This window comes from Bradyrhizobium sp. G127, assembly GCF_021502575.1.
Lineage (GTDB): Bacteria > Pseudomonadota > Alphaproteobacteria > Rhizobiales > Xanthobacteraceae > Afipia.
Window position 1 is genome coordinate 1,875,126 of record NZ_JAKFGN010000001.1, and the last position, 229,528, is coordinate 2,104,653.

Below are 229,528 nucleotides of genomic sequence, written 5' to 3' on the forward strand. Positions count from 1 at the left end.
GAATGTCGGGCGAACTGATCTTCACGACGACTGTCTTGCCTGCTGCCAGGATAGGTGTCGCAGCGCGCGCCGCCTGATCCGGATCGCGCGCCAGCACGGCGGAGGCAATCGGGATCGCATAGGCCGCGAACAGTTCGTTGATCTCCATCGGATTGAGCCAGCCGCGTTTTTCGTCCAGCGCGTTCTGGATGATCGCGCGCCCGGCAGCAACGTCGGGGGCGAAGTCTTCCGGAAGGCTGGGTGGCGTCTGCATCGCTACGTCGAGACCTTCGCGATAGCGAACGATGTGCATGAAGCCGCGCACGGCGTCCGCCTCGCTTGAGAAATGCGGAATGCCTGCTTCGCCGAAGACGGCAGCGGCAGGTCCATTGTCGCCGACCCATGTGGTGAATACGGGTTTGCGCGAATAGGTCTCCGCGCGATGCTTCTTGACTGCGGCGACGACGGACTGCGCGCTTTCGACAGAGGAGGCCAGCGTGTTGGGTGAGTTCATGATGAGGACGGCGTTGTTGGCGGTGTCGCCCAGTACCCGCTCGCAAGCCTGCGCGTAGCGGTCGCCATCTGCGTCGCCGAGAATATCAACCGGATTTGCGCCCGACCATCGCTCCGGCAAAACCTTGTCGAGGCTTTTCTTGACGTCTTCCGAAATCCCGGCGAGTTCACCGCCGAGGTCGATCAGCCGATCCACCGCGAGCACGCCGAGACCTCCGCCATTGGAAACGATCGCAAGCCGATGACCATGGGACGATTGCAGATGTCCGAGTGTTTCGGCTGCGGAAAATAGTTCATCTAGATCGAGCACGCGCAGCAAGCCGGCCCGCCGGAAGGCCGCATCGTAGACGGCATCCGAGCCGGCCAGCGCGCCCGTATGGGTCGCCGCCGCGCGCGCGCCCTGGGTGTGACGTCCCGACTTGATGACGACCACGGGCTTGACGCGGGCCGCGGCGCGCGCCGCCGACATGAACTTCCGAACGTCGCTGATCGACTCGATGTAGAGCAGGATGGCGCGTGTATCAGTATCGAGCGCGAAATAGTCGAGCAGGTCGCCGAAATCGACGTCGAGGTTTTCGCCCGTCGAGACGATGGCGGAGAATCCCACGTTCCGATTCGCAGCCCATTCGACGAGGGCGGTGGAGATTGCGCCGGATTGCGAGATCAGCGCGAGATCACCTGTCTGCGGGAGGCGCGACGCGAAGCTAGCGTTCAACTTGATGCGCGGAATGAGAACGCCGAGCGCCGGACCGATCAACCGCAAGCCGGTCTTTCGCGCGGTCTGCGCAATCGCCTCCGTATAGGATCCCGTGCCGAGGCCGAGACCGGCAGAGAGCACCATCGCGGCCGGATAGCCGCGTGCGCCTGCATTTTTCACAATGCCCTGGATGAGCGGTGGCGGCGTCGAGATGATCGTGAGATCCGGCGTCTGCGGAATATCCTTGATGTCGCGGAGCGTCTTGATGCCCTCGATCTCGGAATGCTTCGGGTTGATGACATAAATCGGGCCGCTGAAGCCGCCCGCGAGCAGGTTGCGCAGCGTCGCGCCGCCGACCGATGCGTGTTTCGGGCTTCCGCCGATCAGTGCGATCGAGCGCGGCGCAAAGAGGTGGTCGAGACGGTAAGTGCTCATGAAGGATCAACGGTTCCGGGCATCGTCGGTCGCAGGCTATCGCAAGTGGGGAGTAAATGTGCCCGTCATGGGGCCAGCTCTCGGGCATGAGGTCGCATGCCACGAATCCGGCCGCCACCATGTTCCGGATGATGGTGCAGAGCAATAAAATTCACCAACATGTCCTGAAGCGATGCTTTTCATCCAAAGCAGATTGGCACGAGACCCAACATGCTTCTAGACTGGTCATCGTTGCTTCTGTGGAAGGCAGCCGGACTATGCGTGAAATGTATGTTTTTCGTTCTGGCAGGTCGCGATGACAGTTAACGAGAGCTACCTTGCCGAAAAAGGCCGCCTGCGTCCGCCGCATCTCGGATTGTTTCTTGCCGAGGGCCGGGGGCTGCTTGAACTGAATGCAACTCTGCTGCTTTCGCCCGCGCTTTTGACGGCTCCACGCGGCGACGGTCATCCTGTTCTGGTATTGCCCGGCCTCCTGGCGAGCGACGTCTCCACCCTCATTCTGCGGCGCTATCTCGATTTGCTTGGATTCTCGACCCATCCGTGGGGGTTCGGCCGTAACGTCGGTGGCGTTTACAGCATGCGCGAAAAGCTGGGCAAGCTGCTTGAAAGCGTTCACGCCGCCACCGGCCGCAAGGTCAGTCTGGTCGGCTGGAGTCTTGGCGGTGTCTATGCCCGGGATCTCGCTCTGCGTATGCCCGACAAGGTTCGCTATGTGGTGACGCTGGGCTCGCCGTTTGCCGGCGACGTCACGGCGACAAACGCCAGACGCGTTTACGAGATGGTGTCGGGTGAAACCATCCAGGACGCCGATCTGAAAGACATTCAGGCGCTGGCCGGCGATTTGCCGGTGCCGACATCCTCACTCTATACGCGCACCGATGGCGTCGTGAACTGGCGGACATGTCTCGTCAACGAATCCGACAGTGCGGAAAATATCGAGATCACGCTCGCCAGTCACATCGGGATCGGGGTGAATCCCGCTGCGTTGTGGGCTGTCGCCGATCGTCTCGCTCAGCCGGAAAGCCAGTTTCATCCGTTCGATCGTTCCGGGCCGTTCGCCCTGGCCTATGCCCGTCCGGAGAAAGTTCGCGCCTAACAACACTGCTGCCGAATGAGAAGCGCCAAAAGGCGATAGCGGCAATCAGATCACGAAGCTGGAATGCGGACAGGATAGTCCCGGGCGTCGTGATCTCGCTGAAACGGGAGGGCTACATGAGTCACGCCAAAAAGCTGTCCTCGATGGACGCGTCGTTTCTCTATCTCGAAACTCCCGAGATGCCGATGCATGTCGGGAGCATGGCGATCTTCAAGCTGAAGGATGGCTATCAGGGGAACTTCTTCGAAGACTTCAAGAAGATGATAGCCGACCGGATTCATGTCGCGCCGATCCTGAAAGCGCGGCTGGAAAAGGCGCCTCTCGACATCGACAATCCGAGCTGGGTCGAAGACGACCAGTTCGATATCAATCGCCACATTTTCCGCGCCAGTCTTCCGGCACCGGCCGACCGCAAGATTTTGGAGCAGACCGTCGGCTGGATGCACGCCAAGCTGTTGAACCGTGCGCGTCCGTTGTGGGAATTCTATGTTTTCGAAGGCATGAAAGATAACGAGGTCGGGCTGTACTCGAAGATGCACCATGCCTGCATCGACGGCGGCGCGGGTGCGGCGCTGACAAACATGATCTACGACATTACGCCGGTGCCGCGCGAATTTCCAAAAGTCGCCGCGGTCAATAAACCTGCAAATGAACCGCGCGACATCGCAACCAACATTCTGGATTCCTATTCACAGCTCTGGCGTCAGCCGCTTGATGCGACCAAGGCCAAGAGCTTCGATCTGCCGCGGAGTGGCAAGAGCGACATCGGCTCGATTCTGTTCGACAATGCAATGTATCAGCTCGAGTCTGGGATGCGAATGCTGGGCAATGTGCCGGATACGGTGAAGAGCGTTCGTGACATGGTCGCCAAAGTATCCGACCCGAAGGCGCGCGAGAGCCTCGCAAATATGGTGTCGCCGTCGACGATACTCAACAAGTCGATCTCTTCGGAACGCAGTTTCGCAGGTGTGTCGGTATCGCTGCCTGAAGCCAAAGCGCTTGCCAAACAGGCTGGCGGCAAGCTCAATGACGTAGTGATGGCATTGTCCAGCGGCGTACTCCGCCGCTATCTACTGGAGCAGGGCGGTTTGCCGAGCCGCTCACTGACGGCGGCCGTGCCGATTTCACTGCGGGAGGAAGGCAACACCGACGCCAACAACCAGGTGTTCGGCATGATCTGTTCGCTGGCGACCAATGTCGAAGACCCCAAGGAGCGTCTTGAAGCGATCATTGCGCAATCGGCCAAATCCAAGGAAATGTCGCATCCGCTGCGTGCGTTGATGCCGTCGATTTCGAACATCTCGATGCTGGGTGCGCCCTTGATGATTCAGGTTCTGGCTCTGCTGTACAGCCGCTCGAATCTCTCAGATGTGCTGCCGCCGTCTGCCAACGTCACGATCTCGAATGTCCCCGGGCCGCGGCAGACACTTTATGCGGTGGGCGCGGAATTGCTGCATATCTTCCCGGTCTCGATTTCGACTCACGGCCTTGCGCTCAACATCACGGTGCAGAGCTATCGCGATCAGCTTGATTTTGGCTTCATTGCGGGGGCCAATATCATTCCGCATGTGGAGAATCTGGCCGACATGCTGCCGAAGGAGTTCGAAATTCTGGCCGCGGCCTATGCATCGCCCAAAAACCGTGCAAGCGCTGCAAGCTGACGCATGATGCCTGCGATGATCGACATGCCGCCGCTTCAGTATGCCAATGTGAATGGCATACGCATGGGCTTCTATGAAGCCGGTCCCAAGTCTGACAAACCGCCGCTGGTGCTGTGTCACGGGTGGCCGGAGATCGCTTTTTCCTGGCGCCACCAGATCAAGACCCTGAGCGAGGCGGGTATCCGGGTGATTGCGCCGGATCAGCGCGGCTACGGGGCGACGGATCGCCCCGAGCCGGTGGAAGCCTATGATATCGAGAACCTGACCGCTGATCTGATTGGACTTCTCGATTATCTCAACATCGACAAGGCGATCTTCGTCGGCCACGACTGGGGCGGGTTCATCGTCTGGCAAATGCCGCTGCGCTATCCATCGCGTGTCGCCGGCGTCATCGGCGTTAATACGCCGCACACGCCACGCACCGCCACCGATCCGATTGCGTTGCTGCGCCAGCGCTACGGCGATCACCTCTATATTGTGCAATTTCAGCACCCCGCGCGGGAGCCGGACAAGATTTTTGCCGACAATGTCGAAAAGACGTTCGATTTCTTCATGCGCAAGCCGATGCCGCAGAAGAAGTTATCGACAGCGGACGTCGGTGCCGGGCCGCCCGCGGCGGGTCTCGGCGCCTCGTCAAAGCTGAACATGGCGTTTCCGCAGATGGTCGCCGGCTACGATGCCAAGCTCGATCCGCGCGAGAAGATATTGTCGCCGGAAGAGATGAAGGTCTTCGTCGATACGTTCCGGATATCGGGTTTTACCGGCGGCATCAATTGGTACCGCAACATGACCCGCAACTGGGAACGCTCGGCACATATCGATCACACCGTGCGCGTGCCATCGCTGATGATCATGGCCGAGAACGATGCGGTGCTTCCGCCGTCGGCCTGCGACGGGATGGAGAATATCGTTCCGGACCTTGAAAAATACATGGTCAGGGACAGCGGCCACTGGACCCAGCAGGAGCAGCCTGACGAGGTCAGCGCGAGGATTCTGGATTGGCGCAGGCGGCGGTTCGGCTGATCGGGTTGCCGCACATCCTCGCTCCGGAAGTCTTTGCAAAACATCCACGAGAACAGTAGCTTGGAGTCAAAGCTCCGGCACAGAACCGGACATCAACGATCACGTGGGGGAGAACCTGAGCGATGGCGTCCCAGAACAAATTGAATCCGATTCCGCACCCGCCGAAGAAGCCGGTGGTCGGCAATATGCTGTCGCTGGATTCCACCGCGCCGGTGCAGGATCTGGTGCGGAAAATGAAGGAGCTCGGGCCGATCTTCTGGCTCGACATGATGGGTCAGCCGCTGGTGATCGTCGGCGGATACGATCTCGTCAACGAATTAAGCGACGAAAAGCGTTTCGACAAGGCGGTGCGCGGCGCGCTGCGCCGGGTGCGCGCGATCGGCGGCGATGGCCTGTTCACCGCCGACACCAAGGAGCCGAACTGGAGCAAGGCCCACAACATCCTGCTGTCGCCATTCGGCGGCCGGGCGATGCAGTCCTATCACCCGATGATGGTCGATATTGCCGAGCAGTTGGTCAAGAAATGGGAACGGCTGAATGCCGACGACGAGATCGATGTCGTCCACGACATGACGGCGCTGACGCTGGATACCATCGGCCTGTGCGGCTTCGACTATCGATTCAATTCGTTTTATCGCGAGGACTATCATCCGTTTGTGGGAGCGCTGGTGCGCTCGCTCGAAACCATCATGATGACGCGAGGACTTCCGCTCGAAGGCCTGTTCATGCGCGCGCGGCGCACCGACCTCGCGGCCGACGTCACATTCATGAACAAGATGGTGGACGAGATCGTTGCCGAACGGCGTAAGAATGCGGAGGCTGCCGCAAACGCAAAGGACATGCTCAACGCCATGATGACCGGCGTCGACAAGGTCACCGGCGAGCAGCTCGACGACGTCAACATCCGTTACCAGATCAACACGTTCCTGATTGCGGGCCACGAGACCACCAGCGGTCTGCTGTCCTGCGCGCTCTACGCCATGCTCAAACATCCGGAAGTGCTGAAGAAGGCATATGAAGAAGTCGATCGCGTTCTCGGTGCGGATGTCGATGCGAAGCCAACCTTCCAGCAGGTCACGCAGCTTCACTACATTTCGCAAATCCTGAAAGAATCGCTTCGGATGTGGCCGCCTGCGCCGGCCTATGGCGTTTCGCCGCTGAAGGACGAGACCATCGGCGGAAAGTACAAGCTCAGAAAGGGCACCTTCGTCACCGTGCTGGTGATGGCGCTGCATCGCGATCCAAAGGTGTGGGGACCAAATCCGGATGTCTTTAATCCGGAGAATTTCAGCCGCGAAGCTGAGTCGAAGCGTCCCGCCAATGCCTGGAAGCCGTTCGGTAACGGCCAGCGCGCCTGCATCGGCCGCGGCTTCGCCATGCATGAGGCCGCATTGGCGCTCGGCATGATCCTGCAGCGCTTCAAGCTGATTGATCACACGCGCTACCAGATGCATTTGAAGGAAACGCTGACGATCAAGCCGGATGGCTTCAAGATCAAGGTGCGGGCGCGTTCCGATCAGGATCGCACCATCGTCGCGAACCGGCCCGGCACGGCAGTAGCGGAGGGTGCGGGGTCGACGGCGCCCGCGCGGGTTCGCCCCGGCCACAACACGCCACTGCTCATTCTCTACGGCTCTAACCTCGGTACGGCCGAGGATCTGGCGCATCGCGTGGCGGATCTCGCGGAGGTCAACGGCTTCGCGACCAAGCTTGCGCCGCTCGATGATTACGTCGGCAATCTGAAGGATCAGGGCGGCGTCATCATTTTCTGCGCATCGTACAACGGCGCGCCGCCCGACAACGCCACGCAATTCGTCCAGTGGCTGAACAGCGACCTGCCGAAGGATGCTTTCGATGGCGTGCGCTACGCTGTGTTCGGCTGCGGCAACAGCGACTGGCTGGCGACGTATCAGTCGATTCCGCGCCTGATCGACGAACGGCTTGCGATGCATGGAGGCAAGGCAGCTGTTGCACGCGGAGAGGGCGATGCCCGCGACGACCTCGAAGGACAGTTCGAGAAATGGTTCGCATCGTTGCGCGCCATTGCTGTCCAGGAGTTTGGCGTCGATACCGGTTTCAGCCGCCACGCCAATGACGAGCCGCTCTACAAGGTCGAGCCGGTTGCGCCCAGCGTGGTCAACACGGTGGCTGCGTCCGGCGGCGCGGTGCTGGTCAAGGTTCTGGTCAACGAGGAATTGCAGAAGAGGTCGGGTGCCAATCCGTCGGCGCGCTCGACCCGGCATATCGAAGTCGAATTGCCCGAGAATGTCACCTACCGCGTCGGCGATCATCTCAGCGTCGTTCCGCGCAACGATCCGGCTCTGGTGGATGCGGTCGCGCGCCGGTTCGGGTTTCTTCCGGCGGATCAGGTGCGACTACAGGTGGCTGCTGGCCGCCGCGCGCAGTTGCCTGTCGATAACGCGGTATCCGTCGGCCGATTGCTGACCGAGTTCGTTGAATTACAGCAGGTCGCAACCCGCAAGCAAATCCAGATCATGTCGGAGCACACCCGCTGCCCGATGACAAAGCCGAAGCTCGAAGCTCTGATCGGCGATGATCCGGCTTCAACAGAACTCTATCGTTCGGAAATCCTGGCCAAGCGGAAGTCGGTCTACAATCTGCTGGAGGAGCATCCGGCGTGCGAGTTGCCGTTCCATACCTATCTGGAAATGCTCTCGCTGCTGTCGCCGCGTTACTATTCAATTTCCTCGTCCCCCGCTGTCCTCGGCGCTTCGAAATGCAGCGTGACCGTGGGCGTGGTCGATGCTCCGTCGATCTCCGGGCGCGGCATTTACAAGGGGGTCTGTTCGAATTATCTCGCCAGCCGCCGCGCGGGCGATGTGGTCTATGCGACGGTGCGCGAAACCAAGGCGGGCTTTCGCCTGCCGGAGAATCCCGCGACGCCGATCGTCATGGTCGGCCCCGGCACGGGTCTGGCGCCGTTCCGCGGTTTCCTTCAGGAGCGCGCGGCGATGAAAGCCAATGGGCAATCGCTCGGTGCGTCGATGCTGTTCTTCGGCTGCCGGCATCCCGAGCAGGATTTTCTGTATGCCGACGAACTCAAGGGATTCTCGGAGCAGGGTATCACGGAGCTGCACGTTGCGTTCTCGCGGACGGATACGCCGAAGAGCTATGTGCAGGATTTGATCGCGGCGCAGAAAGACAAGGTCTGGAAACTGATCGAAGCCGGCGCGATCATTTTTGTCTGCGGTGACGGCAGCAAGATGGAGCCGGACGTCAAGCGCGTGCTGACGAACATTTATCGCGAGCGAACTGGTGCTGATGAGACATCCGCGCTCGGCTGGATCGATACTATGGGAACACAGAACCGCTACGTGCTGGATGTGTGGGCGGGGAACTGAGTTTCCTCAGCGCTTTGTTTCCCCAAGGGCATGGTCTGCAATCGCGCCGATGATCGTCGGCCACATCGGAATGGGCAGCGCGTGGCCCATGCCCTCGATCAGCAGCAGCTTTGCCCCGGGGATCGAGGCGGCGGTATCCTTGCCGGCTTCCACCCGCACCAGCGGATCGATGGTGCCGTGAATGACCAGCGTCGGTGCTTTGACCGATTGCAGCCGTTCCTTGCGGCTGCCTGAAGCGAGGATGGCGCGCAACTGTCGTCCTACGCCTGCTGGATTGAGGCCGCGTGCATAGGTGCGCTCGGCGCGCTCGAGGTCCTTTGCCTCGTCGAGCGGGAAACTCGCGCCTCGCAGCACTTTCCAGGTGGCGGGGAAGCGCGCCATATATTCTTCCTTCGTCTTGGGCGGTGGCGCGAGCAGGATCGCCATCGCCTCCCGCGTGGGATTCGGCAGCTTGGGATTGCCTGTCGTCGCCATGATCGACGTCAGCGAGAGCACCCGTTCGGAATGCAGCATCGCCAGTTCCTGCGCGATCGCGCCTCCCATCGATGCGCCGACGATATGCGCAGCCTTGATGCCCAGCGTATCAAGCAGCCCGACAACGTCGTTAGCCATGTCCCACAATTTGTACGGCGCGTCTGGCGCGATCTTGAATATGCGGAGTTTCAGAAGTTCCAGCGGACGCAGCGGCTTGCCGCCGGACATCTTGGACGAATGGCCGATGTCGCGATTGTCGAAGCGGATGACACGGAAGCCGCGTGCCGCGAGGTCGCGGCAGAACTCATCGTCCCAATGGATCATCTGGGCGCCGAGACCCATGATGAGGACCAGCGGTTCCGCATCGGGTGCGCCGAAGATTTCGTAGCAAAGCTCGATTCCGTTGGCTTTTGCCATTTGCGGCGGCTGGTGTGCGGGTGCGTTCACGTCGGCGTTCCTCGAAATGAATAAAGTCCAGGTTCTATCGCATGATTTTACGCGCGACAGAAGGTAGAGGGCTGTGTCGTGGCTGATTTTACACGACGGTTTGGTTGACCCCAGTCTCGCAACGGTATGGAATGGCGGGAAAAGACGAGGCTCGAAGAAGCCTCGCTCACGCTTCGGGAGGGGCGCCAATGTCTGACAAAGCCAATGACCCGGTGCAGGTCTGGCACACCATGCTTGCGGAGATGGAGAAGGGTTTCAACGCCATGGCCACGCAGGTCATGGGGACGGAGCAATTCAGCCGCGTGACCCATCAGCTCACCGGTGCCTCTGTCGGCGCGCAGAAAACCATCGGCGATCTGATGGAGCGATATCTCGTCAGCATGAATCTGCCAAGCCGCGCGCAGATGGTGGACATGGGCGAGCGTCTGAACGCGATCGAAGGACAATTGAACGAAATCAAGGCGCTTCTCAATCGCGTTCATGGCGATGCCGCGAGGGATAGCGGGCTGTCCGCGCCGAAGCCCCCGCGGACCAAGCAGCCGCCGGCCGCCACCGGAGGTGGAGGTACGCCATGAACGCGCCGACCAGCGCCGGCGTGCTGACTGATGTTGCGCAGGTTGGAGAGCGCATCCAGTCCGAAGTGCAGCGCGCCATCCAGCGCAGCATCAAGGGCGTGGAGTATTTCGCGTCGTCAGGCCCCGCGCTTGGATCGACGGCGAAGGATATCATTCACTCCAAAGGCACGATGAATCTCTATCACTACCGGCCGCTGGCGGATGAGATCTATCGCATCCCCATTCTGATTGTGATGGCCACTACAAACCGCGGCTATATTCTCGACATGGTGCCGGGCCAGAGCTTCATCGAGTTTCTGCTCAGGAAGGGGTTCGACGTCTACATGCTCGACTGGACCGCGCCGCGGCCGGAAGAAAAGTCGCTGCGCATGGAAGACTATGTACTTGGATTCATTCCCGACTGTATCCGGCGGGTGCAGGAAGATTCCGGCGAAACCGACGTCAATGTGATCGGCTATTGTTTCGGCGGTGTGTTGTCGCTGCTCTACGCATCGATCCATCACAGCGGTCCGGTCAAGAATCTGGTTTGCTTCACAACCCCGATCGATTTTCGCGAAATGAAGCTGTTTCAGAATTTTTCCGATCGGCGTTATTTCGATGTTGACCGGTTGGTGGACAGCGTCGGTAACGTGCCGCCCGAGATGATCCTGTCCTCATTCGAGATGTTGCGGCCGGCATCCCGCGCTGTCGGACAAATCCAGCTGTGGGAAAACATCTGGAACGATGAGTATGTGAAATCCTTCCGGATGTTCGACCGTTGGGCGCAGGACACATTGCCGCTGGCCGGCGAATATTTCCGGACCATCACCAAGGATTTGATGTGGGACAACAAGCTTTACAACGGTAACATGAGCGTCGGCGGGCATCCTGTGGATCTTTCGAAGATCACGATCCCGCTGCTGCATGCGGTTGCGGAGCATGACCACATCGTTCCGTATGAGGCTGCAAAGCATCTCATTGCCAAGATAGGTTCGGCCGACAAGACCGAGGTGATCCTTAAGGGCGGTCATGTCAGCCTTGTCGCGGGCGCCAACGCTATCAAGCGTCTGTGGCCCAAACTCGATTCCTGGTTAAGTGAGCGATCGACATGAACACAACCGACATCCGCACCTATCCCCGCCGCGCCGCCACCGAAGGCGGAGAGATCGAATTCCGTCACATGATGGCGGCCGACGAAGCGGCCGTGCTCGCGTTTGCACAGAAACTACCGGTCCACGACCTGCTTTTCATTCCGCGCAACATCAGCGAGCCGAAGGTACTCTCGGCCTGGATCAAGGAGATCGAGCGCGGCGGCATGACCAGTCTGCTGGCGTGGAAAGGCAGTACGGTCGTCGGCTGCGGCACCATCGTCCGCGATCTGCTGTCGTGGTCGCCTCATGTCGGTGAAATCCGCATGGTGGTGTCGAAGGACGTCCGTGGACTCGGCGTTGGCCGCGCGCTGTCGCAGGAAACCTTCGCCCTGGCGCTAGGGGCGGGCCTTGAAAAGATCGTAGTCCAGATGACGGTCGATCAGACCGGAGCCATAGCCCTGTTCGAGAGCCTCGGCTTCAGGGCCGAGGCCCTGCTGCACGATCAGGTGAGGGACGTGGCCGGGAAGACCCACGACATTGTCGTCCTCGGGCACAACGTATCCAAGGTCCGGGCTCAGCTCGAGGCCTATGGCGTTCCCGATGCCGTCAGCTAAGCATTTGAAATAACCGCAAGTTATATAATATTGGTGCATTGCAACATTTATGTTGCAATGCAATGTTGATCATGGCATAAGACTTTTGCCCCGGGCCATACGGACGGGGTGAGCCATTTGCTCAAACCCTGAGGATGGAGACGACCATGACCAATTCTTTCAATACCGAATCCGTGCTGAACACCGTGAAGACCGCGTTCGCGCCGGTCACCGACGCGCTGAAGAACTTCCCCAATGTTGAAGTTCCTGAAGCTGCCCGCGAGTTCGTGAAGAAGGCCGCTGTCACCGCGAAAGACCGCGCAGCCGAGATCCATACCGGTTCGGAGAAGGTGACCTCGGTCATCGAAAACGCCGTCGCCGGCTCGGTCAGCGAGACCGCGAAAATCAGCCGCAATATCCAGCAGGCCGTTTACGACGACGCGCAGGCGCTGTTCTCGGGCATCGACAAGCTCGCTTCGGCGAAGTCGCTGAGCGAAGCCGTCACAATCCAGGGCGATCTGCTCCGCGCGCAAGGCGAAGTCGTTGCCGCCCGCGCCAAGGCGACCACCGAATATCTCGGCAAGCTGTTCGCCAACGGTGCGAAGACCGCGCAGGATAACCTCTCCAAGGTTGTGTCCTACGCCAAGTCGGCCTGATCGGTCCGCGCTAAATCCTTACACTTCCGACGACCGAAGGCCCGCCTCGCGCGGGCCTTTGTTTGCCGCGAACCTGCTCCTTTGACTGGAGAAGGTCCGCAATGCAATGTCGGTTGAATGGGATCGGACATGGCTGACACCGAAAAATTCGTGCTGATTGCGGATGCGGGCGACATCGCGCGCGCCGCTGAACTGCGCCGGATCAAGGCGCTGGCGACGCTCGTGCTCGGCGCCTGCGTCGGCGTGCTCATCGTCGCGAAGATGATGGAGCGCATGCATCCGGCTTTCGGATTCGTCGCAGCCTTCGCGGAAGCAGCCACCATCGGCGGACTGGCGGACTGGTACGCGGTGGTCGCGCTGTTCCGGCGGCCGCTGGGTCTGCCGATCCCGCACACCGCCATCATTCAGCAGAACCAGCACCGGATCGCCGACAAGCTTGGCGAGTTCATAGAAGTCCATTTTTTAAGCCCTTTGCCGGTGGATGCGAAATTACGCGAAGTGGATTTCGCACGCTTCATTTCCGATTGGCTGACCGACGCCAAGAAGAGTGCGGATCTCGCGCGCTTCGTGCTGCGCCTGCTGCCGGAAGCGCTCAATGCGGCCGAGACGTCCGGCCTGAAGTCATACGTCACGCGCCGCATCGTCACGCAATTGCAAGGCGTCGATCTTGCGCCGCTGGCGGCGGGAACGCTGCGCGGTTTCATCGCCGAAGGCCGCCACAAGGGCATGCTCGACGATCTGCTTCAGTCATTGCATGAGACCCTCAACAAGCCGGAGACGCTGGCGCTGCTGCGCGAGAAAATCCGCGACGAATTGCCGACGCTGCTGAAACTTTATCGCGCCGACAAGTTCCTCCTGAACAAGATCGCAGCCTCCGCGACATCGTTCTTCGAGGAAGTGCGCGCTGATCCGGACCATCCATTCCGTGGCGAGGTCGATCGCATCCTGCTGACGCTGCCGGACAAGCTGGCGAATGACAAGGCCTATGCCGACCGTCTCGATGGACTGAAGCGCGATCTGCTGGCGCGTCCCGAGCTTGCCACCCTTGCGAATGACATCTGGGCCAACGTCAAGACATTCATCGACCGGAATGCGAATGGCGAGAGTCAGGTGCTGCAACATCATCTCACCAATGTGTTCGTCGAAGCGGGCACGCAGCTTGCCGCCGATTCCGAGATGCGCGCGGAAATCAACAAGGGCATCGTCGTCGTGTTGCGCAGCTTCATCGCTGATCAGAAGAGCGGCGTGTCGCGATTCATTTCCGATCAGGTCAAATCGTGGAACATGAATCAGCTCATCAATCTCATCGAGATCAACATCGGCAAGGACCTGCAATACATCCGCTTCAATGGTGCGCTGATCGGAGGACTGGCCGGACTGGCGCTTCACAGCGCCGAAATGCTCGTCAAGGCCCTTTGAAAACGCTGGATAATCTGGATGGCAGCATGGCGGCCAAATGGTGACGAAGCGGAGCCCAAATGGCAAAAATGCGAATCCGTGTCTAGAATGAACAATTGACGACATGGTGCGTTGCAAGATCATCCCCGTGTGACGAATTGCCTTCCTGTGCGCCGGGTGAACGACCCACCGGCGCAAATCATGTGAAAAGGAATTTCGAATGTCCGCGACTGCCCAGACGCTGCGCCCACCGTCCAGATTGCTGATGCTGATGGAGGCGCGCGCCATCAACGAATTCGGCGCCTTCCTCGGCGCGCTTCCGTTGCTCAGTCTCGCACCGCGCGGTGACGGTCATCCGGTGCTGGTGCTGCCGGGACTCATCACCAGCGATACGGCGACGCGTCCGTTGCGGTCGTTCCTCAAAAGCCGCGGCTATGCCGTGAGCGGCTGGGGGCAGGGCCGGAATTACGGATTGCGTCCAGGCGTGCAGGACGGATTGATCGATCGCCTTGTGGAGATGCACGAGACCCACGGCCGCAAGGTCAGCCTCGTTGGGTGGAGTCTCGGCGGACTCTACGCGCGTCAGCTTGCGAAGATGATGCCGGAGCGCGTGCGCTCGGTGATCACACTGGGCAGCCCGTTCGCCGGAAGTCCGAAGGCGACCAATGCATGGCGCACCTATGAAGCCGTCAGCGGCCAATCCGCGGAAGATCACAATCCGCAGTTCGGCGGCGCGATGTCGGAAACGCCGCCGGTGCCGACCACGGCGATCTTCAGCCGCACCGACGGCATCTGCGCGTGGCAGAGCTGCGTCGAAAAGCCCGGCACGCATGCGGAGAACATCGAGGTACAGGGCGCAAGCCATTGCGGCATGGGCCATCATCCGGCGATCGTCTACGCCGTCGCCGAACGGCTCGCGCAGGCGGAAGGCGAATGGAAGCCGTTCGACCGCAACGGCTGGCGCGCCTTCGTCTATCCAGATCCGGCGCGATAAAAGCAGTGCGCACTTGCCTGAAGTGTTGCGTGATCTCCCAACCAAAATGAGTTGTCATTGCCGGACCTGACCCGGCAATCTATCGCTTCAAAAGATTTTTCTGGATGGATGGCCGGGTCAAGCCCGGCGATGACGATTCAGGGTGTGACGGGCTATCTCGTCTCGGGGATCATTCCGCGAAACCTTCAAGTCGTCTTCTGCGCCTTCAACTCATCTTCTGCAATCGCTGAAGTCTCGGCGCGTTCGGCACCATGCGGGCGGGTGATGCCTTCGGTGCGTGGGTCACAAGCCTTTCGACCTCGATGCGCCGCTGCTGCTCGACAAACTTGATCGCGAAGCCATCCGCGAAAATGCGCGCCACCCGCCCGACGCAGGCGCCCACGGACAGAGGCGTGCCCAATTCGGGCTCGACCGTGCTGGAGACGGCGACGCCCGAGACCGAGATGTCGATGATGAAGCAGGGATAGGTGCTGCCGTCGGCGAACAGCAGCGTCGAGTGCGGGACTTCCGGAATGAATCGCGCGTGATCCCTGCGATCCTGAATCGACGGATCGTTTTCCCTCTGCTCCAGCCATGTCAGCTTCTGCGAGAGCACTTTACGCGTTTGGGCCGTTGTATCCAGCTCCATCAGAAAGCCGCCGGGCGAGATGTCGGAGACATGGCAGTCGAACTTGCCGAAGTCGCTGAAGAACGACGTGAACTGGTCGCCGATGCGTCCCGGCACCGGCGCATCGACCAGCACGCGGAACGGCGAGACCCGGCGCGTGCGGCAGGCGAAGGCGCGCGGCTGTCCTGCCGCGTCATACCAGTTCGGCAGCGTATAGCTGCCGGACACGGAGATCTTGACCGCGCGTTGCTTCAAGAACTTTTCGATGTTCATCGGACGGATGCCATGATGACGTGGAGAGTCCCGGATTGCGGAAACACCCCGTTAATACTGGCGAAGGGTTCTTGATGGAACCGCCGGGTTCCACACATCGCGCGCGGGGTTAACGCCGGTTTACGGAATTCCGCGCAAGTGTATGACGCACGAGCGATCACCGGCCGCGTTGCCTAAACGGAATGCTGTTGATCGCAATTTTTGCAGGTCGAGATGGCGCGTCCCAGCCAGTAGCAGTGGCCGCCGGAACGGCGATCCGGTTTACCCGTTCTTCCCGCGCAGTTTGCCAACCACACCGGTGGGGAAGAAATACACACTGGCGATGAACAGCAGACCGAGCCACAGCAGCCAGCGGTCCGGATGCAGCAGATTCGGCAGCAGCGGAATGCCGGCGCTCGCGGTGGCCGTGGATGCCGCGCCCATCAGCGCCTGCAGATAGTTTTCCGCGAGGATGAACATCGTCGCGCCGATCACCGCGCCGTACATCGTGCCCATGCCGCCGATCACCACCATCAGGAGAATATCGACCATGATGGTGAAGGAGAGCGACGTTTCCGGACCTGCGTAGCGCAGCCACAGCGAATTCAGCATGCCGGCGGCGGCGGCGACCAGCGCCGCCAGCACGTTGGCCCACGTGAGGTGAAACACGGTGCGATAGCCGAGCGCCTCGGCGCGGAAGCGGTTTTCGCGCACCGCCTGCAGCACGCGGCCGAACGGCGAGTTCACGATGCGCAGCAGGGTCAGGATCATCGCCGCCGAGGCGAAGAACACGATGTAATAGGTCAGGGTGCGGCCGTTGAGCTCGAAGCCGAACACGTCCTTCGAGATCAGCACCGTGCCGGGGCGCAGCAGTTCGGGCAGGCGGAAGCTGCGGCCGTCGTCGCCGCCGGTGAGCCATGACAGTTGCGACGCGAGCACGAGGAAAGCGGACGCCACGGCCAGCGTGATCATCGCGAAGAATATCGCCTGCACGCGCAGCGAGAACAATCCGATGCACAGCGCGAGCAGCGCGGCCAGCGGCAGGCCGATCACGATGCCGGTGGCGACGGCGGCCCATGTCGGGCCCATGCTGTAGAGCGCAATGGCGATGGCGTAAGAGCCGATGCCGTAGAACATGGTGTGCGCGAACGAGACGGTGCCGCTGTAGCCGAGCAGCAGGTCGTAGGACGCAACCAGTGCCGCGAAGATGCAGATCTTGGTGGCGACGTTCATCGCCTTCGCGCCGGGAAACAGGAACGGCGCCAGCACCAGCAGCGTCACGATGACGACAAGCAGGAGGGCGAGGACGCGGCTGCGCGGCGGATCGCCGGAAAGGATCATCATCTGTTCGTCACCGGATAAAGCCCGCGCGGCCGCCACATCAGGATCGCGACCATCAGCAGAATGTTGGACACCAGCGCCAGCTTCGGCACCAGGAAGCCGCCGTAGTTGGCGATCATGGCGACGAGGATCGCGCCGATGAAGCAGCCGCCGATCGAGCCGAGGCCGCCGATGATGATGACGATGAACACCAGCACCATCAGGTCGCCGCCCATCGAGGCGTGAACTTCCTCGCGATACAATCCCCACATGATGCCGCCGAGGCCCGCGAGCGCGGACCCCGCCATGAACACGCCGAGGAACAGCCGCTTGATCTTGTAGCCGAGCGCCTCGACCATCTCGCGGTTCTCGACACCGGCGCGGATCAGGAGGCCAATTTTCGTGCGGTTCAGCACTAGCAGCACGAGGCCGAACACGACAAGGCCGACGATCATCGCCAGCACGCGGTATTTGGCGATCGCGATGTCGCCGAGGATGAAGGAGCCGCGCAGCGAGCCGGGCAGTGGCAGCGGAATGCGCGCCGGTCCCCACAGCGCATAGAGCAACTGCTCGGCGACGATCAGGCCGCCCATGGTGATCAGGATCTGCTTGAGATGGTTGCCGTAGACGGGGAGGATCAGCACACGCTCGAACACCAGGCCAAGCGCGCCGGACACCGCCATCGACAACAGCGCGGCAGGCGCAAGTGCTGCGAGATTGAGCCACAGCGAGTCCGCCTGCACGTATCCGGCCATCGGCGCTAGAACGAGCGTTGCCACATAGGCGCCGACCGCGATGAATGCGCCGTGGCCGAAGTTCAGCACGTCCATCAGCCCGAACACCAGCGTTAGGCCCGACGCCATGATGAAGATCATCATGCCCATGGCGAGGCTCGCCACCGTCAGCGTCACCCATGTGGACGGCGAGCCGATCAGCGGAATCATCACCAGCGCCAGCACGACCGGCAACAGCATCGGGATGACGTCGCGCTTTGTCTGCGGCAACGGTTCGGAGGCAGCGAGATCGGTCATTGATGCGCCTCCAGGCTGAGTCCGAGCAGTTTTTCCTGCAAGGCTGTGTTCCCGGCAAGTTCGGCCATCGCGCCGCGATGCACGATGCGGCCGTTGTCCATCACCAGCACGCCGTCGCCGATTTCCTGCGCGACGCGGAAGTTCTGTTCGACAAGCAGGATGGTCGCGCCGCGCTTCTTCACCTCGGCGAGACATTCGATCAGGCCGACCACGATGGCGGGCGCGAGGCCCTTGGTCGGCTCGTCGATCAGCAATAGCTTGCGGGGCTCGACGATGGCGCGGGCGATGGACAGCATTTGTTTTTGCCCGCCGGACAGCGATCCGGCGCGCGAGAGCCAGAAGCGCTTCAGCGCCGGGAAGAATCCGAAGATCCATTGCAGCCGCGCGTCGTCCATCTCGCCTTCGCGCGCGGCGAGGATCAGGTTTTCCTTCACCGTGAGATCGGAGAACACCGACATGGATTCCGGCACGTAGCCGACGCCCATGCTGGCGATGTCGGGCGTCAGTTTCTTCTCGGTGCGCTGACCTGCCAGCGTGATGGTGCCGGAGGAGGGTGGCGACAGGCCCATGATGGTGCGCAGCGTGGTGGTCTTGCCCGCGCCGTTGCGGCCGAGCAGCATGGTGATCTGGCCTTCGGGCACGGCGAAGTCGACGCCGTGCAGGATGTGATACTGCGCGATGTGGGTGTGCACGCCGCTGAGGGTCAGCATGTCGGTCATGCGGCGATCCCCGGCTCTGAGATGTTGTCGCTTCGCAACAAGCCCGATTTACTCCCTCCCCCCTTGCGGGGGAGGGTTGGGGAGGGGGGTGTGCAACGAGAGAGATGTTTTCGTTGTACCCCCCTCTCTGTCTCTCCCCCGCAAGGGGGGAGAGAACAATAGTGTTGAGAGACCGTACAAGTGGCGAGGAAATCGCGCGGCATGTGCTGCAAGTATATCGTCATCATCATGCCGCGGTCTTTCCGGGCGCGATGCCGAGATAGGCTTCCTGCACGATCGGTGAGGCGATCACCTCGGCGGGTTTGCCGTCGGCCACAAGCTGGCCGTTGTGCAGCACGATGATGCGGTCGGCGAGCGAGCGCACCACGTCCATCTTGTGCTCGACCAGAAGAATGATCTTGCTCGCGTCCTGCTTCAGCCGGGCGATCAGGTCGAGCACTACCGGCACTTCATCGACGCTCATGCCCGCGGTCGGCTCATCGAACATGAAGACCTTCGGTTCCAGCGCCATCATCAATGCGACTTCGAGCTTGCGCTGGTCGCCGTGCGAGAGTGCTGCGGCGGCCACCGCGCGGCGGTTGCCGAGGGCGATGGAATCGAGAATGGCGTCGGCGCGTTCGATCAGGTCGCGGCGCTTCATCCACGGCCGGAACATGTCGTAGTGCACGCCGCTCGCCGCCTGCACCGCGAGGCGGACGTTTTCCTCGACAGAGAGATTGGGAAACAGGTTGGTCAACTGGAACGCGCGGCCGAGGCCCTTGCGCGTGCGTAAGGGCGCGGTGAGGCCGGTGATGTCGTCACCATCGAGCAGCACGGTGCCCGCGGTCGGGCGCAACTGGCCGGAGATCAGGTTGAAGTACGTGGTCTTGCCGGCGCCGTTCGGCCCGACGATGGCGGTCAGTTCGCCGGGACGGAATGTGCAACTCACCTTGTTGACGGCGACGTGGCCGCCGAAACGGATGGTCAGGTCGCGGGTCTCGAGGGTGAGGGGCATGGCGATTTCATTGCCGGCGGGTTGGTAAGTGAGTGAAGAGCGACTTTCGGCGGGACGACGCTGAGATTGTGCAGGCCGTGTCCCGGACGCGATGCAGCGTTCTTCACGATGCATCGCAGAGCCGGGACCGCAAAAGTACGAAACCGTAACGGTCCCGGATCTGCGAAGCGGCATGACGGATGCCGCATCGCGTCCGGGACACATTATCACTTAGAACGGAGGCTACCGCTTGTTCTTGATCGGGATGGTCATGTCCTCGATCTTCAACTCGCGCACCAGTTCGTTGTCGGCCCAGGCGAGGTTCGGATCGACCTTGACCTTGAAGTGATACATGCTTTGCAGCGCCTGATGGTCCTCCTTGCGGAACATCATCTTGCCCTTCGGCGTGTCGAACTCCATGCCTTCCATCGCCGCGATCAGCTTCTCGGTGTCGGTGGACTTCGCCTTCTGCACGGCGGTGACCGCCGCCATGGCCGCCGCGAAACCGCCCGCGGTGAAGAAGTCCGGTGGCGCGTTGAAGCGCTTCTGGTGCTCGGCGACGAACCACTCGTTGATCGGGTTTTTCGGGATCGCGTAATAGTAATAGGTCGCGCCTTCGAGACCGGGCAGCCGCTTGTAGGCGGCAAGCGCGGGCAGGATGTTGCCGCCGCTCGACAGTTCGATGTTGTAGCGCTTCGGGTCCATGTCCTGGATCTTGGTCAGCGGATCGCCGCCGCCGGCCCAGATCACCCAGATGAACTTGCGGCCCGGCTTGTCCTTCAGCGCATCGAACAGGCGCTGCGCGGCAGCCGTAAAGTCGGTGGTCGCGGGCGGCACATATTCTTCGGCGGCGAGCGTCGCGCCGGTCTTTGCCAGCGCGTCCTTGAAGGCGGAGACGCCGTCGCGGCCGAAGGCGTTGTCCTGTCCCAGCGTTGCGATGGTGACGCCCGGCTTGCCGATGGCGACCGCGTTGGAAATCGCGTCCTGCGACGAGTTGCGGCCGGTGCGGAAGATGTAGCGATTCCACTTTTCGCCGGTGATGGCGTCGGCGACCGCCGGCTCGACGATCAGCACCTTCTTGTTTTCTTCCGCGATCGGCAGCATGGCGAGCGCCGCGCCCGAGGCGGTGGTGCCGATGGCGAGATCGACCTTGTCGTCCTGATAGGCTTCGGCCAGTGCCGCTTTCGCCAGGTCCGGCTTGCCCTGATCGTCCTTGGTGATGAGAACGATCTTGCGGCCGTCGACCGTCATGGTGTTCTTGGTGGCGTATTCGAGACCCATGCGCAGGCCGGTTTCGGTCTGCTTGGCATAGGCTTCGAGCGGGCCGGTCTTGCCGTGGATCAGGGCGATCTTCAGGTCGTCTGCTGATGCCGGCATTGCCAGCAGCGCGGCGGCTGCGGCTGTGAAAAGTGCAAGTTTACGCATTTTTGTCCTCCCTTTAGTTCTCGCGGACCATACATAGCCGCGCCGGAATTACCAATTTTTTCGCACAAAATGGGTTAGATTGCTTCGCTTCGCTCGCAATGACCAGTCGGACTTTTATTACCCGCGTCGTCCCGGCGAAGGCCGGGACCCATCACCCCTGGATACTCTTGTGACGATGTACTGCTGGCGTATCGCATCAATTGCGACGACAGGGAGTCTGGGTCCCGGCCTTCGCCGGGACGACCTAAATATCGATGTTACGCCGGGAGACTATGTACAGGCGATGACAGAGCGCACGCGACGGTGGTTGTTCGTCAATAATGCGGCGGGGGCGGCTCAGACGCCGGGCCGGCGCCGGATTTCATCTCGGCGTCATCCAGCCGCTCGCGCAGGGTCACGACCTCCCGGCCGAGTGCATCGATCTTGCGCCATTGCTCGGTGATGGTCTTGTTCAGGGTCTCGATGGTCTCGTCCTGATAGGCGATGCGGATTTCCAGCGCCTCGATCCGGGATGCGAGCGAGGGGGATGGCTGGTCAGTCATTGACGTCCTCGGTTTGGGCGGCGTCGGCCTGCTCGCTGATGTCGATCTCGGTGGCGTCGGTGTGATCGGTGACCGGACGTTGCACAAGACCATGGCCGAGCGCGATGCGCTGGTCGAACACGAAACATTCGCCGCGCCACAGGCTTTGCGCCTCCGGAATCTCTTCGAGATATTTCAGGATGCCGCCCTTGAGGTGATAGACCTCCTCGAACCCCTGCGACAGCAGATAGGAACTGGCCTTCTCGCAGCGGATGCCGCCGGTGCAGAACATCGCGACTTTCCTGTGCCTGGCCGGGTCCAGTGTGCGCGCGGCGAAGTCGGGGAATTCTCCGAACCGCGTGATCTTCGGGTCCACCGCGCCCTCGAACGTGCCCATCTCGACCTCAAAGCCGTTGCGGGTGTCGATCAGCAGCACGTCGTCCTGCGCGATCAGCGCATTCCAGTTGGCGGCATCGACATAAATACCGACCTTGGCGTTGGGATCGACCTCCGGATCGCCGAGCCGCACGATCTCCTTTTTCAGCCGCACCTTCATCCGGTTGAACGGCATGTCGTTGGCGGTGGAGAATTTCAGCTCCAGCTTGTCGAGGCGGCTGTCGAACAGCGCACCATGCTGCAACTGGTTCATCAGGGCATCGATGGCGACATCGCGTCCGGCCACGGTTCCGTTGATGCCTTCGGCGGCAAGCAGGATGATACCCTTGATGTCCAGCGCCACGCACATATTGCGCAGCGGCTCCCTCAGGGCTTCGAAATCCGGGAGCGGGACGAACTGATAGAAAGCGGCGACCTTGTACGACATGGCGGGGGTTATATCAGGACGGAGCGGTGCGCAGAAACCGCTAATCCGGAGGGATCTGACCCACCGTGAGGCCGCTCCCGGACCGTGAGTTTTCCGCGGAATTCCCGTTATGTCTGCCGCATTTTGCGGCATCCCGTGGTGTTCGGGACAAGGCGGACCATATGGATGCGGGGCTGCCGGTGTGGGTCCCGGCGCGCCTGATCCCCGCCTTATTTTGGCAGGTACACCTCGCTATCCAAGGAAATCTGCTAGATAAATCCGAGCCTATCGAGAGAATCGGACCCGCCTTTGTCTCACGGAATTTCAAACGATCCGGCCCCCGACGCCGCGGCCAAAAAATCCTTCAGCATCGCATTCGGGCTTGAGCGGATCGGGCTGATCGCGCTGCGCGCGCCGAAGGTCGCAGCGGTGGTGCTGCTGGCGCTGGTCGTGGTCGCGGTGTTCGGCCTCCAGCGCATCAAGATCGACGATTCGCTGAGCCAATTGTTCCGGTCCGATACCCCGGAATACAAGCAATACGAAGAAGTCACCAAGCGCTTCCCGTCCAGCGAATACGACGTGCTGGTGGTGGTGGAGGGCAAGTCGCTGCTGGAGCGCTCCTCGCTCGAGAAACTGCGCGATCTCGTCACCGACCTGCAACTGGTGGACGGCACCCGCGGCATCATCTCGCTGTTCTCCGCGCGCCAGCCGCCCGAGGGCGGACGGCTGCCGGCGGCGCTGTTTCCCGAAACGCTCCCCGAGGGCGCGGAGTACGACGCCTTTATCAAGCGTGTAAGAGACAACGAGGTCATCAAGGGCAAGCTGCTGTCGGAAGACGGCACGCTGGCGCTGATCGTGCTGGCGCTGGATCCCGCCATCGTCGGCAACAAGGGCCTCAACGCCACCATCGGCGAGGTCCGCAAGATCATGAACGAGGATCTTGAGGGCACCAATCTCAGCAGCCAGTTGTCCGGCGTGCCGGTGATGCAGCTCGAAATCCGCAACGCGGTGGAGCGCGACGGCCTGACCTACAACATCGCGGGCATTCTCGCCGGCTGCATCATCGCCATCATCTTCTTCCGGCGCATCTCCTTTATGATCGTCGCAGCGTTTCCGCCGCTGCTGGCGATCCTGCTGTCGATCGGCACGCTGGGCTGGCTCGGCTTCAGCCTCAACATGTTCCTGAACGTGATGACGCCGCTGATCATGGTCATCAGTTTCGCGGACTCCATGCAGCTCACCTTTGCTGCGCGAGACCGGCTGATCGCGGGCGAGGACAAGTACACCGCCTTCCGCAACGCTGTGCTGGTGGTGGGACCGGCCTGCGTGCTGACCCACGGCACCGCGGCGCTGTCGTTCCTCGCCCTGCAGTTTTCCGATTCCGACCTGATCCGCACCTTCGGTGAAGCCGGCCTGATGGCGACCATCATCGCACTGATCGCGGTGCTGTCGCTGGTTCCGGTGTTCGGCGTGCTGCTGGTGCGCAAGGAAAACCTGCTGGTCGCCAAGGTAAAGGGCGCCGACCGCGGCGTCGAGGCGCTGCGCGCGTTCTGCGCGTGGATCGCGGTGCGGATGGTCGGCCGTCCCGGGCTGTTCAGCCTGATCGCGCTGGTCGTGGTGCTCGGGCTCGGCATCATCTACGCGAGCCTCGAACCGCGCTATCGTCTCGCCGATCAGGTGCCGGACAAGCAGCAGGCGGTGGAGGCGTCGAGCCGTCTCGATGCCAAGCTGACCGGCGCCAATCCGATCGACGTGCTGATCGAATTGCCCAAGGGCAAGTCGCTGTACGACCCCGAAACGCTGGACACCATCGCCGCCGTCCACACTATTATCGAGAAGCAGGCGGGCGTCGGCAACGTCTGGTCGATCGAGACGCTGCGGCGCTGGCTGGCCGAGAAGGCGGGCCGCTCCGACGTCGCAATTCTCAAGGAGTATGTCGATCTCTTGCCGAAGTATCTGTCGCGGCGCTTCATCTCGGAGAATGAAGACGCGGTGGTGGTGTCGGGCCGCGTGCCCGATCTGGATTCAAGCCAGATCCTGCCGACGGTCGAAAAGCTGGATGCCGCGATGGGTACCGTGCGCAGCGCGCATCCCGGTTATCTGATCGCCGTGACCGGCCTGTCCGCCATTGCCGCGCGCAACAGCGCCAGCATGATCGGCAAGCTCAACCACGGCCTCACCATCGAATTTCTGCTGGTGGCGGCGTTCATTGGCCTCGCGTTCCGCTCGGTGGTGGTGATGTTCGCCAGCATCCTGCCCGGCATCTTCCCGGTGGTGCTGTCGGGCACCGTGCTGTGGTTTCTCGGGGAGGGGCTGCAATTCGCCAGCGTGGTCGCGCTCACCGTGTCGTTCGGTCTGGGACTGAGCGCGACGATTCACTTCCTCAACCGGCTGCGGCTGGAGGAGAAGCCCGGCGTGGACGAGGCGCAGGCTGTGGAGCGAGCGACCGTGCTGGTCGGACCGGCGCTGATCCTGACCACCGTGGTCCTGGCCTGCGGCCTCGTGGTGACGGTGTTCTCGGACCTGCCGTCGCTGCGCCTGTTCGGATGGCTCAGCGCGTTCTCGATGATCGCGGCGCTGATCGCGGACCTCTTCATTCTGCGCCCGACGGCGATGTGGCTCATCAGCACGTCCCACAAGATCAAGGCGGCGTGGGCAAAGCCGAAGCCCGCGGAATAATCGGGCCTCGTGATTGCGAGGAGCACTTGCAAAACGGCCCGCCGATGACGCATCGGCGGGCCGTTTTATTGGCCGGAGCGGAAAGGTGTGGGGCTAGTTGCCCTTCGCGAGGCTGATGGTCACGCCGCGAATTTCACCCTTGGAACTGATGTTGACCGATTGCCGGCTGCCGCGCGCCGACATGACGAAGGTCGCTGCATAGCCGTTGGCGGTCACCAGAGCGTTGACCTGTCCGCCGGAAATGCTGCCCTCGATGCTGCCGTTGACGTTGCGGCTGACTTCGCTCCAGGAGCCGGTCAGATTATTCCCCTTGGCGGCGACGTTGCTGGTCAGTTCGAACTTGTAGCTGTCGCTCGCGCAGCGAAGAACCTGATTTAGGGTGCTGCCGTCGCTGTTCACGGAATAGGTTCCGCGGCAGCGGATGCGCTCGGTGCCGCTTTCGGCGATGGTGATGGAGCCGCTGCCCGACCAGTTGCCTGCAAAATCGGCAAACGGCCCGGATCCGCCGTGGGCGAGGGCGGGTGTCAGCAAAACGGCTGCGGCGGCAGCGAGATTGCGGAAATTCTTCAAGCGAAAAGTCGCGGGGAAAGACATCTGTAAACACCATCCGTTGCGGTCGATATGTATTCGTCGCTCATACCACGCTTTGGTTCACCGGAAAATGTAGCGCAGCGCACCAAAATGGGAAAATTCCCCGATTGGGCTTCGTGTCAGCCCGGTGACAGCGCTGCAATCCGCCAATACCGGTATTTTTCGCGCTGTCCCGCGTTGCAATGCAATGATCGGATGTTTGGGACGAATTTCTCCAGACCGGTAGACAATTCGGATTTTCACACATCTAATCCCCTCCAAGGCCGGCGAAAAAAGCACGGCCATTTGGGAGGACGACATGAAGCTAACCAGACGCGATTTTTCCGTCGGCGTTGCCGCGACCCTCGCTGCCCCCGCCTTCGTCAGAAACGCCGGAGCGCAGGGCGCAACCATCAAGATCGGTCAGGTGCTCCCGGTCACCGGTTCGGCGGCGGAGCAGGGCAAGTTCGCTCTCAACGGCGCGAAGCTGGCGCTCGAAGCCGTCAACAAGGCGGGCGGCGTGCTCGGCAAGCAGCTTGAACTCGTGACTGAAGACGACCAGACCACCAACCCCGGCGTGGTGCTCGCGTTCTCCAAACTCGCCGCGCAGTCCGACATCGTCGCCTTCCTCGGCTCGATCCGCTCGACGCAGGTTCACGCCATGGCGCCCGACGTGCTCAAGCTCGGCAAGCCGATGGCGATCGGCGGCACCGATCCCAACCTGACCCACATGGGCAACAAGTGGCTGTTCCGCTTCCGCCCCAATGACAGCTATTCCGGCAGCGTGATCGCCGATTACGGCACCAACACCCTCGGCAAGAAGAAGTGGGCGGTGCTGCATTCCACCGACGCCTTCGGCACGGCGGGCGGCAAGGCGCTGACGGAGGGCCTTTCGAAGCTCGGCATCACGCCGGTGATCGATCAGGGCTATGCCAACCAGAGCCAGGACTTCACCCCGGTGGTGCTGGCGATCAAGCAGTCCGGCGCGGACGTGCTGGGCTCGTACTTCACCTTCGAGAACGATCTCGGCATCTTCGCGCGGCAGTTGCGCCAGCTCGGCGTCAACATTCCGTGGGTGGGCTCGCCCTCGATCGTCGGCGTGTCGTCGACCCGGCTCGCCGGCGCGTCGCTCTACGGCACCTACGGCGTCGCCGACTACGCCGAAGATTCCAGCCCCACCGCCAAGGCGTATGGCAAGGCCTATCGCGATGCCTACAAGCTCGCGCCGGACAACCAGAGCGCGTGGACCTACGACGCCGTCACCGTGTTGGCGAAGGCGATGAACACGGCGAAGTCCACCGATCCGGAGAAGGTTCGCACCGCGATCCTGGCGATCAAGGGTTTCGAAGGCGCGGAAGGCCAGTACAACTTCGACGCCAATGGCGACGGCCTTCACGGCTACAACATCGTGAAGAACGACAAGGGCAATATCGTCTTCGAGAAGCATATCGAAGCGAAGACCTGATCGCGGCGGCGGCTTTCGCGGGCATGCGAAGCCGCGTTCGCAGGCGAAGCGAAGCAATCCGGCAACAACAGCAATAATTCCCGGATTGCTTCGTGACCTGCGCCGCGTGACATGCCGTCCGCGTTTGCGGCGTATTCCATTCTCGCACCGAGTGTTTCATGGACCAGATTCTTCAGTTGCTCTTCACGGGCATCGGCATCGGCTCGGTTTACGCGCTGGTGGCGCTGGGCTTCGTGCTGATCTTCCGCGCCACCAACGTCGTGAACTTCGCGCAGGGCGAGTTCTCGATGGTGGCGGCCTTCCTGATGGTGGTGTTCGCGGTCGATCTGCAATGGCCGTACTGGCTCTCCTTCATTATTTCGCTGGCGGGCATGGCGCTGTTCGGGGTGATCTTCAATCTCGGCGTCTACTATCCGCTGCGTCACCGCACCTTCCTGCCGGTCATCATCGCGACCATCGGCGCGTCGATCTTCCTGGCCAATTCGGTGCTGGCGATCTACGGCCCCGCGCCGCAGGTGCTGGAAGGCTGGTTCGAGACGCCCGGCATTCAGCTCGGGCCGGTCTATCTCGACAGCCAGTATCTGCTGATCATCGCCGTCACCATCGTGCTGGTGGTGCTCAACTACTGGTTCTTCGAGCACACGATGCTCGGCAAGAAGCTGCAGGCGACGTCGCAGGACAAGGAGATGGCGTCGCTGCTCGGCATTTCGGTGTCCAGCATGATCATGATTACGTTCATCTACTCCGCGGTGCTCGGCGGTCTGGCAGGCATCCTCGTCGCGCCGATTCTCTTCGTGTCGATCCAGATGGGCGCGACCATCGCGCTGAAGGCCTTCGCCGCCACCATCATCGGCGGTTTCGGTGACGTAACCGGCGCGATCATCGGCGGCATCGCGCTCGGCATCATCGAAACGTTCGGCGCGGCCTATGTCTCGGTGCCGTACAAGGATGCGTTCGCGTTCCTCGTGCTGATCGCGTTTCTGGTCTTCCGTCCGCAGGGCATCTTCGGCGAACGCGTGGCGGAAAAAGCATGACCGCGAAAACAGAGAACATGACGGCTTCGACCACCGTGCGTTCGACGCCGGCGGTGTTGCGGCATCTGCCGTATTTTGTTGGCGCGGCGGTCGCCGTGTTCGCCGCCGCAACCATGACCTTCGACGGCTACGTTCTCAATATCCTGATGCAGGCGACCACATTCGCCATCGCCGTGTTCGGGCTCACCGTCGTGCTCGGCCTGTGCGGGCAGATCAATCTGGCGCAGGCGGCGTTCTTCGGTCTTGGCGCCTATGTCGTCGGTCTCGGCACCGCCGACTACCAGGTCAATTTCTGGATCTGTCTCATCGGCGGATCGCTGCTGGCGCTGGCGGCAGGCGCTGTGCTCGGCATGACGACGCTGAAGCTTGGCGGGCATTACCTCGCCATGGTGACGATTTCGTTCCAGCAGATTGTCACGCTGGTGATGATCAACGCGATCTGGCTGACGCGCGGTCCGGACGGGATATCCCGGATCGGCCGCCCGGCGCTGTTGCAGTCGCAGCAAGCGTTTCTGGCCTTCTGCGTCGCGGCGCTGGCGGTGATCGGCTATCTGGTCTGGCATCTGCCGGACACCCGGATCGGCCGCGCGATGCGCGCGGTGCGCGACAACGAGCTGGCCGCGGGCGTGGCGGGCATCGACATTTTCCGCACCAAGGTCGCGGCATTCGCGCTGTCCGCGCTGCTCGGCGGCATCGGCGGCGGACTGTACGCCGGCGGCTTCTCCTATGTCAGCCCGGACCAGTTCTCCTTCGCCGAGTCGATCGTGTTCCTGACCATGGCGTTGCTCGGTGGCGTCGGCTCGCCGATCGGCGCGGTGATCGGCACGGGGTTGCTGATCCTGATTCCGGAATGGCTGCGCTTCCTGAAGAACATTCCGGGGCTCTATCTCGCGATCTACGGCCTGTTCGTGATCCTGATCGTGCGCTTCATGCCGGACGGCATCTGGGGCTTCATTCAGGAAATCATCACCCGATGGCGGGCGAGGACGCCGCCGCATGTGGCGAGCCCGGCGTTGCAACTGAGCCCTGCGAAGACCGGCGGCGACATCGTGCTCGAAGTCACCGGCCTGTCGAAACACTTCGGCGGTCTCAAGGCCGTCGACAACGTGGACATTTCAGTGCGCCGTGGCGGCGTGCATGCGCTGATCGGGCCGAACGGCTCGGGCAAGACCACCACGCTCAATATGCTGTCCGGTCTCTACAAGGTGACGTCGGGTAGGATCGTGCTCGACGGCACCGACGTCACCGACATGCCGGCGCATCAGCGCACGGCGGCGGGGCTCGGCCGCACGTTTCAGAACATCCGGCTGTTCCGCTCCATGACGGCGCTCGAAAACGTCGTGATCGGCGCGGAGCGGCCGGGCAATACGCTGATCGGCGACGGCGGTGCGGATGCGCTGACGCAGCGCGCGCTCTCCGCGCTGACCTTCGTCGGTCTCGGTCCGCGCGCCAATGAGCTGGTGTCGAGCTTCTCCTACGGCCATCAGCGCCTGATCGAGATCGCCCGCGCGCTCGCCGGCAATCCGGTTCTGCTGCTGCTGGATGAACCGGCGGCGGGCCTGAACTCCTCCGAGAAGGTCGAGCTGCACGACCTGCTCAAGCGGATCGCGGCGCAGGGGCTGACCATTCTCATCATCGATCATGACATGACGCTGGTGCGCGAGGCCGCGCAGCACATCACCGTGCTGAATTTTGGCAAGCGCATCGCCGACGGTGAATCGCTGGCGGTGCTGCAGCATCCCGACGTCATTTCCGCCTATCTCGGAACGGAGTGACCATGGCGCTGCTCGAAATCAACGACCTGATGGTGCTCTACGGCGAGATCGAAGCGCTGCGCGGCGTGTCGCTGAAGGTGGATGAGGGACAGGTGGTGACGCTGCTCGGCTCCAACGGCGCGGGCAAGTCCACCACGCTGCGCGCCATCTCCGGTCTGGCGAAGCCCGCGGCGGGGGAAATCCTGTTCGAGGGCAAATCCATCGTCGGCCTCGGGCCGGAGGCCATCGTGCGCCTCGGCATTTCCCATGTGCCGGAGGGGCGGCGGGTGTTTCCCGGCCTCACGGTGAAAGAGAACATCATGCTCGGCGCCTCGAACCGCCGGGTCGCCAAGGCGCAGCTGTCGCGCGAGGCGGATGCGATGTTCGATTTGTTTCCGGATATCCGTCAGTTTGCCGACAAGCTCGGCTGGACGCTGTCGGGCGGGCAGTTGCAGATGGTCGCGGTGGCGCGCGGGCTGATGGCGAAGCCGCGCCTTCTGCTGCTCGACGAGCCGTCGCTCGGCCTCGCGCCGGTGATCGTGCAGGCGGTGTTCCGGATCATCGCGGAAATCCGCCGCGACACGACGGTTTTACTTGTGGAGCAGAACGCCCGCATGGGACTGTCCGTCGCCGATTACGGCTATGTGCTGGAAACCGGGCGTCTCGCGCTCGGCGGCAAACCCGACGAACTGTGGGGCAACGAAGCAATCAGAGCCGCGTATCTAGGCGGCCATACCAAGGCAACCGTTTAACTCATGACGACAATCAATCACAAGAAACTCATCGGCTTCGTCGCCGACATCTTTTTGCGCGCAGGCTCTTCGAAGGCCGAGGCCGAGCGCATCGCCACCTATCTCACGACGGCGAACCTCACCGGCCATGACAGCCACGGCGTCATCCGCGTCCCGCAATATGTGAAGTGGGCGAAGGAAGGCGTCATCGTTCCTGACCAGACCATCACGATGGTGGTCGATACGCCGTCGATCGCGGTGATCGACGGCGGCTTCGGCTACGGCCAGACCGTGACGCCGCAGGCGGTCCGGGTCGGTATCGACAAGTGCAAGGCCAACGGTCTTGCGGCGATGACGCTGAAGAATTCCGGCCATCTTGGCCGCGTCGGCGACTGGGCGGAAATGGCTGCGGCGGAAGGGCTGGTCTCGATCTTTTTCGTCAATGCCGCGGGCTCGGTGCTGGTCGCGCCTTACGGCGGCGTCGCGCGAAAGCTTTCGACGGCACCTTATTGCGTCGGCATTCCGCGTCCGGGGCAGGGGCCGGTGGTGCTGGATTTCGCGACCTCCATCGTCGCGGAAGGCAAGGTGATGGTGGCGAGCCGCGGCGGCAAGAAATTGCCGAAGGGCGCGCTGGTCAATGAAGACGGTTCGCTGAGCGAGGACCCGCATGTGCTTTACGGTCCCTATGAAGCCGACGGTCCGCGCATTCACGCGCAGGGCAAGGGCGCGATCCGTGCATTCGGCGAGCATAAAGGCTCGGGCCTGGCGCTGATGTGCGAACTGCTCGGGGGCGCGCTGACCGGCAACGGCGCGACCAAGACCGACCGGCGCTTCTCCAACGGCATGCTGGCGATCTTCATCGATCCGAAGGTTGTAGACCCGGCGCATTTCTTCGACGGCGAGGTCGCGCGTTACATCGCCTATTTCAAGGACAGCAAGCTGGCGCAGGGTCACGACGCGGTGCTGATTCCGGGCGAGCCGGAAGCCGCGACTCGCGCCGATCGCACCACGAACGGCGTGCCACTGACGGACGAGACATGGAATTCCATTGCGGCGACCGCGCGGTCTGTCGGGATCGATGAGGCGGCGGTGAAGGCTGCGGAGGGGTAGATCACGCGTCGCGTTGCACGCGCAAAAAAACAAGAAGTGTCATACGCGGGCTTGACCCGCGTATCCATCACTTCAAGAGATGGATTGCCGGGTCAGGCCCGGCAATGACACTTAGGCAATGCACGGGACTACGGCGAGAAACGAGAGAACACGGAAAGAAAAACAATGGCAAATAAAGTCAAAGAGATTTGGGCGGCGGGCAAGGTCGTGGTCAACGGCTGGCTGGCGATCCCGTCGGGCTTCTCCGCCGAGGTGATGGCGCAATGCGGCTTCGACAGCGTCACCGTCGATATGCAGCACGGCGTGCAGGACTATCAGTCGATGATCCAGTGCTTCCAGGCGATGCAGGCGCATCCGGTGACGCCGATGGTGCGCGTGCCGTGGAACGAGCCCGGCATCATCGGGAAGGTGCTGGACGGCGGCGCTTACGGCGTGATCTGCCCGATGATCAACACCAAGGAAGAGGCCGAGCGCTTCGTTGCCGCCGCAAAATATCCGCCGCGCGGCACCCGCAGCAACGGCCCGATCCGCGCCATGATGTACGGTTCGGCCGGAACCTATCAGCAGACCGCGAACGACGAGACACTCTGCATTCCGATGATCGAGACCAAGACCGCGGTCGAGAATCTGGAGTCGATTTTGGACGTGAAGGGCATTGCCGGCGTTTACATCGGCCCGTCCGATTTGGGTTTCTCCTACGGCCTGCACCCGACCCTCGACCGCACCGAGCCCGAGATGCTGGCGATCTACGAAAAGGTCGTGAAGGCGTGCGAGAAGCGCGGCATCTTCCCGGGCATCCATTGCAGCGGACACGCTGGTGCGACGCTTGCGATCCAGCGCGGCTTCAAGCTGGTGACGATCATGAACGACAGCGGACTTCTGGCGATGTCCGCCAAGAGCCACATTGCCGAGACGCGCAAGGGGTCCGGCGGCAAGGCGTAGCGTTTCAACCTCTCCCCGCAAGCGGGGAGAGGTGAAAAAGAAGACGCCAAAGCCAGCAAGGAATACAGCCATGGCCCCGACACCTGTGATCCGCCTGCATCCCGACGACGGCGTGGTGATCGCGCGCGCGGCGCTGCTGCCCGGCGCGGAGGTTGCGCCCGGGATCGCGGCAAGCGAGCGGATTCCGGCGGGCCACAAGGTTGCGGTGAAGCCTATCGCCGTTGGCGAGCCGGTGATGCGCTACGGCCAGATCATCGGTTTCGCGACGCAATCGATCGCGCCGGGGCAGCATGTCCATGTGCAGAACATCGGCATGGGCGAGTTCTCCAAGGACTATGCCTATGGTGTCGACGTCAAGCCGACGCCGAACTTCGATTGGCCCGCAACCTTTCAGGGCATCCGCCGTCCCGACGGCCGCGTGGCCACGCGCAACTATATCGGTATTCTTACCAGCGTAAATTGCAGCGCCCATGTCGCAGGGCTCGTCGCCGACGTGTTCAAGAAAAATCCGTTCACCGGCCACGATCCGCTGGCGGCGTTTCCGAATGTGGACGGCGTGGTGGCGCTGACCCACAAGACCGGCTGCGGCATGACCCAGCTTGAGCCTTTGACTGTCTTGCGGCGAACGCTCGGCGGCTACGCGCGCCACGTAAACTTCTCGCACGTCATCATCCTCGGTCTTGGCTGCGAGATGAACCAGATCGGCGGCTTCCTCGAAGAGCAGCGGCTGGCTGGCCGCCTGCGCGCGCTGGACATTCAGGACGTCGGCGGCTCACGCAAAACCGTCGAGAAGGCGGTGGCCTTCGTCCGCGAAGTGCTGGCCGAGTCCAACGCCATCACGCGCGAGCCTTGCTCCGCAAGCGAGTTGATGGTCGCGCTCCAGTGCGGCGGTTCGGATGGCTATTCCGGCGTGTCGGCCAATCCGGCGCTGGGTGCAGCGAGCGATATCCTGGTGCGGCATGGTGGCTCGGTGATCCTGTCGGAAACGCCGGAGACCTATGGCGCCGAACATCTCTTGACGCGCCGCGCGGTCAGTCCCGAGGTCGGCGAGAAGCTCGTCGCGCTGATGCGCTGGTGGGAGGATTACACCGAGCGCAACGGCGCGGAGATGGATTCCAATCCCAGCCCCGGCAACAAGGCCGGCGGCCTCACCACCATTTTGGAAAAGTCGCTCGGCGCGATGGCCAAGGCAGGCAGCACCAATCTGGTCGACGTGGTGGGCTATGCCGAGCCGGTGATGAAAAAGGGCTTCACCTTCATGGATACGCCGGGCTTCGATCCGGTGGCCGCGACAGGTCAGGTGGCGGGCGGTGCCAACATGGTCGCTTTCACCACGGGACGCGGCAGCGTGTTCGGCTGCAAGCCGTCGCCCTCGATCAAGCTCGCCACCAACACGCCGATGTATCGGCGCATGGAAGACGACATGGACGTTAACTGCGGCACCATCCTCGACGGCGAGGAAACCGTGCAGCAATGCGGCCAGCGCATCTTCGACCTGATGCTGCGGGTGGCCTCCGGCGAACAGACCAAGAGCGAGGCGTTCGATTTCGGTGCTGCGGAGTTCGCGCCGTGGGTGCTTGGCGCGACGATGTAGGGCGGCTTTGCCACGCCCCTGAAATGCTTCTAATGTGCCGCCGCAAATCACTGCGACGGAAAGACAAATGACCAAAGGTCTCAAGAAGGGGCTGACCAGCTACGGCGATCCGGGATTTTCGCTGTTCCTGCGCAAGGCCTTCATCAAGGCGATGGGCTATTCCGACGACGCGCTGGAGCGCCCGATCGTCGGCATCACCAACACCTACAGCGACTACAATCCTTGCCACGGCAACGTCCCGCAGCTGATCGAGGCGGTGAAGCGCGGCGTGATGCTGGCGGGCGCGATGCCGATGGTGTTTCCGACCATCTCCATCGCCGAGAGCTTCTCGTTTCCGACCTCGATGTACCTGCGCAACCTGATGGCGATGGACACCGAGGAGATGATCCGCGCCCAGCCGATGGATGCCATCGTCGTGATCGGCGGCTGCGACAAGACGCTGCCTGCGCAGATCATGGCCGCCGTCAGCGCGGACCTGCCGACCGTGGTCATTCCGGTGGGGCCGATGGTGGTCGGCCATCACAAGGGCGAGGTGTTGGGCGCCTGCACCGATTGCCGCCGGATGTGGGGAAAGTTTCGCGCGGGCGAAATCGACGAGGTGGAGATCGAGGCGGTGAACGGGCGCCTCGCGCCATCGGTGGGGACGTGCATGGTGATGGGCACCGCCAGCACCATGGCCTGCATCACCGAAGCACTGGGATTGTCGCTGCCGATGAGCGCGACGATTCCCGCGCCGCATTCCGAGCGTGTGCGTTCCGCCGAACTGAGCGGCCGGCGCGCGGCGGAAATGGCCGTGAGCGGCGGGCCGCGTCCGAGTGAACTGCTGACGCCGGCTGCGTTCAGAAACGCGCAGGTGGTGTTGCAGGCCATCGGCGGCTCGACCAACGGGCTGATCCATCTCACCGCGATTGCCAACCGCACCGAACATCGCATCGATCTGGCGGCATTCGACCAGTTGGGCCGCGACGTGCCGGTGCTGATCGATCTCAAGCCATCCGGCTCACATTATATGGAGCACTTCCATCATGCTGGCGGCGTGCCGAAGCTGATGAAGCAGCTCGGCGACCTGATCGATCTCGATGCGAAGACCATCGCTGGCGGCACGCTGCGCGATGTTGTTGCCAATGCCGAAGAAGTGCCGGGGCAGGACGCGATCCGTTCGCGCGACAATCCGATCACGCCCGAAGGCGCGATGGCGGTGCTTCACGGCAATCTCGCGCCGCGCGGCGCGATCATCAAGCATTCGGCGGCATCGCCCAAGCTGTTGCAGCATACCGGCCGCGCGGTGGTGTTCGAGTCGGTGGAGGACATGACGCTGCGCGTGGATGATCCAAACCTGGACGTCACGGCGGACGACGTACTGGTGCTGCGCAACGCCGGGCCGAAGGGCGCACCGGGCATGCCGGAGGCGGGCTATCTGCCGATCCCGCAGAAGATTCTGCGCACCGGCGTCAAGGACATGGTGCGGATTTCCGACGCGCGCATGAGCGGAACGGCGTTCGGCACCATCGTGCTGCACATCACGCCGGAATCCGCCGTCGGCGGGCCGCTGGCGCTGGTGCAGACCGGCGACATGATCCGGCTCGATGTCGCCAAGCGGCGGATCGATCTGCTGGTCGATGAGGTGGAATTGACTGTACGCCAGCTTGCATTGGGCAAACCTGCAAGGCCGGTATGGGCTAAGCGGGGGTATGCACACCTGTTTTATGAGACTATCACGCAGGCGGATGAGGGCTGCGATTTCGATTTCATGCGGCGCGAAGGCCCGTCCGGCGGCTGATCCGGCAGTTCAGGTCAGCGCATCCCTTGGAATTGGATAATGAGGGTTTCGATGACGACAGTTGCGTTGACCGCCGAGCAACACGCCGATCGCCGCCGCCGCATCTGGGCCATCGTCGGCAGTTCGTCCGGCAATCTGGTCGAATGGTACGATTTCTACGCCTACGCCTTCACGGCGCTGTATTTCGCCAAGGCGTTCTTCCCCGAGGGCAACCAGACCACGCAACTGCTGCAGACAGCCGCGGTGTTCGCCATCGGCTTTCTGATGCGGCCGATCGGCGGTTATATTTTCGGTTCCGTCGCGGACAAATACGGCCGCAAGACCTCGATGGTCACGTCCATCCTGATGATGTGCGGCGGATCGCTGGCCATCGGCCTGCTGCCGACCCATGACAGCATCGGGATCGCGGCGCCGATCCTGCTGCTGATCGCACGCATGATTCAGGGGCTTTCGGTCGGCGGCGAATACGGCACCACCGCCACCTATATGAGCGAAGTGGCGCTGCCGGGCCAGCGCGGTTTCTTTGCGTCATTCCAGTATGTGACGCTGATCGGCGGGCAGTTGCTGGCGTCGCTGGTCGTGCTGGTCATCCAACTGATGCTGACCGACGCGGAGCTCCGCGCCTGGGGCTGGCGCATTCCGTTCTTCATCGGCGCGCTGTGCGCCATCGTCGCCCTTTATCTACGCCTGGCCCTGCACGAGACGTCGACGGAAAAAAGCCGGTCCCACGAAGGCGCGGGATCGCTGCGCACGATCTTCACCCATCATCTAAAGCCATTCCTGCTCGTGCTGGGCTACACCGCCGGCGGATCGCTGATTTTCTACACGTTCACCACCTACATGCAGAAATATCTGGTGAACACGGCGCAGATGGACCATCGCACCGTGAATGTCGTCATGAGCGCGGTGCTGTTCACCTACATGATCATGCAGCCGCCATTCGGCGCGCTGTCCGACCGGATCGGACGCCGCACCCAGATGCGGCTGTTCGGCCTGCTGGCGACGCTCTGTGTCGTGCCGCTGATGTATGCCATCGGCGGCGTGACCAATCCCTATATGGCCTATGTCCTGATCGTGCTCGCGCTGGCGATTGTCTCGCTCTACACCTCGATCAGCGGCGTCGTGAAGGCGGAGATGTTTCCGCCGGAGGTGAGGGCGCTCAGCGTCGGCTTTGCCTATGCCATCGCGAACGCGCTGTTCGGCGGTTCGGCGGAGTACGTCGCGCTGTGGTTCAAGGACCAGGGCACGGAGCCGAGCTTCTACTGGTACGTCACCGTGCTGTGCGCGATTGCATTCGTGGCAGCCATCGTGATGCCGGACCCCAAGGTCAAGGGCTACCTGCACGGGCACGAGTCGGACCCGGATTAGCGGGAAGGACGGGAAGCAGGGCGCTATCTCTCTCCAAGGTCGTCCCGGCGCAGGCCGGGACCCATACTCCCTGAATTATCGATGGCCGACGTGTCGGAGCGGTCGTCTCGCCATAGCCATTTGATCGGTGGTTATGGATCCCGGCCTGCGCCGGGACGACATCGTGGTTGGGCGCAGCGTGATTCGGACTGCCTGCTCATCAGATCAATACGTCGCCCGGCCACCCGAGATGTCGAACACCGCCCCGGTGGTGTAGAGGCATTCCTCCGACGCCATCCAGGTCACGAGGGACGCGAGTTCCTCCACCTTGAGGAAGCGCCCGCGCGGAATCTTCGACAGCATGAAGTCGATATGCTGCTGCGTCATCTGGTCGAAGATCGCGGTTTTGGCGGCGGCGGGCGTCACGGCATTGACTGCGATGTCGGTGTTCGCCAGTTCCTTGCCAAGCGATTTGGTCAGCGCGATCACGCCGGCCTTCGAGGCCGAGTAGTGCGAAGCGTTCGGGTTGCCTTCCTTGCCCGCGATGGAGGCGATGTTCACGATCCGCCCGTAGTTCTGTTTCACCATCACCGGCACGACGGCGTGGCAGCAGATGAACGGGCCGTCGAGGTTGATCTTCATCACCTGACGCCATTCGTCATAGGACAGATCCACGACCGGCTTGTTGACGCCGGCGATGCCTGCGTTGTTGACGAGAATATCGATGCGGCCGAACGCCTTCAGCGTCGCGTCGCGTGCCGCATCCACCGCGGCAGGATCGGTGACGTCGACTTCGAGCACGGTCACCGCCGCGCCGATTTCCTTTGCAGTCTTTTCCGCCAGCGTCTGGTCGAAATCCCAGATCGCCACTTTGGCGCCAGAGGCCACGAAACGCTCGGTGATGGCGCGGCCGAAGCCCTGCGCGCCGCCGGTGACGACGGCGAACCGTCCACTGAGGTCGATCTTGTTCAAGGTTGAACTCCCTGGTTTCGCGTTGGTGTGTCGCGGACGCGGAGCAGCGCCTCTTGGGCTGCTCCGCAGAGCTGGGACCGTCGCAGAAGCTGCGTTTCGTGACGGCCCCGGATCAGCGTCGCAATACTGCGTATTGCGCCGCGTCCGGGGCAAGGGTGGTGCGAAAAACTCTTACAACGTCCAGCCGCCGTCGATGATGTGGTCGACGCCGGTGGTGAAGGCGCTTTCGTCGCTGGCGAGATACAGCGCGAGCAGGGCGATTTCCTCCGCGGTGCCGAGCCGTCCCATCGGCTGGCGGCTGACGAACATCTCGCGTCCGCCGCTGCCCAGCGCTGCCGCGCGGCCCAGCATCGACGGTGTCTCGATGGTGCCGGGACAGATCGAATTGCAGCGAATGCCCCTGGTGATGAAATCGACCGCGACCGAACGCGACAGCGCCGCGACGGCGGCTTTGGTCGCGCTGTAGACGTAGCGGTTGGGGGCGGCCTTGAACACGCCGGCGGCGGAAGCGATGTTGACGATCGAGCCGCCGCCGCCTTCCAGCATCAGGGGCAGGAAGGCGCGGATCGTGCGGTGCATCGACTTGACGTTGAGGTCGAACGAGAAATCCCAGTCGGTATCGGCGCAGTCCAGCACGGTGCCGTTGTGGACGAAGCCAGCGGCGTTGAGCAGTACATCGACCTTGCCGACCTTTTTCGCCATTGCGTGGACCGCCGACGTGTCGCGCACATCGAGCTTGTGGGTTTCGGCGACGCCTTCCAGTTTCAGCGCGGCAAGGCCGGACTCGTCGATATCGGTCGCGATCACGGTCGCGCCTTCGCGGGTGAAGGCGAGGGCGCAGGCGCGGCCGATGCCAGCCGCACCGGCGGTCACGAATGCGCGCTTGCCTTTCAGTCGGTCGGACATGTCTTGCCTCGTGTGTCAGATGCCGTTATTGCGAGGAGCGTAGCGACGAAGCAATCCAGCTTTCCCTTTTTGTTTTATGGATTGCTTCGCTGCGCTCGCAATGACGCTGTTGGCTTTAGTGGTTGTCCCGGGCGACGCCGACGGTGCCCGCGATGTTGTGGTAGCGGGTGGCGAGTTCGAGGCAGGCGCCGGTGGACTGCTGGCCCACGGTGTTGCGGTAAAGCTCCTGCCATGGCGTCTGGTTTTTCGGGTAGGGGAAGCCGCCGTTCGCCATCAGGTCGGCGTGGCGCTGCTTCACCTCGGCGTCGGGGATCAGGATGTTGGCTTCACCCTTGTTGAGGTCGATGCGGACCCGGTCGCCGGTCCTGAGGATCGCAAGCCCGCCATTGGCGGCGGCTTCCGGCGATGCGTTGAGGATCGACGGCGAACCGGAGGTGCCGGACTGGCGGCCGTCGCCGATGCAGGGCAGCGAGGTGATGCCTTTCTTGATCAGCGCCGCAGGCGGCTGCATGTTCACGACCTCCGCGCCGCCGGGATAGCCGATCGGCCCGGTGCCGCGCACGAACAGCATGCAGTTCTCGTCGATGTTCAGCGACGGATCGTCGATGCGGTGGTGGTAGTCCTCCGGTCCCTCGAACACGATGGCGCGGCCCTCGAATGCTTCCGGGTCTTTCGGGTTGGAGAGGTAGCGATCGCGGAATTCCTTGGAGATCACGCTGGTCTTCATGATCGCCGAGTCGAACAGGTTGCCGCGCAGCACGATAAAGCCCGCGTCTTTCACCAGCGGCTTGTCGTAGGTGCGGATCACGTCGCTGTCGGGCACGGCGGCGTTCTTGCAGTTCTCGCCCATGGTCTTGCCGTTGACGGTCAGCGCGTCCTCGTGGATGCGCTTGTGCTTCATCAGTTCGCGCACCACGGCCGGCACGCCGCCGGAGCGGTGAAACTCCTCGCCAAGGTAGTAACCCGCCGGCTGCATGTTCACGAGCAGCGGCACGTCATGGCCGATTGTTTGCCAGTCCTCGATGGAGAGTTCCACGCCGATGTGGCGGGCGAGGGCGTTGATGTGGATCGGCGCGTTGGTCGAGCCGCCGATCGCCGAATTGACCACGATGCAGTTCTCGAACGCCTTGCGGGTGAGGAAGTCGGACGGCTTGAGGTCTTCCCACACCATCTCGACGGCGCGCTTGCCGGTCTCATAGGCAATCTGGCCGCGCTCACGGTAGGGGGCCGGTATTGCAGCGCAACCCGGAAGCGAGAAGCCGAGCGCTTCCGCCAGCGAGTTCATGGTGGAGGCGGTGCCCATGGTGTTGCAGTGCCCGACCGAGGGCGCGGAGGACGATACGATTTCCATAAACTCTTCGTAATCGATCTTGCCCGCGGCCATTTCCTCGCGTGATTTCCACACCACGGTGCCGGAACCGGAACGCTCGCCGTTGTGCCAGCCGTTCAACATCGGCCCGCCCGACAACACGATCGCGGGAATGTTGACGGTAGCGGCGGCCATCATGCAGGCGGGGGTGGTCTTGTCGCAGCCGGTGGTCAGAACCACGCCGTCGAGCGGATAGCCAAACAGGATTTCGACCAGGCCGAGATAGGCGAGGTTGCGGTCGAGCGCCGCGGTCGGCCGTTTGCCGGTTTCCTGAATGGGGTGGGTTGGAAATTCCATCGCAATGCCGCCGGCTTCGCGGATGCCTTCGCGGACGCGGTGCGCAAGCTCGATATGGTGGCGGTTGCAGGGCGACAGGTCGTTACCGGTTTGTGCAATGCCGATGATCGGTTTTCCCGATTGCAGCTCCTTCCGGGTCAGCCCATAATTCAGGTAGCGCTCGAGATAGAGCGCGGTCATGCCCGGATTGTCGGGATTGTCGAACCAGAGCTGGGACCGGAGTTTGCGCGTCTCGCCAGTTTTCTTCGTGACGTTATCGTTATCGTTTTTCACAAGATTTCTCCCGCACTGCACACACGTGCATTCGCGTTTCGATGGTTGCATGTTGACGGTACATCTGCAACGTTCTACGTCAAACATCCGATGTTTGGAAAGAGGCTGCAAATTTCCTCATAGACGTCAGTCTAATGGCGCAAACGGTCCACTTGCAGAGAGAATGTCTTTCGAACAGACGCGGGAATAACGAACATAAAGCGAAACAAAAAGACCGAGCAGCGACGGCCTTTGCCGAACAATGCCGATCTATCTGGAGGAGAAGATATGGCGTCCGTGCATATTCACGATGTGCGCAAATCGTTCGGCGGATTTGAAGTTCTTCATGGCGTGACCGTTCCGATCGAGGACGGACAGTTCGTTGTGCTGGTCGGACCAAGCGGCTGCGGCAAGTCGACCCTGCTGCGCATGCTCGCGGGCCTGGAAAGGATCACGTCGGGCACGATCTCGATCGGCGACCGCGTCGTGAACGACGTGCAGCCGAAGGAACGAGACATCGCCATGGTGTTCCAGAACTACGCGCTCTATCCGCACATGACGGTGGCCAAGAACATGGGCTTCTCGCTCAAGCTGCGCGACGCGCCGCAGGCCGAGATCGACAAGCTCGTGCATCGCGCCGCCGACATTCTCGCCCTGACGCCGCTGCTCGACCGTTACCCGCGGCAACTGTCCGGCGGCCAGCGTCAGCGCGTCGCCATGGGCCGCGCCATCGTGCGTGATCCGCAGGTCTTCCTGTTCGACGAACCGCTGTCGAACCTCGACGCCAAGCTGCGCGTCGCCATGCGCACCGAGATCAAGGAGCTGCATCAGCGGCTCAAGACCACCACGGTCTACGTCACCCACGACCAGATCGAGGCCATGACCATGGCCGACAAGATCGTCGTCATGCACGACGGTATCGTCGAGCAGATGGGATCGCCGCTCGAACTCTACGATCATCCGGACAACAAGTTCGTGGCGGGCTTCATCGGCTCGCCGGCGATGAACTTCCTTGAAGGCAAGCTGGTCGGCAGCAACACCCCTCATGTCGAGACCGCGAACGGCGCGAAGCTGCCGTTGATTGCGTCGCGCACCGGGCTCGACGGCAAGCCGGTGATCTACGGCATCCGTCCCGAGCATCTCGAATTTGCCGACGACGGCATCGAGGCCGATGTCATCGTGGTCGAACCGACCGGATCGGAAACCCAGATCGTCGCGCGGATCGGCCAGCAGGATCTGATCGCGGTGATCCGCGATCGCCGTCCGGTGAAGCCCGGCGACAAGGTCAGGCTGCGGCCCAATCCGGCCGCAGCCCATGTGTTCGACAAGGAAACCGAAAAGCGTCTCATCAACTAAGGCGTGATCTTGAAACCGGTTTCCGGACCGGATCACGCCCGGCAGACTTTGAATTACCAATCACAGCAAATGACCGGTTGAAATCAACAGAGCCGGCAAAACAGGGAGAGTCAGATTATGAGTGATTTCACACCGAATCGGCGCGCGCTTCTGAAGGGCGGCGCTTCCGTGCTCGCGGGCGCCGCGACGCTGACGGTCGATCAGCTGACAGGATTCGCCACCGCCTGGGCGCAGACCACGCAGTGGAAACCCGAAGCCGGCGCCAAGATCAATCTCTTACGCTGGAAGCGCTTTGTCGAAGCCGAAGACAAGGCTTTCATGGATATCATCGCGGCCTTCACCAAGGCCACCGGCGTCGAAGTCAACGTCTCCAACGAATCCTACGACGACATTCAGCCCAAGGCCTCTGTTGCGGCCAACACCGGGCAGGGCCTCGACATGGTGTGGGGCCTCTACTCGCTGCCGCATCTCTTGCCGACCAAGTGCGTCGACGTCACGGATGTTGCAGACTATCTCGGCAAGAAGTACGGCGGCTGGGCGGACTCCGCCAACGCCTACGGCAAGAGCAAGGACGGCAAGTGGATCGGCATTCCTGTCGCGGCGACCGGCGCGCTGATGAACTATCGCATCAGCTCGTGCGAAAAGGCCGGCTTCAAGGAATTTCCGAAGGACACCGCGGGCTTCCTCGAACTCTGCAAGGCTCTCAACAAGAACGGCACCCCGGCCGGCATGGCGCTCGGTCACGCCTCGGGCGACGCCAACACCTGGCTGCACTGGGCGCTGTGGACCCACGGCGGCTATCTCGTCGACAAGAACGACAAGGTCATCATTAATTCGCCCGAAACCCTGAAGGCGCTGGAATACGTCAAGGCGCTCTATGGCGAGTTCATTCCCGGCACCGCATCCTGGAACGACTCGTCGAACAACAAGGCCTTCGTGTCCGGCCAGCTTCATGTCACCTGTAACGGCATCTCGGTCTACGTCACCGCCAAACGCGAGAACAAGGCCGTCGCCGACGACATGAACCACGCCTACATGCCGATCGGCCCGGCCGGAAAACCGACCGAACTGCATCTGCCGTTCACCATGCTGACCTTCAACTTCACGAAGTATCCGCAGGCGTGCAAGGCGCTGACCGCGTTCATGATGGAAGCCGATCAGTACAATCCGTGGCTGACGTCGGCGTCGGGCTATCTGTCGTCGTTCCTCAATGGCTACGACAACAATCCGGTCTGGACGTCCGATCCGAAGAACACGGTGTATCGCGACGTTGCCAAGCGCACGCTGACCCCCGGTGGCCTCGGCACGCTCGGCGAGAACGCGGCGGCGGCGATCGCGGACTTCATCGTGGTCGACATGTTCGCGAACTACTGCACCGGCCGCGAAGATGCGAAGGGCTCGATCGCCTTCGCCGAGCGTCAGGCCAAGCGTCTCTACCGCTAACAGGTAACGTTGCCGGCGCGGAACTGTTTCCGCGCCGGCGCTTCCATCGTCCTGATCACAACTTGCACGTATTCTGGCCGCAAAACGGCTCTCTCCTTTGCGGAATACGTGCCGAAGGTTCGGTCTCATGAGCACGATACCGGCGTCGATGTCCAAGCCGCGTTACGTCAGCACCTTGTCGTTCTGGCAGCGGCTGGCTGCGAACCGCAACTGGATTGCACTGTGGTTCATGCTGCCGGCGGCGGCATTCCTGATCCTGTTCCTGGCCTATCCGCTCGGTCTCGGCGTCTGGATGAGCTTCACCGACGTCCGCATCGGACGGCCCGGCGTTTTCATCGGGCTCGAGAATTACGAATGGCTGATGGAAGACGGCGTGTTCTGGCTGTCGGTCTTTAACACGCTGCTCTATACGACCATCGCCAGCGTCATCAAATTCGGGCTCGGGCTTTATCTCGCGCTGCTGCTCAACCGCAACATGCCGTTCAAGGCGATGATCCGCGCCGCGGTGCTGATCCCGTTCATCGTGCCGACGGTTCTCTCGGCGATTGCATTCTGGTGGATCTACGATTCCCAGTTCTCGATCATTTCGTGGTCGCTGATCAAGCTTGGCATCATCCAGCAGAATATCAATTTCCTCGGCGATTCCTCCTGGGCGCGGGCCAGCGTCATTATCGCCAACATCTGGCGCGGCGTGCCGTTCGTCGCCATCACGCTGCTGGCGGGCTTGCAGACCGTCTCGCCGTCGCTCTATGAGGCCGCGACGCTTGACGGCGCCAGCAACTGGCAGCGTTTCCGCTTCATCACCTATCCGCTTCTGACGCCGATCATCGCCGTGGTGATGACCTTCTCGGTGCTGTTCACGTTCACGGACTTCCAGCTGATCTGGGCGCTGACCCGCGGCGGCCCGGTGAATGCGACGCATCTGATGGCGACGCTGAGCTATCAGCGCGGAATCCTGAGCGGCAGGCTCGGGGAGGGCGCGGCGGTCGCGACCGCGATGATTCCGTTCCTGCTCGCCGCGATCACGATCTCCTGGTTCGGCATGCAGCGCCGCAAGTGGCAGCAGGGGTCGGACAATGACTGATCGAGCCGTGACGTTGCAGAGTTATTCCTGCGCGAACGGGGCAGGCCCCGCGCGCGCGCCACAAGTGGCAGTAAGGATCCGACAATGACTGACCATGCAGCACATCCGCCTGCGACTGTCGCGGCCAGCGATAACAGCGAGGGCATGAGCTATCTGGAGACCTTGCCCAGCAAGATCATCACGCTCTACATCCCGCTCTTCATCATGGTCGTGATCCTGCTGTTCCCGTTCTACTGGATGGCGTTGACGTCGATCAAACCCGACGAGCAGTTGATCGACATGGAGACCTACAACCCGTTCTGGGTTGTGAAGCCGACGCTCAAGCACATCCAGAAGCTGCTGTTCGAAACCCAGTATCCGCGCTGGCTGTGGAACACGATGTATGTGGCGGCGGCGGCGACGTTCCTGTCGATCGTTGCCAGCGTTCTGGCGGCCTATGCCATTGTCCGCCTGCGCTTCAAGGGCGCGGAAGCGGTCAGCGCGCTGATCTTCCTGGCCTACCTGGTGCCGCCGTCGATCCTGTTCATTCCGCTGGCCTCGGTGATCCATTCCTACGGCCTGTTCGACTCGCCGCTGTCGCTGATCCTGGTCTATCCGACGCTGCTGATCCCGTTCTCCACCTGGCTTTTGATGGGATATTTCAAGACCATTCCGTATGAACTGGAAGAATGCGCGCTGATCGACGGCGCCAGCCGCTGGCAGATCTTGACCAAGATCGTGCTGCCGCTGGCGGTGCCGGGGCTGATCTCGGCCTTCATCTTCTCCTTCACGCTGTGCTGGAACGAATTTATCTACGCGCTGACCTTCCTGTCCTCGACGCAGAACAAGACCGTGCCGGTGGCGATCGTCAACGAATTCGTCGACGGCGACATCTACAAATGGGGATCGCTGATGGCGGGTGCGCTGGTCGGCTCGCTGCCGCTGGTCATCCTCTATGCGTTCTTTGTCGAGCATTACGTCTCGGCCATGACCGGGGCGGTGAAGGAATAGCGCGAGTAAACCGCAGTATGCGTCATTGCGAGCGAAGCGAAGCAATCCAGAACAGGAACAAGGATGGATTGGCTTCGTCGCTTCGCTCCTGCAAAATGACGGTATCGATCTGAAGAGGAGCTTTCTTTGCATATTCTGGTTCTCGGTGCGGCCGGCATGGTCGGACGCAAACTTGTGGAGCGGCTCACGCGCGACGGCAGGCTCGGCAAAGCGGACATCACGGGCCTGACATTGCAGGACGTCGTCGCGCCGACCAGACCGGCAACGTCGATCCCGACCGAAGTGGTGACCTGCGATGTCGCCGATCAGGCCGCGGTGACAAAGCTCGTCGCGGGCAAGCCCGACGTGATCTTCCATCTCGCGGCCATCGTGTCGGGCGAGGCGGAAGCCGATTTCGACAAGGGCTATCGTATCAATCTCGACGGCACCCGCTACCTGATCGACGCTGTCCGCGCCATCGGCGGCAATTACAAGCCGCGCATCGTGTTCACCTCGTCGATCGCGGTGTTCGGCGCGCCATTCCCGGACAAGATCGGCGACGAATTCCTGTCCGCGCCGCTGACCAGCTACGGCACGCAGAAGGCGATCGGCGAACTGCTGATTTCCGATTACACCCGCAAGGGCCTGTTCGACGGCGTCAGCATCCGCTTGCCGACCATCTGCGTGCGGCCCGGTACGCCGAACAAGGCCGCGTCGGGATTCTTCTCCAACATCATCCGCGAGCCGCTGGCCGGCAAGGAAGCTGTGCTGCCGGTCTCCGAGGACGTGCGGCACTGGCACGCGTCGCCGCGGTCGGCGGTGGGCTTCCTGCTGCATGCCGGCACGATGGACACCAGCACCATCGGGCCGCGCCGCGCGCTCAGCATGCCCGGTCTTTCGGCTACCGTGGGCGAGCAGATCGCAGCGCTTGGCCGGGTCGCGGGCAAGAGCGTCACGGATCGCATCAAGCGGGTGCCGGACCCCACCATCATGGGTATCGTCGCCGGCTGGCCGCGCGATTTCGTCACCGACCGCGCGCTGAAGCTCGGCTTCGCCACGGCGGAGAAAACCTTCGATGACATCATCCGCATTCACATCGAGGATGAACTCGGCGGAAAGTTCGCAACCTGACAACCCCGGTGCCTGCGATGACGACAATCGCCTGTATCGGCGAGTGCATGATCGAACTCTCGCAGGGCACCGGCAGCCAGCTCATACGCAGCTATGGCGGCGACACGCTGAACACCGCGATCTATCTCGCGCGCCTCGGCGTGAGCGTGGACTATATCACCGCGCTGGGCGACGATCCGTTCAGCGAGGAGATGATCGATAGCTGGAAAGGCGAAGGCGTCGGCACCGCGCAGGTTATTCGGGTCAAGGGCAAGCTGCCGGGCCTTTATGCGATCCGGACCAATGAGGCGGGCGAGCGCTCGTTCTACTACTGGCGCGACAATGCTGCGGCGCGGATGTTGCTCGATCTGCCGGAGACCGGCGATCTTCTCGCGGCGCTGTCGGACTACGACATGGTCTATCTCTCGGGAATTACGCTTTCGCTATACAGCGCCGACGGCCGCCAGCGCCTGCTCGATGTGCTGCAAGGCGTGCGCAAGGGCAAGACCCGCGTGGCATTCGACACCAATTTCCGCCCGCAGGGCTGGCCGGAGGTGGATGCCGCGCGCCAGGTCTATCGCGAGATGTTCGACATCGCCGACATCGTGCTGGCCTCGACGGACGATCTCACCCCGCTGTTCGGTGCGCGGATGCAGGGCGAACTGATCGGCCGGATTGCGGCGCGCGAGGTGGTCCTGAAACTTGCCACCCCGGCCTGCGTTATCAGGCATGACGGCATCGACTATACCGTAGCAGCGGAGCCGGTCGGCAAGGTGGTGGATACCACGGCGGCGGGCGACAGTTTTTCGGCGGCCTATATCGCGGCGAGGCTGCGTGGCGCGCCACCGCTGGAAGCGGCGCGGGCGGGGCATCGTTTGGCTGGCGCGGTGATCGGCCATCGCGGCGCAATCATTCCGCGCGATGCGATGCCGGCCGGCGGGTTGATGCCTGCCGCTGTAATGGAGTGACGGCGATGAGCGGCACATCGGCCTCGGCAAAGCAGGCGGCGCTGGAACAGATTCTGGTTCCGGCGCGGATCGTGCCGGTGCTGACCATCGACCGCGCCGAGGATGGCGTGCCGCTTGCGCGCGCGCTGGTCGCGGGCGGCGTGAAGGTGCTCGAAGTGACGTTCCGCACCGAAGCCGCCAGCGCCGCGGCGAAAGCCATCATCGCCGAAGTACCGGACGCCATCGTCGGCATGGGCACCGTGCTCAATGGCGATGACCTGCGCCGGGCACGCGATCTCGGCGCGCGGTTTGCCGTGAGCCCCGGTGCCACGTTCGAACTGCTGGACGCCGCATCGGCCAGTGATCTGCCGCTGCTGCCCGGCATAGCAACTTCATCCGAAATCATGCAGGCGCAGGCGAGGGGTTTCAATCTGCTGAAGTTTTTCCCGGCGGAACAGGCGGGCGGCATTTCCATGCTGCGCGCGTTGTCGGGACCGTTTCCCGCCACGCGGTTTTGTCCGACCGGCGGGATCAATGCGGACAACGTTGCGACATGGCTTGCAGAGCCGAATGTGGTTTGTGCCGGCGGCTCGTGGCTGTGTCCGGCCTCGGACATCAAGGCCGCGAACTGGGAGGTCATCACCGGCCGCTGCATCGATGCGATGAAAAGGCTGCGGCGGAGGTAGCGAGTCTTCACCTCCGTTTACGCGGAAGGGAGTCACGTCATCCTGAGGTGCGAGCTCTTGCGAGCCTCGAAGGATGACTATCCGTAATATCGCCGTCGCCCTTCGAGGCCTCCGCTTCGCTTCGGCACCTCAGGGTGACGGCGAAAATAGAATCCGGTGAACGGGTTACGATTCGGATCGCCGACCGGAACCGAATCTCAGCATCATGTTCTGCGTGAAGATAAGAAGCTGCGTCTAACGGCTCGTCGCAATTCTCAAAATTCTGCCGCTGCATTACATTAAATTGACAACAAGGAAGCAGTTATTCGTCATTGCGAGGAGCACTTGCGACGAAGCAATCCATGTCTTTCTTGCGGCTGTGGATTGCTTCGCTTCGCTCGCAATGACGAACGGAGGGGCAGACCCTCAAAACCCCATCGCCGCGCCGTCGCTGCGCGGGTCGGTGGCGCCCTCGAACATGCCGTCAGGGTGCCGCACCACCGCGCCCGCATGACCCATTGTGGACGTGAAGGCTGGCAGGATCTCGATGTCGTGGCCGGCGTCGCGCATCGCCTGCACCACCGCCGGATCGAAACGGTCTTCCAGTTTCAGCGTCACCGTGGCGTCGCCCCAGGTCTTGCCGAGCAGCCAGCGCGGCGCGGTGATCGCGGCCTGCAGGCCCTGGCTGAACATCGCGTAGCGCGAGAACACCGCGGACTGGCTCTGCGGCTGGCCTTCGCCGCCCATATTGCCATAGACCATGCGGCGGCCGTCGCTGAACAGCGCCATTGCCGGGTTGAGGGTGTGGAACGGCTTGCGGCCGGGGCGCAGCGCGCGCGGCCCGTCGCCATCGAGCAGGAAGCTCGAACCGCGATTCTGCCAGACGATGCCGGAGTTCGGCAGCACGCAGCCGGAGCCGAATTCGAAGTAGATGCTCTGGATGAAGGAGACGGCGATACCGTCCTTGTCGATCGCCCCTAACCAGACGGTGTCGCCGGGATTGACCGGCACCGGCCACGGCAGGGCGCGCTTGCGGCTGATGTTGGCGGCGAGCCCATCGAGCGTCTTGGACGCCAGATGGTGCTCCGGCTTCTCGGTCATGTAGGCCGGATCGCCGACAATGCGGTCGCGCACCAGAAACGCCTGCTTGGTCGCTTCGACAATTCCGTGAAGGTATTCGAAGGTTTCGGCCTCCTTGATGCCGAGGCGCTCGAAGATTGCCAGGATCATCAGCGAGGCGAGGCCCTGCGTCGGCGGCGGGAAATTATAGAGCGTAGCATTCTTGATCGCGACCGACAGCGCCTCGCGGCGTTGCGCTTTGTGCGCGGCCAAATCTTGCAGCGTCACCGGCGAGCCGCAGCGCGCCAGATCCGCCGCGATCTCTTTTGCAAGCGAACCTGTGTAGAAATCCATCGGGCCGGTTTCGCCGAGCCGCTTGAGCGTCGCGCCCAGCGCCGGCAGTTTCATCAACTGGCCTTCCTTCGGCAGCTTGCCGTCGAGCAGGAATGTCTCGACGAAGCCCGGCGAGTCTTTCAGTTCGGCCAGTTTGGTTTCCGTCAGCTCCTGCTGCGTGGCGGTGACGGCGAAGCCGTTCTCGGCCGACCACACCGCGTCCTCCACCAGCCGCGACAGCGGCAGCTTGCCGCCCGTCTCGGTGTTGATCGCGAGCACTTCGGCCCAGCCGGACAGCGTGCCCGCCACGGTGTTGGCGGCGAGAGGACCGCGCGATGGAATCGCGGACAGGCCCTTGTTCTTGTAAAACTCCACCGACGCGGCACTGGCCGCCGCGCCGCAACCGTCCACCGCGACCGGTGGCTTGCCGTCCTTCGAGATCAGCCAGAAGCCGTCGCCGCCGAGGGAATTCATGTGCGGATAGACCACGGGCAGGCTCGCCGCCATCGCCAGTGTCGCCTCGATGGCGTTGCCGCCTTCGCGCAGCACGCGCAGTCCCGCCTCGGAGGCGAGATGATGGGGCGATGTGACCATGCCGCGGCGGGAGCGGGGCGTATTCAGCATTGCAGGAATTCCGGAAGTTCGATGTGTTGGAGATTGTGACTGGGCAGAGTTCGGTACTTTAGCGGCTACGCATGGGGTCGTCATCACCGGGCTTGTCCCGGTGATCCACGTCTTTCGTTGATGAGAGAAAACAAGACGTGGATGGCCGGGACAAGCCCGGCCATGACACTTCTTTCCTTGGTGCGATCAGTGAGTCCAACGCAGCGATCTACACCTTCACCATCCGCTTGCCGCGGTTCTCGCCGGCGAGCAGTCCGATCAGCGCCTGCGGCGTGTTCTCAAGGCCGTTGATGATGTCTTCCTGCACCTTGATCTTGCCGGCCTTCACCCACGCCTGCAGATCGGCCATCGCCGCGTCGCGCTGGTCGTTGAAATCGGTGAAGATGAAGCCCTGAACGGTCAGGCGCTTCACCACGATCAGGCCGGGGACGCCGCGCGGGCCGTGGGCGGGCGGGGCGCCGTCATAGGCGGAGACGGCTCCGCAGCAGGAGATGCGGCCGTGCTGGTTCATCAGCGGCAGGCAGGCCTCGAAAATGTCGCCGCCGACATTGTCGAAATAGACGTCGATGCCGGTCGGCGCGGCGGCTTTCAGTGCCTTGAATACCGGCTCGGACTTGTAGTCCACCGCGGCGTCGAAGCCGAGTTCGGACACCAGCCAGTCGCACTTCGCCTTGCCGCCGGCGATGCCGACCACGCGGCAGCCCTTGATCTTGGCGATCTGGCCGACGAACGAGCCGACCGAGCCGGCCGCGGCCGAGACCACCACGGTTTCGCCGGCCTTCGGCTTGCCGACATTGAGCAGGCCGAAATAGGCGGTGAGGCCGGCCACGCCGTACACGCTCAGCAGATGCGTGATGGGATCGATGCGCGGCACCTTCACGAGGGTCTTGGCGCGCACCGCTGCATAATCCTGCCAGCCGGTATCGCCGAACACGAGATCGCCCACGGTGAAGCCCGGCGCGTTGGACTTGATGACTTCGGCAACTGCGCCGCCGGCCATTACGGTGTTGGCCTCGACCGCCGCGCGATAGGTCGCGCCCTGCATCCACGCGCGGTTGGCGGCATCGAGCGAGATATAAAGCACCCGCACCAGCACCTCGCCGTCCTTCGGCTCCGGCGTGGGCGCTTCCGCCATCTTGAAGTTCTGCGGCGCGAGCTTGCCGGTCGGCTTTTCGACCAGCAGGATCTGGCGGTTGGCGGCTTGGGTCATGGTCTTCCTCCGGGGCGTTTGTTGTTGCGCGGCAAGATAGCAGCGTTGTCGGGGATTGGAACCGGAGGGCAGAACTCCCGGGGCCTGCCTCTGGGCACTGGTGTGGAACCGGGCGCCTCGATCGACGTTGTTTCAGCAGCTGGTCCGCGGTTTGCTTGTCCGGAAAGGCTGCGTGGGGTCGAACGGCCTCGCTGGAAGTGCCCTATTGTTACCGAAATTATGGCCCGTCCTAAGCGCAACTGCATAGTTCGAGAGCAGGGGGCCTGATGAGAGACGTGGTAAGTCCTTCCATTCGTCGCATCCTGTGCGTTTTTCCTCGTTATTCCCCTTCATTTGGCACTTTTGAATACGCCTACCCCCTGACCGACGGCGTCCAGGCCTTCATGCCGCCGCAGGGCTTGTTGCTGATTGCGGCATCCTTACCCAAGGGCTGGAAGGTCCGCTTCATCGACGAAAATATCCGGACCGCGACGGACGAGGATTTCATCTGGGCGGACGCGGTGTTCGTCAGCGGCATGCATATCCAGCGCCCGCAGATCAACGACATCTGCCGCCGCGCGCATGTGCATGATCTGGCCGTGGCGCTGGGCGGACCTTCCGTCAGCGCCTGTCCCGACAATTATCCGGACTTCGACTACCTGCACGTCGGCGAGCTCGGCGACGCGACCGAAGATCTGTTCCGGCGCCTGACGCGGGATACATCACGGCCGCACAAGCAGGTCGTACTCACGACGAAGGAGCGCCGCGAGATGTCGGACTTTCCGATCCCGGCGTATGAGCTGATTCCGCTCGAGCGTTATTTTCTGGGCAGCATCCAGTTTTCCAGCGGCTGTCCCTATCAGTGCGAGTTCTGCGACATCCCGGGACTCTACGGGCGCAATCCCCGCCTGAAGACGCCCGAGCAGGTCACCGCCGAACTGGACAAGCTACTGGAATGCGGTCTCACCGGATCGGTGTATTTCGTCGATGACAATTTCATCGGCAACCGCAAGGCGGCGCTGGACCTGCTGCCGCATCTGGTCGAATGGCAGAAGCGCAATGGTTTCGCGCTTCAGTTCGCCTGCGAGGCGACGCTGAACATCGCCAAGCGTCCCGAAATCCTGTCGCTGATGCGCGATGCTTACTTTGCCACCGTGTTCTGCGGCATCGAAACGCCGGATCCCGCGGCGCTGAAGGCGATGTCGAAGCAGCACAACATGGTAGTGCCGATACTGGAGGGCGTGCAGACGCTGAACAGCTACGGCATGGAAGTGGTGTCCGGCATCATCCTCGGTCTCGATACCGACTCCGTCGACGCAGGCGAAGGCATTCTGGAGTTCGTCGACCAGTCACAAATTCCGCTGCTGACCATCAACCTGCTGCAGGCGCTGCCGAAGACGCCGCTGTGGGATCGCCTCAAGCGCGAAGGGCGGCTCATCGAGGACAGCGACCGCGATTCAAACGTCGATTTTTTTCTTCCCTACGATCACGTGGTCTCGACATGGCGGGAGTGCATGGGCCGCGCCTACACGCCGGAAAAGCTGTTCGCGCGCTTCGCGCACCAGGTGATCCACACTTATCCCAACAGAATTAAGCTGCCCAACAGCAAGCAGCGCCTGTCCTTCCGCAACATCAAGCGTGGGATGACCATGCTGGCCAACATCATCTGGCAGGTGGGCATCAGGAGTGACTATCGGCGCGAGTTCTGGACGTTCTCACTGCCGCTGCTCCGTATTGGCGACATCGAACGCGTCATCACTGTTGGTCTGGTCGCGCACCATCTGATATTGTTCGCGCGGGACGCATCGGGCGGGCAGCAGAATGCATCATATTACTCGACGAAATTGCGGGACATGCCTGTCGCCGCGGAATGATGCGGCGGGGCGATGACCGTGCCGGTCGCGCCGCCGTCTGAGCGATCATGAAACCATCGCTGGCTTATGACGTCGTCGTCCTCGGCGGGGGCGCGGCCGGGCTGATGTGCGCAAGCATCGCGGGCGGACGCGGACGCTCCGTGGCGGTAATCGAACAGGCGAAGCGGCCAGCCGAGAAGATTCGAATCTCCGGCGGCGGACGCTGCAATTTCACCAACCTGCACACCACGCCAGCGAATTTCCTGTCGCACAATCCGCATTTCTGCAAATCCGCGCTCAGCGGCTACACCCAGCACGATTTCCTCGCGCTGGTCGAAAAACACCGCATCGCCTGGCACGAGAAGACCCGCGGGCAACTGTTCTGCGACGACTCCTCGCAGCAGATCATCGACATGCTGCTCGACGAATGCGCCGCTGTGGGTGTGACGCTGCATCCCGGCACGAAGATTTCGTCTGTCGCGAAGGGTGAGGGTGGCTTCGTTGTCGTCACGGATCGCGGCGAGATTCGCGCACCATCGCTGGTGGTCGCCACCGGCGGGCCTTCGATCCCGAAAATGGGATCGAGCGGTTTCGGCTACAAAATCGCCGAGCAGTTCGGCCTCAAGATTATCCCGCCGCGCGCAGCGCTGGTGCCGCTGACTTTCGACGAGGTGCTGCTGGCGCGGTCGCGCGATCTTGCGGGCGTCAGCGTGGACGCGGTGGTGAGTTGCAATGGCACACAGTTCGACGAGGCGATGCTGTTCACCCATCGCGGGTTGAGCGGTCCGGCGATTTTGCAGATTTCGTCCTACTGGCGCGAGGGCGACGACATTCAGATCGATATGGCACCGGGCACCGATGTGTTCGCCGCGCTGAAGGAGATGCGCCGCGACCATCCCCGGCAGGAACTGGCGACGAGCCTTGCGCGGCTATTGCCGGGGCGGCTCGCGCAGATGATCGCCGAGCCGGGCGGCGGCGCTTCAAGGATGGCTGACTTGTCAGACAAGCAATTGCAGGCGGTCGCAACGCTGGTGAACGCATGGCGCGTGACGCCGCGCGGCACCGAGGGCTACCGGACCGCGGAAGTGACGCTTGGCGGGGTGGATACCGCGGAACTGTCGTCGAAGACCTTCGAAGCGAGGTCCGTGCCCGGTCTGTTTTTCGTTGGCGAGGTGATCGACGTCACCGGGCATCTTGGAGGGTTTAATTTCCAGTGGGCCTGGTCGTCGGGTTATGCCGCAGGCCAAAACGCCTGACGCCCAGCCGGAACCGGTGCGGAACGGGAATGGCTGACCGGCTGCAAACGCAGCGATAAAACGCTGAAATCATGAAGTTATTTCCCATCAATGGAGGATTGTGCTAGGGGGTTCCGACCTGCTAATCGACAAGGATGCGGCCTGTCACCGCCGCTCCAACTTGCCCGTGAGCCTGACGTGTCCGCTCAATTGCCATTGATTATCGCCGCCATCGCCCTTGCGATCTGGATCTATCTGATCGCGGCGCGGGGTGAATTCTGGCGGACCCCGAAGTTCGATGATCTTGCGCCCGCGCCGGGCTTCATGAAGTGGCCGTCTATCGCCGTGGTGGTGCCTGCACGCGATGAGGCAGCCGGCGTCGGCCGCTGCGTGGCGTCCGTCCTGACCCAACCCTATCCCGGCGAATTGTCGATGGTTCTGGTGGACGACCAGAGCCAGGATGGAACCGCTCAGCTTGCCGCCGAAGCCGCTGCCGCGATCGGCGCCTCGGATCGCCTTACGGTACTGTCCGGCCGCCCCCTGCCGTCCGGCTGGACTGGAAAACTCTGGGCGGTGAAGCAGGGGCTGACGCTGGTCGAGGGCCGTTCCGCGCAGCCCGATTATGTTCTGCTGACCGATGCTGACATCGTCTATTCCGGCGACGTGCTGATGCGCCTTGTCGCCCGCGCGCAGAACGAGCGGCTCGCAATGACGTCGGTGATGGCGAAGCTGCGCTGCGAGAGTTTTGCGGAAAAATACCTCATCCCGGCCTTCATCTTCTTTTTCGAGATGCTTTATCCATTCTCCTGGGTGCGCAATCCGGCGCATGCCACCGGCGCGGCCGCGGGCGGCTGCATCCTGGCGCGATGGGATGCGCTGAAGAATGCGGGCGGTATCGACGCCATCCGCGGATCGCTGATCGACGATTGCGCGCTCGGCGCGCGCCTGAAAACGCAGGGGCCGGTGTGGCTCGGGGTCTCGCACGATGTCATCAGCGTGCGCGCGTCGGAAACCGTCAGCGATGTCGGGCAGATGATCTCGCGATCGGCCTATGCCCAGTTGCGCTATTCCCCCGCAGTGCTGATCGGAACGATCGTCGGCATGATGATCGTCTATCTCGCGCCGGTGGCGATTACGCTGTTTGGCCACGGCCTTGCAGCGGTATTTGCGGCCACAGCGTGGCTTTTGATGGCGCTCGCGTTCCTGCCGACGCTGCGATACTATGGGCAGCCGGCCTTCTGGGGGCCGGCGCTTCCCGCAATCGCATTGGCTTATATGGTGTTCACGGTGAATTCCGCGCTTCAGCATTTTCAGGGACGTGGCGGAATGTGGAAAGGCCGCGCCCAGGCGCAGGTGTCGAACCCGCAATGACAACTTCAGGCGAATTGCGCTCCGGCAAAAGCCACAAGGACGAGAATTTCCCGGTCGCGTCGTGGATCATTCATCCGCGCCACCGCGCGCTGATCCTCGCGTTCTACAATTTCGTGCGCACCGGCGACGACATCGCTGACCACGCGACGCTGCCGCCGCAGGAAAAACTCGACAGGCTCGATCTGCTCGAGGCCGAGCTTTTGGGCAAGGGCGACAGCCAGCCGGAAGCGGTGACGCTGCGCGCGGCGCTGGCCGAACGCGGTATGTCGCCGAAGCATGCGCAGGATCTGCTCAACGCGTTTCGTCTCGATGTCACCAAGCTGCGCTACGAGAACTGGGACGACGTCATTCACTACTGCTCGCTCTCGGCGATGCCGGTCGGGCGCTTCATGCTCGATGTTCACGGCGAGGACCGCTCGACCTGGGCGGCGTCCGACGCGATCTGCGCCGCCTTGCAGATCAACAATCATTTGCAGGATTGCGGCAAGGACTACCGCGATCTCAACCGCGTCTACATTCCGCGCGATGCGCTGGCCGCCGCGGGCGCGACAGTGGAAATGCTCGGCGAGGCGCGTTCAACCCCGGCGCTGCTGAAATGCCTTCAGGGTCTGGCGCGACGCACCGAGACATTGCTGCACGAGGGCCGCTCGCTGCCGGGCGAGATCAGGGATACGCGGTTCGCCCTTGAGGTCTGCGTGATCGACGCGTTCGCGGACAGGATCGTCAATCTGTTGAAGGTGCGCGATCCGCTCAGCGACAACGTGCATCTGTCGAAGGGGCAGATGGCCGGCGTCGCACTCTCCGCCATGGCGGGCGGGTTGTTCCGGCGCATGACGGGGCAGGCGCCGCGGCCCGCCAGCACGGGGCGCGTGATCTGACATGACCTCGACGAGCACCACAGCGCAGCCCGCCGCCGCGCCGGAAGCGAATGCACAGGGCGTGGCCTCGGGCAGTTCGTTCTACGCCGCAATGCGCATCCTGCCGCGCGAGCAGCGCGACGCCATGTTCCAGATCTACAGCTTCTGCCGTCAGGTGGACGACATCGCCGACTCCGACGGGCCGCGTCCCGAACGTCTTGCGGCGCTCGATCAGTGGCGGCGCGACATCAACGCGCTCTATGCCGGCAATCCGCCTGCGCGCGTCAAGGATTACGCGCCGTCGGTGAAGCAGTTCGGCCTGCGCCGTGAGGATTTCATCGCCATCATCGACGGCATGGAAATGGACGTGCCGGCCGACATCCGGGCACCGGACGCCAAGACGCTCGATCTCTATTGCGACCGGGTCGCCAGCGCCGTGGGCCGGTTGTCGGTGCGGGTGTTCGGTCTTGGCGAAGAGGACGGCATCCTGCTGGCGCACCATCTCGGCCGCGCGTTGCAGCTCACCAACATCCTGCGAGACATCGACGAGGATGCCGGCATCGGGCGGTTGTATCTGCCGCGCGAGAATCTCAACGCCGCAGGCATCATGTCGAACGATCCGCTGACCGTGGCGTCCGATCCGCGATTGCCGCGCGCCTGCGAGGACATTCTGAAACAGGCGCGCAGTCATTTCGCCAAGTCGAACGACATCATGGCGCGCAATCCGCGGCGTGTCGTGCGCGCACCGAAAATCATGTCGGAATACTATCACGCGATCCTGGAAAAGCTGGTGGAGCGCGGTTTTGCGCTGCCGCGCAAGCCGGTCAAGCTCAGCAAGGCCGCCAAGATTTTCATTCTCATTCGGTACGCATTCATCTGATGGCAAAAAAAGCTCACATCATCGGCGCCGGTGTTTCCGGCCTGTCCGCAGGCGTCCGGCTCGCCAATGAAGGATTCGAAGTCCACGTCCATGAGGCGACGCTGCAGGCCGGTGGCCGCTGCCGGTCCTACTATGACGGCGCGACGGATATGGTCATCGATAACGGCAACCATCTGCTGCTGTCGGGCAATCTGCACGCGCGGTCCTATGCGCTGTCGATCGGCAGCGAGGCGGGACTTGTCGGGCCGGAACGCGCGCAGTTCAATTTTATGGATCTGAAAACCGGCAAGCGCTGGATGCTCGATCTCGGCAACAGCCGTTTGCCGACGTGGCTGCTGTCGAAGGACAAGCGCGTGCCGGACACCGGCGTCGGCGACTATCTCGCGCTCGCGCCCCTGAGCTGGGCGGGGACCGATGCACTGGTCGGCAACACCATCAAGTGCGAAGGCGTCTTGTATGATCGGCTGGTGCAGCCGCTGCTGCTGGCCGCGCTCAACGTCGATCCGCCCGACGGCTCCGCAGGACTTGCGGGCGCGATCGTGCGTGAGACACTGCTCGCCGGCGGCAAGTCTTGCCGTCCGCTGATCGCGCGCGAGGGACTGAGCACGGTGCTGGTCGATCCGGCGCTCAAGCTGATCCGCGGGAAGGGCGGCACCGTCAATCTCGGCCATGAACTGCGTCAGGTATTGATGGCGGGCGAGTCGATCTCGGCGCTCGAATTCGGCGAGGACACGATTGCCGTTGCGCCGACCGATGTCGTCGTGCTGGCGGTTCCGCCGCGCTCGGCATCTTCCATTCTCCCCGGATTGAAAACGCCGACCAAGTTCCGCGCCATCGTCAACGCGCATTTCCGCTACGATCCGCCGGACAGCATGCCGCCGATGATCGGCGTGATCGGCGGGCTGGTCGAATGGCTGTTCGCGTTCCATCAGCGGTTGTCTGTGACCATCAGCGATGCCGACCGGCTGGTGAACGCCCCGCGCGAGGAACTTGCCCGCGACATCTGGCGTGACATCTGCAAGGCTGCGAACCTCGGCAGCGAGGTGGCGGAAGGCCCGCTGCCGCCGTGGCAGATTGTGCGCGAGCGCCGCGCCACATTCGAGGCCACGCCGGAACAGAATGCGCTGCGGCCGGGGCCTGTCACCGAGTGGAAAAACCTGTTCCTGGCCGGTGACTGGACCGATACGGGACTGCCCGCCACCATCGAAGGCTCGATCCGCTCCGGCGACCGCGCCGCCGATCTGGCGCTGAGACTGTAGCGAAACGGATAGATTTTAAACGTCATGACTCTCGACGACCTCAAGACCGAAGCCCCGCCGTCAGCGGCCGCTGTCGATGCCAGCATCGCGGCGGCGAGCAAGGCCGTGCTGGATCACCGCAAGCCGGACGGCCATTGGGTGTTCGAGCTTGAGGCCGACGCCACGATTCCGGCCGAGTACGTGTTGCTGCGGCACTATCTGGCCGAGCCGATCGATAGTGTGATCGAAGCCAAGATCGGCAACTATTTGCGCCGCATCCAGAACGAGAACGGCGGCTGGTCGCTGTTCTACGGCCACGAGTTCGACATGAGCGCCAGCGTGAAGGCCTACTTCGCGCTCAAGATGATCGGCGATTCCGTCGATGCGCCGCATATGGTGCGTGCGCGCCAGATCATTCGCGCGCGCGGCGGCGCGATTAACAGCAACGTGTTCACCCGAATTATGCTCGCGTTGTTCGGCGTGGTGACGTGGCGCGCAGCGCCCATGATGCCGGTTGAGATCATGCTGCTGCCGCGTTGGTTTCCGATCCATCTGACCAAGATCTCCTATTGGGCGCGGACGGTGATCGTGCCGCTGCTGGTGCTGATGAACAAGAAGCCGCGCGCGCGCAATCCGCTCGGCGTCGGCATCGACGAGCTGTTTCTGCAAGATCCAAAGTCGATTGGCATGACGGCGAAGGCGCCGCACCAGAGCCAGCTCTGGTTCACGGGATTCAGCATCCTCGATGCCGTACTGCGCGTCGTCGATCCGTTCTTCCCGAAGAAAAGCCGCCAGCGCGCCATCGACAAGGCGGTGACCTTCGTCACCGAACGCCTTAACGGCGTCGACGGTCTCGGCGCGATCTTCCCGGCGATGGCCAATACCGTGATGATGTTCGATCTGCTCGGCTATCCGAAGGATCATCCGCACTACGTGCTGGCGCGGCAGTCGGTGGAGAACCTGCTCGTCATCAAGGACGACGAGGCCTACTGCCAGCCCTGCGTGTCGCCGATCTGGGACACCGCGCTGACCGCGCATGCGATGATCGAAGTGGGTGGCGAAAAGGAAGTCGCCTCCGCCAAGGCAGCGCTGGACTGGCTGAAGCCGAAGCAGGTGCTCGACGTCGAGGGCGACTGGATCGAGAAGCGGCCCGGCGTGCGGCCGGGCGGCTGGGCGTTCCAGTATAACAACGCACATTATCCCGATCTGGACGATACTGCCGTCGTGGTTATGGCGATGGACCGCGCGCGGGGCACGCTCAACGCCGGCGAAAAGTACGATGAGGCGATTGCGCGCGGCCGCGAGTGGATCAACGGTCTGCAAAGCAAGGATGGCGGCTGGGCGGCGTTCGATGCCGACAACCTCGAATACTATCTCAACAACATTCCGTTCTCCGATCACGGCGCGTTGCTCGATCCGCCGACCGAGGACGTTACGGCCCGCTGCGTCTCGATGCTGGCGCAACTCGGCGAAACCGTCGAGACCAGCCCGGCGCTGGCGCGGGGCGTCGAGTACCTGCGCCGGACGCAGTTGCTGGATGGCTCATGGTTCGGGCGCTGGGGCATCAATTACATCTATGGGACCTGGTCCGTCCTGTGCGCGCTGAATGCCGCCGGTGTCGCTCACGACGACCCGGTGATTCGCAAAGCCGCGGACTGGCTGATCGCCATCCAGAACAGCGACGGCGGCTGGGGCGAGGACGGCAACAGCTACCGGCTGGACTACAAGGGCTACGAGAAGGCCGACTCCACGGCCTCACAGACCGCCTGGGCGACCATCGCCTTGATGGCAGCCGGGAAGGTGGATCACCCCGCGACTCAGCGCGGTATCGCCTATTTGATTCAATTCCAGACCAAGGACGGCGTTTGGAACGAGCCGAACTACACCGGCGGCGGGTTCCCGCGTGTGTTCTATTTGCGATACCACGGATATTCCAAGTTCTTTCCGTTGTGGGCGCTGGCGCGGTACCGAAATTTGCGCAATACTAACAGCCGCTTCGTGGGGATCGGAATGTGACTAAAGCTGCGGGCGGGGACGCCGCACACAGACATATAGCGACTGACCGGGATGAACTGCCGGTTCTGATCGTGACCGGCTTGAAACAGGAAGCCCGCATCGCTGCGGGTCCCGGTCTCACCGTCATTTGCAGCTCCAGCAATCCGGTTCAGTTGCGCGAGATGATGGTCTCGTTCGACCCGGCGAGCATTCGCGGCATCGTCTCGTTCGGCGTGGCCGGCGGACTTAATCCGGTGCTGCGCTCCGGCGACATCGTGATTGCCTCTGAAATCGTCGCCGCCAGACAGCGCTGGTCCACCGTCGCATCGTTGACGGAGAATCTCGTGGCGCTGCCGGCCAAGCGCAAGCGCCAGATCGTTTCCGGCGTGCTCGTGGGCGTGGAAGAAGTCGTGACCGGACAGGTCGGCAAGGCCGCGCTGCGCGCCACCACCGGCGCGGATGCGGTCGATATGGAAAGCCATATCGCGGCCCGTTATGCCGAGCACTACGGCCTGCCGTTCGCGGCGGTGCGCGTCATCAGCGACCCGGCGCATCGCGCGCTGCCGGAATTGACGATGAACGCCATCAAGCCGAACGGCAATGTCGATATGTGGAAGGTGATGCGCGGCATCGCGCGCAATCCGAAGACGATCCCGCACCTGATTTCCACAGGACGCGACTTCAGCCGCGCGCTGCGCTCGCTGAAAGGTTGCCGGCACGCGCTGGGCTGATTTCGCCCCGCTATTCGCGCCCACAAGCGTCCGTCATTCAATCAAGACAAAAGGCGCGAGCAATGCTCGCGCCTTTTCAATGATTGCAGTCCGAGATCAGGCTGCGGTCGATGCGTTGCTTGAAGGGGTCGCCGTCTGAGCCGCGACGAGCTTTGCGGCCTTGGTCTCCGCCGCCTTAGCTTCGTCGGCGCGAATTTCAGAAAGACGCTTCTGCACTTCCGACGAGAACACGTACTGCGCCGGGCGCTGCTTCGACATGTCGATTTCCGGCGCCATCGGGCCTTCGGTCTTGATGCCGAACAGCGACACCTTCAGTGCCTTGAACGGATTGGACACGGCGGCGTTGGCGGCAGTCGGCTCATAGCCGCAATGCGCCATGCAGTCGGCGCACTTCTCGTACTTGCCGGTGCCGTAGGTGTCCCAGTCGGTGGTTTCCATCAATTCCTTGAAGGTCTTGGTGTAGCCTTCACCGAGCAGGTAGCAGGGCTTCTGCCAGCCGAAGATATTGCGCGCAGGCATGCCCCAAGGTTCGCACTCGAAGGTCTGGTTTCCGGCGAGGAAGTCGAGGAACAGGCCGGAGTGCATGAAATTCCACTTCTTGCCCTTGCCGTAGGCGAAGACCTTTCGGAACAGCTCCTTGGTCTTGCGGCGGTTCAGGAAGTGCTCCTGGTCCGGCGCGCGCTCATAGGCATACCCCGGCGACATCGAGACGCCGACGCCGAGTTCGGTGGTGAAGTCGAGGAATTTTGCGATTTCTTCCGCGGGATGACCGTCGAAAATCGTCGCGTTGACGTTGACGGTGAAGCCGCGCGCCTTGGCTGCCTTGATCGCGGAGACGGCGCGGTCGAACACGCCCTTCTGCGACACGGCCTTGTCGTGATGGTCCTTCAGGCCGTCCAGATGGACCGAGAAGAACAGGTAAGGCGAGGGCTCGAATAGGTCGAGCTTCTTTTCCAGCAGCAGCGCGTTGGTGCAGAGCGAGACGAACTTCTTGCGCTCCACGAGGCCGCGCACGATCTCGCCGATCTCCTTGTGGATCAGCGGTTCACCGCCGGGAATCGCCACCATCGGCGCGCCGCATTCTTCCGCGGCGTCCCAGCATTCCTGAGCCGTCATGCGGCGGTTCAGGATCGCGTCCGGATAGTCGATCTTGCCGCACCCGGCACAGGCGAGGTTGCAGCGGAACAGCGGTTCCAGCATCAGCACCAGCGGATAGCGTTTTCGCCCGAGAAGCTTCTGCTTCATCAGGTAGGAGCCGATCTTGATCTCTTTGAAAAATGGAATGGCCATGAACAGCTATCTTTCTTGCATCACGGGAGAGAGGCGCGGGGGCTGGCGTTGGGCTAGCTCCGCGGGCAGCCTGAATTCGATGTTTTCCTCGCGGCCCGGCAGCACGGACACCGTCACCGGTCCGATTCTCCGCAGGGCGTCAATCACGTCGTCGACCAGAACCTCAGGCGCGGACGCGCCTGCGGTGATGCCGACGGTTTGAGCGTCCTTCAGCCAGTCAGGATTGAGCTGGCTGCCGTCGGCGATGAGGTAGCTCGGGACGCCGACTTCGGTGCCGATTTCCCGCAGGCGATTGGAATTGGAGCTGTTGGTCGCCCCGACCACCAGGATCACGTCGACCAGCTTGGAGAGATCGCGCACCGAAGACTGGCGGTTTTGTGTCGCGTAGCAGATGTCGCGGGTATCCGGGCCCTCGAGGTCGGTGAAGCGATCCTCGAGCGCTGCGATGATGTCGCGGGTGTCGTCCACGCTCAGCGTGGTCTGGGTAATGTAGGCGATCGGCTCGTCGCTTGGCAGATCAAGGCCCGCCACGTCCTCGACACTCTGGACAAGGATCACGGGGCCGGGAACCTGACCCATGGTGCCCACCACTTCCGGGTGGCCTTCGTGGCCGATCAGCACCAGCTTGCGCCCCTTGGAGACGTAACGCTTGCCTTGGTTATGAACCTTGGTCACGAGCGGGCAGGTCGCGTTGAGAACGGGCAGGCCGCGCTGGGCGGCCTCTTCCTCGACGCTCTTGGCGACGCCGTGAGCGCTGAACACGGTGATGGCATTTGCCGGCACTTCGTGCAGATCTTCCACGAACACGGCGCCCTTCGCCTTGAGGCTTTCGACGACGTACTTGTTATGCACGATCTCGTGGCGGACATAGACCGGCGGGCCATACTTCTCAAGCGCACGCTCGACGATCTCGATCGCACGCACCACGCCGGCGCAGAACCCGCGCGGCTGGGCCAGCAGGATCTTCATCGGAGGCTTGCTGGGCACTGGATTAAGCAAGCTGCACCGCGCTGATATCGGCTTCGCGGCCCAGCGCTTCGAACACGCGCGTCACGATCCCCTTGGCGTCCAGACCGGCCTTCGCATACATCGCGGCCGGGCTGTCCTGATCGATGAATGTATCGGGCAGAACCATCGATCGAACCTTCAGTCCCTTATCCAGCGCGCCACTCTCGGAAAGAGTATGCAAGACTTGCGCCCCGAAGCCGCCGATCGAACCTTCCTCGATTGTGATCAGCACATCGTGTTCGCGCGCCAGACGCAGGACCATGTCGGTATCGATCGGCTTGGCGAAGCGTGCATCAGCCACCGTGGTGGTCAAGCCGTGGGATTTTAGAATATCTGCGGCCTTGAGGCATTCCTGGAGCCGTGTTCCGAGCGAGAGCAGGGCCACCGAGGACCCTTCGCGCACGATGCGGCCTTTGCCGATTTCGAGCGGAACGCCAACGGACGGAAGTTCGACGCCGACACCGTCGCCACGCGGGAAGCGGACGGCCGACGGCCGGTCGTTGATGGCGGCGGCGGTGGCGACCATGTGGACCAGTTCTGCCTCGTCGGCGGCGGCCATGATCACGAAGCCGGGCAGGCAGCCGAGATAGGCGATGTCGAACGACCCGGCATGGGTCGGGCCGTCGGCGCCCACCAGACCGGCACGGTCGATGATGAAGCGGACCGGCAGGCCCTGAATGGCGACGTCGTGCACCACCTGGTCGTAGGCGCGTTGCAGGAAGGTGGAATAGATCGCGACAAACGGCTTCATACCTTCGGACGCGAGGCCGGCGGCGAACGTCACGCCGTGCTGTTCAGCGATGCCGACGTCGAAAGTGCGCTCCGGGAAAGCCTTGCCGAAAATATCGACGCCGGTGCCCGACGGCATGGCGGCCGTGATGGCGACGATCTTGTCGTCCTTCTCCGCTTCCTTGACGAGGCTGTTGCCGAACACCTTGGTATAGGCGGGGGCATTGGCCTGCGCCTTGGCCTGCTTGCCGGTGGCGACGTCGAACTTGACCACGCCGTGATATTTGTCGGAAGCGGCCTCGGCGGGGGTGTAGCCCTTGCCCTTTTCGGTGACGACGTGGATCAGGGTCGGGCCGACCTTGGAATCGCGAACGTTCTTGAGCACCGGCAGGAGATGGTCGAGGTTGTGACCATCGATCGGGCCGACATAGAAGAATCCGAGTTCCTCGAACATTGTGCCGCCGGACAACATGCCGCGGGCGTATTCCTCGGCGCGCTGCGCGCCCTTTTCGATAAATTTCGGGAGACGCTTGGCAACCTGCTTGCCGATCTCGCGCAGCGAACGGTAGGTGTTGCTGGAGGTCAGGCGCGACAGGTAGGCGGACATCGCACCGACCGGCGGAGCGATCGACATCTCGTTGTCGTTGAGAATCACGATCAGACGCGAATCCATCGCACCTGCATTGTTCATGGCCTCATAGGCCATGCCGGCAGACATCGCGCCGTCTCCGATCACGGCGATGATGTTGCGGTCTTCGCCGGCGAGATCGCGGGCCACGGCCATGCCGAGGCCTGCCGAAATGGAGGTCGACGAGTGCGCTGCGCCGAAGCAGTCGTATTCGCTTTCCGCGCGCTTGGTGAAGCCGGACAGGCCGCCGCCCTGGCGCAGGGTCCGGATCCGGTCGCGGCGTTCGGTGAGAATCTTGTGGGGATAGGCCTGATGGCCGACGTCCCAGATGACGCGGTCGGAGGGCGTATTAAAAACATGATGTATTGCCACGGTCAGTTCCACGACACCAAGACCGGAGCCCAGATGGCCGCCAGTAACCGCAACCGCGTTGATCGTCTCAGCGCGAACCTCTGCCGCAACCTGGGGCAGATCGCTTTCCTTGAGCTTGCGAAGGTCAGCGGGCGACTTGATTGCGTCGAGCAATGGGGTCGATGAGGTCATACCAAGGCTTCCAATACGAAAGTGGAACAAGACAGGAACATTTTGCAGTGTAGCATTATTGCAGCTATTCAGCAGTAGTTCTGAGGAACTGCTGGTTAAATGCCACTATTGTGTGACTTAAGGGCATCGTTTGAGGCATCAGTAAGTTAACGACCTGCCTCCCCGGCGGTTGCCTGTACCTCAACCCGGCCGTCAGAAATAGAAAGAAAACCTGTGCTGACAAGGACTATTGTATCGCTTGTTCGTTTTTGCACGCGCCACGCATGGCTGGTGCTCTTGGTTGGCTTGGCTCTGGCAGCATGGGCAGCCCACTATTCCTATCGGAACTTTGCCATTAATACCGATGTCGCGAAGCTGATTTCTCCCGATCTGGACTGGCGAAAGCGCGAAATTGACTTCGAAAAGGCCTTTCCTGGCAAAAATGACACCATTTTGGCCGTCGTAGAGGCCCCGACCCCGGAACTCGCCCGGCAGGCTGGCGCGGCCCTCCAGAAGAAGTTGCTGCCACAGACCGATAGGTTCATTTCAATCAGGCAGCCGGGTGGCGGAGCGTTTTTCGACAGTAACGGTCTTTTGTTCTTGCCGACCGCGGAAGTGGCCAAGCAAACCAGCCAGCTCGCCTCGGCCGCCCCGATTTTCAATATCCTGATCGACGATCCGAGCCTCCGTGGCCTGACCGGCGTCCTGGAATTCGGTCTGGCCGGTTCCCAGCGCGGGCAGTATTCGCGCGATTCGATGGCCCGGCCGCTGAATCAGGTGGCCGAGACCGTCGAGAAGGTTCTGGCGAAGCAGCCTGCGCCGTTTTCATGGAAGGAACTGGCGGACAGCCAGCCGCTGACGGCCTCGGACAAGCGCGAACTGTTCCTGATCCGGCCGGTTCTCGACTTCAAGGCGCTGGAGCCGGGCGGGGCCGCGACCGACGCGATCCGCAAGGCGGCGATCGACCTCAATCTCGCCGGGGAATATGGCGCCCGCGTCCGTCTGACCGGACCGGTGCCGATCGCGAACGAGGAATTTGCCACCGTTCAGGAAGGGGCGCTTCTCACCCATACCGGCACGGTGCTGATCGTGCTCTTTATCCTGTGGTGCGCGCTGAAATCGCCAAAGATCATCACGGCGGTTTTCATTACGCTCATCATCGGCCTTGCCGTGACCACGGCCGTGGGCCTGATCATGGTGGGCGCCTTCAATCTCATTTCGATTGCGTTCTTCGTGCTGTTCGTCGGCCTCGGCGTCGATTTCGGTATTCAGTACAGTGTGCGCTATCGCGCCGACCGTCACGAGGGCCACGGTCTCGACCTCGCGCTCGAGAAGGCGGGCGAATATTCCGCGATTCCTCTCACGCTCGCCGCGGTCGCGACGGCGGCAGGCTTTCTGTCGTTCCTCCCGACCGACTACAAGGGCGTATCCGAGCTTGGAAAAATTGCCGGCGCGGGCATGATCATCGCGTTCATCGCAGCGATCACGGTGCTGCCGGCACTGCTCAAGATTTTGAACCCCTCGGGCGAGGCGGAGCCGCTGGGCTTCGCCTTCCTGGCACCGGTCGATGAATTCCTTGAACGCCATCGCATCGGTGTTGTGGCCTGGACTCTCGGCGTGGCCGTCCTTGGACTGCCGTTGCTCTATTTCCTGCACTTCGACTTCAATCCGATCAACCTTCGAAGTCCGAAGGTTGAATCGATTGCGACTTATCTCGATCTGCGCCGCGATCCCAACACCGGCACCAATGCGATCGAGGTCCTTGCGCCCTCCGCTGCGGCCGCAAAGGAGATTCAGGCGCGGCTTGCGAAACTTCCCGAAGTCTCGCGGGTGGTGTCCCTCGACACCTTTATTCCCGACGATCAGCCCGCCAAGCTGGCGATCATCCGCAAGGCTGCCGCACAGCTCAACCCGATCCTGAACGAAACGCAGCGTGGCACCGCGCCTTCGGACGAGGAAAACGTCGCTGCGCTGAAGGGATCGGCTGACAGCCTGCGCAAGACCGCGGGCGACGACAAGGGGCCGGGCGCGACCGCCGCACGCCGTCTTGCGGACGCCTTGGCGAAACTCGCACAGGGCGACAAGGCCACTCGCGACAAGGCCGAGGCGACTTTTATCTCGCCATTGAACGTGGCGCTTGATCAGGTCCGCGCTCTGTTCAAGGCGCAGCCGGTGACTGTGAAAACCCTGCCGGCCGACATTGTGAGCGATTGGACGACGGCGGACGGGCGGACGCGTGTCGAAGCGCTGCCGAAGGGCGATCCCAACGACAACGATACGCTGCGCACTTTCGCCGGTGCCGTTCTGAAAGCCCAGCCGGATGCCATTGGTGGTCCGATCTCCATTTTGAAGTCGGGAGACACCATCGTGCTGGCCTTCATTCAGGCCGGCGGCTGGGCGCTGCTGTCAATCGCGATCCTGCTGTGGATCGTGTTGCGGCGGATCGGCGATGTGTTGCTGACACTGGTGCCGCTGATTCTGGCGGGCGTGGTGACGCTGGAGATTTGCGTCCTGATCGGCATGCCGATGAATTTCGCCAATATCATCGCGCTTCCGGTCCTGCTCGGGATCGGCGTGGCCTTCAAGATCTATTACGTGACCGCCTGGCGCGCCGGGCAAACCAACCTGCTGCAATCGAGCCTGACGCGCGCGATCTTCTTCAGCGCGATGACCACCGCGACGGCGTTCGGCAGCCTGTGGCTGTCGAGTCATCCCGGCACGTCGAGCATGGGCAAGCTGCTTGCGCTTTCGCTGGTCACCACTCTTGCCGCGGCGGTGCTGTTTCAGCCCGCGCTCATGGGCAAGCCCCGCGAGAAGACCGAGAAATAAACTTCGGCGGATTTTATTTGGGGGCCGATACAATCTCGGGGAGGAGACAGGCTTCCGGTGTGGCGGGATCGGTCGATCCCGCCTTCGCCATGGCGTTCTTCGGAGCAGCCGTCTTGGGTGCGCCGATCGGGGCGGGGAACGGCGCAGCTGTTGTGGCCTTGGGAGCGGCTGGGGCGGTGGTGGCCCCAGTCTTGGCCCCGCCGGGGGGCGCGGCCGGACTTTCAGCAACGCGGGACCATGTCTGGCCGCCGCACAGGATCATGGCGACACAGCCTTCGACGCGCAGGGCGTTGGCCGATTTGAGCTGAATCGTGGAGTCGTAGGTTTTGCCGCTGGTGGCGTCATAAACCTGACCCTCCCATTTATCCTTCTCGTCCGTGACCTTCTTCATATTGAGAAGCACGGGCATGCCCAGCGTCGGCCGCGTCCGCTTGGCCTTGTCGGGATTATTCTTGTCGACGCCGCCGGGAATCGATTCGGAGGCGACGACGCCCCAAAGTCGCGAATTGCAGTCGATGATTCTGATCGTCGCCTTGCCGTCTTCGTCCCGCCATTCGCCCAGTGGTTCGGCGGCTTGGGCGATGCCGGTGGCGGCGAGAAAGAACATTCCACTAAAGGCTAGTTTCCGCATGAATCCTCGCGTGCATTGCAACCAACTTAAACCACAAGATTCGTCTATTGTTCTACATACTGACAAAACGACGCAGACATTATTTTCAGTTGACTAGATGCCCGACAAACGAAGTATGTATGACATGATGCAGCCAAATCTAGACATTTCAGAGATGTTCGCGGACCGCCAGTTCCAGCGCAATGCTCTGCATACGCGATATCTCAACGAGCAACTCGTCCGGGTGCTCAAGACCATTGGCTATGATGTCGGCTTTCAGCGCGGGCAGGGGCAGTACCTCTTCGACCGTGATGGCGACCGTTACTTGGATTTGTTGAGCGGTTTCGGCGTTTTCGCGCTTGGCCGCAATCACCCCACCGTCAAGGACGCACTCAAGAGCGTTCTGGACAGCGATCTTCCTAATCTTGTTCAACTCGATCTGTCGACGCTGGCTGGGATTCTGGCCGAGCGCCTGATCGCGCATGTTCCATATTTGGACAAGGTGTTTTTTGCGAATTCAGGGACGGAATGTGTCGAAGCTGCGATCAAGTTCGCGCGCGGCGCGACCGGCCGCACCGGCATCGTCTACTGCGATCACGCCTATCATGGCCTGTCCTACGGTTCGCTGTCGCTGACCGGCGACAAGAACTTCCGCGACGGGTTCGGCCCGCTGCTGCCGGATTGCACGTCCATTCCATTCAACGACCTTGCCGCGCTGGAGAAGGCGCTGGTGTCGCGCCAGGTCGCGGCCTTCATCGTCGAGCCCATCCAGGGCAAGGGCGTCAACCTGCCGGACGACGGTTTCCTCGCTGGTGCGGCCGCGCTGTGCAAGCGCTATGGAACGCTGTTCGTCGCCGACGAGATCCAGACGGGAATGGGCCGCACGGGACGGTTCCTTGCGGTCGAGCACTGGAACGTCGAGCCTGACATGGTGCTGTTGTCGAAGTCGCTCTCCGGCGGCCACGTGCCGGTCGGCGCGGTGCTGTTGCGCAAGGCGATCTTTGACAAGATCTTCGATCGCATGGACCGTGCCGTCGTGCATGGGTCGACCTTCGCCAAGAACGATCTTGCGATGGCGGCTGGCATTGCGACGCTCGACGTGTTGAAAACCGAGAAGCTGATCGAGAACGCCGCGGCGCGGGGCGCTCAGATTCTTGCCACGCTGTCGGCGATGGTTCCGCGCTACGAACTGCTGAAGAACGTTCGCGGCAAGGGCCTGATGATTGGCGTCGAGTTCGGTCCGCCGAAGTCGCTGGCGCTCAAGGCGTCATGGAGTGTGCTGGAAGCCGCGAGCAAGGGCCTGTTCTGTCAGTTGATCACTATTCCGCTGTTCAAGGATCACAAGATCCTCAGTCAGGTGTCGGGCCACGCCAGCCATACCATCAAGCTGCTGCCGTCGCTGACGATCACGGAAGAGGACTGCAACTGGATCACCAGCGCGTTCGACACGGTGATCGAGAGCAGTCATCGCGTGCCCGGTGCGATCTGGTCGCTGGGCAAGACGCTGGTCGATAACGCGGCAAGAAAATCCGCCTGACCTGCTCCGGCACTCCCCAAACAACTCACTTGAGAGCACGTCACCTTCAGAATCGGAAAGAACAGCGCTGCGGATCGCGGCGCTGTCCTCGTTCGGATCGTTGTGATCGGTCTGGTAACGAAGGCAGGGATGCCGCCGGTCCGCGCTCCGGACTTATTGTCCGTGGCTGACGAGAACGGCATCGCACTTCTTGCTGATCTTCGGACGGTTGGCCTTCAGGCAGCCCAGCACCGTGAGATCACCATCGTTCATCACCGCCCGGCAATGACGCGACACGTCGGGAGCGCAGGCTTTCTGTTCTTCCGCGGTTCCGCCGCGCTGGGGAGCGGGCGTCTGCGCGAATGCGACCGAGGTAGCCGAGACAAGCAAGGTGGTAACAAGAAGTGTTCTGAACATTGTTATCCCTTATGGAGGCATGTGTTCGATTGACCGGTATATAGGTCGAACACATCAGAACGCCAGAAACAAGTCTGCCGCCCGGCGACACGTATCGCATATTTCGACAGGTGTGGCGTTGGCGCACAGTGTCATTCGCGAGGGCTTATTGTCGCGAGTGCTACCGCCTGCAAACTCTCGCCACAATTCGATTCGCTTTTCGTTCAGAATTGAAGTTGGTCTAGCGACTCGCTAGTTCCCTTGAGGCCAGCGGGTTTCGCTGCATCAAGGCAACCGCGACGATCAGGGTGGGAACCAGGATTACGAGTGCGATCGCGATGATCTGCCACTCCGAGACCGGCATGATGCCACCACCCGGCGTTGCGAGAACGAATCCTCCGATGACCAGCAACACGCGGAGTGGCCACTCCAGTGCTCCGGTACGCCGCAAATCTCCGACAAAGGCCTGATAGCCCTGAATGCCGCCGCAGATGAACAACGTACCCGCTGCCGCAAGCGCGGTAAGCCCCGCTGCTGCAAGATAAGGCGCGTCACCCTGCAACACGAGCGCGGGGTTGAGCACGAAGAAGAACGGAATGAAGTAGATGATGCTGCCGACCCACATCGATTCCCAGCCCGTCTTCATCGCCGGCGAACCTGCGATGCCGGCGGCGGCGAATGAAGCGATTGCGACCGGCGGGGTGATCGACGACAGCATGCCCCAATAGAAGATGAACATGTGGACGGCCATCTTGTTCAGGCCGACCTTTTCAAGTGCGGGCGCCACCAGAATGGCGAGGAAGATGTAGCATGCGGTCGTCGTCAGGCCGAGGCCGAGGACCAGGCTTGTGAATGCGCACATCGCGAGCAGGAGGAATGCGTTGTCGCCGGCGATCGTCAGCAGATCGTTGGCGAGGCTGGAGACCACGCCGGTCATCGAGAACGCGCCGATCAGCAGGCCGCATCCGGCGAGAATGCCGACCAGTTCGACGAAGGTGCGGCCGTTGACTTCCAGGAACTTGCCGATGGTTGCGAGCGACCACTTCGTGTCTTTCGCGAACAGCTGGTTCAGCACCAGCAGCAGGGCGGTTGCATAGAACGGCGCGTGGCTTTCGCGCTTGAAATGCAGCAGCATCACGATCAGCAGCGCGATGACGAAGATGTAGTACCAGCCTTCCTTGATTGTATCCCACACTTTCGGAAGTTCGGAGCGGGGAATGCCGGCAAGGCCGTGGCGCGCGGCGTAGGAGTCGACCTGCATGAACAAGCCGAGGTAATACAGGGCGGCCGGAATGATCGCTGCGACGGCGACGTCGGCATAGCTGACGTTCAGGAATTGCGCGATCACGAACGCGGTCGCGCCCATGACCGGCGGCGCCAGCACCGCGCCGGTGGACGCGCAGGCCTCGATAGCTGCGGCGTATGAAGCGCGGAAGCCGCTCTTCTTCATGACCGGGATGGTCATGGTACCGGCAGTGAGCACGTTGGAGATGATTGAACCGGACATCATGCCGAGCAGTCCGCTCGCGAAGATGCAGACCTTGGCGGCGCCGCCGCGGAACGTACCGCACAGCGCGAATGCGATGTTGATGAAGAATTTTCCGGCGCCGGTCATCATCAGCGCGGTCCCGAACACCAGGAAGCCGATCACCGTGTCGGCGAAGGCCTGAATCGGAATCCCGAGCAGGCTTTCACCGGACAGCACATGATAGGCGGTCGCCTGTTCGAGGGTGGACTGGGTGCCTCTGAACGGTCCGAGCCAGCTCGATTCCGCGAACAGCGGATAGACTGTAAAGGGCAGGACGCACAGCAGCAGACTCCAGCCGCCGGTGCGTCGCAGTGCTTCCATCAGCACTGCCCACATCACAAGGCCGCCGGCGATCACAGGCATCGGCGCCCCGGCGAATTCCCAGCCGAGCGCGGCCGCCTGCCGGATGTTCATCATCAGCCAGATCGCGGCCACGAAGGTCGCGATGAACAGAACAACATCGTACCAGGGAATGCGATCGAGCGGCGCGGTCTCGGATCCCGGAAAAATCAGGAACGTGAATGGCAGCATCAGCGCGATCAGCAGATAGAAATATTCGGTGTTGAGCTGGGTGTAGTCGACGAAGAAGCGGAGTGCGAACTGCTGATTGATGCAGAGCAGAATAGTCGCGGCCGTCGCGGCGATCAGCGCCCAGCGCCAGCCGCCGCGCAGGGCGCGTACCCGCGTAACCTCAGCTTCCTGCAGGCCGCCAGTACCGGCATGCGGATCGTCGAACACGACCCTGTTTTCTGCGTCAGCGATGGTGGCGGCCGTGACCGGCGCAGCCGCCCCGTTGGTGTTGTCGGACGAAGATGACATTGATGCTTCCAGGCTGGATATGTACGACGTCCGTGTTGCAGAAATCGGCGCTGCTAGTCTTCGAAGCCGTTCGGCAGGTTCGCCTTTGCCAATGCCGCCTTGCGTGCAGCCATCCAGCCGGCGAGGAATTTGTCCGGCTCCGGCGCCGCGCTGGAATTATTGTACGCCTTCCATGCGTCCGCCAGCACGCCCTGACGCTTGATCAGGTCGTTATTGTACTTCTCATCGGCATCGGTCCACTGGCCCGCTTCCTTCAACGCCTTTACGGCGCCGGGATGATAGGGAATGACCCACTGCTTGGTTTGCTTTTTGACATCGAGACCCGACGACCCCGGCGCAGCGTCCTTGTAGGCGTCGTAACCGGTGATCATTGCTTTGGTCAGCGCGTAGACCTGGTCGGCGGCTTGCGTGCCGTAAGTCGTCGCGATCGGGTAGGGGTAGGTTGCGAGCTTCAGCGGTTTGGAAGCATCGATGGCTGCGCCGCAGGTAGTGTTATGCGGGTTGAAGAATGCGCCGACTTTCTTGACACGCTCCCATGCTGCCTTGTCGTCCGCTGGAAGCTCCGGCCAGACGATACCGCGCGGCGAGCTTTCCAGTTCCTTGGCCGGGCCCGTCACGGTCGAACCGAAAGCGCCGTCAGCGTCGTTGTTGATGACGCCTTTCCACATCGCGCCATAGCTCGCGAACTCGACGATCTTCACATCGCTCTTCGTCAGTCCCGCATAGGCGATGATCGCGAGCGCGTTCTGGTTCAGCGCCGGCGAGCCGACCACGAAGCCGAGCCGCTTGCCGCGGAAGTCCTTCCACTCCTTGACGCCCGAGTCTTTCGCGACGCCGACCGACAGTCCGTTGCAGTCGACCGTGGAGAGGGTCATCTGGATCGCCTGCGGGCCCCATTCCTTGACGCCGAATTCGAATACGCCTTCCTGCGCGAAATAGCTGCCAGTGCCCATCCACGCCAGCACCGCGCGACCTGTGCGCAGCGGTGCGAGGCGCGCCACGTCATTGCCGGCCGGAAGCACGCGCACGTCGGAGCCGTATTTGTCTTTCATCATCTTGCCGACGCCGACGGCGATGTTGAAGCCGGAAGTGCCGGTGTCGTAGGCGGTGAACGCCATCGAGGTCGGCAACTTCACGTCCTGCGCCTGCGCGGGGGCGATCGCCGCAGCACCGGCCAGAAACATGGTCGCAAGCGTCGTGATAGAGCGCGTCATGAAAAATATCCTCCAAAGGTGTTGGTTCTTCCGCTGTGCGGAACGAGATTTTGATTTTGCCGGATCATGTCATCGTGCGGGAACCAGTGCAACGCCTGCAAGCCGCCAATGACGGTTTGGACAGTTTGTCGCGGAAATCCTGCGCGTCACATGACTCATGTTTGAAGAATCGCGATCGTCTGCCCTTCCGCCACGATGTCATCCACGCTGACGAGAATCGACGTGATCTTTCCTGCGGCAGGTGCCGGGACGGGAATTTCCATTTTCATGGCTTCCACCAGCACGACGTCATCGCCGTTGTTAATGCTTGCGTCGGCGCTGGTTGCGATCGCGCAAACGCGTCCTGCAACTTCGGTTGTGATTTTTATTTCGGCCACGGAATTCTCCCCCAGCCGCTTTATGCATGACACGCAAGTCCAGCACATGCGGCTTCTTTATTGTGAGGAAGGATTGCCCGATGTAGCGTGATCCGCAAGGGGAAACTTTGCGCTGATCTGTAAAATCAAACATCTGTTTGCAGCGCCCGATGCGGGGAGTGACGATGACCTGGAAGCCTGAACTCGACGAACTCGCGCGGCGTGAGGCGTTTGCGCAGGAAATGGGCGGCGCCGACAAGGTCAAGCGGCAGCATGACCAGGGCCGGCTGACCGTCCGCGAGCGAATCGACAGGCTGCTCGATCGGAAAACCTTCCACGAGATCGGTGCAGTTTCGGGTATTGGCGAATACGGCGAAAATGGCGAGTTGCTTTCGGTCACGCCTGCAAACTGCGTGTTCGGCCGGGGCAAGGTGGAGAATCGGCCGGTGGTCGTCGTCGGCGACGACTTCACGGTGCGCGGCGGCTCGGCGGATGCGTCGATCTGGGCGAAGCCGATGATGGCCGAGCAGATGGCGCATGATTTCCGCCTGCCGATCATTCGGGTGATCGAAGGCTCCGGCGGCGGCGGTTCGGTGAAGACAATCGAGACCAAGGGCGCGGCGAATCTGCCCGGCGGCATCGGCGGCACCGAGTGGTACTGGTACACGACGGCGAACATGGCGCGCGTGCCCGTGGTCGGCCTCGGCCTCGGATCCGTCGCGGGACTTGGCGCGGCGCGGCTTGCCGCCAGTCATTACTCCGTCATGACGAAGTCGTCGGCGATGTTCGTCGCAGGCCCGCCGGTGGTGGCGCGCCTCGGGCAATCGCTCGAAAAGCAGGAGCTTGGCGGCTGGCAGATTCAGACCAAGGCCGGCGGCGTCGATCATGCCGTCGAAACCGAGGAGGAAGCCTTCGCATGCGCGCGCCGGTTTCTGTCCTATCTGCCGCCATCGGTGTTCGAACTGCCACCGACGGTTGCGAGCAACGACGATCCCGAGCGCGCCGACGAGGCGCTGCTCAATGCTGTGCCGCGCAGCCGTAAGCAGGTCTACAAGATGCGCCCGATCATCGAATCGGTGGTAGATCGCGGCTCCTTCTTCGAAATGGGCCAGAACTTCGGCCGGTCGATCATCACCGGGCTTGCGCGCCTGCAGGGCCGCGCCGTCCTCGTGCTGGCGAGCGATCCGTTTATCTACGGTGGATCGTGGACCGCCGATACGTGTCAGAAGGTGGTGCGCGCCGTCGATCTCGCCGAGACGTTCCATCTGCCGGTGGTCTATTTGATGGATTGTCCCGGTTTCGCGATCGGACTCGATGCGGAGAAAACGGCGACGATCCGGCATGGCGTGCGCGCGATGGCGGCGGTTAACCAGAGCACCGTGCCGTGGTGTACCATCATCGTGCGCAATTCGTTCGGCGTTGCCGGCGTGGTGCATCAGCCCGCGGGACGATTCTCGCTGCGCTATGCGTGGCCGTCGGCGTACTGGGGATCGCTGCCGCTGGAGGGCGGCATCGAGGCAGCGTACCGCGCCGATCTGGCCGAGGCCGAAGATCCCAAGGCCAAGCTGCAGGAGATCGAGGACCGACTGAACAAGCTGCGCTCGCCGTTCCGTTCGGCGGAAAAATTCTGGGTCGAGGAAATCATCGATCCGCGCAAGACCCGGTCGCTGCTCTGCGAGTTCGCGCGGCTCGCCGAGCCGCTACGCTCGCCGGGCGTGGCGCATCTGGCGATCAGACCGTGACTATTTCGCGTCGGCGATAATCATCGCCGATCCTTTTTCCGCGATCATTGCGGTCGGCGTGTTGGTGTTGCCGGATGTGATCGTCGGCATCACCGACGCATCGACCACGCGCAGCCCTTTGAGGCCATAAAGGCGCAGGCGTTCATCGACCACGGCGAGGGGATCGCTCGCGCCTCCCATCTTCGCAGTGCCGACCGGATGGAAGATTGTGGTGCCGATGTCGCCGGCGGCCTTCGCCAGCGATGCGTCGTCGTCGCCGACCGACGGACCGGGGAGATATTCCTGCGGATGATAGTTGCTCAGCGCGTGCTGTTTCATCAGCTTGCGCGTGACGCGGATGGCGTCGGCAGCGACCTGCCGGTCTTCGGGCGTGGACAGATAATCCGGCGCAATCGCGGGCGCCTGATCCGGTGCATCGGATTTGATCCGGATGGTGCCGCGCGAGGTCGGGCGCAGGTTGCAGGCGGCGATGGTGATGGCCGGAAAGCGATGCAGCGGCTCGCCGAATTTGTCCAGCGACAGCGGCTGGACGTGAAACTGGATATTGGCGCGATCCTGCCGGGCGTCTGAGCGAGTAAAGATGCCGAGCTGCGACGGCGCCATGGTCAGCGGGCCGCGCCGCCGCAGCAGATAGTCGACGCCCATCCAGCCGCGCCGGAACAGGTTGTAGTAAGTCTCGTTCAGTGTGCGGACGCCTTCAACTTTATAGATCGCGCGCTGCTGGAGATGATCCTGCAAATTGCGGCCGACTCCCTGGCGGTCGAGCACTGTCTCGATGCCGAGGGGCGATAGCCATTCGCGTGGGCCGATACCGGAGCGATGCAGCACCTGCGTCGAGCCAATCGAGCCGGAGCAGAGAATCACTTCGCCGCGCGCACGCGCTTCAATGGTCTCGCCGCCTTGTGAGAAGCGCACGCCGGCGGCGCGGCCGTTCTCGACGATCACCTTGTCCACCAGCACGTCGGTCTCCAGCCGCAGATTGGGCCGCGACAGCGCGGGCTTGAGAAAGCCGCGCGCCGAGGACCATCGCCGCCCGCGTTTCTGGTTGACGTGGAAATAGCCGATGCCTTCGTTGTCGCCGGTGTTGAAATCGGGTGTCCTGCGGATTCCCATTTCCTGCGCGGCCTCGGCCACCGCATCCAGCACCTTCCACGACAGCCGCGGCGCCTCGATGCGCCAGCCGCCACCAGTACCGTGATGCTCGCTTTCGCCGAGGAAGTGATCTTCGAGTTTCCTGAACGCGGGTAGCACGTCATCCCAGCCCCAGCCGGTCAGTCCCAACTGCCGCCAGTGGTCGTAGTCGGCCGCCTGGCCGCGCATCGAGATCATGGCGTTGATCGCGGACGAGCCGCCGATCACTTTGCCGCGCGGATAGGCCAGCGCGCGGCCGTTGAGGCCCGCTTCCGGCTCGGTCTTGAACATCCAGTCCGAGCGCGGATTGCCGATGGCGAACAGATAGCCGACCGGGATGTGAAACCAGATCCAGTTGTCCTTGCCGCCAGCCTCGAGGATTAGCACACGCTTGCCTGGATCGGCGGAGAGACGGTTGGCGACGATGCACCCGGCGGTGCCGGCTCCGACGACGATGTAGTCGAAATCTCCCTCAAGGCGCTTCGGCATTTCGATCCCGTGTTTCTTTGTTAGGCGATTGCTCCGCTTTATGACCCCGGCCGGGGGCGGCTGTACAGTCCGATCCTGTGCAACCGGCATTTGCGCGGATATTGGGTCTGGCGCTGCGCCATGCTAGCTTCGCGCGGTCATATATTTCCGCGAGGTTTTGCCGTGCCGATCATCAACCGCGTCGCCGATCTGCAACCCGAGATTATGGGCTGGCGCCGCGACCTGCATGCCAATCCCGAACTGATGTACGATGTGCATCGCACCGCGGCTTTCGTCGCCGACCATCTGCGGGCATTCGGTTGTGATGAAGTCGCCACCGGCCTCGGGCGCACCGGCGTTGTCGGCGTCATCAAAGGCCGCAAGCGCGGCAACGGCGGCGATCTCAAGGCGATCGGCCTGCGCGCCGACATGGACGCGCTGCCGATTGAGGAAGAGACCGGCTTGGCCTATCGCTCCACAGTGCCGGGCAAGATGCACGCCTGCGGCCATGACGGCCACACCGCGATGCTGCTGGGCGCGGCGCGCTATCTCGCCGAGACCCGGAATTTCGCCGGCGACGCCGTGGTGATCTTTCAGCCGGCGGAAGAGGGCGGCGCGGGCGCGGCGGCGATGATCAAGGACGGCCTGATGGACCGTTTCAGGATCGATCAGGTCTACGGCATGCACAATTCGCCGGGCATGCCGATCGGCACCTTCGCGACGCGCGTGGGGCCGACGATGGCGGCAACCGATCACATCAATATTCATATCGAAGGCATGGGAGGCCACGCCGCCCGGCCGCACAAGAGCATCGACTCGGTGCTTGCAGGCGCGCAGCTCATTACGGCCTTACAGTCGATTGTGTCGCGCAGCGTCGATCCGCTGGATGCCGCGGTGATTTCGATCTGCGAGTTCCATGCCGGCAACGCCCGCAACGTCATTCCACAGACAGCGGAGCTTTTCGGTACGGCACGGACCCTGACGCCGGAAGTGCGCGATCTGATCGAGCAGCGGGTGCAGGAGGTGGTGAACGGTGTTGCACAATTGTCTGGTGCGAAGATCACCCTCGACTACGAGCGCAGCTATCCGGTGCTGGTCAACCACGCCGCCGAAACCGGCATCGCAGCCCGGATCGCCGCCGACATCGCGGGAGAGGGCAACGTCAGTTCCGAGATCCCGCCTGTGATGGGCGCGGAAGATTTCGCCTATATGTTGGAAGCGCGGCCAGGGGCCTTCATCTTCATCGGCAACGGCGACAGCGCCGGGCTGCACCACCCCGCCTACAATTTTAACGACGACGCCATCGTCTACGGCTCGTCCTACTGGATCAAGCTGGTGGAGACCCAGCTCGCGGGCTGACGCCGATAAATCATTCGATCCGGAACTACGGTCATCACATCGCGTTGAGAGGCGGGAACGTTCCCGTCAACATCGTGGAGTGGGACATGGCAGCGAAGAAATCAGTGAAGAAGTCGGCCAGGAAATCAGCGAAGAAATCGGCACCCAGGCGAATGGCGGCCAAGCGGGCTGCGCCGAATGACAAGGATCTCAACGATCTGTTTCATGACACGCTCAAGGACATCTACTTCGCCGAGAAGCAGATTTTGAAGGCGTTGCCGAAAATGGCAAAGGCCGCCCAGTCGCCGGACCTGATCGCCGCGTTCGAAAAGCACCATGGCGAAACCGAAGGTCAGGTGGACCGGCTGGAGCAGGTGTTCCAGCTGATCGACAAGCCCGCGAAGGCGAAGACCTGTGACGCGATCATGGGTATTCTGGACGAAGGCAAGGAGATTATGGATGAGTACAAGGGCACCGAGGCCCTCGACGCCGGGCTTCTTGCCGCGGCGCAGGCCGTCGAGCATTACGAAATCTCCCGCTACGGAACCTTGAAGGCATGGGCCAGCAAGCTCGGCATGACAGAGGCGGTGCGGCTGCTCGATGAAACGCTGCAGCAGGAGTACAACACCGATGAGGCCCTGACGACGCTGGCTCTCGGCGAGGTGAATTCGGAGGCGATGGCGGCATGATTTCTCCCTTACTCTGCGCTTGCAGGGAGAGGGGAAAACCGGACACATCAACCGTCATTACGAGAGCACTTGCGACGAAGCAATCCAGTTCTTTTAATTCAAAGACTGGATTGCTTCGCCTCGCTCGCAATGACGACGGAAGTTAGTCACGCGGCCTTTTGCTTGTGCAGGAACGCCGCGGCGATCTTCAAATCTTTCACGAAGTTGGCATATTCGCGCGCTTTGGCGTCTTCATCCGGCAGACGAAGCAGGTAGGACGGATGTACCGTCACCAGCGCTTTCGTTTTGTTCCCGGCCTCATCAAGATCAATCAGATGGCCGCGGTTCTTGCCGATCGGGGTGATCTTGCCGAATACGCTTTGCGCCGCCGTCGCGCCCATCACGACGACCAGTGCGGGTTTGACGGTGGCAAGCTCGCGCTCATACCACGGACGGCACGCCCTGATCTCCGGCGTGTTCGGCTTCTGGTGCAGGCGGATTTTGCCGCGCGGCACGAATTTGAAATGCTTCACCGCGTTGGTGACGTACACCTTGTCGCGGTCGATGCCGGCTTCCTCCAGCGCGCGGTTGAGCACCTGACCGGCTGGGCCGACGAACGGTTTGCCGGCGAGGTCTTCCTTGTCGCCGGGCTGCTCGCCCACCAGCATGATCGGCGCATGGCTCGGGCCTTCGCCGAACACCGTCTGGGTCGCGTCCTTCCACAGATGGCAGGCGCGGCAACCGGCGGCCTCGGCGCGCAATTCGGCGAGGCTGCTGGAGAATAAAGGAGCGGCATAGGCCATGACTTGTCTCCTTGGTCTCGGCATCAATAACCGACGGTGAGGGATGTTCCCGCACCTCCTTGTTTTGGCTGGGGAAAAGGCGGCCATAAAAGGCCGGTTGACTCTCCACCGCACCTTAGCTTTATATTAGAACATATCATGAACAAATAAGTGCGTCACCCGTTTCAAGTGGGGTGGCGAACCGGAATGTCAGGAGCGGTGCATGTTGAGCGCGCGCATAAGCATGCTTGCGTCCCTGCGGGGGACCATCGGCCGCCTCGAAGGCGGGGCGGATGGGCTTGCGCGCGTGGCGCTGGGCCATGCGGATGCGGACGCGACGTTGCAGGGCGGGCTGGTGCGCGGCGCGCTGCATGAAGTGTTCACCGAAGGCGGCCGCCACGCGGCTGCGGCCACGGGTTTCATCGCCGGCCTTGCGCATCGTCTGGTCGGGCGGCGGCCTTTGGTGTGGGTGCGGCAGGATTTTGGGGAAATTGAATCCGGCGCGTTGTCGATGGAGGGCCTCAATGAACTGGGCCTTGATCCGCGCCTCGTGGTGACGGTGCGCGCGCCGGACGCCGAGACCGCGCTCCGCGCCGCCGCCGATGCGCTGGCCTGCGATGCCCTCGGGGCGGTGGTGCTGGATGTGTGGGGCGAGGTGCGTGCGCTGGATCTGGTCGCGAGCCGCAGGCTGACACTCGCCGCGCGCGCTTCCAGCGTCGCGTGTCTGGTGCTGCGGACGGCGGCGATGCCGTCCGCCAGCACCGCGGAGACGCGGTGGGTGGTACGCGCCGCACCTTCATCGCCAACCATCGAGACATGGGGCGCACCGATGCTGGACGCACAGCTTGTTCGCAACCGTCACGGCCAGACCGGACGATGGATCATGGAGTGGAAATGTGATGATGGCCTCTTCCGTGAAGGCACCTTCCATAAGAACCCGGCGTATCCTCAGCCTGTGGCTGCCGCGCCTGCCGACCGACCGCTTGAAACGCCGGTTTTCGGGCCACGACGGCGCGCCGGATGACACGCGTCCATGCGTCGTTGTCGGCAAGCTGAACAACGCGCTGCAGATCACCGCGCTGAACGATGTGGCGGCGAAAAACGGCCTTGAGGCTGGACTGCCGCTGGCCAATGCGCGCGCGGTCTGTCCCGACGTGCAGGTGTTCGACGCCGACGAGGCGGCGGACGCCAAACTGCTTGCCGACATCGCCGACTGGTGCGACCGCTTCACGCCGCTGGTGGCGCTCGACCCGCCGCATGGCCTGCTGCTCGACATCAGCGGCTGCGCGCATCTGTTCGGTGGCGAAGCTGCGATGTTGCGCATGGTCTGCGCGGCGCTTCACCGGCAAGGCTTTATCGTCAACGCGGCGATCGCCAGTACACCGGCCTGCGCGCGCACTATGACGCGGGCCGTGCAAAGCTGCATCGTGCCGGACGGAGGAGAGGAACGCGCCGTCGGTTCATTGCCGGTGTTCGCGCTCGGTGCGGATGACGCGATCACGCGGGGCCTGCGCCGCGCGGGACTCAAGACCATCGGCGATGTCGCTTCGCGCGCGCCGCATGAAATCACCGCGCGGTTCGGTGCTGCGTTCACCGGCCTGTTGCAGCAGGCATTGGGGCAGGCCGACGCGCCGATAAGCCCGCGGAAGCCGTTGCCGGATTTCATGGTGGAGAAGCGTTTCGCCGAGCCGGTGGCGACCGATACTGTGATCGCGTCAATTCTGTCTGGCCTCGCGCGGATGCTGGTCACGGCGATGGAGAAACAGGGCAAGGGCGCGCGGCGGCTGGAAGCGAGTTTCTTTCGTACCGACGGCGCGGTGCGCACGATCATGGTGGATGCCGGGCAGCCCGTTACCAAAACCAATGTAATCGACCGGCTGTTCCGCGAACGGCTCGATGCGCTGGCCGATCCGCTCGATCCGGGCTTCGGCTTCGATCTCATCCGCCTGTCCGCCAGCCGCGTCGAAATCGTGGTGCAGGAGCAGCGCGATTTCGACACCCGCTCGCAGGACAATGACGATGTCGCCGCGCTGGTCGACCGTCTCGCCGCGCGTCTCGGCAGCCGGCGCGTCGTGGTGCATCTGCCGCAGGACACGCACATTCCGGAACGCGCCGAGATCGCCGCACCGGCGCAGCAATATCTTGCCTCCGCATCCGTTGCAGAATGGCCCGAACGCGCCGAAGGCGAGCCGCCGTTGCGACCGCTGCGGATGTTCGAGCGGCCGGAAGTGATTGATGTGCCGTTCGCGGCGGTGCCCGACGGACCACCACGCCGGTTCACATGGCGGCGCGCAACCCATGCAGTGGTGCGGGTGGAGGGCCCCGAGCGCATCGCGATGGAATGGTGGAAGCGCGAGGAGGCGGCCCTGACGCGCGATTATTTTCGCGTCGAGGATGCGGAGGGATTGCGCTTCTGGATCTATCGCGACGGTCTCTATGGCAGCGAACTCATCGACGAAAAAGGCAAGCCCATTGAACCAAAATGGTTCGTCCATGGGTTGTTCGGATGAAAGCCACCGACTATGCGGAAATCGGCATCACCACGAACTTCTCGTTCCTGCGCGGCGGATCTCAGCCGCAGGACTATGTTCATGAAGCAAGTCGGCTGCGAATTCCGGTCATCGGCATTGCCGACCGCAACACGCTGGCCGGGGTCGTGCGCGCCTACAGCGAACTTCAGAATCCCAAGGTCACACACAAGCCAAAACTGTTGATCGGGTCGCGTCTCGTCTTTATCGACGGCACGCCGGACATTCTGGTCTATCCGCGCGACCGCGCCGCCTATGGCCGCCTTTGCCAGTTGCTGACGTGCGGCAAGCTCAAGGCGGAGAAGGGCGAGTGCCATCTCACGCTCGATGACCTGCTGGATTTCGCCGAAGGTCAGTTGCTGGTTCTGACGCTGCCGCATCGTTTCGAGTCGCCGGCAATTCTGAAAATTCTCGACCGGCTGAAGCGCAGCCGCGCAGATGGAGTCTGGCTGGCGGCGAGCCTTCTGTATCGCGGTGATGACATGCGGCGTTTGTCCCGGTTGTATCGTATCGCCTCGACGGCCCGCGTGCCGCTGCTGGCGACCAACGAGGTGCTGTATCATCATCCCGTGCGCCGGCCTTTGCAGGATGTACTGACCTGCATTCTGGAAAAGACCACGATCCACGCCGCTGGCAGGAAACTTCAGGCCAATGCCGAGCGGCACATGAAGCCGGGTTATGAAATGGCGCGGCTGTTTCGCGATCTGCCGGAAGCGATTGCGGAGACGATGCGCTTCGCCGACCGCATTACGTTCACGCTCGATGAACTGAAGTATCAATATCCCGATGAGCCGGTGCCGCCGGGCAAGACAGCACAGCAGCATCTTGAGAATTTGACGTGGAAAGGCGTTGACGAAAAATTTCCGAGCGGGATCGACGACAGGCTGCGTGCGACCATCGACAAGGAACTGCGGCTGATCGAGAAACTCAAATACGCTCACTATTTCCTCACCGTCCACGACATCGTCCATTATGCCCGCGATCAAAAGATTCTATGTCAGGGGCGTGGCTCTGCGGCGAACTCCGCCGTGTGTTATGTGCTCGGCATCACCTCCGTGAATCCAGCCGAGACGGACGTGTTGTTCGAGCGCTTCATTTCCGAAGAGCGGCTGGAGCCCCCCGACATCGATGTCGATTTCGAGCATTCGCGCCGCGAAGAGGTGATGCAATATGTCTATCGCCGCTACGGCCGTCACCGCGCGGCGATTGTGGCCACCGTCATTCATTATCGGCCGCGCAGCGCCATCCGCGATGTTGGCAAGGCGTTGGGCCTGACGGAGGACGTCACTGCGGCACTTGCCGATACGGTGTGGGGAAGCTGGGGCGACACCGTCAGCGACATGCAGATCAAACAGGCGGGGTTCGATCCGCAGAACGGGATGATCCGCCGCGCCGTCGAACTCGCCACCGATCTGATCGAATTTCCGCGCCACCTGTCGCAGCATGTCGGCGGTTATGTGCTGACCCAGGACAGTCTCGACACCTATGTGCCCATCGGCAATGCCGCGATGGACGATCGCACCTTCATTGAGTGGGACAAGGACGACATCGACGCGCTGCGCATGATGAAGGTCGATGTGCTGGCGCTCGGCATGCTGACCTGCATCCGCAAGTGTTTCGATCTGATCGATGCGCATAAAGGCGAGCGGTACGAACTCGCCGACATCAAGGCGGAGAATGACGACAGCGGTCCAGTCTTCGACATGCTGTGCCGGGGCGAATCCCTCGGCGTGTTCCAGGTCGAGAGCCGGGCGCAGATGAATATGCTGCCGCGCCTCAAGCCGCGCACCTTCTACGATCTCGTCATCGAGGTCGCCATCGTGCGGCCCGGGCCGATCCAGGGCAACATGGTGCATCCGTATCTCAAGCGCAGGAAAATGAAGCCGGAGGAGATCGATTATCCCTATCCGAAAGGCGGCGATCCGGACGAACTTCGCAACGTGCTGCACAAGACACTCGGCGTGCCGCTGTTCCAGGAGCAGGCCATGCGCATCGCGATGGTCGCGGCGGAATTCACATCTGAGGAAGCCAACGGTCTGCGCCGCGCGATGGCGACATTCCGCAATGTCGGCACGATGCCGAAATTTGAAGAACGCATGGTTGGCCGCATGAAGGCGCGCGGTTACGATCCGGCCTTCGCGCAAAGCTGCTTCGACCAGATCAAGGGCTTTGGCAGCTACGGTTTCCCTGAGAGTCATGCCGCTGCCTTTGCGCAGCTTGTCTATGTGTCGTCATGGCTGAAGCACTATCATCCCGACGTATTCTGCTGCGGTCTGCTAAACTCACAGCCGATGGGTTTCTATGCGCCGGCGCAAATCGTCGGCGATGCGCGCAAGAACAAGGTCGAGGTGCGCGAGATCGATGTGTCGCGCAGCTTTGGGCAGAATACGTTGGAAGAGCGGAGCGGCAAGCATCTCGCTATGCGGCTCGGCTTCCGGCAGATCGACGGCTTCGAGGTCTACGATCCGGACGAGGAGAAGCTGGATAAGGTCAAATCCGCGGCGGCGAAGAGCAGGGCTAAACCCCCCGAGGATTACTGGGACCAGCGCATCGTCGCCGCGCGGGCGCGAAAGCCATTCACGTCACTGGAAGATTTTGCCCGCGCGACAGGATTGCCGAAGCGCGCGCTGATCCTGCTGGCCGATGCCGATGCGTTCCGCTCGCTTGGGCTCGACCGCCGTGAAGCGTTATGGACGGTGCGTCGCCTGCCGGATGATGTTTCGCTGCCGCTGTTCGAGAGCACGGCCGCGCGTGAGCAGCCGGACGAAGCCGCGCAGCCGCTGCCTGTCATGCCGCTGCCGGAACAGGTGGTGGCCGATTATCAGACCATCCGTCTTTCGCTGAAGGGACATCCGATGGAATTTTTGCGCTCGATGTTCACGCGTGAGGGCGTGATCCCGTGCGAGGCGGTTGCCGATGCCAATGACAGGCAGCGCGTGCGTTGCGCGGGTGTGGTGCTGGTGCGGCAGCGGCCGGGCAGTTCCAAGGGCGTGGTGTTCATGACGCTGGAGGACGAGACCGGCATTGCCAATATTGTGGTGTGGCCGAAGGTGATGGAAAAATTCCGCAAGGAAGTAATGGGCGCGCGGCTGATCGAGGTGCAGGGAACGATCCAGAGCAGTCCGGACAAGGTGGTGCATCTGGTGGCCGAGCGACTGTTCGATCGCTCGCACGATCTGATGAACCTCGCCAATGACGCACTGAGCGGCAAGCCTGTCGTGCCCGACGGCGCCAATGTGATCGAGCCGCTGGAGGAGGAGTTGCCTGTCCGTGACGGCGCTCCGCCGCACAAGATGCGCCATCCGCGCAATGTCCGGATCCTGCCCCGCTCGCGGGATTTTCACTAGCAGTTCTCCGTCATCCTGAGGTGCGAGCCCTCTTCGGCTTTTGGCCGGTTGAATGACGATGGCTTGGCGGCTGATCTCAGGCGGACAAGATTTTGCCTTAATCGCGCAAAGCGACCCCGATTTTGGTGCACTGCAATCGATACGTCACACGCCTGTAATATCGATGACGTCTCCCTTTTGGGAGCGTCCGGCCGTGCCGCTCGGTTCCATGAACCGGTGTGGCCAGCACGCGCTTCACGTTAACTGAAAATAATGTCCATTCCGGCTGTTTTCGATTGTCCTTGGCAGGAAAGAGGAACTATTAGCTGACAGACTGCGGCCATCTGACGCAGAAATCGCCGGTTATTGCATGACTGAAAAGACAACGAGATTGAACGCGCTGATCGCCCGGGTGCAGGCCATTCCCCGGCAGCGGCTGGCTGTCGGCGCCGGCCTCGTCGTGCTTGCTGGCGCGGCTGTCTTCGGTCTCACCCGCGCGGCGCCCGCGCCGAAGGATCACTCCGATATTTCCAGCCAGTCGCGGAAGGGGCTGCTGCGCTACACGCCGACGCCGGCGGAATGGGCCAGCCTGACTGTGCAGCCAGTGGTGGAACATGCATTCCGCGCCGAGCATGTCACCGAAGGCAAGATCGCGGTCGATGAGGATCGCGCGACGCCGGTGTTCTCGCCCTACGCCGGTCGCGTCACCAAGCTTTTGGCGCGGCCCGGCGATCGTGTCATGCAAGGCCAGTCGCTGTTCGTGATCGAAGCCCCGGACAACGTGCAGGCGCAGAACGATTTCATCACCGCCGTGACCGGCTACAACAAGGCCAAGTCGCAGCTTGAACTGGCGCAGATCCAGGACAAGCGCGCCCACGATCTCTATGACGGCAAGGCGGTGCCGCTGAAGGACTATCAGCAGTCGCAGGCTGCTTTGATCTCCGCGCAGAACGACATGCGCTCGAGCGAGACGGCCTTGCAGGCTGCGCGCAACCGCCTGCGCATTCTCGGCCTCAGCGACGCTGCCATCACGACGTTTCAGGACAAGGGCCGGATCGATCCCGAGACCACGATTGCCGCGCCGATCGCGGGCACCGTGGTGCAGCGGAAGGTCGGACCGGGACAATATGTGAATGCCGGAGCGAGCGATCCGGTGTTCGTGATCGGCGACCTCTCGACCGTCTGGCTCACCGCCTTCGTGCGCGAGACCGAAGCGCCGGACATCGAAGTCGGGCAGGAGATCGCGTTCAGCGTGCTGGCGTTCCCCGGGCGCACGATGACCGCGCGCATTAATTATGTTTCGGCGGCCATCGACCCGGCGTCGCGCCGGCTGATGGTGCGCGCCACCATCGACAATCCGGGTGGCGCGCTGAAGCCGGAGATGTTCGCCAACGTCACGATCTATTCCGCAGGCGATCGCTCCGGGGTCGGCGTGCCGAAGCAGGCGCTGATCTATGAAGGCGATCAGGTCCGGGTCTGGGTCGTGCGCGACGACAAGTCCATTGAGCTGCGCCAGATCAAGGTTGGCCTGGCCAACGGCGACCTCGTCGAGGTGAAGGGCAATCTTTCCCCAGGTGAGCAGATCGTCACCCGGGGCAGTCTGTTCATCGACCGCGCGGCGTCTGGAAGCTAGTGCGCGCTGTGCCTTTCCCGAGATTTAGCTCTTTCTGAAAGACCCGGTCTCGATGGATCGTCTCGTCGCTCTCGCCGTCAATCGCCGCGTCCTCATGGTGGCGCTGTTCGCCATCACCCTTATCGGCGGCGCCTTCGCATTCCAGCAACTCAACATCGAAGCCTATCCCGATCCGACGCCGCCGATGGTCGACATCGTGACGCAAAGTCCCGGTCTATCGGCCGAGGAGATCGAGCGCTACATCACCATTCCGATCGAGACACAGGTCGCGGGTCTGAAGAACCTCAACACCATCCGCACCATCTCGCTCTACGGTCTCTCCGACGTCAAACTTCAGTTTTCGTTCGATTACACATACGAGCAGGCCTTGCAGCAGGTGCTCAACCGCCTCTCGCAGCTGAGTCCGCTGCCGGGGAATGTGCAGCCGCAGATTTCGCCGCTCAGTCCCATCGGTGAAATCTTCCGCTATCGGCTGGTCGGGCCGCCGAACTACAGCGTGCTCGATCTGAAGACTTTGCAGGACTGGGTGCTGCAACGCCGCTTCCGCGCCGTGCCCGGCGTGATCGACGTGACTGGATGGGGCGGCAAGACCAAGACCTACGAGCTTCAGGTCGATTTCAACAAGCTGATCGCCTATGGCCTCACCCTGCCGCAACTGTTGCAGGCGGTCGGCAACGCCAACATCAACGTTGGCGGCAACACGGTGAATATCGGCGCGCAGTCGGCTGTTGTGCGCGGCGTCGGATTGATCCGCTCGATCGACGATCTTGCCACCACGATGATCTCGCAAAGCGGTGGCAATCCGGTTCTTGTGCGCGATGTTGCCAATGTCACCGTGGGCGAGAAACCGCGCCTCGGCATCGCTGGCATGAACATGGACGATGACATCGTTCAAGGCATCGTGCTGATGCGGCGCGGCGAGCAGAGTTCGCCCACGATCGCGCGGGTCGAGCAACTCGTGCAGTCGATCAACAAATCGAGCATCCTGCCGCCCGGTGTGCGGATCGAGCGAATCTACGATCGCAAGGACCTGATCGATACAACCACGCACACAGTACTGCATAACATGGTGGTCGGCATTCTGCTGATCGTGCTGTTGCAGTGGCTGTTCCTTGGCGACCTGCGCAGTGCCGTCATTGTCGGCGCCACCATTCCGTTCGCATTGTTCTTTGCCGTCATTATTCTAGTGCTGCGCGGCGAATCCGCCAACCTGCTGTCGGTCGGCGCCATCGATTTCGGCCTGATTGTCGACGGCACGGTCATCATGGTGGAAGCGATCTTCCGGCGGTTGTCGCAAACCACCGAATTGTCACCGTCCGAGCAGAGTGCGATTTCGCCCGAAACGTTGATGGGCATGAAGACCCACGCCATTCTCAGCGCCGCAGCCGACGTGTCGCGCTCGATCTTCTTTGCCGCTGCGATCATCATCGCCGCGTTCCTGCCGCTGTTCACGCTGAGCGGCGTCGAAGGCCATATCTTCGGACCGATGGCGAAGACCTATGCCTACGCGCTTGCGGGCGGGCTGCTGGCGACCTTCACGGTCACGCCCGCGCTGAGCGCGATCATCCTTCCAGTGCATATGCAGGAGACCGAGACCCGGATCATGCGATGGCTGCATGCGGCTTACATGCCGCTGCTGCGATGGGCCGTCGGCAACCGGCGGATCGTGATGGCCTCAGCCGGTGGACTTCTCGTCCTGACCTTCGTGGCAGTACGCCTGCTCGGGCTCGAATTCCTGCCGAAGCTGGAGGAGGGCAACCTGTGGATTCGCGCCACGCTGCCGCCGACGATCTCGCTCGAAGAGGGCAATTCCTACGTCAACGAGATGCGCAAGGTGATCCGTGCCAGGCCGGAAGTGGAGTCGGTGGTGTCGCAGCACGGCCGCCCGGACGACGGCACCGATGCGGCGGGGCTGTTCAATGCGGAATTCTTCGCGCCATTGAAGCCGGTAAGCGAATGGCCCGGCTCGCGCGACAAGGATGAAGTGACAAGCGAACTGCTGGCGCAGTTGCAAAAGAGATTTCCCGGCGTCGAGTTCAATTTCTCGCAGTATTTGCAGGACAATGTTGCCGAAGCCGTCTCCGGCGTGAAGGGCGAGAATTCGATCAAGCTGTACGGCAATGATCTGGTCGAACTGACTAACACTGCCAACAAGATCAAGTCGGTGCTGTCGACGGTCAAGGGTGTCACGGACCTGTCGGTGTTCACCTCGCTTGGCCAGCCGACGATCCAGATCGATATCGACCGCGCGCGGGCGGCACGCTACGGCCTTGCCCCGGGTGATATCAACGCGACCATCCGCGTCGCCATCGGCGGCGACAGCGCGGGCGATCTTTACGAACCCGGCAGCGACCGGCATTTCCCGATCATCGTTCGCCTTGCGCCAGAATATCGCAAGAGCGCCGAGGCTATTCACAATCTGCGGGTCGGCGCGCAGGGACCGAACAGCACTACCCAGATCCCTTTGAGCGAAGTGGCGTCCATCAAGCTTGTGTCCGGCGCGGCCTATATCTACCGAGAGCAGCAGGAGCGCTATCTGCCGATCAAGTTCTCAGTGCGCGAGCGCGACCTCGGCGGAGCGATCAAAGAAGCGCAGGACAAGGTGGCGGAGCAGGTGCAGCTTCCGCCCGGTTCGCATATGGAATGGGTCGGCGAATTCGGCAACCTTCAGGATGCAATTCGTCGGCTGTCCATCGTGGTGCCGATCAGCCTCGCACTGATCGGGGTGCTGCTGTGGTTCAATTTCGGCTCGATGGTGGACACGCTGCTGGCGATGAGCGTGATCCCGATGGCAGTGCTTGGCGGCGTGCTCGGACTTCTGCTCAGCGGCATCCCGTTCAGCGTCTCGGCGGCGATTGGCTTCATCGCGCTGTTCGGCATCGCTGTGATGGACGGCATCATTATCCTGTCGCAGTACAATCAATTGATTGATGAAGGCTACGACCGCATCAGGGCGGTGATCCGGACGGGCGAATTGCAGTTGCGTCCGGTTCTGATGACCTGCGTTGTCGCAGGCATCGGGTTGCTGCCGGCAGCGATGTCGTCGGGCATCGGATCGCAGGTACAGAAGCCGCTGGCGGTGGTGGTGGTGACCGGCATGATGCTCGCGCCGCTCGTGATTCTTGTCACGCTGCCGGTGCTGATCTCGATCTTCTCGCGCCGGGTCGCCGCGAGTTAGCGTCCCGTTGGCGTGCGCACGCCATGCCAGGCGTCGCGCACCTGATGATAGTGAACCTCGGGCAGGTAATCGGGCGTGTTGAGTCCAAGCGTCTTGACGTCGAGGCGGCCGATGGCGCTGAGCAGCGTATAGGACGCGATCACGCGGTCGCGCTGAGCCAGGATCTGCCGTGACCGCGCGGCTGTGAGATCCTGTTGTGAATTGAGAACGTCGATGGTGGTGCGCTGGCCGGCCTGCGCCTCGCGCCGCACGCCCTGCAACGCGATGTCGGCGGATTTCACTTCGGCCTGCGCGGCTGCGAGCGCGACCTTGGTGCCCTCGCTACTGATCCATGCGCTGATTGCTGCGGTCCGCGCCTGATTCCGGACCTGTTCCAGCACGAGGCGGCTTTGCACGGCGGTTTCCTTGGCCTGCCGTGTTTGCGATGCGGCCGTGCCGCCATCATAGATCGGCAAAGTGAGCGCGCCAACCACGGACGCCTGGTCAGCGCGCTTGGTGCCGAGGTTGGGATCGCTGTCGGCGCTGCGGTTGACGTTGCCCTGCACGTTGAGCTGCGGCATCAGGCTGCTTTCCGCGACGCTGATGCTGGTTGTGGCGACATCGGCATCGTAGGTCGCGGCGATGACTGCGGGATTTTCGCGGATCGAAGCATCGATGGCTTCCTGACGGCTGCGCGGCACGAAGCGGTCGACGGTCTGCGCGGCGGCAAGGTTGCCGGGCGCTTCGCCGATCACCTGCGCATAGATCGCGCGGCTGGTTTCGAGTGCGACTTCGGCGGCGTTGAGGTCGGCAAGGCCGCGGCTCAGCCGCGCATCGGCCTGCGCGGTGTCGGTCGGCGTCACGTCGCCGGCGTCGAGGCGCTTTTTTGTGATACCCAGCGTCTCGCGCAGGAAGGCGACGTTGCCGCGCTGGGTTTCCACCAACGCCTGATTGGCGATCACGTTCATGTAGGCGGTCACAGCATCGAGCAGCACGCCCTGACCGGTATTGCGCAGCGCTTCGCGGCCTGACAGCACCTGAAACTCGGCAACGCGCACGCTGCTGGAGGTCTTGAAGCCGTTGAACAGATTTTGCGTGACGGTGACGCCAATGGTCCACGGCTTCAGGGTGGCCGTCTGAATGGTATTGTCGAGAAGCAGATTGCGAACCGGTTGCAGTCCGGCGCTGAGACTTGCGACGATCTGCGGGCGATAGCCGGCCAGCGCCTGCGGCACGTTCTCGTCGGTGGCGCGCTGTTGGGCGCGCGAGGCGTTAAGCTGCGGGTTGGATTGATAGGCGCGGACGAGGGCTTCGTTCAGCGTTTCCGCGTGAGCCGGAAAGGCGAACAGCGCAGCACCGATAGCTGCGCTCGATACACCAAGGCGCCAGCCAATGCCGCCAAACTCTGAAGCACGCCGAACCATCGTTTCCCGTAACAATCCAGATCACAGTCGCGGTGGGGATTGTATCAATCCGGAACCAGCACGCTTCATTCGTACACTGTTTAGAGGGGGATGTTGGCGCGGGCAAACCTTACACCACAGAAAATCGGCAACTGTGACAATGTGCACCGCTTTGTTGTCGGCTGGGGCCGTATTTGCTTGACCGTTCAACACCTTCTGGTGAAATTATGGGCGAGCGGACCCAATCGGAAGCACGCCATCGCGCCTTCCTTGCGCCCCTCCAGTCCGGTGGTCAGCAGACATTCGATGCCAAGACTCTTTTCCGATCCAGAGGCAATCGCGGACGACATTATCCGCGAGGTCGGAACGAGGCTGGTGGTCGGTCTGCCGCTGGGGCTGGGCAAGGCCAACCACATCATCAATGCCCTGTTTCGGCGTGCGCTCAACGATCGCTCGATCCAACTGACGATTTTCACGGCTCTCACGCTGGAAAAGCCGACGCCATCGGTCGACCTCGAGCGGCGCTTTATCGGGCCGGTGATCGAGCGGCTGTTCGGCGGCTATCCGGACCTTGAATACGCCAGGGCGGTGCACGGCAAGACGCTGCCGCCGAACATCGAGGTCATCGAATTCTTCTTCCTCGCCGGCAAATGGCTCGGCAACGCCTATGCGCAGCAGCACTATATTGCGGCGAACTACACTCATGCGTCGTCGTATCTCTTGACGCGTGGTGTCAACGTCATCGCGCAGCTTGTGGCGAAACGCGTGGTTGATGGCCAGACGCGTTACAGCCTGAGCAGCAACACCGATACTACACTCGATCTGATGCGCGCCCGCGATGAAGGCCGCATCGCGTTCAAGATGGTGGCGCAGGTCAATTCGGAACTGCCGTTCATGCCGGGGCAGGGCGATCTCGCTGCCGGCGAATTCCACGCGGTGCTCGACAGTCCGGAGACGGATTTTCCGTTGTTCGCGCCGCCGTCCGAGCCGATCTCGGATACCAAGTACGCCATCGGGCTGCATTCCGCGGGCCTTGTGCGCGATGGCGGCGCGCTGCAAATCGGTATCGGGCAGGTCGGCGATGCGCTGGCGCAAAGCCTGATTCTTCGCCATCGCGACGGGGCGGCCTATCGCGAAATCATGTCACGGCTGGCGCGGGGGCAGGCCCCGCGTGAAACGGGGCCGTTCACGACCGGACTCTATGGCGTCAGCGAAATGTTCTTCGAGGCATTTCTCGCCCTGATCGAGGCCGGTGTCGTGAAGCGAGAGGTCGACGGTGCTTTTTTGCATGCGGCGTTTTTTCTCGGGCCAAAATCGTTCTACCGCGCGCTACGCGAGATGAGGCAAGAGCAAATCGGCCGCATCCAGATGATGCCAGTATCCTTCACCAACCAGCTTTATGGCGAGGAGGACGCCAAACGGCGCGCGCGCGTGGATGCGCGGTTCGTCAACAATGCGATGATGGCAACGCTGATGGGCGCGGTTATCTCCGATGGTCTCGATAACGGGCAGGTCATCAGCGGCGTCGGCGGTCAGTATAATTTCGTCGCGCAAGCTTTTGCGCTGGAAGGCGCGCGCTCGATCCTGACGCTTGAGTCCACGCGCGGCGCAGGCCGAAAGGCCATCTCCAACATCCGCTGGTCCTACGGTCACACCACAATCCCGCGTCATCTGCGCGATGTCATTGTGACCGAATACGGTGTGGCCGATCTGCGTGGGCAATCCGATGCGGATGTGATCGGATCGATGCTGTCGGTGGCGGATTCGCGTTTTCAAAGCGAACTGATGCGACAGGCCAAGGATGCGCGCAAGCTGCCGAAGGGCTATGAGATTCCCGCCGCCCATCGCGAGAATTTTCCGGATCGCGTTAGGGTCGCGCTGAAGCCGTCACGCGACGCGGGGCTATTGTCGGCGTTTCCGTTCGGTAGCGATTTTACCGAGATAGAGCAGCGGCTGATTCCAGCCCTGCAGATTCTCAAGGAGGCATCCGCCAGCCCGGTCGATCTGCTCAAGCTGGCATGGGACGGACTGCGCGCCGACCCGCCGGATGCGGGCATAGTGGCGTGCCTCGCGCGCATGCAGTTCGACCGGCCGGCATCGTTTGCCGACCGGTTTTACCGGTTACTGGTCAGCGCCGCGCTGGTGCGCAGCGCAAAGACCTAGCGGTGCTTGAAGTTCGGCTTCCGCTTCTCAATGAACGCGGCCATGCCTTCGGAGCGATCTTCCAGCGCAAAGGTCGCGTGGAACAGATCGCCTTCGACGTTCATGCCTTCGGCGAGAGTCGTTTCCAGCGCGCGGTTGACGGCGCTCTTCGCCATCGCGGCGGCGGGCTGTGACATCGATGCGATCTTGTCGGCGATGGCCATCACTTCTTCCATCAGCTTGTCGGCTGGAAATATCCGGCTCACCAGTCCGGAGCGTTCGGCTTCCGCCGCGTCCATCATGCGGCCGGTCAGGCACAGGTCCATCGCCTTGGACTTGCCGACCGCGCGCGTCAGCCGCTGCGTGCCGCCAAGGCCTGGAATGGTGCCGAGAGTGATTTCAGGCTGGCCGAATTTGGCGGTATCGGATGCGATGATGAAGTCGCACATCATGGCAAGTTCGCAGCCGCCGCCGAGCGCGTAGCCGCTGACCGCGGCAATGGTTGGCTTCTTGCAGGTCGCGACGCGATCGCCCCCGATGTCCATGAAATCCTGGCTGAACATGTCGATGAACTGCTTGGGCTGCATTTCCTTGATGTCGGCGCCGGCAGCGAAGGCCTTCTCGTTGCCGGTGATGACGATGCAGCCGATGGCTTCGTCGTCCTCAAGATCGTCGATAGCTGCCGCAATCTCGCTGAACACATCAAAGGAGAGGGCGTTGAGAATCTTGGGCCGGTTGATCCGCACGATGCCGACCGCGCCTTTGGTCTCCACGATGATGTGTTCGAATGCCGTCATGTTTCGCCCCTGAATGAGAATTACGGAAGCGCGCCTGATGGCCACGCCGTTGGCCGCAATCTGCCTTCCGGGGCGTCGCACCGCAAGGCCGGTCAGGTCAAGGCAGATCAGCCCATGCCCAATAAAATGCCGGGCCGCACGACTGCGGACCGGCATTTGCAGTGGATGCAAGGGGCGTTTGCGTCAGGCGATCAGCAGCCGCGCGGCCGATGCCAGCGTCAGCAGACTGCCGAAGGCGATGAAGATCTTGCCGATCAGCGATGTCTTGCTCCAGGGGTCGCTATCGTCGGTCTTGAAGGCTGGCTTTTCTCCCGACGATACAGCCCGGATGATCTTGCCGTTAGGAGCAGGCGGCGGTGCCGCTGCAACCGGGGCCGCCGGTGCTGCATCCTGCGCAACAACTGCGTTGTCCATGGGCGCGTTGGCATCGCCCGGCTGCTCCTCCGCGGCCGCAACCAGGACACCATTCACGAAGGATACGTTGGTGCTGTCGAGTGCGGCGATATTGCGCGCCTCGTCGTTGGCCAACCCCTCCGCATGGGCGTTCGCCACTTCAGGTGGCAACTCGGGTTTGGAGGATTTCTCGGACCTGGAAGAGCGGATGGTGACGTCTTTCGTGGCAGACTTCTCTGCAACGGATTTGGACGATACTTTCGATGCGGACTTTTTCAGGTGCCGGGCCTGAGCGGTCCGGGATTTCCTGGAGCTTGCGGCATGCTTCTGCTTCTTGAATTTCGACAGGACCATGGGCCGGTCGGCGGCCGCTACGGTTGTATTCGCCGCCTTCTTTGTGGTCGATTTGGCAGCCGACATCGCCGGCTCAGCCGAAAGGCCCATCCATATTCCGGCGGCAGCGATCAATGCTGCCAAGCCTGCTTTCCTTGCCCGCATGGCATTTCCCCTTTGCCAAAGCCTCCAGCAAGGGCAACAGACCGGTGCGAAATGGCCACAGGACGGCGGAAAAAGGGAATCTTGCGTATAGTTGCCGCAATAAAGCCCGACCCGGAGAGGTCTGCCGGGCCTCGGCCCCGTCGTTCACGATTGCGTGATTGCAATTTTCGCCTGTAACACTTTAGGAACAAGAGCGAATTGCCTTGATAGGAGCGCGTGTGCGCGGACGTGAAGACGAATGGACCGACCTGATGAAGGCGGCCAATGCGGGGGACAACGCCGCCTATCATCGTCTCCTCAAGGCCGTGACTCCGGTCCTGAGGGCGGCGGCGCGGCGCGGTCTGGCGCGGGCCGGTCAGCCCGTTGATCAATCCGAGGACATCGTGCAGGACATTTTATTCGCGGTGCATCTGAAGCGGCATACCTGGGACGCGAACGCCCCGTTCGCGCCGTGGCTGTTCGCGATTGCCCGCAACAAGCTGATCGACGCCCTGCGCCGTCGTGGCCGCCGGGTTTTCGTCAACATCGACGATTTCGCGGAGACGCTGCCGGGGGAGCCGGCCGAAGAGAGCCTGCCGGCGAGCGAGGTGGCTGCTCACCTGAACACTTTGCCCCAGCGGCAGCGTGACGTGCTGCAATCGATTGCCGTCGACAGCGCGTCCATCAAGGAGACGGCGGCAAAACTTTCAATGACCGAAGGCGCGGTGCGGGTGGCGCTGCATCGCGGATTGAGCGGCCTTGCCGGCCGACTGCGGGAAGAATGACCATGGACACCGACGATCTCATTCGCACCCTCGCGGCCGACAACGACACCCACGAAAGCCCCGTGGGCAACGTGCTGCTGGTGGCACTTCTCCTCGCGATTCCGGTATCGGCCGCGATCTTCCTTTCGCAACTCGGCATGCGGAAGGACGTCATGACCGCGATGGGGAATCCGCTCTTCGATCTGAAATTCGCGGTGACCATTGCCCTTGCCGGAGCAGCAATCGCCATCAGCCTGCATCTGTCGCGGCCGGAAGCCACGCTCGGGCGCTGGGCCTGGCTGCTGGCAATTCCGGTCGGGCTGCTCGGAATCGGAATGATGGGCGAGATGATGATGCCGAACCGCGCACCGATGCCGGTGAGGCTGATCGGCACCAATTCACGGCTATGTCTGGTCGCGATCCCGCTGCTGTCGTTGCCGCTGCTGGCGGCGGCGCTGCTGGCGTTGCGCCGGGGAGCGCCGTCACACCCCGCTGTCACCGGCGCGTTCGCTGGCCTGCTGTCCGCGGGATTGGGCGCGACGCTCTATGCCTCGCACTGCACGGACGATTCGCCGCTGTTCGTGGCGACCTGGTACACTATTGCGGCTGTACTCGTCGCCGCGGTCGGAGCAATGGCGGGATCGCGCGTCCTGAAATTCTAGGCCGGCAACAGCGTTAAGCCGCAGGCTCCGTCTGCGCCGAGTCCTGGCGCATCCGGTAAAAGCGTAGCACCTGCTGGGCGGTCGATGGACGCAGCATATCGTAGCTGGACCGATACTCTTCGAGGTCTTCCATGCTGTCTGCGGCTTCGCCTCGCATCCCAAGGATCAGTTTGAGCGTCGGCCATGACAGCCCGCTCACCTTGGCCAGAATCAGCAATCCTTCGGATCGCGATTCAATCATCATGTTTTCAACAGTCGCCACCGAAATACCCGCGCATGTCGCGAGCGCGGCGGTGGTTTCCTCGAATTTTCCATTCGCGGCGAACGACGCGATCTGCTCTTCGTCAAGACGCCCATCGTCAAAGAGCAATTTGACGAGGCGCTGCGCTTTGGCTGCCTCTTCACTGATCGCCCCTGTGCCATGGCCGACATCGAAAGCCGCTTCCCTGACGGCCGCGGAGATGTCGTCCGCCTCGCGTGGGTTGGCGGCCTGGAGGCGCGCGCGTACCGAGTCGGATGCCCGGGCGATTAGCTTGAGATAGTGCGGCCTTGGAATACCGCGCCGCGTGCCAAGGCATGTCGCCAGATTGTCATTGCCTTCGGCGCGAGTGACCAACTGGCTGAATCCGCTGTCGGAAAATTTAGCTCCCGGATTGTTGACCGTGCTTTCCACCACTTCGATGTTGCCGCGTTCGACCAGCACGTCGGTCACGGCATCGCTCAAAACCTTTCGTTTCGAAATCGCAAGCAAGTGGCCCTGGCTCTTGCTGCGCGCATTTTCGATCAGCATGGCGTCGTTCAGCCGTTCCGATTGCGATAGCACCGGCGCGGCGACTTCGATCGCGTCATCGAATGCCAGCGTATAGATCAGACGCGGCGGCGCCTTCGGCGACGGCGCGATGCGGTTCGACAGTAGCGTTTTGGCGGAGACCTCGATCTCCTGAATCAGGCAGTGAAACACATCGTCGAAAACGTCGATCTGCTCGTCGGAATAATCCACCGCGCCATGCAGAAAGAGATCCGTGACCCTGCGCAGCGTTTCTACGCGGCGCGCAAGGGTGCCGTGCGCGAGGGTATTCTGTAGTTCGTCGAGCAGATTTGGCTGACGCACTGCTGATTTCGAGGTCATGACTTTCTGTCCCGGACGCCGTAGCAAGAAAATGCCAGCCAGATTCTTGGCTGGCGAAAGCGAAACTATGTGGAGACCACCTGATTGCGTCCCAGATCCTTGGCTTGATAGAGAAGCCGGTCGGCGCGGGCGAGAATGCTGTCCGCGGTATCGTCCGGGCGCAATGTCGCAAGACCCGCCGACATCGTCACGGCCATGTTCTGCGAAATTGCTGTCCAGTCGAGAGATGCGACGATCTTGCGTAGCCGGTCGACGATGCGCAGCGCGGCGCTGTCGGAGGTTTCGGGCAGAATGAGCAGGAATTCTTCCCCGCCATAGCGGCCGAATTTGTCGATGCTGCGAATGTTGGCGAACACTGTGATCGCAAAGGCCCGCAACGCTTCGTCGCCGACGGGATGGCCGAACTGATCGTTGATCCGTTTGAACCAGTCGAGATCGATCAATGCAATCGCGCAGGGTATGTTGCTGTGCCGGGCGCGATTAATCTCCTCGTCGAGACTGTGCATGATGCTGCGGCGATTGAGCGAGCCGGTGAGTTCGTCGAGTTCTGCGAGCTCTTCGATCCGCTTGTAGGCTTCCTTGAGCTCAAGTCCCCGCCTGTAGAGAGACTCATGCAATGAACTGCTGAACAGTCCGACGATCATGCCGCGGCCGAGTACCAGAATGAAAACAAGCATGGTCGCGAGCCGCTCCAGCGAGGTTTCGTGCGGCATCGCGATGGGTTTGTCGGTGAGCAAAAACAGGATCGTCAGTCCGACGGCGGCCGTCGTCCATCCGATGATCGTCTGTCGGGGTGTGGAACGCAGCGCCGCGAATGTAAAGACGAGGAAGATCGAGCAAAGGAACAGGAAGCCGACTTCCGGGGCGAGATAGATGAACACCAGCATGATGGCCAGGCTAATACTGCTCTGCTGGGTGACGAAGTAATGATCCCTGAAGCGGTCGGTCACGCTGGTTTCGGACAGCGCGATGAACAGGGCGACGGACAGCAGCCCGCAGGCTCCGTAAGCTCCGGCGATGGTGTAGGTGGTGGTGCCGGCATAGGCATAGATCAGCAGGATCGCAGCATCGATCACATAGCTGAGCCCGATCATGTCGAGCATTTGTCGCCGCTGCCTGGTCCGGCGTGCGATGGTTTCCGGCGACGGCTGCTTGTCGGCGGCCCTTGTCTGGCCGAGGATACCGAGAAGGGAGCCGGGGGCTGATGAAGCTATGCCGCGCATGAAATCGCCGTTGAGAAAATGAATACGGGACTGTAGGGAACAAAGCCTTTAGGTTTGGTATCAATGGAGAGCGTCCCACGCCGCAAGGTGAGGGTGTTTTTCCTGAAATTTCTTCATGCCAGGTGGGTCTTGGGGAATAAAGCCGTCAAGGTATCTTTATACCTCTTTCTACCTTAGAAGCTGACGACTTGCCCTTGTTCATGATTCAGGGGCATTTTGCGCTTTGCCCATTCAGGCATTCCTGAAAATTGCGAAGATTTTCACGGATTTGATCGAACCCCCTCCCAGTCGCCTGCGACCAACCTTGCGAGACGGCCATTGAGTGCAACTCACGCGACCTCGGACGAAGTTCTGATCGGTCGCATCGCCCAAGGTGACCGGCTCGCCATGCAGGTGCTTTACGGAAGGCACCATGTACGGGTGTTTCGCTTCTCGCTGCGGCTCGTGAAGAACGAGTCCATCGCGGAGGACCTCATCAGCGAGGTTTTCCTCGATGTTTGGCGTCAGGCCGGCAAGTTCGAAGGCCGGTCCGCCGTCTCGACGTGGCTTCTGGCGATTACCCGGTTCAAGGCCCTGTCTGCTCTGCGCAAGCGAAAGGACGCGGAACTGGACGATGAAACCGCTGCCGCGATCGAGGATACCTCCGACAATCCAGAGGTCGCAGTTGCGAAGAAGGACACGAGTAACGCGTTGCGGAATTGCCTGACCGCACTTTCGCCAGAACATCGGGAGATTGTCGATCTCGTCTACTACCACGAGAAATCCGTGGAGGAAGTGGCCGAAATCGTCGGCATCCCGGAGAACACGGTGAAGACGCGCCTGTTTTATGCGCGAAAGAAACTGGCCGAGTTGCTCAAGGCAGCCGGCGTAGAGCGAGGCTGGCCATGACTTCTGCGAGCAAGCAAACCGACCGCAAGCCAACCGAGCTTGAGGCCCTGCTGCCGTTCCATGCCGCGGGCACGCTGAATCTGCGCGACGCACGCCGCGTCGACGAGGCGCTTGCGAGCGATCCCGAACTTGCGCGGCAATACGCGGCCATCCAGGACGAATATGCCGAGACGATTTTGCTGAACGAAAGCCTCGGTGCGCCATCGTCACGGGCGATGCAGAAGCTGTTCGCAGCTATCGATGCCGAACCCAAGCGCAAGGCCTCGTTCAATCCGCTGATGAAAGTCGCCGGATTTCTCTCGAGTCTCTCGCCACGTACGCTGGCCTATGCGGGCGTCGCCGGGGCAGTGTTGGTTCTGCTGCAGGCGGGTGTCATTGGAACGGTGCTGGTCAAGGACCGCGCGGGCGGTACATTCCAGACTGCCGCGTTCCCGGCCCAGTCGACGGCGGGCACTTTCGCCTTGCTGCGTTTTTCGCCGGACGCGAAGGCCGACGACATCACGCAGTTGCTCGACACCTATAAGGCGACTGTCGTGTCCGGGCCGAAGGCCGGCATGTTCCGCGTCAAGCTCGGAGACAAGGCTCTCTCGAAGCAGGATGCGGCTCAGCTGCTGACGCGGCTTCAGGCCGAAAAGATTGTCAGCATGGTCGTGGCGGCCGACTAACGCCGGACAGGATCGCGAGGACGCATGATGATCGAGAGCGGGACAAGCAGGCTCAGGTTCATCCGAAAGGCAAGCGTCGTCCGCTCCATGCAATCGGTCGCCGTGGTCGCGGTGATCCTCAATCTCGCGATTCCCCAAGCGTTCGCGCAAGGCTACGGCAACTTCAGTATGCGCGGTAGCCCGAGCATCAATGTGGGTCCGCGCATCAATGTGAACCCGACCATCCGTTATTCGCCGAACATCCGATACGACGGCTACGACAATCCCGATCCGGGCCCGCGTCCCCGCGTTATCCGTGAACTGGATCAGGGCGGCGACAATCCGGGGCCACGCCGGGCCCGCAAGACGACTCCAGCCACGGCCGACCGAACCTATGTCGCGAAGGAAGTGCTCATCGAGGTCGATGGCAACCCCACCGACGCGCAGGCCGATGAACTCGCGCGGCGTCATCGCCTGACACGCGTCCAGTCGCAGAATTTCCCGCTGACCAACAGCACGTTCTTCCGCTGGCGCATTTCCGACGGGCGCTCGGTCGATGCCGTCGTCCGCGAACTGGTCGCCGGCGGAAACGTCAAGGCCGCACAGCGCAACAACATCTTCCGGCTGCAACAAAGCGCCGCTGCGAAGTCCGAAGGCGATCCTGCGCAATATGCGCTCGCGAAAATGCGTCTGCCGGAGGCGCACCAGCTTTCGGTCGGCGCGGACGTGACTGTCGCCGTGATCGATTCCGGGGTCGACGTTACGCATCCCGAGTTGGCGGGCGTGATCTCCGGTACATTCGATGCCCTGAACAACAATGAAGGGCCGCACCCGCATGGCACCAGCATTGCCGGTGTCATCGCTGCTCATGCGCGTCTAATGGGAACAGCGCCGTCGTCGCGGCTGCTGGCGATCCGGGCGTTCGGCGCTCAAAAGAGCGGGGCGGAGAGTACGTCCTTCATCATTCTCAAGAGCCTTGATTATGCACTCGCCAAGAATGCGCAGATCATCAACATGAGCTTCGCGGGGCCGCACGATCCGGCCATGGAGCGCGGCCTTGCCGCCGCCACGGCCAAGGGTATCGTTCTGATTGCCGCCGCCGGCAATGCCGGGGCGAAGTCGCCGCCACTTTATCCCGCGGCCGACCGCAACGTGATCGCGGTGTCGGCGACGGATCAGTCCGACAAGCTGTTCGCGCAATCCAACCGCGGCAGCTATGTCGCGATCGCTGCGCCGGGCGTCGATATCCTGTCGCCTGCGCCCGATGGCAAATATCAGATGTCGTCCGGCACCTCGTTGTCCGCGGCTTTTGTCAGCGGCGTGGCGGCGCTGATGATTGCCCGCAACCCCGACATCTCCGCGGCGGATGTTCGCAGCACATTGCTGTCCACCGCGCGCGATCTCGGACCGAAGGGCCGCGACGACCAGTTCGGGGCCGGGCAGGCGGATGCGCTCAGCGCGGTGTCGGCGATTGCGGCTGCTCCCATGGCCGCAGCATCGGATGGCAGCGCCCGGCGCTGATTGTTCTCCGAATTCCTGAACCTGGCGCGCTTGTCTCCCGACCAATTCCAGCGGGCGACGGCATCCTCGTTGCCCGCAACCGGAAGGCGCGGGCGCCATCCACCCTCGCGTCTTCATGGTTCGGCCCGTCCGGCGTCCCCCGGGCGGGCCATCGTATTGCGGTCCGGCTGGTATCGAAGCGGCAGGAACTGCTGGTACATTCGATCCGCGTCGCCGACAGGGGCCGATTGCCTGAACTCTTCGATATGCTGGCGCGACCAATCCTCGGCGATCTTTCGCCAGGACGGATATTTGAGGGGACGAATCCATGAGCGGGTTTCCGGGATCTGGTGCGCGCGCGCTCGGCATCATGCTTGCCGCAGGTCTTGCCTTGGGCATGACCGCGCCTTCGATGGCGCAGGACACCAAAGCCTCCGCGGTCACGCCGGCGGAAATGGTCGCCGCGCCCGCCGACCCGGTGGCCAAGGCTGCGTTCGATGTCCTTGAGAAGCACTGCGCGCGTTGCCATCAGGTCGGAAAGCTGGTCGATCGCGAGCGGCCCGCCAAGAACTTCGGCAATATCCTCAAGCTGGACGAAATGGCCGCCAATCCGCATTACGTGCTTCCGGGCAATCCGCTCGGCTCGAAGTTGTTCCGGCAGATCGTCGACAAGGAAATGCCCTACGATATTTACTACGAGGGCGCGTCGCACGCGCCGCCATCGGAAGCCGACCTCAGGGCTCTTGAAAACTGGGTAACGGCGCTCGGCGCAAAATCCGTCGCAAGCTGCGAGACGCATAAGTTCATCACGCCGGAGGACATGGTGTCCTTCATGGTGTCGGACCTCGACAAGCAACGCCTGCAGCGTCGCGCCACGACGCGCTACCTGACGCTGACGCACCTCGCCAACGTCTGCACCGATCCGGCGGCGATGAAAGTCTATCGGCAGGCTGCTGTTAAGTTCCTCAACTCCCTCAGCCGTTCCTCCGATGTGGTCAAGCTGGAGACCATCGATCCAAAAGCGAGCATTTTGCGCTTCAATCTGCTCGATCTCGGCTGGAAGCCGGCCGACTGGGACAACGTGATCGCGGTCTATCCCTATAACGCCGTGCCCGACAACGAATTGAGCCGCGCGCTGGCCTCCGGCACCGCCTCGCCGATCTCTTATGTCCGCGCCGACTGGTTCGCGTTCACGGCGTCGCAGCCGCCGCTCTACGATGTTCTGCTGCAATTGCCGAATACCTTTCAGCAACTGGCGCAGGAGCAGGGCATCGATGTCGAGGGCAATATCCGCACCTTCGTCGCGCAGCGCGCCGCGTTTCAGCGCTCCGGCGTCAGCCAGAATAATCGTCTGATCGAGCGGCACCCGTCGCGTAGCGGCTATTTCTGGACGTCATATGATTTCGCCGGCAATCGTGGCCATCAGAGCCTGTTCGATTTTCCGCTCGGCCCTAGAGGTCCCAATGCCTTTCATCACGACGGCGGCGAGACCATCTTCAGCCTGCCCAATGGATTCCAGGCCTACTACCTGAACACGGCGAAGGGCGACCGGCTCGACAAGGGACCGACCGCAATCGTGCGTGATCCGTCGCGCAAGGACTTCGCGGTGACCAACGGCATCTCCTGCATGGGCTGTCACGATCAGGGTATGCGCAAGGCCAAGGACGATGTTCGCGGTCTGGTGCTGAAGGGCCGGACCTTCCCGAAGGACGTGCGCGACGCAGTGGAAGGACTGTATCCGCCGCATGAGAAGATGGATGCGCTGATCGAGGACGATACGAAGCGGTTCGCGGATGCGATGAAGCGCGCGGGTCTTGATCCGGCCTTGAAACTGAACGGCATCGAAATGATCAACGCGCTCGCCAAGCGTTACGAGGACGATCTCGACCTGACGCTGGCCGCGTCCGAACTCGGCCTTAAGAAGGACGAGTTCAACACGGGCTCTGGCGATGTCGATTCTACGTACCGTCCGCTGGTGCGGCGTCTGGCGCAGGGCGCCGTGCCGCGCGATCAGTTCGAAGTATCTTTCCGCGGGATGGCTCCCGACCTGACCGATCTCCGGATCGTGGAAGTCAGAAATCCTCGTCCGAACCGGCAGCCGCCGACAAGGCCGGCCCGTATTCCCGACGATCTGTCTCTGACGTCCGACAAAGATAGCTACAGTCTTGGTGATATGCCCGTGTTCACCATCGTGGCGCCGCGTGACTGCTTCCTGACTCTGACTGACATCGATGAGCGGGGCGAGGGCACCGTACTGTTTCCAAACCGCTTCCAGCAGAACAACCTGATGCGGGCGGGCGTACCGATCCGCTTTCCGGAGGCGGGGGCACCGTTCCAGTTCCGAATGAAGGACAAGGGGATCGAGACGGTGACGGCCGTCTGTGCGGCGCAGGCCGGTGGCGGCGACCGCATCGAGCACGATTTCGGGAGGAACCAGTTCACGCCGGTGCCGAATTATACCACGACGCTGGCGCGCTCGATTGCGGTGGAAGCCGTCAGGCCCGGAACGCCGTCGGTGTCCGGGACGACCAATACCGGCGCGGCGGCGGTCTCCGGCCGCGAGCCTCCGGCGGCAGGGTCGCGTGGGTCGTTCCGCGCCGCGATCAGACTTCAGGTACGGTGATTTAGAACGGTTCGAGACCGCGCGGTCACGAAAGTTGCATGTATCTATGGCAGGGATTGAATTATCTGTTTTACTTGTTGCTGGCCTGAACGAGTCGTTTTGTTGCGTGATGTTTGTCTGGACGCGTTTTTTTATCCTCTGGATTTCAGATGGCCAATTCTGGCGATGCCGAACGAGGGCGGAATGTCGTGACGCGCTGGCGCATGCTGGCGGAGCGGCGGCTCAATCATCTGGTCGAGCTTTATGAGACAGGCCGCTGGAAGGTTTATTACAAGGAGCCCGAGTTTCTGAAGATCATTCAGGAAGCCCGTCTCGCGCTGAAGGCTTGGGAACAGCTGGCGCCTCCAGATTCCGTTCAGGACAAGCCGGTGGAGGTAGCGATCGCGCAGGCCGCGAATGCTGCCATTCCGGCGTCGCCGTTCGCCGATCTGTCTTCAGCGCACGGCGTTCAAGCCAAGGACGATCTGCGCGAAGCGTGATGTCCCCTCGGCGCCAAGGTCGCCTGTCACCACCTTGGCATGGTCCAGTCCGACGATTGCAGCGCGCCCCGACCCCGAAATCAGGTTGTTGCTGACCAACGCAGTTCCGGCGCCGGAGAAGACAGACACACCGATGCCGACGAAGGCATTGCGCACCACGTTGCCGGTGATGGTCACGTCGCGGAGATATTTGCCCCAGCCTGCCATGATGCCGAACGAGGGCGCGTTCTCCACGATATTGCCGGTCACGGCGGCATCCGCCTCTACCACGATGCCGATGCCGGCGTCATCGTCGGGCGCGGTGCCGATCGGCCGTTTCGGCAGCATGTTGCGGATGATGTTGCCGTGGACGGTGACAATGCGTCCGCCTTCATTGAAATTCGCGACCGAGACGCCTACCGCGCAGAGGTCGACGGTGTTGTTGGCGATCACTGCGCCTTCGAACGAGAATTCCGAGTAGAGCGCGACCTCGCGCACATCGCTGACGCTGTTGCCGGTAATGTGAATGTTCGAAGCGGAGTTGCCGCGTACGGCGGAGTAGTCGCAATTGCGGATGCGGTTGCCGCTGACGATGACATTGCCGGCCCGAAACGCATTGATGGCGTTGCCATGCTGGCCGGAGCCGCCAGAACCGGCCTTGATGTCCTCGATGCGATTGTTGACTACGATCGAGCCATCGTCACCCAACACATTGCGCAGGATTTCGATGCCGTTATCGGAGGCGTCCTGAATCGTGTTCTGTGCGACCAGCAGGCCCAGCGCATCGAACGAGGTAAAGGCGGTCTTCGCGGTCCTGCGGATGGTGTTGCCGCTGACTTCGCCGGCAATGTTCTCGAACCAGATGCCATTGCCGCCACTGCCGACAATGTCGCAGTCCTGCACGCGGACATCGAGGCCGTTCAGGAGGTGCAAGAGCCCGCGCCGGTTGGCGAGCTTGATGCCGTCGCCGTCGAGAGTGAGATTGCTGAGGGAAATTCCGCTGCCCCCTTCGCTGCCCAGGAGGGAGGAGCCGCCGGAAAATTTGAGAACCGTCGCGCCGCGCACGCCGACAAGCTGGGCACCTCCGGATAGTTTTAGCGGCCCGGTGCGATACGTACCCGGCGGCAATGCCAGCGGCATCTGCGCGCTGGCTGTGGCATCGATGGCGCGCTGGAGCGCTCGGGTCTGGTCATCAGGGCTGTTCGGCCGGACGCCATACTGTGTGGCGTCGCGCCCAAGCGTGGACATCAATGGCGCTGCCTGTGCGCGTTCCGGCGTGGCCGTCAGCGCCCCCGCTGCTGCACCGGCGGCGGTGGCATTGATGAGGCTGCGGCGGCTGATGTCCATGACTTGGCTCGATCTGTCTGACGGCGTTTCCGGCTGGAAACGCCGATCCAAGACCTAATGCAGGAATGCAGCGAACGCGTGCGCGGGCACGTATGTTTGCGTGCGATTGTCGATGGTAGGGTTAATGGAATGAAGCCGCGCGGTGCTCAGACGGGAGCATTATGCGGCGTGAACAGCCGGCCCTTTTCCACGACCAGCACGACGGCAAGCGCCAGCACCGCGCTTAGCAGGGCGCCGGTGGCCAGCGGCACCAGCGTGCCGTCAAAATACTGGCCGATGGCGGAGCCGACCGCGATTCCGATCAGTGTCGTGATCGATCCGAACAGCGACGAGGCGGTGCCCGCGATATGTCCCTGCGGCTCCATCGCCAGCGCGGAAAAATTGGAGAACATCAGCCCAAAAGTGAACAGGCTGGCGGTGGCCAGGACCATGAGCAGGGCGAGGGGAAGCCATCCCGCCAGCGCCGCGGTCAGCATAAGCACGGCGACGGCCAGTTGGCCTATGAGCGCTGTGTGCGAGATCACGCGCATGCCGTAGCGGCCGACGATGCGCGAGTTCAGGAAACCGGCGACGGCGATCCCGATGGCGATGGTGGCAAACGCCAGCGGAAAGTAATGGCCGAGCCCATAGATGCCGGTGAAGATCTGCTGCGATGACAGGACATAGCCGAACAGGATTCCCTGCACGCTGCCGGCGGCGAGCGCATAGCCGAAGGTCTGCCGGTTGGTCAGCGCCTGCCGGAAATTGCGCGTGACCTCACCGACGGCGAGAGACTTGCGCTCGCTGAGCGGCAACGTTTCCGGCAGGCGGAGAACGATCCAGCCCAGCGTCAGCAGGCCGAACACCAGAAGTACGATGAAGATTCCGTGCCACTCCCCGAGCAGCATGATGGCCTGTCCGATCGACGGAGCGATCACCGGTACCGAAATGAAGATCATCATTGCGAGCGACACCACGCTGGCCATACGGCGGCCGCTGTAGCAATCGCGGACGATGGACGTGGCGATCACACGCGACGCCGCCGTGCCCAGCCCTTGCATGGCGCGGGCGAGGAGCAGCGTTTCGAAGGTGGGCGCGATGATCGCCAGAAGGCTGGCGATACCGTAGACGATCAGCCCGCCGAGCAGGATCGGCCGCCGTCCGAAACGGTCGGACAGCGGACCCATGACGAACTGTCCGGCACCGAAGCCGGTCAGGAAGACCGAGAGGACGGCCTGCACGCGATTGGCATCACCGATGTGGAACGCCGCCGCGACATTGGGCAACGCGGGCAGCATCAGGTCCATGGCCAGCGGATTGAGCGCCATGATGGCGGCCACCAAGGCGACGAACTCGCGGAAGCCCATCGGGCGATGGGTCGAGGAAACCCAGGCGTTGGCGCTGGTATCGGTCATGAAGGCGGCGGCTCACGGGAGAGGAGCCGCAGGTTTAGGCTTTGATACTGCGGTGCACAACTTGCCTTTGGGGTATGGCTGCCAGACGGAATTGGCGAACGTATCAGGCGATCAGGCGACCGGTCTTGTCGATCGCGGGCGCGTTAGAGATGCCATTTCCATGAGGATCGCTTCACCGGCATCCACCAGTTGTTCGAATGTCACCCTGTTCGGCGCGTGCCTGTGTGCAGTATCGCGCGGCACGAGCGGGACATGGATGAAGGCGGCAAGACGAGGGCCGCCGTCAGCGCGTTGCGCCTCGATGGCTCGCCAGCTCAGATAATTGCAAAGGTAATAGCCCGCGCTCAGCGAGGCGCGGGCGTCCACGCCGGTGGCCTGCGCGGCGCAGAGCAGCTTGAGCGTGTGCGTCCCGAAACGCCGCGTTGAATCCGCGCCATCCACGATGGTCCGGCTGCGGACCTCGGCGTGCTCGGCATCCGGCCAGATTTGCGTGACGGTATTGCGAGCGCGCGTCTCGATGCGGACGAACGGCGTGCGCGAGGCAAGCCCGAACATCAGCAGCGCGTCGGGGCGATGGGAGGCGATCAGCGCCGGCAGTTCGCGATCGACCGCACTGTAGGTCACCGGGAAAACGTGCCCGATCCGCTCCACATCAGCGAGTGCCGGGCGGCGCAGGCGTAGCAAACGCGCGACCAGCTTTTCCGTCGGGTTGTATGGCGCGCCGGGAAACGGCCGGAAACCTGTAATCAGGATGCGCAGCCGCTCGCTCATCACGTCTCCAGCAACGCTGCAACCGAATCCGCCGCTACGGCAGGCGTCATGCGGCCATTGGCGACGGCAGCCTCAAGCTGTTTCACCTTGGTGCGGATCGCGGGATCGGAGCGCAGCCGTGCTTTCAGCCGATCTTCCAGCATGGTCCACATCCATTTGACCTGCTGGTCGCGGCGGCGCGCGTCGAACTCACTGGATGCTTTCATTGCCGTGCGATGCGCAAGGATTTTCTCCCACACTGCATCGATGCCTGCGCCGGTCAGCGCCGAATAGGTCACCACCGGCGGAAACCAATGCTCCGATCGTGGCGAGAGGATGTGCAGCGCGGCGGTGTATTCGCCAGCGGCGGCCTTGGCGCGCTTGAGATTATCGCCATCGGCCTTGTTCACCGCGATCATGTCGGCAAGTTCGACAAGGCCCTTCTTGATGCCCTGCAATTCGTCGCCTGCGCCCGGCAGCATCAGTGCCAGAAAGAAATCGGTCATGTCGCAGACGGCGGTTTCGGATTGGCCGATGCCGACGGTTTCCACCAGCACCACGTCGAAGCCTGCGGCCTCACACAGCAGCATCGCCTCGCGGGTCTTCGCCGCGACGCCGCCAAGCGTGCCCGAGGATGGCGAGGGGCGGATGAAAGCATTGTCCTCGGCGGAGAGCCTCGCCATGCGCGTCTTGTCGCCCAAAATCGAACCGCCGGTGCGCGCCGACGACGGATCGACCGCCAGCACCGCAACCTTGTGCCCCTTGCCGATCAGCGCCATGCCGAGCGCGTCGATGGTGGTGGATTTGCCGACACCCGGCGAGCCGGTGATGCCGACACGCACTGCGTTACCCGTGAGCGGCAGCAGTTCTTGAACGAGGTCGCGCGCCTGCGCCTGATGGTCGGCGCGGCGGCTTTCGATCAGGGTGATGGCACGGGCAAGCGCCGCGCGGTCGCCTGCACGAACGTTATTGGCAAGGCTCGCGGGCGTCACGGCGTTTTTCATTTTTCGGATTTTTCTTTTTGTGCGGGCCGCTCGCCGCCGAAAATCGCCAGACCTTCGGGCGAGAGGAAGGACTTGAAGGCCGTCCACGGAACGAACGCGTCGTAGGAGCCTTCGGCGTAAGCGCCGACGGCGTAGGGGCCATACTGGAATTCGAGGCCGGAGCTTTTTCCGGCCTCGGTTGACGGCGCGAGTAGGACGGGGCCGATCTTCAGTAGCTTGGGTTCGATGTAACCCTGCCACGTCAGGTCTTCCGGAAAATAGGTGCCGCGCGCTTTCTTCTCTTCAACGAGCGACGCGATCACGGCTTTCAGAATTTCTTTCAGGGCAGGGCCGTTGTCTTTCAGTTCGGTGAAGAACGGGCGGATGCTGATCGGCTTGCCGGTTTTGTAGTCCCAGAGAAACGTCTCAAAACCGTGGTTCGGATGTGCACCGCCTGTGAAGCTGTATTCGCGGCGCAGGACGCTGACATAGCGGTTAGCGACGGTAGACTGGAGCGTGTAGTCGCGCTCGAGTTCCCACGTCCGCCCATTGCTGAAGAATTCCGGCGACTCCTTGAACTGCTTGTTGGCTTCCGCAAGGTTGCCGTTCGCCCATTTCCTGCCATCCGCAAGCAGATAGGCTGCGAGCTTTGCATTGGTCTTGATCGCCGTATCCAGCGTAATGCTGATCTTTGCGGCTTTGGACTTCAGGGAGATATCAGGCTTCTTCTCGGCTGCCGCACCCGCCGCGGCCGCTCCGAAAAAGAGACAAAGGGCAAATGCTGCGTACCTGACGAAGCCGGCGGGCCACGTGCCTTTCACGAACGACTCCATCTGCGAGGACGATGAGAGCGAAACGGCTATTCCGCCGCCGCGCTGGAATGCCCCAGCCGCACGTTGAGCTTGCGGATCAGTTCTTCGGCGGCATCCGCGATCACCGTACCCGGCGGGAAGATAGCTTCCGCGCCGGCCTTGTAGAGCGCGTCGTAATCCTGCGGCGGGATGACGCCGCCGATAATAATCATGATGTCCTCGCGGCCGCGCCTCTTGAGCGCTTCCTTCAGTTCCGGAACGGCTGTGAGATGCGCAGCGGCGAGTGATGACAGGCCAAGCATGTGGACGTCGTTCTCCACCGCCTGCCGTGCGGCCTCGTCGGCGGTTGCGAACAGCGGTCCGATATCGACGTCGAAGCCCACATCCGCGAAAGCCGAGGCGATCACCTTCTGGCCGCGGTCGTGGCCATCCTGTCCGATCTTCGCGACCAGAATGCGCGGGCGGCGGCCCTCGGCGTCCTCGAATTCGTTGATGAGCGATTGCAGCTTCTCGACCCGATCGGACATGGTGGCGGCCTCGCGCTTATAGACGCCGGTGATAGATTTGATTTCGGCGCGGTGGCGGCCGAACACTTTCTCCAGCGCGTCGGAAATTTCACCGACAGTGGCTTTCGCCCGCGCCGCGTCGATGGCGAGTGCGAGCAGGTTGCCGTTGCCGTCGTTCGCGCTGCGGGTCAGCGCCGCAAGCGCCGCGTCGACATCCGCCTGCTTGCGCTCGGAGCGCAGCCGCGACAGCTTGTCGATCTGCAGACGGCGTACTGTGGAGTTTTCCACCTTGAGCACGTCGATCGCGGCTTCATTGTCCGGCTTGTATTTATTGACGCCGACCACGGTCTGGCGGCCGGCATCGATGCGCGCCTGCGTCTTGGCGGAAGCTTCCTCGATCCGCAGCTTCGGCACACCGGCCTCGATGGCCTTGGCCATGCCGCCGAGTTCTTCCACTTCCTGAATATGCGCCCACGCCTTGGCGGCGAGATCGTGCGTCAGCCGTTCGACATAGAATGAGCCGCCCCACGGATCCACGATGCGCGTGGTGCCACTTTCCTGTTGCAGGAACAGTTGCGTGTTGCGGGCAATGCGAGCGGAGAAGTCGGTCGGCAGCGCCAGCGCCTCGTCGAGTGCGTTGGTGTGCAGCGACTGGGTGTGGCCCTGGGTCGCCGCCATCGCTTCGATATTGGTGCGGACCACGTTGTTGAATACGTCCTGCGCGGTCAGCGACCAGCCGGAGGTCTGCGAATGGGTACGCAGCGACAACGAGCGCACATCCTTCGGGTTGAATTCCTTCATCAGCTTGGCCCAGAGCAGCCGCGCTGCGCGCATCTTGGCCACTTCCATGAAGAAGTTCATGCCAATCGCCCAGAAGAATGACAGCCGCGGCGCGAATTTGTCGATGTCGAGGCCTGCCGCCATGCCGGCGCGGACATATTCGACGCCGTCGGCCAGCGTATAGGCGAGTTCAAGATCCTGCGTCGCGCCGGCTTCCTGCATGTGGTAGCCGGAAATCGAGATCGAGTTGAACTTCGGCATCTTCTGCGAGGTGAATGCGAAGATGTCCGAGATAATCCGCATCGATGGCAACGGCGGATAGATGTAGGTGTTGCGCACCATGAACTCTTTCAGAATGTCGTTCTGAATGGTTCCCGAGAGTTTCTCCGGCGGCACGCCCTGTTCCTCGGCGGCGACGACGAACAGCGCGAGGATCGGCAGCACCGCGCCGTTCATGGTCATCGACACGCTCATCTGGTCGAGCGGAATGCCGGCGAACAGCGTGCGCATGTCGTAGATGGAGTCGATGGCGACGCCCGCCATGCCGACGTCGCCCGAGACGCGCGGATGATCGGAGTCATAACCGCGGTGGGTGGCGAGATCGAAGGCGACCGAAAGGCCCTTCTGTCCGGCGGCGAGGTTGCGGCGATAGAAGGCGTTGGAGTCTTCCGCAGTCGAGAAGCCGGCATACTGGCGCACGGTCCACGGCTGATTGACATACATGGTCGGGTAGGGGCCGCGCAGATAGGGCGCGATGCCGGGCCATGTGTCGAGGAAATCGATGCCCTTGAGATCGGCCTCGGAGTATCCGGGCTTCACGAGAATGCCTTCGGGCGTGAGCCAAGGCTGCGCGTTGCTCTCCCCGCCAGAGATAGCGGCAGGTTCAAACGCGATGTCAGTGAAGTTAGGGATACGGCTCATTATGCTGTCTCGGGTTTGCGCGCGGTCGACGCGCTTTACGTATTATGATCCGGATGCTGATAGCTGACAATGGCGGCAGCTTCGGCAGAACCCGATGATTCTGCGGTGGTTTTGCCGGGAAGGTTGTGCAGATGGATGATCCAGGCGAGCTTTGATTCAATCCCGGTTTGGTAGGTTGGGACCACGCGATCGGGCCGGTCGAAGGCGCCGGTCAGCAGTTCGATTACCGAGCCGTTCAGCTTGCGATAGCTAAGCGGTGTTCCACAGGCGGCGCAGAAGTCGCGCTCCGCGATGGACGAGGACCGGAAAGTTGCGGGCGTGCCGCGTGTCCAGGCGAAGTCGCCCTGCGGTATTTCCACGAGCGCCGCGAATGGCCCCGCCACAGCTTTCTGGCACATCCGGCAATGGCAGACGCTGATACGCCCCGGCTTGGTGTAGGACGTAAAACGGACTGCGCCGCATTGGCAGCCGCCGGTCAAAACAGGCTCTCTATCTTTCATGGCGCTTACCTCATGAATTGATAGGCTGCTTTCAGTGTCGAGAGTGCATCCCCGCCGGCAAAGACGAAGTCGCCAACGCCGGCGGCGCGCAGGGCGGCTTCCAGTTCTCCGGGCCGGCCCGCCAGATAGATATGTTTTGCGCCGGCGGCGTGAAGAGCCTCGGCGGCGGCGACGGCATGGGTCGCATAGACCTTGTCGGACGAGCACAGGCACACGAGCGCTGTGCCGGACGTCTTGAATGCTGCGGCCAGCGCCGCCGGATCGGAAAAGCCGGCGGTGTCGAGAGCCTCGATGCCGCCAGTCTCGAAGAAGCTCTTGGCAAAGGTCGCGCGGGCGGTGAAGTCCGCTGCCGTGCCGAGACTGGCGAGAAACACTTTCGGACGCGATCCGCTGCTCTTCAGGATTTCATCCGATATGTCGCGCAGTGCTTCGAACGGGGCGGCCAGACGAATGGGTGCAAGCGGGTCAAATGTGACCGCCGGTGCATCTGCGGGGGGCAACACCACGGGCCTCGCATCCAGCACGGCCGGAATCTTCTCGTGAAGATTTGGGAATTCGCTGGCTCCGGTCAGCACGTCCTTGCGTCTGGCAATGTTGACGTCGCGGGCCGCGCGCACGGTCGCGACTTTCGTCTGGATGATATTCTTCTCAAGCGCAGCGAACGCGCCGCCGGCTTTTTCGATCTCCTGAAACTGCGTCCATGCCGCTTCGCAAAGCTGCTTCGTCAGCATTTCGATGCCGCCCGAACCGGCAGCGGGGTCCGCGACTTTGTCGAGATTGGATTCTTCCAGCAGCACGAGCTGCGTGTTGCGTGCGACGCGCCGCGCGAAGGTGTCCGGCAATCCGAGCGCCAGCGTGTGCGGCAGAACCGTGATGCTGTTGGCGCCGCCGAGGCCCGCGGAGAATGCCGCGATGGTCGCCCGCAGCATGTTCACGTCCGCGTCGCGCTGGGTCAGCATCCGCCACGCGGTGTCTGCTGCCACGAACAGCGGCTGCGGTGTCAGTCCGCAACTTTGTTCGACCCGCGCCCACAGCAGCCGCAGCGCGCGGAATTTCGCCATTGTCAGGAACTGGTCGGCATCCGCGCTCATTCGCGCGTAGATCATCCGCCGCGCGTCCTCCAGCGTGATGCCGGCTGCTTCCAGTGCGCGCAGATAGGCGACACCGGATGCGAGCACGAAGGCAAGCTCCTGTGCTTCCGAGCCACCGGCGTCGTGGATCGCGCGGCCGTCGGCCGCCGCAAACGGGCCGCGGAAACCGAGTTTCGAAAGTCTGACGATCTTGTCGCCGAAGACCTTCGCGGTGGATTCCCAGCTGCCCGGGCTGCCGCCACGGACGGCGTTGCCGCCGATGGGATCGAGACCGAAGCGGATATTGACGGCGGCGGGCTTGATCTTTCGCGCGACAAGAAGGTCCGCAAAGTGCTGGCCCATGTCGCGGGATTGCAGCCCGATTTCCAGCTCAACGGCGATGCCGGCATCGAGGTAGATGCCGTCAAGCGCGCGGGTCAGCGCCTCCCTGGTCGGAGGCAGGCCGTAACCGCGCGCGCCATTAGCTCCGGCGAAAATGAGCGTCAGGCCAGTGGCGCCGTTCTCAAGGTCGTGCAGCGCCTGCGCATTGGCGGCTGCCGCGTCGGGATGATCAACCCGCTGCATGATCTGCCACGGACTGCCTGCGGCGCGGGCGGGAATGGCCGTTGCATGGCGCGCGCGCTCGTAGATCGGCTCGATGCGCAAGCCGTCATAGGTCTTGCCCACGAGTTTCTCGAACGGCGCGCCTTTCAGAACGCTGTCGGCCAGCTTGCGCCAGTCGTCGCGGGTGGCCGGAGGAAATTCGGCGGCAAGCCGCAGATCATCAGTTTCGTTGGACATTCAGACAGTTAGCTCCCGGAACGGCTGTTTGGCGAGCGGAAAATGCCACGCGGCGGCGGACAAGCCAAATGGTTGTTTGGGTGTTTATTGCAAATCCGGCAGGCGTTCGATGCCGTCGGCTGATAGCTTTGCAAGGGCCTGGCGCGGGGTCTGTCCCGCGATGGGCCGGTCCGGCGCGATCTCCGCCAGCGGCACGAGCACAAAGGCGCGTTCGAACAGACGGGGATGCGGCAGCGTCAGTTCCGGCTTGTCGAGGCGGACGTTATCATAGGCGATGATGTCGAGATCCAGAGTGCGCGGTCCCCAGCGCCGCTCATTGGCCCGGTCGCGGCCGAATTTTTTCTCGATCTTGTGCAGGGTGAACAGCAGGGCGTGCGGATCGAGGCCGGTCTCGATCTCGATGCAGGCGTTGACGAACGGCTCCTGCTGTTCGTCGCCCCAGGGCGGTGTCATGTAGTCGGATGAACGCGCGACCAGCGCCGCCTGCGTCATGCCACAGATATTGGCGATCGCCTTGACGAAGGTGGCCCGGACGTCGCCGACATTGCCGCCGAGAGCGATCAGGACGTCCGCCATAAACTCAGGACCGCGTGCGGGTGATGATGACGCCGACATCGTCGAAGATCGCGGCGATTGGCGCGTGCGGCTTGTGAACCGTCACCTTGACGGCTCGGACGCGGATAAAGGCCGCAAGCACGGCCTCTGCGACGGCGCCTGCCGCGCGCTCCAGCAGATAGTAGTTGTGTCCTTTGAAGGCCGCGCTCGCGGTCGCGACCACATCGGAATAGGACACAGTATCGGCGAGCTTGTCGGTGCGGGAGGAGTCCGCGAGGTCGATGGACAGTTCAAGGTCGATTACGAAGCGCTGGCCGACTTCGGCCTCATGATCCATGACGCCATGCCGGGCGTGGATCAGAAGTCCCTTGATGAAGATGGTGTCGCTCATCGCTTGCCCTCGATCGCCGCTGCCACCCGCAGGGCCTGAACCGTTTCCGCCACGTCGTGCGCGCGAATGATTTTTGCGCCGCGCTGCGCAGCCAGCAGATGCGCAGCGATGGAGCCTCCGAGCCGCTGATGCGGTTCGGAGGGCGTCACCGCCGCGATGAACCGCTTGCGCGAGGCTCCCACCAGGAGCGGCAGGCCAAACCGGCTGAGTTCGCCGAGCCGCGCCATCGCCGTCATGCTTTGCTCGGGCGTCTTGCCGAACCCGATGCCTGGATCGAGCACTATATGTTCAGATGGAATGCCCGCCCTTGCAGCAATATCGAGCGAGCGTGCGAAAAACGCGACGATGTCTTGTATAATGTCGATGGCAGGATCGACGCTGTCGCGGTTGTGCATCACGATGACGGGCGCGCCATGCTCCGCGATCACGCGCGCCATGTCGGGATCGCGTTGCAGTCCCCACACGTCGTTGGCGATGGAGGCTCCCTTGCCGAGCGCCCATGCTGCGACCGATGCCTTCATGGTGTCGATCGAGACCGGGGTGCCCAGCGCGACGACGTCTGGCAGGATGGTTTCAAGCCGTTGCAATTCCTGTTCGGCGGAGACCGGTTGCGAGCCGTAGGGGCGGGTGGATTCCGCGCCGATGTCGAGGATGTCTGCGCCGCCCGCAATCATACGCCGCGCCTGCGCGAGCGCATGGTCCGGCGCAATGAATTTTCCGCCATCGGAGAACGAGTCCGGCGTGATGTTGAGGACGCCCATGACCGCTGGAAAGGGGGCGGCGAGCAGCGTTCGTAGCACCGGATGATGCTGCGCGGCAGCCGTATTCGGAGATATGGACGGGGCGGCCATCATGGCGTGGCTTTGCGCGGTCCCCGCAGGCCTGTCAAGCAAATGCAGGACGGGATGTGCCCAAGGTGCCTCGGGCGGCCTATGCAACCGGGGTTGTGGGCGGTTTCAGTAGGAAATCTTGAGCGGCAGCTTGCGGGCGCGCTGGATCAATTCGGCAACCGACTTGTCCGACGGTAGGACCCGGACCAGCTTGCGCTTGTCGTTCGCTTCCTTCATGGCCCGCGCCAGCCGCTCCGGATTACGCAACGCGAATTCGCGGACGGTCACGACGCCCGCCGCCCGCAGCAGTTCGGCCTTGGCTTTGCCCATGCCCTTGATGCGCATGCAGTCGGCGATGTTGGCCCATGCCAGCAGGTCCTGTTCGCTGAGCCCGGTCTTGGCCGCAAGCGCCTTTCGGGCCTTCACGGTGCTGGCGTTGTCGAGCAGGCCCGCCGTGGTGCGGATGCCCTCGGCCTTGAGTTTGGCCTGGGCATGCGGACCAAGTCCGTCAATATGCGAGATCGGGTACGATGAAATGGAACTGGACATGAGACACAAGTCAAAAATGAATTTTACGCGAATTGCGAGAGGCCTGGCGTTTCGGCAATAATCGCGTTCATGCCTTCGGCACCGATTTTGTCGCGGCCGAACCGGAAAAGTTCACGACCGGCAGATTTGATGTCGCCCATGCCGAGGCCGAAGCCCATCAACTTGGCGCCAAGGGCCATCACGCCGCCGCCGAACATGCTGGCAAGCCCGCCACCTGAACCGGCCGCAGCGATTGCCGTTTCCGCGCCGGGAATCTTGTCGATCAGGGCCTTCACGTGATCAGCCGGACCTTCCTTGCGCAAGAATCCAAGGATGGCACCGACAGTTTTTTCAGCCACAGCTTTATCGAGGCCGGCGTTTGCCGCCAGCCGATCAATCAGCTCGTCCATAGAATGCCCCGTACTTCCGGTTGCGCGCCGGATCCGTTGTTATGAATTTTATCTTGAGCGGGTGCGCCGCGAATTACAAGCGAAGGCGGCCTTTCGATGCCGGATTCGCATGCAATCGATTGCAGAGTGTTGCAAGGATGCAAGAGCAGCGGACGATTTTACACTTATTGGCAGCGTCGAAGGCGGAACCGGCTTCGCGCGATCTCGCGTTGCGTCGTGAATTTGATTTTGTTTCACGCGATCATCCAGCTTGATGCCGGTCCCCATCATCAAGCTGGCAGCATGCGCAAGATAAAAATCGACAGCGTGCGGCAAGAATTCCCTCATCCGCTACTCTCGAACACAATATATATGGTTTCATGGGAATGCGTCGCGGCGGCAGTCGCGCGGGTCACCTCGGCGGGTTGACCGCCGGGATTCAGCCTGCAAGATCACGTGTGATGCGTCGCGTTCAGTCCGCGAAAGGCGAGAGATGGCGAAGAAGACGACCAAGACCGTTGCCGACAAGGCCGTATCCAGTGCGAAAGCGGCAGCGCCGGCCGGCGCCGGAAGCGCTGCATCCGCCGATACCGACAAGACCATCTTCATCGGAAAGGGCGATCAGCCGGCATTCTTGACGCTCGGTCTTGCGAACCGCCACGGCCTTGTCACCGGCGCGACCGGCACCGGCAAGACGGTCTCGCTTCAGGTCATGGCCGAAGGTTTTGCCCGCGCCGGGGTCTCGGTGTTCGCCGCGGACATCAAGGGCGATCTCTCGGGTATCTCGGAGATCGGCGAGCCCAAGGATTTCATTCTCGCCCGCGCCAAAGGGATGGGGCTGGACTTCAAGCCCGATCAGTTCTCGACGGTGTTTTGGGATGTGTTCGGCGAGCAGGGCCATCCGGTGCGCGCCACGGTGACCGAAATGGGTCCGCTGTTGCTGTCCCGTATGCTCGATCTCAACGATGTGCAGGAGGGCGTGCTCAACGTCGCGTTCAAGGTCGCCGATGAAGGCGGTCTTCCGTTGGTCGACTTCAAGGATCTGCGCGCCATTCTGGACGCCATATCCCCGGCCGACGCAAAGAAGAATGGCGATGACACGAGCCAGGCCATGCTGGACCTCAAGCAGGCGGCTCAGAAGTTCGGCAACGTCACGAAGCAGACCGTCGGAACCATTCAGCGCCAGCTTCTGGTGCTGGAGAACCAGGGCGGCGAACAGTTTTTCGGCGAACCGGCGCTTCAGTTGAAGGATTTCATGCGAACGGATTCGTCCGGACGGGGCATGATCAACATTCTCGTCGCCGACAAGCTGATGCAAAGCCCACGGCTCTATTCGACCTTTCTCCTCTGGATGTTGTCCGAACTGTTCGAGGAGTTGCCGGAAATCGGCGATCCGCCGCAGCCGAAACTGGTGTTCTTTTTCGACGAGGCGCATCTGCTCTTCACCGATGCGCCCAAGGCGCTGCTCGACAAGATCGAACAGGTCGTGCGGCTGATTCGCTCGAAGGGCGTCGGCGTCTATTTCGTCACGCAAAATCCGATCGATGTGCCCGACAGGGTTCTCGCGCAGCTCGGCAACCGCGTTCAGCACGCCTTGCGCGCCTTTACGCCACGCGATCAGAAGGCGGTGCAGGCCGCGGCGCAGACGTTCCGGCCCAATCCGGCGCTTGATACAGCTCAGGTTATTACTGAACTGGGCAAGGGCGAGGCGCTGGTTTCGTTCCTCGAAGGCAACGGCACGCCAGCCATGGTGGAGCGGGTGATGATCCGGCCGCCGACGGCGCGGATTGGGCCTATCACGCCGGACGAGCGCAAGGCCATCATCGCGGCAAGTCCCGTGAAGGGCAAATACGACACCACCGTCGATTCCGATTCCGCTTATGAGATGCTGCAGAAGCGGATGTCGGAAACAGCCGCGCCGGCGGAAGGCGAATCCGGCGGCGGTGTGCTGGGCCAGATCGGCACCATCGTCGGCACCATCTTCGGCACCAATACGCCGCGCGGCAAACTCTCCACCGGACAGGTGATCGCGCGCAACGTCACGCGCTCGGTGACCAACAAAGTCGCGGGCGATGTCGTCGCCGGGATCGGAAAGTCACTCGGCGGATCGATCGGAGGGTCAATCGGCCGCTCGATCGTACGGGGTGCACTCGGCGGGCTGTTGCGGCGTTAGTCATTGCGCGGGCAGTCATCGCACTGCTCGCGGCCCTGCATCGCCCGGATTTGAGGAACAATACCATGTCAGCCACGCCACAACTCTCCGCCGTTCTCGATCATATCGACAAGGACTTCGACAAGAGCCTCGAGCGGCTGTTCACGCTGCTCCGGATCAAGTCGATTTCGGCCGACCCGGCATTCAATGACGATTGCAAGAAGGCCGCGGATCATCTCGCCGCTGACATCGCGTCCATCGGTTTTGCCACCGAGGTGCGGCCGACCGCGGGGCATCCTGCCATCGTCGGCAAGAGCAACGGCACCGGTCCGGGCAAGGGCGCGCATGTGCTGTTCTACGGCCACTACGATGTGCAGCCGGTCGATCCGCTTGATTTGTGGAAGCGGCCGCCGTTTGAACCGGTCGTTACCGATCATGCCGACGGCCGCAAGATCATCGTTGCGCGCGGGGCCGAGGACGACAAGGGCCAGCTGATGACCTTCGTCGAGGCCTGCCGCGCCTGGAAGAGCGTTACGGGATCGCTGCCGCTCGACGTGACCATTCTGATCGAGGGCGAGGAGGAAATCGGTTCGAAGAATTTTGGTCCTTTCCTCGACACCCACAAGAAGGACCTGGCCGCCGACTTCGTGCTGGTCTGCGATACCGGCATGTGGGACCAGAACACGCCTGCGATCACCACGTCGCTGCGCGGTCTCGTCTACGACGAGGTGAAGATCCACGCCGCCAACCGCGACCTGCATTCCGGCATCTTCGGCGGCGGCGCGCAGAATCCGATCCGCGTGCTGACGCGCATTCTCGGCGGCCTGTTCGACGACAACGGCCACATCACGATCCCCGGTTTCTACGACGGGGTGAAGGATCTGCCGCCGGATATTCTGGCGCAGTGGAAGAACCTCAATCTCTCGCCGGAGACGTTTCTCAAGCCGATCGGGCTGTCGGTGCCTGCCGGCGAGAAGGACCGCCTGCTGATCGAGCAGGTGTCGTCGCGTCCGACCTGCGACATCAACGGCATCTTCGGCGGCTACACCGGCGAAGGCTCCAAGACCGTGATCCCGGCGCACGCCTCGGCCAAGGTCTCGTTCCGTCTGGTGGAAGGGCAGGACCCGGAACGAATCCGAAAAGCCTTCCGCGATTTCGTCACCGCGCGCCTGCCTGCGGACTGCACCGCCGAGTTCACCGATCACGCCGGCGCACCGGCGATTGCGCTCGACTGGGGCATGAAGCCGCTCGCCGCCGCGAAGCGCGCGCTGACCGATGAATGGGGCAAGGAGGCGCTGCTGATCGGATCGGGCGCGTCGATTCCGATTGTCGCGGATTTCAAGAAGACGCTGGGGCTGGATACGGTGCTGATCGGCTTTGGTCTGGAGGACGACAACATCCATTCGCCGAACGAGAAGTACGACCTCAAGAGCTTCCACAAGGGCATCCGCTCGTGGGCGCGCATTCTCGCCGCGTTTGCGGATACCCGCTGACCCATTGCACGTTGTCAAACAGCCACGCGTGATCGTTCTCGCGCATCGCGCGAGGTGAGCTTTTTGTTTGGCCCCTCACATATGCGCGCGAGGCCTGCCTCGTTCGCGCCCCTTAAAAAGGGAGGGGCATGGAGCGCCGCGAGGCGCACCTTGTCTTCGTTTCGCTTCCGGCATCCGCTTGCGAGGCAGATGGTGGTCCGAAAGCGCATCGCCTCACGGCGCTCCATTGCGGCGATTTCGGGCGTGAGGACCGCACTTCCGGGTCAGGACGGGCGCGGCGCGCCTTGATCCGGCGGGATTTCTCCGCCTTCATCCTGTCCTCGTCCAGCCGCTGACGGCAGAGCCACGTAGTTGGCCCGGACGGTGACCCCAGCCTCCCGGGCATGTGTGTGCGAGACACACGCGCAGGCGCCGCATCCTGCTCCGCTTAACGAACGCCCTCGAGAAGCGCCCCTCACGAACAGGACGCTTCGAACTTAAGAGAGGTTTGAAGCGCGGGAATTCGTATCCCCATCACAAAATGTTTCGGTGCTCGCTCGATATTATTGCCGTCATTCCGGGGCGCGAGCGCAGCGAGCGAGCCCGGAATCCACTGCTGCTGACAAAGCCATAAACAAAGGAAAAATGGATTCCGGGCCTGCGCGTGCAGAACGCGCATCCCGGAATGACAGGTTCAAGCATCCGGGGCAGAGGTTTGCGGCGTTTGTCCGGATTGCGCCGACTTCATCCGGACGATGTGTGCCACCAAACGCAAAAACGCCGCCCGGAATTGGACGGCGTTTTTTATTCCATGTCAGTGTAGAGGCTGACGGATCAATTTCTATAGCTCGGATCAATCCTGTCAAGCTTGCGCAGCAGCGGCGGCCAGACCAGCGTTGTCGAGCGCCGTTCGGCGCGTTCCGGATTGCCGACGAGCTGCTCGTTCTTCTCGATCACCAGCTTGTCGACCGGATAGGCGGTCGGTCCCAGCATGCGGGTGCGGACCTGCATCGTACAGGCGCGCTCGAGGTGAAACATCCGCTCGAAGGCGGAGGCCACGGAGCGGCCCACGGTGAGCGTACCGTGGTTGCGCAGCAGGAGGTGGTTCTTGGTGCCGAGGTCCTTCTGGATGCGCGGGCGTTCGTCATGATCCAGCGCGATGCCTTCATAGTCGTGATAGGCGAGGTCGCCGGTAACAAGCTGCGCGGTTTGATTCAGCGGCAACAGGCCTTCCATGCAGCTTGCGACGGCGGTGCCATCGGGGGTGTGCAGATGCAATACGCAGCCGGCGTCCTCGCGGACTTCGTGGATGGCGGAGTGAATGGTGAAGCCCGCCGGGTTGATGCTGTATTCGCTCTCGGTGAGTTGGTTGCCCTGAAGGTCGACCTTCACCAGACTCGATGCGGTGATTTCATCGAACATCAGTCCGTAGGGATTGATCAGGAAGTGATGCTCGCCGCCAGGTACGCGTGCGGAGATGTGGGTGTCCACGAGGTCGTCCCAACCGTAGTGCGCGATAAGACGGTAGCAGGCCGCGAGATTGACGCGCTGCTCCCACTCTCCGGGGACCATGGTGGATTGAACTTCCTTGAGGCGTGCTTCGGCTGGCGACATGGCGATTGCTCCCGCGATTTATTGATCTTGCGCGCAGGAAGCCTAGCCTTGCGGTATGGCCATCGCAACATGCGGCGTTCGCAGAGGCGCCATGCCACGCAATATCAAGGCTGAGAGGATCAGGGCGCCGGAATGGCGAGCAGGCTCGCGATGCTCTTGCCGCGGATGTCGTAGACCCGCGCGAACACCACGTCATCGCGCTTGATTTCGACAACCACCGGCGCGTTCAGGCCCTTGCAGTAGAATTCACCCAGCGTCATGGCGAAGTCCGCAGCATGACTGTCCCATCCGATGGTGAAATCGGGGCCTAAAGCCACCTGGGCCGGCCGCTGCGGTCCGCAGACGGCAACGCGCCACTTCCGGTTTCTCGGGGCGGGCTCCTGCCGTTCTTCCAGTTCCTGCCGCAGTCCTTCGGAGGCCTGCTTGAGCGCCAATCCCCAGTAGTCGAGCATGTAGCGGTCGTCGGCGCCGCGAACGGTTCCCGCGATGTGGTTGAAATGCGTGTACTGGTAGGGATGCAGCCGGATCATTTCATTGAGCGGCAGCATCAGGCCGAACAGGAACAGCGCCGCGAACACAGCCTGCGCGGCGCGGCTGTGCTGTTTCAGCCAGCCCGCGATTGCAGCGAAGGCGACTCCCGCGAGGATGGCCATCGGCGGCACGACGAAGATGAAATGGCGAATGCCGTTATACAGCGCAGGGCGTTTCACCATGGCGATTACGAGCGGCAGGGTCGCTGCGAGCGTCAGCATCAGCATGATGCTCTTGCGCCGGTTATCGACGTTCGCGCGCAGCAGCGCCACGAACGAGCCTGCGATGCCGGCGGCGAGCAGTGCGAGCATCACTTCGGGAAGCTGCAACGCGAACAGCGTGGGCAGATAGGACCACGGCATGTCCGGCACCGAGACGATTGCGCCGTCGAACAATTCCTTCCAGGGCTTCTCGAAGAAGTGCGAGAAGTAGGTCAGGGCGCGAAACGGATTGGCCACGTCGATGATCGACCACGGCCAGATCAGACCCATCACCAGATAGCCGAGCAGCACGCCGGGCAGCAGCACATAGACGACATGGCCGAGCCGATGCGCGGCTTCGCGCAGACCGTGGGTACGAATCTCGGAAATCCAGATCGGCATAAATCCGATCACGGCGTAGACTACTGCCAGTCCGCCCAGAATGCGGGAGCCGATGGACAGGCCGGCGCCGAGCCCGATGATCAGGATCGTGTGCGGCGTAGGCGAGGGATATTCCTGCGCCAGCCGCACCAGTCCGAGCATCAGGATCACCATTGCGACGGCAAAGGGTGCATCCTTCGGATTCATGAACATGTGCCCGTAGAACGTCGGACACAGCGCGAGCAGCACGATGGCGGCAAGACCGGCGACGGGTCCGCCGACGCGGCGCGCCAGCCGCCACGTCACACCGAGGCCGATCAGGCCGACGATGGCGCCGAGCAGCCGCCGTGTCTCGAACAGTTCGAGCGGAACGATCTTGTGCAGCAGCGCGGCCGCCATGTCGAAGCCGCCGCCATACATGTAGAGATTGGCGAAGGAGAGCGCGCTGGTGTCGGTAAAGCCGCTGCGAAACATCTTGAGCAGCAGATCGGCATATTCGGCGTGGGTATAGTCGTCCCAGCCAAGCCCGTAGTCGCGGAATGTCAGGCCCGCGACGACGGTGACCACAGCAAGCACCGCGAGCGCAAGATCGTCGCACGTCTGCTCGATCGAACGCCCGGCCGGCGTATCGAGGGCCGATGTTGTGATGGATGACATCTTGGTCAGTTAATCCAGCGGTCCCGGGCCTGCATGTTTGTTGGTCAGGCTTTTCCCCGGGAACTTTGTACCCCACTTTGGTATTCAAGTAATTGTCAATTGTGGCGTAATTTCCCTAATTGCAATGCAACATTAGGGATAGGGTAAGGGGCGTCTTTAGTTAGGTGGTTTTTGCCGGCGACTTGACGCCGCGGGGGCGATCATTTCATAGCGCTGCACGTTAACGGTGGAACTGTTTCAGCGAGCAGGGTGCAGAATTACCGATTGGTAATGTCTGCGATGAAAGTATTATGGAGCATAACGCGTGAGTCTGCCGGCGCGGGTTTGGAGCTTGCAATGATTGCGCTGTTGATCGGTGGAACGGTCGTTCTGTGTATCGGCCTTCTGACGGTCGTTTTCGGCATCCCCATCAAGGAATTCAGTTTCGGAAATACGATGATCCTGGCGGGCGCCGTGGTGTCCTGCACCGGCCTCATCCTGATCGGGCTGTATTTCCTCGGCCGCGAATTCCGAAATCTGACGCGGCGGCTGGAGGCGGGGATCCCGGTTCCGGCGCCGGTGGTGCCGGTGCGCGAAGCGGCCGAACCCGCGCCGCCGAGGCCGCAGTTGCCCCGCGAAGACAGGCTCTTCACCCGCGATCAGCCGCGGGAGCGGGACGAAGTCGCAGACGATCATGGGCATGACGATCACCTGCGTGCGCCGCCGCCGGACCCAATCGCGCCTCCAACTGCCTGGCAGGATCATCCCGTCACTCGCGCCCGTCCGCTTGCACCGCCCCCCGCGGAACCGGTTGAGCCGGCCGCGGAGCCTGCCGAACGTCCGCGGCGTAATATCATGTTTTCCTCGCACCGGCGCGATCAAGGCCGTGAGTTGCCGCCGCGCGAGCCGCTACATACGCCGCCTGAAGACAGCGCTCTGCGACCGTCGCGGGAGGATTTTTCGCCTCGGGATTCTGAGCCCGACGCCACCGATCCATTCGACCATGCATGGCCTCAACCCGGCAGGTCGCGACCCGACTCAGCCGCGCCCCGGAGCAGCCGGGCCGCATCGCCGTCCACCGATCAAGACGCGCCGGAGCCAGCCCGCGAGCGGTTTCAATTGCCGCGGCGTGCCGATGCGTCATCGGTGACGATCGTGAAGTCCGGCGTGGTCGATTCGATGGCGTATTCGCTGTATTCCGACGGCTCGATCGAGGCGCAAATGCCCGAAGGCATGGTGCGGTTTGCTTCGATCGACGAGTTGCGCGCGCATCTCGATGAGCGCAACTGACAAGCGCCGGCGTTGCAAAAATAAAGCCCCGCGCTGTTCCCGTTATCCTTGTCAGGACACCGGAACTTCTCGCATACTCCCAAGTATAGATGACGCCGAGACTGTCGTTCGACGGGCATTTGCTTGGCCTGTCCTGTTTTCGACTGTAAGTCCGCCAGCCTTGAAAGACATACGATGAACGAGACCACGCCCAAGGGATTCGTCGATCTGACCGCATCAATCGTGTCAGCCTATGTCAGCAACAACGCGACTACGGCCGCCGAAATTCCCGCCCTGATCAGTCAGATTCATGCAGCTCTGGTGCGGGTTTCGAGCGGCAGCACAGAGGTTGCGGTCGAGCCGTCCAAGCCCGCGGTCTCGATCAAGAAGTCGATGACGTCGGAATATCTCGTGTGTCTGGAGGATGGAAAGCGCTTCAAGTCGCTGAAGCGCCATCTGCGCGCGCAATACAACATGAGTCCGGAGCAATACCGGGAGAAATGGGGCCTGCCCGCCGACTATCCGATGGTCGCGCCGAATTATGCCGTCACCCGCTCGCAACTCGCCAAGAAAATGGGCCTTGGCCAGCAGCGCCGCCGCAGGAAATGACGGCCGCAGGCTCGCGCGGGTTTCGCTCGATCTAGGAATAATTCCACATTTCAGCGGCTTCCGGAGTCAAGCGCAAAAACCTGGATTATTTGCGGGGATAGCTGTCCCCGCCATTTGCAATGTCCCTAGGATATAGGTAAATAATCCTAGTGAGGTTGCCATGCTTGAAACCCGTCCCCTGGTTGCACCCTTTCCGCTCCTGCACCCCGAAACCGCTGCCGCCAGCCCGGACGATATTTGCCGGCTGGTAACGGCCTGCGTTGCATTCGATTTCGGCCTCGATGCTGCGGAACTCGAAGCGGGCTTGCGCGGCTCACAACGGGTCGCGTTCGCGCGCCAGATCGCGATGTATCTGGCCCATGTCTGTTTCGAATTGAGCTTCGAATCTGTCGGGCGCGCATTCGGCCGCGACCGCACCACGGTCGCCCATGCCTGCCGTGTCGTGGAAGACGGTCGCGACGACATCTGGTTTGACTGTCGTATCGCGACGCTCGATCTGGTCTGCCGCGCGGCCATTGGTGGAGACGCCCGATGAAGCGACAGCGGGGCCGCGCTTCCGGATCTTCCGGCGGATCCGGCAAGATCCGGCCACAGGCCGTTCCGGTCTCCGACGCGGACGTCGGCGCATTCCGTGCGCAGCATCTCGATCTCTCCAAGCGCGCCCTCATGACGGAAACCGGCGTGATGCAGGTGATCGTCAACGACAGCGAGAGCCCGCTGGCGTGGCTGGCGCGGCGCAAGGGGCGCGACGGCCGCGCCATGATCGGGCCGGAACAGTTCATCGCGGGCGAACGCTTGCGCGCCGACTTCACGCGCGGGCATCTCACGCCGCGCGTGACGTCGAGCTGGTCGGGCATCGGTCGGACCAAAGGCACGGGCGGCAGTGGCGAGATGACGGACCTGATCGTCGCGTCGCGCCAGCGTGTGCGGTTGGCGCTGGAAGCCTGCGGTCCCGAATTTGCCGGGCTTCTGCTCGACGTGTGCTGTTTTCTGCGCGGTCTTGAGGATGTCGAGCGCGAGCGTGGCTGGCCGTCACGTTCGGCGAAAGTGGTGCTGCAACTGGCGCTCGACCGGCTGGCGCGACACTATGGATTGCGGGCGGAAACCTACGGCGGCAGCGCGGCGATCCGGACCTGGCTTGCCGACGATGCAATCTTTACGCCGTAATGCTTCAGGTTGCCGAGGCCAGTGTTTCGCGGGCGTCGTTCTTGATCCGCTCCACCATTGCTCGCAGGCCGTTGGAGCGCTGCGGCGTCAGATGTTCGCGAAAGCCGAGTTCGTCGAAGATGGCGATGGGATCGGCTTCCAGGATTTCGCGCGCCGTGCGGCCGGACTGGATCGTGAGCAGGATCGCAATCAGCCCGCGAACGATGTGGGCGTCGCTGTCGCCTTTGAAGTTCAGCACGGGGTCATTGCCGGAGCGGTCGATCTCACGCGAGAGCCAGACCTGGCTGGCGCAGCCCTGAACCTTGTTGCCGGCGGAATGCTCGGCATCGGACATCGGGGTCAGCGTACGGCCAAGCTCGATGACATAGCGGTAGCGGTCATCCCACTCCTCAAGCAGCTCGAAATTGTCCCTGATGTCATCGATGGTCATGGAGGCCCGCAAATTCGTGTCCGGCTTTCGGCACGAGCCTTATATGAGATCGCGGGGCGTCGAAAGCCATATGTTCCGGGGCCTTCCGGCCCGGAAAAATGCCCTTCAACCGATGTTTATCGAGCCGGAATCGTTTCCGGTGCTGCGGGCTGCCAGTCGATCGCAAGATCGTCCTGCGTCAGCGTCTGACGCGTTGCCGCCAGACTCTGCGAGTCAGCCGGATAACTATCGTATGGTGTGCCGATAGAACCGGTGTGATCGGGCGCTTTCTTGCCGGATTTCTCGACGGCGTCAGGCGCCTTGGTTTCGTTCTTCTCGCTCTTCTCGTTCTTGTCCGTAATGAACTGATAGACCTTCTTGGCGCCCGACTGCGCCCGCGCGCCGATCACCGTCGCCGCCTGTCCGCCCACCGTGCATGCCGCCGGTTGACGATTGCAGAACTGGCTCATGTCCGACACCGCGGCGGTGGCAGCCGAAATAGCGTCGGACGCGCCGATCTGCGGACCCTTGTCCGAATCAGGCGTCTTGTCCGTCGGCAGCAACACAAGCACCAGCCCCAGCCAGAACGCCATGCGAAGCAGGAAAAACATCTCACACTCCGTCCATCTCATTCTCCGGAGCGGCTTCATCCGTCCTGAAGCGCTCCGCCCCCGTTTGCGATCACCTCTCGCAATCGTCGGCTGTCATATCAGCGGCGGATAAATCTCCAGTTCGAGCACTGTGTAAAATTTGAATGGTTTGATTTGGCGTAAATTTTCAATTGATGAGCGGATGTTTTGTTCTGATGCGCGCCAGCGCCCCGTCAGCGTGATCGCCGGACGTGCACGATTTCGAAACCATAACGCCGCCGCATGGAAACGTTACGTTCACCATTCCCTGTGAATGAAACGGAGCGATACGCGTGAAAACCGGGCATCCGCCGATGCAGCCCGCAATCGGGCGCGCGCCTTAGCGTTCGCTTAAGTTCGCTCTGACACGATCCGCCAAACCAAAAACGGGGGCGTTCCGGCTGTCGATACGACGACCGGCCGAACGGTGAGAACAACGTGAGACTCTCTGGCATCATACGCGATCATCTGGACTCGCTGCTGCATCCATCCGCGCGGCGCGATCTGATGACGGCTGCGCGCCATCGTGCCTTCATCGGCCCGAGGTTGCTGGGCGGACTTGCCGCGCTTGCCATGCTTCCGGTCTATCTTGCCCTGCGCGGAGCGCCGCAAGAAATCGAAGTGATGGTGTTTGCGTGGCTGATCGCTCCGATTCTTGTTTCGTATTATCTGTCGCGGACGGGCCACTATGTGCGCGCGCAGATTCTGTCCTCGACGGCGCTTGCGGCCGTCGTGACGGCGGTTTGCGTCGCCACCGGCGGGATTTCATCATTCGCGGCGATCTGGCTCGTGGCTGTGCCGCTCGATGCGGCGCTGTCGACCTCGCGGCGTGCGGTCGCCATCGCCGTTGTTCTGGCGCTCGGCTGCGCGCTGGGCCTTGTCATGATCGAGGCCTTCGGAGCCTTGCCGGCCTCGAAGGTGCCCGCCCAATACGGCTCGCTGTTCGCGGCGCTCGGCATCGCGACCGCGACCATGTATGCATCCGGTCTTGCGTTCAGCGCTGAAGCGCTTGCCCAGACCAGCAGAAAATTGCTGGTGGATGAGGAAGAGCGTTATCGTCTCCTTGCGCACAATATCAGCGACGTCATCTCCCGGCACAGCCGCAACGGCGCCATCCAGTTTATCTCGCCTGCCGCCGAGGCCTTGCTCGGGACACCGGTGGCGCTGCTGCTGGAGCATGGCCTGTTCGATCGCGTCCATGTGGCAGACCGGCCGGCCTATCTCACCGCGCTGTCGGAAGCCGCGCGCAGCGGCGAGGAACGGAGCGTCGAGTTCCGTGTCAGGCGGCATTCCACGCAGGCTCAGGACCAGGGACGCACGGCGTCCGCCGAGTTCATCTGGATCGAAATGCGATGCCGTCCGATCGACGCAGCATCGCGGCCGCTGGCCAGTCCCGGCGTTGAAGTGGTCGCGGTGATGCGTGACGTGACCGAACGCAAGACCCAGGAGCAGGCGCTGGAGATGGCGCGGACCGACGCCGAGCGCGCAGGCGCATCGAAGTCGCGGTTCCTCGCCACCATGAGCCACGAACTACGCACCCCGCTGAACGCGATCATCGGATTTTCCGAAATGATCGTCCGCGAGAAGGAAATGATGCTCGACGCCGCGCGCAGGCAGGAATACGCGCAACTGATCAATGAATCCGGGCTGCATCTGCTGTCGGTGGTGAACGGCATCCTCGACATGTCCAAGATGGAGAGCGGCAATTTCGAGATTCTGCCGGAACTGTTTGCCCCGCGTGACTCCCTGATCGGTTGCTGCAATCTGATGGTGCTGAAGGCGCGCGAAAACGGCATCGATATCGTCACCCGCGCGCCGACGGATTTGCCGCAAATCACCGGCGATCCGCGCGCTTTCAAGCAGATGATGCTGAATCTGCTGTCCAATGCGATCAAGTTTTCCGAGCGCGGCGGGACGGTGACGGTGAGTGCCAACGTGGAAGGATCGCGGCTATTGGTTCGCGTGATCGATAGCGGCGTCGGGATCGGCGCCGAGGATCTGAAACGAATCGGCGATCCGTTTTTCCAGGCAGGCAAGACCTATCAGCGCCGTCACGAAGGCACCGGCCTTGGTCTCTCCATCGTCAAGAGCCTTGTAGCCATGCACGGCGGCGAGATGACGGTTGAAAGCCAGATCGGAGAAGGCACGACGGTGACCGTCGCGCTGCCGATGGTCTTTACGCCTCCGTTGAAAGATACTGCCAGCAACATCGCGACTCTCGCGCCGCCGCGCGCCGAACCTCAAGATTATCAGGTGAAGAAACGTGCCTAGACAACCCGCCATGGATGATGAGAAACCCCGCCGCCGCAAGCGCGCTGCCGCGGTCGCGGCTGAACCGGAACGCGGATTGATCCTGCGCGTCCTGCTGCACAGCCCGAAGGATACGCTGGCTGCCACGGCGGCGCTGGCAGCCGTCATCGCCATCGTGACCAACGCCATGTTCTTGCAGGCCGGCCGTCATCCATCGCCGATGTTCAGCACCGCAGCCGTCTCGCAGACGCCGGCGGCTGCACCTGTATCTGCGCCATTGCCGCGGGTTCGCCCTGCCGAAGCCGAAGCGCGCGTTGTCGACCGGCCCGTGGAGGCCGCGCCGGTGAAGCCGGCCGCATCGTCTGCCGCGCTGCGTCCGCCTGCGGCCGTGCCTGCGAAAAACGATCCGGTTGGCGATCTGATCGTCTCAACGCGCCGCATTGCAGCCGTCCAGCGTGCGCTGACCGAGTACGGCTACGGCCAGCTCAAGCCAACCGGCGTCATCGGCACCGACACGCAGGCCGCGATCCAGAAGTTCGAGCGGGATCGCAAAATCCCGGTCACCGGTCAGTTGTCGGATCGGCTGATCCGCGATCTGACGGTTCTTACCGGCCGCCCCATCGAGTAAGCGGCCTCAATCGCGCGGCCCATACCACCAGGGAATGCTCTGGGATGGACGATGGCCCTCCTTGTGCGGGGCAGCGTCAATCCGCGCCAGAACCCTCTCAGCATGAAGAGGCATAGCGCGGCGCCAAGTCCATAGAGCAGGGCTTCAAGAAAGGCTGCGAACATTGGCGTCCCGAATATGGTAGCACCTCTTGGTCTTCTCATTCGTGCGATCGGTTCAGCCTCATGTCCCGTCTGAAATCATCCATCTGGGTCGCGGGCTACCTGCGGCGTTGCCAGAGCGCAGGCGTGTTCGGAGCGGTCCGGCGGCGCGGCGCGGAAGAGGCGGGAGCGGTATTCGTGAAGGTCGCCCTGATGGATGGCACGGCGATGCTGTTCGTGCCGGCGCCGCAAACCGCCTACGATGACAGCCGCCCGATCGAGCGCGTGTTCACGATGTCGCCGCCGCAGGCGGTGGACGAACCGGCGATCGAGGCACGTCTGGCGAAGGAAATCAGCTTCGACCCGGATGTCTGGATTGTTGAGATCGAGGACAGGGAAGGACGACACTTCCTCGATCTGGCGAAGAGCTGACGCTATCAGCGCGAGGTGTTGCGCGTGATGATGGGCATTCCCGACGGCGGAGCAGTCCGCGACTGCGCCGGGACGCTGCGGGCGCGCTGACGCTCGTCGTCGTAGAGAGCAGGGCGGTATTTGGCCCGGGTGGCGGCCAGCGCCGCGCCACGCCAGGCGGCCAGCATGATCAGCGCAGCGCGCAGTTCGATGATGTCGTAAAGGCGGGCCAGCCGGTAAACGTCCATCACCGACGCGCCGAGCGACGGATTGAGAAACAACAACACCCGCTGATACGATTCAGCCGGCATGCCGAGCGCCTTGAGCGCGCAGGCGAGCGGCTCGCCGCCCGGTTCGCTGGTGATCTGGGTCGCGACCCGTGACGTCAGGATCAGCGCGTCGGCCAGTTCCGCCGTGAAGCGGGGGGAGTCGCCGGCCATTGCCGCCTGTTCGAGAGCCAAAAGCGCTCGCGCGGCGCGGCGCGGATCGACCGGCGTGGATGGTTTGAGCGGCGTATCCGTCAGGCCGTGGAGAATCTGGGCGCGGTAGCTGCTGTCAGCCGCCAGAAACATCTCGATCAGTTTCGCGGCATCGTCGGGCTGCATCGACATGACAGGTGCGGGCGAGGGAGCCGGGGCCTCGGGCTCCGACACGATCTCCAGATCCGATGCCGGATCGAGCCCGAACGTCTCTTCGATCGGCGGGCGGCGGGCAGGCTGCGGCTCGTCGGACAGATGCTTCAATCGCAGCTTCCAGGCGATTTCGCGCGGCGTGCCCGGGTAGATCGCAAGCCGTGCCCGCACCGCGGCGCGGGTCGCGTCATCGACCTCGTCGATCAGGCGCGAGGCCAGCTCAACGAACTGACGCTCCTCATCGCGGGTGTGGCCGCTGGTCTGGACGTAGAGATCGGTCAGCACCCGCAACAGCGTCGGGCGTATGTCTACGCCTTCGCGTCGGGACAGTGTCATCAGGCCGTCGAAGCCTGGAAATGTCGGGGGTGTCGTCATGCCGGATACGCAGTTTGAGTCTCGAACCGACGTTATCGCGGGCCCTTTAATAAGCCGTTAACCATGATTGTCCTTAATCACCGTCATACGAGGACGCTAGTTCGCAGGCGAACTGCAAAGGACTGCGGCCAGGAGAGATCGAAATGGGCATCGTTGTTGAATTTCCGGCGAATCCAGCGGCGCGTCGTGCCGGCCCGGACGTGAACATGGCCCCGCGCGATGGATCGGCGACAATTCTGATTCTCCCCGCCATCCGAATCGAACGCTATGCCGACGAGACTAGCGGCGGGATGGGACCGGAGGAAGGGACGGCGCCGGGACGCCGCCGCAGACGGCGGGCGCGCTCCTGAGAAAGGCGCAAACTTTCTGCCGGCGCATAGTGTGCCGGGTCGGCAACGCTCTCACACCGGGCTGCGATGTGTAATCCGCTCTATCTCCTGCCATTCGTTGCGACGCTCGCATGTCCGAGCGACGACTTCGGCCGCACGCGCTCGACCTTTTATCACGAGGATATGCACAGCTGGGTCGGCGTTGAGGCGACGACAGCACTGGGCGGCCGGCCTTCGCAATTCCAGCTCACCGACGAAGAGCGGAATCTGCGCGATCTTGCCTATTACTTTATCGAGCCGCCGCATTCCCATCCCGCGTGGAAGGCGGTGTTCGGCGACTATCTGAAAATACCTGCGCCTTGGCGGCAGAAGGTGGTGTTCGATCGCACCGCTTACGGACGCCAGATGATCGACGAGCCGCACCGTTCGCAGACGTCGGCCTACACCGGCCTCATGGAGGACGTCCGCAACGACGGCGTGATGCTGGACCAGTTCATTCCGGTTGCGATGCGCGTCAACGATCTCGACATCAAGCGCAACAAGGCGCTCGGCATCATCGAGACATCGCGGCGTGAATATGACGACGCCCAGGCGCGCATGCGCGAGAACGTTCTGGTCGTGCAGTGGGTGCAGCAGTGTCTGCAACAACGCGTCGCGTCCTATCGATGGGCGCTGGAGCGGCTGGTGATCCACGCGCCGGACCTGATGGCCGCGGATGCCGATCGCCTGATCATCCAATTGTCGCAGCGGGCGTCGGACGTATGGATCAAGGCGACGCCGGTGGTCGGCCGGGCGCTCCGCGTCGGCGGCTAAATCCCATTCCTATTCATGCGACGTTCCGACACGCGGCTGAAGGTCACGTTGTCTACGCGCGTGATCGGTTGTTTCTGTTGATGCCGGAACAATTGTTTTGTCATGGAACGATGGGGGATTGAAATGGCGGGTTCCCCAGCCGCGCACGACCACATCTTCGGTTCCTCCGGAACCCTGGTGGTGCTCAGCCTGGCGCTTGCGGCGCCAGCGGCCTTCGTCGTGTACAGGCTTGAGCCGCATCTCGTGCTGCCCGCGCTCAGCGTGCTGTTTTTCTCGGCCGCGGCACTGCTCGCTGCGATCGCGCTCTCGAGCAAAGCCCGGAAAAACACGGAGAATCTGAATCTCTGGGATGTTGCCGGCGGCCTTGTCATTACCGGCTGCGCCGCGTCGGTGATGGGCGAACCTGAACAGGTCGCGCAACTGTTTGAACATCTATTCGAAACACAGACGAGCAGGAGAGAGTAAAACCAGCACGACCAGGCCGGGCCCCTCTGGCAGCCGCGAGGCTGCGATGTCGGACTGGAATTTCCATTGGAGTGGCCCCTTAGATTTTCGGCACAACGTGCGGCGCATGTGATTGATCGGCTTTGCGAGTCGATGGTCTGGCATGTTTCGCGACGCGTCCGTATCCGCCTGTGACAGGAGCCGCTCTTCCACACCAAAGGGAAGCCCGGCACATGTTTGAATTCCTCACCCCAGAAGCTCTGACCGCACTCGTTCAGGTCATCCTCATCGATCTCGTTCTTGCTGGTGACAATGCCATCGTCATTGGCCTCGCTGCTGCGGGTCTGCCTGCCGCGCAACGCGGCAAGGCGATCCTGATCGGCGTCATCGCCGCGACGCTGCTGCGAATTGTTTTCGCAGGTTTGACAACGCAACTGCTGGCTATCGTCGGCCTGCTGCTTGCGGGCGGTATCCTGCTGTTATGGGTCTGCTGGAAGATGTGGCGAGAACTCCGTTCGGCCACGCATCCCTCGGAGGATGTGACGATCGAAGGCGTCCCGGAGGCTCCTCCGACCAAGACGCTGGCCCAGGCGACATGGCAGATCATCGTCGCCGACGTTTCGATGTCGCTGGATAACGTGCTCGCCGTGGCCGGCGCCGCGCGCGAGCATCCCATTGTACTGATCTTCGGTCTGGCGCTTTCAATCGCCTTGATGGGTATTGCCGCGTCCTTCATTGCCCGGCTGCTTCAGAGGCATCGCTGGATCGCCTATGTCGGCCTCGCGGTCATTCTCTATGTTGCGGGTGAGATGATCTATCGCGGGGCGCTGGAGATCTGGCCGAACCTGAGGTGACGCAGGTGCTAGCGGGCCGCGACCGGGGCCGTCTGTATTCCGCAGGTCGCGGCCGCGAGCGAAGCCTGTGCCTGCGGCATCAGGCCGGGCTCCGCCGCAAGCGCCTTCAAAACAATGAGGCCTGTCGTGGTCGGTGAATCGATGATGAGCCGGTCGGCGGCGGTGACGTCTTCTTCCTCGGGCAGGTCGGCGTGCTGCGCCTCGGTCATCAGGTCGAGTTCGATCACGCGGCGTCCGGCGGAGCGGTCATTGATCGCGTAATAGGCGACGTCATTGCGCGTGTAGAACGATACCGAGGTGTAGGACTGGCTCACAGGCACGGTGAGTTTCAGCGGCCCTTTGGAGAGATCATAGCGGCACGCGGCGCTGGCAAAGGCGGGGTCCATGAAGGGCATCGGCGACGTGCCGGGTGCAGCCGCCGGCAGCGCCGTCACGGCATTCAGCTTCGTGATCGGCGCGAGCCGCGAATAGGCATCGAGCGTCGCGACGCGCGGAAGCACCAGCACGCTGACGAGGTGAACGACTCCGCCGAGCAGGGCGCCGCCGAGGATCGCGAACAGCCAGCGGATCATGGGCAACCCACCGTCGTGATTGTGGGCATCGGCGCATCTTTTTGCGTGCGGGTGCCGACGCCGACCGGGGTATCATACAGCCGCAGCGCCAGCATGTAGCGGTCGATGCCGCCGGTCGGAAGCCAGTTTCCGGCGCGCGAACGCGCGGTGACGCGAAGCTCGAAACTGCCGTCCGATCCGCGCACGATTTCCTGGCTGGTGAAACCGTAGCGTTGCAGAGAGTTGGCGACGAGCTGACCCTTGGTGTCGTAGATCGTCATGGTCCAGAATCGCGCCGCGGGCGTGACGCCCTTCACGACCACGTCGCATTGCCCGTTGAGCAGTCGCCCTGAATCATCCTTGGTCGCGGTGAACATGACGCCGTCGCCGGTTCCTACGGGAAGTTCTCCGCTGCGGGCGACGCTCGCGCGCGAGTAGGGGTCGATGTCGCTGGTGCCGGTTTTCGGACGCGCCGTCCACGCCCCGATAGTGATGGTGCCGACGTTGACGCCGCGCGTCGCCGTCATCCATGTGGCACCGAGGCCAACGATGGTTGCGATGATCAACGTAACGAGAGTGATGAGGATCAGCCGCACGGTCGAAGCGCACTCATGACGCGGTCAGTTCTTGCGCAGCGGAGCGGCTTCCGCAGGCCGGTCCGGAGTTGCCGATGCGAAGCTATCCGGGAAAGCCACGGCGGAGGGTGCCGCCGGTTTGCCGTTGTCGCTGGAGGACGTTTTGCCCGGTGCTGCCACGGTCTTCGCTGCTTCATCGAACAACTTTTCAACCCGGACCAGGATATTGGCGCCGCGCCGGGTCAGGATCGGCGGCGGGCCGGGGTTGATCTCGGCTGCTTTCGCGTTGGCATTGGCCGCAGCGAGCGCATCCGGCGGCAGTTTTTTGCCGGGACCGATGCCGGGGATGTCCTTGATCTCCACACCCTGATGCGCGACGACCATGATGTCATGCCATGTCTGCGCGGGAAGCGAACCGCCGGTCATGCGGTTGGTCGACGAATAGTCATCGTTGCCGTACCAGACCGCCATGGTGAAGTTGCCGGTGTAGCCGACGAACCAGGCGTCCCTGAATGCGTTGGTGGTGCCGGTCTTGCCTGCGGCCGGGATGCCGTCGAGCCGCGCGCGCCGCGCCGTGCCTTCGTCGACAACATGGCTCATCATCTCAGCCATGTCGGCGGCGACGGTCGGAGGGATCGCCTGCGTGGGTTTCTTGCCGTCGCGGTCCCAGCGCCAGACCAGATCGCCGGCGCCGCTGCGGACTTCGAGCACCGCATGGGGTTTCACAGAGCGGCCCTTGTTGGGGAAGGTGGCGTAGGCCACCGCGTGTTCGACGACGCTGACCTCAGTCGAGCCGATCGGCAGCGACGGCGTGTCAACCAAGGGAGCCGTGATGCCCATCTTGCGCGCGGTCTCGACGATCTTGGCGCGGCCGGCGCGGGGGCCGCCTTTGCCGCCCATCGCGATCGACAGTTTGACCGGCACCACGTTGATCGAGCGCGTGATCGCCTGCGTCAGCGTCACCGAACCGGAGTAGGAACGTCCGTAGTTCTGCGGGCACCAGTTGCCGATACAGACCGGGCCGTCCACGACGATGGACTTCGGCGTGAAGCCGTTCATCAGGGCTGTGGCATAGACATACGGCTTGAAAGACGAGCCGGGCTGACGCATCGCATCGACCGCGCGGTTGAACTGGCTGGCGCCATAGTCCCGGCCGCCCACCATCGCGCGCACGCCGCCGTCGAGATCGGCCAGCACCACGGCGGCTTGCGTCGCGTGATAGTCGCGGCCGAACTGGCGTAACTGGTTTTCAACAGTGGCTTCCGCGGCGCGCTGCACGTTCATGTCGATCGCGGTGCGGACCACAAAGACGCGCTCGGTGTAGGACTTCGGCAGCGTCAGGACGAGCTTGCGCATCTCGTCGAAGGCGTAGTCGAGATAGTAGTTCGGCGAATTCTCGTCGCGCCGGTCGACGGCGTTGGCCGGATTGCGGCGGGCGCCGAACACCTGGCCCTCGGTCATGAAGCCGGCATCCACCAGATTGTCGAGCACCACGTTGGCGCGCGCACGCGCGGCGGGCAGGTTGATGTGCGGCGCGTACTTGGTCGGCGCCTTGAACAGGCCGGCCAGCATCGCGGCTTCCGCGAGGTTCACGTCGCGCGCGGACTTGTTGAAGTAGAAATGCGCCGCGCCGTCGACGCCGAAGGTGCCGCCGCCCATGTAGGCGCGGTCGAGATAGAGCTTCAGGATTTCGTTCTTGGTCAGCCGCGTTTCCAGCCAGATGGCGAGGAACGCTTCCTTCACCTTGCGCTCGATGGTGCGCTCGTTGTTGAGGAACAGGTTCTTGGCGAGCTGCTGGGTGATCGACGAGCCGCCCTGGCGCACGCCGCCAGCCTGCGCGTTGGTCATCAGCGCGCGCGCGGTGCCGGCCACGTCGATGCCGAAGTGATCGTAGAAGCGGCGGTCTTCTGTCGCCAGCGTCGCCTTGATCAGGTTGTCGGGAAACTCCTCGAGCGGAATCGAGTCGTTATGTTTGATGCCGCGGTTGCCGATCGGATTGCCGTAGCGGTCGAGAAACGACACCGCGAGATCGGACTTCTTCAGCCAGTCGTCGTCGGCGGTTTCGCGGAAGGCGGGAACAGCCAGCGCAAGCATCAGCACCATGCCGGCAAGACCGATGGTGGCGGCTTCCGACACCGGCTCGATGAAGACCCAGCGCTTCCAGCGGCCGACATAGAAGCGGTCCATGAACGTCGAATAGCGCTCGAACAGTTCGCGCAGACCGACCGCCGACGAGAACAGCGTCGAATCGATGCGTGCGTCGAGGTCCAGCAGGAAATGCCGGAACCGCTTTTTCCACTCGCTGGGTACGATCTGGCGCACCGGAACCCTTGATCCAAATAACGTGACGACCGAGTCGCCGAATGAAAAGCGCTGGTTAGACGATGCTCGACAATTTGCGGCATCCCCAAGGCGGTCAGGCGGGCGATTTCGCCGTCGGGAATCCGCAACCTTCTAACCGACCGTAGGCCATAAACCAATGGCCGCGTTGGTTTTTTGATGGCGAGGGTGAACGCTGCCCACGCTTTTCCGCTTTTGGAACACGGCCTGTCACCTTGCCGCTTGCGCGACCGCCGCCAAGGCTCATAAAGCATCCTGATCGCGTACGTCCGTTTCGCCATTCCGACAGGTCCTAAATTATGACAACCCGGCCTCGGCCGCCTTCGACACAGAGCGAATCTTTCTGGAAAACCAAGACGTTGGAGGAGATGTCCAACAGCGAATGGGAAAGCCTGTGTGATGGCTGCGCGCGCTGCTGTCTGGAAAAGCTGGAAGACGAGGACACCGGCAAGATCTACTTCACCCACATCGCCTGCACGCTGCTCGACGCCGCCCTGTGCGCCTGCAAGGATTATCCGAACCGCTCGGCCAAAGTGCCCGATTGCGTGCGCCTGACGCCGGAGAATGTCCGGACCTTGAACTGGCTGCCGTCGAGTTGCGGCTACAGACTCGCGGCCGAAGGCCGCGATCTGTACTGGTGGCACCCGCTGATTTCAGGCGACCCCAACACCGTCCACGAAGCCGGCGTGTCGGTGCGGGGCAGGGTGTGGGGCAGCGAGGATGAGGTCGACGAGGCAGATCTCGAGGACCACATCGTGCAGTGGCCGGGTGTGCTGCCGAAGCGCGCGCGGCTGAAGACGCGGCCGTCGCGATAAGCCTTGAGACTCTGAATTTGATAACGCGCGTGTGATGCCACTCACACGCGGTGCACCCATGCGCCTGCGCTCCTTATGAAGTCCTGCAAAACAGGATAAATTCGTCGTCATTCACGATATTTCGCGGCGGATCGTTTGCCGGTGGATCATTCTTCAGGACATTCTTTCGTGCGCCGCCCGCCACGACCATTCAACCAACAATCAAGAAATCATCCCGGAACGCCCAGCGATTCATGACAGAGACACAACGACAGCGCGGTGACGCGGCGGACGAAGCGCAGGCGCTGGATGCACCGGACGATGTTTCGAACATCGCCACCGAAGTCATCGATCTTTCCGAAGCGCCGCCGATCGTGCCGGCGCCGCCGCTGTCGAAAAGCGAAGTGCGGACCATCCTGCTGAGCCTGATGCTCACGATGTTTCTGACCGCGCTCGATCAGACCATCGTTGCCACCGCGCTGCCGACCATCGGCCGCCAGTTCAACGACGTCACCAGCCTGTCGTGGGTGATCACCGCGTATCTTCTTTCCTCCACCGCGGTCGCGCCGGTGTACGGCACGCTGAGCGACATCTACGGCCGCCGCGCGATGATCATAACCTCGCTGTCGCTGTTCCTGATCGGCTCGGTGCTGTGCGCGATTGCGCCGAATATCCTGACGCTGATCCTCGCGCGCGCGCTGCAGGGTATCGGCGGCGGCGGCATCCTGCCGCTGGTGCAGATCGTGATTTCCGACGTGGTGACGCCGCGCGAACGCGGCCAGTACCAGGCCTATTTCTCTTCCGTGTGGGTTGCGGCCGGAATCGGCGGACCGGTGCTCGGCGGACTGTTCGCCGAACATCTGCACTGGTCGGTGATCTTCTGGATCAATCTTCCGCTGGGCGCATTGTCGCTCGCGCTGCTGCTGCCGAGGATGGGGAAGATTCCGGTCTTCCATCGCAAGCGCAAGGTCGACTGGCTCGGGGGCATATTGCTGATGGCGTCCGCCGTGATCGTGATGCTGGTGCTGACATGGGGCGGCAATCGCTTCGCATGGGCATCGCCTGCGATCCTCGCGATGATCGCTTCCGCATTCGTTCTCGGCGCTGGTTTCGTCTGGCATGCGCGGCGCACCAGCGAGCCCTTTCTGCCGATTCCGTTGATGTCGGGTCCGGTGGTGCCGTTCGCGATGGCCGCCGGCGGCTGCGCCATCGGCACCATGATCGGTCTCACGGTGCACATGCCGCTGTATTACGAAGTGGTCTACGGCCTCACCGCGAGCGAAGCGGGGATCGCGCTGATTCCGCTGGTTGCGGTGTCGGTGCTGGGCGCATGGGCCGCGGGCCGCGCGATGATGTACACCAAACACTACAAGCGCGCGGCGATCGGCGGCGTGTCGCTTGCGACATGCGCGGCGCTGACGCTTGCGCTGGCGACGCCGCTGCCGTTGTGGCAACTGCTCGCCGCGCTCTCGCTGATGGCGATGGGCCTCGGCACGGTGTTTCCGGTAAGCGTGGTGTCGATCCAGAATGCGGTGCCGCGCGCGCAGGTCGGCACCGCGACGGGCGCGATGAATTTCTTCCGCTCACTGATGGCATCGTTCACCGTCGCCGTGTTCACGGCGATCCTGCTGATGGTGCTCGGCGGCAATCTCTCAATCGGCGCCGAACATCAGATCGGCGGCAAGCATGCCATCGTGGCCAGCGACATGATCGCGGCATTCCGTTACGTGTTCGCCGCTGCCGCCGCGCTGCTGGCGACAGCCGCAACGCTGGTGATGCTGATGGAAGAGCGCCCGCTGGCCGGGCCGCCGCAGCCTGCCACCGAGATGGCGGAATAGCCCGTTCGCGGCATAAGGCGAAATGGTGACGAACTGCGGCGCATAAGGCAAAGCCGGCTTTGGCTTGCATCGCTCGCCGCGCGGTGCTGCACTCCGCGGAACGGAGCAGGTGCGTCATGTTGCAGGCCGGCTGGCTGATTGTTCATCTGATCGCGGGCGCGATGTCCGCGCCCGCCGCGGCGACCGGTCCCACGGGCGGCGTGAGTTGCACCTATCAGGCCTGCATGGCGAAGTGCGCGCGGCTCGACGGTCCGATCTGCCACAGCTATTGCGAGGTCACGCTGCAGCAGCGGGTGGCGAGGGGAGTCTGCACCTCGCCCGGCAATGTTGCTGTCCTGACAGGGGAATCTGATTAGGAAATTAATCCTTGACAGCGTAACGCTTCCGGGTTAGCTTTCGGCCATACTCCGAAACTACGTTTGAAACAGCGGATCACGCAGCAGGGCTGCGCGCCGCGAGTTCATCCGCCGCTTTCAAATTCAGCGCGTTGACCGCGCGCATCAGCTTTTCATCGTTGAGAATGCCGAACAGCCGCGCCAGCGTCTGCTCGCAATCATGCGGACCGGGTTCGATATAGTCGGCGAGGATGCCCTGTGCGCGCAGCACCGCATCGAGAACGTGATCCTGGGGAGTCATGTGAAGCGTCATGGCCAAACCTCCACGGTGGAGTGGCAACGGCTCCCGGCGGATTACGTTCCGCCTGCCTTGCAATCGATTCAAATGAGCTTCGTAAGATCGCGCGATTCCGCAATCGCGCGAATTGAACAGCTTTCAGCCCTGCCGTTCGACGCCGCCGAACTTGGTAAGTTGCGCCGCGCGCTTGGCAAGAAGTTCAGCCACGAAATCAGAGACTTCGTCGCGCACCTTGCGCTCCTGTTCCGGAGTCATCTGCTTGTGCTTCTTTGCAAAGGCCTTCATCACCCGATCGACGACGACTGTTTTCATGGCGCACCTCGTTTGCGACCCAACGTCACGCCACGGACTTTGTTCCTGTGGCCGGATTTTTTGCCGAACCTTTGACGCCGCGACGCATTGCTCACACATGGCAAAGGGAGGCAACGATGGGACGCGCCTGGAAACATACCGTGCTTGTTGTCGAGGACGATCAGTTGCAGCGGGAACTGGTCAGCCTGATTTTCGAGGAGAGCGACATGCACGTGATCCAGTGTATGAGCGGCGAAGCCGCCGTCGTCGTGCTGGAAAAAGCCGGCCCCGAATTGACGATGATGTTCATCGATGTGGACCTCGAGGGTGAGATGTCCGGCATCGAGCTCGCGATCATCGCAAAGCGCCGGGTTCCGGATATCGATGTGATCGTAACGTCGGGGCAGGAGGTCGGCGAGATTCCCGACGACGTGTTGTTCATGCAGAAGCCGTGGTTGCCGCTGGAGCTGCTGCGCGAGGCGGAGCGCTCATGCCGGCGGCATGGGGTGCATTAGGCGTATTAGAAAGGCCTCGTGCAGCCGGGCCATTGGAGAGGCTTAGCTCTCCCGCGGGCCTAGGCGTCAACGACACGATCGCCGAAGATTGCTTAAGGGCATCTGGGGCAAGCGCCCGCCTTTCGACGGACTACTGGATTTAAGACCCGAAAACAGGCCGTAAATTAGTTCCCTGCGTGGCGCAAATGCAACTCCCGGTATATGAATGAGGTTTAATGAACCTTTTTTGATCGCGGGGGAACTAACTGGTGTTGACATCTGTTTACAGCCTGTCAACTAATAGTTGACAACATGGCCCGGTCTAAACACTCCAAAAAGGAGGTTGAAGATGCCATTTCTTACGCTGAATCAAAGGGTTGGCGCATTGAAATCCGGAGCGGTCATTGTTGGGGCAGACTTTACTGCCCTCAACACTCGCGAGAAGGCTGCCGCCTCTCAGTCTACTCAACTCCGCGCAATTCGCAGGATCATGCAAACGATATTCGACGAGCTGTCGACAGGTGTAGTCACTAGGTCAGTACGATGAGCAAGTATTACTTCACAATTATAGCATCTGGACTCGACCCTGAAGCCGAAGACTTCGAGGATCGCTTCTTTGCGGCTGGATGCGATGACGCCACCCTCTCAGTTCAGAGGGGCGCAATCATTTTGGAGTTTTCGCGAGAAGCTAAAAGCTTTCCGCATGCTTTGGTCTCGGCTTTCTCCGACGTTCAAAAGGCTGGTGCGAAAGTGGTGCACTTCGAACCAGACCACCTAGTGAGTCTATCTGACATCGCTCACCGCAGCGACATGAGTAAAGCGGCGATTTCGCTTTTCGCGAAAGGTGAACGAGGAAGAGACTTCCCGTCGCCTGTGGCCAAAGTTACTAGCGAAAGCCCGCTATGGGATTGGGTAGAAGTCGCAAGATGGATGTTTCGCCGCAAATCGCTTTCTTTACACCACGTTGTTGAAGCGCGCATAGTCCGTCAGGCCAACGTTGCCCTCACAAAGCCGGATGGTATCGAGAAATTCTTTGCTCAACGGTTTCGTTCCGAAATCAGAGCTTAATGTTTTGGCGGTGGCCCCTTTTTGAAGGCCGCTTAGAAGCGGCCTTTTTCTTTACTAGTTTTACTTCAGATCGATCTTGGGCTTAATGCCAATAATTTTTCAGCATCTTTTTACTCGGGTTCTTAATCGGGATTTTGGCTAGGCCAAAAAGTCCACGACCGCATCGACCCGGAGACCGTGTGATGATGGATGTCAGGCCGCTCCGCACCGAGCAGGACTACGAATGGGCTCTTCGCGAGGTTGCGCGTTATTTTGAAAGTCAGCCCGCGCCGGGGAGCGAGGATGGCGATCGTTTCGAGGTTCTGGCGACCCTGCTCAAGGACTACGAAGCCACGCATATCCCGATGCCCGGCGCCGATCCGGTCGACGTGCTTCACTTCGCCATCGAGTCGATGGGTAAAACCCAGGCTGAGCTGTCGAAACTGATCGGCCGTAACCGCGCTTCTGAAATCCTGAACCGCGTTCGACCTCTGACACTCGATATGATCCGCACCATCAGCGCGGAATGGAAAATTCCGTTCGAAGCGTTGGCCGCGCCCTACGACCTCGCGCGCGAAAGCGCATAGAGCGCCGACGCGCGCTAGTTCGCCTTGCCCTGCGGGTTCTCGACCGGCGCGCCCATCAGCAGCGCCTTGTCGAGCGTGTCGCGCAGGTTCATCGCGCTTCCGGCCGTCATCCGCAGATGCGCGACCGCCTTCAGGCGGGTGGCAATCTGGCCGTTGGCGATCGGCTCGACCAGGCTTGCGGCCAGCAGGACGTTGATCAGGCCGCCATTGTTTCCGAGCGTCGGACAGATCTCGAAGAAAATAATCGGCGCTTCCAGGATGCCTTCGACCGGCAGATGAATGGGCTTGTTTTGCGGTTCGGGATTGTCGGTCATCACGGCTCCTGTGCCCGGTCTGTCTGACGGGAGCGGTGAGGGGTGCACTGTCCCGGCGGGATTGTCGAATCCGATCGTTGTGGGTTTTGGCGGAAATGTTTTCTAGGAAAATAATCCTTGACAGCGTGACGCTGCCGCAGTAGGGTTGCGTCATGCTCCGGAATTGCGCCTGACGATGTGCTTCGAACGCGCAGCGAAGTGAACAGCATCCTGCTCAGCGCCGGGCGGCCCGCACCAGCGCGGCGGCGGCCAGCATAACAGCGACGCCGGCGATGCCGGCGCAGATCAATCCAGCGGGCGTCACGCGCGCCGTTCCCTTCACGTGGAGATCGCCGAAGGTGAGATCGAATCCGGCGCGCATTTCTTCCGGATGTGTCAAAGGAGGATCGGCGGCGTCCGTCATGTGAGCCACTTTCATTCAGCGCTGCATCGGCGGCGCGATTGCCAACCCCACCACAACAGACCGGCGCCCGCAACCGCAGCGGCCTGCGGCGATGATTCGGCAGAGGAAACGGCGGCGCTGCGGGCCGTGGGCGACATGCTCCGGAACCACATCACGGATCATGCGTTTTCTCACATGGATGTGCGCGGATGTTCGCGCATTGTGAACAAACGAGGACGCGATGGCAAAAGTCGAACAGGCGGACGGCGGTCGCCGGATTGTCGAGACACCCACCGAAGCGCGGCAGGCGGAGCCGGGGCCATCGGTGCTGGCGCTGCTGAGCATCAGCACCATCGCCGCGATCTTTGTGCTGGCGATTGTGTGGTTCGTGTTCTTCCGGACGTGAGCCTTTTGCGGAGCACAGACCGCAAACCACGCTTTCGGTGTCATGCGCGGGCCTGACCCGCGCATCCATCTCTAAAGGCTCATTCGAGAAGATGGATTGCCGGGTCAAGCCCGGCAATGACGGCGTTATAAAACAACATCGCTGTAAATCTGAACAAAGCGCCGCGCCTTCCGCGTGGCGTTGTCATATCCGCGCGAAAGCCCGCCACCATGCCGAAGACACCTTCGTCCGCTCCGGTGAAGAAGCGGGCGGTGAAGAAGGTTGTGAAAAAAGCTGCGCGCAGGACGATCAAAAAGACCGTCAGTAAAACAGCGGCGAAGGCCGTGAAGAAAATTGCGGTCAGGAAGACTGTTGCGAAGACGACCGCAGCAAAGAAGCCAACCGTTGCGAAGCCTGAGAAGGCCAGACGCCCGCGCGCAAAGGTCATCAAGGACCATCCGGGCAATCTTGTCGTCGATCCGCACGATCACGCGGGGGTCGAGGCGATCGAGAAAGCGACCGAGAAGGTTGCGCGCAAGCAGCGGGCGTCACGGCCCAGCGCCGCGGACATCGCCACCAATCCGCCGCCGGGCGAGACCGGAGCCGGATCGATGGTCGCGCGGGTCTCTGATGCCATCGAGCGCGAGCTGTCGAAGATCGAGCGCATCGTCGGCAATCCGACGCGCATGTTGCCGGCGCAGCGCGTCGAGACCGAAAGCCGCGCCCGCGTGCTGGCCTCGCTGGCGCGGACGCTGAAGGAAGTGATGCGGCTGCGCGAGCAGGAGCGCGCAGGCGACGACACAAGGGCCGCCGATGACGACGCCGTTCCCCGAGATCTTGACGAATTCCGCCGCGAGCTTTCGCGACGCCTGGAAGGGATGGTCGCAGTCCGAGCGCCGCTTCCTGCTGGAGGGCATGAGCCGGGCTGAAATGGAGCTGCTGTTTTCCCGCTGGGACGTGTTCGCGCACGATCATCAGGTGCCGCCGGCGGTGGCGCCGAACGGTTTGCCGTGGCTGACCTGGCTGCTGATCGGCGGGCGCGGCGCGGGCAAGACGCGCGCTGGCGCGGAATGGGTGAGGGCGCAGGCGCTGGGACTTGCGCCGCTCGCGGATGGGCCGGTGACGAATATCGCGCTGGTCGGCGAAACCGAACACGACGTGCGCGAAGTCATGATCGAGGGCGTGTCGGGGCTGCTGGCGGTGCATCGCCGCGACGAGCGTCCGGCGTGGATCTCGTCGCGCAAGCGGCTGGAATGGAGCAACGGCGCGGTGGCCTATGCGTTCTCGGCGGAAGACCCCGAGAGCCTGCGCGGGCCGCAGTTCGGCTGCGCATGGTCCGACGAGATGGCGAAGTGGCGCTACGCGCAGGCGACATTCGACATGCTGCAATTCGGCCTGCGGCTGGGCAGCCAGCCGCGGCAGGTCATCACCACCACGCCGCGGCCGACCGCGCTGATCAAGCGGCTGATGCTGGAGCCGGGCAGCGTGGTGACGCGGGCGGCGACGGAGGCCAATGCCTATCACCTTGCGCCGACGTTTTTGAAGGGCGTGCTGGCGCGATACCAGGACACCCGGCTCGGCCGGCAGGAACTGGACGGCGAGATCATCGAGGACCGGCCCGACGCGCTGTGGTCGCGGGCGCTGATCGAGAGTTGCCGCGTCAATGACGCGCCTTCACTGACGCGCATCGTGGTCGCGGTCGATCCGCCGGCCTCATCCGGCAAGCGCGCCGACGCCTGCGGCATTGTCGCGGCGGGCATCACCGGCGAGGGCGGCATTTACGTGATCGCCGACGACACGGTGTCGAACGCGACGCCTGCGGTGTGGGCGGCGAAGGCGATTGCGCTGTGGCGGCGGCTTGAGGCCGACGCGCTGGTGGCGGAAGTGAACCAGGGCGGCGAGATGGTGCGCGCGGTCATCAACGAGGTGGATGCGAGCGTGCCGGTGGTGTCGGTGCGCGCGCATCGGGGGAAATATCTGCGCGCGGAGCCGGTCGCCACTCTTTATGAACAGGGCCGCGTCAAACATGCCGGGACGTTTCCGGCGCTGGAAGACGAGATGTGCGACTTCGGGCCGAGCGGTCTCACGTCGGGCCGTTCGCCGGACCGGCTCGACGCGCTGGTGTGGGCGATTGCCTCGCTGACCTTCACGTCGCGCGCCGCGCCGCGGGTGCGGAGATTGTGAGAGCATTTTAACCTGGCGTTGGCTTTAACCCGGCTCAGCCTGTGATAGCCTCACGGTATGGACAGACGGACATTCGTTCAGGCTGCTGCGCTGGCTGGCGTCGCGGCGCTCCAAACCTCCCACGCGGCGGAGGCGCAGGTGACGGCTGCGGCCACGCCAGAACATCCGGTGACATCCGTGACGACTGCGACCGACATGACCGCCGAGGAGGTGCGCGCGCATCTCAACCTCGAGCCGAACGCCACCTGCGGCTTCGTCCGCGAGACCTATGTCGCAAAACAGAAGCTGGCGGCGGGCGCGCTGCCGCTGCCGTTCGAGGCGGAGCGGCCGATCGGCTCGGCGCTGTATTTCATGGTGACGCCCTCGGCGCCGGTGAAGCTGCATCGAATCCGCAACGACCAGCTCTATCATTATTATCTCGGCGATCCGCTCGAGGTGCTGCTGCTGCGCAACGGCGGCGAACACGTCATCGTCGGCCCGGATCTGAAAGCCGGCCATCGTGTGCAACTGCTGATTCCCGGCAATACGTTTCATACCGCGCGCGTGATCGGCACCCGGCGCTGGTTTCTCGGCGCCAGCACCGAATGGCCGGGCGTCATTCCGGCCGACGTCGAACTCGGCAAGCCGGATGAACTGACCGTGGAATTTCCGAAAGTCGCCGTTGATGTCCGCAGCTTTCCGGAGCCGGTGAGGTAATTCAAGTCTTGCTCTGTGCTGGTTTGAGTTGGAGGACAGCACCTGTCCCGGGCGCGACGCAGCGTGTAACGCTGCTTCGCAGAACCGGGACCGCAAGAGGTTCAGTCTCTGCTACGGCCCCGGCTCAGCCGTGCACCGCTACGCGCTGCACGGCGTCCGGGGCAAGCATATCAAAATGCGATTTCATCGCCAAGGTCACGCCATTCCGGATTGTCTTTCTCGATCAATTCGAACTTCCACGCGCGACGCCAGCGTTTGAGTGAATGCTCTCGTGATCTGGCTTCAATAACCGAGGTATATGTCTCGACATGCACCAGTCGTGTCACGCCGTATGACGCGGTGAAGGCAGGAACGAGCTTCGCGCGGTGCTCCGCGAGCCTGCGCAACAGATCGTTGGTGATGCCGACGTAAAGCACGCCGCGAGTCTCGTTCGCGAGAATGTAAACAAAGAAACGCCGATCCATTGGAATTTGTCCCGGGCGCGATGCAGCGTGAAACGCTGCGTCGCAGAACCGGGACCGTCAAGAGGACAGTATATGTAACGGTCCCGGCTCTGCGGAGCGGCACTTCGCGCCGCGCCGCGTCCGGGACAAGAACAATTGGAATATCCATGCTCAATTTCAAAAATATCTTCCGCGCCCCCGAAGCCAAAGCCTCGCGCACCGCGCAGGTGCTGGCGTTCGAGTCCGGCGGGCGGGCGCGGTGGACGCCGCGCGACTATGCGGCGCTGGCGCGCGAGGGCTACCTTGCCAACGCCATCGTGCATCGGGCGGTGCGGCTGATCGCGGAAAACGCGGCGGCGTGCAACTTCCTGATCTACGAGGGCGCGCAGGAGCGCGAGGCGCATCCGCTGTTGCAGCTTTTCACCAGGCCGAACGCGCGGCAGGACGGCGCGACGTTTTTCGAGGCGCTCTATGCGCACATGCTGCTGGCGGGCAACGCCTATGTCGAGGCCGTCGCGCTCGGCGAGGAGGTGCGCGAACTCCACACGCTGCGGCCGGACCGCATGAAGGTGGTGCCGGGGCACGATGGCTGGCCGGAGGCATATGACTACAGCGTGGCGGGACGCAGCGTGCGGTTCGATCAGCTTGCCTCCAGCGTGCCGCCGATTTTGCATCTGACATTCTTTCATCCGCTCGACGATCATTACGGGCTTGCGCCGGTTGAAGCTGCTGCGGTCGCGGTCGACACCCACAACGCTGCGGCGAAATGGAACAAGGCGCTGCTCGACAACGCGGCGCGGCCCTCCGGCGCGCTGGTCTATTCCGGCCCGGAAGGCGCGATGCTGTCGGACCAGCAGTTCGACCGGTTGAAGCGCGAACTCACCGACACCTATCAGGGCGCGGTGAACGCCGGGCGGCCGCTGTTGCTTGAGGGCGGGCTCGACTGGAAGGCGATGTCGCTGACGCCGAAGGACATGGATTTTCTGGAGGCGAAGAATTCCGCCGCGCGCGAGATTGCGCTCGCGTTCGGCGTGCCGCCGATGCTGCTCGGCATTCCCGGCGACAATACTTACGCGAATTTCCAGGAAGCCAACCGCGCGCTGTGGCGGCAGACGATTCTGCCGTTGGCCTCGCGCGTCGGCAGCGCGCTCGCGCAATGGCTGGCACCGCAGTTTGGCGACGGGCTTCGCGTGGTGATCGACACCGACCGCATCGACGCGCTGGCAATCGACCGCGCCGCGCTGTGGGATCGCGTCGCCAATGCGCCGTTCCTCACACTGAATGAAAAGCGCGAGGCGACGGGCTATGCGCCGGTCGATGGCGGCGACCGGCTGTAACGATCATTCACGCCGCATGCGGCATCACGAAGCGATCACCACGCATCGCGCATGCCCCAGAACCTGTGCCGGCCGGAACGCGAGTTGAATTCCGCCTTTTGCTGCTCGGTGAGCGACGCATAGAATGCATCGAAAGCGGGACGCACCGCTTTCATGCCAGCCAGCATCGCTTCCATGCGTTTCTCCATGGCGTCCATCCGGCCCGGCATGGTTGTGCCCACATCGGCGGCACAGGTCGTTCGCACGGCGTCGGCAGCCTTGCTGGACGCGGTCTTGAAGTCTTCAAACTTGGTGCGCTGCTCGTCGGTGAGTTTCAGCCGGTCCGCCAGCCGCTCGGTTCGCCATTGCATGTGACGGCCGGAGCCATAGCCGCATCCGGGGCCTCCGCCCCGCATCATGCCTGGTCCCATCATGCCCGGTCCCGGCTGAGCGTTTGCCGCCGAGGACACGATTGCGAGTGCGAACACGGCGGGAATCATCAGAGCGATACGGCGATGCCTGATCATGAGCAGCCTCCTGTGTGGATTGTTCGAAGTCTCTGCCGATGCTCCGGCCGGCGCTTGAGGCAGATCAAGCGCGGCAATGATTTCTGTCCCGCGCTGTGCCGTGTCTGAGCAGGAATCGCAACATGTCCGAGCTGATTCAGGTGTTCACCGAGCGCGGCGACCTCGCGCATCTGGCGCTGCTGCTGTGGGCGCTGGCGGCGAGCGCCGCGTTCCTGTTCACGCTGCGCGAACTGGCGGCGGCGTCGCGGCGCTTCGATGAATTCGTCCGCCAGCTGTCGCGGTTCAATCGCAAGACCAGAACTCATTTCAACCAAGAGGATTGATTATGGATACGTTGCATACGGTGCTGCGGGCGATCACGCCGGAGCGGAAATCCGCGCCGGATCATCTGACGGTGTTCCGCGAATTTCTCGCGCGCCTCGACAAGATCCAGCACAAGGCACCGGCGCGGCCGGCGTCGCCGAAGCCCGCGCGCGCAAAACATGCGCGGCGGAAGACGCCGAAGCGCGGGAAGGGGACGTAGCTCTCTCCGCGTCGTCCCGGCGCAGGCCGGGACCCATACTCCCTGAGTTATCGGTTGTTGCGTGCTGCCCGCGGCTCGCGTTCCATAATCACGGCCTTCGGTGGTCCCGGCCTGCGCCGGGACGACGCTGAACTTTAATATCGCTCGTCAGAGCAGCCACCAAAAATTCACGCCCACCCCAACCACGCACCGTTCGCGAGGATGCCCATGCACGCGCCGATTTCAGTCACGTCCCGGGTCTCGCTCGCCGGCGACGGCACGGTGGAAGGCTACGCCAGCCTGTTCGGCGAGGTCGACCAGGCGCGCGACATGGTGATGCCCGGCGCGTTCACGAAAACGCTGGCACAGCGCGGCCTGCGCAAGATCCCGATGCTGTTCCAGCACGATCCCGCCGAGCCGGTCGGCATCTGGCTCGACCTGCACGAGGACTTTCGCGGGCTGTGGGCGAGGGGGCGCCTGATCCCCGATGTCGCGCGCGGGCGCGAACTGCTGGCGCTGGTGAGCGAAGGCGCGATCGACGGCCTCTCCATCGGCTACCGCACCGTGCGCGGCCAGATCGATCCAAAGACGCGCATCCGCAAATTGTACCAAGTGGACCTGTGGGAAATTTCCATCGTCACCTTCCCGCTGCTGGCGGGCGCAAGGGTGCGGGCGGTGAAGGAGCGCGTACTCAGCAAAAGTGGGCACCGGTTTTGCGATCAGAGTACGCGTCGCTTTGACTCATTCCCCACGCCAAAGCTGTCGTACCGGCGGATGCGGGCGGAAAAGGAGTGGCGGGGTTTGAGCGGTGGCGCGCTTTCCAGGTCGGAGGCGCGCTGATGACGTTTGTAGCTGACGTTTATGCTGAGTATCAGCTGGGACGAAGCGCATCGAGAGTATAATGGCGCAGTTCGGGAATTGAGCGACCGCTTTATGAAGGAGCGCGAAATTGAGCCGAGTCGTATGACGCCTGAGCAAGCGAGCGATCTTCTAAAGGAAATCAGAGAGAGTGAAGACCGTCGGATTCGAGATTACAATCGTACAATGAGGATGTTGCGGAGAATATTTCGGGGTGGCAGGGAGTAGCGTTGATGGATCAGGATAGTTCCGAAGAGGATCGGCAGCACGAAATCATCTGGAGAAAATTGTTTGACGAGACCGAATTGCTTCTCAAGGACTTTGCACATCAAGGCTTGATAGGCTCAGATGATTACTGGCTTGTCGATGAGGATTGGGGCTGGGATGTCCTCCAGATCGAATTGCCGTTATCTTTGGCTTGGCCGCCGATTGCGAAGAAATTGCAGCTCATCCTTGCCCGATACCCCGATTGGCGGATCACCATTCGGTTGGCGGACCGGCCTGAGGGCTGGCCCGGGATGGGCATCGTCATTTCTCAGGACAAGATTATTGACGACCTGAAACGCGAGTATTTTCCGGCGGAGTTTCGTTCCATTACCTTTGATGAATAGACGCAGGTTCAGGCTGCGCATTTGTATCTTGAAGCGATTTTGCCTCGCAAGACGCGCGTTCGCGTCAGGACCGATTATCCGACAGAGCCGACAAGATCGCGTCGAGTTTGGTTAATCCATCAGCGTTCCGGCTTACCTTCTCGAATTCGCGCCGCCCTTCCGGGCGGCGTTTTTGTTTGCGCATTTCACTCTCAACCCTTCACCCAGGAGAACCCAATGGATTTCGACATCACCGACACCGCGCCGGAGCACAAGTCCGGCATTTCCTCCGCCGCGCGCGGCGAGCAAGACGCGGTCATGCAAATGTTCGAGGAGTTCAAGGCCGCCAACGACGAGCGGCTTGCCTCGCTCGGCCGCCGCGCCGACGTGCTGCTCGACGAGAAGGTCGACCGCATCAACGGTGCGCTCGACGCGCAGATGAAGCGGATCGACGACCTCGCGCTGAAAAGCGCGCGGCCCCTGCTGGAAGGGAGCCGGCGCGATGCCAGCCGTTCGCGCTTCACTGACGCCTCGGCGCGCGAGCACAAGAGCGCGTTCGATGCCTACGTCCGCCAGGGCGAAAGCGCCGGCCTGCGCGCGATGGAAACCAAGGCGCTGTCGATGGGCTCCAACGCCGACGGCGGCTATCTGGTGCCGTCCGAACTCGAGCACGAGATCGGCTCGCGGCTGAAAGCGATCTCGCCGATCCGCAGCATCGCCTCGGTGCGCGAGATTTCCGGCGGCGTCTACAAGAAACCGTTCATGACCGCGGGCCCGGCCACCGGCTGGGTCGGCGAGACCGACGCGCGCTCGCAGACCACGTCGCCGACGCTCGATGCGCTGAGCTTTCCGGCGATGGAGCTTTACGCCATGCCGGCGGCGACCGCGGCGCTGCTCGACGATTCCGCCGTCAATATCGACGAGTGGATCGCCTCCGAGGTCGAACTGACCTTCGCGGTGCAGGAGGGCGCGGCCTTCGTCGCCGGCGACGGCAGCAACAAGCCGAAGGGCTTTCTCAACACCCCCACCATCGCGAATGCGTCGTGGGAGTGGGGCAAGCTGGGCCATGTCGCCACCGGCGTCTCTGCGGCATTTCCGGAGGACGATCCGTCGGACCTGCTGGTCGATCTGATCTATGCGCTGAAGGCGGGCTATCGGCAGAACGCCAGCTTCGTGATGAACCGCAAGACGCAGGCAGCGATCCGCAAGTTCAAGGACACCGGCGGCGCGTATCTGTGGCAGCCGCCGGCGCAGGCGGGCGGCCGCGCCTCGCTGATGACGTTTCCTCTGGTGGAAGCCGAGGACATGCCGGACATCGCGGCGAATTCGCTGTCGATCGCGTTCGGCGATTTCCGCCGCGGTTACCTGATCGTGGACCGGCTCGGCGTGCGCGTGTTGCGCGATCCGTACAGCGCGAAACCCTACGTGCTGTTCTACACCACCAAGCGCGTCGGCGGTGGCGTCCAGGATTTCGACGCCATCAAGCTGGTGAAATTCGCGGCGAGTTGAGGGCACGCCAAGAGTCTTCTCCCTCGCCCCGCTTTTGCGGGGAGAGGGTTGGGGTGAGGGGCTTCTTTGCGAACGTGGTGAGACTTTCGCGGCGGTCTTATCGCAAACAATGCGTCATGGCCGGGCTTGCCCCGGCCATCCGCGTCTTTCTTGTGCCGGACAAAATGAAGACGTGGATCACCGGAACAAGTCCGGTGATGACGACCGGGTGCGTCGATTACTTCATTTTCAAAGATAGTAAAGGCCACTTCGCATGTCCGCACGCGAGGATGTATACGCGCGCCATCAGCAAACGCGATGGATGCAGCCGGATGCGCATCGATGGATGCGGCCCGACGCGGTCCGGTTTCTTAAGCCGGGTACCGATGTCACACGCGTCTTTCCTTCACTTGAGGCCAAGTACAATCCGGGCCAGCCGCGCGTGCCGGCGGGCAGCGGTCGTGAAAGCGGCCGATGGACGGACGGCAGCAATGGCGGCGGCGGGAACGCCGTCGCGTCGCCGATGGGCAGCATCAGCTTTGGCGATCTGCCGGGTTTCAGCGATCTCTTTGCACTGTTTCAGATCACGCCGGACGAGATCGATAATACGGATTTTGACCAGCTTGCTGGTGATGTGCCCGATGGTGGCGGTCCCGAACTTCCGTCTGGCGAGCCGCCGGAAATTCCGCAGCAGAAACCAAAGACCAGCGCGGAACGAACGGCCTATATGCGAGCGGCTGCAAGTTGGCTGGGACGAAATTCCGGCTTGGCGGCCGAAATCTATATCGGCACCATGAATAATGTTGAATGGCTAAAGGATCGCCACGACGTTATTCAGGCCGCTCGCGATGAACCAAAGACTTATGAGGAATTGCAGGCCGGAGTCAGCCAAAGCAGGCGTGGTTACGATACGCACCATGTTGTCGAGCAGACCTGGGCCGAATATTTCGGCTTTTCAAGAAACCAGATTGATGACCCGTCAAATCTGGTTAGTATTCCGAGACTGAAACATTATCAGATCACAGGTTGGTACAGTGCAAAGAGCGAGGCTTTTGGCGGTCTGTCGCCTCGTGAATATCTTAGCGACAAGAACTGGGAAGAACGAAGGCGGGTCGGCTTGGATGCCCTAGTTGGGTTCAAGGTTCTGAAGCAATGAAAAAGGTGAATCTGTCAGGCATGACGACAAAAGAGCTGGTTGAGCGCTTCGCTCAAATTGGACGCGCCCAAGATCAGGCGCTCCTCGGCGGTCAAATATCCAAGTTCAATCGGCTCTTCGATCAAATGGCGGAAATTTCAAAGGAACTTAAAGAGCGTCCCGGCGACCAGCGGCGTGAACTGATGGGACTCTATAATTTTCCGAATATGCAGGTTCGCTTGAAAGCGGCCATTCATACATTGGCGGTGTCGCCAATCGAGGCGCGGGGTCAGCTTGAAATGATCGCCGAGTCAAAATGGTTTCCTCAAGCAGGTGATGCAGGGATGTCCCTGTCGAATCTGAATCGGGGTATCTTCAAGCCGACGTGATTCGAATAGATGCAGCAGACCAATTAGCTTAACGGCGTAGCTGAATGAATATACTCAGTAGCTGCTTCTCTCTTCCAAGGTGTGCGGCCGTGGTGGTACGTATATGCGATTTGTCATGATGCATTCCACTAGGTTCGCTTTTGCCTGCCTGCTGCTTCTCACGGTTGCGGCGCTGTCCTTCTCCGGACCCGCCTTCGCCCGTGGCGGCGGGGTGCCTAACCTGCTGAACTCGCCGGGCTATCAGCGGGCGCTGGAGGAATCGCGCAAGCGATACCGCGAGCAGTCGTCGCAATCGCCTTCGCAGACGTCAGCGGTCGCGCCGCGCAAGAGAATGAAACATCGCGAACATCACTGACGCCATCTGCGTCAGATCTCGGCGGGGTGGCCCGCCGCAGCGTCAGGCTTGCGGGTCTATCGCCCGACGCCAACACCGAAGCCGACATCGACCGCGCCGCCGATCTGGATGCACGTGTCCGAGCCCGCCATGCGGACGAATCCGGCGCCGAACTGCGCGCATGAATCCGGCGGACGCGCGCGGACGGCATAGGCGGGTTTCTGCGCGCTAATACGATGCCGTTTGGCTTTGACGCCGGGCGATGTATCGGACGCGGCGAAGGCTGCGCCGCTTTGCGATACGATCGCGGCGAGCAGGCAGGAAACAAGGATACGGCGGAATGACATGAGCGTGCGTCCGGTTGCGGCGACACCCTGCGCCGCCGATGTGGTCAGATCGGGGCGCCCCAGCTTCGCGCCGTCTTCAGGATCCAGTCTCTATATAACGTCAGCGGCGTCACGCCGGTAAGGCCGCCGCAGCCGTCGGCATTGTTCGCGCCGGTGGACCAGCTCACCACGCCGACAATGAGGCTCGTGCCGTTCTGGTCCTCGAACACCGGCGCGCCGGAATCCCCGGTGCAGGCGCCGGTGCCGGTGCGCTTGTTCTGGGTGAGCGGATCGACCAGGCGGATTTGCAGCGTGCCCGGATTGCCTGTGACCGTGAGTCCCGCCGCGCGGACGGTGCCGACCCCGGCATCGCTGCCCGACGCGGTTGTGCCGATGCCCGCGATGGTGAACGGCGCACCCGGCATGATCGGAATGCGCGGCGCACCGAGCGTCGCGGGCGATTTGCCGGGCACCGGCGCGGGCAGTTGCAGCAGCGCGACATCGGCGGTGGCGCGATGCGCGTTCATCGCCTGCATGTTGAACTGCGGATGGGTCGCGACCTTCTGCGCGGTGATGAGCCGCGGCGGCTGCGTGGTGTAGTCGATCACGCGATATGACGTGTTCGGCGTGATGCAGTGACCTGCGGTCAAGACAATGGTCGGCGCGATCAATGAGCCGGTGCAGACATTGCCGCGCGAGCCGATCACGGTGACGATCGAGCGAGCAATGGCGTCGGACGGCGCGGAGCGGCTGCCGACGATGGCGTGCGACGGCTGCGTCAGGGCGAGAATTGCAATTGCAAGAAGAATGGTGCGTCGGAGCGGCAGGATCATCCGCAAGGTTGAGCCTTGCCGCGCGGCTTTTGTCAACCGGTCCGGCCACAGGACGTTTCTCGATACGAAAGTGTGAACAATGCCCGCATTCCTTCTCACCGCACCGGCGGCTGAACCGCTGTCGCTTGCCGACGCCAAGGGCTTTCTGCGCGTGGAGCACGACGCCGACGATGCGATCATTACCTCGCTGGTGTCGGCTGCGCGCAATCATGTCGAGGCGCTGACGCGCTGCGCGCTGATCGCGCAGACCTGGCGGCTGGTGCTCGACCGCTGGCCGGACGGCGGGCGCATCAAGCTGCGCATCGGTCCGCTGCGTTCGCTCGCGGCGGTGCGGGTGTTCAATGCGGCCGGCGAGGCGAGCGGGATCGATCCCGAGACATTCGTGCTCGACCGCGCCGCGGGCGTTGTCGCCGCGCCGGGCTGGTCGTTGCCGCCGCCGGGGCGCAGCGTCGCAGGAATCGAACTCGACATTGAAATGGGTTTCGGCGAGACCCCGTCCGACGTGCCGCCGAGATTGTTGCAGGCGATCCGCATGCTGGTGGCGCACTGGTACGAGAACCGCGGGCTGATCGCCATCGGACAGTCGGTCGCGATGATGCCAGCCAGTGTCAACGCCATGATCGCGTCGCATCGGGTGCTGTCGCTATGACCGATCCCGGACAGTTGAAAACGCGGCTGGTGGTTCAGCAGCCGATCGCGATGCCCGACGATCAGGGCGGCGTGACGCGCACCTGGATCACGTTCGCGACCGTGTGGGCGCAGGTGACGCCGCTCGCGGCGCGGCGCGACGTGCAGGCCGACAGCGACGGGGCGACCCAGTCCTATCGCATCCTCCTGCGCAGCCATCTCTCGCTGACGTTGCAGCATCGCTTCAGCGACGGCGCGCGGATCTATCGCATCGTCGCGATCCGCGAGCGCGACGACCGCCGCTTCATCGAGATCGATGCGGATGTGCGGGTGACATAAGAGACGCTTCCATGTCCCGGACGCGATACAGCACAAAGTGCTGCTTCGCAGAGCCGGGACCGTCTCGAACGCCGCCTTACGGCCCCGGCTCAGCATCGCACCGCTCCGCGCTGCGATGCGTCCGGGGCACAGCACAGGAAAGACCACATCCATGACCACAGCCAACGTGGCGCTGCGCGCCGCGATCCATGCGGCCTTGCGTGACGACGGCGCGCTCACCGCCGCGCTGGGCGGTACGCATATTTACGACGAGCCGCCGCGCGACGCCGCGTTTCCCTACGTGACCCTGGGCGAGGCGCGGCTGATCGACGCCTCGTCCGACGGCGGCGAGACGCAGGAGCATCAGCTCACGCTGCACGCCTGGTCGCGCAAGGGCGGCCATCGCGAGGCTCATGTCATCGCCGGCGCGCTGCTGCACGCGCTCGACGACGCGCCGCTCACGCTCGGCGGACACCGGCTGGTGAACCTGCGGTTCTCGATTGCCGACATCCGGCGCGAATCCGACGGCCGCACCTATCACGCGCTGGTGCGGTTTCGCGCCGTCACCGAACCGGTTTCATAGCGAATTCAGCAAAAGTGGATGCCGGTTCTGCGTCCGAAGTTGCTTCCAGAACAAGGAGACTCTCATGGCCGCCCAGAAAGGCAAGGACCTGCTGCTGAAAATGCACGACGGGACGAACTTCGTCAGCGTCGCCGGGTTGCGCAGCCGCAGGATCGCATTCAACGCCGAAACCGTCGACGTCACCCACGCGGAATCCACCGAGCGCTGGCGCGAACTGCTGGCGGGCGCCGGCGTCAAGCGCGCGTCGGTGTCGGGCCGGGGTTTGTTCAAGGACTCCGCGTCCGATGCGATGGTGCGGCAGGCGTTCTTCGACGGCGCGCTGAAATCCTGTCAGGTCGTGGTGCCGGACTTCGGCGTCATCGAGGGCCCGTTCCAGATTTCAGGCTTCGAGTTTTCCGGCGAGCACAACGGCGAGGTGACGTTCGATCTGTCGCTGGAGTCGGCGGGCGCGCTGACGTTTGCTGCGAGCTGACCATGCCCAATACCTATCGCGGGGAGATCGCCGCCCACCTAGGTGGGCGGCAGCGGACGCTGGTGCTGACATTGGGCGCGCTGGCCGAACTGGAATCCGCGTTCGGCGCAAGCGATCTGATGGCGCTGGCGGAACGGTTCGGCACCGGGCGGTTGTCGGCGCGCGATCTGGTGCGGATCATCGCGGCCGGATTGCGCGGCGCGGGCGAGGCGATTTCCGACGACGACGTCGCCACGCTGACCGTGGACGGCGGCGCGGCAGGTTATGTGCGGGTCGCGGCCGATCTGATTGCTGCGACGTTCGATGGCGCGGCGGCTGGCGAGGCGCGATGAAACCGTTTCCGTGGAGTGAGGCGATCGGCTTCGGCCTGGGCGTGCTGCGGTTGCCGCCGGAGCAGTTCTGGCGGATGACGCCGCGCGAACTCGGCTATGCCATCGCCGCGGTGCGCGGCCCTGGCCGTGCGCCGATCGATCGCGCGGCGCTCGATGACCTGATGCAGAAATTTCCCGACATGCCGGGTGGAGAATAAATCATGGCTCTGGATTCATCCGGCGAGGACGTCTCGCTGACGCTGGGCGCGCTCGGTACGCGGACGCGCGAACTCACCGCCGGCGCGACCGCGTTCTCGCGGGCGATGACCGGCGCTTTCACCGCGTCGGTGGCCGGCGGCAAACAGTTCGACGATGTGCTGAAGTCGCTGACGCTGCGGCTGTCCGACCTTGCGGTGCGGATGGCATTCAGGCCGCTGGAGAAGAGCATCTCGGGCGGCATCGAGAGCTTGCTCTCGGGCCTCGCGGGGGTCGGCGGCTCGGCTGCGATCACCCAGAAAGCCGCGCTCGGTGCGGTGAAGCCGTTCGCCAGCGGAGGCGTGATCGGCACTCCGACTTACTTTCCGCTGATGCAGGGCGGCGTCGGTCTGGCGGGAGAGGCGGGGCCGGAAGCGATCATGCCGCTGGCGCGCGGGCCTGACGGCCGGCTCGGCGTTGCCGGGCATGGCGGAGGCGCAAGCATCACCATCCAGATCGCGACGCCGGACCTCGACAGTTTCCGCCGCTCGGAGACCTACATCACCGGCCAGATCGCACGCGCGGTCTCGCGCGGGCAGCGCAGCCTCTAGTTCTGCCGGTCCTTGAGACCCTTGACGCCCTGGTGCTCCGCGCAGTGGTCGCAGCAATAAAACTTGCCGCTGTCCTCAAGGCCGTGGCCGACAATGCGGATTCCGCAATTCTCGCAGACCGGGGCCAGCGCATGGATCGCGCATTCGAAGCTGTCATAGGTGTGGGTCTTGCCGCCGACGGTCACCTGAAACGCCTTGTCGTAATCGTTTCCGCAGGTTTCGCATTGAGCCATCTCTGATCTCCGTTGGTTGCGACGACATCCGGTCAGTCAATGAATGGAACGCCTGCCGGTTCCGCGCCAGCGCCACAAACACCGGATTGAACGATGCCCGCCAGCTTCCATGACGTGCTGTTTCCGCTCGACATCGCGCTGAAGAGCGCGGGTGGGCCGGAGCGGCGTACCGACATCATCACGTTCGGATCGGGGCGCGAGGAGCGCAACGCGCGCTGGGCGCATTCGCGCCGCCGCTTCGACGCCGGCTATGGCGTGAAGACGCTCGACGCCTTGCAGCAGGTGGTGGTGTTCTTCGAGGAGCGTCGTGGACAGCTTTATGGCTTTCGCTGGCGCGACCGGCTCGATCATTCCTCCGCGCTTCCCGCCGGGGCGATCTCGCCGCTCGACCAGACGCTGGGAAGTGGCGACGGCGAGCGCACCGCGTTTCAACTGATCAAGACCTACGGCAGCATCTATGCGCCCTATACGCGCACGGTGACGAAGCCGGTGCCGGGCAGCGTTCGTGTTGCCGTCGGCGGCGAGGAGGTTGCCTCCGGCGCGGCATTCACCTGCGATGCGGCGGCCGGTGTCGTGACATTTCTGCCGGGACATGTTCCCGCCAGCGGCGCGGCAGTGACGGCAGGATTCCTGTTCGATGTGCCGGTGCGGTTCGATACCGATTATCTCGAGGTCGATCTGTCCGCTTTTGCGGCGGGCGCGATTCCGAAAATTCCGCTGGTGGAGATCCGGGTGTGAGAAATATTCCAGCCGCCTTGCAGGCCAAGCTCGAGTCCGGCGTGACCACGCTGTGTCATTGCTGGAAGCTGACGCGGCGTGACGATGTGGTGCAGGGATTCACCGACCACGACGACGACCTGGTGATCGACGGCGTCACCTATCGCGCGGGCACCGGCTTCATCTCATCCGAGGCCACCAGCCGGTTCGATTTGTCGGTGGATGGCGCGGAGATCGCGGGCGCGCTGTCGGACGATGCGCTGCTGGACAGCGATCTCGCAGCGGGCCGCTACGACGCGGCCAGCGTCGAGACCTGGCTGGTGGACTGGAGCGACGTCTCGTTGCGCGTGCTGACCGCGCGCTCGACCCTCGGCGAGGTGAAGCGCGAGGGGCAGGCGTTCAGCGCCGAACTGCGCGGGTTGGCGGATTCATTGTCGCAGGACAGCGGGCGTCTGTTCACCGCGCGATGCAGCGCCGATCTCGGCGACGCGCATTGCCGGTTCGATCTGGTTGCGGGGGGACTGCAGGGCGAGGGGATCGTCACGTCGATCGAGTCCACGTCCACGATTGTCGCGGATGGCCTTGATGAGTTCGACGAAGGTGTCTTCACCGGCGGCAAGCTGACCTGGATTGATGGAGCCAATGCCGGCCTGTCGGTGGAGATCAAGGAACATCGCATGGCGTCCGGCCACGCGCGGCTGTCGCTGTGGCAGGCGATGCCGGAACTGATCGCGAGCGGCGATACGTTCACCGTCGCGGCGGGATGCGACAAGCGCTTTGTCACCTGCCGGGCGCGCTTCAATAACGTCATCAACTTTCGCGGCTTCCCGCAAATCCCCGGCAACGACTTCGTCATCGCATCGCCGGATGCCGGTGCGGGCAACGACGGCGGGTCGATGGCGGGGTGAAGGCATCTAGTGATCCCGAGGTGCGAACCACATACGATGTCGTCCCCGCGAAGGCGGAGACCCATACTCCCTGTCAGTGCTTTTCACAAAGAAGACCACGGTCATCTCGGTTTACTTCCGGATGCGGTGGTTATGGGTCCCCGCCTTCGCCGGGACGACGAACTTTCAAAACTTGGTCGGAAGGATCGAATGACCCAACCACTCACCCGCGCCGCCATCGTTGCCGAGGCGCGCGCATGGATCGGCACGCGCTATCGCCATCAAGGATCGGTGAAAGGCGTCGGCTGCGATTGTCTCGGTCTGGTGCGCGGGGTCTGGCGCAACTGCGTCGGCTCTGAACCGGAAGCGCCGCCGGCTTACGCGCCGGATTGGGCAGAGGCATCGGGCAGCGAGACGCTGGCCGAGGCGGCGGAGCGCCATCTTGTTCCTGTCGCGCGTGACGACATTCGCGGCGGCGACGTGCTGCTGTTCCGCTGGCGCGACGGCTTCGTCGCCAAGCACGCGGCAATCGCGACCGGCCAGAGCACCATGATCCACGCCCACGATGGCGCGGCGGTGTGCGAGGTCGCGCTGTCGCCGTGGTGGCGAAGGCGGCTGGCGTTCGTGTTCCGGTTCCCGGGAGTGGTGGAGTAATGGCCGAAACAATCACGGGTCGTCCCGGCGCAGGCCGGGACCCATCAGCCCTGTCGACGCATTCAAAATAAATCTCTCGGCCATCTCGCTACAACTCGGAATGCGGTGGTTATGGGTCCCGGCCTGCGCCGGGACGACGATGAAATGTTTCATGGCAGATGTGTCCCGGACGCGGTGCGGCACGTAGTGCTGCTCCGCAGAGCCGGGACCGTTACGAACGCTTTCTTTGCGGTCCCGGATCAGCAGCGCACCGCTACGCGCTGCGCCGCATCCGGGACACAGAAACACCATCGACGGGTTCTCCATGGCAGCTCTTGTTCTCTCGGTCGCAGGCGGTGCGGCGGGCGCGGTGTTCGGACCCGCGGGCGCGATCGCGGGCCGCATCGCCGGCGCGCTGGCCGGCAACATCATCGACCGCGCGATGTTCGCGCAGGACGCGAGCCGCAGCGTGCAGGGGCCGCGGCTGGCCGATCTCGACGTCATGGCGTCCACCGAAGGCGCGCCGATCCCGCGCGTCTATGGCCGCGCGCGCCTCTCCGGACAAGTGATCTGGGCGACGCGCCTGGAAGAAGTCGTCTCCACGCGCACCGAGACGTCCGGCGGCGGCGGCGGCAAGGGTGGTATCACCGGCGGCGGGGGCGGCGCCGCCGTCACGACCACCACGACCACATACTCTTATTATGCCAACTTCGCGGTCGGGCTGTGCGAAGGCGAGATCGGCCATGTCGGCCGCATCTGGGCCGACGGCAAGCCGCTCGATCTCTCCGGCCTCAACGCGCGCGTTCATCGTGGCGGCGAGGAGCAGGAACCGGACGACCTGATCGTCGCGAAAGAAGGTGCGGGCAACGCGCCGGCCTATCGCGGTCTCGCATACGTCGTGTTCGAGCGGCTGCCGCTGGCGGATTTCGGCAATCGGATTCCGCAACTGTCGTTCGAGATTGTCCGCCCCATCGGCCAGCTCGAACGGATGGCGCGGGCGGTGACGCTGATTCCGGGCGCGACCGAATTCGGCTACGAGACATCGCCGGTGGTGCGCGTGCTGGGTCCGGGGCAGTCCGCGCCGGAGAACCGTCACGTCACCAGCGCCGCATCGAATGTTATCGCATCGCTCGACGACTTGCAGGCGACATGTCCGAATCTCGAACGTGTCGCGATTGTGGTGGCGTGGTTCGGCAGCGATCTGCGCGCAGGCAACTGCACCGTGCGGCCGGGCGTGGACAACGCCATCAAGGTCACGTCGGGCGGCACATGGTCGGTGGCCGGATTAAGCCGCGCGGGCGCGTATGTGGTGTCGTCCGTCGATGGCCGTCCGTCCTATGGCGGCACGCCGTCCGACGACAGCCTGCGCCATCTGATCGCGGAGTTGAAAGCGCGCGGGCTGAAGGTCACACTTTATCCGTTCCTGATGATGGACATTGCGCCGGGCAACACACTGACCGATCCGTGGACCGGTGCTGCCTCGCAGCCGGCGTTTCCCTGGCGCGGCCGCATCACATGCCATCCCGCGCCGGGCGAAAGCGGGTCGCCGGACGGCACGGATGCGGCGGCCACGCAGGTCCAAAGTTTCTTTTCTGGCGGCGGCCCAAGCGGCTGGAATTATCGCCGCATGATTCTGCACTACGCCAACCTTGCCGTATCCTGCGGCGGCGTCGATGCGTTCCTGATCGGATCGGAACTGAAAGCGCTGACGCGCGTTCGTTCCGCATCAGGCATCTATCCGGCGGTGACTGCGCTGGCGACACTGGCCTCGGATGTAAAGGCCATCGTCGGCGCGGGCACCGTCGTGACCTATGGCGCGGATTGGACCGAATACGGTTCGCATGTGATCGGCGACGAGGTGCGGTTTCCGCTCGATCCGCTGTGGGCCTCATCGGCCATCGACGCCGTCGGCATCGACTACTACGCGCCGCTGTCGGACTGGCGCGACGATGCGGGTCATCTCGACGCTGCGATCGCGTCATCCATTCATGATCGCGGTTATCTGGCGGCGAACCTCAACGGTGGTGAAGCCTACGATTGGTACTACGCGGATGATGCCGCGCGCGCCGCGCAGGACCGTTCGCCGGTTACCGATGGTCTGGATAAGCCATGGATCTATCGCGCCAAGGATTTATGGAACTGGTGGGCGAACGAACATGTCGAGCGGGTCGATGGCGTTGAGCTCGGCAGCGCGACGGCATGGACGCCGCGCAGCAAGCCGATCTGGCTGACGGAAGTCGGCTGTCCCGCTGTCGACAAGGGTGCGAACCAGCCCAGCGTATTTCCAGATCCGAAATCCGCCGAGGGCAACGTTCCGTATTTCTCCAGTGGCCAGCGCGACGACCTGATCCAGCGCCGCTATCTTGAAACCATCATTGCTGCGTTCGATCCGGAGTTCGGTGGAGATGGACTCAATCCGGTGTCGCCGGTCTATGGCGAACGCATGGTCGATGTGTCGGGTCTGCATCTGTGGACCTGGGACGCGCGGCCCTATCCGGTGTTTCCGGCGGCAGTGGATGTATGGAGCGACGGGCCGAACTGGCAAACCGGCCACTGGCTGACCGGACGGCTCGGCGCCGCGCCGCTCGATGCACTTGTCGGCGCCATCCTCGATGATGCGGCGGTCACGAATGCAAGAACGGATTCTTTGCGCGAAAGCTGCGATGGTTACGTGATCGACCGGCCGATGTCGCCGCGCGCGGCGATCGATCCCCTCGCAATGGCGTATGGTTTCGACGCCACGGTGGCGGGCGGCGAACTGACCTTCGTGCAGCGCGGCGCGGCACCCGTCGTGGAGATCACGGAAGACGATCTGGTCGATCCCGCGAAGGGCGCGCTGGCGCGGCTGACGCGCGGGCAGGAGACGGAACTGCCGCGCGAGGTCTCGTTCGGCTTCACCGATGGCGCGGCCGACTATCGCCGCTCGGCGGTGACCTCGCGGCGGCTGGTGGGCGGCTCCAACCGCACGCTGCATTCGGATTTCGCGCTGGTGACGGACGATGCCGCCGCCACGCGGCGCGCCGACATCTGGTTGCAGGATCTGTGGGCCGGGCGCGAAAGCGCCGAATTCGCGCTGGGTATGAAGGCGCTGGCGCTAACGCCGGGCGATGTGGTCGGCGTCACCATCAACGCGCGGCGGCGGCTGTTCGAGATCGGGGAGTTGGTCGATACCACGTCGCGGCAAATCAGGGCGCGCAGCATCGATCCTGAAGTCTTTTCGGTGCCGCTGTTCGCGCCGCGCGTGAAGCCGCCGGTTATCCCGCCCGCGCTGGGGCCGGTGCAGGCGCTGGTGCTCGATCTGCCGCTTCTTGATTCAACCGAACCTCCGGTGCTGACGCGGCTGGCGGTGTTCGCCGATCCCTGGCCGGGTTCGGTGACGGTGTGGCGCTCCATTGACGGACTGAGTTTCGAGCGGGCCGCGACGGCGTTCGCGCCCTCGGTGATCGGTGAGACGCTCGATCCGCTGCCGGCGGGTCCGGCCAGCCGCTGGGATCGCGGCGGCGCTGTGCGCGTGCAGCTTTACGGCGGCGCGCTGGTATCGGTCGGCGATGCGCGCGTGCTCGACGGCGCCAATGCGGCGGCGGTGCTCAATGCGGAGGGCGCATGGGAAATCCTTCAATTCGCCAATGCCGAACTGGTGGACGAGAAAGTCTACAGGCTTTCGCGGCTGCTGCGCGGGCAGGCCGGCAGCGACTACGCCATCGCATCGCCGCTGGCGGCCAGCGCGCCATTCGTGCTGCTGGACGATCATCTGATTCCGCTGGCGAGCGGTCTCGGCGCGCTTGACCGCACTATTCATCTGCGCATCGTCGCCACCGGCCGCAATCACGACGATCCGTCGGCGCTGGCGCTGACGGTGACGCCGCAGCCGACCGCGCTGACGCCGCTGTCGCCGGTGCACGTTCGCGCAGCGCGCAACGGTGACGGCATCCACGTGTCGTGGATTCGCAGGACACGGCGCGATGGCGATACCTGGAGCGCCGAAGTGCCGCTCGGTGAGGATGGCGAGGCTTACACCCTGGAGATTCTCTCCGGCGCGTCGGTGGTGCGTAGCATCCCCTGCACGTCGCCGTTTGCGCTTTACACAAGCGCCGATGAACTTGCTGACTTCGGCGCGCCGCAAACCGGTCTGCACGGCCGCGTCGTGCAGATATCGAGCACCGTGGGGCGGGGCCATCCCGCCGAATTCACTCTCACGCTCTGAGCACCCATGACAAACACATTCCATCTCGGGATGCCTTTCATCGAAGGCAGCCAGGCGCAGAAACACGTCACGCATAACGAGGCATTGCGGATTCTGGACGCCGTGATCCAGATCGGCGTGCGCGACACCGACCGGACGTCGCCGCCGCCGACGCCTGCGGAGGGCGACCGGCACATCGTCGCAACCGGCGCCACCGGAGCATGGACCGGGCAGGCCGATGCGGTCGCGGTCTACGAAGACGGCGCGTGGCGCTTTCTCGTGCCGAAGCTCGGCTGGTGCGCATGGTCCGACGCCGATGCCGCGCTGCTGGTCTATGACGGCGCAACATGGACCGATGTCGTCAGCGGAGGGGGCGGCTCCATGCCGGACAGCATGCCGCTGCTCGGAATCAATGACACCGCGAACGATCCGAACCTGCTGACGGTGAAATCCAACGCGGCGCTGTTCGATGCCATCGCGGTGGCCGACGGCGGCACCGGCGACATGCGGGTGCAGATCTCCAAGGAAGATTCTTCCGGCACCGCGTCGGTGGTGTTCTCCAACGCATTCTCCGGCCGCGCCGAGTTCGGCCTTGTCGAGTCTGATGCGTTCAAGCTCAAGGTCTCGAATGACGGATCGGCCTTCATCGAGGCGCTGGCCATCGACCAGGCCACGGGCAACGCCGCGTTGTCGCGTGGTTTCGCTCTGACCGGCGTGATCTCGCCATCGCAGCTCACGTCGAACCAGGACAACTACAATCCCGCGGGCATCGCGTCGGCATCGGTGCTCAACCTGTCGTCCGATGCCTTGCGCAGCGTGTCGGGTCTGGCTGGCGGCGAAGAGGGCCGCATCGTCAGCATCATCAATACCGGCAGCCAGATTATTTCGCTGCTCAACGAAAGTGCGTCATCCACGGCGGCCAATCGTTTCGCGCTGGGTGGCGATGTTGCGATCAACGCGAAGCAGGCCGCACTGCTGCGTTACGACAGCGCCGCCGCGCGCTGGGTCGCGCTCGCGCGGCCCGACGGCCGCGATGTGCTTGCGGCGAACAGAACCTATTATGTCCGCAGTGACGGCAGCGACGGCAATGATGGGTTGTCGAATTCATCGGGCGGAGCATTTTTGACGATTCAGAAAGCAATCAACGTTGTCGCGGCGCTCGATCTCAACGGCAAGGCGGTGACGATCCAGGTCGGAGGCGGCACCTATTCCGGCGGTGTGAGCGTCTCAACACCGTTTGTCGGCGGCGTGCCGCTGCTGCAAGGTGATGCCGCCACGCCGGGCAACGTCGTCATCAGCGTCACCGGCAATGCCATCCATGTTTCCAATGGCGCAGAACTCAGCGTGGGCGGGTTCAAGCTGGTGACGGCCACCGCCGGCAACGGCCTGAACACGACCGGCGCGGGGCGGATCAACGTCGTCGGCAAGATGGAATTCGGCGCCTGCGCCACGGCTCACATGCACAGCAGCTACGCCGGCCAGATCGCGGTGTCCGCAGACTACACGATTTCCGGCGGCGCGCTTTATCATTGGTGGAGCGAAACAGCGGGCGGATCGATCGCCGTGATCGGCCGGACCGTCACGCTGAGCGGCACGCCGGCGTTCACGGCATTCGCGAACGCAACCATCGTCGCCCAGATCGTGGCTGTCTCGAATACATACTCGGGCTCCGCGACAGGATCGCGATATTCCGCCACGCTGAATGGCGTCATCCTGTCATCCGGCGCGACATTGCCTGGCTCGACGGCGGGCTCCGTGTCGACGGGCGGGCAATACAACTAATATTATTATCAATAATGGGGATGGTGCCAATCACCAGTGCTGATCGCGCCCGCATGTCCCTCATCGACAGCATGGAAGCCTCGCTGAAGTGCGGCGCGCTCCGAACGTCCCGCCTGTCACCGCGTGAGGAAAAGCACCATCATCGCTCATTTGGCCGATGCGCAACTCGCGGGGGCTATCGACACGCGACAGTACACCAGCAGGAGAGATAGCGCGCTCTGGACCAGCCGGCGATAAATGCCGATAGCCCTGAAACGGTATCTGTGATTCAGGCTATGGGAGCCGATCCAGCTGTGGTGCTCGCGCCTGAGTTGCGCTTCCATCTGCGCAACACGGCTGAAATCAGTGTTTTGTAGAAGGCCACTTCTGCAACACCAAATAGCGTCCCGGCGATCAGGGATGCAGCAAAGGACATAGCAGTTAGGAGTGCGGTTGATAGACCGAAGGTTTTTAGCGCGGCCAACAAGGCAACGATCACGCTAAAATGTGTCAGATAGATTCCATAGGACGCGTCCCCAAGGATCATTGCGATTTGCGGCACCTTTACCAAGCGGGCGGATGCCATCATGACCGATGACAGGAATACGGCATAGAGAAGGGCCTGAGAGACAAGCGAGACGGCCAACACAATTTGGCTTGCCGCGAACGCGATGAGGGCAATGATCATATAGCAGGCGGGTTCGATCTTTTCGAGCCTATCAAAGTTGATGGCGCACAGCAGCCCAACCGCAAAAAACTGGTTGTAGCGCGAGATCGGAATAAGCCATCCCGGCTGAGCAACGTCAGAGGTAATTGCATAGCCACTGGCGAGATGGATCAAGAGCAGCCATCCGATGACCGATATGGTTAGTGCTTTATCGGACATCCTGATCGCGAAAACGCAGGCCGCCAACGCGTAGAAGAAAATCTCATAAATGAGAGTCCAGTACGGAAGGTTGAACGGTGTCAGCTTGTCGGTGGGGAGGAGAAGCGCTGTCCAGATATCAAAGCTGAGCGGAGCGATGGTTGCGGCGACTGCACATGCCATCCAGTAGGACGGGTAGATTCTGAGAAATCGACGCGTAATAAATTCGGTGGTGGACATTTTTCTGTTCGTGCCGATCACGAACCCGCTGATGCAGAAAAACATCAATACGCCGATGTATCCGAAATCAAATTTTAGGATCGATTTGTAATCCGATACGGCCGCGATCGAAGACATTACGATCGAGTGTTGAACCAGAACACAAATCGCCGCGATGCCGCGGAGTGCCTGAATCCCCGGATAGAATTGCATTCAAACACCCAACATCCGGCTACGACGCTGCAAAATAAGGTTGCAAAAACTGCCACAGCTTACCTATGCGGGCATGCGTTCGCAAGGCGAGCGGGCCCGGGCTGCGCCTGAATACACTGAGAACCTTGCGCAACCCATCCCGCCCTCGCGGGCCGCTTTCCTATGGAGAATCTGAAATGACGCTCGGTTCATTGCGTGATCGCCTTGCCGTGCCTTTGGAATGGATCACGGCGCGCGTCGGTGCGCATCCGAAGACCGCGCTGATCGTCTGGATCGTGTCGCTCGCCGTCGCCGCGTGGGTATTCTGAGATGGCGGCGGCGTCTTATGAGGCTGCGCTGGCGCGCCTGTTGAAGGATGAGGGCGGCTATGGCGATCATCCGTCCGATCCCGGCGGGCCGACCAATTTCGGCATCACGCTGGCCGATGCGCGACGGTACTGGAAAGCGGGGGCCACCGCCGCCGACATGCGCGCCATGCCGCAAAGTGTGGCGCGCAACATCTATCGTGCGCACTATTGGGACGCGCTGCGCTGTGACGAGCTTCCCGCCGGGGTCGATTACGCGGTGTTCGATTACGGTGTGAATTCCGGCGTGGGCCGCGCCGGCAAGGTGCTGCGGCGGATGCTCAAGCTGTCCGACCGCACCAGCGCGGTGAGCGATGACGTGATCGCAGCATTGGCGAAAGCAGTACCAGGCGATCTGGTGATCGCGATCTGCGCCGAGCGTCTCGCGTTCCTGCAATCGCTGAAGACGTTCTCCGTGTTCGGGCGTGGCTGGACCGCGCGCGTGAATGGTGTGCGTGCCGCAGCTCTTGCGATGGCGCACAGTCGCGCGTCTGCGCCGGCCGCAAGCACATCTGCGGAAACTTCATCAGGCAAGGCCGTGGTGCCTGCGACAAGTCCGGCTGGTCCTGCGTCCGCCGGCGCGGTGATCGCGGCGGGGACGGCAAGCGCCGTTGCAACGTCGCGCATTGAGATCGCCGCGATTGTTGTCGCAGCCGCGGCGATTGCGGCGCTCGTGATCTTTTTCATCTGGCGCTGGCGCAGCCGCGCGCATCAGGAGGCGGCGGTGATACCGTCCGCAGAAAGGACATCCAATGGACTGGGGTGACATTGCAAAGCAGGTGATCGGCCTCGGCGCGCCCATTCTCGGAACCGCGCTTGGTGGTCCGCTCGGCGGCGCCGCGGGAAAGATTCTCGCGGAAGTGATCGGCGCGACGGACACGACGCCGGAAGCGGTGGGCAAGGCGCTCGCGACATCAAGCGCGGACCAGATCGCGCAAGCCGAGAACGCATGGGCGGAAGCCCTGCGCGCGGAAGCCGAGGCCGCGGGCCGTTCCGTCGCGGAGACGCAGGCGACCATCCGCGCGGAACTCGCCAGCGAGGACGCACTGCAACGCTGGTGGCGTCCGCTGTACGCGTTCGAATTAACCTTTGAATGCGCCGCGCTGTGGATTGTTCTGGTTCACGAATTCTGGACCGGCGACATGGGGGCGATTAACGCCCTGATCGGCGCGACGGGTCTGCTGGTCGCCTATTGGGGTTTCCGTTTCGGCGTGCTGGGCGTTTATGTCAGCGGGCGGACCCGCGAAAAGGTCTGCATCGCCACCGGCCAGGATTCGCCCGGCGTCCTTGGCGGCGTTCTTGGCCACCTTGTCACATCGGTCGCCGGGAAGGCCGCGGGCAAGGCGGCGAGTGTGACGAAAAAGTAATCTTGGAAGCTCTCCGGGGTGCAATTTCGTTCATCAAGCATTCAGCGCCGCGCCGTTCATGTTAGCGTCAGTTTAGAGGCAAACGTGCGGAGACTGTCTTGCGCCTTCTTGTTGTTGAAGATGATCCGGATCTCAACCGCCAGCTTACGACGGCTTTGTCGGATGCAGGCTATGTGGTGGACCGCGCGTTCGATGGCGAGGAGGGGCACTTCCTCGGCGACAGCGAGCCCTACGACGCCGTGGTGCTCGACATCGGCCTGCCCAAGATGGACGGCATCTCGGTTTTGGAAGCATGGCGCCGCAACAAGCGCACCATGCCGGTGCTGATCCTCACCGCGCGCGACCGCTGGAGCGACAAGGTGCAGGGCTTCGATGCCGGCGCCGACGACTATGTCGCCAAGCCGTTTCATCTCGAGGAAGTGCTGGCGCGGATTCGTGCGCTGCTGCGGCGAAGCGCGGGCCATGCGCAGTCCGAACTGACCTGCGGGCCGGTGATGCTCGATACCCGCACCAACCGCGTCAGCGTCAACGGCAATCCGATCAAGATGACCTCGCATGAGTACCGGCTGCTGGCCTATCTCATGCACCATTCCGGCCGCGTGGTGTCGCGCACCGAACTGGTCGAGCATCTGTACGATCAGGACTTCGACCGCGACTCCAACACGATCGAAGTCTTTGTCGGCCGCATCCGCAAGAAGCTCGACGTCGACATCATTCAGACCGTGCGGGGCCTCGGCTATCTGCTGACGCCGCCGCCCGTGACTGTTGCGCCGCCGCCACCCGCAACCGATGCGCGCTAAATCTCTCGCGACACGACTGTTTCTGTCTGCGACGGCCTGGGTGGTGGTGATCCTGCTCATCACCGGCATTATCCTGTCTTCGGTGTACAAGCGCTCGGTGGAGCGCGCCTTCGACCGCCGGCTGAATTTCTATCTGCGCACCCTGATCGCCGAAGCGGCGCAGCCGGACGATCCCGCGGACAAGAACGACAAAACCGACAAGGGCGACAAGTCCGCGGACCGCTCGGTGCAGTCGCTGGGCGAGCCGCTGTTCGAATTGCCGCTATCCGGCTGGTACTGGCGCATGGCTCGGGTCGACGGCGACAAGCCGGAGGTGCGGGCCTCGCGCTCGCTGTGGGACGCCACGCTGCCGAAGCTCGAGGATATGGGGATCGAGCTGGATCAGTCCGGCGTGCGGCTCGCCTATGTGAAGGGCCCCGAGGACCAGCACCTGCGCATGGTGGAGCGGCCGGTCGATCTCGGCACCGAGGGAAAATATCTCGCCTCCGTCGCCGGGGACGCCACCGAGATCGACGACGAGACCTGGGCGTTCAACACCTATCTCGCCGCCACCTTCGCAGCGCTGACCGTCGGCCTTCTGCTCACCACGATTTTTCAGGTGCGGTTCGGCCTTGCGCCGCTCAAGCGCATTTCCAGTTCGCTGGCGGCGATCCGCTCCGGCGATGCCGAGCGGCTGGAAGGGGAGTTTCCCGAGGAAATCGCGCCGCTGGCGCGCGAGACCAACGCGCTGCTCGATGCCAATCGCGCCATTGTCGAGCGCTCGCGCACCCATGTCGGCAATCTCGCCCACGCCATCAAGACGCCGCTGTCTGTCATCGTCAACGAGGCGGGGACCCACGGCCTCGATCCGTTCGCGATGAAGATCCTCGAACAGGCCGACATCATGCGCGATCAGGTCGCGCATCATCTGGAGCGGGCGCGCATCGCCGCGCGGGCGCAGACCATCGGCACCGTGACCGAGGTCGCGCCGGTGATCGGGGCGCTGGCCCGGACCATGGAGAAGATTCACCGCGACCGCGATATTCTGATCGACGTAGACGCGGCGGCCGGCGCAAAGTTTCGGGGCGAGCGGCAGGACCTCGAGGAGATGACCGGCAACCTGGTGGACAACGCCTGCAAGTGGGCCGAACAGCAGGTGCGTATCGAGGTTCTGCTGGAACTGACGCCCGGCGGTCCGCTCAACCCGACGCTGCGAATCATCGTGGACGACGACGGGCCAGGGCTGTCACCGGAGCAGCGGGTTCAGGTGGCGGGCAGGGGGCAGCGGCTGGACGAGACCAAGCCCGGTTCGGGCCTTGGCCTGTCCATTGTGACCGACCTCGCGGCCCTCTACGGCGGCAGCCTCAAGCTCGGTGCCGCACCGATCGGCGGCCTGCGGGCGGAACTGGTGCTGCCGGGGGTGTAAGAGTCGCTTCAAATCAACGTGTTAGAGGTGACGCCGATCTTAATTCCGTATGGACGCGGCTAACTATGGTTTAATGCGTTGTCCCGCATGCTCGCGGGCATACTTGTCTGGACTCGACAGGACTGCTTTGATGACCGCCATTCCTTCCGGGGGCGCAGTAAAAATGGGACATCTCATCGTCGTTCGAGCGACCTGGGATAACGAAGCGGACGTGTGGACGGCGGAAAGCACCGATCTGCCCGGTCTCGTGACCGAAGCCTCCAGTCTCGATGAACTGGACGCGAAACTGCCGGGTCTCATTCGCGATTTGATGGACGTGGACGAAGCCGATGATGGGTTCGACGTCCCGGTCGAAGTGATTGCCACCTTCTCTCGACGGGTCAGGGTCGGCGCCAAGGCTGCATGAAAAGCCTTACGCCAGAGCTGAAGAAGCTTCTGCTGCAGGCGAATTGCTTTTTTATCCGTCAGGGGCGGGGTGATCACGAAATCTGGGAAAGCCCGATTTCCGGCATCCGCTTCACCGTCGATAACAACATCAAATCGCGGCATACCGCCAACGTGGTCCTCAAGCAGGCCGGCCTCCCCAAACACTTCTGATGCCTGCGTTGCCGGGCATCGGCGGAGCTGTTGCCGACTGTAAACGGCGCGAAATCCTCCCCCAATCACGTCCTCAACCCCAAATTAACGACGCTCCGGCTAAGAAACCCGGTGGGGTGCCTTGTCGGGCGGCCAGGGGTAAGCGTTTGGGCGCATGAGCCAATCGTCGATCGAGCGGTTGAAGGACTATCTCGGGCAATTGCCGCCGAAGGCGCAGGCCCTGCTGATGCGCGAGTTCGAGCGCTCCATCGAGCGCGGCGAGGACGTCGCCGTTGCCAATTTCGTGCTCGAACAGTTGCGCAGCATCGTCCGCGCGCCCAGCGAGGACATGACGCCCCGAACCGAAGATCCGATGCGGCGGGTGTTTCGCCCCCTTGAGCCGTTTCTCGTCGAAAACGTCCCCCATATCCGGCCCGGCCAGATCCGGCGCGCGTCGCTCGGTCCGGTCTGGCTCTGGCTCGGACGCGAAGGCTGTCCCGAAGCCGTCCGCACCTTCGAGGCCGCAGTGGCGGGCGGTGCGGCGGACAATGCTGCCGCACGCGCCCTTCAACTCGCGGCTGCCGAGGCGATTGCCAGCGTCACCGGCAACCTGACGGGCGGCGAGCGCCAGCGCACCCTTGGCCGTCTCGGCGCGACCAGCGTGGTGGAGGACATCGCCTCGATCGGCGCCGTCCTGAGCGCCTGCGACTCGCTGGAAAAACTCAATCACAAACTGCCCGGCCAGATGCGGGCGTTCGGCGAATCCCAGATCCGGTCGGTGATGGCAGCGCTCAATCTGCCTTCGCTGCAAACACCGCAGGTGCTGCCGTTCGCCGTCGCGCTGGTGATGAACCGGCTCGCCGCGCCGTGGCAGATCGTCCGCCTCGGCATCATGATGGCCGCGTCCGATGACGAGATCCGCGTCGCGGGCACGCCGTTCGGCATCACCGTGACCATGGCGATCCACGATCTGTCGCGCCTGGCCGCCGAACTGCGCAGCGACATCAAGCGCGGCCACTTCAACGACACCTCCAACAATCTCAAGACGCTCCATGACGGCGTTCGCGGCCTGCGCACCGAACTCGACATCCGTTCGGAGTCGGCGTGGGGCAAGCAACTGGCCTCGATCCGTTCCGAGATTTCCAATTCGCTGCAATCCGAGATCGACAGCGTGCCGGGCCGCGTGCGCCGGCTGCTGCGGCAGGGGCCGGACAAGGACGTGACCTCGGCGAACCGGATCGATCCGGTGGATATCGAGGAAACCGCCGCGCTGATCGACTTCGTCGCGGTGTGTCGCACCTATGCCAGTGAACTGGCGATCAACGAGGTGTCGCTGCGCGCCTATACCGAATTGCAGCACTACGTCGAGAAGGCCACAGAGACGCTCGTGGAATCGCTCCGTACCCACGATCAGCGGGTGCGGGCCTACCGCCTGATGCAGATGCAGGCCGCGATCCGCTTCTGCGACGTGCTGTTCGGCCCGGACTACGCTTCACTGATGAGCAAGGCCGCCGAGATGGCCCGGCCGGTCGAACGCAAGGCCGCCGAGGACGCGAAGTCCGAGCGCAAGCCCTCCAAGGCAGGTTGATCCAGCGCAACGTCGTTCCGCGCTTCGCGCTTTATTCCCTTGCTAGCTTCCTCCCGCTGAAAAGCCTGCAATGCACCCCGGAATCCCCTTGAATTCGTGCCGGAAATGTCAATTGCACGGGTCCATCAGCCGTGGTGTAACCCGGCCCGGAATGGCCGCTTTTGGCGGTTCTAGTGTTACCGGGAACCATCTGGAATGACGCTCTGGTTCGTGTTCGCGCTGATGACGGCTGCCGCGGTCTTTGCCGTGCTGTGGCCGCTCGGGCGTGGCTCCGGTTCCGCGGAGGGCAGCGAGGCCGCGGTCTACAAGGACCAACTCGCCGAGGTGCAACGCGATGCCGCGGCCGGCATGATCGGCGTCAATGAGGCGGAAGCCGCGCGCATCGAGATCAGTCGCCGTCTGCTTGCTGCATCCGATGCCGAGACCGGGGCGTCGTCATCGTCGAACGCTTTTTTCCGCCGCGCCGTCGCTGTGATCGCGCTGGCCGGATTGCCGCTGGTGGCTATCGTGCTCTATGCGCAATTCGGTTCGCCGTCGCTCGGCGACTTTCCGCTGGCGGAGCGCGCCCGCACATCGGTCGCGACCGCGTCGATGGACAAGCTGGTGGCGCAGGTCGAAACCCATCTGGAAAAGAATCCGACTGATGGCCGCGGCTGGGAAGTGCTGGCGCCGGTGCTGACCAAGATCGGCCGCTTCGACGACGCGGTGCGCGCCTGGCGCAACGCCATCACCTACAACGGCGAGAGCGCGTCGCGCCGCGCCGATCTTGGCGAAGCGATGGTGGCGGCCGGCGGCGGCGTCGTCACCGCCGAGGCCAAGGCCGAGTTCGACCGCGCCATCGCGCTCGATCCGAACGAAGTGAAGGCGCGCTATTTCGTCGGTCTCGCCGCCGAGCAGGATGGCCGCAAGGACGATGCCGCGAACGTGTGGCGCGCGATGTTGGCCTCCGCGCCCGCTGATGCGCCGTGGCGTCCGCTGGTGCAGGGCGCGCTGGCGCGGGTCGGCGCGGTTGCGCCGAAATTGTCGGACGAGGCCATCGCGAGCGCCAAAAGCATGAGCGAGGGCGACCGTAACGCGATGATCCGCGGCATGGTCGATGGCCTCGCCACGCGATTGAAGGACAACGGCAACGACGTGGACGGTTGGTTGCGTCTGGTGCGCGCCTATATGGTTCTCGGCGAGCGCGACAAGGCGCAAGCGGCGCGCGGCGACGCACGGCAAGCAGTGGGCAGCGATGCCACGCGGTTGCAGCAGTTGAACGACGGCCTCAAGAGTCTTGGACTGGACGGATAATTCTTATGACGCGCAAACAGCGGCGGTTGACGTTGATCGGGTGTTCGCTCGCGGTGCTGGCGATCGCGGCCGGACTGGTGCTCAACGCCCTGCGTGATTCCATTTTGTTCTTCTCGACGCCGACCATGGCCGTGGAAAAGCATCTCCAGCCGGGTCAGCGCTTTCGCCTCGGCGGCATGGTGCGCGAGGGATCGCTGGTGCGCGGCGACAAGCTTCAGGTGAAGTTTGACGTCACCGACGGAAATGCCACGCTGCCCGTGGCTTATCAGGGCATCTTGCCGGATCTGTTCCGCGAGGGGCAGGGCATCGTGTCCGAAGGCGCGCTCGACGCCAGCGGCGTGTTCAAGGCCGATACGGTTCTTGCCAAGCACGACGAAACCTACATGCCGAAAGCCGTCGCGGAGGAACTGAAAAAGACCGGGCACTGGAAGGATGACTACGAGAAGAAGTCACCCGGGGTGCAGGGAAGCGCGAAATGATCGCGGAAGCCGGACATTTCGCTCTCGTTCTCGCTCTGGCGCTGGCGCTGATCCAGTCGGTGGTGCCGGTGATCGGCGCGCGGCTGCGCGATCCGGCGCTGATGAATGTGGCGCGCTCCACCGCGCTGGTGCAGTTCGTGTTCGCGGCCTTCTCGTTCGCCGCCCTGACGTGGCTGCATATCACGTCGGATTTCTCGGTCGCGAATGTCTACGAGAATTCGCATTCGCTGAAACCGCTACTCTATAAAATTACCGGCGTGTGGGGAAACCACGAAGGCTCGATGCTGCTGTGGGTGCTGATCCTCGCGCTGTTCGGTGCGATGGTGGCGGCCTTCGGCAACAATCTGCCGCGCTCGCTGCGGGCGCTCGTGCTGGCTGTGCAGGCATGGGTCGGCACCGCGTTCTATCTTTTCATTCTCGCCACCTCGAATCCGTTTCTGCGCATCGCCAATCCGCCGATCGAGGGCCGTGACCTCAATCCGATCCTGCAGGACATCGGCCTCGCGATCCATCCGCCGATGCTCTACCTCGGCTATGTCGGGTTTTCGATTTCGTTCTCCTTCGCAGTCGCCGCGCTGATCGAAGGCCGCATCGATGCCGCCTGGGCGCGCTGGGTGCGGCCGTGGACGCTGATGGCGTGGATCTTCCTCACCCTCGGCATCGCGATGGGCTCTTACTGGGCCTACTATGAGCTCGGCTGGGGCGGCTGGTGGTTCTGGGACCCGGTGGAGAACGCCTCGCTGATGCCGTGGCTTGCCGGCACCGCGCTGCTGCATTCGGCGGTGGTGATGGAGAAGCGCGAGGCGCTGAAGGTCTGGACCATCCTGCTCGCGATCCTGACGTTTTCGCTGTCGCTGCTCGGCACCTTTCTGGTGCGCTCCGGCGTGCTGACGTCGGTGCACACCTTCGCCAGCGATCCGGCGCGCGGCGTGTTCATTCTCATGATCCTCTGCCTGTTCATCGGCGGCAGCCTCAGCCTCTATGCGTGGCGGGCCACCGCGTTGAAGCAGGGCGGGCTGTTCGCGCCGATCTCGCGCGAGGGCGCGCTGGTGCTGAACAACCTGCTGCTGACCACGGCGTGCGCCACCGTTCTGGTCGGTACGCTGTATCCGCTGGCGCTGGAGGTTCTCACCGGCGACAAGATCTCGGTCGGCGCGCCGTTCTTCAATCTGACGTTCGCGCCGCTGTTCCTGCCGCTGCTGCTGGCAGTGCCGTTCGGCACGCAACTGGCGTGGAAGCGCGGCGACATTGTCGGCGCGGCGCAGCGGCTCACGGCGGCGGGCATCGTCTCGCTGGTGACGATCGCCGTGCTGTGGGCATGGACGCGCGGCGGCGGTGCCTTCGCACCGCTGATGATCGGCATAGCGATCTTCGTCATTCTCGGCGCAGTAACCGACATCGTCGAGCGCATTCAACTGTTCCGCACGCCGCTCGCCACGTCAATGAGCCGGGCACGCGGCCTGCCACGCTCGACATGGGGTTCCGCCTTCGCGCATGCGGGCCTTGGCGTCGCGCTGATCGGTATCGTCTGCGAGACGACATGGAACAGCGAGAGCATCGCCTCGATGCGTCCGAACGACGTCGTCACCGTCGGCGGCTATCAGGTCAAGCTCGACGGCCTGACGCAGCAGCAGGGACCGAATTATCGCGAGGCCATCTCGCGATTCACGGTGGCGCTGGACGGCAGGACCGTCGGCGTGATGTCGCCGTCGAAACGCAGCTTCACGACGCGTGGCATGTCCACCAGCGAGGCGGCGTTGCTGACGCGCGGCGTCAGCCAGCTCTACATTTCGCTCGGTGATACCAACGCGGACGGATCGGTGGCCGTGCGCATCTACCACAAGCCGCTGGTGCTGCTGATCTGGTTCGGGCCGGTGCTGATGGCATTCGGCGGTTTCCTGTCGCTCACCGACCGGCGGCTGCGCGTCGGTGCGCCGAAGCCTGCGAAAGCCACGAAGACCGCCGGCGCGTTGCAGGCGGCGGAGTAGTCACGATGACACGCATCCGTTTTGCGCTGTTTGCGATCATGCTGGCGCTGATGCCGTCGGTGTCCCACGCCGTGCAGCCCGACGAGATCATGGCCGATCCGGCGCAGGAGGCGCGGGCGCGCAACCTGTCGCGTGAACTGCGCTGCATGGTCTGCCAGAATCAATCCATCGACGATTCCGACGCGCCGCTGGCGCGCGATCTGCGTCTGCTGGTGCGCGAGCGCATCGCCGCTGGCAATACCGATCAGCAGGTGATGGATTTCCTGGTCGCGCGCTATGGCGAATTCGTGCTGCTCAAGCCGCGCGTGGAAGGCCAGACGCTGATCCTCTGGCTGATTCCGCCACTGGCGCTTGTCGGCGGCGGATTCGCGCTGTGGCTTGGGAATCGCCGCCGCAGGCAGCGCGTCGCAAGCGAGGAGGGTGCGTCATTCCAACTCACCCCCGAGGAAGAGGCCCGAATCGAGAAGTTGATTGCCGGTGAGGAACCCGCAAAAAAGCCGGTTTGACAGGCATTTAACGCGCATTGCGAAGGCCGTTCCGGGCCTTGTTTTTATTACAAAACATTAATTCCCCCGACAGAGCACGGTAAGGCCGCGTCCTCCATCTTCCAGAGCACAGGTGCAGACAGCACCGCGAGATTTTCCGCCCCTCGTTTCGCTCTCCTGGAGATGTTTCATGACCGACCGTCCGACCGACTTTTCGAAGCTCCCATCCTATACCGCGCCGCGCCGTTCCATTTTCTCCGCGCGCAAGTTCGCGCTGATGGCTTCGGTCGTCGCGGGTCTGGGCGTTGCAACTTATGGCCTGACCCCCTCCAATAACTTCGATCTCCTGACCACGACTGCGCATGCGCAGGTCAACAAGGAGGTCCGTCAGGTTCAGCAGCCGGTTGGTTTTGCCGATATCGTCGAGCGGGTGAAGCCGTCGGTGATTTCGGTACGCGTGAAGATCGCAGAAAAGCAGGTGTCGAGCGACAGCGCCGACAATGGTGATAATCCGTTCCCGCCCGGTTCGCCGATGGAGCGCTTCTTCAAGCGCTTCGGCGGTCCGGATGGATTCCCCGGCGGTCGCGGCGGCCGTGGCGGACGCGGCGGCGGTCAAGTGACCGGCCAGGGTTCGGGCTTCTTCATCTCGGCTGACGGTTTCGCCGTCACCAACAACCACGTCGTCGACGGCGCGGACAAGGTTGAAGTCACGACCGATGACGGCAAGACCCACACCGCCAAGGTGATCGGCACCGATCCGCGCACCGACCTCGCATTGATCAAGGTCGATGGCGTCAGCAACTTGCCGTTCGCCAAGCTTTCCGACGGTCAGCCGCGCATCGGCGACTGGGTGCTGGCGGTCGGCAATCCGTTCGGCCTCGGCGGCACCGTGACCGCGGGCATCGTTTCGGCACGCGGCCGTGACATCGGCAACGGACCCTATGACGATTTCATCCAGATCGACGCGCCCGTGAACAAGGGCAACTCGGGCGGCCCGACCTTCAACACCGAAGGCGACGTCGTCGGCGTCAACACCGCGATCTACTCGCCGTCGGGCGGCAGCGTCGGCATCGCCTTCGCGATCCCGGCCTCCACGGTGAAGAGTGTCGTGCAGCAGCTCAAGGACAAGGGCTCGGTCAGCCGCGGCTGGATCGGCGTCCAGATCCAGCAGGTGACGCCTGAGATCGCCGACAGCCTCGGCCTGAAGAAGACCGAAGGCGCGCTGGTTGCCGAGCCGCAGCCCAACGGTCCGGCCGCGAAGGCCGGCGTTGAATCCGGCGACGTCATCACCCGGGTCAACGATCTGCCCGTCAAGGATGCGCGCGAACTGGCGCGGACCATCGGCGGCATGGCTCCCGGCCAGACCGTGAAGCTGGTTGTGGTCCACAAGGGCCAGGACAAGATTCTCAGCATGACGCTCGGCGAGTTGCCGAATGCCAAGCAGGCCAAAGCGGATACCGACCAGAACGATGACGGTGGCGGCAAGGCCACGCGAGGCAGCGTCACCGTGCCGAACCTCGGTCTGACGCTTGCTCCGGCGACCAGCGTCGCCGGCGCGGGCAAGGAAGGTGTGGTGGTGACCAATGTCGATCCGAACAGCCCGTCGGCCGAGCGCGGTTTCAAGGAAGGCGACGTGATCGTCGAAGTCGCCGGCAAGCTGGTCTCGACGCCGGGCGAGGTTCGCGAGGCGATCACCGCCGCGCGCGCCGACAACAAGAACAGCGTGCTGGTCCGTGTGAAGTCCGGCGACTCGTCGCGCTTCGTCGCGATGCCGGTGGCCAAAGGTTAACCGTCCGCGCGAGCGGACGAGAGATGGGGAGTTGTCGCCGGCACATTCGCCCCCGCCGACGGCTCCTTCCCGGGGACGGGCCTTAAAAACCCGTCCCTTGAAACCAGTGTGGTGGTTCGCAAGTCCGCGTCAGTCCTGCAGCGCGTTCTTTTGCGGACTTGCGAACCGAAACCACACTGTAATTATAATTTCTGGTGTCCTGAATCCGAAGTTCGCTACGGAAGATGCTGCAAAGTAAGGCGAACTTCGGGTTCAGGACACCAGAGCATCGCGCCACACGTATTTCAGGCGCGATGCTTGGATTGCTCTCGATGGAAAACGCCCCCCTCCGTCGAGTGCAGGCACGATCGCACTCCAGTCGGTCGTGCACGGCGGGCGGTGAAGTCCCCCAGCTTCACCGCCCGTTTTCTTCTCAGGGCGAACCTGCGCGAGGTGACGTGCGTTGCCTTGCATCAAAACGGTCATCGCGCCATGCTGCACCAAAGCTCCGTTGTTCCGACCCAGACCGAATCACAGATGCGATTGCTTATCGTTGAAGACGACCGCGAGTCTGCCGACTATCTCGTGAAGGCGTTTCGCGAGGTTGGCCATGTCGCCGATCTCGCCAGCGACGGCGAGGAGGGCCTCGCGCTGGCCGAATCCGGCGAGTACGACGTGCTCGTGATCGACCGCATGCTGCCGAAGCGGGACGGACTGTCGATCATCGGCACCCTGCGCGGCAAGGGCAATCACACACCGGCGCTGATCCTGTCGGCGCTCGGCCAGGTCGATGACCGCATCAAGGGCCTGCGCGCCGGTGGCGACGACTATCTGCCGAAGCCTTATTCATTCGCGGAACTGCTGGCGCGCGTCGAGGTGCTGTCGCGCCGTCACGGCGGGCCGTCCGAGGAGACGACCTATCGCGTCGGCGATCTCGAACTCGACCGGCTTTCGCATCAGGTCAAGCGCGGCGCCACCGAGATCACATTGCAGCCGCGGGAATTCCGGCTGCTCGAATATCTGATGAAGCACGCAGGGCAGGTGGTGACCCGCACCATGCTGCTCGAGAACGTGTGGGACTATCACTTCGATCCGCAGACCAATGTGATCGACGTCCATATCTCGCGGCTGCGCTCCAAGATCGACAAGGGACACGATCGTCCGCTGCTGCACACCATTCGTGGTGCCGGATACATGATCCGTGACGGCATTCGGTAAACTTGTCCGGACCACTGCGTTTCGCCTGACGCTGGTCTACCTGTTCCTGTTCGCGCTATTCGCGGCGTCGCTGCTGGGCTACTTCGCCTGGAACACGCGGCGCATGATCACCGAGCAGATCGTCGAGACTGTCAATTCCGAACTCAGCGAACTCACCGACCAGTATACGCGCAACGGCCTGCGTGGACTGGTCTCCGCCGTCGAAGGCCGAGCGTTGCGTCCGGGCGCGAACCTGTATCTCGTCACCACGCCGCAGGGGCAGGGCGTCGCCGGTAACGTCGCCTCGCTGGCGCCGGGCATCATGGACCATCCCGGCTGGGCCGAGACGTTCTACAAGCGGCTCGAAGAAAACGATGCCAACACCAAAAGTCATTTCGCGCTGGTGAAGGTGGCGCAACTCTCCGGCGGCTTCCGGATTCTGGTGGGCCGCGATCTGGAAGAGCGGCGGCGGCTGTTCGGCATTGTGGCCAAGGCCGCGCAATGGTCGGTGCTGATCGTGGTCGTTCTCGGCCTCGGCGGCGGCGTGTTCGTTGCGCGCCGCGTGCTGCGCCGGATCGACGCCATGACCGGCACCACGCAGCGGATCATGGCGGGCGATCTCGCCGAGCGCTTGCCGGTCGGGCGCAGCGGCGACGAAATCGACCGGCTCGCTGAAAATCTCAATGCCATGCTGGAGCGTATCGAGGCGCTAATGGCCGGGCTCAAGGAAGTGTCCGACAACATCGCCCACGATCTCAAGACGCCGCTGACGCGGCTGCGTAATCGCGCCGAGGACGCGCTTGCGAAATCCAGCAACGAGGGCGAATATCGCGCGGCGCTGGAACGGACCATCGAAGAATCCGACGGCCTGATCCGCACTTTCAATGCGCTGCTGATGATCGCGCGCGCGGAATCTGGTCAGGCCCGTGACAACATGACCGACTTCGACGCGGGGGAAGTGGCCCACGGCATCCACGAGCTTTATGAGCCGCTGGCAGAAGACAAAGGCATGACGCTTTCGGTCTCGGCCGATACCGCGACGATCCACGGCAATCGCGAGCTCATCAGCCAGGCGCTCGCGAACCTCGTCGAGAATGCCATCAAGTATGGCCAGCCGGTCACCACGCCGCTGGAAAGCGCGGCGGACGGGTCGGACGCTGCTGCGAAACCGTCCGATATTCTGATCGAGGCGCGGCGGAACGGGGATAATGTTCTTCTCAGTGTCACAGACCATGGGCCTGGCATTCCAGAGGCCGACCGCCAGCGTGCGGTGGAGCGGTTTGTCCGGCTGGAAGCCAGCCGCACTCAGCCCGGCTCTGGGCTTGGTTTGAGTCTGGCATCGGCTGTCGCGACGTTGCATGGTGGCGGCCTGCGACTCGCCGACAGTCAGCCGGGGCTGCGCGTGACGCTTGTGATCCCGAGCCGGGGCGTGGAACAAAATAGCGTATGAGTTCAGCTGTGATGGGCGGCGCAGGCCGTCCCACTCTGGCGGCCCGTTTCGTGGCCGGACCGAAATTGTCCGCGGCCTCCGAAGCCGAGCGGCGGCTGGCGGACTGGCTGGGCGATTGCCCGCCCGAGGCCGCGAACGCGCTCAGGGACATCGTGGCTTCTTTCCCTTACGCCAAGGCGATCCTCGAGGGCGTCGCCGAAGCTTCGCCCTATCTGTTCGATCTGATGCGCGCGGATGCGGGCCGCGCTGTGCGGCTGTTTCAATGCGATCCGGACGATCATCTGGCGGCGCTGATCGGCAAGACGGTGGCCGATGTCGCCGCTGCCGCGAGCGAAGCCGACATCATGACGTCGCTACGCCGGATGAAGTCCGAGGCGGCGCTGCTGATCGCGCTCTGCGATATCGGCGGCGTGTGGCCGGTGATGCGGGTAACGCGGGCGCTGACCGACATCGCGGTGACGTCGGTGCAGTGCGCCATCCGTTTCCTGCTCAAGCAGGAGGCCGCGCGCGGGCGCTTGCTGCCGCCCGATGCCGAGCATCCCGAGGTCGGCAGTGGCCTCGTCGTTCTTGCCATGGGCAAAATGGGTGCGGGGGAACTGAACTATTCCAGCGACATCGATTTGATCGTCTTCTACGAACTCGATGCGACGACGTTGGCGGAAGGCATCGAGCCGTCGCCGTTCTTCGTCAAGGTGGCCCAGGGCCTGTCGCGGCTGCTGCAACAGCGCACCGCCGATGGCTATGTTTTCCGCGTCGATTTGCGGCTGCGGCCCGATCCCGCATCCACGCCGGTGGCGATCTCGACCGCGGCGGCACTGCATTACTACGAACGCGAGGGGCGCACCTGGGAGCGCGCCGCCATGATCAAGGCGCTGCCCTGCGCGGGCGACCTGAAAGCCGGCGATGCGCTGGTCGCGGAGATTTCGCCGTTCGTCTGGCGCAAGCATCTGGATTTTGCGGCGCTCACCGATGTCCACGACATGAAGCGCCAGATGCAGACATTTCGCGGCCAGAACGAGATTTCCGTCGAGGGGCATAACGTCAAGGTCGGGCGCGGCGGCATTCGCGAGATCGAGTTCTTTGCCCAGACCCAGCAACTGATCGCGGGCGGGCGACATCCAGAATTGCGCGTGCGTCCCACGCTGGAAGCGCTCAACATTCTCGCGCAGAGCAACTGGATCACGCCTCAGGCGCGCGATGAACTGACTCTGGCCTACGATTTCCTGCGCCGGGTCGAGCACCGGCTGCAGATGGTGGCAGACGAGCAGACCCATGCGCTGCCGGAAGAGATGGAAGCCGTCGAGCGCTTCGCGCGTTTCTTCGGGTATGACGATCGTGCCTCTTTTGCGAAAGACCTGCTGGCGCATCTCAACTGCGTGCAGAACCACTATGGTCGCCTGTTCGAGGGCGACCCCACCGGCACCGAGAAGCTGCCCGATGTAAATTACGGCGCGGGCCCGGATGACAAGGCGCTGCTCGAGCATCTCCTCAACCTCGGCTTCAAGAAGCCGAAGATGGTGGCGGAAACCGTCCGGCACTGGATGAATGGCGAGTATCGCGTGTTCAGGGTGGACGCGACGCGGCAGGCGTTTCGGGAATTCGTTCCCGACTTGATGCGCGGCCTGTCGCGCGCCGAGGAGCCCGATGACGGCGTGGTGGCGTTCGACCGCTTTCTCCAGGCCTTGCAGCGGGGCGGGCGGCTGATTTCGCTGCTCAGCCAGAACAAGGAGCTGGTCGCGCTGGTGGCGCTCGTGCTCGGCGCCGCGCCGCGCCTGAGCGACATGCTGGCGCGCCAGCCGCAGATCATGGACGGGCTGATCGATCCGCGCTTCTTCGGTGCGATGCCGGATCAGGGCGAACTGTCGGCACGGCTCGCGGCCACATTGTCCGATGCGAACTCCTATGAGGAGTTCCTCGATCGCCTACGGCTGTTCGGGCAGGAAAGCCTGTTCCTGATCGGCACCCGCATCCTGTCCGGCACGGTGTCGGCGCAGCAGGCTGGCATCGCTTTCGCCGATGTCGCGGAGGGCATTGCGCATACGATGGATGTTCTGGTGCTGAAGCAGTTCGCCGAACAGCACGGGCGGATCAAGGATCAGGAAACCGCCATCGTAGCGATGGGCAAGCTCGGCAGCCGCGAGATGACCGCGTCATCCGATCTCGACCTGATCCTGATCTACGATTTCGACCATGAGGCTCCTGATTCGGATGGCGCGCGGCCGCTGCACGGCTCGCAGTATTTCGCGCGGCTGACCCAGCGGCTCATCAGCGCCTTTACCACCCGCACCAACTTTGGCGTACTGTACGAGGTCGACATGCGGCTGCGGCCGTCGGGCCGCGCGGGACCGCTGGCGTCGCGCATCGACGCTTTCGCGGAATATCAGGAGCACGAAGCCTGGACCTGGGAGCACATGGCGTTGACCCGGGCGCGAGTCATCTCCGCGACGCCTGCATTCCGCAGCAAGATCGAGGCGGTGATCCGCGACGTGCTGACGCGCCGGCGCGAGACCGGCATCATCGCCAGCGACGTGCTGGAAATGCGCCGTGCCATCGCCGAGGAAAAGGGCGAGAACGATATCTGGGACCTGAAGAATGCCGCCGGCGGCATGGTCGATATTGAATTCATCGCGCAATATCTCCAGCTCGTTCACGCGGCGGACAAGCCGGATATTCTCAACGTTAGCACCGTGCAGGTGCTGGAGAATGCGGCGCGGCTCGGGGTGCTGCCGCAATCCGACGCCGACATTCTGCGCGCGGCGTCACGGCTCTATCATGACCTGACGCAGATCATCCGGCTTTGCGTGGTCGGGAAATTCAAACCGGAAACAGCCGGGGAGGATCTTCTGCGCGTGCTGACGCGGGCTGGAGACGCTCCGGACTTTTCGTCGCTCGAGGCGCGCGTGCGGGAGACGCAGAGCGGCGTGCGCGAGGTTTTCCTGGCGCTGCTTGAGGGACGGCCTCGGCAATAATACTCGGCGCAGCGTGTTCGCGGTGGCCGCACGGCAGTGTCACGCATACGATGGTGCCGACGCCGAGCCGGGAGCGCAGTTTCATCGACCCGCCGTGCAGATTGGCAAGTGACTTGGCGATGGCGAGGCCAAGCCCCGAGCCGTGATAGCTCTTGGTCAACTGGCTTTCGACCTGCTCGAACGGGCGGCCGAGCTTGACCAGCGACTGCGGCGCGATGCCGATGCCGCTGTCGGCGATGGTCAGCATCACCGACTTGTTGATCATGCGACTGCGCACCGTGATCTTGCCGCCGTCCGGCGTGAACTTCACCGCGTTGGACAACAGGTTGACCGCGATCTGCTTCATGGCGCGGCGATCGGCGAGGATCGGAATCGCGCCGCGAATATCGGAATTCACCGTCAGGTTCTTGTTCTCGGCGCGGCCGGATACCACCCGCAGGGATTCGGTGAGCGTTTGTGCGAGATCGAGCGGCTCGTAGTCGAGCTTCATGCGTCCGGCTTCGATCTTCGACATGTCGAGGATGTCGTTGATGACGTCCAGCAGATAGTTTCCGCTGGTCATGATGTCGTTGCAGTATTCCTGATATTTCTCGGAGCCGAGCGCGCCGAACATTCCGCTGCCCATGACCTCCGAGAAGCCGATGATGGCATTCAGCGGGGTGCGTAATTCGTGGCTCATGTTGGCCAGGAATTTCGACTTGGTCTGGTTGGCTTCCTCGGCGCGGTTTTTCTCGTCGGCATATTTCTGCGCCAGTTCGGCCAGCAACTGAGCCTGACGCTCGAGCTCGGTCTGGGAGCGCTTGAGATCGATCACGTTGGCGGTGAGGCGAAGATCGTTGTCGATCAGCTTCTGTTCATGCAGCTTGATCTGGGTGATGTCGGTTCCGACCGAGACATAGCCGCCGTCCTTGGTGCGTCGCTCGCTGATGTTGAGCCAGCTTCCGTCATCCAGTTGCGCCTCGAAGGTGCGTGCGCCGGGCTCCGGCGAATTCGGCAGCCGGGTGCGGATTTCCGGCATCCTGCCGACCTTGCTCACGGTCTCGTAGGAGGTGCCTTGCTTGACCGCGGAGTCGGGGAGCTTGTGCAAGCGTTTAAAGTGCGAATTGCAGAGGACGAGGCGGTTGTCGGCGTCCCACAGCACGAACGCTTCCGGGATGGTCTCGATGGCGTCGCGCAGGCGCAGGTCGGCTTCGACCGTCTTCTCGGCAAGGCTTTTCTGCTCGGTGATGTCGACCGCGATGCCGATCAGATGGCTCCCGTTGTCGTTCGGTCCCTGACTGAGCTCGCACCGCACGCGCAGCCAGATCCAGTGGCCGTTGGCGTGGCGCATCCGGAACGTCTGATCGATATGGTCGAGCTTTCCGGCGACCAGTTGATCGGCGATCACGAACAGGTCGATGTCGTCCGACATCACCAGCGCATTGACCTCGCCGAACGTCAGCAGGTCGCTGCGACCTTCCAACCCGAGCAGTTCAAACATCGACTGCGACCAGAAGATGCGTCCGCGCGACAGATCCCAGTCCCACAATCCGCAGCGGCCGCGGTTCAGCGCGGTATCGATTCGCGAGCGCACGGCATCGTTGATGAGGTCGCCTTCGCGGGCGCGGGTCGATTGCCAGTGAAATGCGAAGCCGAGGATCAGCACCACGAAGCCGGTAGTGGCGGACAATGTGATCTGCAGCGCAGCGTCGGAGCGCCACGGCGATTCAATCTGCTCCTGAATGACGACGACCTGTCCGGGCAGCGATTTGATCGCGCGCTGGGTGGCAAGGGCGTGGGGAGTGCCCGGCAACTCGATTTCGACCACGCCGCTCTGGCTTCCTCGCAGGGTCAGCAATTGCGTGGCGCTTAGCACATCGAGCAGGCGTCCCGCATCTTCGGTATTTTCGTCGGCGGGAATGCGCGCGATGATGTGTTGTCCTTCGCCGGTGACGATGACATGGCGGCCGGCGGCGATGCCCCACGAGGGCACCAGCCCGGGCAGCATGTTTTGAAACCGCTCGCTCGGCGCCGCGCGATCCTGCCGCGTCAGAACGATACGGTCGAGGCGTTCCGCCAGCACATCCGCCAGCGCCGACAGGTCACGCTTCAACGAAGCGCGCTTCTGCCGGGTCTGATCGAGAACCTGGACGAAAGCGCCGATGCAGATGGTGACGAGGAAGGCGATGATGAGGGTGGGAACGGCGCGGCGGAGAGTCGATTCCGCGATCAGCAGGCGGTGGTAAGCCGGCTTCGCAATCGACTGTGCCATTCCTTTGATCGAATCGGATTGGACACACGTCGTCGCTGCGTGCGAACGCGCCATTCCTCGCCCCTCGTATTTTCTTGTCTGCACCCCATTCGGTAAGGCTTTCCCCATCCTTTCCGAATCACAAGTCGATTTGAATCCACTTTTCCCACGCTGTCGAGAGTCAACGAATCGTTAATGCAAAATAAATGTTGTCCCAAGGAAATTTGGACTCGTTTTGTGCGTGTGAGTTGAGTCCGAAACGAGAACGTGGCGCGTGCGCGCTAACGCGCGGGCTCGGCGTGGCTGATGACGCGCTTCACGGATGGGAACGCATGGCGCAGGGCGCGCTCGATCTCGTCGACTTTCTCATGCACGTCGATGACGCTCATTGAGGGCACCGCGCGGCAATGGAAATTGACGATCTCGCCCGCGTCGGTATCGCGGACCCGCACATTGTGCACGTCGTGGATCGCGCCGCCCTCGGCGGCGAAGCGCGACAGTGCCCGCTGAACGGTCTCGACTCGCCCCGGTGCGGCGTCGCTGCCGAGCGGAAGCTCCGGCTCGAGCGGTTCGATGTGGGTATCGACCTCGGCGTCGGCGCCGAACTCCTCGCGGATCGAGGCCTCCAGCCGATGCGCAATATCGTGGGCGTCCTTCAGCGGCATGTCGCCATCGACCTCGAGGTCAATGCTGACGGTCAGCTTTTCGCCGAGGTCGTGAACCGTCACATGATGGATAGCGAGACCGGAGTTGCGGGCGATCACCATGATTCGCTCGCGCACGCTCTCATTGCTGTGCGCGACCGGGGTGGCAGTGAAGGTCAGGTCGGCGTCGTGAAGGGCTTCGCTCACCGCATCCTGCGCCTTGCGCTTGATGTCGTCGATGCGGTCGATCGGGTAGGTGCGGGGCACATGCACCGTGGCATCGACGAAATGCCGCGCCCCCACCATCCGCACCCGCAGCCGTTCCACATCGACCACGCCGGGAATTCCGCGGATGGCCGCCTCGGCCTTCTCGGATGCGCCGTCCGGTGCGCGGTCCAGCAGCGTCTCGATGGTGGACTTGCCGAGCCGCAGGCCCAGGATCGAGATCAGAACAGCGACCGCGATGGCGGCGCCGGAATCACCCCACGCATAGCCCAGCGCGGTGAGGCCCAGGCCGGCGATGACGGCGAAGGAGCCGAGCACGTCGGACGCGAAATGCAGCGCGTCGGCTTCCAGCGCCTGGCTCTTGGTATCCATCGCGGTCTTGTGGAGCGCCCGCGCGCGCCAGAAATTCACGGCGATGTCCACTACCAGCACGACGAATGGCAGCGCCGACAGTGTCGGCGGCGCGGCGCCCTCGCGCAGCCGACCGTAAGCCTCGACCACGATGCCGCCGGCCAGAATGTAGAGCAGGGCGATCACGCCGAGCGCGGAGAGGCTTTCCAGCTTGCCGTGGCCGTAGTGATGTTCCGCGTCGGCGGGCCGGTCGGAAATCCGCACCACGATCCAGGTGATGACCGTGGCGATGAGATCGACCGAGGAGTGCAGCGCTTCCGAGATCAGCGCGATACTGCCGATGGCGATGCCCACGGCGAACTTGATCGCCGCCATGCTTGCGCTGGCGACGATTGAAATCGCGGCTACCTGTTGCTTGACTGCGCTCATCGGCCCCTCGTCAATGCGCGGGTCTTGTCACGGTCCGCTGCCAAGCGTCAATCCGGAATTGTCCTTTGAAATGCGTGTCATTCGCAGGAAGACCAAGTCGGGTCAGAACTTCAGGACAATCTTACCGAAGTGCTTGTTGGCCGACATATACTCCACGGCCTGTGCGATATCGCCGAACGGGAACACGCGGTCGATCGGTAGTTTCAATTTGCCGGATTCAACCGCGGGCCAGATGTCCTGCTTCACCGCAGTGAAGATGTCGCGGATCTCCTCGATCGAGCGCGTGCGGAACGTCACTCCGATGTAGCTGATACGCCGCGCGGCGTGGAGATCGAAGTCGAAATCGCCGTGGGTGCCGCCGAGACGGCCGACGTTGACGATGCGGCCGAGCACCTTGGTTGCGGCGAGGTTCTGGTTCATCAGCTTGCCGGACACCTGATCGATGATGACATCGACGCCTCCGCCGTTGGTTGCTTTCAGCACCTGATCGACCCACGCGGGATCGCTGGAATTGATGGCGATGTCCGCACCGTGAGTGGTGAGCTGCGCGCGGCGCTTCGGGTCGGTGGAGGAGCCGATAACCAGCTTCGCCCCCTTGAGTTTGGCGATCTGCTGCGCCATCAGCCCGACACCTGAACTCGCGCCCTGGACCAGAAGACTCTGGCCCGGCTGGAGCGCGCCGTTTGTCATCACAGCGTTGTGCATGGTGGTCAGAGCCAGCGTCAGCGATGCGGCCTGCTCGAAGTCCATGCCCGTAGGTATGGAGAACACTCGGCCATAGTCGGTCACGGCGTATTCGGCGTAGCCTCCCGCGCCGGAGCCCATCACGCGGTCGCCGACCTTCACACCCTCTGCATCAGGTCCGAGTTCGGCAATCTCCCCGGCCCATTCCATGCCGAGCACGGTACCGACGCCGCCGGCGGAGCCGTGGACGTGGCCCTTGATCATGCCCAGATCGGCACGGTTCATGCCGCAGGCATGAACTTTGACCAGAACCTGCGGCCCCTTCGGCGAGGGCTTTGGCACGTCGGTGATCGCGGCGCCATTCGCGCCGTAGACATAGGCTTTCATGGGTTTGTTCTTTCAGTCATGCGATCCGGAAAAGGTGCTCCGGTATAGCAGCGCTTTCGCCGGGTCACAAAACGCCGACTTGAGCAGCCAAAGGCCTCAAAATTGCGGACAAGGCAAAGATCTTTGGTAACGCGGCGCTTGGCAGAATCTGTCACAAACGCGTCATTGCATTTACAGCCTTGGCTTGCCGATGGAGCCGGATTTGCGGAAGATACGATGATCCTGCGGATAGTTTGTGTGGCGCTGATATCGTTGTCGGTTCTGCCGTTTGCCCACGCGCAGACGCAGAAGGCAGCGGTGCCTCAGAAGCGCGAGCTTGTGGTCGGCGTCAAGGACGCGCCGCCGTTCGCGCTGAAGGGGTCCGATGGCGCGTGGTCGGGCCTCAGCATTGAACTGTGGCGGCAGGTTGCAAAGGCGACGAACCAGACGTTCCGCCTCGTCGAAGCCCGGGATATGCCTCAGTTGATCGAGGAAACGGCCGCGGGACGTTTCGACGTCGCTGTCGGTGCGATCACGATCACCGTCGATCGTGAGAAGGTTCTCGATTTCACGCAGTCCTATTATTCGACCGGCACCGGCATCGCCGTTCCGATTGTCAGCGTGATGAACTGGGGCACGCTGGGCCGTGCGCTGACTTCGTTCAATTTTCTGCAAGCGATTATCGCGCTGATCTCGCTGACGCTCGGCGCCGGCATTCTGGTCTGGCTGCTGGAGCGGCGGCAGAACGAATATTTCGGCGGCAGCATCACCAAGGGCATCAGCTCCAGCGTGTGGTGGTCGACGTTGGCGATGACCCAGCGGTCGTCGGCGGAGAAAGGGCCGCAGACCATTCTTGGCCGCAGCGTGGCGGTCATCTGGCTGGTGGTGTCGGTGATCACGATTGCGGTCTTTACCGCTGGCGTAACGTCGGTGCTGACTACATCGCAAATCCAGGGAACAATCTACGGCGTCGCCGACCTTGCGTCGGTGCGCGTCGGCACCGTCAAGGGGACATCGTCCGAAGGCGATCTTCTGCGGCGCAAGATCAAGTTCCAGCCGTACGAAACACCAGGCGACGGCCTGAAGGCACTGCGTGCCGGCCGCATCGACGCGTTCGTCTATGACAAGCCGTTGCTCGCGTGGGCGATCCGGCAGGGGTACGCGTCGCGGCTTAAGCTGCTCGATATCTCGATCGAGACGCAAAACTATGCCTTCGCGCTGCCGCCTGACAGCCGGCTGCGAAAGTCGCTGTCGATTGCGATCCTCGACGCGATCCAGAGAGAGGCATGGAGCGAGGCGCGTATCCGCTATCTCGGAGAGGACTCGCTGAGTTCGCCGTGATGACCCGCGCTAAGAAAGTGTAACGCTTTCGTGAGTGTTGGCGGTTTCACCGGATTTTCACGTCGCGCATATGCCGCATGCAGCGCGGGCAGTGCAGGGCGGAGGGCTTCCCGTCTATATGCTGGGCACGATTCCCAGCCTCTTTCAGGATATTCGGCACGATGGACGCCATTTCGCCGACGCTCGCGCCCATCACCGACGGCCTTCCTCCCGAGCGCAGGCGCTGGGCGGTCTTGGCGATTTTCACGGCGCTTGCGATGGCGGCGCTCGACACCGCTATAGCCAACATTGCGCTTCCGGCGATTGCCGCTGATCTGCACACCACGCCCGCCGATGTGATCTGGGTCGTGAACGTCTACCAGATCGCCATGGTCGCGACGCTGCTGCCGCTGGCGGCGCTCGGCGAGATCGTTGGCCACCAGCGCATCTATCTCGGCGGACTGCTGCTGTTCACGATTGCTTCGCTGGCCTGCGCGCTGGCGTGGTCGTTGCCGACGCTGCTGGTTGCGCGTGTTCTGCAAGGGCTCGGCGCCGCCGGCGTCATGAGCGTGAACACGGCGCTGGTCCGGTTCGTCTATCCCTCAAGGCTCCACGGGCGCGGATTCGGCAACAACGCGCTGGTGGTCGCAACAGCCTTCACGCTCGGCCCGGCGATCGCATCGGGGGTTCTGTCGGTCGCATCGTGGCCATGGCTGTTCGCCATCAACATCCCGTTCGGTGTCGTCGCCATGCTTGTCGGCATCAAGACGCTGCCGCAGACGCCGCGCTCACCCCACGCGTTCGATATGCTGGGCGCGCTGCTGACGGCGATCTGCCTGTGTCTTTTCATTGTCGGGATCGGCAGCGCGGCACACGGGACGTCGGCAGTCGTCGTGATTGCGGAGTTGATGGGAGCCGTGATCTTCGGCGCGTTGCTGTTGCGCCGGCAGGCGGGTCATCCGGCGCCGATGCTGCCGATCGATCTTTTCCGCAGGCCGATGTTCACATTGTCCGTCGCAACCGCAGTCTGTTCGTTCGCGGTGCAAGGATTGGCCTTCGTGTCGCTGCCGTTCTATTTCGAGGATGTCCTGCATCGCACCCAGGTCGAGACCGGGTTCTTCATGACGCCGTGGTCCATCGTGGTCGCGATCATGGCGCCGATCGCAGGGCGGCTTTCCGATCGTCATTCCGCCGGGTTGCTGGGCGGGATTGGCCTCGTGCTGCTCGGTATCGGAATGGCGCTGCTGGCGATGCTGCCGGCATCGCCCAGCGTCGCCGACATCGTCTGGCGGATGGCGATCTGCGGCTGCGGGTTCGGTTTCTTCCAGTCGCCGAATATGAAGGCCATCATGGCCAGCGCGCCACCGGGCCGCAGCGGGGGCGCCAGCGGTCTGGTGGCCACCGGGCGGCTGATCGGCCAGACCATCGGCGCGGCGCTGGCCGCACTCTGCTTCGGCCTAGCCGGACACGGGGGCGCGACATGGGCGCTGGCGCTCGGCGCCGGATTTGCCGCCATCGGCTGCATCATGAGTTTTCTGCGCCTGACGGTCCGTTGACGCTCCGGACTTTCCGTCTTACCGGTTGTTCAAAGCAACAGTTCGGGGAGAAATGTCCGTGTCCGATCAGCCAGTGCTCCTGAAAACCGATGGGCCCATTGCGCGTATCGTCTTCAATCGTCCCAAGGTCCTGAACGCGCTCAGCGTAGAGGCGGCGGACGCATTCCTTGCCGCTTGCAAAAGCGTTGCGGCCGATAAAGGCAATCGCGTCGTCATTATCGCCGGCGAAGGGCGAGCCTTCATGGCGGGCGGCGATATTTCCGCGTTCCAGGGGCCGGCGGACGCGGTGCGCGCGCGCGTGCCCACGATCATGGAGCCGCTGCATGAAGGGTTGGAAATTCTCGCAGGGTTGCCGCAGCCGGTGGTCGCCAGCCTGCAGGGCGCAGTCGCCGGGGCGGGCATGAGCATCGCGTTGTCTACCGATCTCGCGATTGCCGCCGAAAACGCGATCTTCACGCTGGCCTATTCCAAGCTCGGCACCAGCCCGGACGGCTCGTCGTCATGGACGCTGCCGCGCCTCGTCGGCCTGCGCAAGGCCATGGAGATTGCGCTGCTGTCGGATGTCTATGATGCGCCGGAAGCGCTGCGGCTCGGCCTCATCAATCGCATCGTACCTGCTGCGGATCTCGCCGCCGAAACCGAAAAGCTGGCGCGTCGTCTGGCCGAGGGGCCGACCTTCGCGTTCGGCCGGACCAAGGCGCTGCTGCGCGGCTCGCTGGACAACTCGCTGCACGATCAGCTTGCCGCCGAGGCGGCGGGGTTCGGTGCGTGCATTGGCACGACGGATTTCGCGGAGGGCGTCGGCGCGTTTCTCGCCAAGCGTCAGCCGACATTCACCGGCAAGTGAAGCTGTTTGCCATCGTCTAGCTGCTACGCCGCCGGGGAGGCCGCGGCCGCAGGTTTCTGCGGCGGACCGATCAGCAGCTTGGTCAGCCAGCGGCGGGCTGGATTTTCCACGGTGGCGTAGGAGAAACGCCCCACCGCGAATATCAGCAGGTAAACTCCCACGACCAGCAAAAGCTGCGATCCAAGCCCGATGGTTTTGGATATCTGCGATATCAGGATCATCCCCACCGCATAGTGGTAGAGATAGATCGAATAGCTGCACTCGCCGATCCAGACCAGCGGGCGAACTTCGAGGATGCGCATCGAGGCCGGTTTGGTTGACAGAAACCAGAACAGGATCAGGAACAGCAGCGCGAAGCTGCCCGCAACCACAGGATCGCGGCCGATCGGCGCGTAGTTCAGGCTGATGCGCGCGATCATTGCGTACGCGACCGCCAGCAGGACGAAGGCCGTGCCTTTCGCAAGGCGCTCTTTGTAGACTTCATAAAATACCGCGCCGGCCGCGAACCACGGCATGTAGTCCGGAATGAAAAAGCCGTCATAGACGCCGTTGTAGCCCGGCAGCCAGCGCCGCAGCAGCGCGCGGACAACGTAGATCAGCACCGTGAAGATGACGAGGTTGCGCGCGAGATTCTGCCTCGCGAAAAGCCAATAAAGGATCAAGGCGATCATGTAGAAGCGAATCTCGACCACCAGCGACCAGTAGACGCCGGTGACGAAATCCACCTTCGGAAACAGCCCCGACCACAGCGACGTCGGTGTCAGCGTCAATGAGGGCAGGAAGTTCGGCCAGAACTGCCGGCGGGTGAAGGCAAACGGTGCATCGGACCAGTTGAGCAGAAAAAACGTGATGACCGCCGAGACGATCAGCGCCGGCCAGATGCGGACAAAGCGCCGGATCGCGAAATCGAGCAGTGACTTCGATGACTCCAGCGTCATCGCGATGACGAAGCCGGAGATGATGAAGAACAACTCGACGCCCATGTAGCCGTATTTGAAGATCACAACATTGCTGAACGTCTCGCCGTAAGGATAGAGCGTCGATTTATAATAAAAGGATTCAAGGTGATAGAAATAGTGAAATCCCATCACCAGCAGAATGGCGACGCCGCGCAAGCCGTCCAGTGCGGTCAGTCGTTGGCTGGTCATGGCGCATCCGCTTGGCTGATCGGGAGGGACCATCACGCAGGCCCCCGCCAGCGGATTCTCTCCACAGTGCCTGTTTTGTCAATTTGGCGGATCGTTTCTGCGGAGGCGTATTCCGTTACGGTCTGAACGAGAACTGCGGCGGCCCGAGCTGTTGTGCGAGGCCGGGCTGCACCAGTTCGATCCAATCGCACAGCCGCGAGCGGGTTTCGCGAGGGTGGATGAGGTCATGGACCGAGAAGGCCTCGGCCTTGAGAAACGGAGACTGGCGCGCGGCGAACTGGTCTTCGAGTTCAAGCCTTTTCGCTGCGGGATCGGCAGCAGCGGCGATTTCGTGCCGGAAGGCCAGCGCAACGCCGCCTTCCACCGGCAATGCGCCGCTTTCCGCCGACGGCCATGCCAGCACATAGCAGTCCGACGGCATGTGAGCATAGTTGGCGAGGCCCATGCTCTTGCGCACCAGCACCGCCGCCCAGGGAATAGTCGACAGCGCCACCGAGACCAGCGCCGACGCGCCGTGCCGGATGGTGGCGTCGTGCTCGGCGTCGGGACCGATCATGAAGCCGGGTTCATCGACCAATGTGACGATCGGAAGATGGAAGGTCTGGCACATATCGACAAAGCGCCGCAGCTTCTGGGCGCCGGCCGCGGTGAGCGATCCTGCATTGTGCTTCGGATCGCTGGCGAAGATGCCCACGGCATAGCCTGACAGCCGCGCGAAGCCGGTGATCTGCCCCGGTCCGAATTTCCTGCCCATCTCAAAAAACGAGCCGCGATCCACAATCGCCTCCACCACCTGCCGCATGTTGTAGATGCGCTTGCGGTTGGCCGGGATGATGTCGGCGAGTTCTGGCGCTTCGCGCGTCACCGGATCGTCTGTGGTACCTCGCGGCGTCAGTTCCCAGACATTCTGCGGCATGTAGGACAGAAAACGCCGGATGGCGTCGAAGGCCGCGGTCTCATCCTCGACCACGTCATCGACCAGTCCGCTTTTCTCGTGGACATGCGCGCCGCCGAGTTCTTCCTTGGTCATTTTGACGCTGAGCGCGCGCTCAACCAGCGCAGGACCACCGGTCAAAATCTGCGACGTGGTCCGCGTCATCACCGTGTAGTGTGACGAAACCAGCCGTCCCGCCGGAAATCCAGCCACAGCACCGACGGCGGCGCTCGCGACCGGCACCGTTCCGAGACAGCGCGCGATGGATTCGAAACGGCTGCGCTCGTACACCGCGCCGGGAAGGGTCTGAACCTTCTTGCCCCCACTGCCCGTGATGCTGGCGCCCGAGCCCTCATGAAACCGCACCAGCGGAATTTTGTACTTCAGCGCGAGATCTTCGGTGTAGATGCTCTTGCGCAGTCCGGCGGCGTTGGGCGATCCCGCGCCCATTGTGAAATCCTCGCCGGCCACCACGCAGTGACGTTCCGCGATCTTGCCGATGCCGAGCACGAAGTTGGCCGGCGTAAACGACAGCGTGCCGTCCTCCGCGCGCTCGCCCGCGCCCGCGATGGGGCCGACTTCCTTCAGCGTATCCTTGTCGAGAACGCGTTCGATGCGCTCGCGGATGGTGAGGCGGCCCCTGTCGTGCTGTTTCTGGACCGCGGCTTCGCCGCCTTGCCGAAGCGCGAGCTTGCGGCGCTCGTCGATTTCGTCGGTCTTGTCCTGCCACGCAGTCGAACGCATCGTGTGTCTCCCAGTTGGCATGCGGTGGCCGGTTCAGGTTTCCAGAACCAGAAGCGGCTGTCCTTCCTCGACCATGTCGTCGATCTGGACGAGGACGGATTTAACCTTGCCATTGGCAGGCGAGGCGACCGGAATTTCCATTTTCATGGATTCGATAAAGACCACATCGTCACCAATACCCACTTCAATCCCGACATCGAGAGTCGAAATGACCCGGCCCGCGAGTTCCGCAGTGACTGTCGTGTCGGCCATGAAGGGGTCCTGTCGCGCAAAGTTTGTCCCGCCCGGAATGTTCGAGGCAAGTGGCGCGTCAAGTTAGTTCTGTAAAGGAACTTGTCAAGCGCGATGGGCCGCGATGCAGCCCTGCGCCGGCTTCACTAAACGAGGAGATCGACCACAAGAAGCAGGAGACTCGAGATGAGGCCGGCGAACGGCACCCAGCGCGGGCAGATGAATGCTCCCGATGGTGCCGCGTCATTTCTGCTTTTGATCCGGATCAGCGCGAGATTCACGATCGCGAAAATAGCGAGCGTGAAGCGCGCCGTGAGATCCGCGAGGCCCGCGAGAGGCACTGCCAGTGCGAGCACCAGAATTGCCGCAACGCCGATGACCGTCGCCAGAAGAGGCGTATGCGTTACTCGATTCAATCTTGCTAACACTTTCGGCAGGTTGCCCTGGTCGGCAAGACCATAGAGAACGCGACCAATCATGATCATGTGGACGATGATCCCGTTGAGCGTCGCCACAACAGCGATTGCGCTCAAGGTCACGAGTGGCAGGCCTGTCAGTCGCTCGAAGACGAGGGCAAGCGGCGCCGAAGAGCGTGCGAGTTCCTGCGGAGGCACCGCCATCACTGCGATCCACACAACAAGTGCGTAGATAAGCGCGGTTAAACCGAGGGTGAGGAACAGCGCGCGGGGCAGGATGCGACTCGGTTCCTTCATCTCTTCGGCAACGTTGACGAGATGCTCGAAGCCGATGAAGGCAAAGACCGCGATGAGTGACGTTCCGGCTATTCCGATCCATGCGGATGAATCGCGCAATGAAGGCCACACTTCAGGAAGACGCGTAACAATGTCGGCTCCAAGACCTAGTCCGGCAATAATGATCAGCACGAGGCCGCCGACTTCGATGAGCGTCATGATCGCGGCAAAGGTGACCGACTGGACAGTGGCGAGACAGGCGACGATGCCCATCATCACTACCACCGTGGTTATAATCCATGGAGCCGGCGCGGTTAGAAAGACCGCAACATAGCCGGCACTGCCCACACTGATCGTCGCGGCCGATATCGTCGCGGTCGCCACCACGAGAAGTCCGACGCCGAGACTGAGCCAATCGCGCTTGAAAGCTGCTTGCACATAGGCAGCCTCGCTGGCACTCACCGGCATGCGGGTTCCCAATTCCGCAAAAGATGCCGCACTAAACGCCATGACCAGTGCTGCGCCGATGAAGGCGAGAGGCGCATGCATGCCGCTTCGACCCGCCGCAATACCGACCAGAACGTAAATGCCTGCTCCTATGGTGACGCCAAGTCCATAGAGCACCGCGTGCGTCAATGTGAGTGACCGGACAAGGCGCTGTGGCGCATCCCGTGCTGCCGCAGACTGGGTAGACATTTGACGTCCTCCTTGGCGCGTTTGACGCAGCTCTGTCAGCACGGGGCCGAATTCTTGCCGCATCAGGGATGTCGCCGGAACGAGCATAATGTTGGCTGGGTATAGTTTGGTTACGACCGGTCGTCGACGGCCTTACCGTGTCGCAACGGCTTGCCGAGTCCAATTCTCGGTTGTCTCATCTCGGGAAAGCCATTCAGAAAACTCTTGCTCTGGCGCGTCTCCTCGCTCCTGTCAGACTGGCGAGGTGATAGACGCAGATCATTCCGGCAATCGTCCTCGATTTTCAAAACGCGAACAGGTCGCAATTGCAATAGGTGCCGGATGAGATGAATGAAACCGACTGATCGCGGGGCTTGAAAGGCCGATGCGTGGTTGGATCATTGAGCACATCTAACGCTTGACACAAATCAAAGCGGGGGAGCATGGACGGACTACTCAAGTTCAATGGATCGCGCGACTTGGCCGCCCCACCGGATCATATGGTTTTTACTGATGAATCTCGCTCAGGCGATCCTAAGTCTTGGCTCCTGGCGGAGATTGACTCGCGCCTTGCTTGCGCTCGCCCTGATTGGCCCTGCAACAGTGTCGTTCGCCGAGGACGAGGTGAAGGTCAGTCCTGCGCAGGTGCAAACCTTGGGCATTCGCGTGGTACATCCCGTATCGAGTCGGACTGATCTGACACTGCCTTATCCCGCCCAGATTGTTATTCCTACGCCCCAGTTGTGGGTGGTGAGCGCTCCCGTGGCCGGTATGGTCAATGGTCTGTCGGTTGCACGAGGTGACCGTGTCAATTCCGGCCAGCCACTTGTCACGCTTGAGAGCCCGAGCTTTGTGTCACTTCAACGGGACTACCTGCAAGCCTTCGCGCAGGATGTGCTTGCCGCCCAGCAGCTCAAACGGAACACCGACCTCTTCGAAGGGAGGGCGGTGGCGCAACGCGTTCTGGAAACCAGTCAGACCGAAGCCCGCCAGGCAAGTATCGCTGTAGCGGAACGTCGGCAGATGCTTCGGCTCAGCGGTCTTTCCGATGCGGCAATCTCGCGCTTGACCAGCGAGACGGCGATCACGGCGACAGTTTCGGTCACTGCGCCTCAGCAGGCAACAGTTGTTGAAATTGTGGTTTCCCCCGGTCAGCGGGTTGAGCAGGCGGCGCCGCTCGTCAAGCTCGCACGATTGTCGACCTTATGGGCCGAGATTGCGATTCCGGCATCGAGCATCCGCGCCATCCGACCCGGCGCGAGAGTTGAAATCGACGGTTATGCGTCCCCTGGCCAGGTCATACTGGTGTCCGAAACAACGGACGCGGCAACCCAGACCGTTTTGGTGCGAGCAGAGGTGCAGAATACGGGTGAACTACGCCCCGGACAGACCGCCGCTGTACGGATCGGCTTTCTTTCCTCCAGTGAAAGCGCCTGGGAGGTCCCTTACAGTGCCCTTGTCCGGCGCGGGGACAAGGCATCGGTCTTTGTTGCAATCGAGGGAGGATTTCGCCTGGAGCCCGTGACGCTTCTGGCTGAGGATCAGGACCACGTCGTGGTGTCAGGCGCGATCACTGACAAGGACGAAGTGGCCGTAAGCGGCATCACCGCCCTGCGAGGAATCCTGCTGCGGCTCGGAGCCCAGTAATGCTCGAGCGTCTAGTCGCCTTTGCGCTTTCACAGCGCATGTTTGTCGCCTTGAGCGTTCTTCTGCTCATCGGCGCGGGCATTGTTGTTCTGCCTACCTTGCCGATCGACGCATTTCCTGACGTCTCACCCGTGCAGGTGAAAGTCATCATGAAGGCGCCGGGTCTCACTCCCGAAGAGGTTGAACAACGGATCACGGTCCCAATCGAGCTTGAACTGCTTGGATTGCCTAACAAGAAAATCCTTCGCTCGACAACCAAATACGCGCTTGCCGACGTTACCGTCGATTTTGAAGATGGCACCGACATCTACTGGGCGCGCAACCAGGTATCGGAACGGCTATCCAATATCGCGCGTGATCTTCCAGAAGGCGTGACCGGCGGCCTTGCTCCGATCACAAGTCCTCTCGGCGAAATGTTCATGTTCACGATCGACAGTCCTGATCTCTCGCTGGCGGAGCGGCGAAGTCTGCTCGATTGGGTGATCCGCCCGGCGCTGCGAACTGTCCCGGGGGTTGCCGATGTCAACTCGCTCGGTGGCTACGTCCGGGCCTTTGAGATTGTGCCGATCAGCGATGCGCTTGCGGCGCGCGGCATTTCGTATGATCTGTTTCGGCGGGCGATCGACGCCAATAGCCGCAATGATGGCGCCGGCCGTGTCAATCAGGGCGAAGACAGCGCCCTTGTCCGCATCGAAGCCAGCATTCGCTCGATCGATGACATCAAGGCCATCGTGGTCGACACCAGAAACGGCATTCCGATCCGGGTCAACGATGTTGCCCGCGTCCAGGTCGGTTCGCTCACGCGCTATGGCGCCGTCACGATCGATGGTCGCGGCGAAACGGTGGAAGGACTCGTGCTCGGATTGCGTGGCGCCAATGCGGGCCAGCTTGTGCGTGATGTTCGCCAGCGCCTGCAGGAACTGCAGCCCGCGCTGCCGAAGAGTGTTACCATTAACGTGTTTTATGATCGGAGCAGGCTGGTTGGCCGCGCGGTCGGCACCGTCGTGCGGGCATTGGGTGAAGCTACGGTTTTGGTCATCGTTTTGTTGCTGCTGTTTCTCGGCAACTGGCGAGCCTCGCTTGTGATCGCCCTGAGCCTGCCGCTTGCAATCATGATCGCGTTGATCGCCATGCGCGTCGTCGGCATGTCGGCCAACCTGATGAGTCTGGGCGGCTTGGCGATTGCCATCGGCATGCTGATCGATGCGCTGGTGGTCGTCGTCGAAAACATCGTGGGAAATCTCAGCAAGAATCAAGCAGGGAAGACGACACCGATCATTCATACGGTGTTCCGTTCGGTCTGCGAGGTGCTGGAACCAGTCGCAACAGGCGTAATGATCATCATTATCGTTTTCGTACCGCTGCTTGCACTGCAGGGGCTTGAGGGAAAGCTGTTCATTCCCGTAGCGCTTGCCATCATCTTCGCGCTGGCTGCCTCCCTGTTGCTGGCACTCACGGTACTTCCGGTGGCGACTTCGTTTCTCCTCAAGGCGGCCCCGCACCGGGAGCCCTGGCTCGTCCGCCTTGCGTCACGAGGCTATGCGCCGGCGCTTGGCTGGGCACTGAACAATGAACGCAAGGTGATGGCTGCGGCAGTGGCAGCTCTCATTGCGGCGGGCTTTGCCTATACCCAGTTGGGCAAGACATTCATGCCGACCATGGATGAAGGCGACATTATCATCAGCGTCGAGGCAATTCCGTCCATCAATCTCGATCAGTCAATTGCGATCAATGCCAGGCTTCAGGTTGCCATTCTGGCGCGGGTACCTGACGTTGCGGGGATCGTCGCTCGAACAGGATCGGACGAACTCGGCCTTGACCCGATGGGCCCCAATCAGACCGACACGTTTCTGGTTTTAAGGCCGTCGGAAGAGCGAAAGACGACTGATAAGTCTGTCCTCCTTCAGCAGCTTCGTCATGTGCTGAACGACTTTCCGGGTCTGTCGCTCAGCTTCACTCAGCCGATCGACATGCGTGTCCAGGAGATGATCAGCGGCGTGCGTGGCGACGTCGCGGTGAAGATCTTCGGTCCTGACATCACCAAGCTCAACGAAATCGCAAGCAGGCTGTCCGGTATCCTCTCCAGCATCGATGGCGCTGAGGATGTTTACACGACACTCAACGAAGGCGCTCAATATTATACTGTCTCCGTGAACCGGCTGGAGGCGGGTCGTTTGGGTTTGGCGGTGGATGCGATTGCCGCCTCGCTGCGCACCCAGATTGAAGGCCGGACCATCGGCACCGCACTTGAAGATGGACGCCGCACGCCGATACTGCTTCGCGGCAGCGAGAATACCCGTGAGGCGCCATCCATGCTGGCCAATCTGCCCCTGACGCTGGCGTCCGGACAGCACGTGGCGCTCTCTCAGGTTGCCCGCATTCATCGGGTTGATGGTCCTGTCAAGATTGACCGCGAAGACGGAGCCCGCATGAGCGTAGTCCGGTCCAATGTTCGAGGTCGCGACATGGTGGGCTTCGTTCAGGCTGCGCAGCAGAAGGTGGAGGCAGAATTGACGCTGCCGCAGGGTTATCGGCTTACTTGGGGAGGCCAGTTCGAAAACCAGCAGCGGGCGGCCGCGCGCTTGTCGATTGTCGTTCCGGTTGCCATTGGACTAATCTTCGTTCTGCTCTTCACCACATTCGGCTCGATCCGCCAGGCGCTGATGGTTCTGGTGAACATCCCCTTCGCCCTCATCGGCGGTGTATTTGCGCTTGTCCTGACAGGTGAATACCTGTCTGTTCCAGCTTCGGTAGGGTTCATCGCACTGCTAGGCATCGCAGTTTTGAATGGCGTTGTGCTGGTCTCCTACTTCAACCAGTTGCGCGCCCATGGCATCCCGGAGGACCGCATTGTCGTTGAGGGCGCCAAGCGTCGGCTTCGGCCGGTGCTGATGACCGCCAGCATTACTGCTCTCGGACTTGTCCCATTATTGTTTGCTTCCGGCCCCGGATCGGAAATTCAGAAGCCGCTGGCCATCGTCGTGATCGGCGGGTTGCTATCGTCGACGCTTCTGACCCTCATACTTCTTCCGATCCTTTATCGTCGGTTTGGCAGTGTTGCGAAGAGGGTCGAATGACAGTCGAATCCGTTTGCCTGACACTGATCGCCGCCCGCAATCTTCGCGAGGAACTGTTCGATTATCTTAGCGAGCAGCGCGATCTGGTATCAGGCTTCACGGCATCCGATGGCGCCGGTCACGGCCCGATGGCGCGGCTGCGGACGGCGGCCGAGCAGGTTAAAGGTCACGCCGACGAGGTGCTGGTGCGAGCAATTCTGGAAAGGAAGGATGCCGCGCGATTGCTCGCCCGGCTGAAGACAGCATTCGCAGGAACCAGACTGGTATATTGGATCATGCCAGTCACGGAATTTGGCATGATTGATGACTTGAAAGTTGAAAACTAAGCTGAGCGCCCTTGAGGCATCGCTCCGCGCCAAGATCACGCGGGTTCGAAAATTCAGGCAACACGGTTCGTTCAACCGACGATCAAGCCGTAGAACGCGCCCGCCCATGCCGCAAGAGCAACCAGCAGCAATCCCGGGATCACGCGGGCAGCAAACAAAAACCCTCCGCTTGTGGCCGCAAGAACGATCTTGCTGATCGTGTTGGTTGAAAGGCCGGCGAGGACTGGCAACAGCGCGTCCGACGCCGTAATTTTTCCCGATGCAACAAGAGACGCAACCGAGACCGCGGCGGAATGTGTATCGGCGAAGCCTGCGATCGCCGCAGCGGCGATGATGCCATTCGCACCGAACCGGTCCTGCAGCACTGCGGATGCGACGAGAATGACGGAAAGAGTAAGCGCAAACACGAACGCCGTCCGAAGACTGAAGGCGCGGCCTTTCTGCAGTTCCGCTTCATTCTTCTGTCGCAAGGCCAGCATCGTAAAAGCTGTCCCGTAGACGATCGCAACGGCACCGGCGCAGATCAGCGGAACGGCCAAGGATATAAGTGTGGCCATGCTTGTGGCGGCCAAAACCAGCGCCATCTGGATGATCGTGGCAACCGTCGATAATACGGCGCCTGCAACCGCTGCGGCCAATACATCCTTTGCTTTGGTTGCACGTGCGCCCATTGCGGCGATCGTCGCGGCACTGGAAATGAAGCCTGAAGCGAGGCCGGCGACCGGCAATCCAAACCGCGCTCCGAGCAGGCGTACCGCAACATAGCCTGCCGCGCTGATGGCCATGATAAGGATAACGACGACCCAAATCGCGTGCGGATTGAAGGCCGCATAGGGTCCCATGGGACGATCGGGCACGAGGGGCAGGATAATCAGCGTTGCTCCTGCGAAGAGCAGGGCGTCCTCCAGTTCATCTTCGGTGAGGATGTTTCCGACGAACCGATGCAGCCGGGATTTGGCGGCGAGTACTATGGCAACCATCACCCCAAGCCCGCCCGCAAGCGCCGGCTGTTGCATCGAAAGTCCTCCGAGCAATACGGTGACAGTCAACGCGATTTCAGTCGTAAGTCCCGGATCCTTTTGATTTCCCCGCCAATAAGCGACCGCAATCAGGGCGATAACGCCGGCGGTCGTAACAGCCAGCATGGTCGGACCGCCCACGACGACGCTGACGGCGCCGGCAAGAGAGGTGACGGCAAACGTTCTTATGCCGGCGGGCGAACGCGACGGTCCAGTCCCCTTGCGGCGCTCCCGCTCGGCGCCGATCAGCAGGCCGATTCCCAGTGCGGTGGCCAGCTTCAGGATGATGGGATCGATCATGGTCATTCGTTATCCGACACGCCGACGCGAAATTGCAGTCGTGAAGAAGTGTGCATATCACACGAGCGCCGTTTGCCGAATTTCTGTCCTCTCGATCCGGAAAGGGCTACCGACCTGACGTCCATCCGTCGGCCTCTGTGCCGAAGTCGTTCCGACGCATGCAAGTCACATTGGAGTTGACCGGCGATACCGCGGAGGATCGAAGGGAGCCCGGATTTTACCGGCATCCACTTCGTTACCGCATGGCGAATAGCTCCTGATGGAATCGGTCCTTAACGGGAAAACCGTGTGCGGCAAAATCTCGTTTCAGCGCTTCGCCGAAGCCAGTCGGACCGCAAAACCAGATGCTTGCATCGCGCCATTGCGTTGCAGCCTCGCGAATGCGGTCGCCGGTCAAACGTCCATCACGAGCATCGACCAGAACATGCAGGCGAACATCGGCGGAGGAGGCGTCGGCCGCCAATTTGCCGAGGGCGGCTTCGTCGACATCGGCGGTGGTATGGAAGAGATCGATTGTTTGGGCTGCAGGCCAATCGGGATCTCCCTTCTGTATGGATAGGTGTTTCATGCGCGCGACGAAAGGCGTGATGCCGATGCCGCCTCCAATCCAGATCTGGTGCGGGCGGTCGTCGTCGAAAGTGAAGCAGCCATAGGGCCCTTCGACCTTCATCTCCTGGCCGACACGGAGCTTCTCGCGCAGGTGGCTCGTGTGGTCACCCAGCTCCTTGGTGATGAAGGTGATTCTGGGGTTGTCGGCATGCCAGCTGGAAGCAATGGTATAAGGATGAGCTCCTTCCGACGCGTCTGACGTAGCGAAGGCGAACTGGCCCGGCTTGTGGCCTGGCCAGCCGTGCGGCACCTCGATTTCGGTCTCGAGTGTCCTGACGCCGGGATAGTATTGCAGCGAGGTGATCGCGCATTTGACCTGCCGCCCAGCACCCACCCGGCGCAGGAGGACAATGACAGCCGCCCGTGTGCCGCTGGCAAGCAGTACCGCCATCACGACCCCGACGGGTGACGTCCAGTAGCTGAACTTGAATAGTACGACGGCATGAAAGACGAGCAACAGATAGGCGACGGCGAGAAGGCGATGCGTCTTTTGGAAGAGCCGGTAGGGGAAATACTGAATGAGCGCCAGCGCGATCAGAACCACCGTGGCATAGAAGGCCCATTCGCCCAGGCCTTCAGCCACTTCGCGCAGATTCGCAAAGAGCGCCTCGATTGAATTTTCGATAGCGGGTCTTGGTCCGCGCGCCGGCCGCTCCAACACGCCCCAGCCGACCGCCCATTTCGGTCCTTCGGACCAGAGCCAATGGATGGTAGCGACGACCAAGGCTGCGATGCCGAGCCATTTGTGCAGACGATACATCTTGTCCAGACCGCCTAGCCACTGCTCTGGCCAGCGTGGTCGCAGCGCCAGGAGCATCGCGAGACTCATGCAGCCGATTGCGGCAATGCCGCTCAACTGCACCATCGATCCGCGAAGAGCAAAGAAGGTCGTTGACTGAAATATGGAAGGTTCCGCGATCAACCATAGCAAGACGAGAAGGGCGAGCGCGCTCCAAAATGCTCGTTTAAGGTTTTGCATGGGGCCGTTCCTTCAGGATGATTTTGATGGCCCGCTTACGCCTGGTCTTCAAGCGCCCGTCTTAGCCGTCTGATGATAACCCCGCGCGCGCGATCATCTGCCGCGGAATCCATTTTTTCATTGATGTCGAGAATGAGTTTCGACATGTCATTGTGCCAATCCAGATGGACGACGGCGTCAGGTGTCAAACGCCGGCGGCGTGTCGGTTCAACGAGCGTTGGAACAGGCGTTGTGAGTTCGTAGATCTCGTCAAGAATGGGGATATGGATACGAGATTCGGGAATGATACGGTTCGCGAGACGTTGCTCTAATCCCTTCAACGCATCGTCTTCTCCGTGAACCAGGAAAACGCCTTTGCGGATCGGGCGTCGGGCAGCGATCCAGCGCTCCAGTTCCGGCCCGTCGGCATGGCCGGAGTAGTCATCCATTGACCTGATCCGGGCCGCGACGTGGATTTCCTCTCCCTGTATGCGCACAGCCTTGGCGCCGTCGCTGAGAAAGCGGCCCAGCGTGCCCTGAGCCTGGAAGCCAACCAGAAGGATGGTTGCATTGCGCCGCCACAGCCAATTCTTGAGATGATGACGGATGCGCCCCGCATCGCACATGCCGCTGGCGGCCACGATAATGTGGAAGCCTGAAAGCTTTTCTATCGCTTTGCTTTCATCGACTGTCTCGGAGAAGCGCAGATGCAAGGAGCGTAAGGTGCGTGCAAGATCGACCTCGCTATCGAGGCTTGAAGCGTGCTGGCGAAACACTTCGGTCGCGTGAATTGCCAGCGGAGAGTCGAGAAATACTGGTCCAGCGGGGACAGTCCCGCGCTCCATCAGATCAATGATATCGACAAGAAGCTCCTGGGTTCGCTCTACCGCGAACGCCGGTATGATCAACGCGCCATTGGCTGCTGCGGCATCACGGATTTCGGCAGCCAGCCTCTCGCGACGCAGTTGTGAGGATGTCTGCGGCCGATCGGTATCACCATAGGTCGATTCGGAGATGACATAGTCGAACTGGGCCGGCGCTTCGGGATCTGGCTGAAGCAGTTTGCCATCGGGGCCGATATCTCCTGACATCAGTATCCGCAGAGGAGGATCTGACTCCTTGCCGTCGGAGATTTCGAGCTCGATCGAGGCGGAGCCGAGCAGATGCCCTGCATTCCAGTAGCGCGCGCGGACTCCGGGGGCCGCCTCGAACCACGTTTCGTATTCGACCGCTTGAAATGAGGCCAGCGATGAAATCGCATCGACTTTCGTGTAGATAGGAGAGACTTCCGGCCTGCCGCGAGCGACGTTTCGCCGGTTCAATGCGACAACCTCCATTTCCTGAATGCCCCCGGCGTCGGGGAGCATGTAGGAACAGAGGTCGATCGTGCCGCGGGTCGCCAAGATGCGCCCCTTGAAATGAGCTTTGACCAGCTTCGGTAACAGGCCGCTGTGATCGATATGAGCGTGGGTCAGAAACACGACGTCAATATCGGATGGCCGAAACGGGAAGTCGCCGTAGTTCAGTGCTTTGAGTGTCTTCGGTCCCTGAAAAAGTCCGCAATCAACCAGAAAGCGCGCTCTGGCGGTTGTAATCAGATAGCATGAGCCGGTCACAGTATGAGCTGCGCCACAAAACTGGATGGTGACACTCATGGCTGCAGTTCCTTCGGCTGACGATCATTAAGTTCATCGCGCAAAGCGTCAGCGAGTGTTGCGTCGAGTGGAATGGCATTCGTTGGATGCCGCACGCTGTCAGTGGATCGGATAGATCGTATTCCCGCTCGCGCGAATTCTTCGGTCTGATCTGCGGGAAACAGCGCATGAGTGACGATGGCATCGATCGTTCCCACGCCTGCCGATTTCAGCATTCGCGCGCAGGTCGTCAGGGTTCCACCAGATGACACGATGTCGTCGACGAGCAGGATGGGGCGGCCGCCCAAGTCTTGATCCGGAAGAGTTATCCTCACCGACTGATCGCCTTGACGGGTTTTCTTTGCAACCGCGAAGGCCACGCCGAGGTGTCCTGCCAGTTTGCTGACCCAGGCGCGGGATTCCTCATCTGGCCCCAGAAGAATGGTCGCTGGATCAAGGCCGGACGCTTGCAGGTGTGAGGCGATGGCAGGCATCGCGGACAAATCGTCCGCCGCAATTCCCGAAAAGACGTTGCGGATGTCTTTGGTGCGATGAAGATGGGCGTCTACCGTGATGACGCGATCGACGATGCCAGACAGCAGATTGCCAATAACCTTCTGACTTACGGCTTCGAACGGCTGGAACGCCGCATCTTGCCGCATATAGCAGAGATAAGGAGCGACAAGGATCAGGCGGCTCGTGCCATTGCGCCGCAACGCTTCTGCTGCAAACAGGAGTGAGATCAGCTTTTCGTTAGGCTGGTTCAGGGATGCATAGATGATGGTGGTCGAAGCGGGAGGCGATACGGTCGCGCGCAATTCACCATCGGGAAACCGGTGCAATGCGATCGGCTCCGCGGCCACACCGAGCCGGGATGCGAGGCGCGTCGCGGCGTCGAGAGAGTCTGGAAGGCATTGAAGACCGATTTTATGCATGCGCGCCGTCTTCAGAGGACGATGGACTTCCAATTTTGAAACCGGAATTGTCGCGGGCGGCTTTGACGGCGAGATCGTGCTCCGAGGCATCGCACGAGTAAATCCGGTACAGCGGGTCGCCCTTGTTGACGCGATCGCCAATCTTTTTGAAGATCTTGATGCCCGCGCCCTTGTCGATCGGAGCACCGGCAGTGCGCGCAATGCGGTTCATTTTGAGGCAGTCAATGCCCGTCACCACGCCGTCTGCCGTTGCGAGCAAATCGCTTTGAAGAGTTCCAAGCTCTGTCGTGCATCCCGAAGGGCCCTGTGCGGCGATGATGTCCTGCATTTTCTTCAGCGCAGCACCGCTGTCCAAGAGGTCGCGCGCCCTGGCGTAACCGGCGCCTCCGCGCAAATCCGGATCGTACTCCAGAAGTTGTCCGGCAAGCCTCAGCGACTTCTCACGCAGGTCTTTCGGTGCATCCGTCTTGTTTTCCAGTACGGCCATAATGTCCTGCGCTTCCAGCACAGGACCAATTCCAGATCCGATCGGCTGCCGGCCATCGGTGGTAACTACATCGACCGCTATGCCAAAATAGTCGCCTGCGAACTCAAATAATTTTCGCAGCCGCAGCGCTTCGTTGGCGTTGGTGACTTTCGAAGACGGACCCACGGGAATGTCGATCAGCAGGTGGGTTACACCCGCCGCGAGTTTCTTCGACATGATCGAGGCAACCATCTGTTCGTTCGTGTCGAGACTCAGCATGCGCTCAACGGAGATCAGGATGTCGTCGGCGGGCGAAAGATTGACGTGTCCGCCCCAGATCAGACACCCCTTACAGTTCGCGACGATCTCTTTCATCTCGGTTATTCCGACATCGACCCGCGCCAGTACCTCCATAGTGTCGGCGGTACCTGCCGGTGAGGTGATCGCGCGCGATGACGTTTTCGGAATCGTGAGTCCGTGTGCCGCCACGATAGGAACAACGATCATCGATGTCCGGTTGCCGGGGATGCCTCCGATGCAATGTTTGTCGACGACGATATTTTGTTGCCATCGAAGCTGGGTGCCGGCGGCGGCCATCGCCTGGGTCAGCGCGAGCAGTTCGTCTGCCGTCAAGAAGCGCGCCGATCCTACAAGAAAGGCGGCGATTTCGACGTCGGAGTAGCGATAGTGGGCGATATCATCGACGATGGCCTGAATCTGCAGGGCGTTCAAAGCATGGCCCTGAACCTTTGCGCGGACGGCATCGAGGCTGACCGGTGGCTGAGCCGGGGAGACGCTTACCAATGAGCCTTCCGGTTCGTTCAGGCGGCGAAATGCGGGCGCCGCGAGCCCGAGGTCATCCGGGCCGACCACGGTGTCATCGTCCGTGATCAGCAAGGTGGCCAGAAGAACTTTCTGTCCGCAGCGCAGTTCAACGCGGCTGAAGCCACTGAAGACGTCGGGACGCAACGCGTGCGAGCGTCGCGAGATGACGGCGACGTTTTCCCGTCCGGTATCGAGATTGGCAAAGCGAATCTTGAGTTGTGGCCGCGAATTTGCGCTGAGAACTGCCGACTGAAAGGATGATCGCTCTGAACTTGCCATATTTTGAAGCATCACATCGTGCCGTGACGGATGCTGATCTAGATCAAGCTAGAGCGCGGCGACATCATCACGACCGGCCAATATGTGATTGAGCTTATCGATTTCGTCCTTTCGTAAGGCTCTATGTGCAACGAGAGGTCAAAAGGGGGGTACAAGCGGGTACAATTTCGTCTAATTTGCAATGCATACGGTCCTGCTTCATCCCATTGATGTCATAAGGTAAGTATTTGAAAAATATAGAATTTATATTTTCCGTCGCGCCAATGATGGACTGGACTGACCGGCATTGCCGCGTGTTCCACCGTCTGCTGTCGCGCCGTGCCCGGCTCTATACCGAGATGCTGACCACGGGGGCGATCATTCACGGCGACCGCGAGCGGCTCCTCAGCTTCGATGCCAGCGAACATCCGGTCGCGCTCCAGCTTGGCGGATCGAATCCACGCGATCTCGCGGAAAGCGCGAGGATCGGCGAGGGCTTCGGCTACGACGAGATCAACATGAACGTTGGTTGTCCGTCGGATCGTGTGAAGGGCGGGAATTTCGGCGCATGCCTGATGGCTGAGCCGCAACTCGTTGCAGACTGTGTTGCGGCGATGAAGCAGGCTGTCAAAATTCCGGTCACGGTGAAATGCCGCATCGGCATCGACGATCAGGACCCGGAAATTGCATTAGATACGCTCAGCCGCTCGGTGATTGCCGCAGGAGCCGACGCGCTTGTGGTTCATGCGCGTAAGGCATGGCTCAATGGATTGTCGCCCAAGGAAAACCGCGACATCCCGCCGCTCAATTATGACCGCGTCTATCGCCTCAAGGCGGCGATGCCGCATGTGCCGATCTCGATCAATGGCGGCATCGCCACCATTGCCGACGCGAAGACGCACCTCGATCATGTCGATGGCGTGATGCTGGGCCGCGCGGCCTATCAGGAGCCGTGGCGGCTGCTCAGCGTCGATCCGGAATTGTTTGGTGAGGCCGCGCCGCACACGACCATGCACGACGCCATCGAGGCGCTGATGCCCTATATCGAGCGCGAGCTTGCCGCCGGAACGCGGCTGCATTCGATCACGCGACACCTGGTGGGTGCATTTCATGGCGTGCCCGGTGCGCGAGCGTTCCGCCGTTATCTGGCCGAAGTGTGCACGAAGCCGGGGGCGGGGACGGAGTCGTTGCGCGATGCGCTCCGGATCGTGGGACAGCGCACGGACGCATCGATCGCAGCGTAAGGTTATGGATACCCGCGCAGCATCAGCTTGTCGGGGCGGACTTCCCAGCTTTCCAGCCGGTTGAGAAAGCTCATGCCGAGCAGGTTGGATTTCATCTGGCCGCGCGGCACCACAAGCGCGGGCACCGAACGCTCCACCAGCTTTCCGACAGCGAGGCGATCGAGCGTCAGCCGTGCCGCGCGTACGCGGCCGCCAGCCGTTTCCACATCCACATTGTAGTCCAGCAATTCCAGCGGCAATCCCGCGGCCTTCGCCGTCTCATAGGTCAGCACCACGGAGGTCGCGCCAGTGTCGATCACCATCGGCGTGCTGACGCCGTTGATTTTTGCCCGCAGCGAGAATTCACCGCTGTCGCTGCGGGCGACTTCGACGGCGCGCGGGGGCTTGGCGCTTAGGAGGGTGCGGTCCGTGGCGCGGATCAGCGCGCCTTTCATGCTGGCGAATGCGACGGGGTGCGACATCGACAGCAGGAAGCCCACGGTCGTCATAACGATAGCAAGGATTGTGAGCGCCCGCATCATGCAGCACCCGCTGCGGTCAGGATCCGGTCTTGCGATCGGCACGTGACGCGCGAATCGGCAGCCCCGCGTCCTGCATGCGCTGATGCAGTGTTGTCATCACGGCCAGCCGCTCCGCGCTGTCCATTGCGTGCCAGCGCGCGATCTCGGGCAGGGTGCGCCCGCAGCCCAGACAGAGCTTGGCCTTCGGATCGATGAAGCACACTGCGATACACGGCGTTTCTTGTTTCATGTCTGGTACTGAGGGACATTTTCATCGCTCGCGCAAGATGCTTAGAGGCCGGTTCCTGCATTCATGATCGGCTTGTAACGGGGGCGGCTCTTCTCGCCGGTCAATGTCTCGGGTTGCAGCGGCGGCGAGTCCTCGCGCATCGGCGCCAGCGCCGTCATCACACGCTCCGGCGGATAGGTGACGATCACTTCGGTGCCGACGCGCAACGTGGACTTGAGTGTGAAGGTGCCCCCGTGCATGTCGATCAGGCTCTTCGCGATCGGAAGACCAAGGCCTGCGCCCTGTTCGGCGGACTTGATCGAGTTTGATCCCTGACCGAACGAGGCCAGCACCACCGGGATTTCATCCTCGGCGATGCCGGAGCCGGTGTCCTTGACGCTGAGATACTGTCCGCCGGACGCGGTCCAGCCGACCTTGAGCCAGATTTCGCCGCCGGGAGGTGTGAACTTGATCGAATTTGACAGCAGGTTAAGCACGACCTGGCGGGTGGCGCGCTCGTCGCCCCACAGTTTCGGCATGTCCTGTTCGAAGACTTCATGAATGGTGATGCCGCGGCTGGAGGCGCGCAGTTTCAGCAGGTGATGACAGTCCGCGACCACGTGGACCAGCGACACCGGCTCCTCGTTGAGTTCGTAACGGCCGGCCTCGATGCGCGACAGATCGAGGATTTCGTTGATGAGGTTGAGCAGGTGGACGCCGGAGTTATGAATGTCGGCGGAATAATCCTTGTAGACCTCGACGGCGTGCGGGCCGAAAATCTCACTCTTCATCACCTCGGAGAATCCGAGAATGGCGTTTAGCGGCGTGCGCAGTTCGTGGCTCATCTGCGCGAGGAAGCGCGATTTCGAGACGTTGGCGGACTCGGCGCGATGGCGCGCTTCATCCGAGATCGCCTTGGCCTGTTCCAGTTCGCCGATCAGCGCATCCTTCTCGGCGCGCGCTTCCAGCGTGGCGAGCGTCGTTGAATGCAGGCGGTGGGCGAGCAGGGCAAAGTAGCCTTCGGCGGTAATCGCAAGTGCCGCGAGAATGTAGTCATCGAAGGTGCCGCGCAGAACGAAATTCACGGCGATGGCTGCCGAGACCGGAATTGTCGCAGCAAAGGCTGCGATCGGCAGGCTCGCCGCCAGCATGCTTGAGACGGCAATGACCAGCAGCATCACGAACAGCATCAGCGTGTTCGAAACGACGTCGATGCCGGACGGATGAATCAGGACGACCGTCCATGCCAGCCCGTAAATCAGATCGAGAGCAACGAAACGTATTCGCCAGGTTCGGGTGACGGCGGGAGTGGATGACGTGACCGCAAGAAATTTCGAACAGAAGCGGATGACGATGGCGTGGATCGTGAGAATTCCCGCAGTCCAGATCACCGCAGCGACCGGCGGAATCCAGAAGCTGCACAAAATTCCAGACGCCACCACAAGCAGGATGACGACCAGAGAAGCCGAGACGCGGGTCTGCGCGTATTGACGCAGCAGTTCGTGGTCGAAGGCGGGCCTTGTGCCGCTGGTCGAGGTCAGCCTGTCGCGGGCTTCGCGCACGCGCTGGGAGGCAGCCCGCCGGTTGCGCGCCGGCGTTTCCGCTGAGGTCGCGGCGGGCTCTTTCCTGTCGGCGGACTCGCTCATTTACGCAACAAATTCCTGAACAACGTGAATGCTGCGCCCGGGCCGCACGCGCAACACTGCTGCCTGCTATTTCTGGCGCTAAATCATTAAGAGGTGGCTTAAAGATCAATTTAATCGGGTTAAGAAAGTATGAATTTCAGCCCTTCCGGCGAGATTTCGGTGGGCCGGTCCGATCCCATGTTCATGGGGATTTTAGGAAAGTGGAAAAGCAAAAGGCGGCACGGTTTCCGTGCCGCCAGCGCTCGTTCGATGGGGCGATATTATCGCTGCAGCCGGGCCAGCAGGCTCGACGTATCCCAGCGCTTGCCGCCCATGGTTTCAACTTCGGAGTAGAAATTATCGACCAGCGCGGTCACCGGCAGGCTGGCGCCGTTGCGGCGGGCTTCCGCGAGGCAGATCGACAGATCCTTCCGCATCCATTCGACGGCAAAACCGAAATCGAACTTGCCTTCGTTCATGGTCTTGTAGCGATTATCCATTTGCCAGGACTGCGCGGCGCCCTTGGAAATGGTGTCGATCACCGCCTGAACATCGAGGCCGGCTTTCTTGGCAAAGTGAATCCCTTCAGCCAGACCTTCGACAAGGCCCGCAATGCAGATCTGGTTGACCATCTTGGTGAGCTGGCCGGAGCCGGCGGGGCCGAGCAATTTGCACATCCGGGCATAGGACGCGATGACGGGCTCGGCGTTCTTGTAGGCGGCTTCGGTGCCTCCACACATCACCGTCAGCACGCCGTTTTCCGCGCCTGCCTGACCGCCTGACACCGGCGCATCGACGAAATGAAAGCCGCGCTTGGTCGCTTCGGTACCAAGTTGCCGGGCGACTTCAGCCGAGGCGGTGGTGTGATCGACGAAAACTGCGCCCGACTTCATGGCGGCGAATGCACCGTCGGCACCGATGGTGACCGCGCGGAGGTCGTCATCGTTACCGACGCAGGCCATCACGAAATCCTGACCTTCCGCCGCAGCCTTCGGGGTCGCCGCGGCGCGGCCGCCGAATTTCTCCGCCCATGTCTTTGATTTAGCCGCGGTGCGATTGTAGACCGTGACCTCGTGGCCGCCCTTGGTGACCAGATGGCCCGCCATGGGGAATCCCATGACGCCGAGACCGAGAAATGCGACTTTTGCCATAGCGTGAACTCTTTGAATTGCTGGGATTTTGACCGGATTTCGGAACGGGACGACGGCAACAGCTATGCGATTGCGGTGCCCGGGCGCAAGGGCGTTGACGGGGCAGGTGACGCGCGTATGAAGGCCGCCGAGAGCGGCGGCCGAACGCAACCGCACGCAGGGAGATATGTTGTGGCTGTCGATAAGGATCAGGTTCTTACGGCCCTGCGCGCCGTGACATCGCCGCGCGGTGTTCCGCTTCCTGATGCGCGGGTGCTGTCGGAGATCACCGCTTCAGATGGCAAGGTGTTCTTCTCGATCAACGTCGATGCCAATGAGGCTCGGGCGTGGGAAGACGTCCGGGGCAGGGCAGAGGCGGTGGTCCGCGCCATTCCCGGCGTCACCACTGCGCTGGTTGCGCTGACGGCGGAGCGCCGGCCCGGTTCCGCGCCCCCGGCGCAGCAACAGCATTCGCATCAGCAATCGCATGGCGTGAAGCCGGTCGCGCAGCACCGCCCGCATGGCGCGCCGGGCGACTCGCCGATGGCCAAACAGGCCGCGATTCCCGGCATTACTTCCATCATCGCTGTGGCATCGGGGAAAGGCGGCGTCGGCAAATCGACCACCGCGCTCAATCTGGCGCTGGGGCTGCGCGATCTGGGTCTGCGGGTCGGCTTGCTCGACGCAGACATCTACGGCCCGTCGGTACCGCGCCTGACCGGCGTGCAGCAAAAGCCGACGGTCAACGAGGCCAACAAAATGATTCCGATCACGCGTTTTGGGCTGCCGCTGATGTCGATCGGGTTTCTGGTCGCGGAAGACACGCCCATGGTGTGGCGGGGGCCGATGGTGATGTCGGCGATCCGGCAGATGCTGTGGGATGTCGCGTGGGGCGAACTCGATGTGCTGGTGGTCGACATGCCGCCCGGCACCGGGGATGCGCAATTGACGCTGGCTCAGCAGGTGCCGCTGAAAGGCGTGGTGATTGTCTCCACGCCACAGGATCTGGCCCTGATTGATGCGCGGCGCGGGATCGCCATGTTCGAGAAGGTCAATGTGCCGACCCTCGGCATCATCGAGAACATGAGCTATTTCCAGTGCCCGGAGTGCGGCACGCGCTCGGACATTTTCGGGCATGGCGGCGCGCGTCACGAGGCGGAGCGGCTCAAGGTGGCATTCCTCGGTGAAATCCCGCTGCACATGTCGATCCGCACGGCGTCAGATGCAGGCGCGCCGGTGGTCGAAAGCGAACCCGGTGGCGTTCACGCGGGGATCTATCGGGAGATCAGCGCCAAGATCAAAACCCAGCTTTCCGGAATTGCCGTATCCGCATAACGGGTGAAAGGGAGGGAATTCCGGTTTTTTCGGCCCATTCGACTTTCGTTCAATTCCGCAAAAGGCCGAGGTTCCAGCATTTTCCGATACCGGACTTCCGTGCTAGAGACCGCCCCCAGAGGGATTTCAAAAAGAAACGCCCCCCAAAAGGAGATGCCTAATGAAGCGTCGTGATTTTTTGAAAGTATCTGCTGCCGGAGCCGCTGCGACCGCTGTCGCTTCGCCGGCCATTGCCCAGTCGTCGCCTGAGATCAAGTGGCGCCTGACCTCGAGCTTCCCGAAGTCGCTGGACACCATCTACGGCGGTGCCGAGCAACTGGCGAAGCAGGTCGCCGAAATGACCGATAACAAGTTCCAGATTCAAGTGTTCGCTGCTGGCGAAGTTGTCCCGGGGTTGCAGGCTCTCGACGCGACGTCCAACGGCACCGTCGAAATGTGCCATACGGTTTCCTACTACTACGTCGGCAAGGATCCGACCTTCGCGATCTTCGCGTCGGTGCCGTTCGGCCTGAACACCCGCATGCAGAATTCGTGGCTCTATCAGGGCGGCGGCAACGAACTTGCCAACGAGTTCTACAAGAAGTACGGCGTCATGGGTCTGCCCTGCGGCAACACCGGCACGCAAATGGGCGGCTGGTTCCGCAAGGAGATCAAGACCGTCGCCGATCTTCAGGGATTGAAGATGCGCATCGGCGGCATCGCCGGTCAGGTGCTGGCCAAGGTCGGCGTCGTGCCGCAACAGCTTGCAGGCGGCGACATCTATCCGTCGCTGGAGAAGGGCACCATCGACGCCGCCGAGTGGGTTGGTCCATACGATGACGAGAAGCTTGGCTTCAACAAGGTTGCGAAGTTCTATTACTATCCGGGCTTCTGGGAAGGTGGACCGACGGTTCACGCCTTCACCAACCTTGAGAAGTTCAACGCGCTGCCGAAGAGCTATCAGGCGATCCTGACCAATGCGGCCGCCAACACCAACACCTGGATGACGGCGCGTTACGACCTGCAGAATCCGGCTGCGTTGAAGCGCCTTGTCGCGAGCGGCACGCAGCTGCGTCCGTTCACCAACGAAGTGCTCGACGCCTGCCTGAAATCCACCAACGAGCTGTGGGCGGAAATCTCCGGCAAGAATGCCGACTTCAAGAAGGCGATCGACGCGATGCAGGCCTACCGCTCGGATCAGTATCTGTGGTGGCAGGTGGCCGAATACACCAACGACAGCTTCATGATCCGCTCGCGTACCCGCGGCTGACCGCATAGCCATAACCGTTCGGACGAGCCCGGCCTCCGCAAGGAGGCCGGGCTTTTCTTTTGCAGTGCGGTCGCTGGAATCGGCATGGAAATTGGAACCCGCTTGTTCCATGCTCAGGTCAAGCCTCAACAAAGAAGAAGGTGGTGCACACACAATCACATTCAGGGAGCACTCCATGAAACGTCGTGAGTTTATCAAGGTGGCAGGCATCGGGGCGGCAGGCGCCGCGGTTGCTTCACCGGCCATCGCTCAGTCAATGCCGGAAATCAAATGGCGGCTGACTTCCAGTTTCCCGAAATCGCTCGATACCATTTACGGCGCGGCCGAAGTGTTCTCGAAAGCCGTCGCGGAAGCCACCGACAACAAATTCCAGATTCAGGTCTTTGCGGCTGGCGAGGTCGTGCCGGGCCTGCAAGCGCTCGATGCGGCGTCCAACGGCACCGTCGAAATGGCGCATACCGCCGTTTACTACTACGTCGGCAAGGATCCGACTTTTGCATTGGCCACGGCCGTGCCGTTCGGATTGAACAGCCGCATGCAGACCTCCTGGTTGCAAGTTGGCGGGGGGGCCGAATTGCTCAATGACTTTTTCAAAGGTTTCAATGTCGTCGGCTTCGCGGCCGGTAACACCGGCTGTCAGATGGGCGGATGGTTCCGCAAGGAAATCAAGGAGCCTTCGGACTTCAGCGGGTTGAAAATGCGCATCGGCGGTTTTGCCGGAAAGGTGCTGACCAAGCTCGGCCTTGTGCCGCAGCAGGTGGCCGCCGGCGATATTTATCCGTCGCTGGAGAAGGGCACCATCGATGCGGCGGAATGGGTCGGTCCTTACGACGACGAGAAACTCGGTTTCCAGAAGGTCGCCAAATACTACTATTATCCCGGCTGGTGGGAAGGCGGGCCGTCGCTGCATAATCTGGTCAATCTGGCGAAGTGGGAAGCGTTGCCGGCGAGCTACAAATCCATCATCAAGACGGCATCGTCGCTTGCCAACGAGACCATGCAGGCGCGTTACGACGCCTACAATCCGCCTGCGCTGAAGCGGCTGGTGGCCGGCGGAACGCAACTGCGTCCGTTCTCGCCGTCGATCATGGAGGCGTCCCTGAAGGCTGCGAACGAGGTTTACGCAGAAACCTCGGCGACCAATCCGAACTTCAAGAAGATCTACGAGAGCATGGCCGCGTTCCGCAACGATCAGTACACTTGGTGGCAGGTGGCGGAGTTCGCTTTCGATAACTTCCAGGTGCGCTCGCGCACGCGTACATAATCGCCTGTCGAATACGGACCGAAGCACAAAAAAGCCCGGCCTCGATGAGGCCGGGCATTTGGTTGGAAACGGTCAGGAACGAAGCCTTACTTGATACTCGGTGGACCGAAATCGAGCGCCGGCATTTCCTGCTGTTGAATCTGGATGTCGACCTTGCTCGGATCGACCGTCGATAGTGCGCCTTTATAGTGCATCACCATCGCCGGGAAGGCGATAACTAGTCCGACCATGATGACCTGAATAATGACGAACGGCACCGAGCCCCAGTAAATCTGGCCCGTGGTTACTGGCTCCATCCGCTTGCCGCTGATGCGATCAGTGTATGCCTCCTTCGGCGCGACGGAGCGCAGATAGAACAGCGCGAAACCGAATGGTGGATGCATGAAGGAGGTCTGCATGTTCACGCCGAGGATGACGCCGAACCAGATTAAATCGATTCCCAGCTTTTCGGCTGCGGGGCCAAGCAAGGGGATGACGATGAAGGCGAGTTCGAAGAAGTCGAGGAAGAAGGCCAGAACAAACACGAACGCGTTGACGAAGATCAGGAAGCCGGTCTGGCCCCCGGGCAGGGCGACCAGCAGTTCCTCGACCCAGCGATGGCCATCGACGCCATAGAAGGTGAGGGAGAACACGCGCGCGCCAACGAGAATGAAGATCACGAAGGCGGAAAGCTTCGCGGTGGACTCCGCCGCCTGTCGCGTGAGGTCGAATGAGAGCCGCTTCTTCATCATGGCCAGAATTATCGCTCCGGCAGCGCCCATCGCTCCGCCTTCGGTCGGAGTTGCGACACCAATGAAGATAGTACCGAGCACGAGGAAGATGAGACCGAGCGGGGGCACCATGACGAACACGACCTGCTCGGCGAGCTTCGAGAGGAGTTTGAGACCTGAAACCCGATTGATCACGGCCAGCACGAAAGCCGCTGCCACCACGATGGACATGGTGAGCACGACATAGTCCGCGCCGGCCTTGACCTCTGTGAAGCGCATGATTTCGAGGGCGATCGCGGTGGCGCCGACCAGCACGAGGAACAGCGATAGCGTCATGGTGCGGATGATGCCGATGAACGGCTTGAAGAACAGGCCCATCAGAATGATGAACCAGAAACCATGCAGCACCGTCGGGTTTTCGGATATCTTGTTGAAGACGGGCGAGGTCCAGTCGAACAGCCCGAGCTTGACCACGAAAAAGTAGGCGGTCCCGGCGGCCGAAATCGCCGCGAGCGGCAGAATCACCGGATGCTTGGCCGTTTCCGGTTCGCGCAGGGTTTGCGCTTCGAGCGGCAGGCCGGGAGTTGCTTGCGGGTAGAAGGTTGCGACTAGGAAAATATAGACCGCGTAAAGGATCGACAGCACGATACCCGGGATGAATGCGCCCTCGTACATGTCACCGACCGAGCGGCCGAGCTGGTCGGCCATCACGATCAGCACCAGCGACGGCGGAATGATCTGCGCCAGCGTGCCCGACGCGGCGATCACACCGGTTGCGACACGGCGATCGTAGCCGTAGCGCAGCATGATCGGCAGCGAGATCAGGCCCATCGAGATCACGGATGCCGCGACGACGCCGGTGGTCGCAGCCAGCAACGCACCGACGAAGATCACCGCGTAGGCAATGCCGCCGCGTATGCTGCCGAACAATTGCCCGATAGTCTCAAGCAAATCCTCGGCCATGCCGGATCGTTCGAGGATCAATCCCATGAATGTGAAGAATGGAATTGCCAGCAGCGTCTCGTTGTTCATGACGCCGTAGACGCGTTCGGGCAGTGCCTGAAGGAAGTCGGGGCGGAACAATCCGAGTTCGATGCCGATGAAGGCGAACAGCAGGCCGTTGGCGGCCAGTGAGAACGCCACCGGGTACCCGAGAAGCAGGAACAACACGAGCGACGCGAACATGATCGGCGCCATGTAGTGGATGAACATAGCCGCCATCAGGAATCTCTCTCGTTGCGGGCTGTGACGGCGAAGCCGGTCATGGTTTGTCGGGGGTGATGGCTTGGGCCAGCTTCAGGGCTTCAAGCTCGGCAATCTCGTGCGCGCTCAGCGCGTGCGCGTTCGGATCTGGCAGAAGGCCCTGCATCACGGCGGCGCGCTTGATGATCTCAGAAACAGCCTGAACCAGCAGCAGCGCGAGGCCGATCATGATCAGCGACTTGGCTGGCCATTGCGGCAAGCCGCCGGCGCTGAACGACTGTTCGTTCTGATGGAAGGAGACCAGGAAGAAGGGAACCGATGTCCAGATCAGGATGATGCAGAACGGGACGAGGAAGAGCACATGGCCGATCATGTCGATCCAGCTTCGGACCTTCAGCGGCAGGGTGTGATTGATGATGTCGATCTTGATGTGCTCGCCGTTAAGCAGCGTCCACGGCGAGCAGAGCAGGAACACGACGCTAAAAAGCACCCATTGCAGTTCGAGATAGGCGTTCGACGACACGTCGAAGACCTTTCGAATGATAGCATTGGTCGCTGAAATGATCACGGCGAGCACGATCAGCCATGACACCCAGCGGCCGACGAGCGTCGTGAACGCGTCGATCGCGCGGCTCAATTTGAGAAGCGATTGCAAACCCCATCCTCCCGAACCTGCCCCTGCGTTGCTTGGCTCTGCCGGGACCGAGAGGGTGACGGCATGCCGGCTTTTCCAGCCGGGGGCGCATAAAGCTGCCGAACCAAATCAGCGGGTTACGCTGCCGTCAATTGGAAGTTTGGAGATTTCATGAAGGAAAAAAGGCGGATCATGCGCCATCGGGCGTTTTCCGCAATTTATGGCTGGGAGGCGGTTCGATCCGGCAATTTTCGTAATTTTCGTAACGTTCAGCCGCCAGTCACGCTCATGTGCCGGCTGACGCTCGGCCGATTGTGGCGGCGGTCGATGATGAAGTCGTGCCCCTTCGGCTTGAGGCCGATGGCGCGGTCGATCGTGTCGCTCAACAGATCGTTGTCGGCTGAGGCGCGGAGCGGCTTGCGCAAATCGGAAGCATCTTCCTGGCCGAGGCAGGTGTGGAGGGTGCCGGTACAGGTAACGCGGACGCGGTTGCAGGATTCGCAGAAATTATGGGTCATCGGCGTGATGAAGCCCAGCCTGCCGCCGGTCTCGGCGACGCGAACATAACGAGCCGGCCCGCCAGTGTCGTCAGGCAGATCGGTCAGGGTGTAGCGGCTGGCGAGGCGGGAGCGCAGCAGCGATAGCGGCAAATATTGATCGATCCGGCCTTCACCAATATCGCCCATTGGCATGACTTCGATGAGCGTCAGATCCATGTCCTTGCCATGGGCCCATTCCATCAGTGCGGGGATCTCGTCCTCGTTCAGATTCTTGAGCGCCACCGCGTTGACTTTGACCTTGAGGCCGGCAGTACGGGCTGCCTCGATACCGCGCAGCACTTTGTTGAGATCGCCCCACCGGGTGATTTCGCGGAACTTTGTGGCGTCGAGGGTGTCGAGCGAGACATTGATGCGGCGGACGCCATGATCCTTCAGTTCGGCGGCGAATTTCTCAAGCAGCGAACCGTTGGTGGTCAGCGTCAGCTCATCGAGTGCGCCGCTATCGAGATGGCGCGACAGGGACTTCACCAGCGACATCACATTGCGCCGGACCAGCGGTTCGCCGCCGGTCAGGCGCAACTTGCGGACGCCCTTGGCGATGAAGGCCGAACAAAGCCGGTCGAGTTCTTCGAGGGTGAGCAGGTCGGACTTCGGCAAAAACGTCATGTCCTCCGACATGCAGTAGAAGCAGCGAAGGTCGCAGCGGTCGGTCACCGAGACGCGCAGATAGCTAATCGACCGTCCGAAAGGATCGATCATTGGGGAAATGGCCGATTTTTCCGGAGAACCGGTAAGAGGTCCGCTCATTCGGCGTGCCTTGATTGTCGTTTCACCCGGCCAGTCGCGCATGCCGTGGCATCCCAGCCCTCAATCTAGGCATCATGAGGCGCGGGCACAATGAAATCTGTCTGGGGAACTTAGCGGCCGGGCGGTGGTGGGAACGGCGACGTCGTGTCTTGGGCAGGGGCGTCTGCAGCGGGGGGGGCTTTTGGCCGTTTAGCCTTTGGCGCAGCCGCCTTCGGAGCGGCCTTGCGGCCCTTCGCGACAGGCGCGGCCGGCTGCAATTCGGCATAAACAGGGTTTGGATCGACGACGCTGCTGCCGGGATTTGATGGGTCGCGGATGACCTGAACTGGAACCGTTTCAGGCTGATACTTGGGAAGCGCGAACGTCACCGTAAAATTGTTTTCGGCCGATACGGAAACCGAGCAGGGGGTCTTGCAGCTTTGTCCGGTGGATGTGCGCGCTTCGGCACCGGCCGGCAGCGATTCGAGCTGTACGGTGACGACGGGCGGCGTCGTTTTGAACATGTCGGGCATTGAGAACGACGAGCAGCCCGCCAGGCCAAGGCCCGCCGCGACAACAACAATATTACGCATGATGCATCCGCCAAGTGATGCGGGTTTAGCCGCATAGTCCTCGCGCGAACCTTAGAAGCGTCCTAACCCACGTGCAACTGGTGGAATTGCTCTCGTTAAGAGAGGGTTAATGCCGGATGGAAGATTTGAATCTGACGTGAAAATCTAGACTTATCAATGGCTTGTTATCGTAAAGACCGAAGCCTCAAGTTGTCGATCGCGCCCGGCAATTCGCGCATATGACCAATGACGATATCCGGCTTCAGGTCTGCAATGGGAATCTCGGTATAGCCGAACTCAACTCCGATCACCGGGATGCCGGCGCGCCGTGCGACCCCGACATCGGGGCCGGCATCGCCGACCATGATCGACGCGGAAACTTCGCCTCCGGCCTGTGCGATGGTCTGGCGAAGAATGGCGGGGTCGGGTTTCGAGACACCGAACGTGTCGGCGCCGCAGATCGCGGCAAACCGCTTGGTCATGCCGAGCTTGTCGAGCAGGAGTTTCGAAAGCCCCTCCAGCTTGTTGGTGCAGACCGCGAATCTGAATCCGCGGCCTTCCAGATCGTCGAGCGCTGCAAACAGCCCGTCGAACGGACGCGAGGCGTCGGCGATGTGGGCCTTGTAGTAGCCGATGAAATCCTGGGTGAGCCGATCGATGTCCCGCGCGCTCATAGTGCGGTCGTCCAATTCCAGTCCACGCTCGATCAGCTTGCGTGCACCGGCGCCGATCATGGTGCGCGCCGACGCCATCGGGACCAGCGGCAATCCTTCGCGCTGAAGTACGAAGTTCAGCGCGCTGACCAGATCGGGCGCGGTATCCACCAGCGTGCCGTCGAGAT

General features: G+C 62.4%; 206 protein-coding genes and 2 pseudogenes (2 of these 208 only partly in view). 123 read left to right on the top strand and 85 right to left on the bottom strand.

Annotated features, from left to right (window positions below; all coding sequences use genetic code 11):
* Window positions 1-1,624: the 5' portion of a bifunctional acetate--CoA ligase family protein/GNAT family N-acetyltransferase gene (locus tag LVY71_RS08880; RefSeq protein WP_235099427.1), read on the bottom strand. It extends 1,079 nt beyond the left edge of the window; 1,624 of the gene's 2,703 nt are visible here — the first part of the coding sequence; the start codon lies at window positions 1,622-1,624; the stop codon falls past the left edge of the window.
* A gap of 295 nt (window positions 1,625-1,919) precedes the next feature.
* Between LVY71_RS08880 and LVY71_RS08885 the strand changes: the two genes are divergently transcribed.
* The 4 genes from LVY71_RS08885 (at window position 1,920) to LVY71_RS08900 (ending at window position 8,766) form a co-directional block, all read left to right on the top strand.
* A complete protein-coding gene (locus tag LVY71_RS08885) occupies window positions 1,920-2,720 on the top strand; it encodes an esterase/lipase family protein (protein WP_235099428.1) in 801 nt (266 codons plus the stop codon).
* 116 nt (window positions 2,721-2,836) lie between these two features.
* Window positions 2,837-4,381, top strand: a complete 1,545-nt coding sequence (locus tag LVY71_RS08890) for a WS/DGAT/MGAT family O-acyltransferase (RefSeq protein ID WP_235099429.1) — start codon at window positions 2,837-2,839, stop codon at window positions 4,379-4,381.
* Between the two features lie 15 nt (window positions 4,382-4,396).
* Complete coding sequence (locus tag LVY71_RS08895) at window positions 4,397-5,404, top strand: alpha/beta fold hydrolase (protein ID WP_235099430.1); 1,008 nt, start codon at window positions 4,397-4,399, stop codon at window positions 5,402-5,404.
* 122 nt (window positions 5,405-5,526) lie between these two features.
* Complete coding sequence (locus LVY71_RS08900; RefSeq protein WP_235099431.1) at window positions 5,527-8,766, top strand: bifunctional cytochrome P450/NADPH--P450 reductase; 3,240 nt, start codon at window positions 5,527-5,529, stop codon at window positions 8,764-8,766.
* Window positions 8,767-8,772: 6 nt separating this feature from the next.
* Here LVY71_RS08900 and LVY71_RS08905 read toward each other — a convergent pair whose 3' ends face one another.
* On the bottom strand, window positions 8,773-9,687 hold the full coding sequence (locus tag LVY71_RS08905) for an alpha/beta fold hydrolase (RefSeq protein WP_235099432.1): 915 nt from the start codon (window positions 9,685-9,687) through the stop codon (window positions 8,773-8,775).
* 188 nt (window positions 9,688-9,875) lie between these two features.
* Between LVY71_RS08905 and LVY71_RS08910 the strand changes: the two genes are divergently transcribed.
* The 6 genes from LVY71_RS08910 to LVY71_RS08935 all read left to right on the top strand — a co-directional run bounded on the left by LVY71_RS08910 (window position 9,876) and on the right by LVY71_RS08935 (window position 14,973).
* Window positions 9,876-10,262 (top strand): hypothetical protein, encoded by a 387-nt coding sequence (locus LVY71_RS08910; RefSeq protein ID WP_235099433.1) that lies wholly within the window; start codon window positions 9,876-9,878, stop codon window positions 10,260-10,262.
* Window positions 10,259-11,353 (top strand): PHA/PHB synthase family protein, encoded by a 1,095-nt coding sequence (locus LVY71_RS08915; RefSeq protein ID WP_235099434.1) that lies wholly within the window; start codon window positions 10,259-10,261, stop codon window positions 11,351-11,353. The genes LVY71_RS08910 and LVY71_RS08915 overlap by 4 nt, the downstream gene beginning before the upstream one ends.
* A complete protein-coding gene (locus tag LVY71_RS08920) occupies window positions 11,350-11,946 on the top strand; it encodes a GNAT family N-acetyltransferase (RefSeq protein ID WP_235099435.1) in 597 nt (198 codons plus the stop codon). The genes LVY71_RS08915 and LVY71_RS08920 overlap by 4 nt, the downstream gene beginning before the upstream one ends.
* Window positions 11,947-12,092: 146 nt before the next feature.
* Window positions 12,093-12,581, top strand: a complete 489-nt coding sequence (locus LVY71_RS08925) for a phasin (protein WP_235099436.1) — start codon at window positions 12,093-12,095, stop codon at window positions 12,579-12,581.
* A gap of 129 nt (window positions 12,582-12,710) precedes the next feature.
* Window positions 12,711-14,000, top strand: coding sequence for a DUF445 domain-containing protein (locus tag LVY71_RS08930; RefSeq protein ID WP_235099437.1), 1,290 nt, complete (start codon window positions 12,711-12,713; stop codon window positions 13,998-14,000).
* Window positions 14,001-14,199: 199 nt separating this feature from the next.
* Window positions 14,200-14,973, top strand: coding sequence for an esterase/lipase family protein (locus LVY71_RS08935; RefSeq protein WP_235099438.1), 774 nt, complete (start codon window positions 14,200-14,202; stop codon window positions 14,971-14,973).
* A gap of 205 nt (window positions 14,974-15,178) precedes the next feature.
* On the opposite strand, the gene LVY71_RS08940 is transcribed toward LVY71_RS08935, so the two are convergent.
* The 8 genes from LVY71_RS08940 to trhO all read right to left on the bottom strand — a co-directional run bounded on the left by LVY71_RS08940 (window position 15,179) and on the right by trhO (window position 22,644).
* A complete protein-coding gene (locus LVY71_RS08940; protein ID WP_235099439.1) occupies window positions 15,179-15,853 on the bottom strand; it encodes a PilZ domain-containing protein in 675 nt (224 codons plus the stop codon).
* 261 nt (window positions 15,854-16,114) lie between these two features.
* Window positions 16,115-17,176, bottom strand: a complete 1,062-nt coding sequence (locus tag LVY71_RS08945; protein ID WP_235099440.1) for a branched-chain amino acid ABC transporter permease — start codon at window positions 17,174-17,176, stop codon at window positions 16,115-16,117.
* Window positions 17,173-18,183: a branched-chain amino acid ABC transporter permease gene (locus tag LVY71_RS08950; protein WP_235099441.1), complete on the bottom strand. Its 1,011-nt coding sequence runs from the start codon at window positions 18,181-18,183 to the stop codon at window positions 17,173-17,175. The genes LVY71_RS08945 and LVY71_RS08950 overlap by 4 nt, the downstream gene beginning before the upstream one ends.
* Window positions 18,180-18,902, bottom strand: a complete 723-nt coding sequence (locus tag LVY71_RS08955) for an ABC transporter ATP-binding protein (RefSeq protein ID WP_235099442.1) — start codon at window positions 18,900-18,902, stop codon at window positions 18,180-18,182. The genes LVY71_RS08950 and LVY71_RS08955 overlap by 4 nt, the downstream gene beginning before the upstream one ends.
* A gap of 226 nt (window positions 18,903-19,128) precedes the next feature.
* Window positions 19,129-19,896 (bottom strand): ABC transporter ATP-binding protein, encoded by a 768-nt coding sequence (locus tag LVY71_RS08960; RefSeq protein ID WP_235099443.1) that lies wholly within the window; start codon window positions 19,894-19,896, stop codon window positions 19,129-19,131.
* 222 nt (window positions 19,897-20,118) lie between these two features.
* Entirely contained in the window at window positions 20,119-21,300 is a 1,182-nt protein-coding gene (locus LVY71_RS08965) for a substrate-binding domain-containing protein (protein ID WP_235099444.1), read from the bottom strand.
* Window positions 21,301-21,614: 314 nt separating this feature from the next.
* Window positions 21,615-21,842, bottom strand: coding sequence for a SlyX family protein (locus LVY71_RS08970; RefSeq protein WP_235099445.1), 228 nt, complete (start codon window positions 21,840-21,842; stop codon window positions 21,615-21,617).
* Window positions 21,835-22,644: an oxygen-dependent tRNA uridine(34) hydroxylase TrhO gene (gene trhO, locus LVY71_RS08975; RefSeq protein WP_235099446.1), complete on the bottom strand. Its 810-nt coding sequence runs from the start codon at window positions 22,642-22,644 to the stop codon at window positions 21,835-21,837. Before trhO ends, LVY71_RS08970 begins: the two co-directional genes overlap by 8 nt.
* Before the next feature lie 288 nt (window positions 22,645-22,932).
* On the opposite strand from trhO, the gene LVY71_RS08980 reads away from it, so the two are divergent.
* A complete protein-coding gene (locus LVY71_RS08980) occupies window positions 22,933-25,302 on the top strand; it encodes an efflux RND transporter permease subunit (RefSeq protein WP_235099447.1) in 2,370 nt (789 codons plus the stop codon).
* Between the two features lie 93 nt (window positions 25,303-25,395).
* Here LVY71_RS08980 and LVY71_RS08985 read toward each other — a convergent pair whose 3' ends face one another.
* Window positions 25,396-25,896 carry a hypothetical protein gene (locus LVY71_RS08985; RefSeq protein ID WP_235099448.1) on the bottom strand — a complete coding sequence of 167 codons (501 nt, stop codon included), beginning with the start codon at window positions 25,894-25,896 and terminating at the stop codon, window positions 25,396-25,398.
* A gap of 295 nt (window positions 25,897-26,191) precedes the next feature.
* Between LVY71_RS08985 and LVY71_RS08990 the strand changes: the two genes are divergently transcribed.
* The 9 genes from LVY71_RS08990 to LVY71_RS09030 all read left to right on the top strand — a co-directional run bounded on the left by LVY71_RS08990 (window position 26,192) and on the right by LVY71_RS09030 (window position 37,650).
* Complete coding sequence (locus tag LVY71_RS08990; protein ID WP_235099449.1) at window positions 26,192-27,337, top strand: ABC transporter substrate-binding protein; 1,146 nt, start codon at window positions 26,192-26,194, stop codon at window positions 27,335-27,337.
* A 158-nt stretch (window positions 27,338-27,495) separates the two neighbouring features.
* The gene (locus LVY71_RS08995; RefSeq protein ID WP_235099450.1) at window positions 27,496-28,371 is read left to right on the top strand and encodes a branched-chain amino acid ABC transporter permease; all 876 of its coding nucleotides are present in this window, start codon (window positions 27,496-27,498) and stop codon (window positions 28,369-28,371) included.
* On the top strand, window positions 28,368-30,146 hold the full coding sequence (locus LVY71_RS09000; RefSeq protein ID WP_235099451.1) for a branched-chain amino acid ABC transporter ATP-binding protein/permease: 1,779 nt from the start codon (window positions 28,368-28,370) through the stop codon (window positions 30,144-30,146). Before LVY71_RS08995 ends, LVY71_RS09000 begins: the two co-directional genes overlap by 4 nt.
* Window positions 30,147-30,148: 2 nt before the next feature.
* Entirely contained in the window at window positions 30,149-30,877 is a 729-nt protein-coding gene (locus LVY71_RS09005) for an ABC transporter ATP-binding protein (protein WP_235099452.1), read from the top strand.
* A 3-nt stretch (window positions 30,878-30,880) separates the two neighbouring features.
* Window positions 30,881-31,966: a malate/lactate/ureidoglycolate dehydrogenase gene (locus tag LVY71_RS09010; RefSeq protein WP_235099453.1), complete on the top strand. Its 1,086-nt coding sequence runs from the start codon at window positions 30,881-30,883 to the stop codon at window positions 31,964-31,966.
* A 165-nt stretch (window positions 31,967-32,131) separates the two neighbouring features.
* Entirely contained in the window at window positions 32,132-32,908 is a 777-nt protein-coding gene (locus LVY71_RS09015; RefSeq protein ID WP_235099454.1) for an HpcH/HpaI aldolase family protein, read from the top strand.
* 70 nt (window positions 32,909-32,978) lie between these two features.
* Complete coding sequence (locus LVY71_RS09020; protein ID WP_235099455.1) at window positions 32,979-34,502, top strand: UxaA family hydrolase; 1,524 nt, start codon at window positions 32,979-32,981, stop codon at window positions 34,500-34,502.
* A 67-nt stretch (window positions 34,503-34,569) separates the two neighbouring features.
* Window positions 34,570-36,282, top strand: coding sequence for an IlvD/Edd family dehydratase (locus LVY71_RS09025; protein WP_235099456.1), 1,713 nt, complete (start codon window positions 34,570-34,572; stop codon window positions 36,280-36,282).
* Between the two features lie 51 nt (window positions 36,283-36,333).
* Entirely contained in the window at window positions 36,334-37,650 is a 1,317-nt protein-coding gene (locus tag LVY71_RS09030; protein ID WP_235099457.1) for an MFS family transporter, read from the top strand.
* A gap of 204 nt (window positions 37,651-37,854) precedes the next feature.
* Here the strand turns inward: LVY71_RS09030 and LVY71_RS09035 are convergent, their stop codons facing one another.
* The 3 genes from LVY71_RS09035 to LVY71_RS09045 form a co-directional block, all read right to left on the bottom strand.
* A complete protein-coding gene (locus LVY71_RS09035; protein WP_235099458.1) occupies window positions 37,855-38,601 on the bottom strand; it encodes an SDR family NAD(P)-dependent oxidoreductase in 747 nt (248 codons plus the stop codon).
* A 171-nt stretch (window positions 38,602-38,772) separates the two neighbouring features.
* Window positions 38,773-39,507 (bottom strand): SDR family oxidoreductase, encoded by a 735-nt coding sequence (locus LVY71_RS09040; protein WP_235099459.1) that lies wholly within the window; start codon window positions 39,505-39,507, stop codon window positions 38,773-38,775.
* Window positions 39,508-39,622: 115 nt separating this feature from the next.
* Window positions 39,623-41,497 (bottom strand): IlvD/Edd family dehydratase, encoded by a 1,875-nt coding sequence (locus LVY71_RS09045; RefSeq protein ID WP_502797546.1) that lies wholly within the window; start codon window positions 41,495-41,497, stop codon window positions 39,623-39,625.
* A 216-nt stretch (window positions 41,498-41,713) separates the two neighbouring features.
* Here LVY71_RS09045 and LVY71_RS09050 point away from each other — a divergent pair, with 216 nt between their 5' ends.
* The 7 genes from LVY71_RS09050 to eda all read left to right on the top strand — a co-directional run bounded on the left by LVY71_RS09050 (window position 41,714) and on the right by eda (window position 49,020).
* Complete coding sequence (locus tag LVY71_RS09050; RefSeq protein ID WP_235099461.1) at window positions 41,714-42,781, top strand: ABC transporter ATP-binding protein; 1,068 nt, start codon at window positions 41,714-41,716, stop codon at window positions 42,779-42,781.
* A 117-nt stretch (window positions 42,782-42,898) separates the two neighbouring features.
* Window positions 42,899-44,224 carry an ABC transporter substrate-binding protein gene (locus LVY71_RS09055; protein ID WP_235099462.1) on the top strand — a complete coding sequence of 442 codons (1,326 nt, stop codon included), beginning with the start codon at window positions 42,899-42,901 and terminating at the stop codon, window positions 44,222-44,224.
* Window positions 44,225-44,351: 127 nt separating this feature from the next.
* Window positions 44,352-45,308 carry a carbohydrate ABC transporter permease gene (locus LVY71_RS09060; protein ID WP_235099463.1) on the top strand — a complete coding sequence of 319 codons (957 nt, stop codon included), beginning with the start codon at window positions 44,352-44,354 and terminating at the stop codon, window positions 45,306-45,308.
* 84 nt (window positions 45,309-45,392) lie between these two features.
* Complete coding sequence (locus LVY71_RS09065) at window positions 45,393-46,298, top strand: carbohydrate ABC transporter permease (protein ID WP_235099464.1); 906 nt, start codon at window positions 45,393-45,395, stop codon at window positions 46,296-46,298.
* A 126-nt stretch (window positions 46,299-46,424) separates the two neighbouring features.
* Window positions 46,425-47,408 (top strand): D-erythronate dehydrogenase, encoded by a 984-nt coding sequence (gene denD, locus LVY71_RS09070; protein ID WP_235099465.1) that lies wholly within the window; start codon window positions 46,425-46,427, stop codon window positions 47,406-47,408.
* Window positions 47,409-47,425: 17 nt separating this feature from the next.
* A complete protein-coding gene (locus LVY71_RS09075) occupies window positions 47,426-48,355 on the top strand; it encodes a sugar kinase (protein ID WP_235099466.1) in 930 nt (309 codons plus the stop codon).
* A 5-nt stretch (window positions 48,356-48,360) separates the two neighbouring features.
* Window positions 48,361-49,020 carry a bifunctional 4-hydroxy-2-oxoglutarate aldolase/2-dehydro-3-deoxy-phosphogluconate aldolase gene (eda, locus tag LVY71_RS09080; RefSeq protein ID WP_235099467.1) on the top strand — a complete coding sequence of 220 codons (660 nt, stop codon included), beginning with the start codon at window positions 48,361-48,363 and terminating at the stop codon, window positions 49,018-49,020.
* A 405-nt stretch (window positions 49,021-49,425) separates the two neighbouring features.
* On the opposite strand, the gene LVY71_RS09085 is transcribed toward eda, so the two are convergent.
* Both LVY71_RS09085 and LVY71_RS09090 read right to left on the bottom strand, forming a co-directional pair.
* The gene (locus LVY71_RS09085; protein ID WP_235099468.1) at window positions 49,426-51,015 is read right to left on the bottom strand and encodes a gamma-glutamyltransferase family protein; all 1,590 of its coding nucleotides are present in this window, start codon (window positions 51,013-51,015) and stop codon (window positions 49,426-49,428) included.
* Window positions 51,016-51,223: 208 nt separating this feature from the next.
* Complete coding sequence (locus tag LVY71_RS09090; protein WP_235099469.1) at window positions 51,224-52,225, bottom strand: NADP-dependent oxidoreductase; 1,002 nt, start codon at window positions 52,223-52,225, stop codon at window positions 51,224-51,226.
* A 266-nt stretch (window positions 52,226-52,491) separates the two neighbouring features.
* Between LVY71_RS09090 and LVY71_RS09095 the strand changes: the two genes are divergently transcribed.
* The 8 genes from LVY71_RS09095 to LVY71_RS09130 all read left to right on the top strand — a co-directional run bounded on the left by LVY71_RS09095 (window position 52,492) and on the right by LVY71_RS09130 (window position 62,364).
* The gene (locus LVY71_RS09095; RefSeq protein ID WP_235099470.1) at window positions 52,492-54,078 is read left to right on the top strand and encodes a B12-binding domain-containing radical SAM protein; all 1,587 of its coding nucleotides are present in this window, start codon (window positions 52,492-52,494) and stop codon (window positions 54,076-54,078) included.
* A 47-nt stretch (window positions 54,079-54,125) separates the two neighbouring features.
* Window positions 54,126-55,313, top strand: coding sequence for a BaiN/RdsA family NAD(P)/FAD-dependent oxidoreductase (locus tag LVY71_RS09100; protein WP_235099471.1), 1,188 nt, complete (start codon window positions 54,126-54,128; stop codon window positions 55,311-55,313).
* A gap of 177 nt (window positions 55,314-55,490) precedes the next feature.
* A complete protein-coding gene (locus tag LVY71_RS09105; RefSeq protein ID WP_235099472.1) occupies window positions 55,491-56,663 on the top strand; it encodes a glycosyltransferase in 1,173 nt (390 codons plus the stop codon).
* Window positions 56,660-57,541, top strand: a complete 882-nt coding sequence (gene hpnC / locus LVY71_RS09110; RefSeq protein WP_235099473.1) for a squalene synthase HpnC — start codon at window positions 56,660-56,662, stop codon at window positions 57,539-57,541. Before LVY71_RS09105 ends, hpnC begins: the two co-directional genes overlap by 4 nt.
* 1 nt (window position 57,542) lies before the next feature.
* Entirely contained in the window at window positions 57,543-58,400 is an 858-nt protein-coding gene (gene hpnD / locus LVY71_RS09115; protein ID WP_283842514.1) for a presqualene diphosphate synthase HpnD, read from the top strand.
* Window positions 58,400-59,659: a hydroxysqualene dehydroxylase HpnE gene (hpnE, locus tag LVY71_RS09120; RefSeq protein ID WP_235099474.1), complete on the top strand. Its 1,260-nt coding sequence runs from the start codon at window positions 58,400-58,402 to the stop codon at window positions 59,657-59,659. The genes hpnD and hpnE overlap by 1 nt, the downstream gene beginning before the upstream one ends.
* A 24-nt stretch (window positions 59,660-59,683) precedes the next feature.
* Window positions 59,684-61,654 (top strand): squalene--hopene cyclase, encoded by a 1,971-nt coding sequence (shc, locus tag LVY71_RS09125; protein WP_235099475.1) that lies wholly within the window; start codon window positions 59,684-59,686, stop codon window positions 61,652-61,654.
* On the top strand, window positions 61,651-62,364 hold the full coding sequence (locus LVY71_RS09130) for a phosphorylase (protein WP_502797547.1): 714 nt from the start codon (window positions 61,651-61,653) through the stop codon (window positions 62,362-62,364). Before shc ends, LVY71_RS09130 begins: the two co-directional genes overlap by 4 nt.
* A gap of 96 nt (window positions 62,365-62,460) precedes the next feature.
* On the opposite strand, the gene hpnH is transcribed toward LVY71_RS09130, so the two are convergent.
* The 3 genes from hpnH to dxs are packed head-to-tail and all read right to left on the bottom strand — an operon-like array spanning window position 62,461 to window position 66,562.
* On the bottom strand, window positions 62,461-63,654 hold the full coding sequence (gene hpnH, locus LVY71_RS09135) for an adenosyl-hopene transferase HpnH (RefSeq protein ID WP_235099476.1): 1,194 nt from the start codon (window positions 63,652-63,654) through the stop codon (window positions 62,461-62,463).
* Between the two features lie 6 nt (window positions 63,655-63,660).
* The gene (gene ispH, locus LVY71_RS09140; protein ID WP_235099477.1) at window positions 63,661-64,623 is read right to left on the bottom strand and encodes a 4-hydroxy-3-methylbut-2-enyl diphosphate reductase; all 963 of its coding nucleotides are present in this window, start codon (window positions 64,621-64,623) and stop codon (window positions 63,661-63,663) included.
* Between the two features lie 22 nt (window positions 64,624-64,645).
* Window positions 64,646-66,562, bottom strand: a complete 1,917-nt coding sequence (gene dxs, locus LVY71_RS09145) for a 1-deoxy-D-xylulose-5-phosphate synthase (RefSeq protein WP_235099478.1) — start codon at window positions 66,560-66,562, stop codon at window positions 64,646-64,648.
* Window positions 66,563-66,775: 213 nt separating this feature from the next.
* Between dxs and hpnN the strand changes: the two genes are divergently transcribed.
* The gene (hpnN, locus tag LVY71_RS09150) at window positions 66,776-69,370 is read left to right on the top strand and encodes a hopanoid transporter HpnN (protein WP_235099479.1); all 2,595 of its coding nucleotides are present in this window, start codon (window positions 66,776-66,778) and stop codon (window positions 69,368-69,370) included.
* A 13-nt stretch (window positions 69,371-69,383) separates the two neighbouring features.
* Here the strand turns inward: hpnN and LVY71_RS09155 are convergent, their stop codons facing one another.
* Window positions 69,384-70,001 (bottom strand): DUF2147 domain-containing protein, encoded by a 618-nt coding sequence (locus LVY71_RS09155; RefSeq protein ID WP_235099480.1) that lies wholly within the window; start codon window positions 69,999-70,001, stop codon window positions 69,384-69,386.
* A gap of 124 nt (window positions 70,002-70,125) precedes the next feature.
* Here LVY71_RS09155 and hpnO point away from each other — a divergent pair, with 124 nt between their 5' ends.
* Window positions 70,126-71,517: an aminobacteriohopanetriol synthase HpnO gene (gene hpnO / locus LVY71_RS09160; protein ID WP_235099481.1), complete on the top strand. Its 1,392-nt coding sequence runs from the start codon at window positions 70,126-70,128 to the stop codon at window positions 71,515-71,517.
* 153 nt (window positions 71,518-71,670) lie between these two features.
* On the opposite strand, the gene LVY71_RS09165 is transcribed toward hpnO, so the two are convergent.
* The 4 genes from LVY71_RS09165 to LVY71_RS09180 form a co-directional block, all read right to left on the bottom strand.
* The gene (locus LVY71_RS09165) at window positions 71,671-71,913 is read right to left on the bottom strand and encodes a hypothetical protein (protein ID WP_235099482.1); all 243 of its coding nucleotides are present in this window, start codon (window positions 71,911-71,913) and stop codon (window positions 71,671-71,673) included.
* A gap of 220 nt (window positions 71,914-72,133) precedes the next feature.
* Complete coding sequence (locus tag LVY71_RS09170) at window positions 72,134-74,239, bottom strand: TRAP transporter permease (RefSeq protein WP_235099483.1); 2,106 nt, start codon at window positions 74,237-74,239, stop codon at window positions 72,134-72,136.
* Between the two features lie 53 nt (window positions 74,240-74,292).
* Window positions 74,293-75,453, bottom strand: a complete 1,161-nt coding sequence (locus tag LVY71_RS09175) for a TAXI family TRAP transporter solute-binding subunit (protein WP_235099484.1) — start codon at window positions 75,451-75,453, stop codon at window positions 74,293-74,295.
* A gap of 155 nt (window positions 75,454-75,608) precedes the next feature.
* On the bottom strand, window positions 75,609-75,830 hold the full coding sequence (locus LVY71_RS09180) for an acyl-CoA carboxylase biotin carboxyl carrier protein subunit (protein WP_235099485.1): 222 nt from the start codon (window positions 75,828-75,830) through the stop codon (window positions 75,609-75,611).
* Window positions 75,831-75,994: 164 nt separating this feature from the next.
* Here LVY71_RS09180 and LVY71_RS09185 point away from each other — a divergent pair, with 164 nt between their 5' ends.
* Window positions 75,995-77,551 (top strand): acyl-CoA carboxylase subunit beta, encoded by a 1,557-nt coding sequence (locus LVY71_RS09185; RefSeq protein ID WP_235099486.1) that lies wholly within the window; start codon window positions 75,995-75,997, stop codon window positions 77,549-77,551.
* On the opposite strand, the gene LVY71_RS09190 is transcribed toward LVY71_RS09185, so the two are convergent.
* A complete protein-coding gene (locus LVY71_RS09190) occupies window positions 77,552-79,171 on the bottom strand; it encodes a GMC family oxidoreductase (protein WP_235099487.1) in 1,620 nt (539 codons plus the stop codon). It lies immediately after the preceding gene.
* Window positions 79,172-79,333: 162 nt separating this feature from the next.
* Between LVY71_RS09190 and LVY71_RS09195 the strand changes: the two genes are divergently transcribed.
* Window positions 79,334-80,509 (top strand): M20 aminoacylase family protein, encoded by a 1,176-nt coding sequence (locus tag LVY71_RS09195; RefSeq protein ID WP_235099488.1) that lies wholly within the window; start codon window positions 79,334-79,336, stop codon window positions 80,507-80,509.
* Window positions 80,510-80,661: 152 nt separating this feature from the next.
* Window positions 80,662-81,177 carry a YciE/YciF ferroxidase family protein gene (locus tag LVY71_RS09200; RefSeq protein ID WP_235100070.1) on the top strand — a complete coding sequence of 172 codons (516 nt, stop codon included), beginning with the start codon at window positions 80,662-80,664 and terminating at the stop codon, window positions 81,175-81,177.
* A gap of 146 nt (window positions 81,178-81,323) precedes the next feature.
* On the opposite strand, the pseudogene LVY71_RS09205 reads toward LVY71_RS09200, so the two are convergent.
* A pseudogene (locus tag LVY71_RS09205) lies at window positions 81,324-82,001 on the bottom strand (UdgX family uracil-DNA binding protein); the annotation flags it as partial.
* Window positions 82,002-82,161: 160 nt separating this feature from the next.
* Here LVY71_RS09205 and LVY71_RS09210 point away from each other — a divergent pair.
* The 5 genes from LVY71_RS09210 (at window position 82,162) to LVY71_RS09230 (ending at window position 92,603) form a co-directional block, all read left to right on the top strand.
* A complete protein-coding gene (locus LVY71_RS09210; RefSeq protein ID WP_235099489.1) occupies window positions 82,162-82,962 on the top strand; it encodes an ImuA family protein in 801 nt (266 codons plus the stop codon).
* Complete coding sequence (locus tag LVY71_RS09215; RefSeq protein WP_235100071.1) at window positions 82,853-84,448, top strand: Y-family DNA polymerase; 1,596 nt, start codon at window positions 82,853-82,855, stop codon at window positions 84,446-84,448. The genes LVY71_RS09210 and LVY71_RS09215 overlap by 110 nt, the downstream gene beginning before the upstream one ends.
* Window positions 84,445-87,813: an error-prone DNA polymerase gene (locus tag LVY71_RS09220; protein ID WP_235099490.1), complete on the top strand. Its 3,369-nt coding sequence runs from the start codon at window positions 84,445-84,447 to the stop codon at window positions 87,811-87,813. Before LVY71_RS09215 ends, LVY71_RS09220 begins: the two co-directional genes overlap by 4 nt.
* 349 nt (window positions 87,814-88,162) lie before the next feature.
* Entirely contained in the window at window positions 88,163-89,425 is a 1,263-nt protein-coding gene (locus LVY71_RS09225) for an efflux RND transporter periplasmic adaptor subunit (RefSeq protein ID WP_235099491.1), read from the top strand.
* A 52-nt stretch (window positions 89,426-89,477) separates the two neighbouring features.
* Window positions 89,478-92,603 carry an efflux RND transporter permease subunit gene (locus tag LVY71_RS09230; RefSeq protein WP_235099492.1) on the top strand — a complete coding sequence of 1,042 codons (3,126 nt, stop codon included), beginning with the start codon at window positions 89,478-89,480 and terminating at the stop codon, window positions 92,601-92,603.
* Here the strand turns inward: LVY71_RS09230 and LVY71_RS09235 are convergent.
* A complete protein-coding gene (locus LVY71_RS09235; protein WP_235099493.1) occupies window positions 92,600-94,006 on the bottom strand; it encodes a TolC family outer membrane protein in 1,407 nt (468 codons plus the stop codon). The genes LVY71_RS09230 and LVY71_RS09235 overlap by 4 nt on opposite strands.
* Window positions 94,007-94,291: 285 nt before the next feature.
* On the opposite strand from LVY71_RS09235, the gene LVY71_RS09240 reads away from it, so the two are divergent.
* Entirely contained in the window at window positions 94,292-96,148 is a 1,857-nt protein-coding gene (locus LVY71_RS09240; protein WP_235099494.1) for an acetyl-CoA hydrolase/transferase C-terminal domain-containing protein, read from the top strand.
* Here the strand turns inward: LVY71_RS09240 and LVY71_RS09245 are convergent.
* Window positions 96,145-96,924: an enoyl-CoA hydratase gene (locus tag LVY71_RS09245; RefSeq protein WP_235099495.1), complete on the bottom strand. Its 780-nt coding sequence runs from the start codon at window positions 96,922-96,924 to the stop codon at window positions 96,145-96,147. The genes LVY71_RS09240 and LVY71_RS09245 overlap by 4 nt on opposite strands.
* 183 nt (window positions 96,925-97,107) lie before the next feature.
* Window positions 97,108-97,794: a hypothetical protein gene (locus LVY71_RS09250; RefSeq protein ID WP_235099496.1), complete on the bottom strand. Its 687-nt coding sequence runs from the start codon at window positions 97,792-97,794 to the stop codon at window positions 97,108-97,110.
* A 239-nt stretch (window positions 97,795-98,033) separates the two neighbouring features.
* Here LVY71_RS09250 and LVY71_RS09255 point away from each other — a divergent pair, with 239 nt between their 5' ends.
* On the top strand, window positions 98,034-98,579 hold the full coding sequence (locus tag LVY71_RS09255; RefSeq protein ID WP_235099497.1) for a sigma-70 family RNA polymerase sigma factor: 546 nt from the start codon (window positions 98,034-98,036) through the stop codon (window positions 98,577-98,579).
* A 2-nt stretch (window positions 98,580-98,581) separates the two neighbouring features.
* Window positions 98,582-99,220, top strand: a complete 639-nt coding sequence (locus LVY71_RS09260) for an NrsF family protein (RefSeq protein ID WP_235099498.1) — start codon at window positions 98,582-98,584, stop codon at window positions 99,218-99,220.
* Window positions 99,221-99,233: 13 nt separating this feature from the next.
* Here LVY71_RS09260 and LVY71_RS09265 read toward each other — a convergent pair whose 3' ends face one another.
* Together LVY71_RS09265 and LVY71_RS09270 are read right to left on the bottom strand one after the other, a co-directional pair.
* A complete protein-coding gene (locus LVY71_RS09265) occupies window positions 99,234-100,349 on the bottom strand; it encodes a DUF2336 domain-containing protein (protein ID WP_235099499.1) in 1,116 nt (371 codons plus the stop codon).
* 65 nt (window positions 100,350-100,414) lie between these two features.
* Window positions 100,415-101,572 carry a GGDEF domain-containing protein gene (locus LVY71_RS09270; protein ID WP_235099500.1) on the bottom strand — a complete coding sequence of 386 codons (1,158 nt, stop codon included), beginning with the start codon at window positions 101,570-101,572 and terminating at the stop codon, window positions 100,415-100,417.
* Between the two features lie 318 nt (window positions 101,573-101,890).
* Here LVY71_RS09270 and LVY71_RS09275 point away from each other — a divergent pair, with 318 nt between their 5' ends.
* From LVY71_RS09275 to LVY71_RS09295, 5 genes are all read left to right on the top strand, one after another.
* Window positions 101,891-102,460, top strand: a complete 570-nt coding sequence (locus LVY71_RS09275; RefSeq protein WP_235099501.1) for a sigma-70 family RNA polymerase sigma factor — start codon at window positions 101,891-101,893, stop codon at window positions 102,458-102,460.
* Entirely contained in the window at window positions 102,457-103,125 is a 669-nt protein-coding gene (locus LVY71_RS09280; RefSeq protein WP_235099502.1) for a hypothetical protein, read from the top strand. Before LVY71_RS09275 ends, LVY71_RS09280 begins: the two co-directional genes overlap by 4 nt.
* A 27-nt stretch (window positions 103,126-103,152) precedes the next feature.
* Entirely contained in the window at window positions 103,153-104,625 is a 1,473-nt protein-coding gene (locus LVY71_RS09285) for a S8 family serine peptidase (protein ID WP_235100072.1), read from the top strand.
* A 307-nt stretch (window positions 104,626-104,932) separates the two neighbouring features.
* Complete coding sequence (locus LVY71_RS09290; protein ID WP_235099503.1) at window positions 104,933-107,227, top strand: DUF4384 domain-containing protein; 2,295 nt, start codon at window positions 104,933-104,935, stop codon at window positions 107,225-107,227.
* Between the two features lie 149 nt (window positions 107,228-107,376).
* Window positions 107,377-107,706 carry a TIGR03809 family protein gene (locus tag LVY71_RS09295; protein WP_235099504.1) on the top strand — a complete coding sequence of 110 codons (330 nt, stop codon included), beginning with the start codon at window positions 107,377-107,379 and terminating at the stop codon, window positions 107,704-107,706.
* On the opposite strand, the gene LVY71_RS09300 is transcribed toward LVY71_RS09295, so the two are convergent.
* The 13 genes from LVY71_RS09300 to LVY71_RS09360 all read right to left on the bottom strand — a co-directional run bounded on the left by LVY71_RS09300 (window position 107,662) and on the right by LVY71_RS09360 (window position 120,263).
* On the bottom strand, window positions 107,662-109,032 hold the full coding sequence (locus LVY71_RS09300) for a TIGR03808 family TAT-translocated repetitive protein (protein ID WP_235099505.1): 1,371 nt from the start codon (window positions 109,030-109,032) through the stop codon (window positions 107,662-107,664). The two genes, LVY71_RS09295 and LVY71_RS09300, sit on opposite strands and share 45 nt — an antisense overlap.
* A 146-nt stretch (window positions 109,033-109,178) precedes the next feature.
* Entirely contained in the window at window positions 109,179-110,426 is a 1,248-nt protein-coding gene (locus LVY71_RS09305; RefSeq protein WP_235099506.1) for a multidrug effflux MFS transporter, read from the bottom strand.
* Window positions 110,427-110,537: 111 nt separating this feature from the next.
* Window positions 110,538-111,197, bottom strand: coding sequence for a pyroglutamyl-peptidase I (locus tag LVY71_RS09310; protein ID WP_235099507.1), 660 nt, complete (start codon window positions 111,195-111,197; stop codon window positions 110,538-110,540).
* A complete protein-coding gene (gene meaB, locus LVY71_RS09315; protein ID WP_235099508.1) occupies window positions 111,197-112,180 on the bottom strand; it encodes a methylmalonyl Co-A mutase-associated GTPase MeaB in 984 nt (327 codons plus the stop codon). Before meaB ends, LVY71_RS09310 begins: the two co-directional genes overlap by 1 nt.
* Window positions 112,177-112,980, bottom strand: coding sequence for a DUF3298 and DUF4163 domain-containing protein (locus LVY71_RS09320; RefSeq protein ID WP_235099509.1), 804 nt, complete (start codon window positions 112,978-112,980; stop codon window positions 112,177-112,179). The genes meaB and LVY71_RS09320 overlap by 4 nt, the downstream gene beginning before the upstream one ends.
* A 38-nt stretch (window positions 112,981-113,018) precedes the next feature.
* Window positions 113,019-115,178, bottom strand: coding sequence for a methylmalonyl-CoA mutase (gene scpA, locus LVY71_RS09325; protein WP_235099510.1), 2,160 nt, complete (start codon window positions 115,176-115,178; stop codon window positions 113,019-113,021).
* Window positions 115,179-115,213: 35 nt separating this feature from the next.
* Window positions 115,214-115,678 (bottom strand): GFA family protein, encoded by a 465-nt coding sequence (locus LVY71_RS09330; RefSeq protein ID WP_235099511.1) that lies wholly within the window; start codon window positions 115,676-115,678, stop codon window positions 115,214-115,216.
* A gap of 5 nt (window positions 115,679-115,683) precedes the next feature.
* Window positions 115,684-117,549, bottom strand: a complete 1,866-nt coding sequence (locus LVY71_RS09335; RefSeq protein WP_235099512.1) for a methylmalonyl-CoA mutase subunit beta — start codon at window positions 117,547-117,549, stop codon at window positions 115,684-115,686.
* Window positions 117,550-117,633: 84 nt separating this feature from the next.
* Window positions 117,634-118,125 carry a 2-amino-4-hydroxy-6-hydroxymethyldihydropteridine diphosphokinase gene (gene folK, locus LVY71_RS09340; RefSeq protein ID WP_235099513.1) on the bottom strand — a complete coding sequence of 164 codons (492 nt, stop codon included), beginning with the start codon at window positions 118,123-118,125 and terminating at the stop codon, window positions 117,634-117,636.
* A gap of 4 nt (window positions 118,126-118,129) precedes the next feature.
* The gene (gene folB / locus LVY71_RS09345) at window positions 118,130-118,495 is read right to left on the bottom strand and encodes a dihydroneopterin aldolase (RefSeq protein ID WP_235099514.1); all 366 of its coding nucleotides are present in this window, start codon (window positions 118,493-118,495) and stop codon (window positions 118,130-118,132) included.
* The gene (gene folP / locus LVY71_RS09350) at window positions 118,492-119,349 is read right to left on the bottom strand and encodes a dihydropteroate synthase (RefSeq protein ID WP_235099515.1); all 858 of its coding nucleotides are present in this window, start codon (window positions 119,347-119,349) and stop codon (window positions 118,492-118,494) included. The genes folB and folP overlap by 4 nt, the downstream gene beginning before the upstream one ends.
* Window positions 119,350-119,451: 102 nt before the next feature.
* Entirely contained in the window at window positions 119,452-119,874 is a 423-nt protein-coding gene (locus tag LVY71_RS09355; protein ID WP_235099516.1) for a DUF4332 domain-containing protein, read from the bottom strand.
* 23 nt (window positions 119,875-119,897) lie between these two features.
* Complete coding sequence (locus LVY71_RS09360) at window positions 119,898-120,263, bottom strand: HU family DNA-binding protein (protein WP_235099517.1); 366 nt, start codon at window positions 120,261-120,263, stop codon at window positions 119,898-119,900.
* 472 nt (window positions 120,264-120,735) lie between these two features.
* Between LVY71_RS09360 and LVY71_RS09365 the strand changes: the two genes are divergently transcribed.
* Window positions 120,736-122,415, top strand: coding sequence for a helicase HerA-like domain-containing protein (locus tag LVY71_RS09365; RefSeq protein ID WP_235099518.1), 1,680 nt, complete (start codon window positions 120,736-120,738; stop codon window positions 122,413-122,415).
* Window positions 122,416-122,480: 65 nt separating this feature from the next.
* On the top strand, window positions 122,481-123,887 hold the full coding sequence (locus LVY71_RS09370; RefSeq protein ID WP_235099519.1) for a M20/M25/M40 family metallo-hydrolase: 1,407 nt from the start codon (window positions 122,481-122,483) through the stop codon (window positions 123,885-123,887).
* Window positions 123,888-124,700: 813 nt separating this feature from the next.
* Here the strand turns inward: LVY71_RS09370 and LVY71_RS09375 are convergent.
* Together LVY71_RS09375 and LVY71_RS09380 are read right to left on the bottom strand one after the other, a co-directional pair.
* Entirely contained in the window at window positions 124,701-125,480 is a 780-nt protein-coding gene (locus tag LVY71_RS09375) for a class II aldolase/adducin family protein (RefSeq protein ID WP_235099520.1), read from the bottom strand.
* A 119-nt stretch (window positions 125,481-125,599) separates the two neighbouring features.
* Window positions 125,600-127,249, bottom strand: a complete 1,650-nt coding sequence (locus LVY71_RS09380) for an ArnT family glycosyltransferase (RefSeq protein WP_235099521.1) — start codon at window positions 127,247-127,249, stop codon at window positions 125,600-125,602.
* Between the two features lie 336 nt (window positions 127,250-127,585).
* Between LVY71_RS09380 and LVY71_RS09385 the strand changes: the two genes are divergently transcribed.
* The 4 genes from LVY71_RS09385 to LVY71_RS09400 all read left to right on the top strand — a co-directional run bounded on the left by LVY71_RS09385 (window position 127,586) and on the right by LVY71_RS09400 (window position 130,273).
* Window positions 127,586-128,518 (top strand): hypothetical protein, encoded by a 933-nt coding sequence (locus LVY71_RS09385; protein WP_235099522.1) that lies wholly within the window; start codon window positions 127,586-127,588, stop codon window positions 128,516-128,518.
* 174 nt (window positions 128,519-128,692) lie between these two features.
* The gene (locus tag LVY71_RS09390) at window positions 128,693-129,106 is read left to right on the top strand and encodes a Ros/MucR family transcriptional regulator (protein WP_235099523.1); all 414 of its coding nucleotides are present in this window, start codon (window positions 128,693-128,695) and stop codon (window positions 129,104-129,106) included.
* Window positions 129,107-129,266: 160 nt separating this feature from the next.
* On the top strand, window positions 129,267-129,641 hold the full coding sequence (locus tag LVY71_RS09395) for a helix-turn-helix domain-containing protein (RefSeq protein ID WP_235099524.1): 375 nt from the start codon (window positions 129,267-129,269) through the stop codon (window positions 129,639-129,641).
* Window positions 129,638-130,273 carry a DUF6456 domain-containing protein gene (locus LVY71_RS09400; RefSeq protein WP_235099525.1) on the top strand — a complete coding sequence of 212 codons (636 nt, stop codon included), beginning with the start codon at window positions 129,638-129,640 and terminating at the stop codon, window positions 130,271-130,273. Before LVY71_RS09395 ends, LVY71_RS09400 begins: the two co-directional genes overlap by 4 nt.
* A 4-nt stretch (window positions 130,274-130,277) precedes the next feature.
* Here the strand turns inward: LVY71_RS09400 and LVY71_RS09405 are convergent, their stop codons facing one another.
* Together LVY71_RS09405 and LVY71_RS09410 are read right to left on the bottom strand one after the other, a co-directional pair.
* On the bottom strand, window positions 130,278-130,703 hold the full coding sequence (locus LVY71_RS09405; RefSeq protein WP_235099526.1) for a SufE family protein: 426 nt from the start codon (window positions 130,701-130,703) through the stop codon (window positions 130,278-130,280).
* Between the two features lie 116 nt (window positions 130,704-130,819).
* Entirely contained in the window at window positions 130,820-131,293 is a 474-nt protein-coding gene (locus LVY71_RS09410; protein ID WP_235099527.1) for a DUF5330 domain-containing protein, read from the bottom strand.
* 456 nt (window positions 131,294-131,749) lie between these two features.
* Between LVY71_RS09410 and LVY71_RS09415 the strand changes: the two genes are divergently transcribed.
* From LVY71_RS09415 to LVY71_RS09425, 3 genes are all read left to right on the top strand, one after another.
* Window positions 131,750-133,582 (top strand): PAS domain-containing sensor histidine kinase, encoded by a 1,833-nt coding sequence (locus LVY71_RS09415; protein WP_235099528.1) that lies wholly within the window; start codon window positions 131,750-131,752, stop codon window positions 133,580-133,582.
* Window positions 133,575-134,189, top strand: a complete 615-nt coding sequence (locus tag LVY71_RS09420; RefSeq protein ID WP_235099529.1) for a peptidoglycan-binding domain-containing protein — start codon at window positions 133,575-133,577, stop codon at window positions 134,187-134,189. Before LVY71_RS09415 ends, LVY71_RS09420 begins: the two co-directional genes overlap by 8 nt.
* A gap of 224 nt (window positions 134,190-134,413) precedes the next feature.
* A complete protein-coding gene (locus LVY71_RS09425) occupies window positions 134,414-134,761 on the top strand; it encodes a DUF1491 family protein (RefSeq protein ID WP_235099530.1) in 348 nt (115 codons plus the stop codon).
* A 5-nt stretch (window positions 134,762-134,766) separates the two neighbouring features.
* On the opposite strand, the gene LVY71_RS09430 is transcribed toward LVY71_RS09425, so the two are convergent.
* Window positions 134,767-135,747 carry a DUF2336 domain-containing protein gene (locus LVY71_RS09430; protein WP_235099531.1) on the bottom strand — a complete coding sequence of 327 codons (981 nt, stop codon included), beginning with the start codon at window positions 135,745-135,747 and terminating at the stop codon, window positions 134,767-134,769.
* A 143-nt stretch (window positions 135,748-135,890) separates the two neighbouring features.
* Here LVY71_RS09430 and LVY71_RS09435 point away from each other — a divergent pair, with 143 nt between their 5' ends.
* The 4 genes from LVY71_RS09435 to LVY71_RS09450 all read left to right on the top strand — a co-directional run bounded on the left by LVY71_RS09435 (window position 135,891) and on the right by LVY71_RS09450 (window position 138,187).
* Window positions 135,891-136,097 carry a hypothetical protein gene (locus LVY71_RS09435; RefSeq protein WP_235099532.1) on the top strand — a complete coding sequence of 69 codons (207 nt, stop codon included), beginning with the start codon at window positions 135,891-135,893 and terminating at the stop codon, window positions 136,095-136,097.
* Between the two features lie 66 nt (window positions 136,098-136,163).
* Window positions 136,164-136,889, top strand: a complete 726-nt coding sequence (locus tag LVY71_RS09440) for a hypothetical protein (protein WP_235099533.1) — start codon at window positions 136,164-136,166, stop codon at window positions 136,887-136,889.
* 123 nt (window positions 136,890-137,012) lie between these two features.
* A complete protein-coding gene (locus LVY71_RS09445) occupies window positions 137,013-137,354 on the top strand; it encodes a hypothetical protein (RefSeq protein WP_235099534.1) in 342 nt (113 codons plus the stop codon).
* A gap of 212 nt (window positions 137,355-137,566) precedes the next feature.
* Entirely contained in the window at window positions 137,567-138,187 is a 621-nt protein-coding gene (locus LVY71_RS09450; protein WP_235099535.1) for a TerC family protein, read from the top strand.
* An 8-nt stretch (window positions 138,188-138,195) separates the two neighbouring features.
* Here the strand turns inward: LVY71_RS09450 and LVY71_RS09455 are convergent, their stop codons facing one another.
* From LVY71_RS09455 to LVY71_RS09465, 3 genes are read right to left on the bottom strand one after another with little or no spacing between them, the layout of a single operon-like run.
* The gene (locus tag LVY71_RS09455) at window positions 138,196-138,759 is read right to left on the bottom strand and encodes a DUF1254 domain-containing protein (RefSeq protein WP_235099536.1); all 564 of its coding nucleotides are present in this window, start codon (window positions 138,757-138,759) and stop codon (window positions 138,196-138,198) included.
* The gene (locus LVY71_RS09460) at window positions 138,756-139,334 is read right to left on the bottom strand and encodes a DUF1214 domain-containing protein (protein WP_235099537.1); all 579 of its coding nucleotides are present in this window, start codon (window positions 139,332-139,334) and stop codon (window positions 138,756-138,758) included. The genes LVY71_RS09455 and LVY71_RS09460 overlap by 4 nt, the downstream gene beginning before the upstream one ends.
* 24 nt (window positions 139,335-139,358) lie before the next feature.
* Window positions 139,359-141,635 carry a transglycosylase domain-containing protein gene (locus tag LVY71_RS09465; RefSeq protein ID WP_235099538.1) on the bottom strand — a complete coding sequence of 759 codons (2,277 nt, stop codon included), beginning with the start codon at window positions 141,633-141,635 and terminating at the stop codon, window positions 139,359-139,361.
* Between the two features lie 317 nt (window positions 141,636-141,952).
* Between LVY71_RS09465 and LVY71_RS09470 the strand changes: the two genes are divergently transcribed.
* The 3 genes from LVY71_RS09470 to LVY71_RS09480 all read left to right on the top strand — a co-directional run bounded on the left by LVY71_RS09470 (window position 141,953) and on the right by LVY71_RS09480 (window position 144,641).
* Complete coding sequence (locus tag LVY71_RS09470; protein WP_235099539.1) at window positions 141,953-142,468, top strand: YcgN family cysteine cluster protein; 516 nt, start codon at window positions 141,953-141,955, stop codon at window positions 142,466-142,468.
* Window positions 142,469-142,701: 233 nt separating this feature from the next.
* Window positions 142,702-144,285, top strand: coding sequence for an MDR family MFS transporter (locus tag LVY71_RS09475; RefSeq protein WP_235099540.1), 1,584 nt, complete (start codon window positions 142,702-142,704; stop codon window positions 144,283-144,285).
* A 116-nt stretch (window positions 144,286-144,401) separates the two neighbouring features.
* Window positions 144,402-144,641, top strand: a complete 240-nt coding sequence (locus LVY71_RS09480; protein ID WP_235099541.1) for a hypothetical protein — start codon at window positions 144,402-144,404, stop codon at window positions 144,639-144,641.
* A 76-nt stretch (window positions 144,642-144,717) separates the two neighbouring features.
* Here the strand turns inward: LVY71_RS09480 and LVY71_RS09485 are convergent, their stop codons facing one another.
* Window positions 144,718-144,933 (bottom strand): hypothetical protein, encoded by a 216-nt coding sequence (locus LVY71_RS09485; RefSeq protein ID WP_235099542.1) that lies wholly within the window; start codon window positions 144,931-144,933, stop codon window positions 144,718-144,720.
* 123 nt (window positions 144,934-145,056) lie between these two features.
* A complete protein-coding gene (locus LVY71_RS09490; RefSeq protein ID WP_235099543.1) occupies window positions 145,057-145,230 on the bottom strand; it encodes a hypothetical protein in 174 nt (57 codons plus the stop codon).
* Between the two features lie 116 nt (window positions 145,231-145,346).
* On the opposite strand from LVY71_RS09490, the gene LVY71_RS09495 reads away from it, so the two are divergent.
* The 3 genes from LVY71_RS09495 (at window position 145,347) to LVY71_RS09505 (ending at window position 147,337) form a co-directional block, all read left to right on the top strand.
* Complete coding sequence (locus LVY71_RS09495) at window positions 145,347-145,724, top strand: response regulator (RefSeq protein ID WP_235099544.1); 378 nt, start codon at window positions 145,347-145,349, stop codon at window positions 145,722-145,724.
* Between the two features lie 522 nt (window positions 145,725-146,246).
* Entirely contained in the window at window positions 146,247-146,771 is a 525-nt protein-coding gene (locus tag LVY71_RS09500) for a hypothetical protein (protein ID WP_235099545.1), read from the top strand.
* A gap of 182 nt (window positions 146,772-146,953) precedes the next feature.
* A complete protein-coding gene (locus LVY71_RS09505; RefSeq protein WP_235099546.1) occupies window positions 146,954-147,337 on the top strand; it encodes a helix-turn-helix domain-containing protein in 384 nt (127 codons plus the stop codon).
* A 14-nt stretch (window positions 147,338-147,351) separates the two neighbouring features.
* Here the strand turns inward: LVY71_RS09505 and LVY71_RS09510 are convergent, their stop codons facing one another.
* Window positions 147,352-147,651, bottom strand: coding sequence for a hypothetical protein (locus LVY71_RS09510; RefSeq protein WP_235099547.1), 300 nt, complete (start codon window positions 147,649-147,651; stop codon window positions 147,352-147,354).
* 214 nt (window positions 147,652-147,865) lie between these two features.
* Window positions 147,866-148,054 carry a hypothetical protein gene (locus LVY71_RS09515; protein WP_235099548.1) on the bottom strand — a complete coding sequence of 63 codons (189 nt, stop codon included), beginning with the start codon at window positions 148,052-148,054 and terminating at the stop codon, window positions 147,866-147,868.
* Window positions 148,055-148,274: 220 nt separating this feature from the next.
* Between LVY71_RS09515 and LVY71_RS09520 the strand changes: the two genes are divergently transcribed.
* Window positions 148,275-148,439, top strand: coding sequence for a hypothetical protein (locus LVY71_RS09520; RefSeq protein WP_235099549.1), 165 nt, complete (start codon window positions 148,275-148,277; stop codon window positions 148,437-148,439).
* Window positions 148,440-148,518: 79 nt separating this feature from the next.
* On the opposite strand, the gene LVY71_RS09525 is transcribed toward LVY71_RS09520, so the two are convergent.
* On the bottom strand, window positions 148,519-148,866 hold the full coding sequence (locus tag LVY71_RS09525; RefSeq protein WP_235099550.1) for a hypothetical protein: 348 nt from the start codon (window positions 148,864-148,866) through the stop codon (window positions 148,519-148,521).
* Between the two features lie 163 nt (window positions 148,867-149,029).
* On the opposite strand from LVY71_RS09525, the gene LVY71_RS09530 reads away from it, so the two are divergent.
* The 3 genes from LVY71_RS09530 to LVY71_RS09540 are packed head-to-tail and all read left to right on the top strand — an operon-like array spanning window position 149,030 to window position 151,298.
* A complete protein-coding gene (locus LVY71_RS09530) occupies window positions 149,030-149,347 on the top strand; it encodes a hypothetical protein (RefSeq protein WP_235099551.1) in 318 nt (105 codons plus the stop codon).
* Window positions 149,334-150,602 carry a DNA-packaging protein gene (locus LVY71_RS09535; protein WP_235099552.1) on the top strand — a complete coding sequence of 423 codons (1,269 nt, stop codon included), beginning with the start codon at window positions 149,334-149,336 and terminating at the stop codon, window positions 150,600-150,602. Before LVY71_RS09530 ends, LVY71_RS09535 begins: the two co-directional genes overlap by 14 nt.
* 57 nt (window positions 150,603-150,659) lie before the next feature.
* A complete protein-coding gene (locus LVY71_RS09540) occupies window positions 150,660-151,298 on the top strand; it encodes a cupin domain-containing protein (RefSeq protein ID WP_235099553.1) in 639 nt (212 codons plus the stop codon).
* Between the two features lie 170 nt (window positions 151,299-151,468).
* Here LVY71_RS09540 and LVY71_RS09545 read toward each other — a convergent pair whose 3' ends face one another.
* Window positions 151,469-151,762, bottom strand: a complete 294-nt coding sequence (locus tag LVY71_RS09545) for a GIY-YIG nuclease family protein (protein ID WP_235099554.1) — start codon at window positions 151,760-151,762, stop codon at window positions 151,469-151,471.
* A gap of 146 nt (window positions 151,763-151,908) precedes the next feature.
* Between LVY71_RS09545 and LVY71_RS09550 the strand changes: the two genes are divergently transcribed.
* On the top strand, window positions 151,909-153,078 hold the full coding sequence (locus LVY71_RS09550; protein WP_235099555.1) for a phage portal protein: 1,170 nt from the start codon (window positions 151,909-151,911) through the stop codon (window positions 153,076-153,078).
* Between the two features lie 35 nt (window positions 153,079-153,113).
* Here the strand turns inward: LVY71_RS09550 and LVY71_RS09555 are convergent, their stop codons facing one another.
* The gene (locus LVY71_RS09555; RefSeq protein WP_235099556.1) at window positions 153,114-153,584 is read right to left on the bottom strand and encodes a Spy/CpxP family protein refolding chaperone; all 471 of its coding nucleotides are present in this window, start codon (window positions 153,582-153,584) and stop codon (window positions 153,114-153,116) included.
* Window positions 153,585-153,706: 122 nt separating this feature from the next.
* Here LVY71_RS09555 and LVY71_RS09560 point away from each other — a divergent pair, with 122 nt between their 5' ends.
* From LVY71_RS09560 to LVY71_RS09595, 8 genes are all read left to right on the top strand, one after another.
* Complete coding sequence (locus LVY71_RS09560; protein ID WP_235099557.1) at window positions 153,707-153,907, top strand: hypothetical protein; 201 nt, start codon at window positions 153,707-153,709, stop codon at window positions 153,905-153,907.
* Between the two features lie 2 nt (window positions 153,908-153,909).
* Window positions 153,910-154,107, top strand: a complete 198-nt coding sequence (locus tag LVY71_RS09565; RefSeq protein WP_235099558.1) for a hypothetical protein — start codon at window positions 153,910-153,912, stop codon at window positions 154,105-154,107.
* Between the two features lie 207 nt (window positions 154,108-154,314).
* Window positions 154,315-154,926 carry an HK97 family phage prohead protease gene (locus LVY71_RS09570; RefSeq protein WP_235099559.1) on the top strand — a complete coding sequence of 204 codons (612 nt, stop codon included), beginning with the start codon at window positions 154,315-154,317 and terminating at the stop codon, window positions 154,924-154,926.
* A gap of 251 nt (window positions 154,927-155,177) precedes the next feature.
* The gene (locus LVY71_RS09575; protein ID WP_235099560.1) at window positions 155,178-155,555 is read left to right on the top strand and encodes a hypothetical protein; all 378 of its coding nucleotides are present in this window, start codon (window positions 155,178-155,180) and stop codon (window positions 155,553-155,555) included.
* A gap of 216 nt (window positions 155,556-155,771) precedes the next feature.
* A complete protein-coding gene (locus LVY71_RS09580) occupies window positions 155,772-157,043 on the top strand; it encodes a phage major capsid protein (protein ID WP_235099561.1) in 1,272 nt (423 codons plus the stop codon).
* A gap of 253 nt (window positions 157,044-157,296) precedes the next feature.
* A complete protein-coding gene (locus LVY71_RS09585) occupies window positions 157,297-158,178 on the top strand; it encodes a hypothetical protein (RefSeq protein WP_235099562.1) in 882 nt (293 codons plus the stop codon).
* Window positions 158,175-158,546, top strand: coding sequence for a DUF2019 domain-containing protein (locus LVY71_RS09590; protein WP_235099563.1), 372 nt, complete (start codon window positions 158,175-158,177; stop codon window positions 158,544-158,546). Before LVY71_RS09585 ends, LVY71_RS09590 begins: the two co-directional genes overlap by 4 nt.
* Window positions 158,547-158,661: 115 nt before the next feature.
* A complete protein-coding gene (locus LVY71_RS09595) occupies window positions 158,662-158,901 on the top strand; it encodes a hypothetical protein (RefSeq protein WP_235099564.1) in 240 nt (79 codons plus the stop codon).
* Between the two features lie 56 nt (window positions 158,902-158,957).
* On the opposite strand, the gene LVY71_RS09600 is transcribed toward LVY71_RS09595, so the two are convergent.
* Together LVY71_RS09600 and LVY71_RS09605 are read right to left on the bottom strand one after the other, a co-directional pair.
* A complete protein-coding gene (locus tag LVY71_RS09600; RefSeq protein ID WP_235099565.1) occupies window positions 158,958-159,227 on the bottom strand; it encodes a hypothetical protein in 270 nt (89 codons plus the stop codon).
* Window positions 159,228-159,271: 44 nt separating this feature from the next.
* Window positions 159,272-160,039, bottom strand: a complete 768-nt coding sequence (locus tag LVY71_RS09605) for a S1 family peptidase (RefSeq protein ID WP_235099566.1) — start codon at window positions 160,037-160,039, stop codon at window positions 159,272-159,274.
* A gap of 79 nt (window positions 160,040-160,118) precedes the next feature.
* Here LVY71_RS09605 and LVY71_RS09610 point away from each other — a divergent pair, with 79 nt between their 5' ends.
* From LVY71_RS09610 to LVY71_RS09640, 7 genes are all read left to right on the top strand, one after another.
* The gene (locus tag LVY71_RS09610; protein ID WP_235099567.1) at window positions 160,119-160,688 is read left to right on the top strand and encodes a head-tail connector protein; all 570 of its coding nucleotides are present in this window, start codon (window positions 160,119-160,121) and stop codon (window positions 160,686-160,688) included.
* Window positions 160,685-161,005: a head-tail adaptor protein gene (locus tag LVY71_RS09615; RefSeq protein ID WP_235099568.1), complete on the top strand. Its 321-nt coding sequence runs from the start codon at window positions 160,685-160,687 to the stop codon at window positions 161,003-161,005. The genes LVY71_RS09610 and LVY71_RS09615 overlap by 4 nt, the downstream gene beginning before the upstream one ends.
* A 151-nt stretch (window positions 161,006-161,156) precedes the next feature.
* Window positions 161,157-161,567, top strand: coding sequence for a DUF3168 domain-containing protein (locus LVY71_RS09620; protein WP_235099569.1), 411 nt, complete (start codon window positions 161,157-161,159; stop codon window positions 161,565-161,567).
* Between the two features lie 64 nt (window positions 161,568-161,631).
* On the top strand, window positions 161,632-162,039 hold the full coding sequence (locus tag LVY71_RS09625) for a phage major tail protein, TP901-1 family (protein ID WP_235099570.1): 408 nt from the start codon (window positions 161,632-161,634) through the stop codon (window positions 162,037-162,039).
* A gap of 2 nt (window positions 162,040-162,041) precedes the next feature.
* A complete protein-coding gene (locus LVY71_RS09630; RefSeq protein ID WP_235099571.1) occupies window positions 162,042-162,371 on the top strand; it encodes a gene transfer agent family protein in 330 nt (109 codons plus the stop codon).
* Window positions 162,368-162,568 (top strand): rcc01693 family protein, encoded by a 201-nt coding sequence (locus LVY71_RS09635; RefSeq protein ID WP_235099572.1) that lies wholly within the window; start codon window positions 162,368-162,370, stop codon window positions 162,566-162,568. The genes LVY71_RS09630 and LVY71_RS09635 overlap by 4 nt, the downstream gene beginning before the upstream one ends.
* A 3-nt stretch (window positions 162,569-162,571) precedes the next feature.
* On the top strand, window positions 162,572-163,156 hold the full coding sequence (locus tag LVY71_RS09640; protein WP_235099573.1) for a phage tail tape measure protein: 585 nt from the start codon (window positions 162,572-162,574) through the stop codon (window positions 163,154-163,156).
* Here the strand turns inward: LVY71_RS09640 and LVY71_RS09645 are convergent.
* Window positions 163,153-163,389, bottom strand: coding sequence for a metallothionein (locus tag LVY71_RS09645; RefSeq protein ID WP_235099574.1), 237 nt, complete (start codon window positions 163,387-163,389; stop codon window positions 163,153-163,155). The two genes, LVY71_RS09640 and LVY71_RS09645, sit on opposite strands and share 4 nt — an antisense overlap.
* A 93-nt stretch (window positions 163,390-163,482) precedes the next feature.
* Here LVY71_RS09645 and LVY71_RS09650 point away from each other — a divergent pair, with 93 nt between their 5' ends.
* The 3 genes from LVY71_RS09650 (at window position 163,483) to LVY71_RS09660 (ending at window position 165,647) form a co-directional block, all read left to right on the top strand.
* Window positions 163,483-164,127, top strand: a complete 645-nt coding sequence (locus LVY71_RS09650) for a DUF2460 domain-containing protein (RefSeq protein WP_235099575.1) — start codon at window positions 163,483-163,485, stop codon at window positions 164,125-164,127.
* On the top strand, window positions 164,124-165,014 hold the full coding sequence (locus LVY71_RS09655; protein WP_235099576.1) for a phage/gene transfer agent baseplate hub protein: 891 nt from the start codon (window positions 164,124-164,126) through the stop codon (window positions 165,012-165,014). Before LVY71_RS09650 ends, LVY71_RS09655 begins: the two co-directional genes overlap by 4 nt.
* 189 nt (window positions 165,015-165,203) lie before the next feature.
* A complete protein-coding gene (locus LVY71_RS09660) occupies window positions 165,204-165,647 on the top strand; it encodes an NlpC/P60 family protein (RefSeq protein ID WP_235099577.1) in 444 nt (147 codons plus the stop codon).
* 12 nt (window positions 165,648-165,659) lie between these two features.
* Here LVY71_RS09660 and LVY71_RS09665 read toward each other — a convergent pair whose 3' ends face one another.
* Window positions 165,660-165,953: a hypothetical protein gene (locus LVY71_RS09665; protein WP_235099578.1), complete on the bottom strand. Its 294-nt coding sequence runs from the start codon at window positions 165,951-165,953 to the stop codon at window positions 165,660-165,662.
* Between LVY71_RS09665 and LVY71_RS09670 the strand changes: the two genes are divergently transcribed.
* Window positions 165,952-169,830 (top strand): baseplate multidomain protein megatron, encoded by a 3,879-nt coding sequence (locus LVY71_RS09670; protein WP_235099579.1) that lies wholly within the window; start codon window positions 165,952-165,954, stop codon window positions 169,828-169,830. The two genes, LVY71_RS09665 and LVY71_RS09670, sit on opposite strands and share 2 nt — an antisense overlap.
* A gap of 6 nt (window positions 169,831-169,836) precedes the next feature.
* Entirely contained in the window at window positions 169,837-171,591 is a 1,755-nt protein-coding gene (locus LVY71_RS09675; RefSeq protein ID WP_235099580.1) for a DUF2793 domain-containing protein, read from the top strand.
* A 268-nt stretch (window positions 171,592-171,859) separates the two neighbouring features.
* Here the strand turns inward: LVY71_RS09675 and LVY71_RS09680 are convergent, their stop codons facing one another.
* On the bottom strand, window positions 171,860-172,867 hold the full coding sequence (locus LVY71_RS09680; RefSeq protein WP_235099581.1) for an acyltransferase family protein: 1,008 nt from the start codon (window positions 172,865-172,867) through the stop codon (window positions 171,860-171,862).
* A gap of 176 nt (window positions 172,868-173,043) precedes the next feature.
* Between LVY71_RS09680 and LVY71_RS22870 the strand changes: the two genes are divergently transcribed.
* The 16 genes and pseudogenes from LVY71_RS22870 to LVY71_RS09755 form a co-directional block, all read left to right on the top strand.
* Window positions 173,044-173,175 carry a hypothetical protein gene (locus LVY71_RS22870; protein ID WP_283842517.1) on the top strand — a complete coding sequence of 44 codons (132 nt, stop codon included), beginning with the start codon at window positions 173,044-173,046 and terminating at the stop codon, window positions 173,173-173,175.
* 1 nt (window position 173,176) lies between these two features.
* A complete protein-coding gene (locus LVY71_RS09685) occupies window positions 173,177-173,977 on the top strand; it encodes a glycoside hydrolase family 108 protein (protein WP_235099582.1) in 801 nt (266 codons plus the stop codon).
* Window positions 173,964-174,578 carry a 3TM-type holin gene (locus LVY71_RS09690; protein WP_235099583.1) on the top strand — a complete coding sequence of 205 codons (615 nt, stop codon included), beginning with the start codon at window positions 173,964-173,966 and terminating at the stop codon, window positions 174,576-174,578. The genes LVY71_RS09685 and LVY71_RS09690 overlap by 14 nt, the downstream gene beginning before the upstream one ends.
* A gap of 98 nt (window positions 174,579-174,676) precedes the next feature.
* Window positions 174,677-175,378: a response regulator transcription factor gene (locus LVY71_RS09695; RefSeq protein WP_235099584.1), complete on the top strand. Its 702-nt coding sequence runs from the start codon at window positions 174,677-174,679 to the stop codon at window positions 175,376-175,378.
* The gene (locus LVY71_RS09700; RefSeq protein WP_235099585.1) at window positions 175,368-176,783 is read left to right on the top strand and encodes an ATP-binding protein; all 1,416 of its coding nucleotides are present in this window, start codon (window positions 175,368-175,370) and stop codon (window positions 176,781-176,783) included. Before LVY71_RS09695 ends, LVY71_RS09700 begins: the two co-directional genes overlap by 11 nt.
* A gap of 130 nt (window positions 176,784-176,913) precedes the next feature.
* Window positions 176,914-177,189: a DUF1902 domain-containing protein gene (locus tag LVY71_RS09705; protein ID WP_235099586.1), complete on the top strand. Its 276-nt coding sequence runs from the start codon at window positions 176,914-176,916 to the stop codon at window positions 177,187-177,189.
* Window positions 177,186-177,380, top strand: coding sequence for a type II toxin-antitoxin system HicA family toxin (locus tag LVY71_RS09710; RefSeq protein ID WP_235099587.1), 195 nt, complete (start codon window positions 177,186-177,188; stop codon window positions 177,378-177,380). The genes LVY71_RS09705 and LVY71_RS09710 overlap by 4 nt, the downstream gene beginning before the upstream one ends.
* A gap of 154 nt (window positions 177,381-177,534) precedes the next feature.
* Window positions 177,535-178,947 (top strand): hypothetical protein, encoded by a 1,413-nt coding sequence (locus LVY71_RS09715; protein WP_235099588.1) that lies wholly within the window; start codon window positions 177,535-177,537, stop codon window positions 178,945-178,947.
* Between the two features lie 195 nt (window positions 178,948-179,142).
* Window positions 179,143-180,240 carry a c-type cytochrome biogenesis protein CcmI gene (ccmI, locus tag LVY71_RS09720; RefSeq protein WP_235099589.1) on the top strand — a complete coding sequence of 366 codons (1,098 nt, stop codon included), beginning with the start codon at window positions 179,143-179,145 and terminating at the stop codon, window positions 180,238-180,240.
* Between the two features lie 5 nt (window positions 180,241-180,245).
* Window positions 180,246-180,719, top strand: coding sequence for a cytochrome c maturation protein CcmE (gene ccmE, locus LVY71_RS09725; RefSeq protein WP_235099590.1), 474 nt, complete (start codon window positions 180,246-180,248; stop codon window positions 180,717-180,719).
* Window positions 180,716-182,707: a heme lyase CcmF/NrfE family subunit gene (locus LVY71_RS09730; protein ID WP_235099591.1), complete on the top strand. Its 1,992-nt coding sequence runs from the start codon at window positions 180,716-180,718 to the stop codon at window positions 182,705-182,707. Before ccmE ends, LVY71_RS09730 begins: the two co-directional genes overlap by 4 nt.
* Before the next feature lie 5 nt (window positions 182,708-182,712).
* Entirely contained in the window at window positions 182,713-183,213 is a 501-nt protein-coding gene (locus LVY71_RS09735) for a cytochrome c-type biogenesis protein (RefSeq protein ID WP_235099592.1), read from the top strand.
* Window positions 183,214-183,382: 169 nt separating this feature from the next.
* Window positions 183,383-184,981 carry a Do family serine endopeptidase gene (locus LVY71_RS09740; RefSeq protein WP_235099593.1) on the top strand — a complete coding sequence of 533 codons (1,599 nt, stop codon included), beginning with the start codon at window positions 183,383-183,385 and terminating at the stop codon, window positions 184,979-184,981.
* A 471-nt stretch (window positions 184,982-185,452) separates the two neighbouring features.
* A complete protein-coding gene (locus LVY71_RS09745) occupies window positions 185,453-186,178 on the top strand; it encodes a response regulator transcription factor (RefSeq protein WP_283842518.1) in 726 nt (241 codons plus the stop codon).
* The gene (locus LVY71_RS09750) at window positions 186,162-187,607 is read left to right on the top strand and encodes a sensor histidine kinase (protein ID WP_235099595.1); all 1,446 of its coding nucleotides are present in this window, start codon (window positions 186,162-186,164) and stop codon (window positions 187,605-187,607) included. Before LVY71_RS09745 ends, LVY71_RS09750 begins: the two co-directional genes overlap by 17 nt.
* Before the next feature lie 11 nt (window positions 187,608-187,618).
* Window positions 187,619-190,501: pseudogene (locus LVY71_RS09755) on the top strand (bifunctional [glutamine synthetase] adenylyltransferase/[glutamine synthetase]-adenylyl-L-tyrosine phosphorylase); the annotation flags it as partial.
* Here LVY71_RS09755 and LVY71_RS09760 read toward each other — a convergent pair.
* The 3 genes from LVY71_RS09760 to LVY71_RS09770 all read right to left on the bottom strand — a co-directional run bounded on the left by LVY71_RS09760 (window position 190,422) and on the right by LVY71_RS09770 (window position 195,526).
* Window positions 190,422-192,881 (bottom strand): sensor histidine kinase, encoded by a 2,460-nt coding sequence (locus tag LVY71_RS09760; protein ID WP_235099596.1) that lies wholly within the window; start codon window positions 192,879-192,881, stop codon window positions 190,422-190,424. The pseudogene LVY71_RS09755 and the gene LVY71_RS09760 overlap by 80 nt on opposite strands.
* A gap of 206 nt (window positions 192,882-193,087) precedes the next feature.
* Window positions 193,088-194,455, bottom strand: a complete 1,368-nt coding sequence (locus LVY71_RS09765; protein WP_235099597.1) for a cation diffusion facilitator family transporter — start codon at window positions 194,453-194,455, stop codon at window positions 193,088-193,090.
* Window positions 194,456-194,557: 102 nt separating this feature from the next.
* Window positions 194,558-195,526 carry a zinc-binding dehydrogenase gene (locus LVY71_RS09770; RefSeq protein ID WP_235099598.1) on the bottom strand — a complete coding sequence of 323 codons (969 nt, stop codon included), beginning with the start codon at window positions 195,524-195,526 and terminating at the stop codon, window positions 194,558-194,560.
* A 237-nt stretch (window positions 195,527-195,763) separates the two neighbouring features.
* Here LVY71_RS09770 and LVY71_RS09775 point away from each other — a divergent pair, with 237 nt between their 5' ends.
* The 3 genes from LVY71_RS09775 (at window position 195,764) to LVY71_RS09785 (ending at window position 199,228) form a co-directional block, all read left to right on the top strand.
* Window positions 195,764-196,846: a substrate-binding periplasmic protein gene (locus LVY71_RS09775; protein ID WP_235099599.1), complete on the top strand. Its 1,083-nt coding sequence runs from the start codon at window positions 195,764-195,766 to the stop codon at window positions 196,844-196,846.
* 161 nt (window positions 196,847-197,007) lie between these two features.
* A complete protein-coding gene (locus tag LVY71_RS09780; RefSeq protein ID WP_235099600.1) occupies window positions 197,008-198,381 on the top strand; it encodes an MFS transporter in 1,374 nt (457 codons plus the stop codon).
* Between the two features lie 58 nt (window positions 198,382-198,439).
* Complete coding sequence (locus LVY71_RS09785; RefSeq protein ID WP_502797548.1) at window positions 198,440-199,228, top strand: enoyl-CoA hydratase/isomerase family protein; 789 nt, start codon at window positions 198,440-198,442, stop codon at window positions 199,226-199,228.
* A 23-nt stretch (window positions 199,229-199,251) separates the two neighbouring features.
* Here the strand turns inward: LVY71_RS09785 and LVY71_RS09790 are convergent, their stop codons facing one another.
* From LVY71_RS09790 to LVY71_RS09805, 4 genes are all read right to left on the bottom strand, one after another.
* Window positions 199,252-200,376, bottom strand: coding sequence for an acyltransferase family protein (locus tag LVY71_RS09790; RefSeq protein WP_235099602.1), 1,125 nt, complete (start codon window positions 200,374-200,376; stop codon window positions 199,252-199,254).
* A gap of 115 nt (window positions 200,377-200,491) precedes the next feature.
* Complete coding sequence (locus LVY71_RS09795) at window positions 200,492-202,054, bottom strand: acyl-CoA carboxylase subunit beta (RefSeq protein WP_235099603.1); 1,563 nt, start codon at window positions 202,052-202,054, stop codon at window positions 200,492-200,494.
* Window positions 202,055-202,087: 33 nt separating this feature from the next.
* Complete coding sequence (locus LVY71_RS09800; protein WP_235099604.1) at window positions 202,088-202,306, bottom strand: acyl-CoA carboxylase biotin carboxyl carrier protein subunit; 219 nt, start codon at window positions 202,304-202,306, stop codon at window positions 202,088-202,090.
* 125 nt (window positions 202,307-202,431) lie between these two features.
* Window positions 202,432-203,736, bottom strand: coding sequence for an APC family permease (locus LVY71_RS09805; protein ID WP_235099605.1), 1,305 nt, complete (start codon window positions 203,734-203,736; stop codon window positions 202,432-202,434).
* Between the two features lie 429 nt (window positions 203,737-204,165).
* Here LVY71_RS09805 and LVY71_RS09810 point away from each other — a divergent pair, with 429 nt between their 5' ends.
* The 3 genes from LVY71_RS09810 to LVY71_RS09820 are packed head-to-tail and all read left to right on the top strand — an operon-like array spanning window position 204,166 to window position 208,702.
* Complete coding sequence (locus LVY71_RS09810; RefSeq protein WP_235099606.1) at window positions 204,166-205,299, top strand: efflux RND transporter periplasmic adaptor subunit; 1,134 nt, start codon at window positions 204,166-204,168, stop codon at window positions 205,297-205,299.
* Entirely contained in the window at window positions 205,299-208,376 is a 3,078-nt protein-coding gene (locus LVY71_RS09815) for an efflux RND transporter permease subunit (protein ID WP_235099607.1), read from the top strand. The genes LVY71_RS09810 and LVY71_RS09815 overlap by 1 nt, the downstream gene beginning before the upstream one ends.
* Complete coding sequence (locus LVY71_RS09820) at window positions 208,373-208,702, top strand: DUF3240 family protein (RefSeq protein ID WP_235099608.1); 330 nt, start codon at window positions 208,373-208,375, stop codon at window positions 208,700-208,702. The genes LVY71_RS09815 and LVY71_RS09820 overlap by 4 nt, the downstream gene beginning before the upstream one ends.
* 71 nt (window positions 208,703-208,773) lie before the next feature.
* Here LVY71_RS09820 and LVY71_RS09825 read toward each other — a convergent pair whose 3' ends face one another.
* From LVY71_RS09825 to LVY71_RS09845, 5 genes are all read right to left on the bottom strand, one after another.
* Window positions 208,774-210,027: an MgtC/SapB family protein gene (locus tag LVY71_RS09825; RefSeq protein WP_235099609.1), complete on the bottom strand. Its 1,254-nt coding sequence runs from the start codon at window positions 210,025-210,027 to the stop codon at window positions 208,774-208,776.
* 229 nt (window positions 210,028-210,256) lie between these two features.
* The gene (locus tag LVY71_RS09830) at window positions 210,257-211,609 is read right to left on the bottom strand and encodes a ferredoxin reductase family protein (RefSeq protein WP_235099610.1); all 1,353 of its coding nucleotides are present in this window, start codon (window positions 211,607-211,609) and stop codon (window positions 210,257-210,259) included.
* A 35-nt stretch (window positions 211,610-211,644) separates the two neighbouring features.
* The gene (locus LVY71_RS09835; RefSeq protein WP_235099611.1) at window positions 211,645-213,243 is read right to left on the bottom strand and encodes an MBL fold metallo-hydrolase; all 1,599 of its coding nucleotides are present in this window, start codon (window positions 213,241-213,243) and stop codon (window positions 211,645-211,647) included.
* Window positions 213,240-214,157 carry a ribose-phosphate diphosphokinase gene (locus LVY71_RS09840; RefSeq protein WP_235100073.1) on the bottom strand — a complete coding sequence of 306 codons (918 nt, stop codon included), beginning with the start codon at window positions 214,155-214,157 and terminating at the stop codon, window positions 213,240-213,242. Before LVY71_RS09840 ends, LVY71_RS09835 begins: the two co-directional genes overlap by 4 nt.
* On the bottom strand, window positions 214,150-215,727 hold the full coding sequence (locus LVY71_RS09845; protein ID WP_235099612.1) for a thymidine phosphorylase family protein: 1,578 nt from the start codon (window positions 215,725-215,727) through the stop codon (window positions 214,150-214,152). The genes LVY71_RS09840 and LVY71_RS09845 overlap by 8 nt, the downstream gene beginning before the upstream one ends.
* Before the next feature lie 227 nt (window positions 215,728-215,954).
* Between LVY71_RS09845 and dusA the strand changes: the two genes are divergently transcribed.
* Entirely contained in the window at window positions 215,955-216,950 is a 996-nt protein-coding gene (gene dusA, locus LVY71_RS09850; protein ID WP_283842519.1) for a tRNA dihydrouridine(20/20a) synthase DusA, read from the top strand.
* A gap of 2 nt (window positions 216,951-216,952) precedes the next feature.
* Here dusA and LVY71_RS09855 read toward each other — a convergent pair whose 3' ends face one another.
* The 4 genes from LVY71_RS09855 to LVY71_RS09870 all read right to left on the bottom strand — a co-directional run bounded on the left by LVY71_RS09855 (window position 216,953) and on the right by LVY71_RS09870 (window position 220,455).
* Window positions 216,953-217,471, bottom strand: coding sequence for a TIGR02281 family clan AA aspartic protease (locus tag LVY71_RS09855; protein WP_235099614.1), 519 nt, complete (start codon window positions 217,469-217,471; stop codon window positions 216,953-216,955).
* A gap of 16 nt (window positions 217,472-217,487) precedes the next feature.
* Window positions 217,488-217,700: a DUF1289 domain-containing protein gene (locus LVY71_RS09860; RefSeq protein WP_235099615.1), complete on the bottom strand. Its 213-nt coding sequence runs from the start codon at window positions 217,698-217,700 to the stop codon at window positions 217,488-217,490.
* Between the two features lie 41 nt (window positions 217,701-217,741).
* Complete coding sequence (locus LVY71_RS09865) at window positions 217,742-219,325, bottom strand: sensor histidine kinase (protein ID WP_235099616.1); 1,584 nt, start codon at window positions 219,323-219,325, stop codon at window positions 217,742-217,744.
* A 260-nt stretch (window positions 219,326-219,585) separates the two neighbouring features.
* Complete coding sequence (locus tag LVY71_RS09870) at window positions 219,586-220,455, bottom strand: NAD(P)-dependent oxidoreductase (protein WP_235099617.1); 870 nt, start codon at window positions 220,453-220,455, stop codon at window positions 219,586-219,588.
* A 171-nt stretch (window positions 220,456-220,626) separates the two neighbouring features.
* Here LVY71_RS09870 and LVY71_RS09875 point away from each other — a divergent pair, with 171 nt between their 5' ends.
* From LVY71_RS09875 to LVY71_RS09885, 3 genes are all read left to right on the top strand, one after another.
* On the top strand, window positions 220,627-221,769 hold the full coding sequence (locus LVY71_RS09875; protein ID WP_235099618.1) for an Mrp/NBP35 family ATP-binding protein: 1,143 nt from the start codon (window positions 220,627-220,629) through the stop codon (window positions 221,767-221,769).
* Between the two features lie 160 nt (window positions 221,770-221,929).
* Window positions 221,930-223,018, top strand: coding sequence for a TRAP transporter substrate-binding protein (locus LVY71_RS09880; RefSeq protein WP_235099619.1), 1,089 nt, complete (start codon window positions 221,930-221,932; stop codon window positions 223,016-223,018).
* Window positions 223,019-223,193: 175 nt separating this feature from the next.
* A complete protein-coding gene (locus LVY71_RS09885; protein WP_235099620.1) occupies window positions 223,194-224,282 on the top strand; it encodes a TRAP transporter substrate-binding protein in 1,089 nt (362 codons plus the stop codon).
* Window positions 224,283-224,368: 86 nt separating this feature from the next.
* On the opposite strand, the gene LVY71_RS09890 is transcribed toward LVY71_RS09885, so the two are convergent.
* The 5 genes from LVY71_RS09890 to LVY71_RS09910 all read right to left on the bottom strand — a co-directional run.
* Entirely contained in the window at window positions 224,369-226,213 is a 1,845-nt protein-coding gene (locus LVY71_RS09890; RefSeq protein ID WP_235099621.1) for a TRAP transporter large permease, read from the bottom strand.
* A gap of 40 nt (window positions 226,214-226,253) precedes the next feature.
* Window positions 226,254-226,850, bottom strand: a complete 597-nt coding sequence (locus tag LVY71_RS09895; protein WP_235099622.1) for a TRAP transporter small permease subunit — start codon at window positions 226,848-226,850, stop codon at window positions 226,254-226,256.
* A gap of 248 nt (window positions 226,851-227,098) precedes the next feature.
* The gene (gene moaA, locus LVY71_RS09900) at window positions 227,099-228,136 is read right to left on the bottom strand and encodes a GTP 3',8-cyclase MoaA (protein ID WP_502797549.1); all 1,038 of its coding nucleotides are present in this window, start codon (window positions 228,134-228,136) and stop codon (window positions 227,099-227,101) included.
* A 110-nt stretch (window positions 228,137-228,246) separates the two neighbouring features.
* Window positions 228,247-228,708: a hypothetical protein gene (locus tag LVY71_RS09905; RefSeq protein WP_235099623.1), complete on the bottom strand. Its 462-nt coding sequence runs from the start codon at window positions 228,706-228,708 to the stop codon at window positions 228,247-228,249.
* A 164-nt stretch (window positions 228,709-228,872) separates the two neighbouring features.
* Window positions 228,873-229,528 carry the 3' portion of an HAD-IA family hydrolase gene (locus LVY71_RS09910; protein ID WP_235099624.1) on the bottom strand. It continues 28 nt past the right edge of the window, so 656 of the gene's 684 nt are visible here — the last part of the coding sequence; the start codon falls outside the window, past its right edge — the gene reads right to left on this strand; it ends in the stop codon at window positions 228,873-228,875.

Excerpts from the sequence above, each read along its gene's own strand:
- LVY71_RS09500 (WP_235099545.1), top strand. The coding sequence starts at position 146,247 with ATGAGCAAGTATTACTTCACAATTATAGCATCTGGACTCGACCCTGAA.
- LVY71_RS09370 (WP_235099519.1), top strand. The coding sequence starts at position 122,481 with ATGTCAGCCACGCCACAACTCTCCGCCGTTCTCGATCATATCGACAAG.
- LVY71_RS09355 (WP_235099516.1), bottom strand. The coding sequence starts at position 119,874 with ATGTCCAGTTCCATTTCATCGTACCCGATCTCGCATATTGACGGACTT.
- LVY71_RS09470 (WP_235099539.1), top strand. The coding sequence starts at position 141,953 with ATGACAACCCGGCCTCGGCCGCCTTCGACACAGAGCGAATCTTTCTGG.
- LVY71_RS09615 (WP_235099568.1), top strand. The coding sequence starts at position 160,685 with ATGACCGATCCCGGACAGTTGAAAACGCGGCTGGTGGTTCAGCAGCCG.
- LVY71_RS09645 (WP_235099574.1), bottom strand. The coding sequence starts at position 163,389 with ATGGCTCAATGCGAAACCTGCGGAAACGATTACGACAAGGCGTTTCAG.
- LVY71_RS09365 (WP_235099518.1), top strand. The coding sequence starts at position 120,736 with ATGGCGAAGAAGACGACCAAGACCGTTGCCGACAAGGCCGTATCCAGT.
- LVY71_RS09075 (WP_235099466.1), top strand. The coding sequence starts at position 47,426 with ATGACGACAATCGCCTGTATCGGCGAGTGCATGATCGAACTCTCGCAG.
- LVY71_RS09455 (WP_235099536.1), bottom strand. The coding sequence starts at position 138,759 with ATGATCCGCTGGCTGTTCGCGATCCTCGGCGGCGCCCTGCTCGGCGGA.
- LVY71_RS09055 (WP_235099462.1), top strand. The coding sequence starts at position 42,899 with ATGAGTGATTTCACACCGAATCGGCGCGCGCTTCTGAAGGGCGGCGCT.
- LVY71_RS08915 (WP_235099434.1), top strand. The coding sequence starts at position 10,259 with ATGAACGCGCCGACCAGCGCCGGCGTGCTGACTGATGTTGCGCAGGTT.
- LVY71_RS09795 (WP_235099603.1), bottom strand. The coding sequence starts at position 202,054 with ATGCGTTCGACTGCGTGGCAGGACAAGACCGACGAAATCGACGAGCGC.
- LVY71_RS08960 (WP_235099443.1), bottom strand. The coding sequence starts at position 19,896 with ATGCCCCTCACCCTCGAGACCCGCGACCTGACCATCCGTTTCGGCGGC.
- LVY71_RS09390 (WP_235099523.1), top strand. The coding sequence starts at position 128,693 with ATGAACGAGACCACGCCCAAGGGATTCGTCGATCTGACCGCATCAATC.
- LVY71_RS09200 (WP_235100070.1), top strand. The coding sequence starts at position 80,662 with ATGGCGGCCAAGCGGGCTGCGCCGAATGACAAGGATCTCAACGATCTG.
- LVY71_RS09000 (WP_235099451.1), top strand. The coding sequence starts at position 28,368 with ATGACCGCGAAAACAGAGAACATGACGGCTTCGACCACCGTGCGTTCG.
- LVY71_RS22870 (WP_283842517.1), top strand. The coding sequence starts at position 173,044 with ATGACGCTCGGTTCATTGCGTGATCGCCTTGCCGTGCCTTTGGAATGG.
- LVY71_RS09890 (WP_235099621.1), bottom strand. The coding sequence starts at position 226,213 with ATGGCGGCTATGTTCATCCACTACATGGCGCCGATCATGTTCGCGTCG.
- LVY71_RS08955 (WP_235099442.1), bottom strand. The coding sequence starts at position 18,902 with ATGACCGACATGCTGACCCTCAGCGGCGTGCACACCCACATCGCGCAG.
- LVY71_RS09225 (WP_235099491.1), top strand. The coding sequence starts at position 88,163 with ATGACTGAAAAGACAACGAGATTGAACGCGCTGATCGCCCGGGTGCAG.
- LVY71_RS09040 (WP_235099459.1), bottom strand. The coding sequence starts at position 39,507 with ATGTCCGACCGACTGAAAGGCAAGCGCGCATTCGTGACCGCCGGTGCG.
- LVY71_RS09530 (WP_235099551.1), top strand. The coding sequence starts at position 149,030 with ATGGTCGCGCGGGTCTCTGATGCCATCGAGCGCGAGCTGTCGAAGATC.
- LVY71_RS09700 (WP_235099585.1), top strand. The coding sequence starts at position 175,368 with ATGCGCGCTAAATCTCTCGCGACACGACTGTTTCTGTCTGCGACGGCC.
- LVY71_RS09675 (WP_235099580.1), top strand. The coding sequence starts at position 169,837 with ATGACAAACACATTCCATCTCGGGATGCCTTTCATCGAAGGCAGCCAG.
- LVY71_RS09095 (WP_235099470.1), top strand. The coding sequence starts at position 52,492 with ATGAGAGACGTGGTAAGTCCTTCCATTCGTCGCATCCTGTGCGTTTTT.
- LVY71_RS09435 (WP_235099532.1), top strand. The coding sequence starts at position 135,891 with ATGGGCATCGTTGTTGAATTTCCGGCGAATCCAGCGGCGCGTCGTGCC.
- hpnE (WP_235099474.1), top strand. The coding sequence starts at position 58,400 with ATGGCAAAAAAAGCTCACATCATCGGCGCCGGTGTTTCCGGCCTGTCC.
- LVY71_RS08890 (WP_235099429.1), top strand. The coding sequence starts at position 2,837 with ATGAGTCACGCCAAAAAGCTGTCCTCGATGGACGCGTCGTTTCTCTAT.
- LVY71_RS09625 (WP_235099570.1), top strand. The coding sequence starts at position 161,632 with ATGGCCGCCCAGAAAGGCAAGGACCTGCTGCTGAAAATGCACGACGGG.
- LVY71_RS08900 (WP_235099431.1), top strand. The coding sequence starts at position 5,527 with ATGGCGTCCCAGAACAAATTGAATCCGATTCCGCACCCGCCGAAGAAG.
- LVY71_RS08910 (WP_235099433.1), top strand. The coding sequence starts at position 9,876 with ATGTCTGACAAAGCCAATGACCCGGTGCAGGTCTGGCACACCATGCTT.
- LVY71_RS09335 (WP_235099512.1), bottom strand. The coding sequence starts at position 117,549 with ATGTCCAACGAAACTGATGATCTGCGGCTTGCCGCCGAATTTCCTCCG.
- LVY71_RS09430 (WP_235099531.1), bottom strand. The coding sequence starts at position 135,747 with ATGACGACACCCCCGACATTTCCAGGCTTCGACGGCCTGATGACACTG.
- LVY71_RS08940 (WP_235099439.1), bottom strand. The coding sequence starts at position 15,853 with ATGAACATCGAAAAGTTCTTGAAGCAACGCGCGGTCAAGATCTCCGTG.
- LVY71_RS08920 (WP_235099435.1), top strand. The coding sequence starts at position 11,350 with ATGAACACAACCGACATCCGCACCTATCCCCGCCGCGCCGCCACCGAA.
- LVY71_RS09175 (WP_235099484.1), bottom strand. The coding sequence starts at position 75,453 with ATGACGCGCTCTATCACGACGCTTGCGACCATGTTTCTGGCCGGTGCT.
- LVY71_RS09905 (WP_235099623.1), bottom strand. The coding sequence starts at position 228,708 with ATGCGTAATATTGTTGTTGTCGCGGCGGGCCTTGGCCTGGCGGGCTGC.
- LVY71_RS09780 (WP_235099600.1), top strand. The coding sequence starts at position 197,008 with ATGGACGCCATTTCGCCGACGCTCGCGCCCATCACCGACGGCCTTCCT.
- folB (WP_235099514.1), bottom strand. The coding sequence starts at position 118,495 with ATGAGCGACACCATCTTCATCAAGGGACTTCTGATCCACGCCCGGCAT.
- LVY71_RS09660 (WP_235099577.1), top strand. The coding sequence starts at position 165,204 with ATGACCCAACCACTCACCCGCGCCGCCATCGTTGCCGAGGCGCGCGCA.
- LVY71_RS09045 (WP_502797546.1), bottom strand. The coding sequence starts at position 41,497 with ATGCAACCATCGAAACGCGAATGCACGTGTGTGCAGTGCGGGAGAAAT.
- LVY71_RS09665 (WP_235099578.1), bottom strand. The coding sequence starts at position 165,953 with ATGGAGAACCCGTCGATGGTGTTTCTGTGTCCCGGATGCGGCGCAGCG.
- LVY71_RS09590 (WP_235099563.1), top strand. The coding sequence starts at position 158,175 with ATGAAAAAGGTGAATCTGTCAGGCATGACGACAAAAGAGCTGGTTGAG.
- LVY71_RS09855 (WP_235099614.1), bottom strand. The coding sequence starts at position 217,471 with ATGATGCGGGCGCTCACAATCCTTGCTATCGTTATGACGACCGTGGGC.
- LVY71_RS09705 (WP_235099586.1), top strand. The coding sequence starts at position 176,914 with ATGACCGCCATTCCTTCCGGGGGCGCAGTAAAAATGGGACATCTCATC.
- LVY71_RS09305 (WP_235099506.1), bottom strand. The coding sequence starts at position 110,426 with ATGACCGATACCAGCGCCAACGCCTGGGTTTCCTCGACCCATCGCCCG.
- meaB (WP_235099508.1), bottom strand. The coding sequence starts at position 112,180 with ATGAAAAACGCCGTGACGCCCGCGAGCCTTGCCAATAACGTTCGTGCA.
- LVY71_RS09360 (WP_235099517.1), bottom strand. The coding sequence starts at position 120,263 with ATGGACGAGCTGATTGATCGGCTGGCGGCAAACGCCGGCCTCGATAAA.
- LVY71_RS09525 (WP_235099550.1), bottom strand. The coding sequence starts at position 148,866 with ATGACCTTTGCGCGCGGGCGTCTGGCCTTCTCAGGCTTCGCAACGGTT.
- dxs (WP_235099478.1), bottom strand. The coding sequence starts at position 66,562 with ATGACCTCATCGACCCCATTGCTCGACGCAATCAAGTCGCCCGCTGAC.
- LVY71_RS09600 (WP_235099565.1), bottom strand. The coding sequence starts at position 159,227 with ATGTCATTCCGCCGTATCCTTGTTTCCTGCCTGCTCGCCGCGATCGTA.
- LVY71_RS09610 (WP_235099567.1), top strand. The coding sequence starts at position 160,119 with ATGCCCGCATTCCTTCTCACCGCACCGGCGGCTGAACCGCTGTCGCTT.
- LVY71_RS09295 (WP_235099504.1), top strand. The coding sequence starts at position 107,377 with ATGGCCAATTCTGGCGATGCCGAACGAGGGCGGAATGTCGTGACGCGC.
- LVY71_RS09810 (WP_235099606.1), top strand. The coding sequence starts at position 204,166 with ATGAATCTCGCTCAGGCGATCCTAAGTCTTGGCTCCTGGCGGAGATTG.
- LVY71_RS09880 (WP_235099619.1), top strand. The coding sequence starts at position 221,930 with ATGAAGCGTCGTGATTTTTTGAAAGTATCTGCTGCCGGAGCCGCTGCG.
- LVY71_RS09845 (WP_235099612.1), bottom strand. The coding sequence starts at position 215,727 with ATGGCAAGTTCAGAGCGATCATCCTTTCAGTCGGCAGTTCTCAGCGCA.
- LVY71_RS08885 (WP_235099428.1), top strand. The coding sequence starts at position 1,920 with ATGACAGTTAACGAGAGCTACCTTGCCGAAAAAGGCCGCCTGCGTCCG.
- LVY71_RS09840 (WP_235100073.1), bottom strand. The coding sequence starts at position 214,157 with ATGCATAAAATCGGTCTTCAATGCCTTCCAGACTCTCTCGACGCCGCG.
- LVY71_RS09800 (WP_235099604.1), bottom strand. The coding sequence starts at position 202,306 with ATGGCCGACACGACAGTCACTGCGGAACTCGCGGGCCGGGTCATTTCG.
- moaA (WP_502797549.1), bottom strand. The coding sequence starts at position 228,136 with ATGAGCGGACCTCTTACCGGTTCTCCGGAAAAATCGGCCATTTCCCCA.
- LVY71_RS08930 (WP_235099437.1), top strand. The coding sequence starts at position 12,711 with ATGGCTGACACCGAAAAATTCGTGCTGATTGCGGATGCGGGCGACATC.
- LVY71_RS09155 (WP_235099480.1), bottom strand. The coding sequence starts at position 70,001 with ATGCGGAAACTAGCCTTTAGTGGAATGTTCTTTCTCGCCGCCACCGGC.
- LVY71_RS09210 (WP_235099489.1), top strand. The coding sequence starts at position 82,162 with ATGTTGAGCGCGCGCATAAGCATGCTTGCGTCCCTGCGGGGGACCATC.
- LVY71_RS09260 (WP_235099498.1), top strand. The coding sequence starts at position 98,582 with ATGGACACCGACGATCTCATTCGCACCCTCGCGGCCGACAACGACACC.
- LVY71_RS09670 (WP_235099579.1), top strand. The coding sequence starts at position 165,952 with ATGGCAGCTCTTGTTCTCTCGGTCGCAGGCGGTGCGGCGGGCGCGGTG.
- LVY71_RS09635 (WP_235099572.1), top strand. The coding sequence starts at position 162,368 with ATGAAACCGTTTCCGTGGAGTGAGGCGATCGGCTTCGGCCTGGGCGTG.
- LVY71_RS09060 (WP_235099463.1), top strand. The coding sequence starts at position 44,352 with ATGAGCACGATACCGGCGTCGATGTCCAAGCCGCGTTACGTCAGCACC.
- LVY71_RS08895 (WP_235099430.1), top strand. The coding sequence starts at position 4,397 with ATGATCGACATGCCGCCGCTTCAGTATGCCAATGTGAATGGCATACGC.
- LVY71_RS09480 (WP_235099541.1), top strand. The coding sequence starts at position 144,402 with ATGTTGCAGGCCGGCTGGCTGATTGTTCATCTGATCGCGGGCGCGATG.
- LVY71_RS09375 (WP_235099520.1), bottom strand. The coding sequence starts at position 125,480 with ATGTCGCCAGCCGAAGCACGCCTCAAGGAAGTTCAATCCACCATGGTC.
- LVY71_RS09730 (WP_235099591.1), top strand. The coding sequence starts at position 180,716 with ATGATCGCGGAAGCCGGACATTTCGCTCTCGTTCTCGCTCTGGCGCTG.
- LVY71_RS09585 (WP_235099562.1), top strand. The coding sequence starts at position 157,297 with ATGTCCGCACGCGAGGATGTATACGCGCGCCATCAGCAAACGCGATGG.
- LVY71_RS09380 (WP_235099521.1), bottom strand. The coding sequence starts at position 127,249 with ATGTCATCCATCACAACATCGGCCCTCGATACGCCGGCCGGGCGTTCG.
- LVY71_RS09165 (WP_235099482.1), bottom strand. The coding sequence starts at position 71,913 with ATGTTCAGAACACTTCTTGTTACCACCTTGCTTGTCTCGGCTACCTCG.
- LVY71_RS09820 (WP_235099608.1), top strand. The coding sequence starts at position 208,373 with ATGACAGTCGAATCCGTTTGCCTGACACTGATCGCCGCCCGCAATCTT.
- LVY71_RS09425 (WP_235099530.1), top strand. The coding sequence starts at position 134,414 with ATGTCCCGTCTGAAATCATCCATCTGGGTCGCGGGCTACCTGCGGCGT.
- LVY71_RS09190 (WP_235099487.1), bottom strand. The coding sequence starts at position 79,171 with ATGCCGAAGCGCCTTGAGGGAGATTTCGACTACATCGTCGTCGGAGCC.
- eda (WP_235099467.1), top strand. The coding sequence starts at position 48,361 with ATGAGCGGCACATCGGCCTCGGCAAAGCAGGCGGCGCTGGAACAGATT.
- trhO (WP_235099446.1), bottom strand. The coding sequence starts at position 22,644 with ATGTCGTACAAGGTCGCCGCTTTCTATCAGTTCGTCCCGCTCCCGGAT.
- LVY71_RS09510 (WP_235099547.1), bottom strand. The coding sequence starts at position 147,651 with ATGACCGACAATCCCGAACCGCAAAACAAGCCCATTCATCTGCCGGTC.
- folP (WP_235099515.1), bottom strand. The coding sequence starts at position 119,349 with ATGATGGCCGCCCCGTCCATATCTCCGAATACGGCTGCCGCGCAGCAT.
- LVY71_RS09450 (WP_235099535.1), top strand. The coding sequence starts at position 137,567 with ATGTTTGAATTCCTCACCCCAGAAGCTCTGACCGCACTCGTTCAGGTC.
- LVY71_RS09685 (WP_235099582.1), top strand. The coding sequence starts at position 173,177 with ATGGCGGCGGCGTCTTATGAGGCTGCGCTGGCGCGCCTGTTGAAGGAT.
- LVY71_RS09560 (WP_235099557.1), top strand. The coding sequence starts at position 153,707 with ATGTCCGAGCTGATTCAGGTGTTCACCGAGCGCGGCGACCTCGCGCAT.
- LVY71_RS09550 (WP_235099555.1), top strand. The coding sequence starts at position 151,909 with ATGCTCAATTTCAAAAATATCTTCCGCGCCCCCGAAGCCAAAGCCTCG.
- LVY71_RS09235 (WP_235099493.1), bottom strand. The coding sequence starts at position 94,006 with ATGGTTCGGCGTGCTTCAGAGTTTGGCGGCATTGGCTGGCGCCTTGGT.
- LVY71_RS09085 (WP_235099468.1), bottom strand. The coding sequence starts at position 51,015 with ATGCTGAATACGCCCCGCTCCCGCCGCGGCATGGTCACATCGCCCCAT.
- LVY71_RS09015 (WP_235099454.1), top strand. The coding sequence starts at position 32,132 with ATGGCAAATAAAGTCAAAGAGATTTGGGCGGCGGGCAAGGTCGTGGTC.
- LVY71_RS09490 (WP_235099543.1), bottom strand. The coding sequence starts at position 145,230 with ATGAAAACAGTCGTCGTCGATCGGGTGATGAAGGCCTTTGCAAAGAAG.
- LVY71_RS09505 (WP_235099546.1), top strand. The coding sequence starts at position 146,954 with ATGATGGATGTCAGGCCGCTCCGCACCGAGCAGGACTACGAATGGGCT.
- LVY71_RS09285 (WP_235100072.1), top strand. The coding sequence starts at position 103,153 with ATGATCGAGAGCGGGACAAGCAGGCTCAGGTTCATCCGAAAGGCAAGC.
- LVY71_RS08990 (WP_235099449.1), top strand. The coding sequence starts at position 26,192 with ATGAAGCTAACCAGACGCGATTTTTCCGTCGGCGTTGCCGCGACCCTC.
- LVY71_RS09865 (WP_235099616.1), bottom strand. The coding sequence starts at position 219,325 with ATGAGCGAGTCCGCCGACAGGAAAGAGCCCGCCGCGACCTCAGCGGAA.
- LVY71_RS08935 (WP_235099438.1), top strand. The coding sequence starts at position 14,200 with ATGTCCGCGACTGCCCAGACGCTGCGCCCACCGTCCAGATTGCTGATG.
- LVY71_RS08985 (WP_235099448.1), bottom strand. The coding sequence starts at position 25,896 with ATGTCTTTCCCCGCGACTTTTCGCTTGAAGAATTTCCGCAATCTCGCT.
- LVY71_RS09535 (WP_235099552.1), top strand. The coding sequence starts at position 149,334 with ATGAGCCGGGCTGAAATGGAGCTGCTGTTTTCCCGCTGGGACGTGTTC.
- LVY71_RS09410 (WP_235099527.1), bottom strand. The coding sequence starts at position 131,293 with ATGTTTTTCCTGCTTCGCATGGCGTTCTGGCTGGGGCTGGTGCTTGTG.
- ccmI (WP_235099589.1), top strand. The coding sequence starts at position 179,143 with ATGACGCTCTGGTTCGTGTTCGCGCTGATGACGGCTGCCGCGGTCTTT.
- LVY71_RS09870 (WP_235099617.1), bottom strand. The coding sequence starts at position 220,455 with ATGGCAAAAGTCGCATTTCTCGGTCTCGGCGTCATGGGATTCCCCATG.
- LVY71_RS08945 (WP_235099440.1), bottom strand. The coding sequence starts at position 17,176 with ATGATGATCCTTTCCGGCGATCCGCCGCGCAGCCGCGTCCTCGCCCTC.
- LVY71_RS09715 (WP_235099588.1), top strand. The coding sequence starts at position 177,535 with ATGAGCCAATCGTCGATCGAGCGGTTGAAGGACTATCTCGGGCAATTG.
- LVY71_RS08965 (WP_235099444.1), bottom strand. The coding sequence starts at position 21,300 with ATGCGTAAACTTGCACTTTTCACAGCCGCAGCCGCCGCGCTGCTGGCA.
- LVY71_RS09290 (WP_235099503.1), top strand. The coding sequence starts at position 104,933 with ATGAGCGGGTTTCCGGGATCTGGTGCGCGCGCGCTCGGCATCATGCTT.
- ccmE (WP_235099590.1), top strand. The coding sequence starts at position 180,246 with ATGACGCGCAAACAGCGGCGGTTGACGTTGATCGGGTGTTCGCTCGCG.
- LVY71_RS09270 (WP_235099500.1), bottom strand. The coding sequence starts at position 101,572 with ATGCGCGGCATAGCTTCATCAGCCCCCGGCTCCCTTCTCGGTATCCTC.
- LVY71_RS09310 (WP_235099507.1), bottom strand. The coding sequence starts at position 111,197 with ATGAGCGAGCGGCTGCGCATCCTGATTACAGGTTTCCGGCCGTTTCCC.
- hpnD (WP_283842514.1), top strand. The coding sequence starts at position 57,543 with ATGACCTCGACGAGCACCACAGCGCAGCCCGCCGCCGCGCCGGAAGCG.
- folK (WP_235099513.1), bottom strand. The coding sequence starts at position 118,125 with ATGGCGGACGTCCTGATCGCTCTCGGCGGCAATGTCGGCGACGTCCGG.
- LVY71_RS09650 (WP_235099575.1), top strand. The coding sequence starts at position 163,483 with ATGCCCGCCAGCTTCCATGACGTGCTGTTTCCGCTCGACATCGCGCTG.
- LVY71_RS09395 (WP_235099524.1), top strand. The coding sequence starts at position 129,267 with ATGCTTGAAACCCGTCCCCTGGTTGCACCCTTTCCGCTCCTGCACCCC.
- LVY71_RS09405 (WP_235099526.1), bottom strand. The coding sequence starts at position 130,703 with ATGACCATCGATGACATCAGGGACAATTTCGAGCTGCTTGAGGAGTGG.
- LVY71_RS09710 (WP_235099587.1), top strand. The coding sequence starts at position 177,186 with ATGAAAAGCCTTACGCCAGAGCTGAAGAAGCTTCTGCTGCAGGCGAAT.
- LVY71_RS09025 (WP_235099456.1), top strand. The coding sequence starts at position 34,570 with ATGACCAAAGGTCTCAAGAAGGGGCTGACCAGCTACGGCGATCCGGGA.
- LVY71_RS09515 (WP_235099548.1), bottom strand. The coding sequence starts at position 148,054 with ATGACGGACGCCGCCGATCCTCCTTTGACACATCCGGAAGAAATGCGC.
- LVY71_RS09575 (WP_235099560.1), top strand. The coding sequence starts at position 155,178 with ATGGATCAGGATAGTTCCGAAGAGGATCGGCAGCACGAAATCATCTGG.
- LVY71_RS09385 (WP_235099522.1), top strand. The coding sequence starts at position 127,586 with ATGATTGCGCTGTTGATCGGTGGAACGGTCGTTCTGTGTATCGGCCTT.
- scpA (WP_235099510.1), bottom strand. The coding sequence starts at position 115,178 with ATGAGCCGTATCCCTAACTTCACTGACATCGCGTTTGAACCTGCCGCT.
- LVY71_RS09860 (WP_235099615.1), bottom strand. The coding sequence starts at position 217,700 with ATGAAACAAGAAACGCCGTGTATCGCAGTGTGCTTCATCGATCCGAAG.
- LVY71_RS09020 (WP_235099455.1), top strand. The coding sequence starts at position 32,979 with ATGGCCCCGACACCTGTGATCCGCCTGCATCCCGACGACGGCGTGGTG.
- LVY71_RS09640 (WP_235099573.1), top strand. The coding sequence starts at position 162,572 with ATGGCTCTGGATTCATCCGGCGAGGACGTCTCGCTGACGCTGGGCGCG.
- hpnO (WP_235099481.1), top strand. The coding sequence starts at position 70,126 with ATGATGCAGCCAAATCTAGACATTTCAGAGATGTTCGCGGACCGCCAG.
- LVY71_RS09570 (WP_235099559.1), top strand. The coding sequence starts at position 154,315 with ATGCACGCGCCGATTTCAGTCACGTCCCGGGTCTCGCTCGCCGGCGAC.
- LVY71_RS09740 (WP_235099593.1), top strand. The coding sequence starts at position 183,383 with ATGACCGACCGTCCGACCGACTTTTCGAAGCTCCCATCCTATACCGCG.
- LVY71_RS09245 (WP_235099495.1), bottom strand. The coding sequence starts at position 96,924 with ATGACGGCATTCGAACACATCATCGTGGAGACCAAAGGCGCGGTCGGC.
- LVY71_RS09240 (WP_235099494.1), top strand. The coding sequence starts at position 94,292 with ATGCCAAGACTCTTTTCCGATCCAGAGGCAATCGCGGACGACATTATC.
- LVY71_RS09565 (WP_235099558.1), top strand. The coding sequence starts at position 153,910 with ATGGATACGTTGCATACGGTGCTGCGGGCGATCACGCCGGAGCGGAAA.
- LVY71_RS09765 (WP_235099597.1), bottom strand. The coding sequence starts at position 194,455 with ATGAGCGCAGTCAAGCAACAGGTAGCCGCGATTTCAATCGTCGCCAGC.
- LVY71_RS09690 (WP_235099583.1), top strand. The coding sequence starts at position 173,964 with ATGGACTGGGGTGACATTGCAAAGCAGGTGATCGGCCTCGGCGCGCCC.
- LVY71_RS09220 (WP_235099490.1), top strand. The coding sequence starts at position 84,445 with ATGAAAGCCACCGACTATGCGGAAATCGGCATCACCACGAACTTCTCG.
- LVY71_RS09280 (WP_235099502.1), top strand. The coding sequence starts at position 102,457 with ATGACTTCTGCGAGCAAGCAAACCGACCGCAAGCCAACCGAGCTTGAG.
- LVY71_RS09735 (WP_235099592.1), top strand. The coding sequence starts at position 182,713 with ATGACACGCATCCGTTTTGCGCTGTTTGCGATCATGCTGGCGCTGATG.
- LVY71_RS09680 (WP_235099581.1), bottom strand. The coding sequence starts at position 172,867 with ATGCAATTCTATCCGGGGATTCAGGCACTCCGCGGCATCGCGGCGATT.
- LVY71_RS09520 (WP_235099549.1), top strand. The coding sequence starts at position 148,275 with ATGGCAAAAGTCGAACAGGCGGACGGCGGTCGCCGGATTGTCGAGACA.
- LVY71_RS09170 (WP_235099483.1), bottom strand. The coding sequence starts at position 74,239 with ATGTCATCTTCGTCCGACAACACCAACGGGGCGGCTGCGCCGGTCACG.
- LVY71_RS09265 (WP_235099499.1), bottom strand. The coding sequence starts at position 100,349 with ATGACCTCGAAATCAGCAGTGCGTCAGCCAAATCTGCTCGACGAACTA.
- LVY71_RS09770 (WP_235099598.1), bottom strand. The coding sequence starts at position 195,526 with ATGAAAGCCTATGTCTACGGCGCGAATGGCGCCGCGATCACCGACGTG.
- LVY71_RS09620 (WP_235099569.1), top strand. The coding sequence starts at position 161,157 with ATGACCACAGCCAACGTGGCGCTGCGCGCCGCGATCCATGCGGCCTTG.
- hpnH (WP_235099476.1), bottom strand. The coding sequence starts at position 63,654 with ATGGCCATTCCATTTTTCAAAGAGATCAAGATCGGCTCCTACCTGATG.
- LVY71_RS09595 (WP_235099564.1), top strand. The coding sequence starts at position 158,662 with ATGATGCATTCCACTAGGTTCGCTTTTGCCTGCCTGCTGCTTCTCACG.
- LVY71_RS09830 (WP_235099610.1), bottom strand. The coding sequence starts at position 211,609 with ATGCAAAACCTTAAACGAGCATTTTGGAGCGCGCTCGCCCTTCTCGTC.
- LVY71_RS09300 (WP_235099505.1), bottom strand. The coding sequence starts at position 109,032 with ATGGACATCAGCCGCCGCAGCCTCATCAATGCCACCGCCGCCGGTGCA.
- LVY71_RS09815 (WP_235099607.1), top strand. The coding sequence starts at position 205,299 with ATGCTCGAGCGTCTAGTCGCCTTTGCGCTTTCACAGCGCATGTTTGTC.
- LVY71_RS09330 (WP_235099511.1), bottom strand. The coding sequence starts at position 115,678 with ATGAAAGATAGAGAGCCTGTTTTGACCGGCGGCTGCCAATGCGGCGCA.
- LVY71_RS09230 (WP_235099492.1), top strand. The coding sequence starts at position 89,478 with ATGGATCGTCTCGTCGCTCTCGCCGTCAATCGCCGCGTCCTCATGGTG.
- LVY71_RS08970 (WP_235099445.1), bottom strand. The coding sequence starts at position 21,842 with ATGACTGACCAGCCATCCCCCTCGCTCGCATCCCGGATCGAGGCGCTG.
- LVY71_RS09885 (WP_235099620.1), top strand. The coding sequence starts at position 223,194 with ATGAAACGTCGTGAGTTTATCAAGGTGGCAGGCATCGGGGCGGCAGGC.
- LVY71_RS09485 (WP_235099542.1), bottom strand. The coding sequence starts at position 144,933 with ATGACGCTTCACATGACTCCCCAGGATCACGTTCTCGATGCGGTGCTG.
- LVY71_RS09580 (WP_235099561.1), top strand. The coding sequence starts at position 155,772 with ATGGATTTCGACATCACCGACACCGCGCCGGAGCACAAGTCCGGCATT.
- LVY71_RS09495 (WP_235099544.1), top strand. The coding sequence starts at position 145,347 with ATGGGACGCGCCTGGAAACATACCGTGCTTGTTGTCGAGGACGATCAG.
- shc (WP_235099475.1), top strand. The coding sequence starts at position 59,684 with ATGACTCTCGACGACCTCAAGACCGAAGCCCCGCCGTCAGCGGCCGCT.
- LVY71_RS09545 (WP_235099554.1), bottom strand. The coding sequence starts at position 151,762 with ATGGATCGGCGTTTCTTTGTTTACATTCTCGCGAACGAGACTCGCGGC.
- LVY71_RS09100 (WP_235099471.1), top strand. The coding sequence starts at position 54,126 with ATGAAACCATCGCTGGCTTATGACGTCGTCGTCCTCGGCGGGGGCGCG.
- LVY71_RS09825 (WP_235099609.1), bottom strand. The coding sequence starts at position 210,027 with ATGACCATGATCGATCCCATCATCCTGAAGCTGGCCACCGCACTGGGA.
- LVY71_RS09090 (WP_235099469.1), bottom strand. The coding sequence starts at position 52,225 with ATGACCCAAGCCGCCAACCGCCAGATCCTGCTGGTCGAAAAGCCGACC.
- LVY71_RS09835 (WP_235099611.1), bottom strand. The coding sequence starts at position 213,243 with ATGAGTGTCACCATCCAGTTTTGTGGCGCAGCTCATACTGTGACCGGC.
- LVY71_RS09065 (WP_235099464.1), top strand. The coding sequence starts at position 45,393 with ATGACTGACCATGCAGCACATCCGCCTGCGACTGTCGCGGCCAGCGAT.
- LVY71_RS09760 (WP_235099596.1), bottom strand. The coding sequence starts at position 192,881 with ATGGCGCGTTCGCACGCAGCGACGACGTGTGTCCAATCCGATTCGATC.
- LVY71_RS09185 (WP_235099486.1), top strand. The coding sequence starts at position 75,995 with ATGACCTGGAAGCCTGAACTCGACGAACTCGCGCGGCGTGAGGCGTTT.
- hpnC (WP_235099473.1), top strand. The coding sequence starts at position 56,660 with ATGACAACTTCAGGCGAATTGCGCTCCGGCAAAAGCCACAAGGACGAG.
- LVY71_RS09555 (WP_235099556.1), bottom strand. The coding sequence starts at position 153,584 with ATGATCAGGCATCGCCGTATCGCTCTGATGATTCCCGCCGTGTTCGCA.
- LVY71_RS09790 (WP_235099602.1), bottom strand. The coding sequence starts at position 200,376 with ATGACCAGCCAACGACTGACCGCACTGGACGGCTTGCGCGGCGTCGCC.
- LVY71_RS09030 (WP_235099457.1), top strand. The coding sequence starts at position 36,334 with ATGACGACAGTTGCGTTGACCGCCGAGCAACACGCCGATCGCCGCCGC.
- LVY71_RS09630 (WP_235099571.1), top strand. The coding sequence starts at position 162,042 with ATGCCCAATACCTATCGCGGGGAGATCGCCGCCCACCTAGGTGGGCGG.
- ispH (WP_235099477.1), bottom strand. The coding sequence starts at position 64,623 with ATGAAGATCCTGCTGGCCCAGCCGCGCGGGTTCTGCGCCGGCGTGGTG.
- LVY71_RS08950 (WP_235099441.1), bottom strand. The coding sequence starts at position 18,183 with ATGACCGATCTCGCTGCCTCCGAACCGTTGCCGCAGACAAAGCGCGAC.
- LVY71_RS09605 (WP_235099566.1), bottom strand. The coding sequence starts at position 160,039 with ATGATCCTGCCGCTCCGACGCACCATTCTTCTTGCAATTGCAATTCTC.
- LVY71_RS09475 (WP_235099540.1), top strand. The coding sequence starts at position 142,702 with ATGACAGAGACACAACGACAGCGCGGTGACGCGGCGGACGAAGCGCAG.
- LVY71_RS08995 (WP_235099450.1), top strand. The coding sequence starts at position 27,496 with ATGGACCAGATTCTTCAGTTGCTCTTCACGGGCATCGGCATCGGCTCG.
- LVY71_RS09050 (WP_235099461.1), top strand. The coding sequence starts at position 41,714 with ATGGCGTCCGTGCATATTCACGATGTGCGCAAATCGTTCGGCGGATTT.
- LVY71_RS09005 (WP_235099452.1), top strand. The coding sequence starts at position 30,149 with ATGGCGCTGCTCGAAATCAACGACCTGATGGTGCTCTACGGCGAGATC.
- LVY71_RS09745 (WP_283842518.1), top strand. The coding sequence starts at position 185,453 with ATGCTGCACCAAAGCTCCGTTGTTCCGACCCAGACCGAATCACAGATG.
- LVY71_RS08925 (WP_235099436.1), top strand. The coding sequence starts at position 12,093 with ATGACCAATTCTTTCAATACCGAATCCGTGCTGAACACCGTGAAGACC.
- LVY71_RS09440 (WP_235099533.1), top strand. The coding sequence starts at position 136,164 with ATGTGTAATCCGCTCTATCTCCTGCCATTCGTTGCGACGCTCGCATGT.
- LVY71_RS09805 (WP_235099605.1), bottom strand. The coding sequence starts at position 203,736 with ATGCGGCAAGAATTCGGCCCCGTGCTGACAGAGCTGCGTCAAACGCGC.
- LVY71_RS09400 (WP_235099525.1), top strand. The coding sequence starts at position 129,638 with ATGAAGCGACAGCGGGGCCGCGCTTCCGGATCTTCCGGCGGATCCGGC.
- LVY71_RS09540 (WP_235099553.1), top strand. The coding sequence starts at position 150,660 with ATGGACAGACGGACATTCGTTCAGGCTGCTGCGCTGGCTGGCGTCGCG.
- LVY71_RS09445 (WP_235099534.1), top strand. The coding sequence starts at position 137,013 with ATGGCGGGTTCCCCAGCCGCGCACGACCACATCTTCGGTTCCTCCGGA.
- LVY71_RS09010 (WP_235099453.1), top strand. The coding sequence starts at position 30,881 with ATGACGACAATCAATCACAAGAAACTCATCGGCTTCGTCGCCGACATC.